The sequence below is a fragment of the Paraburkholderia translucens genome, from assembly GCF_020881035.1.
Classification (GTDB): Bacteria; Pseudomonadota; Gammaproteobacteria; order Burkholderiales; family Burkholderiaceae; genus Paraburkholderia; species Paraburkholderia translucens.
Genome location: NZ_JAJITC010000005.1, coordinates 226,800 through 457,485, shown reverse-complemented (window position 1 = coordinate 457,485; position 230,686 = coordinate 226,800). Strand labels below are relative to the sequence as shown.

The following is a 230,686-nucleotide window of genomic DNA, read 5'->3' as shown; positions in this document are numbered from 1 at the left end:
TGGTGCGTGAAGCCGGCGCCGGGCGCGTCACGATCCTTGATCGGCGAAAACATCGTGCCGAGGAACAGCATGAAGCCGTCCGGGTACTGGTGATGGCGGCCGTAAGTCTGCGCGACGAGGTCGGCCGGGTCGCGGCTGATCTCGGTCATGTGGCTCACGCCGTCGAGTACGAAGTCGTCATCCCCGCCTTCGACGCGCAGCGACACGCTCGCGGTGCGCACCGAGTCGAGCGAGAACGTGCCGTCGAACAGCCGCACGAACGGGCCGATCGCGCACGAGCCGTTGTTGTCCTTGCACTTGCCGAGCAGCAGCGCCGAGCGGCCTTCGATGTCGCGGAGGTTGACGTCGTTGCCGAGCGTCGCGCCGACGATGCGGCCGCGGCTATTCACCGCCAGCACGATCTCCGGCTCCGGGTTGTTCCACACCGACGCGGCGAGCAGACCGACGTCCGCGCCGAAGCCGACCGCCGACATGGGCTGCGACTTCGAAAACACTTCGGCATCCGGACCAATGCCGACTTCCATGTATTGCGACCACGCATCGCGCCGCTCGAGCTCGGCCTTCAGCTTCATCGCGGCTTCGGAGCCAGGCTTGATTTTCGACAGGTCGGTGCCGATCGTCGACGCGATCGTCTCACGCACTTCCTTCGCCTTCGCCGGATCGCCGCCGGCCTGCTCCTCGATCACGCGCTCGATCAGGCTCACCGCGAACGTGACGCCGCAGGCCTTGATCGCCTGCACGTCGCACGGTGCCAGCAGGCGCACGGCAGGTGCGCTCGCACCCGGCAGGTTCGCTGCGATCAGTTGCGCGACCGGCCCGAGCGATACGCCCGGCGCGCTGCGCGCGAATTGCGCGGCATCGTCGCGCTCGAACAGGTCGGCGGTCGTCGGCACGGCCGTGGTGATGTCGAACACCTCGCCGCCGCGCACGACGACCACGCACGGTCCTTCGTGCTGCTCGGTCTTGCGCCACACGCGGCCGATCAGCAACGCGTCGTTCACGTCGCCGGGAAGAAAGCTGGAAGGGGAAGTTGCGGACATGGGATGGGCTCTTTCGGATAAGTGGGAAAACGGGCAAGGCCGGGCGTCGCGTTGCATGCGAAGCCCGGCCTTGTCACCTGCATGTCAATGCGAATGCCGTGGATTGCCGCGCTCGGCGATCACCTTCAGATACAGCGTCGCCGGTTCGAGGCAGCCGCCGGTTGAAAGCTGGCCGACCGTCTTGCGATACAGCTCCTGCCACGGCGTTTGAGCGGGCGGGATCTCGAACCGCATGGTTTCGCGGCGCCGCGCGAGTTCGGCTTCGTCGACCAGCACGTTGACGCTGCGCGAATTCAGATCGACGCGGATGCGGTCGTTCGTGCGCAAAAGCGCGAGGCCGCCGCCCGCCGCCGCTTCCGGCGACATGTTCAGAATCGACGGGCTCGCGGACGTGCCGCTCTGACGGCCGTCGCCGAGCGTCGGCAGCGACGTGATGCCCTGGCGCACGAGCGCCGCCGGCGGCGCCATGTTGACGACCTCGGCGCTGCCCGGATAGCCGACCGTGCCCGTGCCGCGAATCACGAGGATGCAATGCTCGTCGATTTCGAGCGACGGGTCGTTGATGCGCGCGTGATAGTCCTCGGGACCGTCGAACACGATGGCGCGTGCTTCGAAAGTGTTTTCCGCGCCGGGCTCGCTCAGATAGGTCTTGCGGAACGCATCGCCGACCACCGACATCTTCATGATCGCGCTGTCGAAGAAGTTGCCCGACAGCACCATGAAGCCCGCACCGTGCTTGAGCGGCTCGTCGGTCGTCTTGATCACCTCGCGATCCGGCGTGGGCGCGGCGGCCGCGATTTCGCCCATCGTGCGTCCCGACACCGTCAGGCATTGCTCGTGCACGAGGCCGCCTTTCGCGAGCTCGCGCATCACCGCCGGCACGCCGCCCGCGCGATGGAAGCTCTCGCCGAGATATTCGCCGGCGGGCATGCAGTTGACGATCAGCGGCACCTGCTCGCCGACTCGCTGCCAATCTTCGAGACTCAGTTCGACGCCCATGTGACGCGCGATCGCGATCAGATGCGGCGGGCAGTTGGTCGAGGCACCGAGCGCCGAGGCGACCACGATCGCGTTTTCGAACGCTTCTTTCGTCATGATCTTCGATGGCCGCACGTCCTCGCGCACCAGATCGACGATCCGCTTGCCGGTCGCGTAGGCCATCTGGCCCCGCTCACGGTACGCGGCCGGAATGCTTGCGCAACCGGGCAGCGACATGCCGAGCGCTTCGGCGAGGCTGTTCATCGACAGCGCGGTGCCCATCGTGTTGCAGTGACCGATCGACGGGGACGACGCGGTGGTCAGCTCCATGAAGCCTTCGTAATCGATCTCGCCGGCCGCGAGCAGATTGCGCGCATGCCAGATCACAGTGCCCGAGCCGACGCGCTTGCCGTCATGCCAGCCGTCGAGCATCGGGCCGCCGGACAGCACGATCGCCGGCATGTCGACCGTGGCTGCCGCCATCAGGCAAGCAGGCGTGGTCTTGTCGCAGCCGGTAGTCAGCACGACGCCGTCGAGCGGAAAGCCGTGCAGAATTTCGACGAGGCCCAGATACGCGAGATTACGGTCGAGCGCGGCGGTCGGCCGGCGGCTCTGCTCGGCGAGCGGATGCACCGGAAACTCCATCGGAATGCCGCCCGCGTCGCGGATGCCGGCCTTCGTGCGGGCCGCGAGTTCGATGTGATGCCGGTTGCACGGCGCGAGATCGCTGCCTGTCTGCGCGATGCCGATGATCGGCCGACCCGACTGCAGCTCTTCGCGCGTCAGACCGTAGTTCATGAAACGCTCGACGTACAGCGCCGTCATATCCGCGTGCGAAGGATCGTCGAACCATTCCTGACTGCGCAGACGGCGCGGGGTGGATGCTGACATGATGCTTGTCTCTCTTTGGTGAGGGTTGCTTAGGCGTGCTCTGCCTGTTTTGCGCGCTTGTCTGCACGCGCCGTCTCGCGGCCGGAGCCGCCCGTTTCATTCGAGGCGGCCTGCGCCAGCATCGTGCGCGGCACGAGCAGGATCAGCACGCAGCTGATCAGCAGGCACGCACCGAGTGCGTAGGTGCCGTTGTTGATGTCGCCGGTCAGATCTTTCGCGACGGCGGTAATCATCGAACCGGTAAAGCCGGACAGGTTGCCGATCGCATTGATCATCGCGATGCCGGCAGCCGCCGCGGCGCCCGACAGCAGCTGTCCGGGGAACGTCCAGTAAATCGGCATCAACGCAAGGATGCCGGCGGTGGCAATCGTCAGAAACGTGATTGCCCACACCACATGATGCGCCAAAGCTGCGCTCATGATGAGCCCGACGCCGCCGATCAGCGCCGGAATGGCCGCATGCAGGCGGCGTTCACCGGTCTTCTTCGAGTGCGCGGCGTTCGCCAGCGTCGCGACGATCGCCACGCCATACGGAATCGCGGTCAAGAGGCCGATATGCAGCGGGTCATGAACGCCGGTCGCCTTGATGATCGAAGGCAGCCAGAATGCGAGTCCGTAGAAGCCGGTATTGAAGGTGAGCAAGATCGCGACCAGCAGCCATACGCGCGGATCGCGCACCGCCGAGCCGAAGCGCGCGGTCTTGTGCGCGCTTTCGCGCTGCAGATTGGCCGCGAGCAGCTTCTTCTCCTGCGCCGTGAGCCAGTTGGCGCGGTCGATGCCGTCGTCGAGCGAGAAGTAGACGACGAATGCGGTCAGCAGCGACGGCACGCCTTCGATCAGCAGCATCCACTGCCAACCCTGGTAGCCGAACAGACCCGCGGTGTGATCCATCAGCCACCCGGAAACGACGCCGCCGAGCATCAGGCTGACCGGCATCGCGATCAGGAAGCCGGACATCACGCGGCTTTGCCGCTGCGCCGGAAACCAGTAGTTCAGGTAGAGGATCACGCCGGGGAAAAAGCCGGCTTCGCAGATGCCGAGCAGAAAGCGCAGCGCATAGAACATCGTCGCTGTTTCGACGTGCGCGAAGTGCGCGAGCGGCCCGACGAACGCGAGCGCCATCGACACGAGCCCCCACGTGAACATGATCCGCGCGATCCAGAAGCGCGCGCCGTAGCGATGCAGGAACACGTTGCTCGGCACTTCGAAAATGAAGTAGCCCCAAAAGAAGGCGCTCGCGCCGATTGCGTACATCGTGTCGGACAGGCCGAGATCGTCGAGCATCTGAAGCTTCGCGAAGCCGACGTTTACGCGATCCAGATAGGCGACGACGTAGCACAGCAGCAGCACCGGCAGCAGGCGGCGCACCACCTTGCGATAGGTTTGTTCCTCGAATTCGTCGATCCGCGCGGCGGGCGCGGCCTTTGTGGACGGTACAGCGGCCATTCAAATCTCCATCAGCGGGTTTTTCGTTCGAAATGCCGTTGCGTGCGGGCCCGCGCAGCATGAGCGGCGAGCCGCGCGGCAAAGTTACCGGTAACATTTCAGGCTGTGGATGTTACGCGCGGCTCACCCGGTGGACAACCACGGGATATCCCTAAGCCGCCGGCCGACGTTTCGGCGGGCTTCAATAACCCCGCAATTTCGCGCGACGGGATGGGCGAACCGTCATTTATGCGCTGTCGCGTGCAATCACCGTGAAGTCGATCTTGACCGCTTTGCGGTGCCGCCCCTCGCCCGCGTCGCGCTCCGCGAGCGCGGCGAGCAGTGTTTCGCCGGCGCGCAGGCCGATGCCGTAGGCATCGACCGACACCGTCGTGATGCTCGGCTGACAGCACCACGACACCTCGAAGTTGCCGAAGCCAGCAACCGCGATGTCGCCCGGCACCGACAGCCCGCGCCGATGACACTCCATGATCGCGCCGAACGCCGACATGTCACTCACGCACATCACGGCCTCGGTATCGGGCCACGTGTCGAGCAATGCGCCGATGGCGGGGCCACCGTGACTCATCGTGATCGGCGAATCGCCGAGCCGGATCACGCGCGGCTCACCAAGGCCCAGCGCCTTCATTTCGGCGACGTAGCCGCGCATCCGGTCATGCCCGCGCCGATCGCGCTCGCTCGCGCCGGCGATGAAGCCGATCCGCCGATAACCGCGCTCGTGCAGATGCCGGACCATCGCCCGCGCCGCAGCCGAATTCGAAAAGCCGACCACCGTGTCGATCGGATCGCTCGGCAGGTCCCACATCTCGACGACCGGAATGCCGGCGCGCTGCAACAGCATGCGCGTCGCCTCGGTGTGCCGGCTGCCCGTCAGCGCGACGCAGCGCGGTTGATGACGCAGCATCGAGCGCACCAGCAGCTCTTCCTGTTCGAGGCGGTAGTCCGTATCGCCGAGCAGCAGTTGCAGACCATGCGGACTCAGCGCGGCATTCAGGCCGCGCACGGTGTCGGAGAAGTTCGAACTGGACAGCGACGGCACCAGCACGGCGACGAACTCCGAGCGCCCCGACGACAGCGCGCCCGCCGCCGCATCGGCGACGTAGCCGAGTTCGTCGATGACCTTCTGCACGCGTTCGCGGGTCGCCTGCGACACGTTGCGGCCCGCGAGCACGCGCGAGACGGTCATCTTCGAGACGCCCGCGCGTTCGGCGACATCGGACATGCGGGGCGGAACGGGTGGCCTGGACGTCATGATAGGAATCGGGGCGAATGCGCAAGGGTCACGGAACGCACATGATAGCGGGGCGCTCCTGACGAAGCGACCAGGGCAACGTCAGGGTTGCGTTTTGCGGCGCGTGTCGTCGCGGTGTACGGCCTGTTAGCGCTCGAAGCCCACCGTGCAGCGTGCCTGGATCTGCCCCGCCACCGGCGCGCGGAACGAAAACAGCCCGCCCGCCAGCGGCTGATGCTGCCGTTCGAGCGCGGTCAGTCCCTTCCATGCGGTCGACACATATACCGTTTGCAGATCGTCGCCGCCGAACGCGAGCTTCGTCACGTTCGCGCACGGCAACGGCACCTGACCGACCAGCGCGCCCGCGGGCGAGTACCGTTCGATGCGCCAGCCGCCGAACAACGCGACCCACACGAAGCCCTCGGCGTCGACGGCCATGCCGTCGGGATGGCCGTCGCCCGAGATCGCAGCGAAGATCCGCTTGCCCGACAGCGCGCCGTTCGCGGCGACGTCGAATGCGTAGACCACCCGGCGCATCGTGTCGTTGTGATACAGCGTGCGGCCGTCCGGGCTCATCGCCGGGCCGTTCGTGATCACGTAGTCGTCGTCCTGCGCAAGCGCCGCGCCGTCTTCGTTCACGCGATACAGCGTGCCGCTGGGCGCCGCTTCCGCATCATCCATCGAGCCGAACCACAGGCGTCCCTGCGCATCGACGAACCCATCGTTGAGCCGGTTGCCCGGCAGATGCGGTTCGACGTCGATGAGCTTGCTGAACTGCCCGCTCGCGGCATCGAAACGATGCAAGCCGCCAGGCAGTCCGCACACGAACGTGCCATCCGCGAGCGGCGCCAGAAAGCCCGGTTGGTCGGGCGCCTGCCACGTCCGCTGTTCGCCGGTCCCGACGGACAGCCGATGAATCCGGCGACCCTTGATATCGACGAAATACACGGCGTTTTCGGCGGCCTGCCAAAGCGGCCCTTCGGCGAGTTCCGCGCCGACCGCCCATACGCACACAGGGACCGGCATGCTCATTCTCCGTACCAGCCTGCGTCGACGAAGTAATCACGGCCGGAGCAGCGGGAGGCGTCGTCCGATGCGAGAAACAGCGCCATGCGCGCGACGTGCTCCGGCTCGATGCGCTGTTGCAGACACTGACTCGCGACGACCTTCGCCTCGCTCTCCGCCGATTGCCACAGCTGCATCTGCCGCGGCGTCTTCACCGCACCGGGGATGATGCAGTTCACGCGAATGCCCGCGCCACCGAGGTCGCGCGCCAGACCGCGCGTGAGCCCTTCGATGCCGGCCTTCGCGGTCATGTAGATCGCGAGGTTCGGCAGCGCCAGATGCCACGACACCGAGCCGAGATTCAGGATCACGCCGCGCCCCGCGCGACGCATGCCGTTCGCGGCGGCTTGCGCGCAGAAGAACTGGTGCCGCAGATTCACCGCGATACGGTCGTCCCAGTAGCTCGCGGTGAGCTCGCCGATTTCGTGCCGGTCGTCGTTGCCGGCGTTGTTGACGAGCACGTCGATCGGACCCGCCGCCTCGACGATCGCGGCAAACGTGCTTTCGATCGCGTCCACGCTGCGCAGGTCGCAGCGCCGGAACGTCGGCGGATGCTTCGCGTGGCGAAGCGTTTCCTGCAGCGCGAGCGAATCGTGCTCGGCGACGTCGAGAAAGAACACGCGCGCGCCCTGCTGCGCGAAGGCTTCGACCATTGCAGCGCCGATCCCGCTGCCACCGCCGGTCACGACGATCGTTTTGTCCGACAGGCTCGGATAGATTGCGTACGACATCAGATATTCCACTTGTTACGAGTAGGACCACACATAGGGCGGCACGCGTCGGCGTGCCCCACCGCTTACGCCACGATCTCGACTTCGCTCAGCATGCGCCAGTTGCGTTCGAGCGTTCGCGTCGCGGAGCCCGCGACCGTGGCCGTGCCCCTCAGATGAATGTCGCGGCTCGAACTGCCGACCAGCAGATCGAAGTCGCCCGGCTCGACGATGCGCTCGCCGCGCGCGTCGGTGAAGTTCAGCATGTCGACCGGCAGTTTCACGCGCACACGGCTCGATGCACCCGCCGCGAGCGGCACACGCGCGAACGCCTTCAACTCGCATATCGGCCGCGTAACCGACGCTTGCCGGTCGCGCACGTAGATCTGCACGATTTCGGTGCCATCGCGCGCGCCGATGTTCTCGACGGTGAAGCTCAGTTCGAGCGTGCCATTTTCGATTGGCACTTCACTGTGCGCAAGCGCGAGATCGCCGTAACGAAACCGCGTATAGCCGAGGCCGAAACCGAACGGATAGCGGCAACCGAAGTGGTACGCGATCGGCGTTCCCGCGCTCTTCAGACGATGGTTGTAGACATACGGCACGGCGCCGGCGCTCTTCGGCACCGACAGCGGCATACGGCCGCTGAAATTGGCGCGGCCCACCAGCAGATCGGCCAGCGCTTCGGCGCCACGCTCGCCCGGCGCGAACGCCATGATCTGCGCGGCGATGCGCTCTTCGAGGCCGCCGAGATTGTACGGACGGCCGCCCGTCATCACGACGACCGTCGGCGTGCCGCTATCGACCACCGCTTGCAACAACGCCTGCTGCACGCCGGGCAGATCGAGGCTGTCGGTATCGGACCCTTCGCCGACCGTGCCGGATTGGAACAGGCCCGCCAGATCGCCGACGAACACCAGCGCGACGCCCGCTTGCCGCGCCGCATCGACCGCGGCGGCGATGCCGTCGGTGTCCTTGCTGATCAGCTCGTCGCAATGCGCGTCGCCGGTCAGATCGAGCGACACGTCGCCCGGGAACACCGGTGCGCCCGCGCGGCGCTCCTTGATGATGTCGCAGCCCTGCGCGTGGATCACGCGCTCGTTGCCGAGCAGCGCGCGCAACGCACGCAGCGGCGTCGCGATCGACGCGGTGGACTGCTCGCCGCTGTTGATCAGGTGCACCGGGAAGCTATAACCGGCGAGCAGCGCGAGCGGATCGTCAGCGGTCGGGCCGATCACCGCGATCTTTTCCGCGCCGTTCGCGTTGAGCGGCAACACCTCGCCTTCATTGCGCAGCAGCACCGCCGATTCGAGCGCAACCTGATACGCGGTATCGCCCGCGGCCGCGCTTTTCACGTCGACACCTTCAGGATCGACGTACGGATTCTCGAACAGGCCGAGCTGGAACTTCACCCGCAGCACGCGCGAGACCGCCGTATCGATCGTTGCTTGGGTGATCTCGTTACGTTCGAGCGCTTCCTTCAGATGCACGGCGCACTCGTGTCCGGGCAGCTCGACGTCGAGACCGGAGTTGAACGCGAGCGCCGCGGCCGATGCGCTGTCGCGCGCCACCGCGTGGTGGCTGTACAGCAGATCCACGCCCGCGTAATCCGCAACGACGAGACCATCGAAGCCCCACTTCTCGCGCAGCGTGTCATGCAACAGCGCGCGGTCGCCATGACAGGGCACGCCGTCGACGTCGTGATAAGCCGGCATCACCGAACCGGCGTTCGCGAGCTTCACGGCCATTTCGAACGGCAACATGAACACGTCGTTCAGTTCGCGCGGTCCGACATGCACCGGCGCATGATTGCGGCCGCCTTCGCTCGCCGAATGGCCGACGAAATGCTTGAGTGTCGCCAGCAGATCGCGCTGTTCGCCTTGCAGGCCCTTCACGTAATGGCAGGCGAGCACGCCGACCAGATACGGGTCTTCGCCGAGCGTCTCCTCGGTGCGGCCCCAGCGCGGATCGCGCGACACGTCGAGCACCGGCGCGAGTCCCTGGTGGCAGCCGATCGAGCGCGCCTGCTCGCCGATGATCGTGCCGACTTCGCCGACCAGTTGCGGATTCCACGTCGCCGCATAGTTCAACGGCGACGGGAACAGCGTCGCGTCCTTGATCATCAGCCCGACGAGACACTCCTCGTGCGCCATCACCGGAATGCCGAGGCGCGTGTCCTCGATCATCTTGCGCTGCAGTTCGTTGAGCGCGCGCACGCCTTCCTTCGGATCAACCGTGTGCGTGCCGAGCGGCCGCGTAATCTGGCCGAGGCCATGCTGCAGGATCTCGTCAACCGTGATCTGGTTGGCGCTCTGCGCGAAATCGATGCTACGCGCCTTGTGATTGCCATCGGCCGACAGCTTCAGCCACGCGGCGTGAAGCTGCGCAATCTTTTCGTCGAGAGTCATGCGCGCGAGCAGATCGGCCACGCGCTCCTCCACGGCTGCTGCCGGATTGCGGTAGAGCGGGACCTCACTTTGGCGAACCAACATCGGAAACTCCTTTTTATCCTTGTGTACGAAGCGCATGAGCGCCGACAAATCCGTTCTTCTGACAGGGGCGCGACAGGGCATTGCTTCAGCCCGGCTGCCATTGCCTTTGCTTTCAGCCACCTTCCACCACTTCGCAGTCCTGCTGATCGATCGAACGCCGCGAGGATTCGAAAATCGCGGCGTTCGACCGACTACGGGCCGTGCGTTGCGTCTATCGACGCGATGCGGCGGAACCGCGCTCGCTCGCGTCGTGCAGGCGCCGCGATCGAAAGCGGATCAGTGCAGACGCGGCAGCGCGAAATCCTTGTCGTCGAAGACGTGGCACGCCTGCGGTGCAAACGCCAACTCGATGTGCTCGTCGCGCGTCACACCGCCATCGCCGGGCAGCTTGGCGATCATCGCGTTGCCGTCGCGGACTCCGCCGTTCAGATGCACGTAGCTGTGCTCGCCCATCCGTTCGACCAGACGCACGGCGCAGCGGATCGTCTGCGCGCCGGGCTGCGTCGACGGCAGGGCGAGATGTTCCGGACGGATGCCGAGCGTGACCTGCGAACCGACACGCTGCCTGCGGCCATCGACCTCGGCGCGCACGCGCTCGCCCGTCGTCAGTTCGACCTGAATGCCCTTGTCGTCGATCTCGCGGATCGTGGCCGGCAGGAAGTTCATCTTCGGCGAACCGATGAAGCCCGCGACGAAGCGGCTCTTCGGCCGGTGATACAAATCGAGCGGCGCACCGATCTGCGCGATGCTGCCGTGCTTCTCCATGTCCGCGCCGGCGTGCAGCAGCACGATCTTGTCGGCGAGCGCCATCGCTTCGATCTGGTCGTGCGTGACGTACACCGCGCTCGCGCGGCTGAACTCGCGATGCAAACGGGCGATTTCGGTGCGCGTCTGCACGCGCAACGCGGCGTCGAGGTTCGACAGCGGCTCGTCGAACAGAAACACGCCGGGCTCGCGCACGATCGCGCGGCCGATCGCCACGCGCTGGCGCTGGCCGCCGGACAGCGCGGCGGGCCGGCGTTCCAGGTAGGCGTCGAGTTGCAGCGCGGCAGCGGCGCTGCGCACCTTCTTGTCGATGATGGTCTTGTCGACTTTCGCCTGACGCAGACCGAAGGCCATGTTCTCGTACACGCTCATGTGCGGATAGAGCGCGTAGTTCTGGAACACCATCGCGACCTGGCGCTTGGCGGGTTCGACGCTGTTCATCAATTGGCCGTCGATGCGCAGTTCGCCGTCGGTGATCGATTCGAGACCGGCGATCATGCGCAGCAGCGTGGACTTGCCGCAGCCCGACGGCCCGAGGAACACGCAGAATTCGTTCTGGCCGACTTCGAGGTTGGCGTCGCGGATCACCGCGTGGCCGCTCGTATAGGACTTCTGTACGTTACTGAGGGAAATGCTTGCCATAGCGTTTTATGCGGAGTTCAGTGCACGGGCCACTGCGGCCCGTGCGATTCGAGGTGGTGTGCGGTGCCGGTCAGCCCTTGAGCGAGCCAGCCATCATTCCCTTGATCACGCGTTCCTGACCGAACGCGTAAGCAACGATCAGCGGCAGCGACGTAAGTACGAGAATCGCCAGCATCGAGGGAATGTTCGACGCGTACTGCCCCATGAAGTCCCAGATCGCGAGCGGCAGCGTACGGTGCTCGGCCGTCGACGTGAGCATGTACGCGAAGATGAATTCGTTCCACAGGCCGATGCCGTTGAAGATCGCCACAGTGGCGAGCCCCGGTGCCGAAAGCGGGAAGAAAATCCGCCAGAAGATGCGGAACGGACTGCAGCCGTCAAGCTGCGCCGCTTCTTCGAGTTCGCGCGGAATCTGACGCATGAACTCGGTCAGGATGAAGATCGAGACCGGCAGACTGAGGGCCACATAAGGGCCGAGCAGCGCGAATTGCGTATCGTAAAGACCGAGGTTGCGCGTGAGCAGATAGATCGGCACGAGCGTCGCATGCAACGGCACGATCATGCCGGCGACCACGAGACCGAACAGCGTCTTGTTCAGCGTGAAGCGCATGCGCGCGAACACGTAGGCCGCCATCGCGCTGATGATGACGATCAGCAGCACCGACACACCGACCGTGAACAGGCTGTTACGGAAATACGTGAAGAACGGCCCTTTGAGCACAGCCGCGTAATTACCCCAGTACAGCTGGCTCGGCGGCGCCCACACGGACGTCGCGAAGGTTTCTTCCTGGCTCTTGAGGCTCGACACGACCATGAAGAGGAACGGGATCGTCGTGACGGCGAGCCAGATCAGTGCCAGCAGAGGAATCCCCACGCGGGGGAAGCGAAGTTTCTTGTTCATGGTTCAGACCTCGGTTGCATAACGGCGGGTGAAGCGCATCGACACCGCCGCCACCGTGATGACGATAAGGAACATCGCCGAGCCGATGGTGCTGCCGTAGCCCAACTGGAACGAGCTGAACACCGTGCGATACATGTAAGTGGCCATCAATTCGGACGAGCCTTCGGGGCCGCCGCCGGTCATCACGAAGACCAGATCGAAGTAACGCAGCGAGCCGAGCACGGACAGGAGCACAGCCGTGCGCACCGTGCCTTGCAGGTGCGGCAGCTTGATGCGCCAGAAAATGGTCCACTCGGAAGCGCCGTCGAGGAGGGCGGCCTCGTTGACCTCGGCCGGCATCGACGAGAGACCGGCGAGGAACAGAATCATGTAGAAAGGCGCGTTCTGCCAGATGATGACGGCGATGGTCGCGCCCAGCGAAAAACGCGGGTCGCCCAGCCAGTCCTTCGCGAGGCCATCCAGCCCGAATGCCTGCAGCGCGACGTTGAGCGGACCGAAATTCGGATCGTAGATCTGCTTGAACAGCACGCCAATCGCCACGCTCGACATGAGCAGCGGCAGGAAATAGAGAACCTTCAGCACGCGTGAGCCACGGCCGGCCTTTTCAAGCAAGACGGCAAGCGCGAGCGCGATCGGAAGCTGGATGATGATCGACGCCACAGCAAGGATCACGTTGTTCTTGAGCGATTGCCAGAACACCGTGTCGTGGGCGAGTCGCTCCCAGTTGGCGAGCCCGATATAACGGGCGGTGTTGCCGAGGCCATTCCAGTCGAGCAGCGACAGCCGCAGGCTGGAGATGAGCGGATAAAGCAGGAACACGGCCAGCAGCAGCAGGGACGGCGCGAGAAACACGACCGTGACGAGCGTCTGCGACGAGAATCTCAGCCGGCGTTCGGGTGTAGCGGAAAGTGCGATATTCACGGGCTTGTATGCCGACCGGCACCTTGCGGTGCCGGCCGGACTTTTCTTTAAGACTGGAGATTAGCCGCCCTTCTTCGAAGCGGCTTGCATTTGCTGCGCAGCAGCCTCAGGCGTCAGCGACAGACCGAACAGCGCCTGCGTCGTATCCTTGTGCAATTCACCGAGGGCCGGCGGCAGTGCCTGGTCGTACCAGAGCTGCACGCTCGGAGCGGCGGCAAGCAGTTGCTGCAGACGCTGCGTGAACGGATCGTCGATCTTGACGCTATTGACCGGCGGGAGCTTGTGGTCATCCGACGCGCGAGCCTGCATCGCCTGATCGTCGGTCAGTGCCTGGATCAGCTTGAACGCTGCGTCCGGCGTCTTGCACTCGGTCGAGATGCTCAGGAAGCCGTCGCCGACCGTGCCGATCAGGTCGCGCGGATCACCCTTGCCGCCCGGCACGCTCGGGAACGGGAAGAAGTCGAGATCCTTCGAGAACGCCGGATCTTCGTTCGCGATCGTCGACGCTTCCCAGGCACCCATCAATTCCATCGCAGCCTTGCCCGAGTACAGCAGACGGCGCGAAGCGCCCGAGTCGTAATCGAGACCGTTGATGCCCGGCGCGAACGCGCCAGCCTTCACGAGTTCCTGAATGCGCTTGCCGGCTTCGACGAACGCCGGATCTTCGAAGCCCTTGCCCTTGCCTGCGAGCGCGTCCTTCACGACTTGCGGACCACCGATACGGTCGACGAGGTACATGTAGTACATCGAGCCGGTCCACTTGTTCTTGTTCGCGAGCGAGAACGCTGCAACGTTGTGCGATTTCAGCACCTCGACGACGTGCATCAGTTCGTCCCACGTCTTCGGCGGCGTGATGCCGTATTTCTTGAAGACTTCCTTGTTGTAGAAGATCACCGCGGCTGCTGCGTTTTCGGCAGCGACACCGTAGGTCTTGCCGTCGAACGTCGTGACGTCCCACGACGATTGCATGAAGCGGCTGCGGAACGCCGGATTCTTGTTCAGGTACGGCGTCAGATCGACGATCTGGCCGGATTTCACGTACTCATGCAGACCGCCACCGCCCCAGTTCTCGAACACGCACGGCGGCTGGTTCGCGCCGAAGGCGACCTTCAGCTTCGTCTTGTAGGCCTCGTTCAGCACGTGCGAATTCTCGACCTTGTAGCCTGGAACCGCCTTTTCGAAGCGGTCCGACGCGTCGCGAATGATCTTGCTCGACGATGCATTGGTCTGCTGATCCCACACCGTGATGGTGTTGGATTCCGCCGATACGGCGTTCGAAACGACTGCAGACATCGAAAAAAGCAGCGCCGTAGCGCCGATAATGGACCGTGCTTTAAACAACGCCGGGTACGCCATGTGTGTGTCCCCTCTTCTGGATTTTTAAGAAATCGTTGGAACGTTAACGTTAGCCTTAACGTTAGCGCATGTTAGGCCGAGGCGCGACGTAAGGCTATGGGGGATTTTACCTGGTGCCGGCCCGCCCTGACGCGCCTGGCAAATAACATTGATTCATTGTGGGAAATCTGAAATATCAAGGGTTCTGCTAGAATAGCGACGACATAACCGGTATCGCTAACGTTACTAGCGAGTCGACCCAGACAATGAGCTCACGCACACCTTCGACCCGCATGGCAAGGCAAACCCCCACGCTTGAGCACGTCGCCAAGCTTGCCGGGGTGTCCCAGATGACCGCGTCGCGCGCACTGAACGGCCGTCCCGGCGTCTCGCGCGAAACGCGCGACGAAGTACTGAGAATCGCGTCGGACATCGGTTATGTCGTCAACCGCACCGCGCAGAAGCTGTCGGGCGGCCGCAACGGCATCATCGGCATCATCACGCCGACCCTCGACACACAATTCTCCAGCGAGCTGATTCTGGGCGCAGGCCGCGCGGCGCGCGGCGCGGGCTGCGAGATGCTGGTCTACACGGTGTTCGACGAAGACCGCGAGACGCATCACGATCTGCTCGGTCTGATCCAGCAATTTTCCGACGGTATCCTCGCCATTCTTCCGCGCGAGTCGCTGTGCCTCGAAGCGCTGGCCACCGCGAAGGTGCCGGTCGTCGTCGTCGATCAGCGCGGCACGCTGACGGGCTTTCCGTCGGTATCGGTCGACAACTATGGCGGCGCCTGTCTCGCGGTCGAGCACCTCGTGGATCTGGGTCACAAGCGCATCGCGTTTCTGGCCGGCGACGAAACGATTGAAGGCGTGCGCGACCGGCAACGCGGCTATCACGACACGCTGGCTCGCCTTGGCCTGCCGCGTGAAGAGTCGCTGGTCGCCGCGGGCGACCTGTCGCAGATGATGGCGTTCGATGTCACCTTCGACCTGCTGAACCTCGCCGAGCCGCCCACCGCCATCTTCACGGCCAACGACCAGAGCGCGTTCGGCGTGATCGCCGCAATCCGCGAAGCGGGTCTTCGCGTGCCGGACGACATCTCCGTGATCGGCTTCGACGACATCCCGATGTCAGAGCAGTTTCACCCGGCGCTCACCACGATCCGTCAGCCGTTCCAGCAAATGGCGCGCTCGGCGGTCAACACGCTGCTCGCGCAGATCGCCGGCCTCGACGCCGCATCCCAGCGGATCACGCTGCCGGCGGAACTGGTGGTGCGCGATTCCACCGGCCCAGTCCGCACCAAACAGCGCCGCGCCCGTCACCAGATCGTTTCGACGTAAGTCGACGCGCGCACCTTCGCATCCGACGTGACGAGCGCGCCGCCGTGCTTGCGCGCGGTCGCGACGATCAACCGTTGATGCGAAGTGAGTGAGGGCGGCAGCGCGGCTGCGCGAAGCGCAATCTCGGCGTCGACCGGAATCATGCGCACACCGTCGAGCGACAGAAACGTCGACACCCAGCTGCGCGCATCCATCGACAACCCAAGGCAGCCGGTCTTCACGAATTCCGCGATTTCGAACGCGCTGATCGCGGAGATCAGGATCTCGCCGCCGGTGAGCTCCCGATCGATCGCATCGTGCGCGGCCTGGCTCAGCGCCTTTTGCCTGCCGAGCCAGCATACGAGCGCAAGCGTGTCGAGCGTGATCATCACTCGTCCTGTTCGGCAGTGACCGGCTGCAACGCGTGCTTAAGATTGAAATGCGTGATCGACGCGCGCAGCAGCTCGAGCGGATTCTCCTGCTTGCTGCGGTACGGCCGGATTTCGATGGTGGGCTGTCCGCGGTCGGTGACGACGACGGTTTCGCCCAATGCCTCGACCTGGCGAAACAACTCGCAAGCCCGGGACTTGAAAATGGCTTTAGATACTCGCTTTTCCATGACGCTCTCCACCCATCAAAATTGCAACGGTTATTTTATGTATCAGGCCGGTGCGCTCGCCTGCGAACGCTGGCGATGCGTGGCCTGACATTCGTTATCCGCCTTGCTTCGGGCGTTGTTTCCCAACTTATGGCCAGGAATTCCCTCAGGTTCTAGTTCTACTCTCGGTCACGATGTTTGCCGTGCCGTTGACCTTCAAAAAGATGCAAACACTATCAACGTTACCCTTAACGTTAGGCGATGTTAATGGCGCAGATTCCCCACCGCCATGCGGAGTTTACCTAGGGCTCCAGGCGACTCTCCGCGCCGCCCCGACAACCTCCGCAAACCAGGCCCCGTAAGGCGAAATCGGTGAGCAGGAGATTAACGGCCATTCAAAAAACCGAATGCGGGCTGGCTAACGTTGGCCTCCTCGCGTCACGCCTCGTCGTTCGGTCCAGGCGGGCCTGACGAACGCTCCGCATCGAAATGTACGATCCATGCATGCAGCGATTCGCGCGGCTTCTTCGGTCTGGCGCGCCGCTGCGGTTCGCTTTCGATAGCCGGCTGCGCGCCGTCCGCGGCGGCCCCCGTTTCGTCGCGCGGCCCGGCCTGCGGCTGCCCGGACCGTCCGCTCACGGCGGCCTCGCGATCGTCCTTCGCTGCTTTTTTCGTCATCGCGCTGTCCGCCATCAATGCCCCGTCGCTGGTCGCCATAGGTCCGTCAAACGATCGCGCCGACATCCTCGCCGACTTCAGGCCGCTCGAGGGCTACCGCCGCGCCGCTCGCATCGAACACCGTGACCGCCGCCGACGCCACCTTGATGCCCACACGCGTGCCGACCGCGTGCTGCGCGTCCTTCTTGTCGAGCTTCAACGCAATCGCGTGCCCCATGCCGTCGAGTCGCGCGTGCAAGATGGACACGTCGCCGAGATGCTCGACCAGCTCGACCCGCGCGGCGAGTCCTTCGTCGAGCGAGCCGATGCCCAGATGTTCGGCGCGCACACCGAGCGTCAGCTCGCCGCTGACCGGCTGCGCGAGCCGGCCGGGCAGCGCGATACGCTGGTTCGCGCCGTCCAGCGTCACGACGGTTTGCGCATCGCCTTGCGACACCAGCGTCGCGGCCAGCATGTTCATCTGCGGCGAGCCGATGAAGCCGCCGACGAAGCGGTTCGCCGGACGCTCATACAGATCGAGCGGCGCGCCGGCCTGCTCGATGCGGCCTTTGTTGAACACGACGATCTGCTGGCCGAGCGTCATTGCCTCGACCTGATCGTGCGTGACGTAGATCATCGTCGTGCCGAGTTCACGATGCAGCTTCGCGAGCTCGATGCGCATCTGCACACGCAGCGCCGCGTCGAGATTCGACAGCGGCTCGTCGAACAGAAACACGCGCGGCTTGCGCACGATCGCCCGTCCGATCGCGACCCGCTGGCGCTGGCCGCCCGACAGCGCCTTCGGTCTGCGCTCCAGCAGATGCGTGATCTGCAGGATCTCTGCGGCGCGGCCCACGGCCTCACGCACTTCCGCTTTCGACTTGCCCGACAGCTTCAGCGAAAAGCCCATGTTTTCCGCGACCGTCATGTGCGGGTAGAGCGCGTAGCTCTGAAACACCATCGAAATGCCGCGGTCCACGGGCTGCAGATCGTTGACCCGAACGCCGTCGATCATGATGTCGCCGCCCGTGACCGACTCGAGCCCGGCGATCATGCGCAGCATCGTCGACTTGCCGCAGCCGGACGGACCGACAAACACCGTGAACTGACCGTCCGGAATGTGCAGATCGATGCCCTGGATGACCTGCGGTCCTTCGCCGTACGTCTTCGAGACGTTGCGCAATACGAGTTCGCCCATTGATACCTCCTCCTGAATCCTTCTTGCAGACCTCGCGTGACGCTATCCCACTGCCCCACTACTGTCGCGCCACGCGAGGTTCGGTGCGCCCGACGCCGTGCGCGCGCCTCAGCGCGCGGCCGCGATGCCGGCGTGTTGTGCGATTACGTCGCGATACCACAGCGCGCTGTCCTTCAGCGTGCGCTCCTGGCTCGCGTAATCGACATAGACCATGCCGAAGCGCTTGTCGTAGCCCGACGCCCATTCGAAGTTGTCCATCAGGCTCCATGCGAAATAGCCGGCCACGTCGACGCCTCGCTGCACCGCGTCCGACAACGCGGCGAGGTGCAGGTCGTAAAAGCGCACGCGCTCGGCATCGTGCACACGGCCGTTAGCGAGCACGTCCTTCGCCGCGCAGCCGTTCTCGGTGATGTAGATCGGCGGCAGCTTGTAGTCGGCGTTGAGCTGGGTCAGCAATTCCGTGAGGCCTTGCGGATAGACTTCCCAATCCATGTCGGTGAAGCCGAGCACGCCCGGCGGACGCTTGTCGCCCGATGCGCTCGCAAAGATTCGCGTGTAGTAGTTGACGCCGAGAAAGTCCATCGGCGTGCCGATCACGTCGAAGTCGCCGCTCAGGATCACGTCCTGCGGACCGTTCTCGCCGTACCATTGCAGCGCCTCGGCCGGATATTCGCCCTTGAAGAGCGGGTCCATGTACCAACGCACGAACTTCGCGTACTCGAGCGACGCGGCGGCCTGGTCTTCGGCCGAATCCGTCGCGCCGTGCGCCGGCGACTGGTTCAGCACGATGCCGAGCGGCGCCTTCACGCCATCGGCGCGCAGTGCCTGCAACGCAAGACCGTGCGACAGCAGCAAATGGTGCGCAACGTGGGCCGCCTTCTTCAGATCGGCATTGCCGGGCGCGAAATAGCCGGTTGCGTTTCCGAGCCACGCGGTGCACCACGGCTCGTTGTGCGTCGCGATCGAGGCGACGCGATCGCCGAGCACGCTGCCGATCTTGCGGGCGTAGTCCGCGAAGCGATAAGCGGTGTCGCGGCTTTCCCAGCCGTTTTGCATGTGCTGCAGCGACAGCGGCAGATCCCAGTGATAGAGCGTCGCAAACGGCTGGATGCCGCGCTCGAGCAAACCGTCGACGAGACGCTCGTAGAACGCGAGGCCCTTGTCGTTGAATGCGCCGCGCCCGGTCGGCTGCACGCGCGGCCAGGCGATCGAGAAGCGATAAGCGTTGACGCCGAGTTCAGCCATCAGGTCGAGGTCTTCCTCGAGGAGGTGATAGTGATTGCATGCGACATCGCCGTTCTCGCCGTTCACGACCTTGCCCGGCACGTTGCAGAACGCGTCCCAGATCGACGGCCCGCGGCCGTCCTCATGCGCTGCGCCTTCAATCTGGTAGGAACTGGTGGCGACGCCCCAGACGAAGTCTTCCTTGAATCGATACGTCGACATAGATGATGTTGTCCCGAATGGTCATGCCCGTGAGGGCATGAAAATTAAAGAAAGGATCTCAGGCCTTGACCGCACCGGTCGTCAGACCGTCGATCAAACGCCGCGAGGTGAACGCAAACAGCACCAGCAGCGGCAGCACCGCGACCGCGGAACCCGCCATCACCGCGCCCCAATCCGAATTGGTCGGACTTTGCAGAATGCGCAGCGCGAGCGGCAGCGTGTACATCGACGGCGAACGCAGCACGACGAGCGCCGACAGAAAGTTGTTCCACGCCTGAATGAAGCTGATCAGCCCCAGCGTGCCGAGCGCCGGTCCGAGGAGCGGCATCACGATGCTCCAGTAGATGCGGAACTCGCCGCAGCCGTCGATGCGTGCCGCCTCGATCAGATCCGACGGAATCGCGGCGGCAACGTACTGGCGCATCAGGAACACGCCGAGCGCGGCGGCGGCGCCCGGCACGTACAGCGCGCGCGGCTGATCGATCCAGCCGAGCAGGTTCATCGTCATGAAGGTCGGAATCATGCTGAGGAACGGCGGCACCAGCATCGCGGTCAGCGCGATGGCGAACAGCGTCTTCTTGAAGCGGAACTCGTACATCGCGAACGCGTAGCCGGCCATCGACGTGACGAGCAGCGTCAGCACGGTCTGCATCGCGGCCGTATAGAAGCTCCAGCCGAGATTGCGCCAGAACGGAATGTGCCGCATCAGCGAGGCCATGTTGTCGAGAAACGCACTGCCGAACCACAGCGGCGGCGGCATGGAGAAGATCTCGGAGCTCGTGTGCGTCGCGAACACGAACATGAAGTAAAACGGCGAGAACATCAGCAGCGCGCCCGCCAGCACGATCGCGTAGCCGATATAACGGCCCTTGTTGTTCGACGATTTCATCGCTGTGTCTCCTCATTCATGCCGCTGCGGTGAAAGATGCGCGTGTTCAACCACATCAACGCGGCGATCGAAATGAACAGCAGCCATGCGATCGAACTCGCGGTGCCGAAGTCGCCGTCGTGGAACGCGGTGCGATACATATAGACGGCCGTCGTCAGACCGGACTGGCTCGTGCCCATGCCTTCGTTCGGCAGCAGGATGAACGGCTCTTCGAACAGCTGCAGCCCGCCGATGATCGAGAGCGTGACCGCGAAGAAAATCATCGGCTTGATGAGCGGAATCGTGATGCGCGTGAACTGTTGCCAGCCGTTCGCGCCGTCGATGCGCGCGGCCTCGTAGAGGTCTTTCGGAATCGTTTGCAGCGCCGACAGATAAAGTACCGTGTTCCAGCCGACATAGCGCCAGAAGATCACAAGCGATACCGCCGGTTTGACATTCTTCGGGTTATAGAGCCATTCGATCGGATGCGCGGGCACGATCCAGTGCAAACCGGGCAGCTTGCCGAGCTCGGCGATCGCGAGGTTGATCATGCCGAAGTCGGTCGAATACAGCGACGAGAAGATCAGTGCGATCGCGACGCTCGACGTGATGAACGGCAGGAAATACAGGCCCACCACGAAATTGCGCCAGCGGCGAAACGCGGTTTGCAGAAAGAACGCGAGCGGCAACGCAACCAGATGTTGCGGCACGCCGGACATGATCGCCATCGACGCGGTGTTGTACAGCGATTTCCAGTACCAAGGGTCAGTCAGCGTGAACGTGAAGTTCGACAGACCCACCCACTTCATGCTCGCGAGTCCCGCCGTCGCATCCCAGCTCTGGAACGACAGGAACAGCGAGAACAGCAGCGGAAACGCGAGGAACAGCGCGAACAGCAGAAAAAAAGGACCGAGGAACAGGTACGGCGCGAGCTTCACCGGATTGAGCCGCGAGGTTCTGCGCGGCGCGGTGAGCGGCGGGGTGGAGTTCAGCGCGTCGCTCGCTTGCGCATCGCGGGCGATATCTTCGGTCGTGGGCAGTGGAGTGTTCATCAATAGTTCCGTCCAGTCGGGCGTGGCCGGGTGGGAGTCCGGCCGCGCTGTTTGCAGCACCCTGCGACACACTTCGTGTCGCGGCACGCAGCGTGCCGCGACCTTTCATCAACAACGCTTAACGGCGAACGCGATGCGCGATCTGGTCCTGTGCTTCCTGCAACGCGGTGTGCACGTCCACGCCGTCATCGACGACCTTGTCGAGCGCCGAGTGGACCGCTTCTTCGGCCACCTGGTCGTACTTGCTGCGCTGGATCGCCGGGATGTGCGAGGCCGCATCACGCCAGATCAGACGCGCCTTCTCGTTGCCGAGGAACGCGACCGGCTCCGCGAAGAACGAATCGTTCTGCGCGGCGAGCAGCGCCGGGAACGCATCGATCGAACGGAACGAAGCAAGCTGCGTATCCTGGCGCGTCGTCAGGAACTTGATGAATTCCCACGACATCGCCTTTTGCGTCGCCTTCGCCGGAATCGAGTAGAACGTGCCGCCGAACGATGCGTATGCGTTGTTCGGCAGATTGGTCGCGCGCCACAGACCCTTCGTGTCCGGTGCGATCCACGACGACAGGTGGCCGCCGAGCCACGCGCCCATCATCTGCGTCGAGACGGTGCCGCGCTTGAAGCTCTCGGCCCATTCGTTCGTCCACGGCGAGATCTTCGCGTCGAGACCGAGATCGCGTGCCTTCTTCGCGAGTTCGAACGCCTTGACGAAGCGCGGCGACGTGACCACCGGATTGCCGGCCTTGTCGAAGTAGACGCCGTCGCCTTCCTTCAGGTCAGCGCGAATGTAGATATCCTCGATATCGCGCGACGATGCCATCAGGTACGCGCCCGTCGCCTTCTTGATCTTCTGGCCGGCCGCGAGATACGAGTCCCACGACTTCGTCAGATCCGCTTCGGTCACGCCCGCCTTGTCGAGAATGTCCTTGCGATAGAACAGCGTGCCCGGACCGATATCGGCCGGCATGCCGACGATCGTGCCATCCTGCGTGGTCGCCTGTGCGAACGTGTAGTTGATGAACTGGCTCTTGTACTGGCCCGCGCTGTACGGGGGCTTCGACAGATCTTCGAGACCGCCGCCCGCAGCGAAACGGCCGATAAAGCCGACCTCGACCGCCATCACGTCGGGCAGATTGGAGCTCGTCGCGAGCGCGGTGGTCATCGCGTTGTGGTGATCGCCAATCGCGAGCGACGACACCTTGATATCGACGTCCGGATGCAGCTTCTTCCAGGCCGGAAGCGCGTCCTTGATTTCCTGATCCAGCTTCGGAAAGACCGCGACCGTCAACGTGGTGTTGGCATGCGCGCCGACTGCGGCCAGGCTGAGCAGAACGGCGGCGGCAGAGCCTGAAAAACGGAATTTCATTACTCGTCTCCTTGTGAATCCTGTTTGAAATGCATTCAATGACTACCTGGTTGCTGCTGACCTACTTCCCCTGTTGTGCTTGTTGCTGCGTTGCTTGTTGCCTGCTGATGCCTGAAAGCGCTTTCACGCCAAGGCGAAAAAACTTCCGCTAGGTCCGCGTATCTCCCCGCTTCACGGGAGACGTGATTCGCCGCGTCGTTTCACGCGTCACTAGCGTGAGCGGAATCGGACTGAGCGCGATCGTTTGCTTGCGGATCATCTGCACGATGCCCTGCGCGGCGAGGCGGCCGATTTCATAGGTCGGCTGGCGGACCGTCGTCAAAGGCGGGGTCATGTAGGACGAAGTCGGCAGATCGTCGAAGCCGACCAGCGACACGTCCTCCGGCACCCGCACGCCGCGGCGGAACATCGCGAGCCGCGCGCCGTACGCGGTCTGATCGTTGGCGCAAAACACCGCGCTGAACGATGGATGGCGCACCATCAACCGCTCCATCGCGGCGACGCCGCCCGTTTCGAGGTAATCGCCCTGCTCGACAAGATCGGCATCGAAGCCGATGCCCGCTTCCTCGAGCGCGACGCGATAGCCGCATAGGCGCTCGATCGCATCCTCGTGACTGGCGGGTCCCGCGATGAACGCGATCTCGCGATGGCCCTGCTCGATCAGATGACGGGTCGCGTCGCGCGCGCCCTGCATGTTGTCTATCGGCAGGCCCGCGAGCGTCGCGCTGTTTTGCACCGAGCGGCCGAGCACGAGCATCGGCGCGTGGCGCGCGTAGTCGGTCAAGCTCGGTTCATCGAGCTGCGCGTGCAGCAGGATGATTCCGTCGACGCGCCGCGCGATGAACTGCTCGAGGCGCGCCTTTTCTTCGTTGATGTTCCAGCGGCTGCTGACGAAGATGGGCGTAAAGCCGGGCTCGGACAGCGCCTCTTCGATGCCGCGCAACCACTCCGCGTAAAACGGGCTCGACACCGCCTGTGTCAGTACGCCGATCGTGTGGGTCCGCCCGCTCGCGAGGCTGCGCGCGAGCACGTTCGGCCGATAGTTGAAGCGCGCGATCGCTTCTTCCACTGCCCGCTGCTTGGCGGGAAGCACGCGCGCCGAACCGTTCAGGATCCGCGATACGGTGCTCGGAGAAACACCGGCCGCGCGCGCGATAGCTTCGAGCGTCACGTTGGGTGCCGTGGGTACTTGAGGTACCGTGGGCGCGCCGGGGTCGTCGATTGAGCCGTCGTCGGTCATGACTTCTGCCTGAATCCTGTCCTGAAAGCGCTTTCAAACGTTGAAAAAAAAGCGCGATATATCCGGTGATGAATTCGAAAATCGAAAAAGCAGCCGATGCGACGAGGGTGGAGGAGGCGTCGCACCGGCCTCTCTATGAAAGAGAATTAAACAGTCCTTGAAACAAAGAGATCACTACGATTGCTGATCAGGCAATCTCAACTCAGAACGAGGTCATGATCCCGGCGAAGACGCCGGTCTGGCTATGACCGTAATTCGGGTTGCCGTTCGACGACGTACCCGTCACCGGATTGAAGTTATTGTTGCCGTACGAGCCGTTGCCCAGGTTGATGTTCGACGTGGAGCTGTTGTGCACGTAGCCGGCTTCCGTGTACAGGAACGTGCGCTTCGACAGCGCGTACGTCGCGGCGAGCGTGAACAGCGTCGCGTTGCCGTTGCCGTTGTTCGCGTTCGCGTGATAGACCGCGGCCGTCAACGCCGTCGGCGCCGTGACCTGCCATGCGGCACCGAACCATTCGTGGTTCACGCTGGTCGGTGCGCTCACGCCGAGCGGCTGCGTGCCGGCTACGCCCACGCTAGCGTCCGTCGCGTTAGGCGCGCTCAGGTGCTGGTAGCCCGCGTACAGCTTCACCGGTCCGATCACATACGTGCCGCCGACGAGGGCCATCCGCGAAGCGCTGTACACATTGTTGAACGTGCCGTCGGCGCCGCGCACTTCGTCATAGATCACGCGGAAATCGCCGCTGCCCCACGTGTAGATACCTTCGATTGCGTTGGTACGACCCTGGCCGGTGTGTACGCCCTGCGCATTGACCGGCGCCGAGTTCCAGCTTGTGTTGTTGGTCAGCGAATACTGGCCCTTCAACACGAGGCCGCCGAACAGCACCGGCGAGTTGTACTCGGCACCGTTGCTGGTGCTGGTCCAGTTACGGCCGCGCACCAGTGTCGAGATCGCGTAGCGCTGCATCAACTGCGGGTCGGTGCCCCAGCTGTCCTGCGACAGTTCGCCCGCACCGAGGTTACCAATCTTGAACAGACCGTAGTTGTCGTTGGTGAACCCGACCGTTGCGTGGCGGCCAAACAGATTACCCGCCGATGCGCCGGTCATCGTATTGAGCTGACCTTCGAGCTGGAAGATCGACTTCGTGCCGCCGCCCAGATCTTCGGCGCCCTGGAGGCCGAACCAGGAGCAACCCCAGTCCCCGCTTTGGGCCGACCATGCGTGGCCGCCCGGAAGGCCAGTTTCAAACTGAATGCCGTTGTCAATGCGGCCGTACAGCGTGACGCTGCTCTGCGCATGGGCCACCGTCGTTGCGGCTGCCATCACGGACAGGGCAATAAGCTTCTTTTTCATTTAGATATCCTATATGTGTTTTGGCGTCTCCAAGCCCATCAGGACGCATGCGTTCTCACGCGTTCCCCACTTGCTGAAATGTTCGCTTCACATTTCGAGGCGATTATAGGGATGACCTTGCGCCGTGCATCGAACTAACGGCTCAGGGAAAACGCTGTTATCGATAACAGTTGCGCTCCGCCCGATCCCGAAGTAGCACCCCGTTTCGTGACCATTACCTGATGGTCATAAGCGCCGGAAATACGTTTGAATTCATGCGCCATCGCAACCCGCGAATGTCGCCGATCGGGTCGCTCAGCGGCTGCCCGGCTCGGAAATCGCGCTCGAATGCAAGCTGAAATCGCCATCGCCGTTGCAAAGATGCAACGGCTCGTTTCGCTCATCCTGCCGGTTCGGGCTTGACCGCCGGTCTTTCTGCTCCCGGCAGGGGCAGAAATTTGCGACTATCATCAATGCATACGATGCCGGGCAACGAGCCGGGCTCAGCTGCGTAGCCGGCTGAGTGCGGGATTGTCAGCGCATCCGTCTGGCTTTCGCGCTCCACCACGAGCGCTCCAACCAGCTCCCATCCCTCGGCTCCCGCTGTTCCTCCGCCACGCCGCACGCGCGACGTCCCGCTCGAACACGCTGCCCTTGCAGACTTTCCCCGGGCGACGGCGCACGACCGCTCGTCGCCCCGAGCGACAAAATCGCGACGCCCCACCGCGACAGGCGCGGTGCATCCAATGGGAAGAGGATTTTGTCCGATGTACTTCCGCGGCCGCGCATGGCGTCCGGCCGGAAGAAGATTTGCCGGCGCAGTTTGCCGGAGCACCGTGGTACGTAAGGAGTTATCGTGAAAACAGTCCTTGTTTCTGCACTTGTGTTATTAGCTTCAGCCGCAATCGCGCCGGCGGTCCATGCCCAGAGCGATTCGCAGCCCACCGACCAACAACTCGCGCATGCCGTGCGTGTTGCGGAAGCGCGCAGCGGTGTCGGGATGTCACATGTATTTGTCCTTGCCCACTCGGGACATATCACGCTGGTCGGATGGGTGCCAGAGCGGGATCATGTCGCGCGTGCCGAGCAGAGTGCGATGTCGGTGCCCGGCGTCACTTCGGTAGACAACCGGCTCTCCCCGGACGGTGGCTCGCTGAACGCACATTAAACGGCTCCGGTTTTCCGTCTCGCCAGTCGGACTGATTGACTGGCGCGCCGTTTCGCGCAGTTTGCGGCGCGAACGTGCGATGCAGCCACCGCCTGAAAGCGCTTTCAAATTCCTGGTCCCATTGGGCGACTCGGCGTTCATTCATCCCGCATTGTTGTTTTTGATACGTCAGGTAAATCCCCCATAGCGGGTTCGGGGAGGCGCTGCCTAACATCGCGATTGTTACCGATAACGTTAGAAGTAGTTAGAGAACCATCGGAACGAACGCCACATCACAAGGAGACAGGAATGCGTCCTTTGAGGACTTCGATGCGCATGCTCTGCGCAGCCGTCGCCGTTTGCACGCTGGCATGGACCGCGGGCTGCGCGCACAACCCGGCGCTGGCCGCTCAAGACAGCCCGCCGCTCGCAGCCGCCCCCATGGAACCGCTGCCGTCACTGCGCAGTGTCATGGCCTCGCACTTCAAGGTCGGCGCGGCAATCGAGCCCGATTCGATCGACAGTCCCGCCGACGCGGCACTCATCGCGGCGCAGTTTTCGAGTCTCACAGCCGAGAACAAGATGAAGCCGGGCACGATCGGCGTCGCGCAAGGCCAATACAACTTCGCGCCGGCCGACAAGATCGTCGCGTTTGCTCAGGCGCATGGCATCGCGGTGCGCGGCCACACGCTCGTATGGCACTTCAAGGCCGGCGACTGGACTGAAGCGCCGGCCTGGTTCTTCGCCGGCGATCCGAAAGACCCGCACTATCACGACATCGTCGCAAAGCGGCTCGATCGATATGTAACCGACGTCGTCACACACTTTCGCGGCAAGGTCTATGCGTGGGACGTGGTCAACGAAGTGATCAGCGACGATCCGCATCAGGTATACCGCGAAGACAGTCCGTGGTATCGCGCGCTCGGCAAGGACTACATCGCGATCGCCTTCCGCGCGGCGCGCGCGGCCGATCCGAACGTGAAGCTCTACATCAATGACTACAACACCGAGGATCCCGGCAAGCGCGCGAAGCTGCTCGCGGTGATCCGCGACTTACGTGCGCAAGGCGTGCCGATCGACGGGGTTGGGCATCAAATGCATATCAGCGTGAACTGGCCGCCGCTGCCGAACATCAAGCAGGCGTTCGACGACGTCGCCGCGCTCGGCCTCGAAAATCAGGTGACCGAGCTCGACGTGAGTCTCTATGCCGATTCGGGCGAATGCTGGAACGATCCGCACGCATGTCTGCCGGACCTCGGCCATCCGGTGCCGAACGAAATCATGCGTGCGCAGGCCGAGCGTTATCGCGCGGTGTTCGCTCTGTTCGAGCAGGAGCCGAGCATCAAGGCGGTGACGTTCTGGGGCTACTCGGACAAGCACACGTGGCTGACGTCGACGCCGGTGCCGCGCAACAATCTGCCGTTGCCGTTCGATGAAAACCTGAAGCCGAAGGCGGCGCTATGGACGATCGTCGATTCGTCGTATCAGCCATAACGTCGATCTTCCGGCGGAAACACCGTCAGCGTCAGCTCGATTCAGGCAATCGGCGTCTCAAGGTTCGTCGGCGCCGGCCTGCTCGAGCACGTTGAGATCCGCCGGGATATCGTCGGGCTGACCGTCAGCGGTTTCATGCGTGCGTGGCGGCGATTTGACGACCGGCGGCGGCATCTTGCCGATGCCTTCATCGATACGTTGCAGCAGATATGGGAAGAACGGATTCGACGCGATGCGGAACATCGAATCGAGCGTCAGAATCAGCGTGCCGCGTTCGCCGCGCGGCGCGAGCGTGCCGAGGTTCTCGTTGAAGTTCTCCGAGTCGTCCGGCGCGATGCCGTACAGCGCGTCGGTGATCGGAAACGGAATCGCGACGTGCGACAACGAGAAAATATCCTGCGGGTAGTCGATGTCCAGCGGCCTCACGCGGGTTTGCACTTCGCCCGCATAAATGCTGCGCTCGACGGTATGCGCCGAGTCGGGCGATGCGTTGGCGATCACCGTGGTGCGATAGTTCTGCGGACCGATGCGCAACAGCCGCGATAGCGCCGTGTACGATGCGACGCGCAGGAAGATCCTGAAGCGTACGCTGCGGTTCAGGTCGAACAGCACGACTTCGCTGCCGTTCTCGGGCAGCTTGTCGTAGAGCGCCGACATCACCGCGGGCGTGCTGACCGTGAAATCCGTCACCGACTGGAAAGTCAGAACAGGCGGCAAGGTATCCAGCCGGTTCTCGCGCTCGAGCCTCGCGATCTGCTCCTGAATCACGCTCGTCAGCAAATGGGACTGCCGCGCCCCATTGACCGGAAACGAGTTGTATTTGAACGGATTGAACTCCGGCACGATGCCGAGCCACGCGGCCGGTGCGAAGGCTGGCAATAGCGCGGGCAATGCGGCGAGACCGGCAAAGCGCGCGTAGCGGGTGACGCCGATCATCGGCGAGATCAACACGACGCGCGTCGGACGCGTCAGCGCGGGATTCTCGATCGCGTCGAGCGCGTACTGCAAGGCGAGCGCGCCACCGTTCGAGAAGCCGACCAGTTCGATCGGCTTGCCAGGCCCCACGCGACGGCGCGCTTCGCGCACCGCGAGCCGTGTGGCCGCCGTCCAGTCCTGCCAGTGCACGTCGGTGAGCCCGGCCGGCACCGTGCCATGTCCGGGCAGGCGGATGCCGATGGCGACGAAACCGCGATCGCGATAACGACGCGCGATGTGCCGCATGCTGAACGGCGCGTCCGTCATGCCGTGCAGCAGCACGACCGCGCCGACGGGCGGCCCCGAGGGTTCGAGAATGTACGAGTGATTCCAGTTTTGGGCGAAATGCCACGGAAAGATCGGTGAGCCCTCGTAATAGCGATTCGCCGGAATGCGCTCGGACGGACGCAACTTTTCGACGACATTGACACGCACGTCCTCGAAAATCCGGTTCTCGGCCTCGATATACGCATTCCAGTCGGCGGTGTTGATTTCCTCGACGGTCATTTCGCGCGGCACGTAGGTGTGCCACACCGACAGCTCTGGCCCGCGCTTCGAGTACCACGCGCGCAACCCGAATGCGAGCACTGCCAGCAGCACCACCACCCATGCACTTATCTTTATTACCTTCAGTGACGTGCGCAGCATCGTGTTCTCTTGATGAGATGAAGGTTGCACCGCGCGCAGGCTGCTCTCTGCGTTGTGTGGGCATGCCGTCATCGCGACGGCTTCCGGTGTGAATATCCTAAGGGCTTTTAGTCACCGGTTCAAACTTTGTCGCGCGGGCGCGCGACACCGAATCATCAAGGCATCGCAGGGAATGCAGACGTGCGCGATGCAAGCACAGTGGTTCAGCGATGCATCCGGTTCATTGACGAAAAGCCGGGGCGCGACCCACGCCGCGCCCCGGCCTCGCCTGCTCGCAGGCCATGACTAACGGCCGCGGATATTGCCCGCCACGCCGCCCGCCGCGCCGCCGATGAGCGCGCCGGTCCACGCATCGCCGCCGGCAATCGCGGCGATGCCTGCACCGGCGCCCGCGCCGATTGCCGCACCGCCGACCGTTCCTTGCGTCCGCGGGCTCATGTCCGTGCAACCGATCATCGCGGACAGCGCACCGATACTGACGATCCACCCAAGTCGTTTCATGATCGTTCTCCTTATTGATTTTTCTTCAGGCCGGGCACGACCATCTGAAACCAGAGGGTCTCGATCACCGGGTGCTGGATCATCGTGGGATTGGCGGCGTAGTAGCTGTCGAGGCCTTGACGCACGCTGTCGAGCGTCTGGCCCTGCATGCCCTTGCCGAAGCGCTGGGCGATGTCATCGCTGTTGGCCGTGTTGCCGGCATAGGCACGCTCGACATCGATCACATTCGAGATACCGATCAGATACGCTTTCTTCTGGTCTTCCGTCGACGCCATCCATTGCTGGCCCGTGACAATTGGAATGCTCTCCGCTCGCGCGACGTTGCCTATCATTGCCAGCGACAGGAGAGTCAGGGATAACAGCGTTCGCCATTGCGGTTTGTTTGCCATCGCATACTCCAGGGAAGTGATGTTCTCCAGCGTCCCGCCGGTGACCACATCCGGCGGCCTCGATCGGGCTATTTGGAGGAATGGTCTGTGTGCCTCGTCGAATCTCCTTTCAGGTTCAGCGCTCGGCGCGGTACGTCGGTTCTGGCTCTTTTGGCGCCGGGTCGTGTCAGCGAATAGACGCCTTGATGACGAAAGTCTCGTGAAGGATTGGAGTGATTCGCGTATGTGCTGTACGCGCGCTTCGAGTGGACTCGTGCTGCCCTTGCCGCGTCAGACACGCTTTAGAGTCTATAGTCTTTTTGGCAATTTCCAAGCCCAATTCCGCGCGACGCGCACCGATGTGAAATTGTGTCAAATGCCATTCGACCATTGAAAGGAAGCGATGCAAGGCGCTTGAACGCTGACCGGTTATTCATTCGGCTTCCTGATGAGACTGCCAATTGATAGCGATTGGCATTGATTTATTTCCAGCCGAGTCGCTTTCTTCTTCTAGCAACAGTACCAACCCATAGTGGAACGGATGCGATTTTCTGTTGATGCGCTTGTGCGTCATCCTGATCGCTGATCGAATGGGTTTCTCACGCCCGGCTCGCCCGTCGAACAACTTCCGCTCGATCGCGCCTGGCCTGCACCGGAGTGGCTGCGCAGCAGCGAAGGGGTTGACGATGCGCGGTGGACGGTTAGTTGCGTTATTGACGAGGGTTGCCGGAGGTCATTTCGATTGCGCCCGTTCTCATCATTAACAGCCTTTGGCTTGTATTTACAAAATACAGAGTATAGACTGTATCGGTCACTTACAGGCTTTGACCTGTTACGCCGTCGCAGCGCAACCGGAGAACGACCGTGGACTACCCCATCAAGACACTGAGCCAACTGAGACCGATCCTGCTGGGCTTCCGGAAGGCCGCGGGCCTCACGCAGGCCGCAATGGCCGCGCACCTCGGAGTCACGCAACAGACCTACGCGCAGCTCGAGGCGAATCCGGCGGCCGTCAGCGTCGAACGGCTCTTCAGGGTGTTGCGAGTCCTGCAGGTCGATCTGAATCTCACGCAGAACCGACCGGCGCAACGCGTTGCCGTGGAAGACGCCGCGCCGCCGTCGAACCGCACCCTTTCCGGCCGCGCCACGCGCACGCCGTCCAAGCAGGGGGAGTCGGTGCGAAAGCAGGCGCGCACACAAGGGCCGGCGCAACGCGCGACCAGCACATCGTCCCGGGAGGCTGGAGACAGCACCACGGCCAAAGCAGCCAAGTCCGCCCGCGCCGCCCCAAAGACCAACGTGGCCGACCCCAGCAAGAAACGGGAGGACTGGTAAGCATGGCGCGCGGCACACCGAACCGCCTGAACCTGTGGATGAACGGCCTGCCGGTCGGCTCATGGGAAACGACGCGCAGCGGCGAGCGCCTGACCTATGGCGACGAATGGATCCACGATCCGCAAGGACGCCCGCTATCGCTGTCACTGCCGTTCACTCCGGGCAATCAGCCGTATCGCGGCCAGATCGTCGCCGACTATTTCGACAACCTGCTGCCCGACAGCGAACCGATCCGGCGCCGCATCGCGGCGCGCTACCGGACCGGCAGCACCGCACCGTTCGCGTTGCTCAGCGCGCTAGGACGCGACTGCGTCGGCGCGCTGCAACTGCTGCCGCCGGACGAAGAACCGAGCGATCTGACCAGCATCCACGGGCGCGAACTCAGCGACCGCGAAATCGCGGCGCTGCTGCGCGGCACGACGTCGACGGCGCCGCTCGGTCAGCACGATCCGCTCGAAGATCTGCGTCTGTCGATCGCCGGGGCGCAGGAAAAGACCGCGCTGCTGCGTCATCGCAACCGATGGCTGCTGCCCGAAGGCAGCACGCCCACCACGCACATTTTCAAGCTGCCACTCGGGCTCGTCGGCAACATGCGCGCCGATATGCGCACGTCGGTGGAAAACGAATGGCTGTGCTCGCAGATCGTCGCGGCATATGGGCTGCCCGTCGCGCGCTGCGAAATCGCGCGATTCGACGAGCAGAAGGTATTGATCGTCGAGCGCTTCGACCGCCGTGCGTCGAGCGACGCCACGTGGATCGTGCGGCTACCGCAGGAGGACATGTGCCAGGCCACCGGCACATCGGCGCTGCACAAGTACGAGTCGGACGGCGGTCCGGGCATCGAGGCGATCATGGAGATACTCGCGGGGTCCGCGCGCGCGGCAACGGACCGGCGCAACTTCTTCGCGACGCAGCTCGTCTTCTGGCTGCTCGCCGCGACCGACGGCCACGCGAAGAACTTCAGCATCGCGCATCTGCCCGGCAATCGCTACGAATCCACCCCGCTTTATGACGTGCTGTCCGCGCATCCGATCATCGGCAGCGGCGCGGGGCGCCTCGCGCCGCAGAAAGTCAAACTGGCGATGGCGGTTCGCGGCAAGAACGTCCACTATCTGCTCAATCAGATCCAGCGCCGGCATTGGGTCGCTGAAGGACAGCGCGTCGGCTTTTCCGCCACGGATGTCGATACGCTGATCGACGAGTTGACCGCGCAAACGGAGACCGTGATCGACACCCTATCGCCGCGATTGCCCGCTGACTTTCCTGCGGACGTGGCCGAGGCGGTATTCGAAGGCATGCGCCGGTTGAGCCGGAAGCTTGCCCGGTAAAGCCCAACCGCCCTGATTGCCAGCGCCCGCTCGTTCAGCAGCCGCATCTCAGCGATATGCAGGGGACTGCAAAGAATTGCCCAGCTTATCCGGCGCTGGCTTCAGCGCCGGATAAGCTGGGCACCACGATGAAGCATTACTGCGTTCCTGAGACGATGTCGGAAATGGTCCAGTTGTTCGTCGTGACGAGCACGTAGTCGCCATTCACACCTAGCCATTTATGCCCGCGGGGCGGCGCACTGAGGCCGTGTCCACGCCAGTCGTCCATCATGAAGTTGTAGTGACGGTATTCGGCCGGTACACGTTCGCCTTTATGCCAGTCACGATGCGGAATCGACGGCATCATCTGCTGACGGCCCGTGCCGGCCATCTGGCCACCGCCCTCGTCCTGCGGCGGCGCGCCAGCCGCAATCGCAAGTGCGGACAAACCGGTAAATGACAAGGCGACGAGTGGCGCAACAATGCGTTTATTCATGTTCGAACCTCCGTGCGGTGAATGGAAGAAAGCTCCGCGCGTTCACGCGTTCGACGTGAAAGTGATCATCCAGGTACTTGCAGATCCATCAACTCGAACTTTATTGGGGCGATCGCTGGTCTGGCGAATGCAATTCTTGTAAATCGCGAGATATCGAATTCGATATTTCAGGCGCGACCCGAAGTCGTTAAAAAGTATAGTCAAAGGAAGTTCGACTTCAAGCCGGACCTGGCCACGGCTACCGCATGTCTCGACGCGGCGATCAGCGGAGTTGACGCTCGCACCCGCTCGCCACTTCAGCGAGCGGGCGACACTTTGCCGATCACCTGAGAGATCGATTCGCCTGACTGATCAATAGTCGACCGGATCGCGAATGATCGGACAGGTCATGCAGTGGCCACCGCCACGTCCACGGCCCAACTCCGCACCGACGATGGTAATTACCTCGATGCCCTGCTTGCGCAGCAGCGTGTTCGTGTAGGTGTTGCGGTCGTACGCATAGACGACGCCCGGCGACGCGCACACGAGATTCGCGCCGCTATCCCATTGCGTGCGCTCGCGCTGATAATCGCTGCCGCCCGCCTCGACCACGCGCAGTTCCTTCAGCCCGAGCGCCTCGGCGACGACGTCGGTGAATGGTTTGTTTTCCGGGTGCAATTCGATGCCGCTCGGATGGCTGCTCGGCCGATACGAATAGGTCCGCGTTTTCGCCATGAAGTCCGGGGCGACCAGCACACAATCGCGATCCGCGAACGTAAACACCGTGTCGAGATGCATCGCCGCACGAATCTTCGGCATTGCCGCGACGATCACGCGCTCGGCCGCGCCCTTCTTGAACAGCGTCGCCGCCAGTTGACTGATGGCCTGACGCGAGGTGCGCTCGCTCATGCCGATCAGCACGATACCCTTGCCAATCGGCATCACGTCGCCGCCTTCCAAAGTGGCGAGACCGTGGTCCTCGGTCGGGTCGCCCCACCACACGTTGACCTTGCCTGCGAAGTCGGGGTGGAACTTGTAGATCGCCGTGGTGAGGATCGTCTCCTCGTGGCGCGCCGGCCAGTACAGCGCATTGAGCGTGACACCGCCGTAGATCCAGCAAGTGGTGTCGCGCGTGTACAGCGTGTTCGGCAGCGGCGGCAGCAGATATTCGGTGCCGCCCGCTGCTTCCTTCGCGACCTCCAGCGCCTTGCCGCCATGCTCTTCCGGAAAGTCGTGAGTGGATAGCCCGCCAATCAGCGTTTCGGCTAGCTTGCGATTGTCGAGCCCTTCCAGATAGCTTCTCAATTCATCGATAAAGCCGAGGCCGACCTGGTTCGGCACCACCTGGTTGTCGAGAATCCACTTCTTGCCTTCGGCCACCGCGACCGTCTCGGCGAGCAGATTGTGCATCTCCACTACTTCGACGCCGCGATCGCGCATCTTCGTGACGAAGTCGAAGTGGTCGCGCTTCGCGTTCTCGACCCATAGCACGTCGTCGAACAGCAGTTCATCGCAGTTGCTCGGGGTAAGACGCTGATGCGCGAGCCCCGGCGCGCAGACCATCACTTTACGCAATTGCCCGACTTCGGAGTGGACACCCAATTCACCCGCTTTCGCGTCTGTGTTTGCCATGATGATCTCCTGAATACTAGTGTTGACCGGCTCCGTTCAACCAGATGTCAGAGCGCGATCCTGCCAGTCGCGAGGCCATAGATGCCGATGATCGCGCCGATGACCGCAACGATAAAAATGATCCAGTCGGAAGCGATGAAGACGTTCTTGTTCTGTTCGCGTCGAGCCCAGATATAGAGCGCCGTTCCCGGCGCATACAGTACGGCGGAAAGCAGAATGAATTTCAGGCCGCCCGCCCAGATCATGAAGACCGTGTAGATGGCCGCGATTGCGGCCATGATTACGTCGCGCCGGCGTTCTTCGGGACGCACGTCGTAACCGTCGCCACGATTCGCGTTCATGACACCGAACACCGCGACGAACAGGTACGGAATCAACGACATCGCGCTCGTCAGATTCAGCATCAGCGCGAATGCATCCCGCGAGAAATACGTGCTCATGACGAGCAGTTGCACCACGATGTTGGTCAGCCACAATGCATTGGCTGGTACCTTGTTGATGTTTTCCCGCGCGAACACGGCGGGCATGTCTTTGGTCCTTGCCGCCGAGAACAACACTTCGGCGCAGATCAGCGACCAGGCGAGATAAGCGCCCAGCACCGAAACCAGCAGACCTATGCTGACGAAAACTGCGCCCCAATGACCGACCACCGCTTCGAGCACGGCCGCCATCGATGGCTGTCGCATGCCCGCGATGTCTACGCGCTGGAGCACCGCGTAAGGCAGCAACGTCACCAGCACCATCAGCGCGGTGACGATGACGAAGCCGAGAATCGTCGCCTGGCCGACATCGGAGCGCTTCCTTGAATAGCGGGAATAAACGCTCGCCCCTTCGATACCGATGAACACGAACACCGTGACCAACATCGTGGCTCGCACCTGCTCGACAATATTGCCTTCGAGTCCGCCGCCGTAGAGGTTCGCCTGAAACAGGTTCAGCCGGAAGCCGAAGGCCAGGATCACGATGAACACCAGGATCGGAATGACCTTGGCGACCGTGACGATACCGTTGATGAAGGCGGCCTGCTGCACGCCCTTCAGGATCATGAAATGAAATAGCCAGATGCCGATCGATGCAACAACGATCGCGACGACCGTGTTGCCGTCGCCGAACACCGGAAAAAATGCGCCGAGCGTCGATTTGATCAGCACCCAGTACGACACGTTGCCGATACAGCTACCGATCCAGTAGCCGAAAGCGGAAAGAAAGCCCGGATAGTCGCCAAATCCCGCCTTCGCATACGCAAACACCCCAGCGTCCAGTTCGGGCTTTCGTTCGGCCAGCGCCTGAAACACGCGCGCCAGCATATACATACCCGTGCCCGCAATGAGCCAGGCAATCACGGCGCCCAACGGACCGGTCGCATCAGCAAAAGTCCGTGGCAAGGAAAATATCCCGGCTCCGACCATGCCGCCCACCACCATCCCGGTGAGCTGCATCTTTGGCATTGTTTGTTGAGTGGACGCCATTCGGATTCCTTTTAGTTGCCTTCTTAACAAGGATCTGTAATCAGATTCGAACGAGCTGTCTCTCTCGCCCAGTCACTGTCTCTGATCAGCCGCGTTACTCCGCAACCACCACACGAAAAGAATGGTCTGTCCGTTGACGTTTGTCAATTGAACCCAAGACCGCACAATGGCCTGCGGCGCGCTATTCGATCGAATCGACAATCAATGCTGCATTGCCGAATTTCATTGAATGCGCGAATTAACAATTCGCGATACCACTTATGCAATATGACGCGCGACGCATACTTCTGTATCGATCACGTCAATAAGTCGTTTTCGTTACAGATGATTTAACGATGATGGGGATTCGCTGAAGCGGGCCGAACCAGGGGCGGTTCAGGAATGTGGTCAACAGTACTAACCTGAGAACGAATGCCGCAACGAACGACGGCAATTATGACTCGCGCAACTTCCTCAACGTCAACCGCGCTTCCAGTCCACCGCCGACACGGTTGTGCAGCGTGAGCGTCGCGTCCATCGCGAGCGCGAGTTGCCGCGCGATCGCGAGCCCCAGCCCCGTGCCACCCGTTTGACGATTGCGCGACCCTTCGAGCCGAACGAACGGCTCGAACACCGTCTCCAGCGACTCGGCCGGAATGCCGGGACCGCGATCGAGCACTGACACGGTAGCTTCACCATCGCGCACCGCGCCGATATCGATCTGCGCGGCGCCGCCGAACTTCAGCGCGTTATCGACCAGATTGCCGACGATGCGCCGCAAGGCCTGCGGACGCAACGTCAGCAACTGGCCGAAGTGGCCCTGCAAGGTCACGCTTTGCCCGGCGTCGACGTAATCGCACACGAGGCTGTCGAACAGCGCATCGGGATCGATGCGGCGCGGCTCCTCAGTCGTGCCATGCATCGTGCGTGCATAAGTCACCCCTTCCTTGACCAGCGCTTCCATTTCCTGCAGATCCTCGCGCAGCTTCGGGGCCTCGGTCTCGTTGTCCATCGTGTCGACGCGCAAACGCATGCGCGTAATCGGCGTCTGCAGGTCGTGCGAAATCGCCGCGAGAATCTGCATGCGTTCGGTCATATACGTGGCGATCCGGTCCTGCATCGCGTTGAACGCGCGCGCGGCGCGCGCCACTTCGGATGGACCCGCTTCAGGCAAACGCTCGGCCTTCAGGTCGGGGCCGAGCGTGTCGGCCGCGACGGCCAGCTGATTGAGCGGGCGCGTCGCGAGCCGCACCGCGAGCCAGCAGCAGGTAACGAGCACGAGCAGTTGCAGCGTCAGCACGAGCGGCAGCCAGCGCGACAACGGTGCGCCGGGCATCGGCCGCAGGTCGATGGTGAGCGGCGTGCCGTCGCTCAGTTTCAAATGCACCTGCAGACGCTCGCGATCGCCGGGCACTGCGTTGACGGTCAACGGATAGCGCCTGCCGATGCCATCGCCGATCGATTGCGCGACGCGCGCCGACAGGCTCGCGTCGACCGGCGCGCCGGGCACGCCGGGACCGAGCACGAATTCGTAGCTGCGCCGCGCGAGCCGCGGCAGCCATTGCGCGCGCTCGTCGGGCGGCAGATGATCGAGCAGCGCGACCGAGCTCGCCACCTCGCGCTCGATGTAGCCCATCATGATGTTGGTCATCGTCTGGTCGCGCTCGGTCATCGTCAGCCAGACCGACAGCGACTGCGCGGCGGCAAGCCCGACGAACAGGATCACCGCGAGCCGTGCGAACAGCGTGCGCGGCCAATGAGGCCAGCGCAGCAAGGACCGCGAGGACGCGGCATTCATTGCGCATCCCCGATCGCGGTCACCGTCGCCGAAAACACATAACCCTCACTGCGCAGCGTCTTGATGTAGCGCGGTTCGCGCGCGCCGTCCCGCAGACGTTGACGCAGGCGGCTCACCATCAGATCGATCGAGCGATCGAACGGGTCGGCTTGACGGCCTTGCGTGAGATTCAACAGCTGATCGCGCGTGAGCACGCGCTGCGGGTGATCAAGGAACACGCGCAACAGCCGATACTCTGCGCCGCTCAGCGCGACCATCGTGCCGTCCGCGTCGAGCAGATGGCGCGCGGTCGTGTCGAGCCGCCAGTCGCCGAAGCACAGCATCGGCGCCGATTCGGTCACCTGCATGCCGGGCGGCAGCATGCGCGCGCGACGCAGTACCGAGCGGATGCGCGCGAGCAGTTCGCGCGCGGCAAACGGTTTGGTCAGGTAGTCGTCGGCCCCCATCTCGAGGCCGACGATCCGGTCCGCTTCCTCGTTGCGTGCCGTCAGCATCAGGATCGGCACGGTGCGGAACTTTCCGGCACGCAGCTCGCGACACAGCGCGAGACCGTCTTCGCCCGGCAGCATCAGGTCGAGCACGATCAGGTCGGGCGCGCCGTTTTCGAGCGCAGCGCGCATCTGCCGCCCATTGGCCGCAAGGGAGACGCGAATGCCGTTTTTCTCGAGGTATCCGGCAAGCAGTTCGCGGATGCCGCGATCGTCGTCGACGATCAGTACGTGGTCGCTGGTTTCCATCGATGGTTTATCTGTCGCGGCGTTTGAGTTGCACGCCGCTCGCCTGGATCAATGAACACTGCAACGGATGCGCGAACTCGGTCGCAAAGCCGCCCGCGACGAACAAGGCGATGGCGAAGAGGCGTTTCATGCGTCCTCCAGCACGGAAAGACTCGCACCGTCGGCCACGCCGGCTTCGAGCGCGTACGGATCGACGCCTTCCAGGCAGCCGATATTGACACGCCATTGCTGCGGATCCTTGCGCGTCTGATGAAATGGATAAATTCCGCAATGCTTGCAGAAGTAGTGCTTCGCGACCTTCGTGTTGAACTGGTATAGCGTGAGCGAGTCTTCACCACTCAGAATCTTCAGCTGGCTGGCGGGAAACAGCGGCGTCATCAGCGCGCCCTTGCGGCGGCACAGGCTGCAGTTGCAACGGCCGGCCGGAACGATTTCTGTACGCACTTCGAACTTGACGGCCCCGCAGTGACACGATCCTTGCAGCAACTCGGCGCTCATGGTGCTCTCCGTGATTTGACGATGCCTGCTTTATAGCCTGGTTCATCAGGCGAATTATGTCGTAATGTATCCGGCATACGAGTCGATACATTATCTTGCAATAAGTCGCGTGAGCTAGCACATGATCCGCAAGATTGGCCGGCACCGCCAGTTACAACCGTGCGATCAGGAAGTGGGCGATCACAGCCACTGACCGATTACGGCTGGTCTATGAGTCAGCTTGAATACGCTTGACTTTTAATCACTAGCCACATCCAATACCCATGGTGCAGTGCGATGTTTCGCTTTTGAAGCGCGCTGCATGTCACCCGGTAGTTCAAAGCGTTGGCCAGCAGTTCATTCGTCCGCCGTGCATGCGGCGTCAGCTCGCGAAACGGAGCACTCCTCACTACGGGAGTCGTCTTGGCTGCCACAAAATCCCAACCTGCGCGCCGCGAACCCGCCCGCATCGACCTCGCGTTGCAAGGCGGCGGTTCGCACGGTGCTTTTACATGGGGCGTCCTCGACCGCTTACTCGAAGAGTCGTGGCTGCAGATCGAAGGCATATCGGGCACGTCGGCCGGCGCGATGAACGCCGCAGTGCTGGTGAGCGGCTATCAGCTCAATGGTGCGGCCGGCGCACGCGCGGCGCTCGATGCGTTCTGGCGACGCGTGTTCGAAGCGTCGGTGTTCAGCCCGTTTCGCCGCAGTCCGTTCGACGTAATCATGGGCCGCTGGACGCTCGACTACTCGCCGCTCTTCATCGCGATGGATCTGGCGGCGCGGCTGTTTTCGCCCTACGACCTGAATCCGCGCGGCGTGCATCCGCTCGCGAAGATCCTGCAGGACTCGATCGACTTCGCGCATCTGCGCGACGCGCCGATCAAGCTGTTCATCACCGCGACGCGGGTGTGCACCGGCCGGGCACGCGTGTTTCGCAATGGCGACCTGACGCCGGACGTGCTGCTCGCCTCCGGCTGTCTGCCCACGTTGTTCCAGGCGGTGCAAATCGACGGCGAAGACTACTGGGACGGCGGCTATGCCGGTAATCCGACGATCACGCCGCTGGTACGCGAATGCACGTCGAGCGACACGCTGCTGATCCAGGTCAATCCCGTCGAGCGCCATGAAACGCCGCGCACCGCGCGCGACATCATCAGCCGCCTGAACGAGGTCGCCTTCAACGCGCCGCTGCTCAAGGAGCTGCGCATGATCGCCCTGCTGCGCCGCACGGCGGACGCCGGCAGCGAGGAAGGCCGCCATTGGGCGGCAATGCGCATCCATCGGATCTCGAGCGAAGTGATGACCGAGCTCGGCTACTCGTCGAAGCTGAATGCCGAGTGGAGCTTTCTGACGATGCTGCGAGACGAGGGCCGGCGTGCCGCAGACGCGTTCCTGACCGAGCACGGCGATTCGATCGGCGTGCGCTCCTCGATGGATCTCGACGCGTTGCTCGACGGAGTCTGACCATGGATGCCATCACCCTGTCACCGCTCGCGATCGGTCTTGGCCTCTTTGGCATGCTCGCCAGTCTCGCGCTGCTGATCGGCTTCGCGTATCGCGGCTGGACCGTGCTGCTGCTCGCGCCGTTCGCCGCCATGCTCGCCGCCGCGATTTCGGGCGAACCGATTCTCGCGCATTGGACGCAAACCTTCATGCTCAGCGCTGCGCGTTTTCTCGCGCAGTTCTTTCCGTTGTTCCTGCTCGGCGCGCTGTTCGGCAAGCTGATGGAAGACAGCGGCTCCGTGAAGGCAATCGCCGGTTACATGACGGAGAAGCTCGGCGCGCATCGGGCGATTCTCGCGGTCGTGATCGGTGGCGCGCTCGTCACCTATGGCGGCGTCAGCCTCTTCGTTGCGTTCTTCGTGCTCGCGCCGATGGCCACCGCCCTCTTCCAGGCCGCCAATATTCCTCGCCGTCTGATGCCGGCCGCGATTGCGCTCGGCACCTCGACGTTCACAATGTCCGCGCTGCCCGGTACGCCCGCGATCCAGAACGCGATCCCGATGCCGTTCTTCGGCACGACGCCGTTTGCCGCGCCCGGGCTCGGCATCATCGCAAGTATCGTGATGCTAGCCTTTGGGCTTTGGTGGCTGTCCCTGCAACAGTCGCGCGCCACGGCACGCAATGAGGGGTTCGACGGCTTCAGCACGACGGCGAAATCCGCCACGCCGCCGGCCAGCGACAACCTCGTGCGTGAACGCGCGAGCGTATCGCAGAGTTTCGATCCCGAGGAAGCGAAGCGCGGGTGCGTCAGCGAGAATCTGCCGTCGTTCGGCGTCGCGGTCACGCCGCTCGTGCTCGTCGTGCTGACGAACTTCGTGATGAACGTCATCGTGCTGCCGCGCATCGACGCCGACTATCTCGGCGAAGCGCGTTGGGGCGAGACCTCGCTTGCCGCAGTCGGTGGCGTGTGGGGGGTGAGCGTGGCGCTCATCGTCGCGATCGTCGTGCTGGTGCTGCTCAACCGGCACCGCTTGCGGGCGCTGCGCGAGACCGTCAGCGCGGGTGCGAATGCGTCGGTGCTGCCGGTGATGAGCGTCGGCAGTCTGGTCGGCTACGGCGCGGTGATCGCCGCGCTGCCCGCGTTCGCACTCGTGCGCGAATGGGTGCTTGGCATCGGCGGTGGTCCGCTCGTATCGCTCGCGGTCGCGACCAATCTGCTCGCGGCGTTGACCGGCTCGGCTTCCGGCGGTCTCACCATCGCGCTCGACGCGCTCGGCGACACTTATCTGCAGCTGGCCGCGCAGTACGGCATCGACCCGGGACTGCTGCATCGGGTCGCCGTGATTTCCTCCGGCACACTCGACACGCTGCCCCATAACGGCGCGGTCGTGACGCTGCTCGCCGTCTGTGGCTCGACGCACCGGGAAAGCTACCGCGACATCGTAATCGTTGCGATTTTCGGCGCGCTGCTCGCGCTGGCCGTGGTAATCGTGCTGGGCTCGCTGGTCGGGTCGTTCTGAGCGTTCTGAAGTATCAAGGGGGTCTTGCGCTGACGTTGCTGTTCGTCAGTGCACGGCCCCTCTTTTTACTGATCGGCTCGGTATGGGCTGATTTCCGGCTGACGTCACGCCGACGCGCGCGCCGCATTCATGCGGCCAAACACGAACTGCCCCAGATACCAGACCAGCTCGGTATTTGCGAGGATCGCGTCTTCGCTGACTGTCGACGGTTCGAGCTTCATCCTACGCAGCATCAGCTTGCCTTCGCGGGAGGTCGTCCACGCGTGCATCAGTTCCTTGCGCGTCTTCGCATCGGCGGCGTTGAAATGGTCGCGGCCCTTGCGCGAATCGTCGTTCATACGCGCTCGCACTTCTTCTTCGCGCGTAGCGATGCTGTGCTCCACGGTCTTTCTCGTTTCGGTCTTGACCGCCTGTTCCTGCGCTTCGTCGGCGAGCAGCTTGGCCTGCACGTCGACCATCGTGCGCTCGGCGTCCGAGATCTTCCAGTTGTCGCGGAGCGCGCGCATCAGATAACCCGCGGGGCTCTTCTTGACCTGTCCGCGCTTGATTCTGAAGCGCGTGTATTCGACGGCCTGCTGGATACGCTCGTCGGTCCAGAGATCGCGGTTCTCCGATATCTCGCTGAACTGCTTGGTCGACAGACCGAACTCGTCGGTGAGAATCTTGTACAGATGGCTCGCATCCGCGAGGCTGGCGAGCACCGCGTCGGCGGTGTCCTTGCGTTTGAGCAGAAAACGGATGCGGTCGATTTTCTTCGACGTCGTGGATGCGGTGCGGGTCTCGTAGGACAGCTCGATGTCCGACACATCGTTGATCTCGCGTACGGCCGGCTCGAGCCAGTCGCGCTTGAAGTACTTGAAGATGGCCGCGTTCGCGCCCATTTTGCCGGGCCAGTTGCGCATTTCCTCGAGCTGGATCCAGTCGGTGCGTCCAGCTGGAACGTGAGGTAAAACCTTGTCGTAGACCGCGCGGGCGAGACTACGCGTGAACGCGGTGGAAATGCGCAAGCTCAGCCAGTGCGATTTCTGCGGATCGCGGATATGCGGCACAAGTCGCGGATGCACGTCGAAACGCATGCGTCCGCGATGAAAGCCGACCATGCCGATCAGTTGAACCTGCACCCACAGATCGTCTTCGCTGGGATCGCGGTCCGCCGGCGTGTTCGTCACGCGGACTTTCGCGTTCTGGGCTTCGTCGGCGATCGTGCGCAGGTGCTTCAAGTTGCGGCTGTCGTAACGCATCAACCACTTGAAATAGTTGAGTTCGACGTCGTACTGGTCGCGCTGCTCGGGCTCCTGCGCGACGATAAAGTAGGCGGCATCGAGAAAGCGCCGTGCCGGCAGCCCCATGTTGACGATTTCGGTGAAGAAGTCGTTGCGCTGATAACCGATCTCGCGATTGGCCTCGTTGATGCGCAACCCCTGATCGAACATGTCCTCGAACAGCGCGAGCGCCATCTGCCGTGACGTCGCTTTCGACTTGCCCTCTTCCGGATGGTCCGCGGCCATATTCTTCATCCACTTTTTTTCGCTCACGGGACTGTAAGCACGCGGTGGTGAGCTGTCAACACACAGAACCTCACCATTAGAACGGCCGCGGCGAAGCTGCCGGTTAGGCGCTCACTCCGCGGTTTCGCACACAGAACCTCACCATGCTCACAAAGAATCTCACCTTCAAGGGAGGCACGTCCTTCGGCGAAGCCTTATGCGGCGGCCCCTCCGCTCATGTTGCCGCGCTCGCGCACAACCGATCTCACCTTTGGGCGTTGGTGCTTTGGTCAAGCACAGCGAACCACACCTTGATGAGGAATTGATCTCACCTTGCTGCACAACCAACCGCACCTCTGGACACACCAGACCTCACCATTGTCACAACGTACCTCACCTTTGGGACCTTAACTTGTTGAATGGATTGAAAATCGGGGCTCCGTGTAGGTTTGTTGGTTTGCTGTCGTTTTAAAAAAAACGAACCAACCGGCATGGGAAACAAATGCCGCCAGAAAATGGCGCAGCGCAGCATGGTGAGGTTGATTGTGCAATCGTCAATGGAAGCGGAGCGGGCCTGACTCGACGGTGAGGTTGGTTGTGCGTCTAAGGGGATGGGGGTTCGCGAATGCCGGAAGTGTGCTTCGAGCGAACCTGTCTTCCCCTGCTTTCGGATGTTTTGGTAGGTGAGGTTCATTGTGCATTGGTGCGGTGAGTCGCCAACGTGCCGGCTTGGGCACGGCGAAATCTCTCGAAAGGTGAGGTTGGTTGTGCTGGATGCGGCTGTGGTGGAAGCGTGAAAATGAGAAAATGCACAAATGACCTCACCACGGGCCTGGATTTTAAGCAGGCACGGTGGTTTCGTTGGGAGAATCGAAGGGGAAGGTGAGGTCATTTGTGCTTTCAGACACCTCGGATTATCGAGACTGGCTGACCTTAGCGCGCGGTTCGGCGGCCCAAACGATGCGAAAATGCGAAAGGCTATAAAAAATCTGCGTAAAAACAGTAATTTAAAAAGCTATTTTCAAGCATTTCCTGTATTCTGAGGTTTCCGGAATTTTATGGAAAAACCTCAGAATGGTCAGAACGAGCCAACTTCCTGCCGTGGACAGAACTGTTCACTTTGAGCAGATCAGTCAGTTCGCAGAAAAAGTCACCATTTTCACTAACGAACTGCGCGACACGATCCTAGCCCCGCGTCCTCGTAAAACGGCTCCCGTTTTCAAGACTGGCGAGATTGCCGAGATGTGCAACATCTCACACTCGCAGGTTCAGTATCTCGCGACCAAAGGCGACGGAGAAATGCCTTCGGGAACGGCGGCCGGCACGGGCCGAACCCGGACCTTCACGCTGGAGGAAGCGCGGATCTGGGTGCAGAAGATCTCCGACATCTACCAGACTCCGCTGGTCACGCGCCTGAAGGAGCCAGACGGCAAGATCATTATCACGGCTCAGCTCAAAGGCGGATCTGCCAAGACGACGACGACGATGTGCCTCGCCCAGGGATTGTCGCTGCGGGGACGCAAAGTGTTGGTGGTCGATCTCGATCCTCAGGCGTCGCTTTCCGAACTGTGCGGCCTGTACGCGGAAAAAGACGTGACGCCCGAAGATACGGTGTTGCCGTACGTGTACGACCAGGACATCGAAGGTGGCCTGGAAGGACGGGTCCAGTCGACCTACTGGGATGGTATCGACGTGATCCCCGCGCACACTGAACTGATCGGCGCAGAGTTCCATTTGCCCGCCATGCAAAAGATCCGGCCGGGTTTCCGCTTTTGGACCGTGCTTCGTCAGGGGCTTGAGCCGCTGCGCAAGAAGTACGACTACATTTTGATGGATACGTCGCCGTCGCTGTCGTATCTCAATCTGAACGCGCTGATGGCCGCGGATTCGATGGTGATGCCGATGGTGCCGGAGAATTTGGATTTCATCAGCTCGCTATCTTTCTGGCGGCTTTTTTCGGACGTGTCCAAAAGCTTCATTAAATTCGAGAAGGACAAGAAATACGACTTCGTGTCGCTCGTGCTGTCGCGGGTCGATTACGGGAGGAACTCGTCTGCGCCGATCGTGCGCGCATGGGCGCAAAGCGCGTACGAAAACTGGCTGCATTCCATCGAGGTACCGGCGAGTTCGGTGATGAGCACTGGGGCATTGGCATTCTCGACCGTCTTCGACATCAGCAGCAACCACAGCGCGGCTAAGTCGCTGCAACGGGTGCGGCAGCCTCTCGTCGACTATTGTCGCTGGATCGACGAGATCTATTCGGAAAAATGGAGGAACGCGCAATGAGCAATATGCGGGAACAGTTGCTGGCCAAGACGTCCGGCATTCGCAAGACTTCGTCGATCAACGAGGACGAGGTAAAGCGCAGCAACCGCACACAAACGGCGCCTGGGTTGGCCGGCGCGCTGGCCGTTGCGCAACTTCGCGTGCAGGAACTGGAATCGACCGGCGTCGCGTCGCAGCTCCCGGTTGCTCGTATTTTGCCGAATCCCTGGCAGCCGCGCCGGGTATTCAACGAGGCGAAGCTGGCGGAGCTTGCCGAGTCTATTCGCGAGGTTGGGCTGATGCAGCCGATCGTCGTTCGTCGCGTAGCGGAGGACTATCAGATCGTTGCCGGCGAGCGGCGCTGGCGTGCACACAAGATGTTGGATCTAGACACGATCAAGGCGGTGGTCGCGGATTGCTCCGATTCGGACATGGCCGTTCTGGCGATGGTCGAAAACATCAGCCGCGATGATCTTACCGACTACGAGATCGGTGTTGCGATCCGTCGCTCGGAAACAGAATTCCCGAATCGAAAGCGGCTGGCGGAAGCGATGGGATTGTCGCGCGCTGGTCTATATCAATTCCTCTCGTTCGAGAATCTACCGGACTTCATCAAGCAGGATCTCGATATCCAGCCGCGCCTACTGGGCGGAACCGCGGCGCAAGCCATTGCGGCGGCTATCAAAAAGCATGGCGAGAATGGCGTTAAGGCGGCCCGGGAAATCTGGCCACTCCTGGTGAGAGGGGAAATGGATCAGGGCAAGGTTGCTGCGGCGATTACCGCGCTGGCAACGCAGCAGACGACGTCGACCGGTACCAGCGGGCGCAGTATCGAGAAGTTTTTTGCGGGCCGCGAGCACGCCGGGAGCATCACGAAGGACATTAGTAACTTCACGATCAAGATCAAGACCGGGGTGATTACCGAGGCGCAGGAAATTCAGATACGACAGTTGATCGGCCAGATGTTCCAGTCGCAGCCGAAGACAAACTGATTGGTGGTTGTTTGGCAGTATGGAGAAGCCCGCTTGATGCGGGCTTTTTTATTGGGCAGCGGGGACGGGGCTGCGGAGGAGTGTCTAGAGTCTAGACACTACCTGGGGCGCCATTCGAGTGTCTAGAGTCTAGACACTCTACCGCCTTACGTGCATCGGCGCGAGCGCGCAGCAGCGGTGTCAATGAGCGTCCGGGATATTCAGCTCGATGTACGGGTAGATACGAACAGCGGGGCGTAAGTGTCGGGAATGTGTGCTCGACGCCTCTAGCCGAACCCATCGGCGGCCGCGAAACGCCAACCGCTCAGAATTGCTGAGGCGGCCCTTCGCGGGATTTTGTCGCTGCGACTGCGCATCTGCCAGGACGAAAATCACCCACAATGTTTAGTCGCTAAATGACCAATGGGATGACAGCGCGCGAGCGACCTTCACGCCGTTGACCGAAAACTTCCCCCGAAGCAAGATTCCACAGTCATGCGTCGCCCGTACGGCGCACCTTCGCTAAAGCCCGTAATTCGAAGGATCGGCCGATAGGCCAGTCAAATTGCGACTCATGCATTGGCCGCGATTGTCCATAAAGCTCCGCGTCCACGACATCGTGGCCCGTCGCAGAGCCCCCGGCTACAAATCGAGTCAAGCGTCGCACGGGCGCGCCATCATTCAGCGGCACGCGGTCAACGGTTGTACATAGGGCAACCGTTGACCGCCTATCTAACGCAAAAGAACCAGCGGCTTCTCTATAGGGAAGTCCGTTCAGTTCGGTTCGCGACGAAATCCGCAACGACGACCGAGCACGGGCACATTTTTCTGGAGGCGTACTGTATCTGGCTTGCACCTGGGGACCACATGCGATGAACAAGTCCGCGGAGGACGGCCCAGTGCGCGCGGAGGCGATAGTTGCAATCGCGTTAGAGCACGGCGAACCGGGTATCGAAATCGCACATCAATCGGAGCGATCAAGCTCTTCGCGAATGGTATCCGCGCGAGATTTCGAGTAACCCGAAGAATTGAAGGTCGCCGCTGGTCTCCTTCAACACGACCACCACGCCAATGGCGGACACTTCTCGGACACGGAACGTTTGTCCATACTTTCGTCGCTCCGCATCACAGCAAAGTCGGCAACGCGATTGCGCTAAGCCGCGCGATGGCCCAGACCAGATCTCCCCGCCGCGTCATACCCTCACGCATTGCCGGGACAGTGCGGAACTGAGTCGCCGGCTCGAACGATGCGGGGATCATCGCATTCGAACTCTGCCTCGCGATCCTGCCAGCCATGGCCCTTTCTCGTTTGAATAACGAGCGCACAGTCCAATAGCAAAAAGTCGCAGGACTTGCAGCTTTGGTCCTCGTTCCATTCGTATGCCGCTTCAACCGGATGGGCCTGCGATGATGCACGCCGGGAAAGGGGAGGCCGCCTCACGATGACCGCAGATGTTAAACATCGCAACTCGAACTGCCGCCATCCGCTGTCGAAAACGAAGACACATCGGAACCACGCGACCCGCACTGCAAGCCGCTGCTAGGCACCACGCGACCTGCCGGCAGAGACTTCAGCGAACTTGGCAGTAGCAGATCAGCGCGACGCAATCATATGGGGCCATATCAAAACGTCGTCGTTCACGAACTAAGTATCGAAAAAGCAGCAGGTCTTAGCCGATACAAGCGCGAATCCTCGATTCTTCGGCCAATTTCACCGCCAGACGCGCCGTGAAACATCGCCGCACAGCTTCAGTAGCTCGCAACCAATTGTTTTCACAGGTGTTTTTTATTGGAATCCGCCTTTGTTTCACGAAAAATGATTAAATCCATACGCAATTCCGCAGCTCTCCCGGAAAACGGGACAGGGCGCGCAAATACCTACGCTAGCCTCTGTGATTTGTAGTATTTAATACGTAATTTGTAGCAAGTAGTTTTTGGCTGCCGCGATCGCCATTTTGAGCATTTCGGTACCGTTGTCGGCCGAACGACATCGAGCGCTCAAGTGCTGGAGTATTTCTACATCCGGCATTTGCCCTCCACCGCCGACCCGCGCAAAGTGTTGCGGCAGCGAGCGGGCCCACGCTCGACCCGGCACCACGGACACCCGGCGCCCTCAGCCGTCGCTTCTCCAATCCCGCCTCTGCCCACGCTCCCGGACTCCTCGATCTGCGCGATGTCCTCATGCAAGAGCCGTCGGATTTCGAGGATAGCCTGCGCCGTCTACTGCACGCTGTACCCAACCAAGATCACTTTCTCCGACAGCGGCCCTTAAGATGTGCGCCGCGATAGGGACGTTCCTACGCGCCAAACATTCGCGAGCGAAAGACGCACAAGCTTCGCCGCCCAGTGCGATCGATTGCTCCCGAATGGCGCGCCTCAATGTGGCGCCGCGATAAAGATCGCGCGCTCAACTCGAGGCATCGGTGCGCGCCGGCGCCGTGCCGCCGGGATCGAAGTGCGCGAGCGTCTGTTGTGTGGCGCGCCGGATGCGCGCGAGGTTGACCAGAATCGACGCGTTGGTCTGGAAGTGGAGCGGACGTGCCACATTGAAAAGCCTGGCGAAGCGCTTCATCGACCTGAATATCGTCGGCGACGCTGACCCTTGCTTGAGCACTGCTCGCGAGGCTGTGCAGCACCAGAATGATTCGTCGATTGGGATCGAGTTGTTGCATCACGTAGATGCGCCGCGAATCGATGCCGCGGCCGCGTCCAATCAGGCTGCTGGCCCAGAGCGCCACCGTCTGACCATGTCACTCGCCATTCTCTTCGCGAAACCGATCGTACACGGACAGCAAGACATCATGCGAGGCAAGCTCCTGCACCGCATAGTTGTAATAGTCGCGCACCTGCGTCTGCCGATTTTCGAGTGCACGTTCGCGGACGGTGCGCTGACCGAGGAAAAAATGCATAGGCGAATCGTGCGGTCTTGAGCCACAGATCGAATTGCGCGTCGCCCCATTCCCTTGTGCTGACCGCGGTGTGCTTGACGGCCATCTCCAACGACAACTCCGCGAGACATGACGATCGCCGGTCGGTGCAGCGTATCGCGCGTCGCGACAGTCAAACGGCCAGTGTACAGCTTATCTCCGCGGCGCATCGCGATGTACTGCACGGGGCCTTGCGAGCCGACGGTCACCATTGCGCAGCCGAACAGAAGACTGCGGGCGAGCAGGGCGAGTGTCACGGCACTCCGATGCGTTGATCGGCCATGGTCCGCTGTCTAGAATAGGACTAGCGATCATTTACGACGACCATCAAGGTTGACCTCGCATGCGCGATGAATGGTATCGATGCGTAGCAAGGGTACGGGCTTCTAAAGAAATGGAACAAGCGGATAGCAGACCGGAAGCTTCCGCGAACGATGGTGCAGTCTGGTGCCGGTAATGCCGTTGGCTTCAGTCGGGAGGACGAACAGGAGATGCGCAGCGTGCGGGTGCCTGCTCCGCGTGAGTCCCTTTCTGGAAGTAAGCAGCTTCTCCGAATGGTGGACGATGGCAACCCAGGCCGAGACCAAACTGTCGTTGCCCGCATTGACCGCGATGGTCGTCGGCTCAATGGTGGGCGCAGGAATTTTCTCGTTGCCGCGCAATTTCGCGCGCGCGACCGGACCGTCCGGCGCGGTCATTGCGTGGTGCGTGGCGGGTATCGGCATGTATGCGCTGGCTCGCGTCTTTCAGGCGCTCGCGCAGCGGCGGCCCGAGCTCGACGCCGGCGTGTTCGCGTACGCGCGAGCGGGATTCGGCGACTATGCGGGTTTTCTGTCCGCATTCGGCTACTGGATGGCCGGCTGCTTCGGCAATGTGTCGTACTGGGTGCTGATCAAGTCGACGCTCGGCGCTTTCGTGCCCGCATTCGGCGAAGGCAACACGGCGACCGCGATCATCGTGTCGTCGGTGGGCATCTGGCTGTTTCATCTGGTGATGCTGCGCGGCGTGCAGCAGGCGACGATGATCAATACGATCGTCACGGTCGCGAAGGTCATCCCTATCGTGCTGTTCATCGTGATGCTGATCGCGCTGTTTCGCGCCGATATGTTCCGCGCGAATCTGTGGGAAGGCAGCGCTCAGATCGGCGCGGGTCTTTTCTCGCAGGTTCGCGCGACGATGCTCGTCACCGTTTTCGTGTTCGTGGGCATCGAAGGGGCGAGCGTGTACTCGCGCTATGCGAAAAAGCGCTCGGACGTCGGCGCGGCGACGATCACCGGCTTCGCGGTCGTGCTGTGTCTGCTGGTGCTCGTGACGCTGCTGCCTTACGCGAGCTTGCCGCGTGCCGACATCGCGGTGTTGCGCCAGCCGTCGATGGCCGCGGTGCTCGGCGCGCTCGTCGGCCCGTTCGGCATCGTGTTCGTCAGTGTCGGTCTGATCATTTCGATCCTGGGCGCATACCTCGCATGGTCGCTGATCTGCGCCGAAGTGCTGTTCGCCGCCGCGCGCCTCGAGACGATGCCGCACATCTTCACGCGACAGAACGAGCGCAGTGTGCCCGCCGCCGCGGTGTGGCTCACGAGTAGCGTCGTGCAGATGTTCGTGATCAGCACGTACTGGTCGAACGATGCGTTTGCGCTGATGCTCAATCTGACGAGCTCGATGGCGCTGATTCCTTATTTTCTGGTGGCCGCATACGGCGTCAAAGCCGCGCGCCACGATAGCGAGCAGACCGGGGGCACCTTGAGCGGCGCGTTGCGCACCGAGTATTTCGTCGCCATGTTAGCGACTTTGTACACGGCATTTCTGCTGTTCGCGGGAGGTCCGAAGTTCCTGATGCTGTCAGCGCTGCTTTACACCCCCGGCACGATCCTGTACGTGGCGGCCAGACGCGAGCGCCGCCTGCGGGTGTTTTCGAAAGTCGAGTGGGTCATCTTTGCCGTCGCGACCTGCGGCGCGATTGGTGCGCTGATCGGCCTCACGACGGGCGCCATTGTCATCTGAGCGGTCGATTAGCGTAGCCGCGCAGGCGCGGGTGGACCAAAACGTGTTCGCGGGAGAGCGATCGCAACATGGACAAGCGCGTCAGACTTTCGGCACCGGGCCTGATGGCGATGGTGATCGGCTCGATGGTCGGGGTGGGGGTCTTTTCATTGCCGCAGGCGCTCGGCAAATATACAGGCGTCGTCGGATCGTTGATCAGCTGGATCATCACGGGCTCCGGCATGCTGACTCTCGCGCTGATCTTTCAACGACTCGCCTGGCGCAAGCCCGAGCTGGACGTCGGCGTCTATACATATGCGCGCGTCGGCTTTGGACGGTATACGGGTTTTCTGTCGGCTTTCGGCTACTGGTGTGGCAGTTGTCTTGGCAACGTGACCTATCTCGTTCTGATCAAGTCGGCGCTCGCGATCGCCGTGCCCGCTTTCGGCGCCGGCAATACGCTGAGCGCGATCGTCAGTTCCTCGCTGATGATCTGGGTATTCCACTTTCTGATTCTGCGCGGCGTCAAGGGCTCGTCCCTGGTGAATGCATCGATGACGGTCGCCAAACTGCTCGCGATTGGGTTATTCGCAGTGCTCGTGCTACCCAGTGTCGAATGGCAACTGTTCGTCGCGAATCTTTGGACCGGTCCGGAACAGTCGGCGGCCGGTCTGTTCGGCGAGGTGCGCAAGACGATGTTGGGCACGGTCTTCGTGTTTCTCGGCGTCGAAGGCGCGAGCGTTTATTCCCGTCATGCGCGCGAGCGGCGCGACGTCGGCGTTGCGACCGTGCTCGGCTTTCTCTGCGTGCTCGCGTTGATGGTCATCGTGACATTGTTGTCGTATGGCGTGTTACCGCTCGAGCAGTTGGGCGCGCTGAAAAATCCGTCGATGGCCGGCGTGCTGAGCGCCGCGCTCGGCGCCTGGGGCGCGGTCGTGGTCAAGCTCGGTCTGCTGATATCGGTGCTCGGTTCGTATCTCGCATGGACGCTGCTCGCCGCCGAGATTCTGCATGCGGCAGGCAAGAGCCGTACGATGCCAGCGTTTCTCGCGAGAGAAAACCGCAACCACGTTCCGGTCGCCGCGCTATGGATGACGAGTCTCGTGATTCAGGCGTTTCTGATCGTGACGCTGTTTTCGCAGGAAGCGTTCACGTTGGCCAAGGAGTTCACGACGTCGATGAACCTGATCCCGTACCTGTTGGTCGCCGGTTACGGGTTGAAGCTCGCATCGAGCGGCGAATCGTATGCGGGGCAGCCGTGGTCGCGGCGCATCGATTTCATGCTCGCGCTGGCGGGCTGCTTCTACGCGCTATTTCTCGTGTACGCGGGCGGTCTTCATTATTTGCTGATGTCCACCGTGCTCTATACGGGCGCGACCGCGTGGTTTTACATCGCCGAGCGTCGCAAGGGGACATCGCCGGTGTTTACGCCGCGTGAACGCTGGCTGTTTATCGTGGTCGCGCTCGCGGCGCTAGCCGCGTTTGGGGATCTCATGCGCAATCATTTTGCGACCTAAGGTACCGTTGAGGGCCGCTCCTACGCTTGGCAATCCCAGCCTTGATAAGCTTAAGTCTACTGATGGATTTTCGCATCTTGTTATTCGAATTTTTTGTTCGAATCGAATCCGTCGGGCATGCGACAGCCTCGGCTATCACTCGATGACCGCCGGTCAGGGCACCGCTGCATAGGGCAACGGTTCGACCGTAATCGGGCAAGCCGCGACCCCTGTGTTCCTACAAGACATATCGGAATTCGCTGAATTTTCTGTTCTTGGTGTCTCGTACAATCTGACTGTGTCCTAGGCGAGGATGTTTCAATTTCTCACTGACGAGTGCGGTGCGCTGCTCTATTTCTCTCTCCTTCGTTGTTGATCCATGCCACGTTGCATGGGAAGAATTGCTTGATCTCCAAAGACGCAGCGACCTTCTCATCGAGTTTTCATTGTTTTAAAAAATGGTCGTTCGAATCTTTAATTTCTGTCAAGCCGAAACGGCTGTCGGCATGGTCAAGGAACTCTTTGAAATGCGCTAAAAGCCTTCTTGCATTCGACGATGTCTGTTGCCCGGCCTTCGCTATTGAGACCTCCCGACTTGGTCCGAGCAAATGCGGCGGCCGGTAGCTTGTGAAAACAGACGGGCTTGAATGGGTCCGTTAGTAGCATGGGTGCAATATCCCGCTTTCTTCGCGTCACAAAGCCGCGTGCAGTGACGTTGCACTTTGGCAAGAAAACATGATGTGTTTTGGTACGAAAAAGTCTTCACCAGTATTGCAATGGAGTGTGAGTGAACAAAATAAGAGTCGGTATTGCCGACGATCATCCATTCATCCTCCTCGGCGTCGAGCATCTTCTTCAGCCGTGCCCAGACATCCAGGTCTGCCTCAAAAGCGAGAGCATTGGTCGCTTGCTCGAACTGCTAGTTGAAGTGCCGGTTGACGTTCTTGTGTGCGACTACGAATTCGAAGGGGATCCGTATGCCGACGGTCTCAGCCTTCTTGACCGGATTCGGCGTGTCGCGCCAACCGTGCGAGTTGTCTTTCTGAGTTCACATTCTTCGCCGCACATCATTTCGGCTGCACTCAATGCCGGGGCGGCCGGCTTCGTCGGTAAGGGACCCGAGGGCTTTGTCAGCCTTACCACTGCCGTTCGAGCCGCGAAAAACAAGAGCGTCTTCCTGCCCGATTCCATTGCAAACAAGGTTTTGTCCGCAACCGGGCGAGCAGCGGAAATCCAATCCTCTCTCAATTTACTATCTGAAAGAGAATCGACAGTCATACGAATGATATGCAACGGAATGTCGATCGGCGCGATCGCCGAGCGACTCAATCGAAGTCGCAAGACCGTTAGCAATCAGAAGAACGCGGGCATGAAGAAGCTCGGTGCCAAAAATGACGTGGAACTCGCCGCGATCGTGCGCGGGTGGTCCTGTTCTTGACAAATGCGGCCCTCTTTCGGGCCGAGCCTGTGATTTTCGTCGCACCTTCTCCCACACATTGCTGATCGTGTGATCGGTCCGGCCAGAGAAACCGACGGCTGTTTCGTTCGCTGATCCATGTGGTACTTCATTTTGGGTATCGGCCCATTAACAATGACCCGCTTCAATGACATCATTTCTCTGCCTTGACGATCGCCGGAAGCATCGGCCTTACAAGGGTTTGTCGTTTTCAAATAGCAACATAGAGGACTCTGATGAAAAAACAAGTCACGCAACTCATGATCGCGCTGATGGGCCTGTCCGTCGCGCCGATGGTTTTCGCTCAAACTGCACCGGGCACGGGTCAAGTCACGTTCAACGGCGAACTGTACGACGACACCTGCGTGATCAACGCCGGTGACGAAGACAAGACCGTCACGTTGCCGACCCTGTCTACGCAGTCGCTGGCTGCGGCTGGCCAAACCGCTGGCTCCAGGATGTTCGAAATTTCGGTGTCGCAGTGCCCGGCCTCGCTGAGCAGTGTCGCGGCGCATTTCGAGACGACGAACATGAACCCGAATACGCGAAATGCCATTAACCTGGCAACAGCTTCACCTGCCAAAAATGTCGAAGTGCAATTGCTTGACAGCGATGGCCAAACGCCGATTCTGCTGGGTAGCACCGGTTCGTTCGTGTCTATCGCGACCGACCGTACCGCAACGATGAGCTACGGTGGCCAGTACTACGCAACAAACCAGACCCAAGCCGGTTTCGTGACTGCTGTGGTTCGCTACACGTTGGCATACCAGTAAATCAACTCAAGCCGAATGGCATCGGGCTGCATTTCTATTACGGAGGCAGCCCGAAGCGACATTCCGCTTATCTGTCGCGTGGAGGAGCGAATGTCTTCAATGAAATTTCCTGTCCGGTTGGCCGCAGCGGTTGCCTGCAGTGTGGCCACGATTTCTGCGCAGGCTGCTATCACCATTACCGGTACGCGAGTCGTCTATCCGGCGCAAAACCGCGAAGTCAATGTCCGCTTGAACAACGTTGACAGCCGTCCGGTTCTGGTTCAAGCGTGGCTGGACGATGGCGATGCGGCGGCCGCGCCGAATGAAATCAAGGTGCCGTTCACGCTGTTGCCGTCGGTATTTCGAGTCGAGCCTCACAGAGGTCAGGCTTTGCGCATCATGTTCGCGGGTGGCGACATGCCGAAAGACCGTGAATCAGTCTATTGGCTGAACGTGCTGGAAGTACCGCCAAAGCCTAAGGACGCTGATAACCGGAACATGATCCAGCTCGCGTTCCGCACGCGTATCAAAATGTTTTACCGTCCCGAGTCGTTGCTGGATGACCCAACGGCCCGGCGGGCGCAATTGAAGTGGCATATCGAGTCGGACGAAAAGGGTCAAAGTGTCGTTCGCCTGGAAAATCCTTCGCCATACTACATTTCAGTCGGCTCGGCTGAAGTGGAAACGGCAAACAGGAAGGTCGTTCTTGTGCCCAATATGGCTCCACCGTTCGGGCACGTTGATTTCCTTCCACAAGAAGGAAAACTCGATATCAAAGTTCCTGCCACAGTTTCCTACACGGTTCTAAACGACTTCGGTACAGCGATCAAGGACTCGGCGGAACTCGGCAGCGCTCAAAGCGCGCAAGCGCAAAGAAATCAATAATTGGAATACGGGATGTTGGGCGTGCGGAATTGTAAGGCGGCGGTTGAAACAGTACTCGGTAATGTCCCGTTCAGGTTCCATCCACTGGCTTGGGCGGCGATCGTAGCGTCGGGTTGGGTCTTTTCCGCGAACTCCGCGGTCGCCGCATGTGCATCGGACTCGTCCACAAAGTCGTCAAACGACTGCGCAGTGCCCGAGTTACCACAACAGGCAGTCGCTGCCAACGGAGAGGCTGCGCGTACTGATGCGTCGGCTACCATACCGACTTCGAACGTGCCTTCCGCCGAAGCTCCGCAGGAAGTTGAGTTCAATCCAGCATTCTTTACAGGCAACGTCGCCGATTTGTCGCGTTATACGCGAGGTAATCCCGTTGCTCCCGGTGTTTATCCGCTCGAATTGCTCGTCAACGGCAAGAAGCGCGGACGCTTCGACGTTTTTTTTCAGGCGGTAGCGGGTTCGGATATCGCCGCGCCCTGCTTTACGATGTCGAGCCTGGACCGGGCTGGTGTAGATACCGAGCGCGTGCTCGAGCGCCTAAAGGAAGCCGGAAAGAGCAACTTCGAGGACGCGGACCCATCACTGCAATGTATCCCGCTGGCGGAAGCCGTGCCAGGATCGGTTGCGTCGTTCAACACCGCGGATCTGCAACTCGATCTGTCGATTCCGCAGATCGAATTACGCAAGGAGGCCGCAGGGTACGTCGATCCATCGCGCTGGGACAACGGGATCAACGCGGGTCTCGTGCAATACAGTCTCGCCAGCTATACCGCTCACCAGAACAGTGGCGCCGGAGATTTCAGCAGTGCCTATCTCGGTCTGCAAAGCGGGATCAACGTGAATGGCTGGCGTTTCCGCCAGTGGTCCACCGCAAGCTGGCAGAACCGGGGTTCCGGCACGCACTGGCAAAGTGTTGCACTGTTTGCACAGCACGACGTCACGGCGCTTAAGAGTCAATTTACGATCGGCGACAGCTCGACGAGCGGCGATGTCTTCGACTCATTCAATGTGCGCGGCGTCCAGCTCTCCAGCGACGACCGGATGTTGCCGGACTCCATGCGTTCCTATGCGCCGGTTGTGCGTGGTGTGGCTGATACCAATGCGCGCATCACCGTGCGCCAGAACAACATCATCGTGGCCGAGACTAGCGTGCCGCCCGGGCCGTTTGAACTAAACGACCTGCCGGCTACCGGCTACGGCGGCGATCTTCAGGTCACGATTACGGAATCCGACGGGCGTCGCCGAACTTTTCTCGTGCCGTTCGCGTCCGTGCCGCAGTTGCTCCGGCCAGGTGTCTCGCGATTCAATCTGACAACCGGTGTCTATCGCGATACCGTGCTGAATAACCATCCGTGGGTGGCGCAGGCGGTTTATCAGCGCGGCCTGACAAACCTGTTGACCGGCTACACCGGTGCCCAGTTTTCCGAAGGTTACTGGGCGGCCCTGATCGGCGTCGCGCTCAATACGCCGGCCGGGGCATTCGCGCTCGACGTAACCACGTCGGGAACGAATATCCCCGGCGTCTCGGGTGGCCGTCCTGGCTACAGTACCCGGATCAGCTACAGCAAGCTTCTTCCCGGACCGAACACGAATTTCTCCGTTGCGGCTTATCGCTACTCGACCGCACACTTCTACAGTCTGCGCGACGCGATGTACGCGCGCTATGACCCACGAAACACTACGGGCCAGTACGACTACCGCACGCGCAGCCGTCTGCAGTTGAATATCAATCAGCCAATCGGCGAGTCGAGTTCCCTGTACATTGCCGGCAGTTCGCAGAACTACTGGGGCTCATCGAAAGGCTACGACCTTCAGTATCAGATTGGCTTCAACAGCTCGTACAAGCGGGTGTCCTATTCGCTATATGCGCAACGCTCGCGCCTGCAAAACTCGCAGATCAGCACGCAAGTGGGTTTGAATCTCACGATTCCACTGGGCAAGGTGGACTCGAACGAGCATCATCCGTTCGACTATCTAACCACCAATCTTTCGCGCAGCTCCAACGGAGACAGCACGATACAGGCCACGGCGTCTGGCAACACGACCGGAGCCACGCCACTCAGCTACGGCGTCAATGCGTCGCGCATCGTCTCCGGCGAAAATCGGAGCGTTTCCGCGGGGGGGTACGCGATATATCGCGCGCCGTTCGGTACTTACAACGGCAACGCATCGATCAGCAATCAGACGCGTCAGGCCGCGTTCAACGCCGACGGTGCGGTCGTCATTCACAGTGGCGGCGTCACGCTGAGCCCGCCGCTTGGCCAGGCGTTCGCGCTAGTCGAGGCGAAAGGGGCGGATGGTGGCCGGGTCATCAATGGTCAGGGGGCGCGGATTGACGCAAATGGCTATGCAGTGGTGTCTTCGCTGACGCCATACCGCGTCAACACGGTCGCGCTGGATCCAAGCGACGTGCCGCTCGACGTTGAACTGGGCAACACGAGTGAGGAAGTCGTGCCGCGTGCGAATTCGCTCGTGAAGGTGAAGATTGCGACCACACAGGGCACGCCGATTTTCGCGGAAGTCTCGGATCGCGAAGGCAAAGCCATGCCGATGGGCACTGAGCTGTTCGACGAATCCGAAAAATCGGTGGGTATCGTCGGCCAGGGGGGGCTCGCGTACCTGCGCGGCCTCGAGCACGAGGGCAAGCTGCTGGTGCGCTGGGGCAACGGCGCAGCGCAGCAGTGCGTGATGCCCTACTCGGTGCCGGACGACGACAAGCGGGACAGCAGTCAGCACGCGGGAATCGTGGCGCGCATCAAGCTGAGCTGTGATCCAACGCTCATCTGGTCTCCGCCGGCAAAGCCCGTGGCGCAACGTTCAGCGGGCGCGGCGCTCGTCAGTTCTCTTCGCTGAAGTGCAAAGGCCGATGCTTGGGTAGCCCCAGCGCTGCGGCTTCGAAGATTCCGCCGACAGTGGAGGTCAGGAAATGAAACATATTTGCAGATATTTTCGGATTGCCGGACTTGTTTTCGGCGTGACTGCCGGCGCGCTGTCGGGGTCCATTCGAGTACATGCGCAAGGCTCGCCCTCGGTCAAGCTCAATTTTAGTGGCACCTATAACGCGACGACATGTTCTCTGATCAGCTCGCCTGACATGACGGTCACGTTGCCGACGCTCTCGACGCAGTCGCTGCCGACGGCCGGCCCGGTAGCCAACGGCACAAAGGTCTTCACCATTACGATGCAATGCGCGAGCGGCGTGACGGGTGCGCGCGTCTACTTCGAGAGCGGTCCCTCGACCGATCCCAATACAGGAAACCTGACCCTGCAGAACGCGGGGGGCGGGACGTCGGCAACCAATGTGCAGGTCATGTTGGCCAATGCGGACGGAACGCGGATCAAGGTCGGCGACCGGTCCACGATGAAAATCATTCCAATCACGTCCACGGATCCGACGTCGGTCGATTTCATCGCCGGCTACTACGCAACCGGGCGAGCCACAGCCGGTATGGTCAATACGTTCGTCACCTATGTCGTCGAGATGCCTTGACGTTGCCGCCGGGAATAATCTTCTCATGACATCTGACTCAATGGTCGCGCTGATGCGATCGACCGCGTTGCATGCAGCACTGCTGTCCGGCGGCGCGGAGATCCCGGCCATTGCTTTTTGGCGTGCGCGTTGTAGCACGTTGGTCGGGACGCTACAGCAGGACATGCAGGACCGAAACTTACCGGCAACGGACATTCGGGAATTCAGCCTCGCGCAATGCGTTCTGCTCGATGAACTGACTTTGCATGCATTGCCCTCCCGGCAACACGAGGAATGGTTGGCTGACCCGTTGCAGACGCGTTTTCACGGGGTGCGCGATGGGGCCGCACGGGTATGGGAACGGATCGACGCAGTGGTGAACGATAACCGTCAGGACGTAGCCCGATTCGAGTTCTACAGCGTCTTGCTGGAGCTGGGCTTCGACGGGGGACGAGCAAACGCCACAACCTGTCTCGAACGGTTGAAGTCGGCGTTAAATTCGCATAGGCGTGGCATAGCGGTGTTATCCCTACCCGCCCCGGGGGAAACCACCGTCACCCTGACCAACTCGCCTCGACGGCCGCTCATGCGCCGCATATCATGCATACGTGGCACAGCTTGCGGCGTCATTGCTGGCGCGATTGCTGTCGCGTCACTATGGACTGCGCTCGACCTTGGTCTGGACGCTGCGATACGTTGTTCGGCGCAAACACCGGCCACGCAGAGCATCCCGATCCAGAGGAAGCATTTGCAATGTTTTTGGTGGCAACGTGCGTGAGTTGTCGATTGTTCTCGTCATCGGGCCGCATGCCAGCGCGCTGTTTGCGCGCGATGGGCAGGCATCCACATTGCGACGCAACGGCGATGCCGTGTGGCTGCCTGTTCGGACCACGGAGGAGCTGTCCGGCGTGATCACTGCGGTGATGGAGTCGTATCAACGTCCTCCGGATGCCGTGCTGATCCCACTCGTTCCTGACGGTGATTGCGATGACGCCGTGATTCGCCGCGAGTTCTCGCGCTGGAGGCATGCACTCCACGCAAGCATCGGTCCAAAGGCGTTTGTCTTACCGTCTTATATCGCTATATACGCGTGCCTCGGCGCAAATGGCGACCACGCTGTGAAACCGGTTTGGTTCGGCGATGCCATCGATATATCGGCAATGCCATCAGTGGCTGGAAGCGCGTGGAAACATGCGCAAGCGCTCAGGGAACAACTGGACCAGGCATGGCTCACTGCCGGACAACCGGAGCGGGCGTCGCGTGCCGGACTTGGACATGCGGTGTTCGACTGGCTAGAAGATGTTGCGCTGCTGTCGATTCTTTCATCGCTGGCAAACACCGCGCCTTTCTCGCTGCGCGGCGTGCTGTTGACCGACACCGGACACCCGCCGATGCGCGCCGGCGCATGGACGCGATGGTTGATCGGTAAAACCGGGCTGCGGCCGCCGCTGATGACGTCGAAGGCACATCCGAAGCCGTTGTCTCTGCCTTCGCTCGTGGCTACTGCGCCAAAGGCGAGCGTGCGAGCCCGAAAGGCCAGGTGGTACAAGCCGTACGACCGCGCGTTGCATGCGGTGGCCGTGTCGTTCTGCGTCCTGGTTGTGTCGATCGGTGTATCGGCATGGTCGAACAACCGGTGGGTCACGCGAGTCGCCAACGATCTCGAGGCCTACACGCACAAACCTGCTACCTACGCAGACGTGAAGCCTGAGCGATTTGAATCATTAGGCGGACACTCCGAGGAACTGACTCATCATGCGAGCAGCGGTGTGCCGGCCGGGCCTGGCTGGGGCCTGTACCGGGGAAATTCGTTGCACGTCGCTCTCGAAAAGGCGATCGCGCCATGGCATTCGCCATCGGGCGCCGCGCAGTCGCCGCTACCCGCTGTAACCATCGATAACCTCTCATTGTTTGACGCCGGGAAGACGACGCTGAAGTCGGGTGCGGAGCCCCGCCTAAAAAGCGTGCTTGAACTGATTCGCGCAAATCCGGACAAGCGGATCCTGATTGCGGGCCACACTGACAACGTGGGTACGAGCACGGCGAATCAGACACTCTCGGAGGCACGCGCGCGGGCGATCCGGGATTGGTTTGTCAACAGCGAGTCGTTGCCCGTCACGCGTTTCGCAATTCAAGGGTATGGCGATACCCGTCCGATTGCCAGCAATGCAAGCAGCGACGGACGCGCGGCGAATCGCCGAGTCGAAATCACGCTTGTTCCCGACTCATAAACGCGCTAAAGACGTCGATCTCGGATCGATGTCAACGCGCTTCCATATTTGCCACAGTTCCTACGGGACGTTCGTGCAGGCGAACAAGATAGACATTTGGGAAACGGCCCATATCTTCTGACGGAGTTGAGACTTACCATCACCGGGTAAGGAATCTTATCCAAATGGTTAGCAGTACTGCCGCTTTCTATCTTTTTTAAGCGAATAAAGTCAGAGCACTATGCCGGTTTCCAACAGTTCTCAAAAATTCATCGCACGTAATCGTGCGCCCCGCGTCCAGATCGAGTACGACGTCGAAATCTACGGTTCAGAGAAAAGAGTCGAGCTTCCGTTCGTGATGGGCGTCCTCGCCGACTTGTCGGGCAAGCCACTCGAACCGTTGCCCGCTGTCGGTGACAGAAAGTTCTTCAATATCGACATCGATAACTTCGATGAGCGAATGAAAGCCATGAAGCCGCGTGTCGCGTTCGCGGTGCCCAACACGCTGACGAACGAAGGTCATCTGATGGTCGATATTACGTTCGAAAGCATGGAGGACTTTTCGCCCGCAAACGTGGCGAAAAAGGTGGACGCCCTCGCGCAGCTCCTCGAGGCACGCACGCAACTCGCCAATCTGCAAACGTATATGGATGGCAAAAGTGGCGCGGAAGGTCTGGTCAGCAAGGTCTTGAGAGACCCTGCATTACTTGAGGCACTCGCCAAGGCGCCGAAGCCGCGGGCGGCATCCGCTGACGAGCCGGTGACTAACGATTGATTATTGCTTTCCGCACGAAAGCGCAGCCAGAAAGTATGGGGAAATGATGGCCGAACTTCAAACGAAGACGAGCGCCAAAGCAACGGCGAGCGTTACCAACCAGTCTGATTTCAACGCGCTCCTGTCGCGCGAATTCAAGCCCAAGACGGAGCGCGCCCGCGAGGCGGTCGAGGGCGCTGTCCGAACGCTCGCTCAGCAAGCACTGCTCACATCGGTAACCGTGTCCGACGACGCGTACAAAAACATCGAGGCGATCATTGGCGAGATCGATCGTAAGTTGTCCGAGCAGATCAATCTGATCCTTCATCACGAAGAATTCCAGAGTCTGGAAAGCGCATGGCGTGGACTTCATCACCTCGTCACGAACACTGAAACAGACGAGAAGCTGAAAATCCGCTTCATGGATGTCTCGAAAGACGATCTGCGTCGCACAATGAAGCGCTATAAAGGTATTGCGTGGGATCAGAGTCCGTTCTTCAAGCAGATCTACGAGGAGGAGTACGGCCAGTTGGGTGGGGAGCCGTACGGCTGTCTCGTCGCCGACTACTACTTCGATCACACGCCGGCAGATGTCGATTTGCTCGGCTCGATTGCGAAGGTGGCAGCGGCGTCGCATGCGCCGTTTATTACAGGCGCGGCGCCGTCCGTGCTGCAGATGGACTCGTGGCAGGAGCTCGCGAATCCGCGCGATCTGACCAAGATTTTTACGCAGAACCTGGAGTATGCGCCCTGGAATGCACTGCGCAATTCGGAGGATTCCCGCTACATCGGGCTTGCAATGCCGCGTTTCCTCGCCCGTTTGCCATACGGCGTCAAGACAAACCCGGTCGACGAGTTCAATTTTGAAGAGGCGACCGACGGCGCGGATCATCAACGTTATGTATGGTCGAACGCAGCCTACGCGATGGCGGTGAATATCAACCGTTCGTTCAAGCACTACGGTTGGTGCACGCTAATTCGCGGCGTGGAAAGCGGTGGTGTAGTTGAAAACCTGCCGTGCCACACGTTTCCGACTGACGACGGCGGCATCGACATGAAGTGCCCAACGGAAATCGCGATCTCCGATCGTCGCGAAGCGGAATTGTCAAAGAGTGGTTTCATGCCGCTCATCCACCGCAAGAACACTGACTACGCAGCGTTCATCGGCGCGCAATCGTTGCAGAAACCGGTCGAGTACCCCGATGCGGACGCAACTGCGAACGCGAATTTATCGGCGCGTCTTCCGTATCTGTTTGCTTGTTCGCGTTTTGCTCACTACCTGAAGTGCATTGTGCGCGACAAAATCGGATCGTTCAAAGAGCGTGACGAAATGCAGCAGTGGCTCAACGAATGGGTCATGAACTACGTTGACGCCGATCCTGCGAACTCGTCGCAGGAAACCAAAGCGCGTCGCCCGCTGGCCGCGGCTGAGGTGGTCGTCGAAGACGTCGAGGGAAATCCCGGGTATTACCAGGCGAAATTCTTCCTGCGTCCGCATTTCCAACTCGAAGGCCTGACGGTCTCTCTGCGCCTCGTCGCGAAGCTGCCCCTCGTGAAGGAAGCGGCTTGACCGCACGTCCACGTTTATCCGGTAATTGAGCGAAGGACAGGCGCTCACTAAATATGCCTGATTTTAATTGAGCATTTCTAAAACCAATCTGTAGCAAGGAGTATTTCATGGCGCAAGACATCTTTCTCAAGATCAACGGAATTGATGGTGAGTCGGCAGACGCTAACCACAAGGACGAAATCGATGTTCTGAGCTGGGCGTGGGGCGTCACGCAGCAATCGAACATGCACGTCGGCTCCGGCGGCGGTGCGGGTCGGGCAACGGTCGACGACTTCACGTTCGAGCATTTCATCGATCGTGCAACTCCTAATCTGACGCAATATTGCCTGACCGGTAAGCATATCGACGAAGCCAAGCTCGTCGTGCGGAAGGCGGGCGGTAATCCGCTTGAATACATCAAGTTTACGATGAGCGACGTGTTGGTTACTTCGGTGCATCCTTCCGGCGTTAGCGATGACGAATCGCGTCCGCGCGAAAAGGTGTCGCTGTCGTTTGCTCGTCTGAAACAGGAATACGTGGTGCAGAACGCGCAAGGCGGTAGCGGCGGCGCAATTACGGCGACATTCGATATCAAGAAGAACTCAGCCTAAGTTGCATATTTTCCTGATCCGTGGCACCACCGGGTGTACTTTGTCCGGTGAGCCGTGTCACGGTAGCGAGCCAGGGGGTCGGGCCGGTTGCAGGCGTCCTGGTCAGTTCATTCAGGGCGACGTGCGAGATCACCTTGATACCGTCAGATGGTTTTGAACTCATTTTTTCGCTTCGGGGTATGGCTGCGTGTTGGGGGCTGGCTTGTCGTGAGCGGGGCGAGCATCGCGCTGCCTGGGTGCACGAGCACAACCGCTCCCGTCGTCAAGGAGCAAACGAACCTCAGGCTAAAAATCGCGGCAAACGAGAACGTCAATCCGAACGAGTGGGGAACGGCGGCGCCGATCCTCGTTCGGGTCTACGAACTGAAAGCCCCGACAGCGTTTGAAAACGCGGATTTTTTCACGCTGCAAAGCGACGACAGAAAAGTCCTTGGCGACGACGCGCTGGTCGTTGACGAATTCATTCTGCGTCCCGGTGACATACGCGACATCGTCCGCAAGTCGAATTCCGCCACCACCGCAATTGGTGTGCTGGCCGGCTACCGGGATCTCGGGAAATCAGTATGGCGCGCGGTGTACCGGTTGCCGGTCGCGCCCGACGCCGCATGGTACAGGATGGCTTTTCCAGGCAAGGAACAGAAGCTGATTATCCAGCTTGACCAGCGTACTGTTTCGATTTTAAAGTCAGACTAATTTCGATGAATTGGTATAGCAAGGTTGTTTGGAGCGAAGGACTTTTCCTGCGACCGCAATTGTTTCAACAGCAGGAGCGATATTTCGAGTCGTTCGCGCATCGCCGGAGCACACCGTTGAGCCCTTTTTTCTGGGGCTTCAGCCGTTACGAAATCGATCAGGAATCGCTAGCATTCGGGAAGTTGGTGTTCAAGAGTGGGCTTGGCGTATTTCCGGACGGCACACCGTTCGAAGTGCCGGGCCTCACGTTGCCCCCGCCGCCACTGACAATCGGACCGGAGCATCAGGATCAGGTTATTTATCTGGCGGTCCCGCTTCGCTTGCCTAACACGGAGGAAACCACCTTCGCCGAGCAGAGCGGATCGCTGGCCCGGTATCACGCGTACGACACGGAGCTGCGCGACAGTAATGCGATCGGCCAGGGTCCAAAGCTCGTCCAACTCTCGAATCTGCGCTTGCGGTTGTTGCCCGAGAAGGAGCTTACCCAGTCGTGGATCGGTATTGCGCTGACGCGCGTGAAGGCGCTGCACGCTGACGGCGCTGTGTCGCTGCACAGCACGGACCATATTCCTCCCGTGACCGGTTACGGCGCAAATCCTTTGCTGCGTGAATGGGCGATGCAACTGCACGGTCTCGCGCGATTGCGCGCCGACGCGCTGGCTGCCCGTTTGGCAGGTACCGATGGCCGTACGGGCGCAGCGGCCGAAGTGGCCGATTACCTGCTGCTTCAGGTGCTCAATCGCTATGAGCCGCTGCTCGAGCATATTTGCCAACTCAAGGAGACAGCGCCGCTGACCCTGTATCGAGAGCTCGCGCTTTTTGCCGGCGAACTTTCGACCTTCGTGCGTCCGCAGACGCGGCGTCCGAAGCCGGCTCCAGGCTATGACCACGCGCAGCTGTACCGAAGTATCAGGCCGCTCGTCGACGAAGTTCACTATCTGTTGAACCAGGTGTTGATTCGCGGTGCGCAGCTCGTTCCGCTCACGGAGCAGGCGCATGGCATCCGCACGGCGGCGATGCTGCCGAACGAATTGGCAGGCTATTCGAGCCTCGTGCTCGCGGTCGGCGCGCAGATGCCTTCCGAGTTGCTGCAGCAGCAGTTCCTCGCTCAAACGAAGATCAGTTATCCGCAACGTTTACCAGAATTGATCCGTTCGCATCTGCCCGGTCTGGCCATGGCGGCGCTGCCGGTTCCTCCGCGCCAGATCCCATTCAATTCGGGCTTCGTCTATTTCGAGCTGTCACGAACGGGACCGTTCTGGGAACAGATTGAGCGCCATGGAGGGCTTGCCATGCACGTCGCCGGGCACTTCCCCGAACTCAAGCTTGAACTGTGGGGCGTGCGGCAAAAATGAGTACAGGTGCCTCCGGGGACGGTGCGTTCGACTTCCTGTTGAACCCCGACAACTCCGCTTCTGGTCATAGCCAGCCGACTGAGATGCCCGCCGGGCGTACCGCAAGCGCGGGTGTCGCCAATCCGGAACCAGTCGTCGACGTGGCTGCCTTCGACCCGCCGGAAGAAATGCCAACGCGCCTCGAGCGCATGAAGACGGCGCGCAATCCGTTGCTTGAAGCGGCACAGCCTCTGTTGCGCATGCTGGCGGACATGCCGGCTTCGCTCGACTCTCTGGCCGCGGTCGAGAGCTTGCGCTCGCTGCTGGTGCGTGAGGTCGCGGCGTTCCAGAAGGTCTGCGACAAGGCGAATCTGCCGTGGAAGCACATGGCGGCGGTGCGCTACGCGCTGTGCACCGCGCTCGACGAAGCCGCCAATCGCACACGGTGGGGTAGCGGTGGGATCTGGGCCATGCGCGGCCTGCTGCTGACGTTCGAAGGAGAGGTGGACGGTGGCGAGAAGTTCTTCCTGCTGATCGGCCGCATGGCGACGGACCCTCAGGAGTACATCGACGTGCTCGAGGTGCTCTACCGCATTCTCAGCCTCGGATTCGAAGGACGTTACAGCGTTGCCGCGGAGGGTCCACGTCATCTGGAGCAGATACGGCAGCGAATGCTGACGCTGATCAGCGGCACGCGAGACACGATCCGGCTCGAACTGTCGCCGCATTGGCGTGGGGAGGAGCCCGGCCGAATGCGGCTCCTGAAAAGCGTGCCGGTCTGGGCGACGGCGGCCGTGGCTGCACTATGTGTGTTCTCGCTGTTCGCCTGGTACAAGTATCGGCTTCTCGCGCAAAGCCACGCGCTGGAGGCGAAGATTCTCGCAATCGGAGAGCCGATCAAGGTCCCGACGCCGACAGTCCCCGAGCGCGTGCGCCTGTCGACTCTGCTCAAGGACGAGATCGCTCGCGGCCAGGTCTCCGTCGACGAGAACGAGCGCAGCAGCCGGGTCGTGTTGCGTGGCGACTATGTGTTTCTTCCGGGACAAAGCCGCATTCGCCCGGAGCTCGATCCGGTGTTGACCAAGGTTGCGCAGGAGGTGGTGCGGGTCGGCGGCAATGTCACGGTGACCGGACACACCGACAACCAGCCGATTCATACGGCGGAGTTTCCAGATAACCAGGCGCTGTCGGAAAAGCGCGCCGCGTTGGTCGCCGGCGTTTTGAAGGCGCATGGCATGCCTGCCGAGCGGATCGTGGCGGTGGGCAAGGGCGATACACAACCTATCGAGGACAACAGTACGCCGGAAGGTCGTTCCCGCAATCGACGCGTGGAAGTCTTCGTCGCGCAATAACGGGAAAGCCTTGATGTCTTATTTGAACCGCCTGTCGAAACTTGTGTTTACGCGCCAGACGCTGGTGCTCGCAGCGATCCTTGTCGCGGCTGTGGCCGTCTGGTTCGTCGGACCGCTGATTGCTTTTGGCGACTACCGCCCGCTCGAGAGCATGCTGTCGCGTACGCTGTCGATTGTCGTGCTGTTGCTGCTACTGCTGTTCTGGCTGCTTGGCTGGTCGCCGGCTGTAATCGGTGTCGTGGTGCTGTGTCTCGCGCTTTGGTATTTCGGGCCGATACTCGCATTCGGCGAAGCGCATCCGCTCGGCACGACGTGGTCCCGCGTGCTGCTCATCTCGGTGCTGCTCGCCTGCTACGCGATCTACGGGCTGTATCGCCTGTGGCAGGCGGCGCGCAGCGACGACGTGCTGCTGCAGCGCATTCTGAATCCGTTCACGAAGAGATCGGCGTCGAGCCCTGTCGCGCGAGACGAAATCCGCGCGCTTCACTCGGTCGTCACGAAGGCGATAGAAAAGCTCAAGCGCATGCGCGGTGGTCCGGCGGGGCTGCGTCGCCTGCTCCAAAGCCAGCGCTATTTGTACGAACTTCCATGGTACATGGTGGTGGGCTCGCCAGGCGCCGGCAAGACGACCTTCATCCTGAATTCGGGTCTGGATTTTCCGGACGCGGACCAGATGGTCGCTGCGTCGCTGAAACGCCGCGTCGAAACGGCGAACTGCGACTGGTGGTTCGCGAACGAGGCGGTGCTGCTCGATACCGCCGGCCGCTATACGGTCCAGGACGCAGCGGCGCACGACGCCGCGAAGCCTGACGCAAAACCGGACGACCTGAAGAGCGCCAACGCCGCCGAATGGCACGCCTTCCTTGCGTTACTGCGCAAGCGGCGCCCGCGCGCGCCGATCAACGGCGCATTGCTGGCCGTCTCCGTCGAAGAACTGTTGACGCGCCCGGCACACGAACGAAAGGCGCTGGCCGCGTCGATGCGCGCGCGGCTTGGGGAATTGCGCCTGCAACTGGGGATTCGCTTCCCCGTCTACGTGCTCGTCACGAAGCTCGATCTGTTGCCGGGCTTCGCAGAGTACTTCCAGTGGTTGACGGCCGAAAGCCGCGCGCAGATTTTCGGCTTCACACTGCCTTATCAGGAAGAGGCGGAAGAGCACGGTCGCGACACGCTGCGCGTGAGCTGCGCGGCCGAGATGCGTGAGCTGGAACAGGGACTCGAAGACGGCATCAACACGCGGCTGCAGGAGGTGTACGAGGTCGATCTGCGCAAGAAGCTGTATGCGCTGCCGTCCGAATTCCGCTGCCTTTGCGCGGAACTCACGGAATTACTCGCGCTGGTGTTTCTCGATTCGAAATACGACGACATGCAGCTGGGCAGCACGCTGCGCGGCGTCTATTTCACGAGCGCTGCGCAAACTCACGAAGCCGTGTGCGCCGACAGCACCACGCTGCTGCAGCGGCTGCGTCGCGGGCTTGCCAGCTCGTTCGGGGTGGCGCCGAAGACACACCCATCGTCGTCCGGGGACGCTGCACCAACCGGGTATCGCGGATATTTCCTGCGCCATCTGTTCCAGCGGGTAATCCTGGCCGAGGGACATCTGGTGCGCCCGAACCTTCACTGGGAAATCCGTTCTCGCGCGCTGCGCCTCGTCGGGCATCTGCTCGCGATCGTCGTGGCGGTATGGCTGATCGGCGCGCTCGTCGTGAGCTTCGGCAATAACCGCGAGTATCTCGCCGCGATCGACGGCAAGGCCACCGCGCTCGCGTCGCGTGTTTCGACGCACCGTAAGGCTCCACAGACGGGGGCGATTGGGGCGCCACTGTCCGCGTCGCGTGAGCTGCCTCAGTTCCAGGGCATCGATCTCGACCGTCCCGCTCTCGCATGGCGCTACGGGCTCTACGCGGCGCCCGCGATCAGCGACGCGGCCGGCGAGACCTACGACCATCTACTGAGGCAGATGCTGCTGCCGCAAATCGTCGGCCGGCTCGAAACGGTGCTCGACACGCAAGTCGGCGCACAAGACGCGGACGGTGTCTACCGCACGCTGTCGGTCTACCTGATGCTATTCGATCGCTCGCATTACGACGCGAAAGCGATCAAGGCGTGGGTACTCGCTGACTGGGAACACGCCAACAGCGTCGCACCGCTCGGCGAGCGCAACGTGATGGCACGCCATCTCGACGCGCTGTTCGCCGACGACGTTCCCGCGGTGCCGGCAAAGCCGGCGAAGTCACAGCTGGTGCGTCGCGCACGCGAGTTCCTCGGCCGCAACCCGGCGTCCGGACGGCTCTACGAGCGGGCAATGAACGCCATGGCTCCCGAAGCGCCCGAGAACGTCACGCTGCTGAGCGCCGCGGGTCCGCAGGCGACCGCCGTATTCACGCTGGCCGACGGCTCGACGCTTGCGCGGGGCATCCCCGGTCTCTATTCCTACGACGGCTATCACGCGGTTTTCAACAAGCGCCTGCCCGAATTCATCGAGCAGGCACAAAAACAGGACGCGTGGGTGATGGGCGAGGCCGATGCATCGGCGCGGTGGGGGCAGCTGACAAATGGCAACTTGCGGCGCAAGGACAGGCTCGCCGACGATATCCGCCGCCAGTATCTGACCGATTACGGCAATTACTGGAGCCAGTTTCTCGACGACGTAAGACCGGTGTCCGGTAGCGGCGGCACGCTGGCTCCTGATCTGCAGACGTTGCGCACGCTGGCCGCCCCCGATTCGCCGCTGGCGAGGCTCGCGCGAACGGCCGCGCGCGAGACGTCGCTGTCGGTGGCCGACGGCACGGACGATCCGTCGCTCGCCGATAGTGCAATGAACGTGATCGCGCGTCGCTCGCAGGCGGTGCGCGCGGCGAGCGCCGTGGCCGCAACCGCCACGATCGGACAGCTCGCGCAGCAGAAGATGGAACGCGACCTGGTCGACAGACGCTTTGCCGCGCTGCGCGAAGTCGTGACCGGGCGGCCCGATAGCGCAAGCGCGCCACCGGGTAGCAGCGGCGTACTCCAGCTTGGCGGCATCATCGGGCTGATCAACGAACAGTACACGCGCCTGATGACGGCCGGCGAGGTACTCGCCACCAACAGCATGCCGGCCACCGATGACCTCGGCTCAACGATGCAGCTCGAGGCGCAAAAGCTACCGGCGCCGTTTCGAGCGGTGCTCGCGGGCATCGCGTCGCAGTCGATGCGCAAGGTGGACCGCGGCGTCGAATCCCTGCTTGCGATGCAGGTCGAATCGAGCGTCGGCGCCCAATGCCGCCGCGCGGTCGAAGGCAAATATCCGTTCGCCGCGAGCGCACAGGAAGTCGACATCGAAGACTTCAACCGCGTGTTTGCGGCGGGCGGCCTGCTAGACGACTTCTTCCAGAAGACGCTCGGCGCCCGTGTCGACACCAGCGTGCGTCCGTGGCGGTACCAGCCGGTCAGCGCCGGTATGCCGCCGATGCAAGGGCCGAGCCTGGAACCGTTCGAGCGCGCTGCGGCGATTCGCAGAACGTTTTTCCGCGATCCTGGCGCAAGCCGCATGTCGTGGAGCGCCGGCCTCAAAGTTGTGTCACTGGACCCGGAAATGACGGATCTGCTCATCGACATCGACGGGCAGAGCCTGCGCTATGCGCACGGTCCGGTCACGACGTTCCATGTCACCTGGCCGGGGCCGCGTGGCGGATCGATGGCCGGTCTCACCGCGAATCCGCGCGTGCGTCCAGACACGTCGACCATCATGGCCCAAGGTCCATGGGCGCTGTTCCGACTGATCGACGCGGGCCGCGTGACATCGACGTTGTCGTCGAGCCGTTCGGCTGTGGACTTCAATTTCGACGATCGGCACGCAGTCATCGAGCTCACGTCCGGTGGTCAGTCGGGCCCGCAGTTGACGGCGCTGCTGAGGGGATTTCGTTGCCCCGGCAGCGCGAACGTGATGGCGAGGCGGATGGACGCATCGGTAGGGTCCGCATCCGCTGATGCTCTGTAGCGTTTTCGAAATCCCTGCGCTCAATTGCGCGCGACATTGTTTTCGATGAAGGAATCTAGAGGAGCGCATGTCAAGTAATCCCTTGAACGCAATAAGCGTGCATAGCCGGGCAGTTACGGTATCGAGCGCGGCGATACCTCAGTGGCCGGACCAGAGCGCGGATGGACTGACGCGGTCGGCGCTGGAGTTCATGTCATTGAGCGGCAGCGAACGTCTGGGCAAGCTGTTCAGATACGAACTTCAATTGCGCACGCCCGACGATTACACGGTGCCGCTTGCCGTCAGTGCCAACATCGACCTGAAGGCACTGATCGGCAAGGAAATGACCGTCACGGTCGAGCTGGCGGCGCCTGCCGACCTGAGCGGCAATAACGAAGCACGTCAGCGCGAAATCACCGGACTTGTCGTCGCGGCGGAATACTTCCGCCGGGAGGGCCGCTACAACGTCTATCGCGTCGTGCTGGAGCCCTGGCTGTCGCTGGCCGCTCTGACGACCGACTACAAGATCTTCCAGAACAAGACGGTGATCGAGATCATCGACGAGGTTCTGAAGGACTACCCGTACCCCGTCGAAAAGCGCCTCGACGTGAGCCGCTATACGGTCGAGGGTGAGAGTCCGCGCAACGAGCCGCGTGCATTCCAGGTGCAGTACGGCGAGACCGACTTCCACTTCATTCAGCGCCTGATGGAAGAGTGGGGCATCTACTGGTTTTTCGAGCATATCGACGGTAAGCACCGGCTCGTGCTGTGCGATCACATTGGCGCGCACCGCCCGTCGCCGAACCCGGCGTATCAGACGCTGGCGTTCCAGCCGCAGGAAGGCAAGACCGACACGGAATACATCAGCGCGTTTTCGACGACCGAAGTCCTGTGCACCGGTCATTACGTGACGAGCGACTTCGACTTCACGCGTTCGCGGGCCGACATGCGGTCGATCAATCAGCAACCGCGCGACACGAGTTGGAACCTGCTCGAGCGCTACGATTGGCCGGGCGACTACACCGACGGCACTCATGGCGAACTGCTGGCGCGTACGCGCATGGAAGCGCTGCGCGCGCCGGGCACGCGGGCGAAGGGCGAAGGCAACGTGCGCGGGCTCGCGTGCGGCCAGACGTTCGTGTTGACCAACTACGACTATACGGCCGCGAATTGCGAATACCTGGTCGTTGGTACGGAATTCGAACTGACCGGCACGCCGGACGAATCGGGCAGTGGTTACCACTACACGTGCAGCAACAAGTTCGAGGTGCAGCCGACTAGCGAGGTGTTCAGGCTGCCGCAGGAGACCCTGAAACCGACCGTCAGCGGACCGCAGTCGGCGGTCGTCGTGGGCCCCCCGGGCAAGGAATTGTGGACCGACGAATTCGGCCGCGTGAAGGTCCGCTTCATCTGGGACCGTTATGGCCAAAACGTCGAGACCGATTCCTGCTGGATTCGTGTGAGTCAGGCATGGGCCGGTCAGGGGTTCGGTGGCATCTACATTCCGCGCATCGGACAGGAAGTCATCGTCGATTTCTGGAACGGTGACCCCGATCGTCCGCTGATCATCGGCAGCCTGTACAACACGGCTACACCTCCGCCTTATGACTTGCCGGGCAACGCGACGCAGAGCGGTTTCATGAGCCGGTCGATGGAAGGGGGCATGCAGAACTACAACAGCATTCGCTTCGAGGACAAGGCGGGTGCCGAGGAATTTACGGTACAGGCGGAACGGGACATGAACCGCCTGACGAAGCTCAATGAATCGCACGTCGTCGGTGCCGACTACACGATCGGCGTGGCCGCGGCGCACAGCATGACCGTCGGGGCGACCTCCAGCACGGTCGTTGGCGGCAAGTACTCGGTCAGGGTCAAGAATATCGCCTCCTATGACGTCGGTCTCGCGCAGTTGACGAAGATCGGGGGCGCCGAAGTCACCGCGGTTGGCGGAGCGTCCACGCTCACGGTAGGGGGCGTACGTACCGTCACTGTCGGTGGCGCGTCCACGCATGCGGTTGGCGGGGCTTATTCACTGTCCGCCGGTGGTGTGCTGTCTATCGTGTGCGGTGCGTCGTCGCTGACCATGACCAAGGATGGCGAGATCAAGCTGATCGGCAAGAAGATCCGTATCCAGGGCGAAAAGCGTGTGGTTGTAATGGGGATGCCGCTAGAACTCAATCCTTGTGACAAGGACAAGTGCAATGCGACGACCGTTCCTGTTCCTGTCGTGGGGTGCGACGCACTGGATGTTCCCTGCATAGATGAGCCCGACCCGTGCGAGCCTATTGTGTGTCCCCCGCCGGAGCCGTCGGACGAGCAGCCGGAGCCGTCGGACGAGCAGCCGGAGCCGTCGGACGAGCAGCCCGAGCCGTCGGACGAGCAGCCCGAGCCGTCGGACGAGGAGCCCGAGCCGTCGGACGAGGAGCCGGTGCCGTCGGATGAGGTACCACCGCCAACCGGCCAGGAGGCATAACAGCAAGCGTCGCCATCCCGTGCATCGGCGAATGCGTGCGCGCCCAGCCCTGCACGGGCCTTCTTGTTCTCACGAGAATATCGATCATGTATGCAGTGGTTCGCAAGGGCGATCCGATCGGCGACGGTGGTTCGGTCGTCGGCGGGTCACCATCGGTCTTTGTCAATGGAATACCGGCGGCGCTCGTCGGCATCAGTTCCGTGGTTTGCTCGCTGCACCCGTCCGCGCAATCCGTGGTCGCCGGTTCGGGCTCCGTATTCATCAACAACGTGCCCGCGGCAATCGCCGGCGGCTCGGTTTCGTGTGGCTCGGCGTTGTCCGTCGGTTCGCCGGACGTGCTGATCGGCGAGTGACGGCGAGAATGGTCAAATGACGACCGGCATCGCAGGAATAGGCGGGGAACTGGTCAGGCTGTCCGGCGCCGTGTTGCCGCTCGCGAGTGCCGGACCGCTGCTCGACCGTTGCGAGCGGCTTGGCGACGTGGTCGGCCGGTATCGGCTGCGTCGCGCCCTGTCGGGCATTCTGTGCGCCTCCGTTGACGTGATCAGCGGCAGCAAGATATGCCTGCCTGCCGACGAATCCGATTTCCGGCTGCGCGGCCGGTTGCCGATCGAATGGTCGCGCTGCTACTCGAGCGCGCAGCACGCGCAGGGGTTGCTCGGCGTCGGCTGGCGCATGAGTTGGGAAATCACGCTGCGCAAGCTGGACGATCAGCTTGTCTATACCGACGAATTCGGCAGCCAACTCAGCGTGCCGTTTCCGCCGCGCGGGTCGCAGGTGATCGCGTCGTCCGCGCAATTGCACATCGCGCATCTGAGCGACGGACGCCTGATCGTGGCGGATCTGAGGCCGCAGTACCGTGTGTTTGGCGAGTTCGACGCGAACGGAATTTCCCGGCTCAAGTACGTCGAGGATCTGCGCCAGCAGCGGATAGGACTGATCTGGGACGCCGACGGGCGCTTGCTGCGCGTGCGCGGCACATGCGGCCACGAATTGCGGATGCATTACGACTCGCGGATGGGCGCACGTCTGGTTGCCGTCGAGTGTGTCGACGGTGGGCCGACCGGTGCGCTGGTCCAGTATGGCTACAGCCAGCATGGCGAACTCACCGAAGTGCGCAACCGCGTCGGCGAAATCGTGCGCCGCTTTGCGTACCGTGAAAGACGGATCGTCGAGGAGGCCGATGCGCTCGGGATGGCGACACGCTACCTGTGGGAATCGGTCGGGGACGCCGCGCGGGTGGTTCAACGCGTCACGTCAGAAGGCGCGCGCGAGCACTTCGCTTACGACGTCGATAGCCGGACCAGCGCGGTCAACGACGTGTTCGGCAACGAGGCGCGCTGGCGACATGACGAGCAGGGCCGCGTGTTGTCGCACACGGATTTCGCCGGCCGGGATTATCGCTTCGACTACGGCGAGGCCGTCGCGCCGCTCGTCGTGCAACTACCCGGCAAGCGCGTGGTTCGCCTTGAATACGACATGCTTGGACGCGTCGTGTGCGAAACCGATCCGCAGGGCGAGACCCGTTCGACGCAGTATGCGTTTGCGTCGCGCGAACCCGTGTCGGTCGCTCTGAGCGATGGCCGTGCATGGATGTGGGCGCGTAACGATCGGTTGCAGCCGTTGCACTATCAGGCGCCGTCAGGAGAAAACACGCGCTTTGAATACGATGCCGAAGGCGAGGTCGCGCGCTCGACAGATGCGCAGGGAATCGCGACCACCTACACGCGTAATGCATGGGGACAGGTGACACGGCGCACGGCAGCAGGGGGGAGCACGACCGCATATGAGTACGACGCCAATGGCTACGTCGTCAGCGTGACCGACGCGCTCGGCGCCGTTACGCGAATCGCGCGCGACGGCCTCGGGCGCCCGTTGACGGTCACGCGTCCGGATGGACAGATCGAGCGTCACGTGTGGAATGCCGCGGGTCAGCGAACTTCCTTCGTTGGTCCGAGCGGCCGCAGCCGGCACTGGCACCGGGACCGGCGCGGCAATATCGTGCGCGCGGTCGACGAGGAAGGTCATGTGATCTCGCGTCAGTATGATGCGCATGGGCGCCTGGTTCGAATCGAAAGCGCGAACGGCGCGGTGCAGTCGCTGCAGTGGGACGCGAACGGTTGCCGGTCGATCATGGATGCAGACGGCGTCGAGCGCAGTTTCGACTATACGGACGGCGGCCAGATCCGTTGCATCACGTGGAAGGCCGGCGCGCAACAGCGTCGCGAAACGTTCGACTACGACAGCGCCGGCCGCCTGATCGGGCGCGAAACCGTGCATAACCGCTATACGTATCGCTACGGGCCGCGGGGCGCGCTCGCGCGGGTGAGCCGTACACCGAGCCGGGATGGTGAGCTACTCGGCATCGGTGCCGATGAAATCCGCTTCGAACACGACACCGATGGCCGGATCATCGCGGAGCATGGCGCGAACGGCACAATGCGTTATACGTACGACGCCGCGGGTCGCCTTGTCGCGACGCAACTGCCGCAAGAGCAGGAGGTGCGTACGCGTCGCTTCGAAACCGGCGACATTGCAGTCGCCGAACTGGACGAGCGGCGAATCGCGCGTTTCTGGTACGACGCGATGCGCCGCCAGGTGGCGCGCACACAGGGCAGCTTGCGCACACATACGGGCTATTCGCCGCTCGGCTTGCCTGTGTGGTGGCGCTCGGTGACGGGGTCTGACCTGGACACGCCGGGTGCCGCGACAGAACCGGTGATCGAGTTGTGGCGCGAAGCCGACTACAGTCTCGCAGACGTGATCGTCAGAACCGGCGGCGCGGCTGGCGGCCAGACATGGTACGACTATGACCGGCGAGGGTGCCTGTTGCGGTGCGTCTCGGAGAAGCTGGACATCGAGTACTTCACGTGGGACGCCGCGAGCAATCTGCTCGATGCGCCCGGCGGCCACTGGTTCCCGGCCGTCTATCCGGATCACCGGCTACGGGAATGTCGCGGCCAACGGTACGAGTACGACGCGTGGGGACAACTGGTGCGTAGAAGCGGCCGCGATCATACGCTGTCGCTCGAATGGGATGCCGAAGGGCACGTCATTGCCGCGCATTGCAGGGACAGCACGGTGCGCTTTCACTACGATGCACTGGGCCGACGTATCACGAAGCTCGTTGAAGCGGCTTCGACGCGACGAGCACAGCAACCACCGACGCCGGTACGGGATGAGGTCACACGCTATCTGTGGCAGGGCTTCAGACTGATTCAGGAGCAGAACACAGCGGCACTGCGCACGTACCTGTATCAACCAGAGCCCGACCGCTCGATCGGCCTCGCGCCGCTCGCTTGCGTGGACCAGACACTCTCGGACGATGGAACGCCAGAAAACATGAAGGTCTATCACTACCACACGGACGTGGCGGGTACGGCCGTCGCGCTAACCGACGAAAACGGACGGGTGGTGTGGCAACGGCGTTATCGAGCGTGGGGCAATCTCGTTGCGCAGGAGTGGGCGAGCAGTGATGGGTTTGCGCAGCCGCTTCGTTATGCCGGTCAGTATTCGGATGATGAAACCACGCTGCATTACAACGGTGCGCGTTTTTACGATCCTCACTCGGGCCGCTACGTCAGCCCCGATCGCACCGGTGACGGCGGCGTCAGTCCGTATCGCTACGCGCCGAATCCGCTGACGTGGTGCAATCCTCTTGGCCGCGCGACGCCGGAACCGTTTCCGTACGTTGCCGAAGGCGACACGTCATGGATCGATGGCGCGTCGAACCCGGCTCAATACGTTGCCGTCGTTGTCGAGCAATTCCACGACGCAATAGGCTGGGATCCGCTCAAGCTCTGATTCGAATGTCGCATGGAAGTCGAGCCAGTCGTTGTTCCGGTGTCGGCAAAGGCGGCCAGCATCGACGATTTCGCGGCGCAGTTCGGTGTCACCTTGGTCGTAGATTGTAGCGACGGCGGACGCGGCGACCGGCAATGGGTGTTCGATGCCGTGCATGAGCGCATGTTTGTCGAAACTATGCCGATGCACGCATACGCGCACGTCATTTGCGCGTAGCAGCGAGGCTTTCCATGCCGCTTCGCTGACAGGCTGCACGCCAGGCACGGGCGCGTCGTCGTTGAGTACCGACTTCTGGATACCGCGCAGCGCAAAACTGATGCCTGCGTACGCCTCGTAATCGGCTAGCGTGCGTTCGGCGCCGAGTCCGTACTTGCCGAAATCTTCCTGCGGCCACGGCTCTCCGTCGACGCCGAGCAGCGCCCGATTGCGCTGAAACGAGCGTTGATTGCGCTCGTTCCATGGCTCCTCGATATCACCCCGATCCTTGGCCTCCTGAGTATGGTCGTTCCAGATCTTGACGCGATACGAGCGCTTATATTCGTGCCAGGCGATCAGCCGGTGCGGACAGTACAGGTCATAGCCGTGAGTGAACGCGCGGACGGCGATCGAGATCTCCTCGCCGAGAAAGAAGTAGTGGGGATCGTGTTGGACCGCTTCGGCAAAATGGCCGTCGGCGAATGCGAAGTGAGCGCTAAAGAAGCGCGTTCGGACAGGCTGACTGCGCGTTCTCCAGTCGGCGAGTCTCTTCGAGCGAAATACCACTACCCCGTCACGGTTGAAGCTCGAATAAGCCAATATTCTCGGCTCATCGCTTTTTAGAGAGTCGTGATTCTCGGGGTCGTACATCGGAAGATAGGTGGTCAGCACCGGTTTGGGACTTTGGTCGCGCAATGATTCGAGCATGTCGATCACGAGTGTGTCCCACTCGCTGACGAAGCGGTGATGCGAGTCGAGCTGCAGCGTGTAGCGTTCACCGCCATAACGTTGCTGGAGCAGGTTACGAGCCCAGCATGCGCCTTGCGACATCATGTGCGGCACATCGATTAGCTCGATTTTCGCGTCACGATAGCTCAGATGCTGGACCGCCCAGTTGTCCGTCTGTTCGGTCCGCCATTTGCCGAAACCCTGTTGCCAGAACTGGCCTACCGTTTCGTCGGGTGCATGCTGCCAACACGCGACGATACGCAGCAAATCCGGCCTTCTTGCCTTATGAATGAAATCAAGCAGAGTGGGTATCAATTGCGGATCGCGATAACTTGCGATCTGCACGAAGATCGAATTCGGCGGTTTGACCGGAAAATGGGTCATGCTGAGCACTTCGGAAAAACGTCAGTAGTGGATAGTCGGCTCAAAGAATGGTCATGGTGATCGTTGCGGTCGCCTGAATCTTGCCCGCCGCTGGCGTTGCAGTTCCGACGCGCAGCACGGTCGCTTCCAGTTCGAACGGCGATTGCATCGCGCCTCGCGGTGTATGAACGAGGGTGCTGGTCGGATCGTTGGGCTTGAAAATCGTGTTGGTGGCAACTTCCCGCAAACGAATCGCGAGATGTGTCGCACCGGTGTTTTTCAACATGCTGCTATTTTCGGTATCGGGGGTTCCGGAAAGTACGGCAGTGATCGATGCCGGTGGCGTGGGACCGGTGCAGAGCACCGTAAAGTCGACTGGCTGGGTCGGGCCTGCCGTAGACGACACGTCGCTCGGGCCGAAGGTGCCGAAGTCGATGTTCAGTGTGCTGGTATTGACCGTGCAGCTCGGGAGTACCTTGACGTTGATGCCGCCGCCCGTGATGGTCACGACCCGACTGCCGTCACCATTGGCGATGCCGGTTCCTATCGTGTTGAACAGCACGTTGACGTTGCTCCCGATGTCCCCCGTTTTGACCAGCTCGATCTGAAATTGCGAGCCGATGCCAAAGCGGCCATAGATCACCTGATTGGGCTCGCCAGCCGAAAAGTTCGATGTGAACGGAAGTGACGAATTCGTGCCGGTCGCACGAAGATAGGTCACGCGAAAGCCGATTCCAGGGATATTGGTGTCGTACACGCCAGAAACGGTGGACGGTGTGGCGCTGAAATAACCGAATGCGACGGTGCCGCCGTTCGTGCAGTCCGTGAAGTTCGCATAGGTGGCGTACGCCGGCGACAGGCCCGTGGCGATCACCGAGCCGATTGGCAACGCCGGATCGATCGACACCGAGCTTTGCTGGAACGGTATGTTCACCACTAACGGATTTGCCGCGATGTAGCCTTGAGACAGCAGTTCGGTAATCTGCGCCGGCTTCAGCTGCTCGCATGCGGCGAACGCCAAATGGGGAATGGCGAGGCAAACCAGGACGAAAAACTGGATGAGTCGTTTCATTGGAAATTGTTGGTTGAGCAGCGGACGAATTGGGCTAACAGAAAAGGAATGGCGTGCTCGATTCCTCAACTGTCGATCTCATCCCATTTAGCGAGTAAATCGGCGGGAATGATATGGGCGAGTTCTGAAAACCGTTTGCCCACCATTCGTTCCGACTGGCGCAGCAAAACAGCGACGGGGCTGCTCGGTTCGTTTTGCTCGAACCACATGCGGGTTTCCTGGATGGCCGCGAGCGCGCTCCAGCGATCCATGGGAGAAACGGGGGCCGTTGGCAGATCGAGCGGCCCATCGGCCCGCGGAATCGCCGCTGCCATGGCGGCGGCCGGCGGGGAAACGGGCTCGGCGTCGTTTACCGCCTTGAGGGCGTGGGCGGCCACCGGCGCGGACGCGCCGCCCCCGTCCACCTGGTGCTGCGCGAATGGCTGCAGCGCTCGGGACAACGCGCCGAGATCGGGCGCATCGGCGCCGAGCGTCTGATCGCACCATGCGGCAATGCGTTGCGTCAGACGTTGCGCTTCGACCAACGCGGCAATCGTCGCGTCGCGTCGGCCCCACAATTCCTTGAGCAACCGGACGACGGATTCAGGGGCGAGCGCGTCTTTCTGGCGCGGCGTCGCGAATGATTTTTCGATATCGCGCAAATGCAGTTGCAGCCCCGCAGCTCTTGACATCGGGATGTCGCGCACATCGGCCAGCGCGCCATCCGGCTCGACGAGTCCCCCGATCGCGTTCACAAACATCGCCGGATCGCGTTCGCCATCGAACACGGGCAGCGGGTGGAGTGCTTCGCCGTAGCATTCGAACATCGCCATCAGGAAGGCGAGTCCGTCGCGCAGGCCGACCGCGCCCTCGAGTCGGGTTCGACAACGTAGCAGGATCACCGCGAGGCGGATGTCTTTCGTGCGCAGCAGCAGCGCGCGGCAATCCCGCTCGATTTCAGCCCAGTTGGCCGACGGCGGAACGTCGACGAAGTCACCGTATTGCGCTTCGACGCGCGGGGCCGCGGCCGCCTGCAGCATCACGAAAGCCGGATCGTATTCGAGATCGGGACCGCAAGGCGCGTCCGCCGAGACCGGCTCGAGCAGGTCCGCGTAGCGCAGCACGGCGGTGGGAGTGTTGGCGTTCATGCGAAGAAACTCCGGGTCAGTCGTTGTACCGTTCAGGTTCGAAAACCATGCCGACGACGGGAAGGTCGTCGAGGGCATTACCTAGCCACGTCGAGTAGCCGAGTCTTTGCGACGTGCCGATGCAGGCGGGCGGCGCCGCCCGCGGCTTGACGAGCAGTTTCACCTCCCACACGTATTCGTGGCCGACGAAGGCCCGCACCCATTCGACGAAGGTCGGCAGGTCTTCCCCATGCGGCGTGAGGCGCAGATACTGGTCGAGATCGAGCGGGCCGACGACGAGCCGGAATTTGTGCTGCTGGTCGGGAATCGCCTCGCCAAGCTGCGCGCATTCGCCGATGATTGCCGCGGGCCCCGGCACGCCGAGCTTGGTATGTTCCGATGCGCAAAGATGGATCCAGTGCTGCACGAATTCCTCGATGCGCATCGGGACCCCGAAGTAATGCGAGAGTGTTGCCGCGAGGCCGTGCGGATTGCGCGCCTCGCGCACGAGGTGCGCCGCCGCGCTGTAGCGCGAGTGCGTGGGCAGACACGACTGCTTCGCCTCGGCCGGGTCAACGCCGGTCAGACTGGCGACATAGAAGGAGAACGCTTCGTCACCGGCGCGGTCGAGCGACGCAGTGGCTTGCCCCGACGCCCATGCACGATAAAACTGCGACAGTGCGCGGTGATGGAACAGATCGACGAGCCCGACTAACGCATGATCCTGGTGGCTTTCCACCCGGTTGTGGGCCAGCTCCGTCATGTGCAGCGGCAGCGGCCCCTGCGGTCCCCACAGGCCGAGTCCGAACAGACGCACGTCGAGACGGCCGTCGCGCGTGCCGAGCGATGCAATCTCGCGCGGCGCAAAGGCCAAAGTGGGTTGCTGGCCGATCCGGAACGGCTCCTGTTGCGGCAGGCGTGCGGTGCCGGGCAGCGGCATCAGCGGGTCGCGGGCGGAGATCGCGCGCAGGAGGCTCAGGAAGCCGGATTGCCACGGCGAGTCGGGATCGAACCACGCGCCGAGCGATCGCGGATCGAGCGACGAACGCGTTGGCGCCGCGGCGCTCACAAGTGCCACATCCATGCTCATACCGCTCCGCGTCCGCCCATGCGTGGCCGCCACTGCGTGATCAGGCCGCGTTGCATCGAACGCAGTTCGGTTTCGGTGAACACGTTGATCGATACGTGACGAGCGAGGTAATGCTCCAGCACGAGGCCGAACAGATACGGGCTGATGCCGGAGAAGCCCGTTTCGTCGACCGTCAGTTCACAGCGCACGCCACGCCCATAGACGAGTAGCCCGTCGCCGGGCAGACGCCGGACCACGGGTTCGGTGCGCGCGCCGATGAGCGCCTCGATCTGACGCGCCTGTTCGCGCTCGCCCGGGGTGATGAAGAGGCCGAGCATGTTACGCAGTGCCTGGCCGCCGTCGCCGTGGTCGAGTTCGGCGAGCGGCATGTAATTGAAGCTCAGCTGCCGGATCAGACGCCACGCTGTTTCACCGCTCGCGTACGGCGCGCGCGGCGCGCTCGGCGGATGCACGAGACGCACGCCCCCGACCGGCACCGAGTCCGCCATCGTGAGGTCGGACTCACGGCTACGCGGGATCAGGCGTGGCAGGTCGCGATTGGTGACCCATGCTTCGACTGACAGGTAACGGATGTCGTCGCCGTACGGCGCCTCCGCCTGATCGACGAGCGATACGTAGACCTCGGTGCCGACATACGGCGTACGGGTGCCGTACTTGCGTGTATTGGCCGACAGCGCGCGCTGTTCGCGGCGCACCGAGAAATAGCGGCCGTAGTTGCCGACGTCGCTGTGCAGGGTCTGATAGAGCGGATTGAATTCGACTTCGAGCGATGTTTCCGCGCGCTGACCGAATACGCGCGACACCGAAAAGATCTCGTAGTCGAGCGGCCGGGTGCGGTCGGCGAGTAGATGGAAATCGGTTTGAGCACGGTTGATTTCGACGCGGTCGGTGCGCTTGCGGAACAGGTTGATGATCGGCGTGCAGAACAGCAGGAAACGCGATGCGTCGACATGCGTGGCCAGCTCTTCCGGCAGACGGTCGAGCAGCAGCACGATCTCGGCTTCCTTGCTGTCCACGCGCGCAAGCCCGGGCGCGAGCTGCGTCAGCGCGAAGAAATAGAAGCGCTGGCGGCACGCGAAGTATTCCTGCAACAGGTTGTGGCCGTGAAATGCATTCCACGTGAGCGGCAGCAGCCCCTGGTCCGCTTGCAGACCTTCGAATTCGACTGGCGTTTTCGCGACCACTTGCCCTTCGTCTCTCGGCGCGCCATGCGCGCGCACTACCGAAGCGACGCTGCCAGCGTGGATCAGCTCGAACAGATGTGAAGCGATGCGCTCGTCGCCGCCGATGTAAATAGGCAGCCGGTCGAAGTTCGTCATCTGGTTGAACTTCACTTCGCCGGTTGTGCGCAGGCGAAGGCGTAACGCGCCGCGCAATTGCAGGTGCGGCAACAGATGCCGATCGGTGTCGGGAATATCCGGCGGCACGGCGGTGAGCCGCGCTTCCGCGATCTCGATCGGCCATAGCGTGACGTCCTGGCTGCTGCGGAACTCGCACGCGGTCTGCTCGCCGGGCGGGATCGCCGAGCGCAGCATGCTATGCCGGGGTACCTTGAGCCCTTTGGTGAAATCGCCTTCGCGCAGGCTCGGACGCAGTTGGGCGACTGCGATGGACGGCGTGGGCGCGACGTAGTTCGGATAGATCACTTCGAGCAGGCGTTGCGTGAAACGCGGAAACTCGGCGTCGAGTTTGATCTGCGTGCGCGCCGACATGAAGCAGAACGCCTCGATGAGCCGCTCCACGTACGGGTCGGCAACGTCGATCCCCTCCATGCCGAGGCGGCGCGCGATCTTCGGGTGTCGGGCGGCGAACTCGCCGGCCATTTCCCGCATGTATGTCAGTTCGCGGCTGTAGTAGTCGAGAAATTGTGGATCCATGTCAATTTCCCCTGCCGGCGTCCGGCTCGAACGTGACGTGATTCGTTTCGATGTCGAACGCGCTCTGGATACGGAATTCCAGCGGATAGGGCGACCAGCGCATGAGGCCGTGAATCTCGAACATGAGCTGGTTGTAGCGTACCGGGTCCTTGCTATTGAGCGGCCGGATGCGCAGTGATTCGGGTATCAGACGCGGCTCGAAGCGGACGATCGCGTTGCGCACCATCTTCTCCACGGTTTCCCAATTGCGACTGGCGAGGTAGCTGCCGGACAACGCGGGAATGCCGTAATTGACGACCGACGCGGCCAGCATCGGGTAGCGCGTCATGTCCATTTCGTCGTCGAGGTTCGTCGTATTGAGCAGCAGGCTCAGGTCACGCTGGATGATGCGGCGCATGCCTTCGCTGTTGGGCGCGTACGCGTCTGGCCGCTCGCTGCGCTGCGCGGGTGCATCGTCGAGCAGCCGGTCGATCAGCGACGGCATATAGGCTTGCCGGTGTCGGGCGTCGGACGCGTTCATGGCCGCTCGTCGTAATTGAACCGGCATTCGCCGATCTCGAGCATGCCGAAGTCGCCCTTGTTGGTGGTCCATGTTTTCTGGCCGAGCGCGATCACGCCGGTCTCGCCGACATCTTTCCACGTCGTTTTGCGTGAGAGCCTGATGGCAAAAGGACCGCTTTCCGAGCCGGGATAGCGCACCGACAGGTAGCCGCGCAGGACAGTCGCGTCGCGTAGACCCACGACGGCCGAGCGCCAGACGAGGTCGGTCAGCGCGGTGACCGGACCGAGCGTCAGTGATTTCATCGAGCCGAACGGAACCCAGCGATAACCGCCCGCGACGGTCAGCTCGCAGACGGGACCCAGCCGGCTATCGCTGTCGGTCAGCCATTCGAACTCGCCGATCTGCGTGCTTTCGCCGCGCGTGGGCGGCGCCGCGTCCAACGCGGCGCGGCGCAGTTCGTCGGCGGCAGCGAGGTTGCCCTCGCCGAGCTTGACGTTGGCCTGCAGCAGTGAATGCACCCACGCAGGCAGCGGGTCGATCTCGCCCGGCATGCGCTGACCCGCGAACACCTCGGTGCGGAACATCTCGCTGCGAATCAGGCTACGATACATCTGGGCGCGCGATGTGCCTTCGGGTTCGAGCGTGGCCCACGTCTGAAGCTGCCGTAGCGCGCGTTCCCATTCGCCGTCGAGGCACAGCAGCTCGAACAGAAGCCAGCGTTCGCGCGCGTTCGACGGATGCTTGCGCACGTTCTCGATGGTTTGCGCCTTGAGTTCGCCGTAAGTATGCGCGTCGAGCAGGCTTTGAGGTGCCGGGGTGCCCGACGTGGGCAGGTCAGTGGGTATGTTCATCTGGAAATTCAGTCGCTTCGTACTCGATCGAATCAGGCATGGCGATGTGGCTGTCCATGCTGACCAAATGGTGTTCCTCGCGCACGAGCTGCGGAGTCCGGCTCGCACGGTGTGAGGTAACGCCGCGCGGCGCGAGCAGCGTGAGGATTTCTTGCGTTTGGTCTGCCTTGAAAATCTGCCCGGCATCGAACGAGTCAAGGCTCTCGAGCAGCGTGTCGATGTTTTCTCCTTTCGTGAGCAGGTCGGATACGGATAATTCGGTTTGCGAAGGATCGACAAGCTCCGCGAACGGATCTTGCGGCGCCAGAATGGCCGACTCGACTCGATCCGCGCTTGTCGCCCTGGGCTCGTGCGCGTCGCCGCTCTTCTGGCTCAGCAGCGCCTGACGATATTCGAGCGTCAGTGCGGCGAGCGGATCGGATGCGTCGGAGCCGGCTGTCAGGAATTTCGCCAAGCCGTCGGGTTCGACGCGCTCCGGCGCATGCGGATCGCGCCGCAACTGCAGCGGATCGTCATCGTCCTCGCCGGCGAGCGCGATCAATTCGCTGAATTCGTCCAGCTTCGGGAGCGCGGGCTCGATGCGGTCCGCGGCAGGCGCTACAGCGGACGGTTGCCCCGCGAGCAAGTCTTCGGCCGCGTTCAATGCTTCGCGCGGTGGATCAGGAGAAAAATCGGGCATAGGCTGAAGGTCTGCATGATTGCCCGGCCGAGCGCAACGCGCACGCTCCGGGCCAGCGCGACTGGTGCTGCCCGCGAAGGCCTTCGGACTTGCGTCACTCCTTTCGGGCAGATCGTTTCGCGAAACAGCAGGGGCGGGCCCGACAGACTGGATTGTCCGCGCGAGCGTTCTGAGCGCGTGTGCTTCAAGGGGAGAGTGCTCCCAGCGAGCCTGATATCCGGTCATGGCCTGACCGGTAAGCAAACGCGGATCAGATCTGCCTGGAAAGCGTGCATTCGTAAAAAGTCTCTCGGGGCGGAAATAAAAGAACCGCCAGCGCAAAGTGCGGGCTGGCGCCTGAAGATGTGAATGCTACTTCGCGCAACTCGAGCGGAATATGGGCGACGGCCCAAATACAAGCAGCGATCAACCAGCTATGCTTTGTCGCTCGATCAGTCTGGTCTGCGGGCTTGTTCCGATACCCGAGCGCAGCGCGCAGGATGTCGAGGCAAAGCCGCGCCTTTCCGCTACAAACGTCTCTGTTTGCAATCTCATCATGTCCATTTCACGCCACGCGCTGTTCGGCAAGCTCGGCGCGACGCTCTTCCGGAGCATCGAATCCGCTACGGCGTTTGCCAAGCTGCGCGGCAATCCATATATCGAGCTCGTGCACTGGCTGCATCAGTTGTTCGCGCAGTCCGATAGCGACCTTCACCGCATCGTCAGGCACTGCGGCATCAGCCACGAACTGCTCGAGCGGGACCTGCAGGCCGCGCTCGCCGCGCTTCCTTCGGGTGCGAGCGCGCTCACGGATTTTTCGCATCACGTCGAGGCTGCGATCGAGCGCGCGTGGGTGGTCGCGACGCTGGCATTCGGCGAGCGTCGGATTCGCGGCGCATGGCTGATGGCGGCGCTCGTCGAGACGCCGGAGTTGCGCCGCATGCTGCTGGCCATGTCGCCGGAGTTCGGCAAGATTGCGGTCGACGGCCTTCACGACGCGTTGCCGGCGTGGATTGCCGGTTCCCCCGAAGCGGAGGACGCCCCGTACGACCAGAGCGACTTTTCGTCCGCGGTGCCGGGCGAGGCGTCCGGTGCGCTCGCGGCATCGGCGAAGGGCGCGGCGCTCGCCCAGTTTTGCGCGGATCTGACCGCCCGCGCGCGTGCCGGTGAAATCGATCCGGTGGTCGGCCGCGAGGTCGAAATTCGCACGATGATCGACGTGCTGTTACGCCGGCGCCAGAACAATCCGCTACTCACCGGAGACGCCGGGGTCGGCAAGACGGCGGTCGTTGAAGGTCTAGCGCGCGCGATCGCTGCCGGCGAGGTGCCGCCGAAGCTCGCCGACGTGCGGCTGTTGAGCCTCGACGTCGGCGCGCTCCTTGCCGGCGCGAGCATGAAGGGCGAGTTCGAGGCGAGGCTAAAGTCCGTGCTCGAGGAGGCGGCGAAGTCGCCGGCGCCGGTCGTATTGTTCGTCGACGAGATTCACACGTTAATCGGCGCGGGAGGGCAGGCCGGCACCGGCGACGCAGCGAACCTGCTGAAGCCGGCGCTCGCCCGCGGCACCCTGCGCACGATCGGCGCGACCACGTGGGCCGAATACAAGCGGCACATCGAGAAAGACCCGGCGCTCACGCGGCGCTTCCAGGTGTTGCAGATCGCCGAGCCCGAGGAACCGTCGGCGCTCGACATGGTCCGCGGACTTGCGCGCACGCTCGCGAGCCATCATGGCGTCGTGGTTCTCAACGAGGCGATTCGCGCTGCCGTGACACTGTCGCATCGCTATATTCCGTCGCGTCAGTTGCCGGACAAGGCGATCAGCCTGCTCGACACCGCCTGCGCGCGCGTCGCGCTATCGCAGCATGCCCCCCCGCGCGAATTGCAGCGGATTCGCGAACGCCTGCAGGCCGCGCGCGTCGAAGCCGAGCTGCTCGGTAACGAGGCCCGCATCGGCCTGTGCAGCGAGGCCGCGTTGGCTGACGTCAACGCGACCATCGCGACGCTCGAGGTCGAGGAACATGTCGTCGAAGCCGCGTGGCAGGCGCAATCCCATGCGGCGAAAGCGCTGGCCCGCGCTCGCGAAGTGGCGGTCGAGTGCGCCGCCGAAGCGGTGCCTGAAGCCGAGGCCGCGGCGTCACTGGAAACTTTGCGCGAGCTGGAGCGGACGTTATCGAGCCTGCAGGCAGACAACCCGCTCGTGTTCCCGGAAGTCGGCGAAGCGATCGTTGCGGAAATCGTCTCCGACTGGACCGGCATTCCTGTCGGACGCATGGTGACCGACGAGGTCAGCGCCGTTCAGGTGCTGCCCGCCACGCTCGCGGCGCGCGTCATCGGCCAGCAAGACGCGTTGCAGCAGATCGGCGAGCGCGTGCAGACGGCGCGCGCCGGCCTCGCGGACCCGCGCAAGCCTCTCGGCGTGTTCCTGCTCGCGGGGCCGTCCGGCGTCGGCAAGACGGAAACCGCGCTGGCATTGGCCGAGGCGCTCTATGGCGGCGAGCAGAACCTGATCACGATCAACATGAGCGAGTATCAGGAGGCGCATACGGTGTCGGGACTCAAGGGCGCTCCGCCTGGCTATGTCGGCTACGGCGAGGGCGGCGTGCTGACCGAAGCGGTACGCCGGCGTCCATACTCGGTCGTGCTGCTCGATGAAATCGAAAAGGCGCACGGCGACGTGCACGAAATGTTCTACCAGGTGCTCGACAAGGGCTACATGGAAGACGGCGATGGACGCTATATCGATTTCCGCAATACGACGATTCTGATGACCAGCAACGCCGGCTCCGACCTGACCGCGAGCCTCTGCGCGGACGAAATGCTTGCGCCCGACATGGATGGTCTGCGTGCGGCCCTCGCGCCGGAATTGCTCAAAGCGTTTCCGGCTGCGTTCCTCGGGCGCGTGACGGTGGTGCCGTATCGTCCGCTGGGCTCCGAGTCGCTCGCCCAGATCGTGCGCTTGCATCTCGATCGGGTCATTCAGCGTATGGCGGACAACAACCGTGTCGCGCTGAGTTATGCGTCGGAGGTGGTCGATTACATCGTCGGGCGCTGCCTCGTGCAGGAAACGGGGGCGCGCCTTTTGATCGGCTTTATCGAACAGCACGTTCTGCCGCGCCTCGCCAGGCAGTGGCTCGATGCATTTGCGTCGAAAAGCGCGCTCACGCATGTGACGATCGAGGTGGCCGACCCGGCCAAGGCGCCTGCCGAGGCACTCGTGTTCCGGTCTTTGACCGGCGCGTAGCCGTTCACGACCCCGCTCGCCGGCCCCTGACCGACATCGCCGCGCATCTTGTCGCCAGCCGGTGATGTTGCAGCGCTTCGAGCGACAATTGCGCGAACAGTCCGAGTTTGCCGAGCACCGATCCTGAAAAAGGTTCGCGTCACTGCGCCGGAATAGTCTATAAAGACAAAAAGGTCCGCATCATGAAATTGGCACGCGCGAAGTGAGGAGGACAAATGAAACACGCCGGAAAGCGGGTTGGTCGTTCCAGACGGGCCACTGAACCTGATGCGCGCCTTCCATACCAGCCGTATGAACGCGCGTGAGCGGCTCAGATGCGGTCATGGTAAATTTTCAGCGCTGCTGTGCTGATCGTATGCGCCATCCATAGCTAGCAAGCATAGTTCGAAATCCGTTAAGCCTTTCAATTGCAACCGGAATAACTGGAGAACAACAATGCTTTTCTTTAATGATGGTTTCACATTCCCGAATTTTCTAGCCGACGTTTTTTCCATCTTCATCTTTATCCTGTGGTTCTGGCTGCTGATCACGGTGTCGAGCGACCTGTTTCGCCGTCATGACGTGTCCGGATGGGGCAAGGTTCTGTGGGTGATCTTCCTGATCGTCCTGCCGTATATCGGGATCTTCGCGTACCTGCTCACGCAGCATCGCGGCATGGCGGAACGCGAACAGGCGCGGGCCAAGCAGATGCGCGAAGATCTGCGCAATGTGGTGGGCTTCAGTGTCGCCGACGAACTCGAAAAGCTCGATAAGCTCAAAGCGTCCGGTTCCATTTCCGACGAAGAGCACGCGCGTCTGCGCGCCAAGCTCGTGCAGTAAGCGGCAAGCGCCTGATTGCAGCCATGAGCGGGCGCGCACGCAACCTGGCCAGCCGTGGCTTCGCAGTGGTAAGTGGTTCCCCCGTTCGGCGCGGTGTGAGCGCAATGCACGAGCCTGTCGGCTGCATCAGGTGACGCCGGGTTTTCAGACCGTCGCACGCGACTGGTCGCGCGATCGAACGTAATGGGAGGAATCCATGCTTATCCGCCTCGCCCGCGTTCCGGACGCTGCCGCGCGAAGCGCACGCGCGTCGCGGGTCGTGCGCCGCGCCGCGCTCACCTGTGTGACCGCGTTGATGCTCGCGGCCTGTGTGCAACCGTGGCAGCAATTCGAGGCCGGCCAGGATCAATCGGCGATCATTGCCCGGCTGGGGCCGCCGCGCGAAGTCTATGACCTGCCGGGAGGCGGCCGCCGGCTGATGTGGCCGACCCAGCCGATGGGCTCGACCACCGTCGCCGCGGACGTCGACGCCGCGGGCAAGATCGTGAACGTGCGTCAGGTCTTGCAGCTGAACGAATTCAGCCGCGCCGAAATCGGCAAATGGACGCGCGACGATGTGCTGATCAATTTCGGCCGCCCCATGCAAACGCAGTTTTTCCGGCTTTCGCAACGTGAAGTCTGGTCTTATCGTTACACCGAAAACAACATCAACCACATGCTGTTCAATTTCGCGTTCGACACCGATGGGGTGTTGCGCGAGACGCAGCGCATGCCCGATCCATTGTTCGAGCGCAGTTTGCGGCGGTTTTGAGCGTGCTTTCCGTCGCGGCGGCTACAGGCTACAGCAACGATTCGATCGGCATAATCGACAAAATCCATACGCCGAGCCGTCCGTACCACGTCGTATTCGGTTCGGTATCGTGGCGGATTTCGGTGCCGCCGTTGCGCTCGATCCAGTACAGCTTGCCGTTTTCGTCGAGATGCACCGCATAGGCGACCTTCGGCAGCAGGGCGAGAAACTTGCTGTCGACCCGCGTCGCGAGATCGGGACTGTCGATCACGAGGCCAAGCTCGGTATTCAGATGCGCGGAGCGCGGATCGAAGTTGAACGAGCCGACGAAGACCCGTTTGGAGTCCGCAACGAATGTTTTCGCGTGCAAGCTCGACCCGGAGCTGCCGAAGGGCCCCGGCGACTGTTCTTTCTTGTATGCAACGCCTGGCACGCGCCGCAATTCGTACAGATGCACGCCGTTTTTCAACAGCTCGACGCGCCGCTTCATATAGCCGGAGTGCACGGGGGTGACATCGGTCGCTTCGAGCGCGTTCGTCAACACGCGCACATCGACGCCTTGGGCCGCGAGCCCGCTCAAATATTGCGTGCCCGTGCTGGCCGGCACGAAATACGGCGAGATGAGGTCGAGCGACTGGGTGGGCTGGCCCATCATTTCGCGTAGCTGGTGGCCAATCAGCGCTTCGGGTGGTGCGTTGTTCAGAGCCTTTGCGGGATCGTCGCTGATCATCTCCGTTTTGGCCCAGTCCAACGTCAGCTTATGGTCGAGCAGATTCTGCACGACACGGGAACCGCGCAGCGCCTCCTGATAGGCCACGGCCGCGGGATCCTGCTCGATCGCCTGAGCTTTGCGCTCCAGCCCGGCCAGCTCGTCGACGCTCTCGTGCGGCAGAATCCGCTCGACCGGATACGCCGAGGCGCTGGCCCAGTAGCGGTCGAAATCGTGCGAGACGTCGGCAGCGGCCGGCCCGACCGCGAGCACGTCGAGATCGGCGAAGACGACGCCGTCCGTGGCATCGAAGTACTCGTCGCCGATGTTGCGGCCACCGAGGATCGTCGCGGTGGCGTCGGCGGTCAGGGACTTGTTGTGCATGCGCCGGTTGGCGCGCGAAAAGTCGGTCACGAAGCCGAGGAATTTCGGGCTGCGCACGACGAAGGGGTTGAACAGCCGCACCTCGATGTTCGGGTGCGAGTCGAGCGCCGCGAGCGTCGGGTCGAGCGCGGAGGCGATGCCGAGATCGTCGAGCAGCAGGCGCACGCGCACGCCACGGTCCGCCGCTTCATGGATCTGTTCGAGCAGCAGCGTGCCGGTCAGGTCGTCGCGCCAGATGTAGTACTGGATGTCGAGCGTGCGTTGTGCGGAACGGATCAGGTCCATGCGCGCGGCAAACGCGACATGCGGGTCCGACAGCGGATAAATGCCCGCCAGCCCCGGATGCGCGGCAAGCTCAGGCGCTACCGCGCGACCGAGATCCGTGGTGGCGGCCACCTGCGGCGGCAACGCATGTGACTCCTTGCGATCCTCGAGCGACGGCAACCCTTTGCAGCCGGCAAGCAGGCTTGCGCACAGCAGCGCGCAAAGCGCGCCCCGCCAGCGACGAAGCAGGAACGACAGGTGGTGTGTCTGCGCGTGCATGGAGTCCAGGTCTTCCTTCGGGGCGCGCACACACTTGCACGCAGTTTGGATCGGATGAGAAGAATACTATGAGCGCATGCCCCTCGGTGCACGGCCAGGCGCACTTGTTGCGCGAAGCGCTTTGTCCGATCATAAGGGCAGACTGCGCGAATTCGAAGGGGGGCCAACCCGGCTGCAAATCGACCGGATCGGTCCTGCGCGACCGCGGTCATTCGGTCCGCGCCGGCTTAAAGGGCGGTTCATTGCACCTTCGGGCGGATCGCCCACTCTGGAGTCGAGCAACGTGAAGATCTCCCGCTTGCTGCTTGCCAGCGTGCTGCTTTTCGTGGCGGGCACCGCGCTGCAGATGATATGGCCGCTCGCGCAGCCGGCCTCGTATCACCACTTCGCCGATCAACGCTCGCTCGGGTCTCTGCATAACGCATCGGACGTGCTGTCGAATGTCGTCATTCTGATCGCCGGCCTGCTCAGTCTTGGCTGGGTCTGGCGGCATGCGTCGAACCAGCCGGCGCAATTTCCCGGCATGGTCGTCGCCGCGTTCGGGCTGCTCTTCACCGCGTTCGGCTCGGCTTACTACCACATGGCGCCGACCGATGCGACGCTGGTTTGGGATCGTCTGCCGATGACCATCGTGTTCGCTGGCATCCTCGCCATGCTATGGACGTCGTGGAGCGGACAGCGCGTAGGCTGGCCGCAGATGCTGATCATGGTCGTGGTGTCGCCCGCCACCGTCGGCTACTGGCTGCTGTTCAACAGCCTGTGGCCTTACGCGATTCTTCAGTTCGGCGGGCTGATGCTGATTGTCGGCATGACGCTCACGCGCAAGGTGGACGGCGCGTTCGCGTGGACGCTCGTGATCGTCTTCTACGGGATCGCGAAGGTTTTCGAAAGTCTCGATTGGCAGATATGGGAACTGACGCATCACCTGATCGCCGGCCATGCGTTGAAGCACGTGTCGAGCGGTCTCGCCGGCGCGGCGATGATTCTGGTCGCCAACGCGCCACCGCGCTCGGTCGCGGGCATCGTGCCGCCGCAGCCGGGCGGCATCGAACATTCGCGTACGCCGCGCTGACGCCGCGCCATGGCGACGCCTCGCGCCGTTCGGCCAGCCGGGTTGCGCTGAAATGAAATGCGCGGCTGCGGCCACGTCACGTCGATGACGTTCCTTGTTCCTTCTCTCCCAACGTCACTGAGGCACATACCACGAATACGTCGGCAACGCGCTCAGCGGCGGCGTGCCGATCTGCAGCGTGACGGCGCGCAGCGACGTCAGCTCGATGCTGCGCAAATCGCCCATGTAGCGACGCACATCGCCGTTGTCGTTGATATATGCGACCACGTCGCCCGTGATGCCCGCGACGTTCGTGTTCGTCAGCGGCTCGCCCCAGATGTCGAAGAAGTCGCCGAGCGTGAAGTTCGTGACCGCCGGCGCTTCGATATGGATGATGCCGGTGTTGTCGTGCGTATGCATCTCATAGTCGCATTGCCCCAGGATGCCCACGTTCGCCGGTAACGCGAGCCACTGGCCGTCCTTGATGATCGCGAGGTGAGCGTGGACGTGATACAGCACGTTCATGTTCGGCGCACAGGTCAGGCCGTCGACCGGCGCGCCTGTGCCGCCCGCCGACGTGGTTCCGTTCGGCCAGAACGAGGAGCCGACCACGCCAAGATAGTCGAGCGTGACTTTGTTCGGGTCGAACGGCGGCGGATCGGTCCAGGTGTAAGTGGGCACCTGAGTGAGCGGCGTGCCGATCATGATCGTGATTTCGGCGTGCGGCGTCAGCACGAGACTCGCGGGGTCGCCCGTGTATTGCGTCAGCTTGCCGCCGGCATTGACGTAGATCGCGATCGGCGAGCCGGTCAGGCCCGCCACGTTCGACGTACTGAGCGTCTCGCCCCAGATCGAGAAGAATTGACCGAGCGTGTACGTGGCGCCGGTCGTTGCGTCCATATGGATCTTGCCGCTCGAATCGACGGTATGCACCGGATACGCGCAGCCGGTCGGCGCGGCCACGGTCGGGTCGACCATGCCGATGTTGGGCGGCAACGTCAGCAAGCTGCCGTTCTGATAAATCGACAGATGCGCGTACGTGTACGCGGTGCTTCGCAACGCGCAGTTCAGCCCGCTGACGGGCTGTCCGGTCCCGCCTGAAGGCGTGACGCCCGTGGGCCAATGGGTGCCGCCGAGCGTCGTGCCGTCGATGATCGGCGTCGCGGCCGCGAGCGTCGGCGTCGTGGCGGCCGCGCTCGAGGCCGGTGTCGGACTCGATGCAGGCGTGGGACTCGAGGCGGGCGTGGGACTCGATGCAGGCGTGGGACTCGAGGCAGGCGTAGCACTCGAGGCGGGCGTGGTCGCACCGGCCGCGCCGGCGCTGCCGGTATCCGCACCGCTGCCGCCCCCGCCGCCGCCGCAAGCGGTGAATGTCAACACCAGACTCATTGCGACCCATCGCGACATTAGCCGTGCCAGCATCTCGTACTCCATGCCGTGAGGTAAGAGGGATGCGTGCAGGCGGGCAAACACGCACAGACATCGGGCGACACGACAGACATCAGGCGGATTGCGCACGGCCACGCGCCGCGCGGGCTTCGCTGCGAGGATTCGTCTGCTCGTTGCCACAGCATGTGATGCAAGCGCGAGCGTCGGAGCCCGTCAGAGCGTTGAAACCATTTGATTCAGCGTAGCAGATGAGTCCCCCAAACCGATCCGGCGCATCACAACGTTTCGCGACATTCTGTTGGCGCGTTTCGACGTGTCGACCCCGGGATTTGCTGGCGAAGCGATCTGTCGCGCTTTTTGTGGGGTGTCATCGTTCTGTGCGAAGATCAGTCCTGTCCTTCGCGCGAGCCCGTTTTGAAAGCGGATCGTACGGCCGGCGCCTGCGTCGCCGTCGCCCTCATCCTCGGGGCGGCGCCCAGGCGAACCCGTTTGCCGACTCATGGAGCACTGACCGATGACCGACAGATTGCAGGCGTCCGTATACGTAGTGGTGTTGCTGCTGATCGTGGGCTGGCTGCTATATATCGGCCGCGTGGTTTTCGTGCCGATCGTGTTCGGTGGGATGGCGGTCTACGTGGTGATCGACCTCACGCGGCTCCTGCAACGCATTCCGGTGATCGGTCCGCGCTTGCCAAAGCAGTTGCGCTATGGACTCTCGATGTTCCTGATCGGGGCCGCGATCTTCCTGGCGGTCGATATGGTCGTCGCGAACTACGACGCGCTCGTCGCGCTCGCGCCGCGCTATCAGGACTCGGTCCTGCTGATGTTCCACAAGATCTCGACGCTGCTGCATCTCGAAAGCGAGCCGACCTGGGAGTCGCTGCGGCGGAACATGCTCACCCAGCTGAACATTCAGGCGATGGTGACCGGCATGCTCGCGTCGCTGTCATCGGTGATCATCGACCTTTTCGTCATCGTGCTGTACGCGAGTTTTCTGCTGGTCGAGCGCAGGACATTCGGCGACAAGTTGACCAACATGACCGCCAATTCGGCCAACGCGGCACGGATCAAGGCGGTCGTCACCGATATCAACCGGCGCATTGGCGCTTATCTCGCGCTGAAGACGTTTCTCGGCGTGCTGCTCGGCGCGATCTGCTGGCTCGCGATGCGCAGCATCGGCCTTGAGTTCGCCGGGCTATGGGCGTTGTTGACGGCGCTGCTCAACTATGTGCCCTACATCGGCTCGGTGCTCGCAGTCATGTTTCCGGTGCTGATGTCGGTGCTGCAGTTCGGCGATCTCGATTCGATCCTCGTCGTACTAGTGTCGCTGAGCGCGATTCACTTCGTGATCGGCAATATCCTCGACCCGTATCTGACGGCCAACTCGCTGAACCTGAGCCCGTTCGCGATTCTCGCGAGCATGGCGGTGTGGTCGGCGCTGTGGGGCGTGCCGGGCGCCTTTCTGGCGGTGCCGATCACCGTCAGCATGACGATCATCTTTTCCGAGTTCGAGATGACACGGCCGATCGCCGTGCTGCTGTCGAAGAACGGGCGGCTCATTTACGGCAAGACCGAGCAGACTGTGTGAAGCGGCCGCCGCGGCCAGTGGTGGCTGCGGCTGTCCGTCAAACTGGACGCTTTCTGGCGTCGGCTCCAAGGCGAAATCATGCCCCGCTCACATGACCTTCACATTCCGCCGGCCGACACCGACGCACTCGAAGACCCCGCGCTGCTGCGGCGGCTCCTGCGCGCGAAAGACCGCATCGATGCCGCCTCGCACGAAGCCTGGCCGGTGCGGCGCCTGGCCGATGTCAGCGGTGTGTCGGAGGCACACTTCGCGCGTTCGTTCAAGCGGGCTTTCGGTCTGCCGCCGCACCGGTATCTTTTGACGCGGCGCATCGAGCAGGCCACCGCGCTGCTGCGCGACACCGACCTCGGCATCACCGACATCGCGTTCGCGACAGGCTGGGAAAGCCTCGGCACCTTCGGCCGGATCTTTCGCGACATCACCGGCCTGAGTCCGGGCGAGATGCGCGGTCAGGCCCGCGCCAACCAGTCCGGACTCGATCGCGTGCCTGCCTGCGTGCTGAAGGCCGCGCAGCGCCCGGACCTGACGATCGCAGTTTTGGAGAAGCGCCGCCGCGCGGCCGGCGATACAGTCGAGCCCTCAACCAGGGAGGAGTCATGAATCAGGGTATCAATGTGATCGGTATATATGTCGACGACCAGGACGCGGCGCTTGCGTTTTACGTCGACAAACTCGGATTCCGTGTCCACACGGACGTGCGAAACGGTACCTACCGCTGGCTGACCGTCCACCATCCGGAGCAGCCCTATTTCCAGTTGGGACTGTTCACACCCGGGCCGCCGGTTCACGATGAAGCGACCGCGCAAACGCTGCGCGCGATGGTCGCCAAGGGAGCGATGCCGCCATTGGTGCTGTGCGTTGCCGACTGTCGCGCGAGCTACGAGCAGTTGAAGTCGCGTGGCGTGGAATTCACGCAGGAGCCGGTGGATCGTTTCGGCAGCGTCGATGCGGGCTTTCGTGATCCCGCCGGCAATGGATGGAAGATGATCCAGGCGCCTGCGGGGAAGTGAGCGTCAACGAAGCGTCATCAGGGCCGCACGGTGGCGTATACGGCCGAGGGCGCGTCGTGCGATCGCGACGCGCCCTCGGCCGATGGACCATCACTGCTGATGCTGCTGCAGATACTGCCTGACGTCGTTCAACGTCACACGGCCCGAATGCGCGGTATCGATCTCGTCAAAATGCTTCGCGATATAGCCGAGCCCATTGCTTTGCGCCTGGGACCTGGTGATCGAGGAGCCGTTGCTGAACACCGAATTCGCGCCCAGCCGGTTCTCGACACGCTGCTGAGCCTGCTGCTGCAGCGCCGAGCCGGTTGTCGGCGCGACCGCGGTGACGCGGCCATGAGGAAAGAACGGACCGTCCACGCCGTGTCCGCCGTTGGGTAGCGTGACTGGCGCCACCGGTTGAGGCGGCAGCGCGTGTGCGCTGCCGGCTACCACACCGAGGACGATCAACGCCAGCGTACGTCGCAAGATATCGATTGAAGACATGATCATTCGCCATAGAGAGTAGTCGGAGGGTCTCGCGCGAAGCGAAACCACCATCAATCAGGGCGCGGCCGCGGCGACCGCCTCGCTCGTCGGCGTACCGGCTGGCGCTTCGTCGGTCCACGGCTGCGGCAATGTCGCGAGCGTGAGTGCCCCTGCTATCGGCGCGTCACCATAGAAGGCCGCGAGATCCGCCTTCATCTGCGGGCGCGCCACGTCATCCAGATAAATCATATGTCCGCCCTGGAAGAAGTTGACCTGCAGATTCGGGTTGAGACCCTGGACAGTCTTGAGCCGCGCGAGCTGCTTCTCGGTGTTGAAGAACGGTGTGGCGAGATCGTGGAAGCCGTTTTCCGCCAATACCTTCAGCTGCGGATTCAACTTCAGCGCGCCAAGCAGATCGGGGATCGTGTCGGGCAAGGGCTGGCCCGCGTGCGAGAAGTCCCAGACCTGGATGATCGCGTCGTTTAGCGGCATATACGCCGCCTTCGGCGCCGTGTAGCCGAGGTAATCCGGCATCTGCGTCGCCAACGCCTTCGTGAACGGCTCCGAGATCAGGATGTCCGATGGATCGCCATCGGTCTGCAGACGCGAGTCCGAGTTGGGCAACGACACGCGCCCATCGTAGCGGCCAATCGTCGAGCCCGGCACCAGCGTGATGTTGAACGGATTGATGTTGAAGTAGCCTTGCATCGCCTGCAACGTGAGCCCGGATTCGGCGTCCCAGACCTTTTCGAGCCAGGTCGGCGGGAAGTTCGGCGGTCCCGCGTAAGTGGGCGCGCCGAGCTGGCTCAATGTCCAGTACAACGAGTAGTTCTTGAACAGGTTGTAATTGGCGGTCACGAACCCCTCGCTGCGAAGCGCGTAGAGCGCCTGATTCACGGGCGTTGGCGAGACCTGGTTGTAGTACGCCGCCACCTCGGCATAGCCCGGCATGTAGCCGGCGAGCGTATCCGTTTCGAGCGCGAGCTGAGCGGGCGAACCTGTGATGGCCACCGCCTCGATCGCATCGGCGAAGTAGTTCAGGATCGAAGACTGCAGCGTGATCCCCGTCAGATGCACACCGGCCGATTCGAGCGCGAGCGCGAGAATGTCGGTGCGAGGCGTGCCGTACGATTCGCCGTACAGATAGATCGGCGAGCTGCTGCGCGAATTGACCGTCAGGTAACGGACGATGAAGTCGCGCATGATGTTGGCGTCCGCATCGGTGCTCCAGTAGGTCTGGTTCGTGTTCGGCAGGATCGCTTCTGAGAGGCCGGTGCCTGGAGGATCGATGAACACGAGGTCGGTCGTGTCGATCAGGCTCTCGGTGTTGTTCACGAGCGGAAAGTTCGGCCAGCTCGTGCCGTTGAGCAGCGGATCGGTGGTCGCGACGCGGGTCGGCGCGAACGACCCGAGACGCAGCCAGATCGACGAAGAGCCCGGGCCGCCGTTATAGACGAACGTGACCGGGCGCGGCTTGCCATTCGTGCTCGGCGCCGTGTAGGCGACGTAGGACATCGTCGCTTCGGGTGCACCGCTCGTCAGATCCATTGCGGTCAGGTGACCCGTGGTCGTCGTGTAGTTGACGGTGGTGCTGCCGGACGTCCATTGGTAATGCATGATCGCCGCCTTCTCCGTGACCAGCGATGCGGCGATGCCGGACGTCGCACTCGTCGAATAGGAGGTGAGATCGGTGTAGGGCTGATTGGCGGACGGCGCCTGAGGCGCGGATGCAGCTTGCGCCTGATTGGCGACCTGCGTCATGCTGCTCGGTACCGCGGACGCCGACGGCCCCCCCTCGCTGCCGCCGCAGCCCGAGAGGATGACGATTCCGAGTGTCGTCGCGCATAGCGCGGCCAACCGGCTGTGACGACGGGCGCGGCCATCGTCGGTATTTCTTCTGTCTGTTTTCATCGCGTTCCCTGGTGAGTGATACAGCTACGCAAAGGCCGCTTATTTCAACGCATTAATTCAAAATACCTGCATGAATATTTCCATCTGCTTTCCGTGATGTACTATCGAATGGATAAAGGTATTCCCTGTCGATTTATATCGACATTTCAAGGTGAATTTAAATATTGAATCTTTCCGATGCTTACAGCAAAAATGAAAATAGGATGCGAAGCGAGGTCTTGTCAAGGATCAGACAGTGATTATGCGATTCGATGTAAAAAGGGCGCACGGCCGAAGGTGGGACGTGGCGGTCCGGTATTGGCGCACTCGCAGTGGCGCGAGTCGGAAAATTACGCTCGAAAATATAATTAAATGGTAAATTCGACTTGTATCAATGCGTTTTAAATAGAATTAAAGAATGTCGCGGCCGGCTTTCGATTTGACAAACCGCCAGCCTAAAGCCGGCGGTTCCGCTATCACGATCCGGCAATTCACTGCCCATTCCCGTACAGATCGAGCAGCATCAACGTCACGCCATTGGTCCAGCCGAAACCGTCCTGCAACGGGTACTCGCCGCCCCCGCCGCCGCCTTCGCCCGCACCTTCCACGACGTACTTCTCGACGAGCTTCTGCTGCGTCTTGTAGACGTTCTCGACGTCCGCGAGAAAGCGTGTGCCGATCGGCTTCGCGAGGTCCGCGCGTCCATAGCGTTTGAGGCCCTGAATCGCGATCCAGTGCAACGGCGCCCAACCGTTCGGTGCATCCCATTGCTGCGTGGTGTTATAGGTCGACGTCGCGAGGCCGCCCTGCTTGAGCAGCACGTTCTGCACGGTCTGCGCGGTCTTCCACGCGCGATCGGGCCACGCCACACCGGCCATCAACGGATACAGCATCGCCGGCGTCTGATTGTCGCGTTCCTTTCGGAGTTGCCAGTCGTAGTCGCCGTAGTAGCCCTTGCTATTCCATAGATAGCGGTTGATGCCTTCCGCGCGCCGCGCTGCGTGGCCGATGAACTGCGCGACGCAGCCGAAGTCGCGTGTCACCGAGCAGCCGCGCGCGATCGTCGTCTCGAGATGGAACAACAGGCTGTTCAGATCGACAGGGACGATCGATGTGGTTCGCACCGTGGCGAGCGTCTGGTTGTCGCCGAACCAGCGCGAGCTGAAATCCCAGCCGCTTTCCGCGGTCGCGCGCAGATCGCGATAGACCTGGTTGGCCGGCCGGCCGCTTGCCTGCTTCGCTGTCTGTATATCCTCGAGATACGACTCGTCGCGCGGCGTGTCCAGTTCGTCCCAGTAGCGGTTAAGCACGGTGCCGTCGTCGAGCACGACCACATTGCGCGTCGCGCCGCCGCGCGGCGTGTTGGCCTCACCCTGCATCCAGTACGCGTACTCCTTGCGTAACTCGGGCAGGTACTTTTGATAGACCGTATTGCCTTCCTTCTGGGCCGCGAGTTCGACCATATACGAATAGAACGGCGGCTGCGAACGGCTCAGATAGTACGTGCGATTGCCGTTCGGAATATGCCCGTATGTGTCGATCATGTACGCGAAGTTGTCGAGCATGTCGTCGACGAGATCTTCCCGTCCGGATTCCTGCAGGCCGAGCATCGTGAAATAGGTATCCCAGTAGTAGCCTTCGCGAAAGCGGCCACCGGGCACGACGTACGGTTTGGGCATCGGGATCAGCGAGCTGTAGTCGGGCACGCTCGTCGTCGTGCGCGTGAGGCCGGACCACAGCCAGTCGATGTGCTCGCGCAGACTCTGGTTGGGCGGCGGCGTGATGCTCTGATCAGGCGGCGGCGTGAAGTACTGGTTGACGAACGTCTGCAGCGAAAAGCCCGGCTGGTTCTTTTGCGTTTCGTACAGCTGCACGATCGCGGCGGGGCTGCCATTCGGCGTCGCGTCGACGAAAGTCTTCTGATCGCTGAAGATCTGCGCGGTTTGCACGGCGACGAACAGATCGCCGTACAGGATATCGGGCGCGGGCGGCAGCGGGGAGCCAACCTGGGTATCGGCGAGACAGCTCGCGGATGCGAAGACGAGCGTGGCGACGCATGCGATGCCGATCGCGATCGGGGATCGCCGCGGCATGACGTACTGAGCTGAGCTGGGGAAACGATGCAGGTTGGATACGGCACAGGTGCGAGACAGTGACAGAATGCTCATGATGCCTCCAAGGTTGTTGGCATTTCACTGGTCTCTTCGCATGCCACTCGATGCCCCCTCCCGGCGACATGCGAGTCCGACACGAGACGGCCGGTTGAATGGCTTCCAAAGCATCGCACGCTTTCACAGCATCAGGCAACTGCGGCGCAGCACATCCTGCATGCACTCAGCATGAAGAATGGAACGTGATGAACGAAGGGGGATGGTGCGCGCAATGGCGAATTTGCGCGTGCTTCGCGATCGAAGCAATGGAAGGGTTGAGAGCGAGCGCTTGCGCGGAAGAAACCGCTTGCTGAGCAAGCGACGTACCTGCGCCGGCTCTCCGCAAAGCCGGCGCAGGTACGCAAAACGACGAGAGAATTACTGCGCGATAGGCTGCGTCACGTCGGTGCCGAACCAATGAACGGAGATTTTTTTCAGCGTGCCGTCCTGCTTCAGTTGGGTCAACGCATCGTCGAGTGCTTTCGCGAACTTCGGATTGTCCTTGCGGAACGGGATGCCCATCTCCTGATCGGCGCCTTTGAGCAAAGCGCCCGTGCGCAGAGGCAACTGGGAGTTCTTGATGATATACGGCAGCATCAGCCGGTCGTCGATCGTCGCGTCGATACGCTTCGCGGCCAGATCGCGCAGCTTCTCGGGCGCGCCGGGATAAGTCAGCACGTTGATGCCCGGCACGGCGCGCGCCATCTGGTCGTAGTTGGTGCCGAGCGTCACGCCGATCTTCTTGTCGCCCTTGAATTCGTCCAGCGACGTGAACTCGCGCTTGTCGTCTGCGCGTTGGATCAATTGCGCGGCCGAGTACGTGTACGGCTGACTGAAATCGAGAATCTGCTTGCGTTGCGGCGTAATGGTGACCTGGTTGATGATCACGTCGAATTTGCCGCTTTGCAATGCCGCGATAATGCCGCTCCACTCGGTAGGAATGAACACCGGCTTCACGCCGAGCTTGGCAGCCACGGCTTTCGCGACATCGACATCGAAGCCTTCGAGTTCGCCGTCCTTGTTGCGCGAGTCGAACGGCGGATAGGTGCCTTCGAGACCGATCTTCAGGACTCCGGCCTGCTTGACCGAGTCGAGCAGATCTTCGGCATGAGCCGCGACCGCGGTGAAGCTGAAGGCGCAGAGCGCCAGCGCGTTGATGAGCAGCTTCGAAAGTTTCATTGAGTGTCTCCTCTTTACTTGAGTATCAGGCTACACATTGCAACGATTTCACTATCGTGCCTGCAACCCGGCCGTGTCGTTTCGCGGAACACGTCGGGTTGCGGGCGTCATCCTAGCACTCCAAAAGTCGCTCGTTTTGTCTTTGTTTGGAAGCGGGCGGGCGAATTCGCATTTGCAGGCGCGCGCGAACGGCCAATGGATGATTGACGGGCGGGGGTGTCGGCTTTGACACGCCTTACGCCCTCACCACAGTCACCCCCGCCGCTTCGGTGGGCTTCGTCAATTCCGCGCTGGTTTTCTTCTCGACCACGATGGTCTGAGCGAGCGTGATGGCGCCGATCACGAACCGCGACGCCGTGTTCATCTTCGACGACGATGCGAGCGCGACCGTCTCCGCCCCGCGCGCGGCGAACCTTGCGCTCGGGCCGTCAATCCTCGTATTCAAATGGTTACGATATGGTTGACGCTTTGGGCTACGCATGGGCATGCGATTGTCGCGAGCGCACTCCCACGCGGTTCGGAGAGCAGTTCACGGTATGTGACCGGAACGGGCGGCCGGTCGCCAACATACGATATCAGGTGCGCGATGGTTCGAAGGTTATCGCCCGTGGCGTTACAGACGCGCAGGGCCGCACGCAAGGTATCAGCACGAAATTCGCGAAGCACGTCACATTCGAGATTTCCGACGTTCGAGCACGCGTCTGAAGTTATTGCAGACGTAAGCCAGCGGCTAATACTTCAAATGAAACATTGAACAGAAGGCAAGTGCGAGCATGAATGATTTTGACAGGAACAACAAGTACGGCTTCAAGGTAATCGAAAACGAAGAATGGTTCGTGGTGCATTCGGGGGCTGTGACGAACACGAACTCCGGTTCAATGGTCTATGTGACGGTGGATACCACGCCTATATGCCCAAACATGACGGATGCCGAATTTCGCGCCAAGGTCATGGCATTGCGCGACGATGCTGTTGCATTGGTCGACAAGCGAATTGCCGCGTTGAAGACGTGGGATGCTTCGGAGCGGGTCCGTGTCACAAAATGGTTCGGCATGAAAGATGACGCGACGCGTAATCTACTGATTCAAGGCTTTACTGCAGTCAATAGGATTATGCGCAATCTTCAACCAAGGAGTTTCGTTCGTCAGTCTCCAGAACTTGACCATGTTCTTGGGTGTTTGCCGCAACCGGTTAGTAGCGGCTCCGCGGCGCACGTTTGCGCCCCGGATACAGCCTCTCATACCATCAGCATTCACCAGGCTTTTTGCGAAATGCGTGATTTCTCGTCGGGAGCCGATTCTAAGTTATCAACGATCATTCATGAGTGCACGCACTTTACGGACACGTTCGGCAGCAAGGATTGGAAGTATACGATCACACGATTCTTGCCGATCTGGGGGCAGCAGAATCCGCGGCAGGCAATCAACACTGCAGACAGTCTCGCGGGGTACATCGTGTACGAATACTAATCTCATCGCCTTGTCTTTTGGGCTGCTGTCTCTCAGCGCACAAGCATGCGACACATCTGAAAATCTTTCTGGTCAAAATATTGACCTGTATTTTGAAAGAAATTCGGCTCAGGTGTCGACGGAGCAGGTTTTAAAATTGGCAAATTGGGCTGTCGACATGCATCTTAAGTACCCTATTCAAGAGGTCATATCCATCGGAGGGGTAGCTGAGGAAAGCGAAAAGGAGCCCAAAAAATTGGCAGCGGAGCGGGCGGATACAGCAAAGGCAATGCTGATGCAATTTGGTCTTACTGAGGTTCCATACGACGTGCGGTCTGGCATTTACAAGCCTTTTGAGCATTTAGTCGAGCAGCCTCAGAAGATCCGGCGCGTTGAGATCGAACTATCCCCCGGTTGCCCTAACACTTGCTGTGACGGAAAGTGATGTGAAGACTCCGGGTGGCTTACTCACGTAGGCTCCGCGTCGGCGGGGCCTCGAACGAACAAATATCACATCCCGTGATTTTTATGCCGCCTCGGGCAGCGCGGGCGCGTCCTCGGGGCCGAGGTCACTGCATGCAGCCTAGTTGTGTGGCGAGTTGGTTCAGATCGCCGACGACGAAGTCCCACGCCTCTTCGGCCTTCAGATCGCTCGTCTGCGCGGGACCATGTTCCGTCGGCCGCAGCACGAATGCGGTGCTTAGGCCGACACGTCGCGCGGCAGCGAGATCGTTGTTATGCGCGGCGACAAGGCATAGCTCGCGCGGCTCGATGGCCAGAATCTCTGCCGTTTCGCTATAGACCCGTGGCGAGGGCTTGTAAGCGCGGACGACCTCCGCACCAAGAATGGCATCCCACGGCAGACGGGCACGCTTTGCCACGTCCACCATCAAGCGAATGTTCCCATTCGAAAGCGGCGCAATGATGAAACGCTGCTTCAGTCGATTCAACGCGTCGACGGCATCTGGCCATGGGTCGAGGCGGTGCCAGGCGAGGTTCAGCTCGTCGATCTCCGGCTCGGGAGCGTTGGCGATGCCGAAATGCGCGAGCACTTTGACGAGGTTTTCGCGGTGCAGTACGTCGAGCCGCACATAGGGTCTGCGTCCGCTACGCACTTCTTCCATCGCTGGCGAATACTCGCGACGCCATGCATCCGCGAATTCGGACGCATCGATTTCCGGCGCGTGCCGCTTCAGAAACAGTTGCGCTTCGCGCGCGACACCGCTGCGCCAGTCGACGACGGTGCCGAAGACATCGAATACGAATGCTTTGATGCCGGTTTGAGGGGCCGAGTCGATATCCATGACCTTCCTCTGTGATTGGAGGTGTTGACAGCAAGACGATCATGCCGCGCAGGACGTCGCTCGGCGCAAACTGTGATCACCGCGCGTGGCATGACACGAGCCATGCTCACGCGAGGTTCGACTCCTATCGAACGGTACCGATCGGTACCCGCTGTCGGACCGATCGGTACATACCGTGAGGCGTCGGAAAACAGTGTGCAGGCCGACGCGGGCAATCGCTTGCGTCGCGTTGCTCGACGATTCCGCCAGGTCCATGATTCCGTTGACCGCGGCCTGGGCACCTGAGTTCGCGCGCTGGTAAACGCCTTGAGCATAGACCATCGTTCTCTTCGACAGCGAATAATTCAACGTTGTGCCAAACTGGTTCGCATGATTGTTGTCGAGAACGTCGTTCATCTTCATGTACACATAGCTCGCACCCACCGACCACGCGGGCGTAATCTGCCAGCTTGCGCCGACCTGACGCCGTCTCCACCTGTTACGTCACAACGCGGGTACGTCGAGATTGCCGCTGGCTGCGGCGATGATCTTGTCCTGGCGCACTACGACGACATCCACGTCTTCCTTTTGCATCCAGGCGATGAGCTCCCCGTTGATGTCCACCACGTCGTTGTCGGCTTGTGCGCGCTGGTCGGCCGAACGCACCGCGATGAAGGTCGCGCCCAGTTTTTCCCAGGCGGCCTTCTGTTTAGCATCGAGCTTGCTTGCCGGGTCCGTGTTCGCGCCGAGCACGATGAGGCCATTGCCGGTGAGGTCGTCGAGGCGCCCGACCTGTCCCTTGCAGTTGGCCGCGAGTGGCTGCGGCAGGAACTTGCCGACCACCTTCTTGCTGCCTTCGCCTGTTTGCAGCCAGCCTCGCTGGTAGTGAGGCGGGCGCAACACCATCGGCAAATCGCCTGAGGCGCGTTCTTCTTCCATCATCGCGGCGACCTGCGCGTCGCTCAATTCGCGCTTGATGATCATGCCGAGGCCGACCGAGATCTTCGTGTAGCGTTCAACGTCCGGCGCGCGTTCCTGCTCGTAGGTGTCGAGCAGCGTTTCCGGCAAGCGGCCTTCCAACACTTCCACCAGCTTCAGGCTGGCGTTCTGCGCATCGCGTATGCCGGACTGCATGCCGTTGCCGGCCCACGGTGGCATAAGATGCGCGGCATCGCCGCACAGCAGGACGCGGCCGACGCGCCAACGATCGGCAAAGCGCACGTGATGGTTGTAGAAAGCGTGCTGGTGAATCTCGACTTCGTTCTCTGTCACGCCCAGCGAATTGAGCAGCTTCCACAACTGCTCATGGCTTTGGAAATCCTTGTCGCTTTCATCCTGGTTGAGCGGGAATTCCCAGCGATGGTTGCCGAGGCCGAGGGGAATGTCCACCACCGGACGGCGCGCGTCCGACCAGAAGGTGTGCATATGTCGATTCGGCCACCAACGCTTGACGCGGCAGTCGATCACCACCCAGCGCACCGACAACGTATCCCCGATGAGCTTGACGCCAAGTTGTTCGCGCGTGCTGCTGGAACCGCCATCGCAAGCCAGTGCGTACTTCGCGCGAATCGTTTCGCACTCACCGGTGACAAGATTCTTCGTCTCGATGGTGACGCCATCCTGGTCCTGCCTGATCGACGACATTTCGCGCTCGTAGCGCACCTCCACATTCTCGTAACGCTCAGCGCCTTCACGCAGCACGCGCTCCATGGCCGGCTGGTACAGACAATAGGACGAGGCAAAACCGAAGCTGCTGGACGGAAACGGCATCGACGTGAGCTGACGCCCTTCGTAGTCGACCCAGCGCATCGAGTGCACGTCGTCCATCACGGCCAGTTGCTGCTGCGCGAGGCCCATATCCTGAACGATGCGCATCGTCCAGTCATTAATCGTCACCGCGCGGGCGCGGGCATAGATGTCCTTGAACCGCTCGATCGCAATGGTCTTGATGCCGCGCTGGCCCAGCACATTGGCGGCGGCCACGCCGCTCGGTCCGTAGCCGATGATGGCGACATCGGCGTCGTATTTCTGATTCGTCTCAGTCATTCTTGAGAAACCCCAACACGGTCTTGTTGAACTCATCTGCGTGTTCCCACTGCGCCCAGTGACCGCACTGCGGCATCACGAGCAAGCGTGCGCGAGGAATCTGCTTCATCAGCACGAAGCCGGTATCCAGCGGCATGACGCGGTCTTCGCGGCCCCAGATGATCAGGGTTTCATGCGGCAGTTTGGCCATGCGCGGATCGCGCCATAGTTCTTCGAACGCGACGCCGGGGCCCAAACGCATCGGCGGTTGCGCGATGACGCGCGGATCCATGGCCGCCTTGAGGCGTTCGGCGAGCAGTTCTTCGGTGATCTGCGACGGGTCATAGACGAACTGATTGATGAATGCCTTCAACCGCTCCAGTGACGGGCCGGGGCCGTCGTAAAAGCTCACCAGCGTCTTGATGCCTTCGGTCGGGAACACCGAAGTGACCGGTGTGCCGCCGCCGGGTCCCATCAGGATCATGCGATCGACGCGCGACGGGCTTTCCATGGCGATCTTGAGGGTGATGGCGCCGCCAAGCGAATTGCCGACGAAGTGAGCCTTAGCGATGTCGAGATGGTCGAGCAGTTCGACGATTTTGTCGGCCCACCAGCCCGGAATCGGCGTGCCCGCCGGCTTCATGTCGGATTGGCCGAATCCCGGCAGATCCGGAACGATCACGCGGAAGTCCTTCGACAGGGCTTCGATGTTCCGGATGAAGTTCGCGCGGCCACTGGCGCCGGGGCCGGAGCCGTGGATCAGGATCAATGCCGGCCCTTCGCCCACGTCGTCGTAATGCAATTTGATGCCGCCGAGATCGGCGATTTTCATTTCAGCCATTTGCATGAGCGCGATCCTCGGGCTTGATGGTCAGTTCGTGGCCCCAGATGCTGATGGAATCGTGACGTTCCACCGTCCAGGTCGCGTCGTCGATCTCGCGCGCCCCCCAGCCGTACTCCAATTCCCATTTCGAGGGTGAGAGCATGTAAAACGAAGTCATGTGGTCATTGACGTGACGGCCAATGTCCCAGGCGATCGGCACGCCGGCTTTTTTGGCGCGATCGCGTGCCAGACCGACATCGTCCAGATGATTGGTTTGCAGCATCAGGTGGATGATTTTCTTGCCGCCCGGAACGCTGGCAAAAGCGAGGGTGTGGTGGCGCGGGTTGCAATGCATGAACGTCACCTTGGCATTGATGCCTGGCACGGGCTGGAACTCGATGTAGTCGCTCAAACGGAAACCGAGCCTGGTCCAGAAGGCTTGATAAGCCTCGGCGTCGGGCACGGCGATGACGATGTGACCCATGCCTTGTTCACCGGTCAGGAATCCCTTCACGCCGATAGGCGACACGAACGGCTTCTGGAAGGTTCGCGTTGCTCCGTAAAAGACTTCGACATTGACGCCCGCCGGGTCAAGGAAGCTCGCCAGTTCGACTACGCCGCGCCGCTTCGCGAGCGCCGTGTCCAACGTGCACTTCACGCCTTGTGCTTCGAGCGTGGCCAGAACGTTGGCGAACTCCACAGGCGAGGACGTCTCGAAGCCGATGGCCTTCAGGTCATCCGACGGACCCTGTTCGACGCGAAGGCGCCAGGCGCGGTCGTCGATGCGCAGCTCGAGCGCGCCGTCATCTTCGTTGCACTCGGCACCCAGAATGTTTCGCGCGTAGTCGGACCACGCTTTCAGGTCGCTCGCTTCGACGACCACGTAACCCAATGCGGAAATTGTCATGCGTGTTTCCTCGCTATGTTTTGGAAATGCCGCGCTGCCAGGTGGCGCGCGGCAAGTCGATTTTTTGGCACTCGCGCTTGAGCATCGCGGCGCGGGCCTGTTAGAGCAACGGCCATGCCAATCGAGGGTTGTTGCAGCGCGTACTGCCCGTTTGCCGCGAATATCCCAATGGAATCATGGGAACGACGAAATCCGGCGCGCATCAGGCGGTCGCACCGCAGCAAAACGCACGGGGGGATATCCCGCTTGAGATTTTTCGGTCGATGTCAAAAAATAGATGCCAACTGAAAAATTTTGCGGACGCACACGAGCACCGGCGCAATCGACGCAACGAAACGCGCCGCACATCACGAGAACGAACATGGAGACGAGCGTGCGAAGCGCGGGCACCGATCAGGCATTTCCGGACATGGCACCGATGAGGGAGCGGCTGCGCTTCAGGACCGAGCGCGCCGAAATCGCGCTGGGCGACCAGCGCATGATCCTGATGCACACCGCGGCGCTCAACGACCTGCGCACTGAATTGATTGCGTCGCTCGGCAGTCAGACCGCACGAACGCTGCTGACGCGCATCGGCTTTTCGATGGGCACGCGCGATGCGCAACTCGCGTTGCAACTCCATTCGCCCGAGGAGGGCATCTTCGAACTGCTCGTGCGCGGCGGGCAGTTGCATGCCCTGCAAGGTGTCGCGCTGGTTGAGCCGATCAGTTCGGACCTCGACATCGAGAACGGCCGTTGTTCGGTGGAGTTTTTCTGGAAGCACTCGTTCGAGGACGAGCGTCAGGCGTTGGAGCACGACACGCAGGCCACGCCGGTGTGTTGGCTGGAAACCGGCTATGCGAGCGGCTACCTGAGCGCCTGCGTGGGCAAGCTGATCCTCGTGCGCGAGGTGGAATGCCGTGCGATGGGCTTCGATGCGTGCCGGGTGATCGCGCGGCCGGCGAGCGAGTGGGATGACGCAGAAGCTGATCTGCAAATTCTCGAGGCGCCGGTATTTCCGGAAGCGCTCGCGCCGAAGGCGCGCGGGCAGGCTGGCAAGCATCTGAACGCGCTGGCCGCGCTCGAACGGTCGAAGAGCCGCTCGGACATCGTGGGTCTTTCGCCCGCGTATCAGGCCGCCGTCGGCAAGGTCAATCGTGTTGCCGCCACCGGAGCGACCGTGCTGCTGCTCGGCGAAAGCGGAGTCGGCAAGAGCACGTTTGCGCGACTGCTGCACGAACAGAGCCGGCGCGCCGGCGGCCCGTTCGTCGCGATCAATTGCGCGACGATACCGGAAACGCTGATGGAGTCGGAATTGTTCGGCGTCGAGCGCGGGGCTTTTACCGGTGCGGATGCGGCGCGCGCAGGGCGCTTTGAGCTGGCCGAAGGCGGTACGCTATTTCTCGACGAGGTGGCGACGCTGCCGCTCGTCGCTCAAGGCAAGTTGCTGCGCGTGCTCGAGACCGGGCAGTTCGAACGCCTCGGCAGCGGCACTGCGCGGCAAGCCGACGTTCGCATCGTCGCCGCGACGAACGAAGACCTCTGGCAGGCGGTTCGCGCAGGGCGCTTCCGCGAGGATCTCTTCTTCCGGCTGCATGTGTTTCCGATCGAAATTCCCCCGCTGCGCCAGCGCAAGGAGGATCTGCCGGTCCTGATCGAGCATTTCATGCAGCGCTTCACCCATGCCTATGGTCGAAACGCTTATGGCCTCACACCTGAAGCGATGTCGATGCTGCTCGGCTATTCGTGGCCGGGCAACATCCGTGAGCTATCGAACGTGGTCGAGCGGGCGGTCATCCTCTGCGAGGACGGGCGTGCCATCGACGCGGTTCACGTGGTGCTCATGAAGGACCTGAGGCGCGGCGGGGCGGTTGATGCGGAGCGGGCGGTGCCCGAGCCGCGCGAGGCCCACGCTGCGACAGTTGCGCAGGAGCCGCCGTCGCGTTCGCTGCTGGAGATCGTCGGCCGCTTGATGAAGGATCGCGGACTGACGCTGGAAGACATGGAGAACACGATGGTCGATGCCGCCATCCGGCGCTCGGACGGCAACATGACGCGCGCGGCAGCGTTGCTTGGTATCTCACGAGGCCAGCTGCTCTACAGGCGCAAGCGCGCGGTGAACGACAACGCGATGACCGACGAATCCGCGCGCCGCGATATTCTCGGGTCTATCGTGCAGTGACCAACCCTTCCAGCGAAAGGCGGACTCATCATGGCTACCGGAACCGTCAAGTTCCACCGCGTTTTACGAACGGCGCCCGAGCGCATCTATCGCGCGTTCCTCGAACCCGCCGCGATGGCGAAATGGCTGCCGCCGTATGGTTTCACCTGCGAAGTGCATCAGATGGATGCGCGCGTCGGCGGCACTTACCGCATGTCGTTTCATAACTTCGGCTCGGGCAAGGGTCACTCGTTCGGCGGCGAGTACCTCGAACTGGTGCCGTTCGAGAAGATCCGCTACTCGGACCATTTCGATGATCCGAACCTGCCCGGTCGGATGCACACGACGGTTTCATTGCGGCAGGTCTCGTGCGGAACCGAGCTGAACATCGTGCAGGAAGGCATCCCCGAGATGATTCCGGTCGAGATGTGTTATCTCGGCTGGCAGGAGTCGCTGGCGCAACTGGCGAAGCTGGTCGAGCCGGAAATTCCGGACTGACTCAGCGCGATCACAAGGCACGCTTCCCGGCAGCGGATCGGCAGTCGCGCCGCAGCGGCGCGCGTGTCACAACCAGCGCGGATCGCGCGTGAACGCGACCGTCAGCCAGCGGTCCGGGCCCGACTCGCCAATCGCGCGTGAGATTCTGTCGCGGATCTGATCGAGCTGACGTACGCCGGCGTGCTCCATCGTTTCGGGCAGCACGATATGCACCTCGACGAACAGCCCGCGGCCGACGCGCGTCGCGTAGTGCGAGTGCTTGACGAAGCCATAATCGGCGGTCAACTGCCGCATCAGGGCGCGTAGCTCGTGGTCCAGATCGGGCGGGGTGATCAGCAACACTTCCTTGACCGCGCCGATCACGGTACCGATCGGCATCGGGATCAAAACGAGCGTCAGGATCGCGAGCACGCTGGGATCGATGTACGGCGTCAGGTGGCCGTGCCCGGTCCGTTCGAGCAGCCACGCAATCGAAAACGCCAGCAGCAGCGCCGCGCTGATGCAGGCCGACATCAGCCAGCTCTTGATGTCGAGCGCGATCAGCTCGGAATCGACTACGCGATTCACGCGCCGTTCGCGCAGGAACATGAAGAAACAGAATGTCGCGACGATCACCGCGTAGAACACGCCCCAGCCAAACTCGAGTTCGCGGCCGCCCTCGAGCAGGCCTTTGACCGCGTTGATGAACGCATAAAAGCACAGGACCGACAGCAGACTGCCGTTGAACACGAGCACGAGCGGCTCGATGTGCCAGAAGCCATGCTGGAAGCGTCGACTGGTCTCCTGCTGAAGCAGGCGGGTGACAAGCAGCGACAGGCAGCACATCGCGGCGTCGAGCGCGGAGAACATGCCGTCGAAGATGATCGCCAGCGAGCCGCTCAGAATCCCGACCGCGATGCCGAGCCCGGCAATCATCATGGTGCAAAGCAGCGATTGTTTGAGGATGCACTGTTCGAGTTCCGTTGCTTTCATGGTCCGAGTGGCCGCCCGTGGCCGAAAGACGTTCAGCGAAGAAGGGAGTATATCGAGCCGCGGTCGCCAGGAATATCGCGGCTCTGTTGACCACTACTAAGCGCAACTAACGGTCAAGCCCATCAGTGCTCTGCACGGTTAGCCAGCGGCTCGTCGGCAAGGAGGCGGCTAGAGCGGGGCCGCTGCTGTTCGAACTGAACCGCGCGCTCGGCGTTCCGATGGGGCTCGCACAGATTGGCATGTTCGAGCACATTCTCGATGAAGCGGCCGATCTCGCGTGCAAGAATCCGTATGCGAACCCGCGTCCAGTGGAGCGCTACGCGATACCTGCGCTGCTGCAACGTGCGTGGCAGGGCGCGGAGCGGCCCGAGCGCCGGGCAACACAGCGTGGCCGGAACGATTCACGGAGGAAGACATGTCGACGAATAACCACGAGGCCGAACAGGCCCTGACCGAGCAGGTGGTAGCAAGCTTCGCGGGCACGCCCGACGAACGGCTGCGCACGCTGATGCAGAGCCTCGTGCGGCACATGCATGCGTTCGTGCGGGAAGTGGAGCCGAGCGAAGCCGAGTGGATGTCGGCCATTCGCTTTCTGACCGACACCGGCAAGATGTGCGACGACCTCGTGCGCCAGGAATTCATCCTGCTGTCGGATACGCTCGGCGTGTCGATGCTCGTCGACGCGATCAATCACCGGCTCGCGACAGGCGCGACCGATACCACCGTGTTTGGCCCGTTCTACATTCGCGGCATGCCCGAGCGCGCGTACGGCGAGAACATCGCGTTCACGCCGGGCACGCCTGCGCTCGTGCACGGCCGCGTCATGTCGACGAACGGCGAGCCGCTCGCGAACGCGGTGCTCGACGTCTGGCAGACCGCCGAGAACGGCATGTACTCGGGGCAGGACACCGGGCAGCCGCACGGCAATCTGCGCGGACGTTTCCGCACCGACGCGGAAGGCCGCTACGCGATCACGACGATCGTGCCGGTCAGCTATCCGATTCCGACCGACGGCCCGGTCGGCCGCATGCTCGAAGCGACCGGACGGCATCCGTGGCGGCCCGCGCATCTGCACTTCATGATCGACGCGCCGGGGCACCGTACGCTCGTCACGCATGTGTTCGATCGCGAAGACCCCTATCTGGGTTCTGACGCGGTATTCGGCGTGAAGCCGTCGCTGATGGTCGACTATCGCGAGCGCTCCGCCGATCACGAACTCGGGCGCCGCTTCGGTTTCGATGGACCGTTCCGCGAAGCGCGCTACGACTTCGTGCTCGACCGGAGCTGACCACGATCGCGCGTTTTTTCGCGGTATTCGCCATCGGCAAAGCCAGATCGGGGCTCGATCTCGCCATTCGCACCGCCTCGTCCGAGTCTCGACAGCAGCCCTCCGGTGACGTACCGTTATGGCCTTCCGCATCGGGCTCACTCCGCAGGCCCGGGCAGATTCCTTCATCAATAGACAGGCGCATGGATATTCGGGAATTAGCCAGAGAGCTCAAGCTCTCCATTTCGACTGTTTCGCGCGCCCTGAACGACGCCGACGAGGTGAGTGCCAAAACGCGCGAACGTGTCCGCGCGGCGGCGCTCGAACTCGGTTACGCGCCCAGCAAGTCCGCTGCAAGTCTGCGCCGGGGCCGGCTCGACATCGTCGGCCTGATGCTTCCCGTGCGGCGTGAAGAAGAGACGTACACGCTCGGTATGTTCATGAGACTGGCCGACGGATTGCAGTCGGTGCTGTCGCGGCATGGCATGGACCTCGTGATGTACTCGAGCGAGTCCTGGGACGACGAGTTCGCGCGATTGCGGCGCATCGTCGATCGCCGCCAGGTGGACGGCGTGATCCTCGCAGGCACGCGGCGGCACGACGAGCGGCTCGACTATGTCGCGAGCCGCAATTTTCCGTTCGTCGCGTTGGGCCGCAGCGAGTCGGGCGGCGAGCACACGTGGGTAGATCTCGACTTCGAAGCGGCTGCCGCCGCGGGTGTCGCCCGGCTCGTGGCAGGCGGACATCGGCGCATCGCGCTGGCGATCCCCGACGGCGACGCCATGCAGGCGCACATCTATTTGCGTGCGTGGAAGAAGGCGATGAAGAAGCACGGGCTGGAAGTGCCCGCGGCATACGTGCAGAGCAACGGGCTGTCCGAGCGCGGCGGGTATCTGGCAACCGAGGCGCTCTTCGCTCTCGACGATGCGCCCGACGCGCTGATGTTCCAGAGCGACTGCATGGCGATCGGCGCCTATCGTAAGCTTCACGAGCTGGGCCAGACGCCGGGCCGCGATGTGGCGATCTCGGGCGGTGTGCTGGCCGGCGAGGTCTCGGAATATCTTGCCCCGCCTCTGAGCGGATTTACGCTGGATGCCCATGGACTGGGGCAGCGCCTCGCCCGGGCGCTGCTCGGCCAGCTTCCCGATTTCGCCGAAACCTATCGAGCCGAGCGTGAGCCGGTGCTGTGGCCGCTGACCTTGCGCGACAACGACGGCGCTCCGCTCCCGGCCGCCCGATAGCAGAAGGCCGCACGCATCGAGCCTTGGTTTCGCGCGGTCCCCGCCGCGGTAGCGGGTTTTGTGGTTTGCGCCAGATACCATTGCGATTTTCGTGGGCGGCTTGACGACGCCTCCCGCCAGGACGATCATTCAAGCGTTTCCGGAAACGTTTCCGGAAACGCGGTCGCGACGGCAGGTACCTCGTGCTGCGTCGTCGACCTAACGGGCGGGCTCCCGCACGGCTCGAAGAGAAAACCCGAATAAAGCGCGGGCGCGGCGCGCAAAAAAAACGGAGACAGCATGAAGAAGCTACTTGCCGCATCCGCGGCCATCGGTCTGGCATTCTCGCTTTCTTGCGCGCCGCTGCACGCGGCGTCACTGTCGGTCTGGGCCGTGGACGAGCCCGACGACTACACCGCGAAGATGGCGCAGGAATTCGCGAAGCTGCATCCCGATGTCCATCTGCAGATCCGCAAGGTGGGCTTTGCTGCGCTCAACGACGAAACCATGCGCGCCGTGATGTCCGGCAACATGCCGGACGTCGTGCCGATCGACAACCCGAATACGGCGATGTTCGCCTCGAAGAATGCGCTGCTCGATCTCGGCCCGTACCTTGCGAAGTCGAAGGTCATCGACGCGAAGACGATCTTTCCCGGGCCGCTGAAGAATGCCACCTGGAACAGCAAGGTGTATGCGATTCCGCGCGGCACGAATACGCTGGCCATGTACTACAACAAGGACCTGTTCAAGGCCGCGGGGCTCGATCCTGAGCACCCGCCGCAGACGTGGGACGAGTTGTACACCGACGCGCAGAAGCTGACCGACGCGAAGAAGGGCGTGTACGGCCTCGCGTTCTCCGCGATCAACACCGAAGAGGGCGTGTTCCAGTTCCTGCCGTTCGTACAGGCGGCGGGCGCCGACTGGAACCGCTTGAACGATCCGGGCGCTGCTCGGGCGGCGGCCTTCTGGCAAAAGCTGCTGGACAGCAAGGTCGCGTCGCAGGACACGCTCACCCACAGCCAGTCGGAGGCGGCCGCCACGTTCATCAACGGCAATGCCGCGATCGACATCGACGGTCCGTGGGAACTGAACGCCGTCGACAAGGGCGCGAAGTTCAAGTGGGGCGTCGCGCTCCTGCCGGTCGAGAAGTCCGGTGGCCCGCGCGCATCGGCGCTGGGCGAGCAGAATCACGCGATCCTGCGCGGCGCCAAGAACCCCGATACGGCCTTCCAGTTCCTCGAATACATGTATTCGCAGCGCGACAGGAATTGGAACGACTTCGGCATGCAGCCGCCGTCCAAAGACACCAATACGCAGAATCCGAAGTGGCCGCAGGCGTATGAGGTCTTCAACGAGCAGATGCAGTACGCCCGTCCGCGCGGACCGAACCCGCAGTGGCCGAAAATTTCGAAGGCGATCTCCGATGCGATCCAGGCTGTGATCACGCATCAGGCCACACCGCAAGAGGCGATGGCGGCAGCGGCAAAGACCGTGCAGCAAGTCCAGAACTAGGCGCCGCGAAGGGCCTGATGGAGGTGGCAGAGCGCCGGGCTCCCGGCGCCGGCCGCCCTCGCACACCGTCCCGTCTGTGAGCGACGAACGCCATGAACACACTGTCACGCCCTACACCGTCCGGTCAGGCCTCCGGGATATCGAGCCGCATTCCGCGCGTTCACGCCTTCGAGGTCTCGCTGGCGGTGTTCGCCCTGCTGTATCTGCTGGTCTTCGCCGGGCTGCCGCTCGTCTACAACATCGTGCTCTCGTTTCAGCAGGTCGATCTGATGGCGCCTGCCACGCTGCTGCGCCCGTTCGTCGGACTCGCGAATTACCGGGATGTGTTCAGCCGCCCGGAGATGCATCAGGTAGCGGTGAACACGGTGCTGTTCGTCGGATTGTCGCTGACCTTCCAGGTTCTGATCGGCTTCCTGTTGGCGCTGCTGTTTGCCCAGGACTTCCCGTTCGCCAGCCTGATGCGCGGCCTGTTTCTCGCGGGCTGGATCATGCCTGGGCTCGTGGTGGGCGTGATCTGGAAGCTGATCTTCGCCGGCGACTACGGGGTGCTCAATCATGTGCTGATGCAAATGCACGTGCTCGACCACAAGATCTTCTGGCTGTCCGATCCCCGCTGGTCACTCTATGCCGTGATCGCCGCCAACGTGTGGCTCGGCGTGCCGTTCAACATGCTGCTCCTTTCGGTGGGGCTCGCGGCGATTCCGGCGGACCTGTACGAAGCGGCGGAACTCGACGGCGCGAACGCGCTGCAACGTTTCACCGGCATCACGCTGCCGATGATGAAAGCCACGCTGGGCGCCGTGATCGCGCTAGGCGCAATCATGACGATGCAGCAGTTCGACCTGATTGCGGCGCTCACGCAGGGCGGTCCGGCCAACTCGTCGCAGGTCGCGCAATTCTGGTCGTGGCAGCTCTCACTGCAGACATTCGAGGTCTCGGCGGGCTCCGCGGCCGCCACGATGATGCTGGTGCTGGTGCTGATCGTCGCGGTGATCTACGTGCGTTCGACGCGCAACGAAAGGATGGTCTGACATGAAGCGCTACGTCCTGTTCGTCATCGCACTGTGCATTACCGCGGTCTATCTGTTCCCGCTGTACTGGATGTACATCACCGCGTTCAAGAGCGCGGGCGAGATGTTCCACTTCCCGCCCACCTTCTGGCCGCAGCATCCGCAGTCGCATCTGTGGCGCGTGTTCAGCGACAGCGGCATGGGCAACTTCCTGTGGAACTCGTTCGTGACCGCGTGCGGGACGGTGGCAGTGACGGTGCTGATCGGCACGGGCGCTGCCTACGCGTTGGCGTTCGTGCAGAACCGGTGGACCCGCCTCGCGATCTTCACGGTGCTGGTGTTGCAGGCCCTGCCATCGAGCCTGATGGTGACGCCGATTTTCACCGCCTTCAAAAGCCTCGGTCTGCTCGATACCCCGCGCTTCGCGGTCGTGCTCGCGCAGATCACGAAGACGCTGCCGTTCTATATCGTGCTGTGTCGCCCGAGCTTCGTCCAGGTGCCGCGCGAGATGCGCGATGCGGCGCTCGTCGACGGTGCGTCACCGATGCGGGCATTCTTTAGCGTCATTCTGCCGCTCGCGGTCAACGGCATTCTCGTTTCGGCGATCCTCGTGTTCCTGCAATCGTTCGGCGAGTACGTCTACGCCCGTTCGCTGATTCTCGATGACCGCTACCAAACCGCCACGGTGGGCCTGTCCGCGTTCGTCGGAGCGACCAAGGTCGACTGGATCGGCATCATGACGTACTCGGCCATCTTCGTCACGCCTATCCTCGCGGCCTTCATGCTGCTGCAACGCAGGATCGTTGCCGGCCTGACCGCCGGCGCGCTCAAGTAACGCATATCTTTTTTTGCCGGCGCGAGCCGGTTGGAGAGTTGCTGTGGATCGCATACAGATAGAGCGCCTGAGCAAGAGCTACGGGTCCGTTCAGATTTTGAAGGACATCGACATCCGCGTGCCGCAAGGGTGCTTCGTCGCGCTGGTCGGCCCGTCGGGCTGCGGCAAGTCCACCTTGTTGCGCACCATCGCCGGGCTCGAGCAGATCACGGGCGGCACGCTGCGCATCGACGGCAAGGTCGTCAACGATGTGCCGCCGCGCAAGCGCGATGTCGCGATGGTGTTCCAAAGCTATGCGCTGTACCCGCACATGAACATCGAAAAGAACATGTCCTACTCGATGCGGCTGCGGCGCGCGGCGCCCCGTGCGATCCGGGAAAGCATCGACAACGTCTCCCGCACGCTGGGGCTGGAGCATTTGCTCGCGCGCATGCCGCGGCAGCTATCGGGCGGACAGCGTCAACGCGTGGCGATGGGGCGTGCCATCGTCCGGAATCCGAAGGTGTTTCTGTTCGACGAACCGCTGTCGAATCTCGATGCAGCGTTGCGCGTGCACATGCGCACGGAGATCCGCAAACTGCATCAGCGCCTTGGCGCGACCTCGGTCTACGTCACGCACGACCAGATCGAGGCGATGACGATGGCCGATCACGTCGTCGTTTTGCGCGCGGGACAGGTCGAGCAGCAAGGCGCTCCGCTCGCTCTGTATCACCGGCCCGCCAACCGGTTCGTCGCGGGCTTCATCGGTTCCCCGGCAATGAACTTCATCGAGGCCGTGATCGGTCCCGACGGACACACTGCGCGCTTCGGCGGCGCGAACGGGCAGACGCTCGCCCTGGGCCGCTCGCTGCCGGCGGGCGCCGAGGTCTGGATCGGCCTGCGTCCCGAGCATCTGCGCCTGCAGCGCGGTGCCGGCGGCCTGCGGGGCGTGGTCGATGTGGTGGAGTCCACCGGTTCGATGAGCTTCGTGACGGTGAAGCTCGATGGCGTTGCGGCGCCCGTGCTGGTTGCGCAAGCCGGGGTATGCGCGATCGAAAGCGGTGAGGCGTTCGGTCTCGACATCGCGAGCGAGCACGTCCATGTCTTCGACCGCAAGAGCGAGCGTGCGCTATAGGCGAACAGCAGGCGTTCCGCGTTTCGCGGAACCAGCAACGAATCCATATCGAGAACAGGTAAATGAAAATCAGCGATGGCAACTGGTTGATCCGTGACGGCCTGAACGTGTCGTATTCGGCGGCACCGCACAGCGTGGAGATCGTCGGCGACGAACTGCTCGTGCACGTGGCGCCGCGTGACGTATCGAACCGCGAACGACAACTCGATACCGGGCTCTTTACGTGGCGCTTCTTTTCGCCGCAGAGCGGTGTGATCGGTGTGCGCGTCGAACATTTTTCCGGCGCGCTCGACCGTGGCCCGCATTTCGCGCTCAACCGCGAGCCAGGAGCTGTCGTGACGAGCAACGCCGCGAACGAGGCGAGCCTCACCAGCGGCTCGCTCACCGTGCGCGTCGTCAAGTCGGGCGACTGGTCGGTCGATTTCCTGCGCGACGGCGAGCGCATCACCGGCAGCGGTTTTCGCGCGAGCGGCCAGGTCCACGACGAAAACCAGGGCGGCGCCGCATTCATGTTCGAGCGGCTCGATCTGGGCGTTGGCGAAAACGTCTATGGCCTCGGCGAACGCTTCACCGCATTCGTGAAGAACGGCCAGGCGGTCGAGAGCTGGAACCGCGACGGCGGCACCGGCACCGATCAGGCGTACAAGAACGTGCCGTTCTATCTGACCAACCGCGGTTACGGCGTGCTGGTGAATCACCCCGAGAACGTGTCGTTCGAAGTGGCGAGCGAGAAGGTCGCGAAAGTGCAGTTCAGCGTGGCCGGAGAGCGGCTCGAATACTACGTGATCGACGGCCCCACACCGAAAACCGTGCTCGAACGCTTCACGCAACTGACCGGGCGGCCCGTGCTGCCGCCCGCATGGTCGTTCGGCCTGTGGCTCACCACGTCCTTCACGACGAATTACGACGAAGCCACGGTGAACCACTTCATCGACGGCATGGCCGAGCGCGGCATCCCGCTGCACGTGTTCCACTTCGACTGCTTCTGGATGAAGGCCTTCCACTGGTGCGATTTCGAGTGGAACCGCGAGACCTTTCCGGACCCGCGGGGCATGCTGGCGCGGCTGAAGGCGCGCGGGCTGAAGATCTGTGTGTGGATCAATCCGTATATCGCGCAACCCTCGCCGCTTTTCGCCGAGGGCAAGGCGAAGGGCTACCTGCTGCGCAAGCCGAACGGCGATGTTTGGCAATGGAACCGCTGGCAGCCCGGCCAGGGCATCGTCGACTTCACGAACCCCGCCGCGGCGCAATGGTACGCGCAACATTTGCGGCGACTGCTGGAAATGGGTGTCGACTGCTTCAAGACGGATTTCGGCGAGCGCATTCCCACCGACGTGGTCTACCACGACGGCTCCGACCCGCAGAAGATGCACAATTACTACAGCTACCTTTACAACAAGGTGGTATTCGACGTGTTGCGCGAGGTGCGCGGCGAGGGCGAGGCAGTGGTATTCGCGCGCTCCGCAACCGTGGGCAGCCAGCAGTTGCCCGTGCATTGGGGCGGCGACTGCAGCGCGACCTACGAGTCGATGGCCGAGACCTTGCGCGGCGGCCTCTCGCTAGGCTTGAGCGGCTTTGGCTTCTGGAGCCACGATATCGGCGGATTCGAGCACACCGCGCCGGCCGACGTCTATAAGCGCTGGTGCGCATTCGGGCTGCTGTCGAGCCACAGCCGCCTGCACGGTAGCAAGTCGTACCGCGTTCCATGGTTGTTCGACGAAGAAGCGGTGGACGTGGTGCGCCATTTCACCGAATGGAAGTCGCGCCTGATGCCTTATCTGTTCGACGCCGCGCGGCAGGCGGTCGATCACGGTACGCCGGTGTTGCGCGCCATGCTGCTGGAGTTTCCGGACGACCCGGCCTGCGACTATCTGGACCGGCAGTATCTGCTCGGCGACGCGCTACTGGTGGCGCCGGTGTTCAATGCCGCGGGCGATGTGGACTTCTGGCTGCCGGCTGGGCGTTGGACCCATCTCTTCACCGGCACGCAAGTCGAGGGCGGCAGGTGGGTGCGCGAACGGCACGGATTTCTGAGCCTGCCGTTGTACGTGCGGCCGAACACGCTGCTCGCGATCGGAACCGAGAACCAGCGCCCCGACTACGATTATGCGTTGCACAGCGCGCTGCACCTGTTCGAGCTGGATGCGGGCAAATCGGCGAGCGTGACGTTGCGCGGCCCGGACGGTGCGGGGGTGACGAAAGTGAGCGTGACGCGTAGCGACAATGCCCTGCGGATTCGAAGTCATGGCGTCAAAGCGGGATTGCCGCTGGTTTTACGGCAGTGGCCGGCGGTGCGCGATACGGGCGGCCTCGAAGCGCGCTCACACGAGTCGGGCATGATGCTCGTGCTGCCGGAGGGAGACGGCGAACACACGGTGTATCTGTGAACAGCGCGCCCGGCCGGCCGGCCGGCCTTGAACCGGGCAATCCGCGCTACTGATGCGCAGGCGGCAGATATCTCATGTGCTCTTCGTCGTACAGCGCATAGATGAGCTCGAGCATTCGCTCGATGTCGGCCGATTCATCGAGCATGCGCATGCTCACGATGATCGGCGACACGAGGTTCTGATCGTCGAGATCCTTGTACGCGACGTCGCCGCGTTGCAAGCCGTACACGCTCGCCGGCACGATCGAGATACCTTCGCCCGCGGCGACGAGGCCGAGCGCGATCTGCAGCTCGCGCGTTTCGTAGAGCCGCTGCGGTTTCAGGCCGCGATCGTGAAACGCGGCGAGCACCTGGTCCGCGTAACTCGGCCGCGGCGCCTTCGGGAAGATGATCAGCGTTTCGCTCGTCAGGTCGTGCAGCGACAGCACCGGCTTCGCCTCGATCAGCGAATGGCCGAGCGGCAACGCGACGATCATCCGTTCCTCGCGCAGCACGATGCGCCGGATGCTGGGATCTTCGTAACGAATGCGGCCGAAGCCGACGTCGATGCGGCCCTCCTTGAGCGCCTTGATCTGATCCATCGTCGACATCTCGTGCAGGCTCAGCTCGACCCTGCTGTTCTCGGTGCGAAAGCGGCGAATGATTTTCGGCAGCATGCCGTACAGCGTCGAGCCGACGAAGCCGATCGACAGACTGCGCTCGATCTTGCCGACGCGCCGCGTCATCGCCTCGATTTCCGACGTCTGTGCGAGCAATTGGACTGCGTGCGAATAGAAGAAGCGTCCGGCCTCGGTCAGCTTCAGCGGCCGCGAGTTGCGCTCGAACAGCTGCACGCCGAGCGCGTCTTCGAGCTGCTGGATCTGCCGGCTCAGCGGCGGTTGCGCGATATGCAGACGTTTGGCGGCCTTGGTGACATTGCACTCCTCGGCGACGGCCACGAAGTAGCGCAGGTGGCGCAATTCCATAGAAATACCTTCTGAGTATCGTCGCGATACTAAATCAGTGTTGGACGACGCAAATGGCGGGCAACTATCCTTCACTTACCGCAGACGCCCCGAAAATTATACCTCCCGAGCATTGAAAGCTCGGCCCGGTCTGAAGCGTCGGTCGGTCCCCACGGAGACTGCGCAGGCCAGCCCTCGCGCATGGGATCCAAGACCTAGAAAGAGTCCAGGAGCAGCAATGCGACATGCTGAAATCGAAACCCTGATGAAAGGGTTGTCCACCCACAGCCCACCTCCCGTGCCGAAGGTCGAGCGCCCGCGCGCCACGGACTGACGCCGTACCGCAGGCGCACCGCCTCCTTTCCCCGACGTGAAAGACCAACCGGCCCCGGCCTCCCTGCAGGCCGGCCGCTTCCTATACGCGTGCGTTGCACGCATACCGACTGTCCGAATCAGGAGACACGCATGATTCCGATCTACCCGGATCACACTCCGCAACTGAAGAACATCGACGATTTTCTCGTGGAAGACCGCGAGCGCGGCGACTACCGCCTGCATCGCAGCGCGTTTACCGACGAGCGTCTGTTCGAACTCGAAATGCAGCACATTTTCGAGGGCAACTGGATCTACCTCGCGCACGAAAGCCAGATTCCGAACAACAACGATTACTTCACGACCTACATGGGCCGTCAGCCGGTCGTGATCGCGCGCAACCGTCAGGGCGAGCTGAACGCGTTCATCAATGCGTGCACGCACCGCGGCGCGATGCTGTGCCGCCACAAGCGCGGCAACAAGGCGACCTATACGTGCCCGTTCCACGGCTGGACCTTCAACAACAGCGGCAAGCTGCTGAAGGTCAAAGACCCCGCGGACGCGGGCTATCCCGACTGCTTCAACAAGGAAGGCTCGCATGACCTGAAGAAGCTCGCGCGCTTCGGCAACTATCGCGGCTTCCTGTTCGGCAGTCTCAGCGATGACGTGCCGCCGCTCGAAAGCTTCCTCGGCGAGGCCGCGCGCATCATCGACATGATCGTCGATCAGTCGGAAGAAGGCCTCGAAGTGCTGCGCGGCTCGTCGACCTATACGTACGAAGGCAACTGGAAGCTCACCGCCGAAAACGGCGCGGACGGCTATCACGTGTCGGCCGTGCACTGGAATTACGCGGCGACCACCAATCACCGCAAGGAAGAGAACGCGCGCGAAGACAAGATCCGCGCGATGGATGCGGGCAGCTGGGGCCGTCAGGGCGGCGGCTTCTACGCGTTCGAGCACGGGCACATGCTGCTGTGGACGCGCTGGGCCAATCCCGAAGACCGGCCGAACTTCAGCCGGCGCGAGGAATTCGCCGCGCGCTGCGGCGCCGAGCGCGCGGACTGGATGATCCAGAACTCGCGCAACCTGTGCCTCTATCCGAACGTGTATCTGATGGACCAGTTCGGCTCGCAGATTCGCGTGTTGCGGCCGCTGGCGGTCGACAAGACCGAGGTGACGATCTACTGCATCGCGCCGAAGGGCGAATCCGACGAAGCACGCGCCCGCCGCATCCGTCAATACGAGGACTTCTTCAACGTGAGCGGCATGGCCACGCCCGACGACCTCGAGGAATTCCGCGCCTGCCAGTTGGGCTACGCGGGCCGCGCGGTCGAATGGAACGACATGTCGCGCGGCTCGAAGCACTGGATCGACGGCGCGGACGAAGCCGCGCAAAAGATCGGCTTGAACCCCGTGATGAGCGGCATGAAGACCGAAGACGAAGGCCTGTACACGGTGCAGCACCGCTACTGGATCGACACGATGAAAAAGGCGCTGAACGCGCCGGGGAGCCGCGCATGAGCAACATCGCCATCACCGATATTCAGGCCTTCCTGTTCCGCGAAAGCCGTCTGCTCGACGACGAGCAATGGGACGAGTGGCTTGCCTGCTATCACCCGGACGCATCGTTCTGGATGCCGTCGTGGGACGACGAGGACAAGCTCGTCACCGATCCGCAGCGCGAGATCTCGCTGATCTACTACCCGAACCGCCAGGGTCTCGAAGACCGCGTGTTCCGTATCAAGACCGAGCGTTCGAGCGCGACGATGCCCGATACGCGCACGAGCCACAACGTCGCCAACGTCGAAGTGGAGAGCGAGGAGAACGGCGTCTGCACGGTGCGCTTCAACTGGCACACGCTGAGCCATCGCTACCGGACGAACTACAGCTACTTCGGCATGTCGCGCTATGTCATCGATTTCAACGGCGCGCAGCCGCAAATCCTGAGCAAGTACGTCGTGCTGAAGAACGACTACATCAACCAGGTCATCGATATCTACCACATCTAGCCGGTGCGGTCGCAGGAGACAGGTCATGGAACACACTATTGCACTTCAGTTCGAAGACGGCGTCACGCGCTTCATCAGCTGCCGCGAGAATGAAACGCTGTCGGATGCCGCGTACCGGCAGAAGATCAACATCCCGCTCGATTGCCGCGAAGGCGCGTGCGGCACGTGCCGCGGGCTGTGCGAATCGGGCGCGTACGAGATGCCCGAGTCGAGTTATGTCGAAGATGCATTGACCCCCGAGGAAGCGAGCCAGGGTTATATCCTCGCGTGCCAGACGCGGCCGCGCTCGGACCTCGTGGTTCGCGTGCAAGCGTCGTCGGCGGCATGCAAGACCGGTGTGTCGCGTTTCGAGGGCACGCTTGCGGCGGTCGAACGGCTGTCGGATTCGACGATTCATTTCTCGATCGATGTCGACGGCGCGAGCGCGCCGAGCTTTCTCGCGGGTCAATACGTGAACGTCGAGATTCCGGGCGCGAGCGGCGAAAGCCGGTCGTATTCGTTCAGCTCGGCCCCTGGCGCGGCGCGCGCGGCGTTCGTCGTGCGCAACGTGCCGGACGGCAGGATGAGCGGCTATCTGAGCAAGGACGCGCAGCCGGGCCAACGCATCGGCTTCACGGGTCCCTATGGCAGCTTCTATCTGCGCGATCCGCAGCGTCCGGTGCTGTTCCTCGCGGGCGGCACCGGCATCGCGCCGTTCCTGTCGATGCTCGACGTGCTGAAGGCGAGCGGCAATACGCAGCCGGTGCGGCTCGTGTATGGCGTCACCCACGATATCGATCTGGTCGCGCTCGAACAGATCGAAGATGCGCAGCGTGCGCTGCCGAACTTCAGCTATCGCACCTGTGTGGTCGATTCCGCGAGCAGCCATGAGCGCAAAGGCTATGTGACCGCGCACGTGGACAGCGAATGGCTGAACGACGGCGACGTCGACGTCTACCTGTGCGGTCCCGTCGCGATGGTCGAAGCGGTGCAGGGCTGGCTGCGCGAGAGCGGCGTCGAGCCCGCGAACTTCTACTACGAAAAATTCTCGGCGAGCAACGTAGCATGACTTCGACCTTTACCGATCGCTTCAAGGGCAAGGTGCTCGTCGTGACCGGCGCGGGCCAGGGCATCGGCCGTGGCGTCGCGTTGCGCGCCGCGCGCGAGGGCGCGGCAGTGGTGCTGGTGGACCGCGCGCCGATCGTGCACGAGGTGGCCGAACAGATTGCGCGCGAAGGCGGCGACGCGCGCGCGTTTATCGCCGACCTCGAAACTTACGAAGGCGCGACCGCGATGACGGCCTTCGCGATCGATGCGTTCGGCCGCATCGACGTGCTCGTCAACAACGTCGGCGGCACGATCTGGGCAAAGCCGTACGAGGAATATGAAGCGCAGCAGATCGAAGCCGAGGTGCGGCGTTCGCTGTTCCCGACGCTGTGGTGCTGCCATGCGGTGTTGCCCGGCATGTTGAAGCGTGCGAGCGGGGCGATCGTCAACGTATCGTCGATTGCGACGCGCAGCATTTATCGCGTGCCGTATGCGGCCTCGAAGGGCGGCGTCAACGCGCTGACCGCGAGCCTCGCGTTCGAGCATGCCGGGCACGGCATCCGCATCAATGCGGTCGCGACCGGCGGCACCGAAGCGCCGCCGCGCCGCGTGCCGCGCAATACCGCGCCGCAAAGCGAGCAGGAAGCGGCGTGGTATCAGGGCATTGTCGATCAGACGATCGCGTCGAGCCTGATGCATCGCTACGGCACGATCGACGAGCAGGTCGGCGCGATCCTGTTCCTCGCCTCCGATGAAGCGTCGTATATCACCGGTACCGTGCTGCCGGTCGGCGGCGGCGACCAGGGCTAGCGAGCCGCGCCGGTGACTCAGGGCCGCGCCCCGAGCGCTTGATATAGCGCGGCGGTATCGGCATACCGCTGCGCGGCGGCTTTCGTGCGATCGAGTCCGGTTTGCAATGCCTGCCGCTGCGTATCGAGCAGCGTCAATTGACTGATGCCGCCCGCCGCATAACGCTCGCTGGCGATACCGGCACTGCGCTGCGCGCTGCGCTGCGCGGAGTCGAGCGCCTGCAAGGCGATTGCGTCCTGATCGAGCGCGCGCAGCGCGTCGGCCACCTGTTGCAGTCCCTGCAGAACGGTTTGCTTGTAGACGGCGAGGGCTGCCTGATAGGCCGCTTCGGACGAACGCTTGCGCGCCAGCAGTTCACCGCCGTGGAACAGCGGCTGCGTGAGTCCCGCGCCGAAATTCCACACGTTGAAACCCGTCAGCAGGTCGGACACGTTGACGCGTTCGGTCGCCGCGCTGCCCGACAGCGTGATGCGCGGATACAGGTTGGCGGTCGCGACGCCGATGTTCGCGCTCGCCTGGTGCAACAGCGCCTCGGACGCGCGGATGTCGGGCCGCTGCTGCGCAAGCGTCGACGGCAGCGTGAGCGGCAGGTCGGCCGGCAGCACGAGCGTATCGAGGTCGAGCGCGGCGAGCTCGGGCGTGGCGGGCAAATCCGCCGGCGCACGGCCCAGATAGATCGCGAGTTGATGATCGGTCTGCGCGAGCTGCGTGCGCAACGGCGGTAACGTCGCGCGGGTTTGCTGCACGAGCGTGCGCTGGCTCAGCAGATCGACCTCGGAGATGCCGCCCGCCCGATAACGGCGTTCGGCGATGTCGAGTTGCTGCATCTGGTTCGCGAGCAGCGCTTCGGTGACTGCGATCTGCCGCGCCAGTGACGCGCGCCGGATCGCCGCCGTCACGACATTACCGGCGAGCGTCAAACGCGCGGCCTCGAGTTCATATTGCTGATAGTCGACCTGCGCGGCCACCGCTTCGAGCGCGCGGCGATTCGCGCCGAACAGATCGAGCGTGTATGACACCGTGACCTGTGCGCTGTACAGCGTGAACGGCGCGAACGAGCGGCCCTGCGCGAGCTGACCGAAGCCGAGGGCCTCGGGATCGATTCTCTCGCGCGTGGTCGACAGGTTGGCATCGGCCTGCGGCCAGAGCGTGCCGCCCGCCTGTGCGCGATAGTCCTGCTGCGCTTCGTCGAGTTTCGCGCGGGCTTGCGCGAGGGTGGGGCTGTCGTCGAGCGCCTGTTGCACGAGCGCGTTCAGCACCGGCGAGCCGAACGCGCGCCACCAGCCGTCGCCGGGCACATCGGCCGGCACGAAGCGTTGCGCGGCGCCGCCGGGTCCCTCGGCTGCGACGGTGCTTGCCGGAAGCGGTGCGGCGGTATAGCTCGACGCGCTGGTCACCTCGGGTCGATGGAAATCCGGACCGACCGCACACGCGCACAAAGCCGCGCTGGCGCCGAAGGCGGCGAGCCAGAACGCTGCGGATCGGCAAGCCGCACGATGAAAAACACCGGCACGAAAGGCACAAACGGCAGGAACGGCAGGAGCGGAACACATTGCAGGCCTTCCTCAATCGAGCGTGCGCCGGTAGAACTTCACGGCGACACCCATCACGACGAACAGAAACACCAGCAGCGGCCATACATGCGGCCACATGTCGGCCCAACCGACGCCTTTGAGCAGAATGCCGCGCACGAGCCGGTTGAAATAGGTCAGCGGCAGCAGATTGCCGATGTACTGCGCCCATTTCGGCATGCCCGCGAACGGAAACATGAAACCTGAGAGCAGGATGTTGGGCAGAAAATAGAACATCGTCAGCTGCATGGCCTGCAACTGGTTCTGCGCGAGCGACGAGAGCGTAATGCCGATCGTCAGGTTGGCCGCGACGAACAGTAGCGAGGACAGATACAGCGCGATCAGACTGCCTTCGAACGGCACATTGAACACGAAGCGTGCGGCCGCGAGAATGATGCTCACCTGAACCAGGCCGATCGCCACGTAAGGCACGATCTTGCCGGTCATGACTTCGAGCGGCAGCACCGGCGTGGCGAGCAGATTTTCCATCGTGCCGCGCTCGCGTTCGCGCGTGATCGCGAGGCCGGTCATCATGACCATCGTCATCGTCAGGATCACGCCCATCAGGCCGGGCACCACGTTGTACTGGGTGATGCTCTCGGGGTTGTAGAGCCGGTGCAATTGAACGTCGAATGCGGCGGGGCCGACCGCGAGCGACGACAGCGGACCCGTCAGATCCTTCTGCAACACCGCCTGCGTAATCGACGGCAGCGCGCCCAGCGCGGTGCTCACCGCGGTAGGGTCCGTCGCGTCGGCTTCGACGAGCAGCGACGGACGTGCGCCTTTGACGAGATTGCGCGTGAAGCCGACCGGAATATTCAGCACGAACAGCACCTTGCCCTGCGCCAGCGCGCGGCGGCCGGACTCTTCGTCGGGCAGCGTCGAGACGATGTCGAAGTAGTCGGAATTGCGCATCCCCATCATGAAACTGCGCGTGAATTCACTGTGATCGGCGGCGATGACGGCGGTCGGCAGATGCTTCGGGTCGGTATTGATCGCAAAGCCGAACAGCGCCATCTGCATGATCGGCAGCACGATCATCATCGCAAAGGTGATGCGGTCGCGCTTCAGTTGCAGAAACTCCTTGCGCACGATGCTCCACCAACGCATCAGCGAAAAGCGCGGGAGGCGGCGCGGGGAATTCATGATGCCTTGGCCGCGCCGGGGGTGGCGTAGTTGTCGGTCGAGCGGTTCATCATGAAGATGAACACGTCTTCGAGGCCGGTTTCCTGTCTTTCGATCCGCAGCGCCGGGTCCGTGCGTGCCAGTTGATCGATCGTCGCGTGGAGTTCGGGCGTGTCCGGTCCGCTCACGTGCAGCGACGAACCGAACGCCACCGTCTGCTCGACGCCCGGCGAGCGGCGCAGCCGGTCGCCGAGTTCGACGAGATTCTGGCCGTACACGGCCCACGTCACGAGCCCTTGCGAATCGATCACTTCTTTCGAGGTGCCTTGTGCGAGCAGCTTGCCGTAGGCGATATAGGCGAGCTTGTGGCAGCGTTCCGCTTCGTCCATATAGTGCGTGCTGACGAGCACCGAGATGCCGCGTGCCGCGAGGCGGTGCAACTCTTCCCAGAAGTCGCGGCGCGCGCTCGGGTCGACACCCGCCGTCGGCTCGTCGAGCAGCAGCAGTTCCGGCTCGTGCAGCATGCATGCGGCCAGCGCGAGACGCTGCTTCCATCCGCCCGACAACGCGCCGGCCAGTTGCTTCGCGCGGCTTTGCAGGCCAAGCTGTTCGAGCGCGCGGTCCACCGCTTCGCGGCGGTTCTTCATCTCGTAGATGCGTGCAACGAAGTCGAGGTTTTCGCGGATCGTCAGATCTTCCCAATAGGAGAAACGCTGCGTCATATAGCCGGTGCGCCGCTTGATCTGCGCGCTGTCACGCACGATGTCGTAGCCGAGACACGTGCCGCTGCCGGAATCGGGCGTCAGCAAACCGCACATCATGCGGATGCAGGTGGTCTTGCCGCTGCCGTTCGGGCCGAGGAAGCCGAAAATCTCGCCGCGCTGCACGCGCAGCGATACATCGTTGACCACGTGTTTCGTGCCGAAATGCTTGTTCAGCCCGTGCACGTCGATCGCATTTACGGGATGATTTTCGCTACCGGTGGTTGCGGGTGAACTCATTGCAGCGTGACCGTGACGGGTTGGCCGGGCCTCAGCTTCGGCGCATCGGCGACCTGGGGTCTGGCTTCGACCATGAACACGAGCTTCGCGCGGCTTTCGTTGCTGAAAATCACCGGCGGCGTGTACTCCGCCTGGTCCGAAATGAAACTGAGCACGGCCGGCACATCGGCGGCGCAACCGTCGCAATGAATCGATGCGCGACGGCCCGGCGCGAGCGAACCGACCACCCCCTGGGGCACGAAAAAACGCACCTTCACGTTCTCCGGCGGCAGCATGCGTATCACGGGGCTGCCGGCCGGCACCCATTCGCCGCTGCGATACATCGTGTCGAACACGAGGCCCGCGTGTGGCGCGTGCACGCTTTTCTGATCGAGCTTCCATTGGGCCTGGCCGAGCTGGGCCTGCGCTGCATCGACCTGTGCCTGTTGCGCGCGGATCTGTTCGATCCGTCCCGGCAGACGCGTGACGGTCAGCTGGCTTTGCAGCTCGCGCACGTGCGCCGCGGTCGATAACGCGTTCGCGCGCGAGTCGTCGAGCTGGCTTTGAGCGATGCCGCCCGCGCCGAATTGCTGTTCGTCGCGACGGAACTGGGTCGCCGCGCGCGACGCATCGGCTTCGGCCTGCACGAGTTGCGCGCGCGTCACGTCGACCTCCGGGGGACGCTTGCCGGTTTTCAGATCAGCAAGCTGGGAGCGAGCCGCGCGCAGTTGCTGCCTCGCCTGCGCCACGGCCTCGGTCTCGTTCTGCGCTTCGAGCGCGAATAGCGGCGTGTTCTGCGCGACGGTCTGCCCGCGCGAGACCGCAAGTTCGGTCAACTGCCCCGCCTGCGAAGACGCCAGGTACAGGAACTCGCCTTCCACATAACCTTGCCACGTGTTCGCCGGTTGCCGCGAACAGCTCGCGCACGCGACACAGAGCGCGAGCAACGCGACACGCATGGATGAACTGGCAGCCGCAATCATGATGGTTTTCCTTTCGCGCGCCGTGCGGTGGACGTCGCCTTCGCGTGGTTCGCGGCGGTCGCGCTCATGCCCTGCGTGAGTAGCGCCACGACGTGGCGTTCGAGCCTCGCGCGATCGAACGATGTGTGCGGATTCAGGCGCTGCCAGATCCTGGCGGTTGCCTGCGGCAGCATCACGAGCGCCAGCACCGAGTTGAACAGCAGCAAGGGTTCGAGTTGCGCGTTCAACTGACCCGACGCACAGCCGCGCGCAATGTTCTGACCGAACGCGGCGAGTTTTTGCACCGGGATACGCGCAAACGCGCGCTCGCGCAGCAGACCGCCCTCGTTGACGACTTCGCGCAGCCATAACGAAGGCAGCCACGGCATGGCTTCGGTGACGTCGAACATGCGCTTGACGATGCCCTGCGTCAGCGTGAGCGGATCGTCGTGTTCGGGATCGACCGGATCCCAGATCGCGCCGAACGCGGCGACGATCTTTTCCTCGAACAGTGCGTCGAGCAGCTTTTCGCGGGTCTGAAACCAGTAGTGCACCATCGCGGAGGTCACGCCGCTCGCCGCCGCGATCTGCGCAACCGTGGTGTTGGCGATACCGCGCTCGGCGAACAACGCCACCGCGACATCGAGCAGATGTTCGCGTGCGTCGAAGTCCTGCGCATGAGGACGGCGACCCATTCTGGAACGCGCGATCTGAGGCACGGGCATGAGACTAATTGATGAGTTAGTTAGTTTTAACTCATTGATACTAGGATATTTTCCGGTGTGACGAAGCAGGGGAAACCCTGGCGGTGGGCGCGTTTTGGTCTTTCGTTGATCGGTGTCAAGTGCGCGCGCGATGAGGCAGCCGCCCGTGGTCGGTCGATCGGCAGCCGTCCGACCGGGTAGTGGACGAATAGGACCAAGGTCCAATTGCAACGCCTCGGTCGCAAGTCATCATGCTATGGGTAAGTCCGTCGACACGTATTCACTTTGAGAATCAACCGGGAGAAACCGATGTCTGACACCAATGCCACGCCCGCCGATCTGGAAAATCAGGTCTCGGAGACCGAAAGCGCGCCCTCCATCGAAAAGACTTCCAAACTACTCGAAAGGGCGCGGGCGAAACTGGAAGGCGCGAGGAAAAAGGCCGTCGATGTGCAGGTCGTGGCGGTCGAAAGCGGCAAGAAGGCTGCCCGCACTACCGACGACTTCGTCCACGAGCATCCGTGGACATCCGTCAGCATAGCGGCCGGTATCGGGCTGCTGATAGGGCTACTGATCAATCGCGAATGACGGGCGTCGAATTCTAGTCAGCCCCATCATGGCCTTGCGCATCACGCGCGACGCGCTGTCCCGCATCTTCTACCAGCGCTGTTTCTGGCTGTTCGGCGTGCTGGTTGTTCTCATCGGCGCGGTGTCGTTCGTGCCGGCGAGCGACAGCGGCCGGCTGGTTCTGAACGTCGTCAACATGTTCCTCCTCATAGCGACCGTGGCAGCGGTCGGCCGCACGACGGTGCCGTTCGTGATGGCGCTCGTTCTTGCCCTTCCGGCCATGTGGTTCCAGTACCTTGGCCTGTGGTACGACGACGATCGCAGCCTTGCTATATCCTGGATGTTCAGCGCCGTGCTGTATTTCATTACAGTCGTATATCTTCTGCGCTACGTGTTCCAGCCGAAAATCATGACGCCGGACAAGCTGTTCGGCGCCGCCTCGGCGTATCTGTTGATCGGTGTTCTGTGGGCGTACATCTACGCGAGCGTGGGGTTTTTCTATCCGCTGTCTTATATGATCGTCGGGCAGCCGGGCCGGCTCGTTTATGCCGACGCGCTTTACTTCAGCATAACCGTCCTTACGAGCACGGGCTTCGGCGACATCACGCCCCTCACGCGCCCGGCACGAGGCATGTGCATGGTGGAACAGATCACCGGCAGCTTGTTCGTCGCGATCCTGATTGCCCGCCTGGCCGGCGTGTACCCTCCGCGAGAGAGTTATACCCACGACGATTCCTAGATGCCTGGGCCGTTTGCGCAGGGAGCTATTTGGCAAACGTTTGCGCGAGATTAACGACGACAATCTATTGCCATCTCATGCAATATTCTGTCTAATGCATTCAAACTAAAGAGTCTGATTTATTCTGGCTCGCCGAAACAGTCGACCGGGGGTTCAATCCATGCACTCTCTGCTGCCACTCAAGACGCAGGTGCGCCGTCATGCGCGAACGCTCGCCGGGTATTTTCCCGCCCCGTTCATTCGCGACGCATCAAACGGTGTCGACATCCTCGGCGTCATGACCCCCAGGTTGCTGAACGGCAATACGCTGCTGAACCTCAACTACGACGAAGTAGACCGCTTCACCGCCGAGACCCGCGCGACGGGCACACTCTTCGTCGGAATAGGCGAAGACTTCGTGCGCGTCGCCACTTCGGTCAAAAAGCAAACGGGCGAGCGAGCCGTGGGTACAGTGCTCGACCGCTCGCACCCCGGCTATGGAATGCTGCGCCGCGGGCAGCCCTACACCGGTTACGCCACGCTATTCGGCAAGCAATACATGACACGGTACGAGCCAATCCGGGATAGCTCCGGGGAGGTTATCGGCGCGTTGTACGTCGGGCTCGATGTCAGTGAAGTGTGGAACCTGTCGATTGGAGCCAGACTCGCGCTGCTGACCTTGGGCGCAAACACCGCACTGCTGCTGGGCTATGGCCGGCTGCTGCAGGCAGTGATTCCCGCCGACCGGCCCGACCCGGCCGCGGCGTTGCCTTCTCTCGTGCAAAGCGAAGTGATTGGCTTCGGGCTGATCGGCGCGCTGCTGGTCAGCGCGCTGGTCTACGTGACGACCCGGCGCGGTCTCGGCATGCAGCTGCTCGAGGCCAAGGCCGCCGCGGAAAAACTGGCGGCCGGCGACTTGACCGCCCAGGTGCATGTCAGCCGGCGCGACGAGCTGGGCCAGTTGATGCAGGCGATGAATGGCATCAGTGTCGGTCTGGCCTCGGTGGTCGGCAACGTGCGACGTGCGTCCGATATGATCGCGACCGGCGCGCGCGAAATTGCAGCCGGCAACGCAGAGCTTTCTTCCCGCACCGAGGCTCAGGCTGGCTCGCTCGAGAAAACCGCATCGACGATGGAGCAACTGACGGCGATGGTCCGCGCCAATGCTGATCGCGCTTCGAACGCCAATCAGCACATCGCCTCGGCCTCCGATCTCGCGGTCAAAGGCGGCGACGTGGTGGGCCATGTGGTCACCACCATGTCGTTGATCCGCGGCAGTTCACACAAGATCGTCGACATCATCGGCATGATCGACTCGATTGCTTTTCAGACCAACATCCTCGCCTTGAACGCGGCGGTCGAAGCCGCACGCGCGGGCGACCAGGGGCGCGGTTTTGCGGTAGTAGCCGCCGAGGTGCGCAGCCTGGCTCAGCGCAGCGCCATGGCCGCCAAGGAAATCAAGGCGCTGATTACTGACTCGGTCGGCAACGTCAAGACAGGCAGCGAACTGGTCGATCAGGCCGGCCGGGACATGACCGAAATCGTCCGAGCCGTCGATAGTGTGGTCGCCCTGATGGGCGAGATCACTCACGCGAGCAACGAGCAAAGTGCCGGCATCGGGGAAATCAACCGCGCGATCGGTCAGATGGATGAAAGAATCCAGCAAAACGTTGCCCTGGTTGAGCAGGTGGCAGCCGCAGCCGCCAGCATGCAAGAACAGGCATGCACACTGGAAGATGCCGTGCAGGTATTTCGCCTCGTAACCGACGCGCCAAACCGGCATTCGCGGTCGGTGCCGCAATCGTCAGGTACCGTGGACCCACGGGGAGTACCGCAGCTTCGGCATCGAGGTGGATGACGCACTTTAGATGGCGGAGAATTGAGCGGCCCGCCGCCGGCGTGTGCGCGAGATATCCCAGAGTCGTCAATGAAATCGCCGTTGAGATGGATCGGTGCAATCCTGGCGGCCTTAGCGGTCCTGGTCCTGCTTGTCCTGCCATTGCCTGGGTTCGTCAACCTGACCACCAGGATTGTCACCGTGGTCGCGATCGAACGACCGGACACGGTCGTTTTCGACTACGTGACGACACCCGCGCACTGGCCCGATTGGCACCCCTCGTCACTATCCGTAAGAGGCGCGACCGATCACTCGTTGAGAGTCGGCGAACAGGTCACGGAAGAATTCCGTGTCGCGGGTCGCCGCGGGAGCGTCGTGTGGACGGTTGCGGAGCGGGATCGTCCGCGCAAATGGGTGATTGTCGGCACCATAGGCGGCAAGTCCGCCGGCACGGTCAGCTATTCGCTCACTCCCGTCGCGTCCGGGACGCGATTCGAGCGCGAGTTCATCTACCGCGCACCGTCACTCTGGTTCGAGGCAGTGAATGTCCTGTTCGTGCGCGCGCGAATCCAGCAGGAATCAGACACGGCGGTCGCGCGGCTGAAAAAAACGTTGGAAACAATGCCGTAGATCTCATTGCACGACATCCACGGCCCGAGCTTCCCGGCGCTATCTGGCGCGCGCGGTGTACCACTCGACAGCGTCTTCGCCGGCGGGGATGTTGAACGGGCTCGATGGATCGGTGGCGGCGAGCCAAACGGCTTCGGCGACATCCGATGCATGCGTGACGGTCGTTTCTTTCTCCCAGTTCGCGAAAATCTGCTGCACGAGTGCACTGTACGGCTCGGGAAAGCCGTTCTTCATGCGCGCCTGCGCGTTCTCGCCGAAGCGCGTGGAAGGCGCGCGTCCCGGCAGCACGACACGCACGCGCACATTGAACTGTTCCAGTTCGAGCGCGAGCGATTCACTGAATGCGTTGACCGCCGACTTGCTCGCGGTATAGACCGACAGCAAATGCAGCGGTCTGCACGTGACGGTCGAGGTCACGTTGACGATCACGCCGTCCCGGCGCTCGCGGAATTGCGGCAACACGGCCTGTGTCATCGCGATGGTGCCCAGCGTATTGGTCTCGAAGATATCGCGCGCGGTGTCCATCGGCGTGCCTTCGAGAGCGTTCAGAAAGCCGATGCCCGCGTTGTTCACGAGCACGTCGATCGGACCGGCTGCATCGATGGCGGCGCGAATGCTTTGCGGTTCCTTCACGTCGAGCTTCAGGATCGAAAGACGATCGGAGCGCGGCAAGACATCTTCGCGCGGCGTGCGCATCGTGGCGATCACGCGCCATTCGCGATCCAGAAAATAACGCGCGATTTCGAGGCCAAATCCGGACGAGCAGCCGGTAATCAATACGGTCTTCATGTCGACTCCTGTGGTCGGTGACGGTTACTCCACGATACGTCGTGACCGGCCGGATTCGCTACAATCGAAAGTCCACGTCTCATTCGAGATCGTCCGATCATGATCGACCCGCTAGCCGAAGTCGTCACATTGCTCCAGCCGACGCCCACGTTCTCGAAAGTGGTCAGCGGAGCGGGGCGCTGGCGCGCGAGCCGCACGGAAGCCGGACAACCGTTCTATTGCGTGGTGCTCGAAGGATCGCTTCGGCTATCCGTCAACGGTTGCGAGCCGCTTATTCTTGAGGCCGATGACTTCGTGCTCGTGCCTCAGGTTTTCAGCTTCGCGATGACGAGCATCGATCCGCCCGGCGATGACGAGGTCTGCGATGTCGCGCCCGCGCAGCTGGCCGACGGCAGTTTTCGTTTCGGTGATGCATCGGCCGCGCCGCAAGCGCAATGGCTCGCGGGCCTCTGCGCGTTTGGCTCGCCCGATGCGGCCTTGCTCGTCTCGCTTCTGCCCGAACTCGTGCTCGTGCGCGGCGATAGCAGGCTAGCGACGCTCGTCAAGCTCGTGCGGGACGAATCGCGCGCGCAGCGGCCCGCGCGCGAGGTCGTGCTGGCGCGCCTGCTCGAAGTGCTCTTCATCGAAGCGTTGCGATCGACGCAAACGGGGGCATCGCCCGGTCTCGTGCGCGGCCTCGCCGATGCCCGTCTCGCGCTCGCCATCCGCCAGATGCACGAAAGCCCGGAAAAGCCCTGGACGATTGCGCAACTCGCGAAAGCCGCCGCGCTTTCACGTTCCTCTTTCTTCGATCGATTCAGCCGCGCAGTCGGCGTCGCGCCGATGGAGTATCTGTTGTCGTGGCGCATGGCCATTGCCAAAAACCTGTTGCGCCGGAACGAAGTCGGCGTCGCGACGATCGCGGCGCGCGTGGGCTATAGCTCGGCAAGCGCATTCAGCGTCGCGTTCACGCGTCATGTCGGCCTGCCGCCGACGCAATATGCTCCGAAAAGAAGCGGCATAGCCGAAGAATAACTTTCCATATTCGTTTTTCTTGGTTCTGCTGCGCCACAGCGCCGTATAGATTGTGCGTTCAAAAATTTCTAATAACCTACGCACGCTCGATATGTTCAAACGACGATTGGTAGCATTGGCCGCACTCCCATTCATTCTGGATGCCTGCGGAGGGGGCAGTATTGCGGATAGCCCAAACCCTTTGGCGACCCAGGATCAGTTGGCCGCCGAGAAACTCGCCATCGCTGTCGCTCAAGCGCCTGCGGTGATTGCGGCGAAAGCGACGCTCAAAGCGACCTGGCTGGCGGCCGCTCAGGCAACGGGCGGTGTATCGAATGAAGCGTTGACGAATCTCGACGAGGCCGTCGATGAGACCGTGTTCGCCTACGCGCTATCGCTTGCTTCGGGGGACGCCAGTGCCCCGAAGGTGGTTTCATTTCTCGCAGCTCCGCACAATTGGTACGGAATGAATGTGCCGGGATCGCGGACAACATTTGACAACCCGGACACCATCTACCGCAAGATACCGATCGACCCGGCTTCGAGCTACGTCCTCACCGGAACAGTCCACGCGCATAAGCCGGTCGATTTCAATTTCAGCCTCTATAGCAACACAAGCGCGACGCTCTCCAATCTCGCCGGCGACCAGCTCTCCACGAACGCGGACGGGAGTTTCGTCATCAACGCTGACTCGTCGTCGACCGGACCCGGCAATCATATCCAGCTCGTGTCTGGAGCAGCGTCCATCTTCGTGCGCGATACGATCAACGAATGGGGAGTACAACAGTTCAACAGTCTGGCGATAAAGCGGGTTCCGAGCGTTTCGACGCAAGCACAGAGCGCAGATACGCTGGCGGCGACTCTCGCGGCCACGCTGCAAACTCCGGCTGCCGCTGCCCAGTTCGTTGGCTATAACACCCTTGGGTACGCTCAACCCGTCAATACGCTGCCCGCACCGTCGCTTGGCGGCACCGGGGGACGCCTCGCGAACCAGGCGGCCACCTACAGCGCATTTCAACTTGCCGACGATGAAGCACTCGTCGTCAATGTCAACCTCGGCGGGGCAAAGTACTTCATCGCGCCGGCCTATGGCCGGTGGACGATTACGACCGACTACATTAACCACACCCAGACGTTGAACAACGCGCAAGCGGTGCCCAATCCGGATGGCACGTACACGTTCGTGGTCTCCCCCAAAGACCCGGGCGTCTACAACTGGGTCGATACGGTTGGTTTGCACCAGGGCTTCCTCAACCTGCGCTGGCAAGGGTTGCCGGCGACACCCGCAGCGGTGGGACCATCGGCGACGGCCCAGCTTGTGAAGCTGAGCGACCTCGGCAGCGTTCTGCCCTCGACGACGAAGTACGTTACCGCGGCGGACCGACAGGCACAATTGGCTGCGCGTGCCGCGAGTTACGCATCGCGATACGCACCCTGAGCTTTTCGCGTCGGTGTGAATGGGGCACCGCTCGGCGACGCTGGAAGTCGCCGAGCGGTGCCGTGATTCATCTGAGGACGGCTTCGGGTGTGCGCCGTGAGGGTGTTATTCCCTGCTACTTTGCTGCAAGCAATTAACGAGGCAAGACCTTTGGCCGTGATTCGAGTGCGCGATCGCAGCATTGTTCGTGCGGCAGCGTTCGTGCGCATGAACTCCGGCACGGGTACGATATCTGAATGATCATGGAGGGCGGTCATGAGCACGGCTGCCAGTTTTCATATCGGCTACGTTCAGTACCTGGGCCCCGATGGTGAGCCGGCGCAACCATTGCCTGCGTTTGCACGGGACCCGATCGCGCTGGTTCCGCTCTATCGCGCGATGGTGCTGACACGGGCCTTCGATACCAAGGCAGTTGCGCTGCAGCGTACCGGCAAGCTTGGCACCTTTGCGTCGTCGGTCGGCCAGGAGGCGATCGGCGTCGGCGTCGCCAGCGCGATGGAGCGCGACGACGTGCTGTTTCCTTCCTATCGGGATCATGCCGCGCAATTGCTGCGCGGCGTCACGATGACGGAAAGTTTGCTGTACTGGGGTGGCGACGAACGCGGCAGCGACTTCAGCGTGCCGCGCCAGGACTTCCCAAACTGTGTGCCGATCGGCACGCAGGTGTGCCACGCAGCCGGCGCGGCCTACGCGTTCCTGGTGCGTCGCGAACCGCGCGTCGCGGTGGCGATATTCGGCGACGGCGGCACCTCCAAAGGCGACTTCTATGAAGCGATGAACATGGCTGGCGTCTGGCAGGCGCCGCTCGTTCTCGTGGTCAATAACAACCAGTGGGCCATCTCGGTGCCGCGCCATCGCCAGAGCGCTGCACAGACGCTCGCGCAAAAAGCGATTGCGGCGGGAATCGATGGGTTGCAGGTCGACGGCAACGACGTCATCGCAATGCATCAGGTGGTCCACGCGGCGCTCGCGAAGGCTCGCCGCGGCGATGGCCCGACGCTGATCGAAGCACTGAGCTATCGCCTGGGCGATCACACGACAGCCGATGACGCGACCCGCTATCGCGACGCCGAGGTCCTCAGCAAGCAATGGACATACGAGCCGTTGCTGCGCTTGCGCACGTACCTCATGCATATGAACGTTTGGGACAAGGCGCAGGACGAGCAACTCGGCCGCGCGTGTCTTGCGCAGGTCGAGGAGGCCGTCGATGCGTATCTCGCGGTACCGCCGCCGGATACCTCCGCCATGTTCGATCACCTGTACGAGACCTTGCCAGAAGCGATGCGTGAGCAACTCGCCATGGCACGGCATTTCGCGCCTGCCGCGGGGAACCGCCATGGCTGACCTCAACATGGTCGAGGCGCTCAATCAGGCGCTCGCCTACGAATTGGCGCACGACCCGGCCGTCGTGCTGCTCGGCGAGGATATCGGCGTGAATGGCGGTGTGTTTCGCGCGACGGCCGGATTACAGGCGCGATTCGGCGCGCAGCGGGTGATCGATACGCCCCTGGCGGAAACCGCGATTGCGGGTACTGCGATCGGCATGGCGGCGATGGGTTTGAGGCCGGTCGTGGAGATCCAGTTCAGCGGGTTCATCTATCCGGCCATCGATCACGTTCTGAATCACGCGTCGCGATTGCGGCATCGAACACGCGGACGGCTAACGTGCCCGCTCGTGATCCGCGCGCCGTGCGGCGCAGGGATTCACGCGCCGGAGCATCATTCCGAAAGTCCTGAAGCATTGTTCACCCACATCCCCGGATTGCGTGTCGTGACACCGTCCTCTCCGGCGCGCGCTTACGGTTTGCTGCTCGCGTCGATTCGCGACCCGGACCCCGTGATCTTCTTCGAGCCGACGCGACTCTACCGGCTCTACAGGCAGCCGGTCGACGATAACGGCGAAGCACTTCCGCTCGACAGCTGCACGACGTTGCGCGTCGGATCGGACCTCACCTTGGTCAGTTGGGGCGGAGCGTTGAAGGACGTGCAGGACGCAGCCGATCTGCTTGCGCAGGAAGGCGTGATGGCCGAGGTGATCGACGTGATGACGCTCAAACCGCTCGACATGAACACCATTCTCGCGTCGGTAGCAAAAACCGGGCGCTGTGTGATCGTGCACGAAGGCTCGCGCACCGGAGGAGTTGGCGCGGAGATTGCCGCCAATATCGCCGAGCGCGGACTGTACTCGCTGCTCGCACCCGTGCAGCGCGTCACCGGCTATGACGTCGTGGTTCCGCTGTACAGACTCGAGAATCAATACATGCCAGCCGCGCAGCGCATCGTTGCCGCGGCCAGGCAGACTCTGGAGGCGTCGTGAAGCCATGAAAGTCTTCAAACTGCCCGATCTCGGAGAAGGCTTGCAGGAAGCGGAGATCGTCGAGTGGCACGTTCGGACGGGCGAAGAGGTTCGCACGGATCAGCCGCTGTTGTCAGTCGAAACGGCGAAAGCGATCGTGGAGATTCCGTCGCCGCAAGCCGGTCGGATCGCGAAGCTGTTCGGCCAGCCGGGCGATGTCGTGCATCTGGGCGCGCCGCTCGCCGCATTCGAAGGAGAAGGCGACGAAGCCGATGCCGGCACCGTGGTCGGTCACGTGGAAGTCGGCCAGCAGGTCGTGCAGGAAGCGCCGCCGGCGCCTGGCGGCACGGGTGCGGGTGCGGGCGTGATCAAGGCGATTCCGGCGGCGCGGGCGCTCGCGCGCAAGCTGGATGTCGATCTGGCGATGGTAACGCCGTCAGGGCCGGAGGGAGTCGTCACGGCGGCCGACGTGCAGCGCGTCGCGAAGGTTCTCGCCGAACTCGGGCCGCCCGAAGTGCTGCGCGGCGTGCGGCGCGCGATGGCGCAGAACATGGCGCGCGCCCAGAGCGAAGTGGCGGCGGCGACCGTCATCGACGACGCCGACATCGATGCGTGGCCGCCGCATACCGATGTCACGATCCGGCTGATCCGCGCGCTGGTGGCAGGATGCCGTGCCGAGCCGGGGCTCAATGCGTGGTTCGAGGGACACACAGGGCGACGCCACGTGCTGGGGAAGATCGATCTTGGCATTGCGGTCGATCTGCCGGATGGCCTTTTCGTGCCTGTATTGCGCGACGTCGCGCATCGCGACGCAGCGGATCTGCGCGGCGGGCTCGAGCGGATGCGCGCCGACATCCGGGCCCGCAAGATCCCGCCGGAAGAACTTCGCGGCAATACGATCACGCTGTCGAACTTCGGCATGATCGCCGGCAAATATGCGGCTCCTATTGTCGTGCCGCCCACGGTTGCGATTCTCGGAGCCGGACGCATTCACGCGCAGGTCGTGGCGGCAGCCGGCGTTCCCGCCGTGCATCGGATCTTGCCGCTGAGTCTGACATTCGATCATCGGGTCGTCACCGGCGGTGAGGCCGCGCGTTTTCTCGCCGCGACGATTGCCGATTTGCAGATGGCGCAGTAGCCGGGCGCGCCGGGTCAGGGCTTATTGCCCTGCCGCGACACGCGCATGCGCACCGCGCCCACTTGATGCCCACGCGACCGACATACCCGCGCCGAGCAGTGTGAGACAGACGACAGGCACCAGCATCGGCGCGCTCGCGTTGCCGGCCAGTTTTCCGACGTAGGGCATCAGGTTCTGCGCAAAGAAGCCGCCCAGGTTACCAATGGAATTGATTGCCGCGATGCTCGCCGCTGCGCGCGCGCCCGTGAAGAAACGCGGCGGCAGTGACCAGAAGCACGGATACAGCAACGGAATGCACGCGCCGCCCAGCACGAGCGCGGCGAATCGCAGCGGCAAACCCGGCAGCACGAGACTCAGCGCGAAGCCGATGACGCCGATGCTCGCCACCGCCGTCATCGCCTTGAGCACGACGCCTTCGCGCTTGAGCTTCGCGGGCAGCCAGAGCAGAAGCAGCGCGGAAAGCATCCAGGGGATCATGTTGAGCAATCCATTCATTGAATGCGAGACACCGCTACTCTTTAGAAGCGTCGGCATCCAGTAGGTCACGCCATAGAGCGACGTCGACATCATCATGTAGCCGCCCGCGAACATCAGCACGCGCTTGTCGACGAGCGCGCGCCACGGGTGTTCGGAAACGGCTTCGGCTGGCGTTTCACGCTTGAGCGCAGCCACCATCAGGTTCTTTTCGGCGCCGGAAAGAAACGGCGCATGCTCGAGCGATTCCGGCAGATAGCGCAGCGCAATCAACGCGATGACGATAGCCGGCACGCCCGTCGCCACGAACACCCACTGCCAGCCTGCCAGACCAAGGTTGCCGTCGAGCGACAGCAGCAAACCGCCCGCGAGCGAGCCAAGCATGTTGGCAAGCGCACTGCCGAGCGTGAAGAAGCCGAGCATGCGCGTGCGATGGCTCTGCGGAAACCACAGCGTCAGATAGAAGATCACGCCAGGATAGAAGCCGGCTTCGGCAACGCCCAGTGCGAACCGGAGCACGTAGAAGAGCCCCATCGAATGCGTAAAGGCCATCGCCACCGTGACGGCGCCCCACGTCACCATGATTCGCGCGAGCCACAGGCGTGCGCCGTAGCGATGCAGCGCGAGCGTGCTCGGCACTTCGAACATCAGATAGCCGATGAAGAAGAGCGAAGCGCCCAAGCCATACGACGCTTCGGACATCCCGAGCGCATGCACCATCTGCAGCTTGGCGAAGCCGACGTTCTGTCTATCGATGAAGGCGATCAGGAACATCACGATCAGAAGCGGCATAAGCCGCCACGCGATTTTCGTCACGACGGCCTGCTCGGTGGGCGGGGTTGGGCTCACAAACAATCTCCGGTTAAATTCATATATATGTTTGCTTGGCTTGCCTAGATCGGCAATGGGTATTAACCCGTTATGCCACGTAGATTAGGCATTCTAGGGTTACTACCAAGCCGACGGGACACTAACTCATGCAATCATATATATGAATCTGAGGGGAGGCGAAGATGCAAGCTAGTGACCGGCTACCGCGCTACCAGCGCCTGCGCGATGAAATGGTGGCTTTGATCGCGGCCCGCCACTGGCGGCCGGGTGAAGCCATTCCCACCGAGCAGGCGCTCGCCAGGAGCTATGACGTGGCTGTGGGCACGGTCCGCAAGGCGGTGGATCTGCTCGTCGCCGAGGGCTTGCTGGAGCGCTTTCAGGGCAGGGGGACATTCGTTCGCCGCGCCACCTTTGACAGCTCGCTGTTCCGTTTCTTCCGTTTCCAGACGCGACAAGGCGAGCGGCGCATTCCCGAAAGCCGCATCCTGCGCCGCGATGTCGTCGATGCACCGTCCGCCGTCGCCGCGACATTGCAGCTATCGAGTAGCGCCCGGGTCATCCAGATGTCGCGTCTTCGTCTGATCGACGGCGTGCCGATGCTCGCCGAAGAGATATGGCTGCCCTACGTCCGCTTTGCCGCGTTCGCGCAACTCGAGCTGACGGAGATCGGCGACCTGCTGTACCCGGTGTACGAGGCGACCTGCAACCAGGTCGTGGCCACTGCGACGGAAACATTGACCGTGGAAGCGATCGGCCCGCAGCACGCGCGGCTCCTGCAGATCGAGCCGGGTACGCCCGCCGTGGTGATCGAGCGGCTCGCGTACGGATACGACCGGCAGCCCCTCGAATGGCGGCGCTCGCGCGGTCCCGCCAGCGAATTCATCTATCAGGCCGAGATCCGCTGACGCTCGCCCTATAACAAAACGACGATCCCCACGAACGGATCGCGAACGCAGGAGACAGCCATGTTCAAGTGGTTTGGCGAAATATCGGGCAGTGAGCGACGTACGTTCTGGGCGTGCTTCGGCGGATGGGCACTCGATTCACTCGATGTGCAGATGTTCAGCCTCGTGATTCCGGCCATCGTCGCGCAGTGGTCGATCAGTCACACGCAAGCGGGGCTGGTGAGCGGAGCCACGCTGGTTGCGTCCGCGCTCGGCGGGTGGGTGGCGGGCATGGTGTCCGACCGGCTCGGGCGCGTCAAGACGCTGCAATGGACGGTCGCGTTCTTCTCCGTGTTCACGTTTCTTTGTGCATTCGCGCAGAATTATCCGCAGTTTCTCTTCCTGAAAACCTTGCAGGGCTTCGGATTTGGCGGAGAGTGGGCCGCTGGCGCCGTTCTGATGGCGGAAACGATTCGCAACGAGCATCGCGGCAAGGCGATGGGCAGCGTGCAAAGCGCATGGGCCGTCGGTTGGGGCGCGGCGGTGCTGCTTTATGCGCTGATGTTCTCGGTGCTGCCGGGCGAGACGGCGTGGCGCGCGATGTTTGCAATCGGCATCGTGCCGGCGCTCCTGATCCTCTATGTTCGACGTGGCGTGCAGGAACCAGTGCCGCTCGCGCGCGAAGCGCATCAACAGGATGCGCCGACTTCTGGACCAGGTGTCGGCATCTTTGCTCCGCAAGTACTGCGCATGACGCTCATTGGCGCATTGCTCGGTGTCGGCGCGCATGGCGGATACTACGCGCTGATGACCTGGCTTCCGACGTTTCTGAAGACCGAACGCCACCTGTCCGTGCTCGGCACGGGGGGCTATCTCGCCGTCGTGATCGTCGCGTTCTTTTGCGGATGCCTCGCGAGCGCCCAATTGCTCGACCGAATCGGGCGACGCAGGACCATCCTCCTGTTTGCGGTCTGCTGCGTGCTGACCGTGGTCGCTTACCTGTTCCTGCCACTCGGCAATGCTGCGATGCTGTTCTTCGGCTTTCCGCTCGGTTTCTTCGCGGCAGGCATTCCGGCGAGCATGGGCGCGCTGTTCACCGAGCTCTATCCGCGTGGCATTCGCGGCACAGGCGTCGGGTTTTGCTACAACTTCGGCCGCGTCGTATCGGCAGGATTTCCGGTGCTCGTTGGCCACATGTCGGAGAACATGCCGCTCGGAACGGCCATCGGCATCGATGCGGGGCTGGCTTACGCGATCGTGGTGCTGTCAGTGCTCATGCTGCCGGAGACGCGCGGCAGCGCCCTCGGTGACGTGACGCCTGAGGGTGGGCATGCAGGTACGCTGTTTCGGGCACATCGAAATTGAAAAGGACCATTGTCGCGAAGTCACGAAGGATCATCGAGGAACCTCAATGATGGAGAAGCAGGGGCCGGACGCATATCAAACACTGGCAGTGCACCGTCCGTCCCACATCACGTTGATTGATGCGCATGCGCATGTTTTCGAGCGCGGCTTGTCGCTGGCACGACAGCGCCGCTACGCACCCGACTACGATGCGCCGCTGGACGCGTACCTCGCGCAACTGGATGAGCACGGCGTGTCGCACGGTGTACTGGTGCAGCCCAGCTTTCTCGGCACCGATTGCAGTTATCTGCTCGACGCGTTACGTCGTGCGCCTGAACGGCTGCGCGGGGTCGCCGTCATAGAGCCGGACTGCGAACGTGACACGTTGACGGCGATGGCGCGCGCGGGAATCGTCGGAATCCGCCTGAATCTCATCGGACATGCCGATTTGCCGCTGCATCGCTGGGTGAGTGCGCAAACGCTCATGCATGTCCGGGAACTGGGATGGCATGTCGAAGTGCACGCCGAAGCGGCACGTCTAGAGCACATTGTCCGGCCGCTTCTGGATGAAGGCATGAATGTGGTGGTCGATCATTTTGGCCGGCCAGACCCCACTCGAGGCACAGATGCTCCGGGCTTTCGCCGTCTTCTCGGACTTGCGGACACGCAGCGCGTGTGGGTGAAGGTGTCGGCTGCCTATCGAAACTGGCAGAACATGGAGCACGACCACCATGATGTGCGTGAGGCGGTTCAGCTTCTGACAAAGGCATTCAGCGTGAACCGTCTGATGTGGGGCAGCGACTGGCCCCATACGCAGTTCGAGACACAGGTGAATTTCGCACGCACGCTCGGCCTGCTGCACGCGATTTTTCCCGATCAAAAGGAGCGACGTGCGATAGTCGCGGACACGGCCGCGAAGCTTTACAGGTTCGAGGCGATGTAGGTCTGTCGCGGCAACGCCGGGCGGCGCGGCGTTCATGACGCGTGAGGAGAAGGCGTGTCGACGGGCGCTATCGGTGGCTGTTTGTTGGGGGGTATGATGCAGTGGGCCGACGCATCGTTCTACATCACCTCTGGGCGGCAATCGTATCTCCTGGGACGAGATGCGGTAGGGCGCCAGGCCAAATTCGAAACAATAAGAAACTGAGAGACAACAAATGGAGCAGTCATCCGAGGGGCTCACTCCGGGGTATGGCGCATCTGTCGGCCAGCTACCATCGTTTCGCTGGACCCGGGACGCCGGGGCGTTGATGCTGGCACTGGCGGTGACGACAGTCACGTGCCTTGCCAGCGGGACGCTCAAGACCATGGCCGGCGAAATCGCGCCTATCTGGCTGACCAATGCGGTCCTCCTCGCACAGATGATGGTGGCGCCGCCGAGGCAGCGATATTGGGTGTTTGCCGGCGGTGTGCTCGGCAATCTCGCTGCCAATCTCATCTTTGGAGAAAGCATCGGGGTGTGTTTGTCCTATTCGTCCGCCGATATCCTCGAGGTATTGGTGGCGTTTGTGTTTGCCCCGCGCATCTCGACCGTCGCCGAACTGATTCGTCCGAGGACGCTCGTCCGATTTCTGGCCGGCGGTGTCTTGCTCGCGCCCATTGCGTCCGGGTTGATTGCGACGACCCTGCTGCGCGGTCAACTCAGCGGGTATCAGCTGCCGAATCTGGCCAACTGGTTCGTCTCGGATGCCTTGAGTCTCGCGATTTTCACGCCGGCGGCCGTAGTCTTGTGGACCGGGGAAGTGACGCATCTTCTGCGTGCCGACCGCCGCAAAAAAACGGCCTTTCTGTTGCTTCTGGTTTGTGTCGTTACAGCGGGCGTATTCGGGCAAAGCCGCTTCGAGCTGCTTTACTGGGCGCTCTCGCCTATCGTGCTGCTGGCCTTTTTCGCCGACCTCGCCGGCGTACTGGTTGGTTTGCTGCTGTGCCTGGCCATCGCGGTGTCGTTCACGATGCACGGGTCAGGACCGCTCTGGATGCTTCCGTATCAAAGCATGCAGGGCCGCATCTTCGCTCTGCAACTCTTCCTCGTCGCCGCGCTTGGCATTGCGTTACCTGTCAGCGCCACCCAAATTCAACGGAACCGTCTCATCGCGCTGCTTCGCGAGGGCGAGCGGCGATATCGAATTCTCGCTGAGAACGCGACCGACATCGTAATGAGCATGGCGCTCGACGGCACGCTCACGTACGTTTCGCCGCGGGCGACTGCAGTGATGGGAATTGCCCCCGAGAGCCTCATCGGAATGCGTTATCCGGATCTTGTTCTGTCCGACGACCGCGATGCACTGGCCAGGGCCATTGACAACCTGGGGACGGGCGCGACCGAGGCTTACCAGGTCAGTCGCTTCCGGCGTCCGGACGGTCGTGTCCTGTGGATGGAAACGAACCTTCGCCCCGTCATCGACGCATTTTCCGGCAAACCGGAGGCGCTCACGGCCACCGCTCATGACATCACGGAGCGCAAAGTGGCGGAGCAGCGCCTTGCGGACGAGCGAGTCGAACTGCACGGACTCGCCTTTCGCGACGGCCTGACAGGTCTGTTCAATCGTCGGCACTTCGACCGCGAACTGGCATTCCAATGGCGACAGGAGGCCCGGACCGACAAGCGCGGATTCGTGGCGGTTGTGATGGCCGATGTGGATGCCTACAAAAGCTACAACGACCACTATGGGCACCGGGCTGGCGATGAGTGTCTGCGCGCGATTGCACAAGCCATTGCCGCTTCGGCAAGACGACCGTCAGACGTGGTGGCCCGCTACGGGGGCGAAGAATTCGGATTGATCCTGAAGGAAACCGACCAGCAGGGCGCGCTGGTAGTCGCCGAGCGCATCCGGTTGGGTGTGGAAAATCTGCGGATTCCCCACGCGGGAAGCGATACGGGCATCGTCACGATCAGCCTTGGCGTAGCGGTGCAACGGGCAGCCGATGGCGGCGATGGCAGCGTTCTGGTTGAGGCGGCTGACCGAGCGCTTTATACCGCCAAACGGCGCGGGCGGAATCAGACCGGCGTGGCGCACGTCGATGGCGTCGACGGTGCATTTGGCTAGTGTCAACGCCGCGTGGATTGTTGGCCGGCGCGCCGGCTCCCGTGGCGCAAGGCCAAAAGACCCGTGCGGCGCGAGCGTAAGAGTAGGGAAGCCGTGCTGGGCTCGCGCACGCGGCGGCTATTCAACGTCTATTTCGAGCGTCTCGAACTCGATCGCCAGTTCCGCGCCAGCCGTTGCGAGAACTATCGCTACTTGAGATCCCGGCGTGCGAGAAAAGCGCTCGCTTTTTGAGAGCATGGCGAGCGCGAGATCGTAATTTGTGTCTTCCGGCTTGAGAGTTTTTATCTCGAAGACGATATTGTTGGACACGCTGAAATGTTCGACGGTGCAACGACTGGTTCCGCTAAAAATGACGGTTGCGCGCTTCCCCTCATATTCCAACATGATGATGAGTTTATGCCTGTCGCGAACGGCAAGAGCGTCGATATTCCAGTCGTGGAAATATTCAAGTTCTTTCAGCTTGTCCATCAAAAATCCCTTTACCAAGGTACCAGAGAAAACGCATTTCCCTTACCTCTAACGCCGTTGTCCCAATTATGGGAGTGCGGAATCCCGAAGCCGTGATCGTGGCCGAAATCAATATCGACGGCCGCGTTACCGTTTCCGTCATATAGGCGCCATTGTTTCTTTCCCGATGTATTTTCCAGCCATTGGTTAGGTGGCCCTCCTTCTGAGGGTAACCACGCCGTTTGGATTTCGTCGCCCGAAGGCATGTCCTCGCTGTACTCGAACGGTTGAGCGTCCCGTAATGAGCTAGCACCGGGAGAATACGACGGCGTACCGACATTCTGCGGCACGCCAGTGCTGTTGCCGTACAGCAAATTTGTCGTGTCCCATTCGGCTGCTTGTTGCGTACGGAGGGCTAGCGCCGAACTCTTCTCCCTCTGCTCGCGGATCGCCTGGACGCACTTGCGCATTTCATACCGCTCTGGCACAAAGAGCAGGTTACCGTCCTTCACTTCGTTGTACAGGGCTCTGGCGACCTCGTGATCGTCCATCCTGTTCATGAGGAATCGGTTGTCACTTCGACCAAGCATATCGCGCAGTTCGTGCGACCGATGGGACAGCAGCGCGGATGGACTGTGTTGCAGCCACGCTGCGCGCGTCGAATGCCACGCCAACACATCTACCTCGAGTGATCATCCGAAGTGGCCGCCTTCGTCCCGGTGAACACTTGCATATGTTTTATCCCGACCATGGAGACGGCGCGGCGACGCAGGTTCCGATCGAACGCAGCAGCACATTTCCGGTCACGCTTTGTCCCGCCCACGTCTGTCCCCCGCGATACGCTGTAGGCGATAACGAGACCAGGTCGATGCGCGTCGATCTGTATCGAAGCGACTGGAGGAATTCTTTCTGTTATATGGCTCTGGGGATTGTCTGCTAGAGGCAAGTGCTGCATCGTATCCGACGATGCCGATGGCGTGCTCAATCGTGCATGTCAATTCCGAGTTCTTTTGAAACTTTCGATAAAAGAAACCGGCTTTATGAACAAGACTGCAAATCCGGTTTCATAGCGGGAGTAACATCTAAGCCGTCCGCTGCCCCCCCGCAATCACCCGCTCCAACGAGAGCTTCAAATGACGCTGCATTGCCGCTTGCGCCTGAATCGCGTCATGCGCTTCAAGCGCCTCCAGAATCACGAGATGTTCGTCGGGCACTGCGCTCCACGTCGTTTCGTTCTCGAAGTGGCCGCGCAGCTTTTCCGACAGCGGACTATGCCGCGCATCGAATAGCGAACTGACGGTGCGCACGAGCACTTCGTTGCCGGACATCTGCGCGATGGCGAGATGGAACGCGCGATCGGACGCGACCGGAATTCTGCCGGCCTTCACTTCGCGCTGCATCTCGTCGTAGATGGCGCGCAGCATCTTCAGGTCTTTCGGTTTGCAGAACGGTGCGACGCTCGCGACGATCGAGCCTTCGATCAAACAGCGCGCGCCAAGGATGTCCAGCAGGCTGTCGCCGAGTTCTGCCTGCGACAGCGACGCGCCATTCTGCGCGGACGGCGCCGCGCACACATAGACGCCCGAGCCCATGCGAATCTCGACGAGCCCTTCGAGTTCGAGCGCGACCAGTGCCTCGCGCACCGACGGCCGCGACACGCCGAGTGTCTCGGCCAGCGCACGCTCGGGCGGCAGGCGGCCGTTCGGCGCGAAATCCGGCTGAGCGATCAGATCGCGCAATTTTTCCGCGATCTGAAGATAGAGACGGCGAGTGTCGGCAGGTTTGGCGGTCACGAGACGTTTTCCGGCAAGAGAGCTTGTACAAGCCCGATAGGGCGAGCGCCGATTGTAGATGGAAGCGCCCGGCGCACAAACGGGGGCGCAGCGGCAGCCTTCGGGGTTTCCCCAAATTCACGTAAATTGGCTTGACCAGTATCGCATACACCGTTATTTTTGCAAATTGGTAAGGCCGGTAGGCGACCCGCGAGTCGTCTGCCGGCTCGTTTCGCATCCCGATTCCCGATCAATTCCTCCACGACGATGAAGACAATCATTTGCGAACAACCCGGCCAGCTCGCGCTCGCCGAACGTGCGATACCCAAGCCCGGCCCCGACGATGTGCTGATCCGCATCCGGCGAGTCGGCATCTGCGGTACCGACTTCCATATCTTCACCGGCAATCAGCCGTACCTGTCGTACCCGCGTGTGATGGGGCACGAGCTTGCCGGTATCGTCGAGGTGGCGCCGCCCGGCGCGCGCGTCGCGACCGGAGATCAGGTCTACGTGATGCCTTATCTGTCGTGCGGGCGCTGCGTGGCCTGCCGCGCGGGCAAGGGCAATTGCTGCGTGAACATCCGCGTGCTCGGCGTCCATACCGACGGCGGCATGACCGAATACCTCGCGGTGCCGCAGGCATTCGTCTTCAAGGCCGACGGCGTGACGCTCGACGAAGCCGCGATGCTCGAGTTTCTCGCGATCGGCGCACACGCCGTCGCGCGCGCCGACGTGCAGGCTGCGCAGCGCGTGCTGGTCGTCGGGGCCGGTCCGATCGGCATGGCCGCGACGATCTTCGCGAAGCTGCGCGGCGCCGAGCTCACCGTGCTCGATGGCCGCGCGGATCGCTTGTCGGTGTGCGCCGGTGCGTTGCAGGCGGATCACACGGTGCTGCTCGACACGAGCGACGCCGCAACCGATGCCGCCGAACTCGCCGCGCTGACCGATAACGAATTTTTCGACGTGGTGTTCGACGCCACCGGCAACGTGAAGGCGATGGAGCGCGGGTTGCAGTTCGTCGCGCATGGCGGCAAGTACGTGCTGGTGTCGATCGTCAGCGAGCGCATTTCGTTTGCCGATCCCGAGTTTCACAAGCGCGAAACGACCTTGCTCGCGAGCCGCAATGCGACGGTCGCCGATTTCGAAACGGTGCTCGCCGCAATGCGCGCGGGCAAGATTCCGACGGCGGCGCTCAATACGCATGTGGTCGAACTCGGCAATCTGCCGAGCGAGTTTCCCAAGCTGCTGAAACCGGATGCCGGCGTCATCAAGGCGCTGGTCGCCTGTTGAGCGAGCGGGGACAACCGACGATGCGGACCATTGGTAACCCGATTCTTCAATTTGGCACGAGCCGCTTTCTGCAGGCGCACGCGGACCTGTTCGTCTCGGAGGCACTCGATGCGGGCCGCGCGCAAGGCCATGTCACCGTCGTGCAGACGACGGCCAATCCCGAGAGCCTCGCACGCATCGATGCATTGCGCGCGCACGGGCAGTACGACGTGCGCATTCGCGGCGTGCGCCGTGAAGCGGTGATCGATACGGTCACGCGATGTCACGCGATCACCGAGGCATTGAACGCGAACACCGATTGGCCGACGGTGGTCGAGCGCTTCGCGCGCGACGCACGAGTCGTGATCTCGAACACCGGCGACCGAGGCTACGAGTGTTTCGCCGACGACACCGCCGCGCTATTGCGCAACGAGGCAAGCGTGCCGCGTGGCTTCGCGGCGAAGCTCGCGGTGCTGCTGCATGCGCGCTTCAAGGCTGGCGCCGCGCCGCTGACGCTGCTGCCATGCGAACTCGTATCGGGCAATGGCGACACGCTGCGTGGCCTCGTCGCCGATATCGCGCGCGGCTGGGGCGCCGGGGCCGAGTTCGTCCGCTACATCGAGCACACGTGCGTCTGGGTCAATTCGCTGGTGGACCGCATCGTGTCCGAGCCGATCCGGCCGGTCGGCGCGATTGCCGAACCCTACGCGTTGTGGGCGATCGAGCGGCGTGCCGGCATGGTGCTGCCGTGCGAGCACGAAGCGATGATCGTCACCGACGACCTGTTGCACTACGAGCGCCTGAAGCTGTTGCTGCTCAACCTCGGTCATACGTGGCTTGCCGAGCGCTGGCAAGCCGACGCACGCGATCCGGGCGAGAACGTGCTGCACGCGATGCGCGATCCGCTGTTGCGTGCCGATCTGGAATCGCTATGGCGCGACGAGGTGCTGCCGGTGTTCGACGCGCTCGGTCAGGGCGGCGCCGCGCGCGCCTATCTCGACGACGTGCGCGAACGTTTCGAAAACCCGTTCCTCGATCATCGTCTCGCCGATATCGCACGCAATCACGAGCAAAAGAAGCAGCGCCGCTTCAAACCGCTGATCGAGCTCGCGCACGAGCTGGGCATGCGGCTCGAGCAGCCGCGTCTGAACGCCGCGCTTGCCGCGTGATTCATCGAATATATGCAAGCCCAGGAGGAGACACTTTCATGAAGAAGATGCGTTGGGTAGTGATTTTTCTATGTTTTCTCGCGATCACGGTGAATTACATCGATCGGGCAAATCTCGCGGTCGCCGCGCCGCAAATCGAGAAGGCGCTCGGCATCGGACCCGCCGAGATGGGCTTCATCCTGAGCGGCTTTTTCTGGACCTATGCGTTGATGCAGATGCCGTTCGGCTGGTTCGTCGATCGTGTCGGCGCGCGCATCGCGCTGCCGCTCGCGGTCGGCTGGTGGTCGGTGTTTACCGCGGCCACCGCGGTCACCACCAGCGTGGCCGGGATGTTCGGCTGCCGGTTGTTGCTCGGCGTCGGCGAGGCGGGCGCGTACCCGTCCTGCACGAAGCTCGTCAGTCAATGGTTCCAGCCCCGCGAGCGCGCGCTCGCCACGAGCATCTTCGATAGCGGCTCGCGGGTCGGCTCCGCGTTGTCGATTCCCGTCGTTGCGCTGATTATCGGCATGCTCGGCTGGAAGGCGGCTTTCATCCTCACGGGGTTGCTCGGCGCGGTGTGGATCGTCGGCTGGTTCGTGATTTATCGCAATCCCACGCAAGACGCGATGGACACCGCTCGCCACTCTGGGTCAGCGGCTCAGGCAAGAGGCGGCGGCGACGTGACGTGGTCGTCGCTGTTTCGTCACCGTACGCTGTGGGGCATGATGCTCGGCTTCTTCTGTCTGAACTTCGTGATCTACTTCTTCATCACGTGGTTTCCGAGCTACCTCGTGCAGACGCGCGGCTTTTCGCTCAAATCGCTCGGCACGCTCGGCATGATTCCGGCGCTGATCGCGATTCCGGGCGGCTGGCTCGGCGGCTATGTGTCCGACGCGCTGTTCCGGCGCGGCTGGAGCCTGACGGCCGCGCGCAAGACCTGCATGGTCGGCGGTATGTTGTTGTCGTCGGTGATCACGCTGTCGGCGTTCACGGAGAACACGTATCTGATGCTCGCGTTCTTCGGCATCGCCTACGGCAGCCTCGCGTTCGCCGCGGCGAGCATCTGGTCGCTGCCCTGCGACGTCGCGCCTACCCCGCGCCATGTCGCGTCGATCGGCGGTATCCAGAACTTCGCGTCGAATCTGGCGGGGATCGTGATTACCACGTTCACCGGCGTGATGGTCGCCATGACCAAGGGTTCGTTCACGATTCCGCTCGTCGTGGCGGGCGGTTTCTGCTTTCTTGGCGCGTTCAGCTATCTTGTCATCGTGGGACGCATCGAGCCGCTGTCGCTGGAGCCAGACAGCCGCGAGCTGCCGAAGGGCGCGCAATCCACGATCTGACGTATTCTGTTTCCACGCTTTCGAATAACTCTGCTTTCGAGGCTTTTCATGTCGACTCAAGCTAGCGTCGCGTCCGCGATCATCCGCCTGCATCCCGGCGACGACGTCATCATCGCGACCCGGCAGCTGTTGCCGGGCACGCGCATCGACGCGGAACAACTGGTGGTTGCCGGGCTGATTCCACCGGGGCACAAAATCGCGACGCGCGACATCGCGCAAGGCGAGCCGGTCAAGCGCTACAACCAGATCATCGGCGTCGCGCGCGAGCCGATCGCGCGCGGCCAGCATGTTCACACCCACAATCTCGGCATGTCCGAGTTCGCCCGGGAGCACGCGTTCGGCGTCGATGCACAGCCGACCGTCTACGTCGAGGAGCCCGCGCATTTCATGGGCATTCGGCGCGACGATGGACGCATCGCGACGCGCAATTACATCGGCATCCTGACGAGCGTGAACTGCTCGGCGACGGTCGCGCGCGCGATCGCCGATCATTTCCGCCGTGACGTGCATCCCGACGCGCTCGCCGACTATCCGAACGTCGACGGCGTAATCGCGTTGACGCACGGACTCGGCTGTGGCATCGACATGCAGGGCGAGGGAATCGCGATCCTGCGCCGCACGCTCGCCGGTTACGCGGTGCATCCGAACTTCGCGTCGGTGCTGTTCGTCGGCCTGGGCTGCGAGACGAATCAGATCGACGGCGTGCTCGCGGCGGGCGGCCGCGACGCCAGCACCACGAAGCTCCGCAGCTTCACGATCCAGGACAGCGGCGGCACCCGCAAGACGATCGAGCGCGGTATCGCGATGGTGCGGGAGATGCTGGCCGACGCGAACCGCGTGCAGCGCGCGCCGGTGCCGGCCTCGCATCTATGCGTCGGTCTGCAGTGCGGCGGCTCGGACGGCTACTCGGGCATCTCCGCGAATCCCGCGCTCGGCGCCGCGGTCGATCGGCTCGTGCGGCACGGCGGCACGGCGATCCTGTCGGAAACCCCCGAGATTTACGGCGCGGAGCATCTGCTGACGCGCCGCGCTGTCAACGCCACGGTCGGCGAGAAACTGCTCGCGCGCATCGCGTGGTGGCAGGACTATTGCGCGCGCAATGGCGGCGCGATGGACAACAACCCGTCGGCGGGCAACAAGGTGGGGGGCCTGACGACGATCCTCGAAAAATCGCTCGGCGCGGTCGCGAAGGGCGGCACGACGAATCTGGTCGACGTCTACGAATACGCCCAGCCGATCACGGCGAAGGGCTTCGTCTTCATGGATTCGCCCGGCTACGACCCGGTGTCGGCGACGGGGCAGGTCGCCTCGGGCGCGAACCTGATCTGCTTCACCACCGGGCGCGGCTCCGCCTATGGCTGCGCGCCGTCGCCGTCGCTGAAGCTGGCGACCAACACTGCGTTGTGGCAGCGTCAGGAGGACGACATCGACATCAATTGCGGCGGCGTGATCGATGGCAGCGCGAGCATCGACGGTCTCGGCGAAGCGATCTTTCGCATGATGCTCGACTGCGCGTCCGGCACGCGCACGAAAAGCGAGCTGCACGGCTATGGGCAGAGCGAGTTCGTACCGTGGCAAGTCGGCGTGGTGACCTGAGCCGGTGCATCGCAGCGACACGACTGAATGACCGCATAGTTCACGCACTGTAACTGGAGGTTGCAATTGGAACGCCGCCTATATTCAGGCCGCGACTTGAAGCGCGCGCACAGCATCGACGACCTGCGCGCGATGGCGCGCAAGCGTCTGCCGAATTTCTGTTTCGAGTATGTCGAGGGCGGCGCCGAAGATGAAGCCACGCTGCGCCGCAATCGCGATGTATTCGGCGAAATCGCTTTTCTGCCGCGCACGCTCGTGAACGTCGAGCGGCGCAACCAGAGCGTGACGCTGTTCGGCGAGCGCAGCGCGGCGCCGTTCATGATCGGGCCGACCGGCTATAGCGGACTGATGTTTCGCGAAGGCGACGTCAAGCTGGCCAGTGCCGCGGCGGCGGCCGGCATTCCGTTCGTGCTGAGCAACGTGTCGACGGTTGCGCTCGAGGAGGTCGTGCGGCGCGGCGGCGGCCGCGTATGGATGCAGGTCTACATGTACCGCACACGCGAATCGCTCGCGAAACTGGCGCAGCGCGCGAAGGCCGCGGGCATCGAGGCGCTCGTCGTCACGACGGATAGCGCGGTGTTCGGCAAGCGCGAGTGGGACCTGCGCAATTACATCGAGCCGTTGAAGCTCGACTGGCGCAACAAGTTCGACGTGCTGCGCCATCCGCGCTGGATGGCCAACGTGCTCTGGCCGAGCGGCATGCCGCGCTTCGCGAATCTCGGCGATCTGCTGCCGCCGGGGCAGGACAGCGTGAAGGGCGCGACGATCACGCTCGGGCAACAACTGGACCCGTCGCTATCGTGGGACGATATCCGCTGGCTGCGCGATCTGTGGCCGAACCGGCTGATCGTCAAGGGCGTGCTCGGCGCGCCGGATGCACTGAAGGCGCTGGAGGCCGGTGTCGATGGCATCGTGCTGTCGAATCACGGCGGGCGGCAACTCGACAGCGCGGTATCGGCGATGGACGTGCTGCCCGAGGTCGTCGAGCAGGTCGGCGGTCGACTCTGCGTGATGCTCGACGGCGGATTTCGCCGTGGCTCCGAAATTCTGAAGGCGGTCGCTCTGGGCGCCGACGCGGTGCTGCTCGGACGCGCGACCACCTACGGACTGAGCGCGGGCGGCCAGCCGGGCGCCGAGCGCGCCATCGAGATTCTGAAGTCCGAGATCGACCGGGCGCTCGGACTGTTGGGCTGCAGCGACATTGCCGGGCTCGATCGCAGTTTTCTGCGCTGGCTGCGGCATGATGTGCCGCCGTCGCGGGCGCGAACGGAACCGCAAACACACATGCAAACGGGGCGGGCGCTGGCCGCGGCTCTGCCCGCCTGAAGAATTGGAGATATTTGATGCAGCACGAACAGACCGCGGCGACCCGCGGTAACGAAGCCGTCGCCGCGCTGCGCACGGCACTCGGCGCGGACATCGTGAGCTTGCCGGACGAGTTCGGCGGGCGGCAGTTCACGGACTGGAGCGGCACGCCATCGACCAATCCGCTCGCGCTGATCCGTCCGCGCACGACGGAACAGGTTGCCGCCGCGCTGAGGATCTGCCATCAGTTCCGTCAGCCGGTCGTCACGCAAGGCGGCATGACCGGGCACGCGGGCGGCGCCTGCGTGCTCGGCGGCGAAGTCGCGCTGAGCGTCGAGCGGATGAGCGGCGTCGTCGAGATCGATCCGGTCAGCGCGACGATGACCGTGCTCGCCGGCACACCGCTGCAGGTCGTGCAGGAAGCGGCCGATCGCGCCGGTTTCATGTTCGCGCTCGACCTCGGCGCGCGCGGCAGTTGCACGATCGGCGGCAACATCGCGACCAATGCGGGCGGTAATCGCGTGATCCGCTACGGCATGATGCGCGACCAGGTGCTCGACGTCGAAGCGGTGCTTGCCGACGGCAGCGTGATCGGCGGCCAGCGCAAGATGATCAAGAACAATACCGGCTACGACCTGCGCAATCTGCTGACGGGCAGCGAAGGGACGCTCGCCGTGATCACGCGCGCGGTGCTGCGTCTGCGTGCCAAACCGCGCGCGATATCGACTGCATGGTGCGGGATGCCGGACTACGCGGCGGTGACCACGCTGCTCGGCCGCGCGCAGGAGCGCCTGCCGGCCGGCGTGTCGGCGTTCGAGGTGATGTGGCCGAGCTATTGCGACTTCGTGCGGCAACGCCTGCCCGAATTGCGTGTACCGCTCGCGAGCGATCACGCGTACTACGTACTGCTCGAGAGTTGCGGCGCGGACCCGGAGCGGCAGGCGGCAGCCTTCGAGGAGTTCCTCGCCGACATGCTCGACGCCGGCGTCATCGCCGATGCCGCGATCGCCCAATCGGACGCGGACGCCGCCGCGTTCTGGGCGATTCGCGATGCGCCAGCCGAATATCCGCGCCTGATACCGGGACGCATCTCGTTCGACATCAGCTTTGCGGTCGCACAGGCGGGCGACGCCGCGCAGCGTTGCGACGAGCGCCTGCGCGCGCGCTGGCCGCAAGCGACGATCCTCGTGTACGGCCATCTCGGTGACGGCAATCTGCACGTGGTGGTGCAGGAGCCGGACTGGACCGACGACGCGGTCGCCGACGTCAAGCGAGTCGTCTATGAACTCACTGGGGAAATGGGCGGCTCGGTATCGGCCGAGCATGGGATCGGCGAGGAGAAGCTGAGCGTGCTCGGCTTGTCACGCTCGCCGGCCGAGCTTGCGGCGATGAAGGCGATCAAGCTCGCGCTCGATCCGCACAATATCCTCAATCCCGGCAAGGTGATCGCCGCGTAGCGGGCGGGGGCCTGGCGTCGCGCATCGAACTGAGGCGCGTTCGCCGGCCATGATCGGCATGGCCGCGGCCTAACCGGCTGGGTCGGCGTCGTCGCCGGTTGCGAATACGCCGTTTTCCGGCTCTGTCTGTTCCACGTCGATGCATTGCACGCGCCAGTGACCGCTCTTCAGGTTGCCGTCGCCTTCGGCGCACCACTGCGCCCGCCCCAATTCACCTTCGAAGGGCCCGTCGGCCTGGTTCAGATCGAGCCCCTCGAGCACGCAGACCGGCACGGTGCTGTGCGCAGCGCACACGAGCGTATTGCCGCAATCCACATGCAACGCGCCCCATTCGGGCAGATCGAGCCCGAAGTGACCTTCGCGCGACCATTGCCGTGTCTCCTTGTCGAGCCAGAGAATGGCGAAGGCCATTGGGTTGACACTGTCGAACGTGTCGAGATGAACGGTCAAACGCATGACGACTCTCCGCAACGTACACGACTGATCCGGTCTTGTGCGGCACGTGCCCCGCATCAGGAATAAGATCAGTGTAGGAGCGGGGAAGCGCTCCTTGTTGACTTCGATCAAACGGACTGCTGCGCGTCTCGAGGAGTGGACACGATGCGAGCGATGATCTTCGACGGCACCTCGGCGACGCTGACCGAGCGGGACGTGCCGGACCCGCGGCCCGGTGCGGGCGAGATTCTGATCGACGTGCATGCTTGCGGCGTGTGCCGCACGGACCTGCATCTGGTCGACCGCGAGCTCGAGCATCCGAAGCGGCCGGTGATTCCGGGCCATGAAATCGTCGGCGTGGTGGCCGAACTGGGCGCGGGCGTGAGCGGCTTCGCGGTGGGCGAGCGTGTCGGCGTACCGTGGGTCGGGCGCACCTGCGGCCGGTGCCGCTACTGCCTGTCCGCCCGCGAAAATCTTTGCGACGACGCCGGCTTCACCGGCTACACGATCGATGGCGGCTACGCCGAGCGCACGGTCGCCGATAGCCGCTACTGCTTCCATCTGCCGTCGCACTACAGCGATATCGAGGCCGCGCCGCTGCTGTGCGCGGGTTTGATCGGCTATCGGACGCTGAGCATGGCGGGCGACGCCGAGCGGATCGGCATCTACGGTTTCGGCGCGGCCGCGCATCTCGTCGCGCAGGTCGCGCGTCACCGGAAGCGCTCCGTCTATGCGTTCACGCGTCCGGGCGATCGCGCGGCGCAGCAACTCGCGCTGCGCCTCGGCGCGGCGTGGGCCGGCGGCAGCGACGAGAAGCCGCCCGCCGAACTCGACGCGGCGCTGCTGTTCGCGCCGGTCGGCGCACTCGTGCCGCGGGCGTTGCAGGCGGTCGCAAAAGGCGGCGTAGTGGTGTGCGGCGGCATCCATATGAGCGACATTCCCGCGTTCCCGTACGCGTTTCTGTGGGGCGAGCGGCGCGTCGTATCGGTGGCGAATCTGACCCGCGAGGACGGGCTTGCATTCATGCGCAGCGCCGCCGAGATCCGGCTCGCGATCGAGACGACCACCTATGCGTTGCGCGACGCGAACCGCGCGCTCGACGATCTGCGCAGCGGCAATCTGACCGGCGCGGCCGTGCTCGCCGTTCATTGACGCTTGATGCAGATCAAGCCGGTTTTCGCGTCGGCGTCCATCATGTAAGCGCGAACCGCTGGGTTCCCGCCGAGGCTGGCCGCCGCGCGGTGCGACGATCCGAGGAAAGCTGATGAACACTCCGACAGGGTGCAATACCTTCCGCCGCGTGATAATCGCATCCGCGGGCGGCGCCGGATTGCCGTCGGGGACGCGCGTGGCCCAGCGGTTCGCCGCCGCGGATGCGCGCTTTCGTCTCGTCAATATCGTCTGCAATCCCGCCGCGCTATATCCGACGCTGATGCTCAGCTTTCCCGACTGGTGCGAAGCGCATCGCGCGTTGCTGCACGGCGCGCAGGTCGCACTGCGCGACGCGGTGGCCGCGTTGCACGGTGTCGTCGCGGCGACCGACGCCGAGATCGTCGATCTGACCGCCTTGCATCAGGGCGCGGCCGAAGCGCTAGCTCATACGGCGGCGCAATGGAACGCGGATCTGGTCGCGATCGCCGCGCATGCCCGCGAACATCACTGGGACAGCCGCATCGATCCAGAGGAACTGGTCGCGTTGAGCGGGCGTCCCGTTCTGTACCTGCCGCCGCCGTCCGACGGCGCGAGCGACGCCTGCGCCGCGAGCCGCGTACTGGTCGCGATCGACGGCAGCGACACCGCGCTCGACGCGCTGCGCACCGCACTCGAGGTCGCGCCGCCGGGCGCGTCCATCAAGGTCGTCTACGCGGCCGACGACCGCTTGGCGTGGTGCGAATGGCTGCCGGCCGAAGTCGTGTCGCAGCATCGAATCGATGTGCTGCGGCGCGGCGCGGCGATGCTCGAACAAGGCGGGCGCGCGGCCGAAACCGCGCTGCTCGAGTTCGACGATGAGTCCGGCGATGCATCGACTGCGATCCTCGGCGAAGCGGAACGCTGGCACGCGGATCTGATCGTGATGGGTTCGCACGGCATGCGCGGCGCGCCGCATCCTTTGCCGGGGCACGTGACGTCACGCACGCTGCGCGATGCGGCTTGTCCCGTGCTCGTGTGCATGCGTAGCGCGTCGTCGCGGCGAGCGGTCGCGACGCCACGGGCCGCGTCGCCGGAGCCGTACCCTGGCAGGGCGGGCGGGTTCTATCATCTGTAGTACCGGCGCGCCCGGCGCGCCGAATCATCCAACCTCATTGGAGAATCGGCATGTACCAGCATATCCTCGTCGCGCTAGACGGCAGCAACTTCTCGAAACGCGCGCTCAAAGAAGCAGTGGATCTTGCCGCGTTGACGAAGGGCGTCGTGTATCCGGTTTACGTGGTCGACAAGACGCCGCTTTTTTCCTATGCGGGCTACTACGACCCGATCACGCTGATTGACGCGATGCGCAAGGACGGCCACTCGGTGCTCGAAGAGGCTGAACAGGTCTGCGTGGACGCCGAGGTGCCGTGCCGCGCCGAAATGATCGAATCGGAGAGCCTGTCGGACGACGTCGCCAGTGCCGTGCTGCGCCATGCCGAGCAGGTTCATGCCGACCTGCTCGTGCTCGGCACGCATGGGCGGCGCGGCGTGCAGCGCCTCGTGATAGGCAGTGTCGCGGAGCGGGTGCTGCGCTTCTCGCGCTGTCCGGTCTTGCTGTTGCGCGACCAGCAAGCGGAGGAAGCGTAGTCCAGGGTCGCGGCGGCGGGCGCCGCGCGTGGCGCTCAAACCCGGGCCAGTCCTTCCGCGTCTTCGATGCGGACCGTCTTGCCGTTCGCGTGCACGAGGCGCTCGCGCTGGAACTTCGAGAACATCCGGCTCACCGTTTCGAGCTTCATGCCGAGAAAGCAGCCGATTTCCTCGCGGGTCATGCGCAGATGAAACTCGGCGGCGGAGAAACCGCGCGCCTTGAAGCGTTTCGACAGGTTCAGCAGAAACGACGCAACGCGCTGTTCGGCGGTCATCGTGCCGAGCAGCAGCATCTGGCTCGATTCGCGCACGATCTCGCTGCTCATCATCTGGTAGATGTGATGCTGCATCGGCTTCATGTCGCGACAGACCGCTTCGAGCTGCGCGAACGGAATGATGCATACGACGCTGTCCTCGAGCGCGATCGCATCGCAATTCTGTTTGCCCGCGCTGATGCCGTCGAGGCCGAGCGTGTCGCCGGCAATCTGAAAACCGGTCACGTGCTCGCGGCCGTCGCGATGTATGACCACGGTTTTGAACGACCCGGCGCGTATCGTGTAAATGCTCTGAAACGCGTCGGCCGCGCGATACAGTGCGTCGCCACGTTTGATGGAGCGCGTCGAGCAGATGACCGCGTCGAGCCGGGCGAACTGGTCGGTCGTCAGCCCGGGCGGCATGCAGATCGCGCGCATCGCGCAGGTGGAGCAGCGCGGCAGGTCGTGCCGTGTCGCGGCGGTGCGCGGTACGATGTGAATCGGTACGACGCGCGGGGGGCGGGGCGCGTCGTGGCGAGCTTGTGAGGCTGCGGCAACTTGCATGATCGGCTCCTGACGGTCAGGCCGATTGCGCACGAGGGATGCACGCAATCGCTTCGATGGCATGGATGGCGAGGATGAACTTCGTGGTCTCGTCGAAGACGAATCCGGTGCCTGCCGCTTCGCTCGCGAGCCGGTGCCGGACGTCAATCGCGTCGTCGACGAGGAAAACTGTGGAGACGGTGGCTGACATGGCGGTGTCCATGTCGACCAGTATTGGCCAACTGGTCTCAACAATGTATCGGCGGGGCTTTAAGTCGCACCAGGAGTTCAGGTAGTCGTTGTAGGAATATTCTTAGTGAGGGGGCCGATGCGGAGAGATCAGACGAGTGGCGGCCCGTTGACCTGTGTCAAGCCGCGCGCGGGCGCGCGCCACACACTGTCGTTCAAGACGCGCGAGGACACCACTTCGGGTCATGCCAGCGCTTTCAGAGGGAGTCCAACATGTATCAACGAATCCTGGTTGCGCTCGACGACAGTCCCAGCGCGCAGCGCGCCTTTGCCGAAGCGCTGCAGCTCGCGAAGCTGACGGGCGCCACCCTCGAAGCCTGTTGCGTGGTTGGGCACGGCAAGTGGTCGGACACCGCCGATGCGGTTTTCGTGCCGGAACCGGCGACCGCGGCGCAAGACTTCGCCAGCCGCGCGCTCGATTCGCCGCGCGAGCAGATGCGCGAAGCGCAGGTGCCCGGCAGCGTGCGCGTGATCGATGCCTACGCCGAAAGCGTGTCGGCCGTGCTCGTGCGGGTCGCCGACGAGATCGACGCGGATCTGATCGTGATGGGCACGCACGGCCGACACGGCGTGCAGCGCTTTCTGCTCGGCAGCGTCGCGGAATCGCTCGTGCGCGCGACCGACAAGCCCGTGCTGATCGTGCGGCACGATTCCGCCGCGCAGCCGCAGCCCTGAAACGCCGCGGATTCCTTAAGCGCGAACTTCAGTGCGACATCAGCACCGGCACGGTCATCGACTCGAGTATCGTGCGCGTCGCGCCGCCCAGCACGACTTCATGCAGACGCGAGTGCGCGTACGCACCCATGACGATCAAGTCGCAGCCGCGGTCGTCCGCCTGCGACAGCAACGCATCGCCGACTGGGGTGTCGGCTTCGACGGTGAAATCGTGCACGTCGATCTTCACGCCGTGACGCGCGATGGTCAGCGCGATGTCGGCGCCGGGAATCCGGTCGCGCGGCGGTTGATCGCTCGGCGAATGGACCGTCAGCAGCGACACTTTCGCGGCATGCGCGAGGAACGGCAGCGCGTCGTGAACCGCGCGCGTGGCTTCGCGGCTGCCGTCCCACGCGATCAGCACGTGCCGTCCCGGCGCCCCGAAGGTGCCTGCCGACGGCACCAGCAACACCGGCCGTCCGGCCGACAGCACGACGTGCTCGACGAACTGTTCGGCGACGAAGGCCTCGGGATCGACCGGGTCCGTCTGCCCGAGCACGATCAGATCGGCGAGACGCGCGTACGGCGGCACGGCGTCGTTCGCGTAGCCTTGCGCGACGATCCACTGACCTTCGACGTTCGCGCGCGCGAGCTCCGCGCGAAACAGCCGCTCGAGCGCGCCGGCACGCTCGAGCCGCAGGCGTTCGTGCTCCGCGTAGTAGTCGGCGGTGCCGGCCATCACGAAGAACCCGCGCCGTGGCGGCACATAGGTCGAAAACAGGCCGGTCAGCGTCGCATGAAAACGGTGCGCGAGTTGCAAGGCGATCTCGAGCCGCGGATGGGCGCGAACGCTCGTATCGAGGTGAACGAGAATGCTTTTATAGCTCATCGCGGGGCTCCGTGACAGAACTTGGGAACGGGCGCGAGCCCGTCGTCAGTTGGAGTCTATGGGCCCGGCAGGCGTGGCTGTTGACGCAGATCAAGCGGGGGCCGTCGCGCGCTCAATATGTGGCAGGTGCGGTCGACGCTTTGAAACCGCATCTGGCGGTTCTATGCTGTGCTCTGGAGGGCAGCGATCATGGTTCCTGAATCCGAGGCGCCGCGCGGGCGCTCCGCGTCAGCGTGGGCCGCGATGACATCCGGGATGCCTCGAGGCTGGCTCGATTGCGCGGTGGCATATCAAACCGTGCAGAGCGCGGCTCGCGAGTACGCGGAGCGCAGCTTCGCCGACTGGAGCAAGTCGATCGCCTTCGCCGCACAACGCGAGGCGGATTGGTTCGACGAAGCCAACCGGAGCTTCGCCGCCTGGTACGCGTGGTGGCAGGCGGCGTACGCCAACGCGCCAGGCGGCGCGCCGCTGGCGGGCGGCCTGAACGCGTGGTGGTGGAGCTCGCAGAACGCGCTGCCGTTCGCGGGCGTCGTTTAGCGGCGCGAATCGGCAAAGCCGGGGCGCGCACCGTCAATCAAGGACACGGCAAGGAGGAGTTCACATGGGAACGAATCGCGTGGCATTGGTCACAGGCGGGATGGGTGGCTTGGGCACGGCGATCAGCCGGGCGCTGCATGACGGGGGGATGACGGTCGCGGTGTTGCACTCGACGCACAACGATCACGTATCGGCATGGCTGCAGGCCGAGCGCGACGCGGGTCGCGAGTTTCACGCATATGAAGCCGACATCAGCGACCTGGATTCATGCGCGCGCTGCGCGCAAGGCGTTTTCGGCGAGCTGGGCGCGGTCGACGTGCTGATCAACAACGCGGGCATCACGCATGACACGAGCTTCGCGAAGATGACCAAGGAACACTGGGACGCCGTGTTGCGCACCGATCTCGACGGTCTGTTCAACATGACCAAGCCGCTGTTGCCCGGCATGCTCGAGCGGCGTCACGGCCGCATCGTCAACGTGGGATCGGTCAACGGTTCGCGCGGCGCCTACGGGCAAACCAATTATTCGGCGGCCAAGGCGGGCGTGCATGGCTTCACGAAGGCACTCGCGCTCGAAACCGCGAAGCACGGCGTCACGGTGAATACGGTATCGCCCGGATATCTGGCGACCGCGATGGTCGAAGCGGTGCCACGCGAGATTCTCGACAAGAAGATCCTCCCGCAGATTCCGGTCGGGCGGCTGGGGCGACCGGATGAGGTGGCGGCGTTGATCGCTTTTCTATGCTCGGAGGAGGCGGCTTTTATCACCGGTGCCGACATTGCGATCAACGGGGGCATGCATATGCATTGAGGGGGGAACAGGCGTTCGAGCAATCGGCTTTCCGATTGCTCGAACCTTCGGCCGTCAGGGCCAATCGGAGAATGCCCGCCGGCGGCTAGAAGGCGCTCTTTACAACGCCTCCATCGGCTCGCAACGCAGCTCCCGTCGTGGCCGACGAAAGCGGACTGGCGACATAGGCCACGAGGGATGCAATTTCCTGTGGCGAAGCAAATCGCTTGTTGAGCGACGTGGGACGCACTTTCTCGAAGAATTCCTTTTCGAACGCCTCGAACGATTTGCCGTCGGCCTTGGCGAGGGTCTCTACGAAGTCGCCAACTCCTCGCGATTTCGTCGGCCCCGGCAGGACGCTATTAACTGTGATACCCGTGCCGGCAACGGCTTCGGCTAGCCCGCGCGAGACCGCGAGCTGCGCGGTTTTCGTCGTCCCATAGTGGATCATTTCGGCTGGAATCTGCACCGCGCTTTCGCTCGAAATGAAAATAATGCGCCCCCAGTTGGCCTGCCGCATCGCAGGGAGATACAGGCGAGCAAGGCGCACTCCGCTCAGTACGTTGACGTCGAAGAAACGCAGCCAGTCCGCGTCGGGGATCTCCTCGAACGGCTTGGGCTCGAAGATGCCGAGGTTGTTGACCAGAATTTCGACGCCCGGATAGCGTCGCACGAGCGCTTCGGCTGTGGCGGCCGTGCTCAGATCGCCCGCAAAGCCATAGACATCGCCGCCGGTATCCGCTTTCAGCTGCATGACTACGTCATCCACAGATGACTGGGAGCGGCCGTTGACGATCACGCGAGCGCCCTCCTGCGCCAACGTGCTGGCGATAGCGAGGCCGATGCCGGCCGTGCTTCCGCTGACCAGCGCGAGTTTGCCTTTCAGTTTCAGGTCCATGCGTGGTTTCCTTTTCCTTGGACGAAGTAGACATGACGAGATCCGGTCTCGAACAACTGGATGCCGCCAACGGCTTAATGTACGCGTAATCGGGCAGTCACTGGCACTGCGGCGATGGTCGGCCTATGAAACTGCGAATGGCGGCGACGGTTTGCTCCGGCTGTTCTTCCATGAGCCAGTGCCCGGAATCGGCTATCACCACTTGATGCACGTCGTCGGCGGCGAAGCGCATGATGTAAGCCATGGTCGCGCCGAGGGAGTGGCCGCCGCCTATGGCCAGCACCGGCATTTGCAGACGTCCGCGCGAGACCGATAGCCGGTTGTCCGTCACATCCTGGTCAAATGCGGCGAATTGCAGAAAGCCCGCGTGCATGCGACCTGGCTGGGCGTAGAGAGACGCATAGTGGCGCCGCGACGCTTCTGGAAAATGCGCCGGATCGGCGGCGAAGTCATTCCAGAACCGGTCGAGGTAAATACGCTCGCGTCCCGCAACCAGCCGCTCCATATCGGGGCCGCCGAAGCGGAAGTGCCAAAGCAGCGGGCTCTTGAGGATGTCGTCCCACGGGCCCACGCCGGGAACCGGTGCATCCATCATGATGAGGCGGCTGGTACGGTCCGGGTGCGCTTCAGCGAATGCAAAAGCAACCATATTGCCGATGTCGTGACCGACAACCACCGCCTGTTGCAGCTTGAGTGCATCCATCACGCCCGCCACGTCTTCGGCTTCGTTCTTCTTGGTGAAGCCCTCCGCAGCGACCGCGGACAATCCCATGCCCCGCAAGTCTGGAGCGATGACGGTGTGGTCCCGCATCAATTCCGCCGCCAGTGGCGCCCACATGTCACCCGTGTCGGCGTAGCCGTGCAACAACACGACCGCCGGACCACTGCCGCCCACACGAACGTGAATGGTCGTGCCGTTCGACGCGATCTCCTCAGTGCGAAATCCGCCCGGAAAGGTCGTCTGGTCCGCAAATGTCGCCGTGCTGAGTCCCATCAATACGACAAGAAGCACTAGTGTCTGTTTCATCGTGATCGTCCGTTTTGTCGAGTGATTGCATGAGAGCATCGGCAACGCATCGGAGTCTTGATCGATATGCGCGTTTTTTGGCAAATATGTGCGTTTTAGCCTTTTCCCGCCGCGTTCCGTGTGCCAGAATCGGGCACGCGAAAATATCATGGCCGAAATCGTCGATTTAGTGCCAGGTGATGGCGACTTGTTCGCCTGGCTGCAGGATTCGTCAGGCCAGATTGGGGACTTCTCGATGAGGAGCAAGGCATGCAGTCAGACCTCAGCTACGGCCGGAACTTCGTCGAGCTATTCAAGGCGGACTCGGTGTCGCAACTGACCACCAAGGGCCCGAAAACGTCACGCCTGCTGGTGTCGCGCTTGCGCCGGGATACGCCCGGGCATGGACTTGTGACGCCGCCCCAATGTGATGCCGTGTTTTCGGTGATGCTTCAATTGCGCGAGCAGAAGCAAAGAGAGCTTTTCCTTGATGGCAGGTGCATCCACCGGGGCGCCTATCTGGCGCGAACCACCAGCGTGGTTAATCACCTTGAACTGCCGTGCGCGAACTTGATCAGCCCGTTCGACAAGCTGATGTTCACGGTCCCGCAAACCGCGCTGAACGAGATAGCCGATGAATCTGGCGTGGCGCGTGTCGATCATCTCTATTGCCAGCCAGGCGGGGTGCTGGACGAGACGATATGGCACCTTGCAAATTCACTTCTCCCTGCGCTGGAGCGGCCACACGAAGTGAGTTCGATGTACGCCGAACACGTCATGCTGGGTGCGTACACCTATTTCGCGCAGCGGTTTGGCGGTATGCACATGCGAAAAGGGCGGCCGGGGATGCTTGCTCCATGGCAACTGCGGCGTGCCAGGGAAGCCATGTCATCGCAGATCGACGCCGACGTATCGTTGAAAGCGCTTGCCACCGAGAGCGGACTGTCCGTCAGCTATTTTGTTCGCGCATTCAAGGCAAGCACCGGGGACCCGCCGCATCGCTGGATGTTGCGCCATCGCATTGAACGCTCGAAAGCCCTTCTCCGCCGCACCGAGGCGTCCCTCGCCGAAGTCGCAGCCAGTTGCGGGTTTGCGGACCAAAGCCATTTCGCCCGCGTGTTCAAATCTTTCGTGGGAGTCAGTCCCGCCGCATGGAAGCGCAGCATCCGAAGCTGAATATGCACACCTAGCCGGGTTGAAGGTGAGGGCACTCCGTTTGGAACCAATAGTCGACGAGGCGCTGTGCCGCTTGTAGATCATCCGGGTAATACGGATCGTCAAACCACGGTGACGGGTCGTAGCCCGCTTTCCTCAAAGCAGCGAGTTCGCTTTGGTGCTCCGCCATCGTGGTCGGCCCGTTTGTCTTGAGCGCAGCCAGGTCGCGGCACTCCGTCGGGGTGAGGTGAGGCCCGGCGTACGGCATGCCGGCCGCGACACAGCCGCCCAACAATATAACCAGAGCGGGAAGTAGTGACCGCGTTCCAGGCCGATTTCTCATAGCAAGCCGATCTCTTTGAGCCCCAAACGCTGTCTGACTAACTCATGCAACTCAGGGAGAGCTTTCCGGCGCACGAAGGATTCCGGATCCTCTATGTCGAGTTCGTGAAGCGTCTGATTGGGTCCCGCTACGGGGACTGAAACCGCCGCCCCAGGTAGTGGGCTCTGCGGCGGTATCCATGTTCCTACCAATCTGCCGTCCTGGCTGATGATCGTGATTTTCGACATTTTCAGAACCAGTCCTGGACATTCAGATTATGGGGAACCGGATTTGGACCGGGATTGGTGATGGTAATCGTATAGTTCAGACCGTTATTCGTCGCAATCACACCCTGATTGACGGTCACAAGCACGTCGCTGCCGATCACGTCGTCGATGATGTTGGGAGCTTGAACAACGACGCCTCCGTCGAGCCCGCTGCCGATTGTCGTGGTCCAGGTGACCGTTTGCTCTGGCTCCAAAGTGAAAAGGCCGCCTACTGAACGATGTTGAGCCATGGTGTCAGGACCTCCAATGCTCGGCTTGCGGATATGCAAAGATGGCTGAGATCGAGCCGTTGTGGACTCTCAGCGTTTCAGACAATCCCGCCGCCGGTGGCGAGTTTCCCGGTCTACTCCCCACCGGGATAAGGTTCAGGGCAGTCCTAGGGCTTTCCTGCCGCGCGAAGCGCCGCTTTCATGCTCGTTTCTATGTCGAGAAGTTTCGCGCCGAGCTCCTCAAAGCTGCTGCGCCCCTCTCCGAATATCTCGCCATTCATGTAGATCGTCGGCACAACGCTAATGTCACGCGCCGACACCTCGCTCTGAAAAATTCCCCCGTCGATCGTAATGTTGTGGATCCGTGGATTAATCACGGTCATCATGTTCAGCGCTTGCACAACGTCCACACAGCTTCGGCAAGAGAGCGAAATGTAGGTCTCGAAATAGTAATCACGTTCTAGCGTTCGAATCTGTTCAATGGTCGCAGAGTCGGCTATCACGGGATGTCCTCCGACCTGGAGTATTGCGAGGACAAGGGATGAAAACTCTGGCCCTGTTGGAGTGGCGGCAAACTGAATACCGGCCTTCGCTCCGGCCTGCCTGATCGAAAATGATGGCTTGCGTTCGTCTCCTTGCTGCTCCTCGATGACCGTCACGAGATCTGTCAACGACGCGATTTCGTTCAACATCGTCAACAACTCGTGCGACCGTTGATTACCGCGCTGCGACACGATCAATTCGACTGGTCTGCGGATGTTTCGCAGATACGCTTGCAGTTGCGATCTGAGGCTGACGCTGAACATGTCTCGCTCCCGTACCAGGCTGCACGAGCTTTATGTGCACTGCCGCAATTTTGCTGGGGCTACCTGACAACACCGACGTGGCTCAATAGCAGCATAGATGCTCGCGGCTGAACTGCCAATCTGCCTGACTCGGGATACGTGGGCCTTCCCGCTTGCACTCGCTGGTTTCATTGGCCCGGTGCGGAAACCGCGCCGGGAGTTAGCGCAGCGGGCCACGAGGCCGTCACCGTCCACGTTGACGGGACGTTGCCGTGCGCTGCATCGAGCACAGAGTTGTTGTCGTAATCAGGAGGGGCTCTCAGACCTTGCTGCCAACGCCGTGGTGGACCGTGAAGAGGCCCTCCGGATCGTAGCGCCGTTTGATGTCCAGAAGCCGCGAATAATTCGCTCCCCAGAATGCCTGTTGCCAGTCCGCCTGAAAGTAGTCGGATTCGTTGAGATAGGTGCCAGCGCCGGGCGCGATTGCGCGTAGGGCTGTCATGGCATTCACGATGCCGGAGCGACTTGCGGCGGCCTTTGTGTGATCCGATGCCGGCAAGCCGGAGAAAGCTGACGGGCCGTTTGCCGCGCTGACGGCCCAGGCGAATGCGTCCGCAACCTCGGGGTTCATTGCGGTTCCGCGCGCCGCGTCGATCACGGCGGCGGGAGCACCGGCGAGGCCCTTACTGAACTGCAGCGCGAGTTCCCAATGACGGCTTGCGGCAAACCATGCATCGACAAACCGGCCCTGGTTCTCTTGTCGTAGCAACGAGGCAGGTAACCAGGCGGAGTTAAAGGCATACCAGAATGAACCCACTTGATGAGCATCACCAATCCACCAGAAGTGATCGGTGGAAGCGCCTGGCCGGTTATCGAAATCGACGATATCGGGCGCATAGCGGCGGAAGAAATTCGCGTCCCAGAAGTACCGCGCCGGCAGGGCATGCACCGCAAAGCTTTCCGCACCGGCGTAATCGTCCCGGTTGGCCGACAGAAATTCGATCAAGGGTTGCCACTGGGCGCGAGCCTGATCCTCGTTGAGATCCTGGAAGACCATGCGAATCCGCAACAGGTTATCGGGCCTGACTATCACCTGCTCACCCCAATGCGCGTTGAATAGCCTCGTCGCATATAGATCGATGAAACGGGCGAGGAGCCGTCGATACGCGTCGTCCGAATGGGCCGTGACGTCGAGGTTGACCGCACCGAAACTGGCGGGCAACTCGTGTGTGGCCAGGACGAGGCGCGTGACGACGCCGAACGTGCCGCCTCCGCCGCCTTTCAGCGCCCAGAACAGGTCAGGCTCACGCACTGAGTTGACGACGCGGGTCTTACCGTCGGCGGTCACGATCTCGGCTTCGAGGAGGCTCGCGGCGGCGAGGCCATAGCGCTTCGAGAAGCTTCCGAAGCCGCCGCCTTGCACCAATCCCGCTACGCCTACGGATGTGCAGCCTCCGCCTTGTACGTAGCGCCCGCTGCCGCTGGTAACGGCCTGATAGACGTTCAGCCAGATGCAACCGGCGGCAACCGACACCGCGGGAACGGGCGCGGCGCTCGAACCCTGCGGCGTGAACGCCTCGTGTACGGTGATGGCGTTCATCGGGCGCGTCCAGATCAGCAATGAGCCGGGGGCGCTGGAGGTACCCAGGTAGCTGTGCCCGCCGCCTTTGACGACGAGCCTGACGTTGTGGCGGCGCGCGAAATTGATCGCTGCAGCGACATCGGCAGCGCTCTCGGCCGCGACGACATAGGCAGCCGGAGACGATTGCCACGCGTCGAGCCAGCCGGAATTCTGTGTCAGGCCAGCTTGTTCGCCGATGTAAAACGGGTTGGTGAGTAGCTTCTGGATCGCAGGATCGCCGAAGTCGGGCCGCGTGACCGGCGAGAGCCGACCGCCGAGCGCCTCGTTCAGCTCCGCCCATCGAGATGCCTCGGGCCAGCCCGGCGCGTCCGGCTCTACGTAGCGTGAGGTGGTGGCCGCCTGAGCGTTCGGCAGCACGGATGTGGCCGCCAGCGCGAGACCGGCACCGAGGACGCGACGCCGCCGTCCGTCCTTGATCGTTGCAGCACGATTTTTACTCATGGTTTCGAATCATTTTGAATCTCATGGTAAATCGACTGGTCCGCAAAATCTGTAGTCGCGCGGAATTCCAGCATCGGGTAGTCGATATAGCCTTCGGCACCACCCGAAAAGAACGTGTCGCGTTGCGGAACATTCAGTGGTGCGCCGACGGCGAAACGGTCCAGCAGATCGGGATTCGCAAGGTACAGGCTGCCGAATACGGCGGCGTCTGCACGGGCGCTTGCAATCAGCGACGCGGCGCTGTCCCGGTCGAGACCACCACCCATCAGTAACGGACCGTTGAACAGCGGCCGCACCAGCGCCCGGTAGTCAAACTTGCTGGCCCGCGCCAGATGCAGGTATGCAAGCTTCAACGGACTGAGGCGTTGTACGAGATATTGGTAGGTCTCCTGCGGCGCGGCATCGGTCACGCTGTTGAAGCCCATCTCTGGCGAAATCTTGATGCCGACGCGATCGCTGCCGGCTTCATCGATCATCGCGTTCAATACTTCAACGATAAAACGCGTGCGATTCTCGAGCGATCCGCCGTAACGGTCGGTGCGTTGGTTGGTCCCGGACGACAGAAACTGTTCAGGCAGGTAGCCGGAAGCCGCGTGCAGTTCGACACCGTCAAACCCCGCCTGCAGCGCATTACGCGTGGCGGTCATGTACTCGTCGACGATCCCGGGAATTTCGTCGGTCTCGAGTGCACGCGGTACGACGAAGTCCTGTCGTCCAGTTGCGGTGTACACCTGGCCCTCGGCTGCAATCGCCGAAGGCGCCACGGGCGTTGCGGCATTCGGCAGCATGCTCGGATGCGAGATGCGTCCAGCGTGCATCAATTGCAGGAAGATCAGACCGCCGCGCGCGTGGACCGCGTCGGTGATGCGTTTCCATGCGTCGATCTGCGCGGCGGAATAGATGCCCGGTGTACTCACATAACCTTTTCCCATCGGCGACGGAAAAGTGCCTTCGGAGATGATCAGGCCGGCATCCGCGCGTTGAGCGTAGTGCTGCGAAGCAAGCTCGGACGGTACCCCGGTTGCGTCGTCGGCGCGCGAGCGTGTCATAGGCGCCATGACAAGGCGGTTGCGCAGGGTATGGCGGCCAATGCGAACGGGTTCGTTGAGCGGATTCACGTCGATACCTCGAAAGAGTTGAAGGGTAGCGACACGATAGATAGATCCATTGACGGGATAAATATCTATAATTGAAAACATTAATCCATCGGTGGAGCAATTGGCGTGGAGATACTGAGCTACATGCGTCTGTTCGTGGAAGTCGCGCGCACGAAGAGTTTTCGTCGGGCGGCGGAAATACTGGAGATCCCGAACTCGACGCTGTCGCGCCATATCGCCGAGTTGGAGAAGACAATCGGTCTGCGCTTGCTGAATCGCTCGACGCGCAAGGTCGAGCTGACGGAAGCTGGCGAGGTGTATTTCAAGCGCTGCCAGAGCATCGTCGAGGAGGCGCAGATCGCCCACGAATTGTTGCTTGAAGTCGCTGAACGTCCCACCGGCACGCTACGGGTGTCGATGCCCGCGGATCTCGCCACAGGTTATTTCGCCCCGATCATCGCCGACTTTGCGAAGACCTACCCGCTGATCGCGTTTGAATTCGACCTGTCTCCGCATCCGGTCAATCTGTTGGCGGAACCGTTTGATCTGGCGATCCGCGTCGGTCCGCCGCCCTCGGCGCCATCGACGCTCGTCGCGCGGCCCATTGCGATGCTTCCTCGCTATCTGTACGCGTCACCGGAGTATCTAAAGCACGCGGCGCCGCTCACGCACCCCAACGATCTCGACAGGCACGTGGTGTGTATCGTGGAAGGTCCGGCAAGACTGGGACGCGTTGCAAGAACGTTTCATCGCGGCGACGAGTCGGTCGACGTGATGATCGGGACACGCTTTGCGATGAACAGCGTCGCGCTGAGTCGGGCACTGGCGTTGCGAGCGGTCGGGCTCGCCGTACTGGACAATGTGCTTGCGTCGGACGATCTCGCGTTGGGACGCCTGGTCCGCGTGTTGCCTGACTGGAGCCTCTCGCCTGTTCTAGTGCACGCAGTGACCGAAACTCGTTTGCTGCCGGCAAGAGCGCGGCTATTCATTGATTTCCTGAAAGTACGACTGGGTGTACCGGCGCTACACTTCGAGCGCTCTTTCGATCAGAGGACTCCATGAAACGCCCTTCAGCCTGTTCAATCGTGGCATCGACCGTCGTCCTCGTCGGGGCCGCAATTCTTTCATCGCCCTCCCACGCCGAGATCACGGCACGCCAGAGGGACGTTGCACAACACGGCGCGGACGTGATGCCGTTCTCCCTTGCGGCTACCACTCACATCTTTTCGAAGACAGCAGACGGCGGGATTCAGCAAGTCGTCACGAAACATCAAGATCCGAAGCAGGTCGCTCTGATACGCGGGCATCTGGCCGTGATCGCCCGGCAGTTCTCGGCGGGCGATTTCGAGGCGCCGGAGCAGATTCATGGCAATGACATGCCGGGCTTGGCCACATTGCGTACCGCGAAGCCGGGCGAACTGCAGATCTCCTATCGCGACTTGCCCAATGGCGGCGAACTCGTCTATCGGACGCATGAGCCTCGCCTCGTCGCTGCGTTGCACGCATGGTTCGATGCCCAGTTGGCCGATCATGGCCACGATGCGATGGCGGGGCACGACTCCGGCATGATGCACCATCATCCGATGGACACCTCGGCAGCGGAATAGGTCGTGCACAGGACCAACGCTCCAGTGGCCGAGCTATTCGATTTTCCCTCCGTCCTACCGACATAGCCGGACGCGTTGCGCGAATCGGCTCGACTGCGCCCGCGCGATGCGAACATGGTCGTCCGCCAGCTCGATTTCAGGTGAACATTTGCGCTCGATACTCACGCCTGAAGCGGCCGCTGGGGTCGATAGTGGCTAGCGGTCATTTAACGCTAGCGCTACCATCCTGGAGTCGACCGGATATTACGGGGCTGGAATGAGCATTTTGCTCACCGGCAGGGCGATATCCTGCCATTCGCAGCCGGCAGAGGTGCGCCCCAAACGACTAGGTAAACCCCGCATGGCGGTCCACCTACCAGAAAATTAACATTTGTAACGTTACGGCTAACGTTGATCCGTTGTTCTTGAGTTCAAGGTCGCAACAGAACAAATACCGACCAGGTCCGAGCACTGCGGTTTCCGAATGTCGATAACGAATGCCCGGCTGCGAACCGTAAAACGTGTGCGCACCGTCAAAATAAATAGCCCATATGGACCGTCTGGGTAAAGACCGCAATGCAAAAGAGAGTATCGAAGGCCATTTTCAAGTCCAAAGCATGTGAACTGTTCCGGCAAGTGGAGATGCTTGGGGAGACCATCGTCGTCACGGACCGGGGGCAACCCACCATCGAAGTCAGGCCTTATCGCAGCAAGGGGGAGGATCCGCTCAAGCTGCTGCGTGCTTCGATCGTGCATTTCGACGTGAAGCACTCGTCTGTTGCAGTGGCGTTGGAGCAGGACGACCGATGATCACACCTGCGCCAGTGTCCCGGCTGAGCAGGCAGAAGGCGTGTAGTCATGCTGCGCGCGATGCGATAGACAGGGAACCCGATCGCAGTGAGGTCGTGGTCTCGGCGATCAGTGGGTGCGAAATCCCGGAGCCACGCGAGGATTGGGTACTCGGACCGTCCGCACCTTTAACTGCACCGATTCGCTTCAGTCCATGATCGGGTCGGCGCCGTATCCATGCACTGCCGCTATCCCACGAACGCGTCACCGAAGCGAGAAGTGAACGACAAGCCTCGAAGCCCGCAAGAACCATGTGCCGCCAAAGGCTGATCCCGACATTCCGGAGACCCAATGCTTAACAACCTCACCATTCGCGGCGGCCTGACGCTGGTCATCAGCGTTTTCATTGCCTTTCTGCTGACCGTGATCGGCGTCGGGTACGGTGCGCTCAAGCTCACCAGCAGCGGGCTGGAGGACGTCCGGCACCGCGCCTCCACGCTGGAGCAACTGAGGGGTAGCTCTGAACAGCTTCTTCAGGTGCGGCTGGCGCTCAGCAGTTACGAGACGCTCTTCAGCGCCGGCAAGCAGAGCGACGGGCTTCTTTCGGCGGCGCACAAGGCGCTGGAAGAATCCACGGCTGCGTTCCGCAGTTACGCAAATGGACCTTTTGCCAGCGACGAGGAAAAGCGGCTTGCGCAGGCCGTCGAGCAGGCACGCGCCGCGCTCGTCGACCGCGCGATCGAGCCGGAATTCAAGGCGCTCACGGACTACGACTTCAACACCTTCCACACTATTCAGGGCGAAACGGCGAACACCTACTACGCGGCCTATGCGAAGACGTTCGACGCGCTCAACCAGTTGCAGGCCGCCGAAAGTCAACGCCAGGCCGAAACATCGGAGCAGCGCCTGCGCATCGCGACGCTGCTGTTCGGGGCGATCGGCGCAATTGGGGTTGTGGTCGGGATGATGGCGCGAGTGGGCCTGTCAGCGGCGTTGGTCAAGCCAGTGAACCGGACGATCTCCCACTTTCGCAGCATCGCTGCGGGTGACCTGACGATCTCTGTCGGGTCGCGCTCGCGCAATGAAATGGGCCAGCTGCTGTCGGCGCTCACGCAGATGCGCGATGGTCTGGTCGATACAGTGTCGAAGGTGCGCGGCAGCACGGACGCTATCACCACTGGCGCGAACGAGATTGCCTCGGGCAATGCCGACCTCTCCAGCCGTACCGAGCAACAAGCCGCGGCGCTTCAGCAGACGGCGGCCAGCATGGAACAGCTATCCGCGACGGTGAAGCAGAACACCGACAACGCGAAACAGGCGAGCCGCCTCGCGCAGGGCGCGCTGGAGACGGTGACGCGCGGCGGCAACGTCGTGACTCGCGTGACAGAGACGATGGACGGCATCACGGAGTCGTCGCGTAGGGTCACGGAGATCATCGGCATGATTGAAGGCATCGCTTTCCAGACCAATATCCTCGCCTTGAACGCCGCGGTCGAGGCGGCCCGTGCGGGTGAGCAGGGGCGCGGCTTCGCGGTGGTCGCATCGGAAGTGCGCAGCCTCGCGCAGCGCTCGGGCGCGGCTGCGAAGGAAATCAAGGAACTGATCGGCGACTCGGCCGCGAAGGTGGAACAGGGCGCATCGCTCGTCGGGGAAGCGCGCAGGACGATGCAGGAGGCGATGGAGTCGGTCGGCCGGGTAAGCGGGATCATGAGCGAGATCGAAGCCGCCGCGCTCGAACAAAGCGCCGGCATCGATGAGGTCAACAAGGCGATCAGCCAGATCGACGAAGTGACGCAGCATAATGCCGCGCTCGTCGAGGAAGCCGCGATGGCCGCGAAATCGCTGGAAGCGCAGGCGGATGTTCTGCGGAATGCGGTGGCGGTGTTCCGCATCGATCACGAGCGTCCATCGACGGACCCAGCGCAAAACGGAAGTCCGGCTGTCGGCGCGCCTCGATACGACCATGCGACAGCGGGCGGCCCGGTCGCTCTGGCAATCCGTTAGCTGGCAGCGGGGGGTGTTTCGCTAATGAAGGATTCTCTGCGTTCGACGTTCGCTGGTTGTGCATATGAACCGCGTGTCGAAAGACAGCAGAATTGTGCATGGAGGCGGTCGCATCGCCAGCGGACATTGTTGGGGAGGCAGTCGTGAGTCAGGAAAACGCATTGGCAACCAGCTTGAGTCCCAACAGCGGAGATAGCGAGGTCGGCGCTGCATCCACGCGGCGCGAGGGTTCACGGATTCCCGCAATCGAGCCGGCGCAAACTGCGGTTCTCGTCATGCACTATCAGACCGACATTCTCGGGCTCTTTCCCTCGGTCGCGCCGGCCTTGCTTGCCAATACGCGCAAGCTCTGCGACGCGGCGCGGACCAAAGGCGTCAGCGTCTATTTCGCCAACCTGCGCTTCAGTCCGGGCTATCCGGAAGTCAGCCCATTGAACAAGAATGGGCAGGGAATCAAGCAACTCGGTCTCTTCGTCGATGATCAGACCTCGCCGGAGTTGGGCCAGCGTGCCTGCGAACCGGTCATCGTTGCGCATCGGGCCAGTGTGTTCTTCGGCACCGACTTGCAAGCACGACTTCTCGCACAAGGTATCGATTCGCTGATTATGGTCGGCATTGCATCGACCGGCGTTGTGCTGTCGTCGGTCGCGTATGCGAGCGACGCGGACTTTCGCCTCTACACGGTGAAGGATTGCTGCTATGACCCGGATCAGGTGGTACATGAACATCTGTTCTCCACCGCATTCGATTCGCGCACCACGGTACTCTCGCTCGAGGAGGCCTTGCTGCTGCTCGCCTAGAGGTTCGACGTCCGCTGTCGGGCAAGCCCGGGCAAGTCGGGTGACCGATGGTTCACCGGCGCGGTGGACCGCTTCTGGCCGCACTCGATCAGCGGCGAGGAGACGAGGGATGCGGTCGTCGATCCGTCCAACGCGATGGCGTTTCTCGTCCGGGCTCGCCGTTGCTGCGGTCAACCTCGTCAAAGGTCGAATGGCTCGACAGTCCTGCCATAAAGGGATCGGTCCGCCGGCGTTGTTTGCTGGGTATGCGCACGCAAGTTCAGAAGCTCATGGTGATATGGTCACTTGAGGCTATTAAGGTCTAATGCGTCGGCGATCGCCTGCAGACCAGCGTCGTTCGGATGCAGGTTGTCGCCACTGTTGAAAGCGGGCAAAAAGGAGGTGGGGTCAGTCGGATCGCTCACGGCGCGAGCCTGGTCCAGCACGGCATCGCAACCGCTCGACGGGCTCAGCACAAACGCGTTGACCTCTTCGCGTGTAGTTTCGATCGCGGGTGTCCAGAACGGCGTGCCGTGAAACGGTGTCAGCGTGGAGCAGACAATCTTGACGTCGGCCCCGTGCGCGCGGGCGATCAACTGCTGGAACGCGGCGATCAGATCCTGCGCGCTGGATGGTGTGTTGGAGTTGAGGTTGTTCACGGCATCGTCGGAGACGATGACCCACTTCACTCCCGGCTGGTGCAACGCGTCCCGATCGAAGCGGTTGAGGCCCGCTTCGCCGCCGCCATCGGTGAAAAAGTTATTGCCACTGATTCCCTCGTTCAGTACACCGATTGCCATGCCGGCATCGAACAGGCGCTTGGCAAGATCATTCGGCCAGCGGCGATTAGCGTTGCTGCTGGATGCGCCCCCGTCCGTGATCGATGCGCCAAATGCCACCACCGCGCCGGTTGCCTGCGCATTTTGGACGTCGACGTTCGTCAAAAAATAATACGCCTGACCTGCAGGGTTAGCAGTGAAGCCGGTGAAGCTCGGCTCGGCACCGATGTTGCCCGGCGCGACATAGACGTCCTGTAGCGAGCCGCCGTGGCCCGTCGACTGCGGCGAGGTTTCGCCGGGCAGATACAGGCTGACGGCAATATCCGCGAGCGGCGGCACGTCGAACGGAACAGGGTCGCTCGCGATTGACGCGCCTGCGGGCAGCGTCACACCAGGTTGGCCCGCGAACGTCACCGTTCTTGTGCTGCTGGCGACCGTAGTGGGACCGCTGTCACGCAGGGCAACATTAACGTTGCCGATCACGACTGGCTGGCTCCCGTAAAGGTTCGACAATTGCACACGGACGGCCGACCCCCCGATGCTGGTGTGCACGATCTGGCGCACGGTCACGTTGTTGAAGCCCGGTGAATCGGTGACCCATGGTGCGACCGCCCAGGTACCGACCCATGGAATCGATACCGTGCTGCCAGACGCTCCTCCTGAACCACTCCCGGATGTTGCGCCCGAACCACTTGCTGGTGTTGCGCCGGACCCGCCAGTTCCGGCCGCGCCGCCACCACCACAAGAGAGACAAACCGTCGAGAAAAGTGCGATCAGCGCGCGTCGAGACCACGCGCTGCTACTGTCAGCCGCTGCTTGCAATCGGTCCATAGTGCCTCTCAAAGCGGTCCGCGGAGCACATGAACCTCAACCTGTACACGAACGAACACCCTGATGCAAGACGCATTTTTTATACTCGCGAATCTTCCTAAGCCTTCGTTATGCTGCGCAGTGCCACATAAACAGTGGAATACGGATCCCACTTTGCGTAAACGTAATCCGGTCTGCCGACGGTTTCGCCGCCACCTCACGCCGATTTGCGGCTGGCCGAAGCCCTGACCGCGCGGCGCGGCCGCCGAACTTCCAGCGCAGCGTGCTCGACATCGCGCCAGAATTCGCAGAGCCCCGGATAGACCGCCTCGCGCCAACGCGGACCGATAAACAGGTCGTAGTGATTGCATCGCTCAACGGTAAACTGACGCCGGGGGAGCATCGGCGATGCTTCGTGCAACGCATGCGCGCAATGGGTTTGCCCCGCGCCCGTGATCTCGTCGCTGTCGCCTTCGATCGTGCACAGCGGCGTATCGCGCAGCGCGGCGATCCGCACCTGACGCCCGGCGACCGACCACAGATTGCGCGGTAACAGATGCTCGTGAAACACCACACGAAGCATGTCGAGGAAGTAGCACTCCGCCATATCGAGGACCGCGGCATATTCGTTCGCCGTACGTAACGCTTGCTGCGCACCTGACATATCGCCGGCGAGCCACCTGGACCAGTATTCCGCTTCGAGGCGCAGATGCCGCTCCGGATGCGCGGCAAAGAGCGCGGCCTGCTGAATGAAACCGGGATACACGAGGCGTCCCGCGCCGCGATAGGGGGGAGGCACGAGATCGATCGCATTGTCGTGAAACCACTGGAGCGTATGGGAGCTCGCGAATCGGTCCGTGACGGTCGGGTTCAAACGGGTATCGACCGGACCCCCGAGCAGCGAGACGCTCGCGATCGGCGCGGCCCCGTCCGTGGCGAGCAGCGCCGCGGCGCCCAGCGCGGGCACGCTCGCCTGGCAGATCGCGACCACATGAACGGGCGGCCCGAACGCGCGGGCGGTGCGCATGAAGCCTTCGAGCGCCTGCACGTAATCGTCGAGCGCGAGCGGGCCCGCTTCGCGCGGTACGTCGCGCGCGTCGGCCCAGTCGGTCACGAACACGTCACGTTCTTCGAGTAGCGTTTCGACGGTCTCGCGCAGCATGACCGAATGGTGTCCAGCGAGTGGAGCACACAACAATACCGGCCGCTTTTCGTCAGCAGATGACGTAGGTGCTTCGCGGTTGAATCTGAGCAGCGCGCCGAGCGCCGGCGACGCGGCGACGCTTTCGGAGACGGCCACGCGGCTACCGTTGGCGACAACGGAGTGGATCGCGAACGGTGGCGTCCGCTCGAAAGCGCAGGTCGATCTGAGCAGCCAGTAGCCGAAGGCGTCGGCCGCCTGTTCCACGCCGAGCCAGCCCGCTGGCGCGCACGGCCTTGGGCCGGATTCGGAGAGCACTCCCCCGGCCAGCGCCCGAGCTAGACGTTGCTGGGCATCGACGAACGTGTACCACATGAGGAACTCCGGCGTTCGTCGATCATGAGGGCAGCATTGCCGCACCGGCGCGAACGCGTGAGACGGATACCGCGGAAAGCTTACCGCGAAACGTCGGCGCGATGGACGCGAAATCTGTATGCGCAACGGCGTGCGTCGGCAGCGGAGCTGAAAGCCTTGCGCAAGCCGGTGACGTCGAGCGCGTCTCACGTCTCAGGTCTCACGTCTCGCGTTGACGCTTGACGTGGATCAACACGCACGCGAGGCGTGGAATTACGCTGACGGTGGTAGCCGCTCGCGATAACCCGAGGAGCATCCGATGGCCATTTCAGCAAACGCGCAGCAAGGAACCTGGTCCGTGAGCGTCCAGACCGAAGAGGCGCAGGAGGGCGGATTTCAGGCGACGATCCACGTCAAACATGGGTCGCCCGAGGGCGACTTCGAACGCACTTTTCACCAATCACGGGTGTTCGCCGTGGAAAGGGAAGCGGCACTCGAAGGACTGCGCGAAGGCATGACATGGATCGCTCTGAAAACGACGCGGACCATCGGCGTGTAGAAACGGGTGGAGGTTCGCGGTCACGGCAAGGATCAGGGATCGACCTTGCCGTCTTCGATCAGAAGGTGTTTTGCGGCAGAGCGTGGATCGAAGGACTGCCAATCTTCGTCATCGCTCCACCCGGCTCCTTCTGAAGTTGATATCGTGATGGGGCGCGTTGTACCCGATCGGGGGAAATTATGCGCTCTCAAATCGTCGGTCTTGGCAATGGCATGGCGGGCGCGCTCACACTCGTGCTGTCTGGCTGTGTCTATTACGGCCCCTATTCATACTATCCGGGAGTGGGTGGCTATTACAGCTGCACTAGTGCCACTGCAGAATCAACCGCTGGCAATGGGCCCACGCCGGCAAGCGGTACCGCCAGCGCAAACGCCACGCCAAACGACCTGCCGTCGTCGGGCGAGAATTGCACGTATGTCGCGGTGCCGCCGCCTGCTTATTATGGCTATCCCGGCTACTACGGGTACTACGGTTATCCGGGCTATTACGCCTATCCATACGGCTACCCGTGGCCGGGCTACTACGGATGGTGGGGACCTTCGGTGGTGATCGGGGGTTACTGGGGTGGCGGCTATCGGCATGGAGGCTATTACGGCCACTGGCACGGACATGGTGGGCATTGGCATTGAGGAGCCGTCAAATACGTTAAAGGCTTCGCGAAGCGAGCATGTCTACCCAGCGACCAAGATGCAACATTGAATCGGTATAAACATATCGAAACAGAATGATTTTCACCGCGGTGGTTCGTCGCTACGCTTTGCTGCATATCGACAGTGGGGAGTTCGGTCCCGGCGGTGTTTTCCGACGTGCTGGCTTGACAGAAAAGCAGGTGCAAATGATTGCGCGGCGCGTGAGCTTTTCACGCGCCGCGTTTTTTTGTCGGTAGATTGGACATCAGGCAGCAGACTGGGCCCTACTACAGACCCCTAGACTTCCAAAAGGCACTTTGATATTGTCGCCGCCATGAAAATAACCAATCATCGCGCGCGGGGCGCAGTCGTCTTTCTGGTCGCGTTCGTCATTATCTGGACTCGTGCAACTACCCGGCTTGAACACGGATTCCTGTGGGCGGAGGACGCGCCCATCTTTATTCTGCAGGCGCATCAGTTGGGCTTGCGCGCCATCCTGACAAACTATGCCGGCTATTTGCATCTGGTACCTCGGCTGATTGCCGAAGCGCAGCGCGCTATCGTGCCATTCAGCGCGACTCCCTATTTTTTCGTGTGGTGCTGCGCGGCTATCACGTCAGGCATATGCGCATACATCGCGTTCGCACTTCGCCAGATTACACCGGTCGCGGCCGCATTCATGGGCCTTGCGCCGGTTCTCGCTCCTCAGAACGGCGAGGTGCTGCTCTCGATCACATACCTGCAATGGTTTCTGCTGCCTGCGCTGCTCGTGCTGTTGTGGGAGGCAGTTTTTGAAAGTCAGGGTCGCCGGTCGCTGCCGCGAGCCATCGCGGTCGCATTGTTGGCGCTGACCGGGCCGTTCGGTGTTCTCCTCGTGCCGATCGTCTCGATCGCTATCGCGCTGCGCCGCCTCAGATCACGAGCTGCGTCCATCAACTGGCCGATTCTGGCGACATATTTCGTCGCCGTTGCAGTGCAGACCATCGTTATGCTGCGCAATCCGCAGCCACCGAAAGGAGTACACGATATCCCCTGGGTCACCTGGATGATTCAGGCGATGTTTACGGATTTCCTCCCCTCGGTGATCGCCACCACCACGGCCGGCTATCTATTCGCCGCGCTTGTGATCGGTGTTTGCGCTCTGTCGCGTACGCGGCTGGTGTTCGCATGTCTGCTTTACCTTGGCGTGCTTATCTGGGGTCTGGGTGTCACGAGAGTGGCGCCGGCCGTGCAAATCGCCTGGTTCGCAACTGGCGCGCGCTACGTCTACCCGTGGGGCATTTTCATGCTATGGACGTTGACGCTGTCGATTGTCACCACGAGGATTACATTGCTCAAACCGGTAGCGGCGGTTCTGATTTTCCTGATTCTGCTTGCTTCCGGCGAACGATTCGAAGCGCAACTTCTGCAGCAGTGGGAAATTCAATCGAACGCTACGTCTTATCACGTGACAGTTCCGCCGGGCTGGTCCATCGATTTCGAGCGGTAGAAGGCAGTGTTCCGAGAGATGTGCAGAAAGTCTGAAGGCAGGAAGAGTGCCCAAGCATAGGGTGGCCGCGGTGTAAGTTGATGAATGTCCAGTTCGTCAACCTGCCCTCGGGAGGGCTTACGCCATGGCCACGACAAAAATCGTAGTACCAACCGGCCGCCAGCGGAAGCGCTGGTTGCCGGCGACCGCGCCTCATGGCGCACATACCCATAGGTCACCAACCCGATGCGTGACGGGGAGCCGTTACCGGGACGCCGTTTCCGAGTGCCTCCGTATCCTTGCGTGCCCGCGTTCCAACAAGGAATCGACCGGCACCGCAATTGGCACCAGCTTGCTTTGCACCAGGGATTGAGCCGCCGCTCGAGAAATTCCCAGACCTCGAAGGATGGCTGCAACGGCCTGCTCCGGCTGCACGGACTTCTCAGCACCTTCCTCGGCAAAACGCCGAATCGTCGTCAATGCCGTCCCGGCAATCACGTCTAACGCCAATTCGACCGTCACGTCCCGGAAACGGCCTTCTGCCAGTCCTTGCTGAATGTGGATGGGCAAGTAGACATAGATCAGGCTGCTCGGGCCCGCCGCATGTAGACCTGCGGCACAGATGAAGCGCGCCAGGAGCGGGTAACTGCGCGCTGCATGAAGAAATATTCGCACGCCGCAAGCAATCCGCTTGGCGGGATCGGCATACGTTCCGACTTCCGCTTCGATGAGCCGCAGCAGCTCGTCGTTCAATTCCTGGGTGACCGCGTCCAGCAAATCTTCGTTCGTACGAAAGTAGTTGTAAAAGGTGCCTTGCGACACATCTGCCGCAGCGATGACTTCCTGAATCACGCTGGCGCCGACCCCTTTTTCCGCAAAAACCAACATCGCACTCTCGATCAGTCGAGCGCGCATGCGCTCGCGCCGTTCCGCCGCCACGCGGGTTCGATGGTCAATGGTCATGGGTTCGCTCATGTCGAAATTATACGCAAAGGATAGGGGCACCAATCCGTTCGGTAGGTGAAAACGACAATATTGTCAGAATGACATATGTCTCACTACAATGTCTTATCCTTCGCGCAACCCGGAGCAAGCGACGCCATGAATGCCCCTTCTTTCAATCTCGCGACGAGCGAGCGCACCGTCCATGTCGGTGCCAGGCGAATCTTTTTGACGGAAGCGGGCGATGGTCCCGTAGTGCTGATGCTTCACGGCGGTGGCCCCGGCGCGTCAGGCGTTTCCAACTACGCGAGAAACATCGGGACGCTGGCTCGTCATTTCCGCGTTCTGGTGCCTGACATGCCGGGCTATGGAAAGTCCACCAAAGGCGTCGACCGTGGCGATCCGTTCGGGGATCTGGCCGCCTGCATGCTCGGGATGCTGGACACACTGGGCATCCGGCGCGCTCACGTGATTGGAAATTCGCTCGGAGGCGCTTGCGCGCTTCGCATGGCGCTGGAGCGCCCCAGCGCAATCGGCCGTTTGGTGTTGATGGGACCCGGTGGCGTCAATACGACACGTCAGTTGCCCACACCAGGTCTCAAGCGTCTGCTTAATTACTACAGCGGCAAAGGCCCGACTCTCGAAAAGCTCACGCGATTCATCCGCGGCGATCTGATCTATGACGGCAGCCTGGTGCCCGAATCCCTGATCCGGGAACGGTTCAAGTCCAGCATCGACCCTGAGGTGGTGGCCAGCCCGCCGCTACGCGGGCCCAAGGGCATTCCGAAGTTCCGGAAGATCGACTTCACGCGCGATCCACGTCTGTTGTCGGTGCAAAACCCTACGCTCGTGCTGTGGGGGACCGAGGACAAGGTCAACCGCCCGAGCGGCGCTGAATCACTACAGCGCCGTATGCCGAATTGCGACGTCTATCTGTTCAGCAAGACCGGCCACTGGGTGCAGTGGGAACGAGCGGACGAATTCAATGCTGCCGTGCTCGCGTTCCTTGCGCGGGACGGCGGCGAGGCACAAGTCTCGCGCATCAATAACTGCCCCGGAGCTTGCTGAGATGGCAACCATCGCAACCGCCGCGAGTTCAGCGGCCGCACCCAACACTTTATTTGGCCGTGTTCGCATGGGCTATCTACTGGCTGAATCGGCCCGGCTGGAGGAGTGGGCGAAATTTACTGCCGAAGGGCTCGGTTTGCACGTCGATATTCCCCGGCAGGACGTGGTCGCATGCCGTATCGATTCGCATCAGCGTCGACTGATCGTTCGTGAAGGCGCTGCTGAAGACGCGATCGCAATCGGCTGGCAATTGGACGACGAAGCGGCGCTCGAGCTGGCGCTGGCACGCCTCGCTGGGCGCGGTATCTGTGTCCGGGCAGGGAGCGCGGAAGCGGCCGCTTTGCGCGGCGTGGAGCGCTTCTGGTTTTTCGCCGGCCCCAAGAAGCTGCGCACTGAGCTCTTCACGAACGCGGTGATCAGCGATCAGCCGTTGCGGATGAAGGCAAGCGGCTTCGTGACTGGCGCTGCGGGCATGGGGCACGTTGCCGTGACGACACGTCAGCCAGAGGTCATGCAGGCGTTTTTTAAAAACGTATTCGACGCACGGCTCTCCGACGAAATCGAAGACAAGATCGACGGGCTGAATCTCGATTTCGCGTTTCTGCGATTCAACGAACGTCACCATTCGTTTGCGACCGCCTCGACGCGAGGCGTTCGCCTCAACCCATTGCGCACGCAGATTCACCACATGAATCTTCAGTGCGCCTCGCTGGACGACGTGACTGAAGCCTTTCTGCGGTGTCGTGCGATGGGCTATCCGATCGCCAACACCATCGGCCAACACCCTAACGACCGCGAACTGTCGTTCTACGTCCAAACGCCATCCGGCTTCGAAATCGAACTGGGCTGGAACCCGCTCGTGGTGGACGAGCGCACGTGGCGGACGACCACGTATCAGGGAGTCAGTCTATGGGGGCACCGTCCCGAAAACCTCAGTCTGCGCGTCAGATTGGGCCGCTTTCGCCATGGCATTGCGTCGCTGATGCAGCCGGAATTCACTGTACGAGGAGAATGAAATGAACGTGGCGCATCGGGACGATGCCTGCGATGTCGCGATCGTGGGACTGGGCCCCACCGGCCTCGTGCTGGCGCATATGCTAGGGCAGGCTGGCCATCACGTCGTCGTGCTGGAGCGCGAGCCGGTCTTTTACGGCAATGCCCGCGCGGTCTACACCGACGACGAATGCATGCGCATCTTCCAGCATTTGAACGTGGCTGACGAACTGCGGTCGCGGATGATGATGGAGACGCCCATTCAACTCGTGCGTCCGGACGGCTCGCCGATCACCCAGTACATGCCGCACAAGCGGCCGTTCGGCTGGCCGGTCGTCAATTTCTTCTATCAACCGTATCTGGAAACCACGCTGTCCGAAACCCTGTCGCGGTATCCGAACGTCGAGGTGCGCCGCGGGAGGGAGGTTGTCGATTTCTCGCAGGACAAGGATGGCGTGAGCATCGTCCATCGAGCCACGCGCGAAGCGCGATTCAGCGACAGCACCGATGCCCGCGAACGCCTGCAGGGCGATGCCGACGTTCGATCGATGCGGGCGCGCTACATGGTCGGCGCGGACGGCGGACGCAGCATCGTCAGAACGAAATTGGGCATTGAAATGACCGGCAAGAGCTTTCCTGAGCCCTGGCTCGTGGTGGACCTCGAGCGCAAGCCGGGAACCGATGCTTTGCGTCATCTGCCGTACTTCAACTTCGTGGTGAATCCGAAGCTTCCCGTGGTTAGCTGCGTTCAGCCGGACAGGTTCCATCGTTTCGAATTCATGCTGATGCCGGGAGAAACGAAAGAGAACATGGAGCGGCCCGAGACGGTGCGTAAGTATCTGTCGATGTTTGTCGATCCCGATCAGTTCGACGTCAAGCGCAAGCTCGTGTACACGTTCAACGCGCTGATCGCGGCGAAATGGCGGGCCGATCGCATTCTGCTAGCGGGCGATGCTGCGCATATGACGCCGCAATTCATGGGGCAAGGCGCCAGTTCCGGCGTTCGCGACGCCTACAACCTCGGCTGGAAGCTCGACCTGGTGCTGCGCGACATTGCCGCCGATACATTGCTGGACACGTATCAATCAGAGCGTCGCGCGCACGCCAAAGCGATGATCGATGTGTCGGTCTTGCTCAAGAACGTCGTCTCGGCGCGTAATCCGTTCGCGACGCTTTTACGCGACGTCTCGCTCGGTGCGATTCGCTCGGTTCCCCCGCTCAGGCGCTGGTTTCAGGAGGGCGGCTTCAAACCGAAGCCCGTCTACAGGAAGAACGCGTATTTCGGCTTGTCGCGTCGGCGCCGCATCGGCCCGGAAGGCGCGCTGGCTCCTCAGCCAGAAGTCCGTCTCTTCAATGGTGCGCGGCAGCGGATGGACGACCTGCTTGGGCACGGGTTTTCGTTAGTGGGTCTGAACGTCGATCCGGTTTGTCATCTCGACCAGGCGTCGTCGGAAACATTGGAGGTGCTGTCCACGCAGATCGTCACGCTATACCCGTACGGCGGGCGACCGCAGGGGTTGAGCGGGGTCGAGCGCGATAACGTTCGTAGCGCAACCGAGGTGGAAGACATCAGCGGCGATATGGTCGCCTGGTTCAAAAAGGCGGGTTTCAGCAAAGAGGCCGTCGCCATTCTGAGACCCGATCGCTTCACGTTCGCCGTCGTTCCGGTCACAGAAATCAATCCTGCCGTAACGCGACTGCGCGATGAGCTTGGAATGCGTCCCGGACTGCATTTGGGGGCGGCGCGCCCATCGACGAGTGCGCCATCCATTGCCAAAGCGGCTTGATCCACGAGTATCGCTTTCACTGCCATGTCCCAATCCATCGATCAGACATCTGTTCAGGCGGCAGCCATTGCCTTGCGTCATGCGCGCGCGACGCGCACGCCCATCGGCCCGATCTCCACCCGGTTCGGCATTGCGGACCTGGAAGCGGCCTACGCCGTTGCCGGAACGAATACGGCAGCCCGAATGGCCACTGGCCGGCGCATCGTCGGCAAGAAGATCGGCCTGACATCGGTCGCGGTGCAGCGACAACTGGGTGTCGATCAACCGGACTTCGGCGTGCTCTTCGACGACATGGAATATCTCGACGGCGATGAGATTCCGATGTCCCAGCTGTTGCAGCCAAAAATCGAAGCGGAAGTGGCCTTCGTCGTCGGGCGCGATATCGACGAAGATGCGCCGAGCTTCTGCCAGGTACTGTCGTCTCTGGCTTACGCGCTGCCTGCGCTCGAAATCGTGGACAGCGCGATCGCGGATTGGCAGATCACGCTCGAGGATACCGTCGCCGACAACGCATCGTGCGGCCTCTACGTGCTCGGTGCTCAGCCGATTTCGGTGGGCCAGCTTTCGCTTGGCGATCTGGGCATGTCGATGACGCAGCAAGGCAAGGTCGTATCAACGGGCGGTGGCGCCGCGTGCCTGGGACATCCGCTGCGAGCGGTGTACTGGCTCGCGCGGACGATGGCGCAACGAGGGCAAGGGCTGCGGGCGGGCGACGTCATTCTGTCAGGCGCGCTTGGCCCGATGGTCCCCGTCGTTCAGGGCGACCTGATTCATGCGCAGATCGGCGCCCTTGGCAGCGTGAGCTGCCGGATCGGATGAGGACGGGACCGATGAGCAGGAAAACTGAAAGTCGCCATTATTGGCAGCGCCAACTTCGGCACTGACCTGATGATCAAGATCCTCGCAACGACGCGTTCCTGCGTGCGATCAAGCCTGATATTCGCTTCGTTGACCTGACGCCGGCCGCTATCGGGTCGTACTGCATCCCGGTGGTGAACGCAGAAGGCCATCTCGACGCGCTCGACATCAATACGGTGACCTGCGGCGGTCAGGCCAGCATTCCAATGGTGGCCGCTGACGTCATTGAAACAGGCCGCAGCCGGCGCCAGCGTTCGACTGATCGACAAACTGAGGAACCGCTAAGACATGTCTGCGTCTCTTTTCTTGCCCCTGAGTCTTCCAAACGGAAGCGTGATTCCGAATCGCCTGGCAAAGGCGGCGATGGAAGAAAACCTCGCGGACGCCAATCATGCGCCGGGCGATGAGCTTTGTCGTCTCTATCAACGTTGGGCGAACGGCGGCGCTGGGCTGATCATAACCGGCAACGTGATGGTGGATGGAAGGGCGATGACCGGGCCCGGCGACGTAGTGCTCGAAAATGACAGGCATTTGTCGTCATTCGAACGTTGGGCGAGATGTGTCCGCAGTCGAGGCGTACAGGTCTGGATGCAGCTCAATCATCCTGGCCGGCAGGTCTATGCCGCGCTTGGCCAGGCTGCCGTGGCGCCCTCGCCGGTGCCTATCGATATACCGGGCTTCTCCAGAATGTTCGCGCCCGTTCGCGAATTGCGCGACGACGAGATCCGCGCGATCGTCGATCGCTTCATCAGCGCTGCCCAATTGGCAGAGCGGGCCGGATTCACTGGTGTCGAAGTGCATGCGGCGCACGGTTACTTGCTGAGCCAATTTCTATCGCCGCTGGTCAATCACCGTACCGATCGTTGGGGCGGCTCGCTCGAAAAACGGGCGCGCCTGCTGCTCGACATCGTGCGTGGTATTCGCGACAAGGTTTCAACATCCTTTTGCGTCGCAGTCAAACTGAATTCCGCTGATTTTCAGCGAGGCGGATTCGATCTCGCCGATGCTTGCGAGGTGGTCAAGATGCTCAACGGCTGCGAGGTCGATCTGATCGAGCTATCGGGTGGAAGCTACGAAGCGCCCGCGATGCAAGGACAAGCCCGCGATGGCCGCACGCTGGCGCGCGAGGCGTGGTTTCTCGAGTTCGCCCGGGAAGTTCGGAAGATCGCGCGGATGCCGCTCATGGTCACGGGTGGAATCCGTCGGCGCGAGATTGCCGAAGGCGTGCTGGCAGAGGGCATCGAAATGATCGGCATGGCCACTGCTCTCGCAGTGCGGCCAGAGCTGCCGCTTGAATGGCGGGCTGGACGACGTAGCGATGCGGCGTTGCCGGCCGTCACCTGGAAAAACAAGGTCTTTGCTTCGCTCGCCACGCAGGCGATGGTGAAGCGCCAGCTGCGCAGACTCAGTGTCGCAGGTCCCGTCAAGCCAGCAGGGCGTCCTCTGCTCTCGCTCGTCTGCGATCAATGGAAAAACCATCGTCGCGGCAGGCAGTACAAGCGGTGGATTCAAACGCGGATTTAAAGATTCCCTTCGCGCCGCGAACCATTGCACATTAGATATCGGAGACAACGTGAAACGTATCGGCGTAGCCACTGCATTGTCGCTTTTCGCGATTTCATCGGCTCATGCTCAATCGGCTGGTAATTGGATGATCAACGCGGGCTGGATGCACCTGGCTCCTCAGGATTCGAGTGATCCGTTGACTGTCAATGCGCTCGGCACTTCGGCCACGATCCCCGGAAGCGGCGCATCGGTTTCGAATGCCGATACGGTCGCGCTTTCGGCGCGATACTTTGCAACAGACCATATCGCGGTCGAAGCGCTGCTGGGCGTGCCGCCGAAGCTGCGACTGAGCGGCACCGGCTCGCTTTCCGGGCTTGGGGAGCTAGGCAGCGCCCGAGTATGGGGGCCGTCGCTGCTGGCTCAATATCACTTTGGCGAACCGACAGCGCGCTTTCGCCCCTATGTGGGCGCGGGCATTTCCTACGCGTGGTTCAAGAGCGTCGAGTTGAGCAGCCCGATCGCGACAGGACAGTTTCTCGCGTCGCCGGCAACGGGCGCCGCCCTGGAAGGGCCTACGTCAGCGTCGCTCAAAAGTTCCTTTGCACCGGTCGTCAATGCTGGCCTCACGTACAACATCGACAGGCATTGGTCGATCGGCATGTCTGTTTCATATGCCTGGCTGTCGACCACGGCCACGCTGACCACCCGGTCGGCGCTGGGTAGCGTATCGACCTCAGCCAAAGTAAAGATCAACCCGCTCGTTACGTTTCTCTCGGTTGGCTATCGGTTCTGATTTTCCGAATACGGCGGGTGCTACTTGCAGCCCCAGGATGGTTCGAGCCACCTCAGTTCGCGGCTGTATGTCGGGGTGCAACGACAGCGGCGCTGACATGTGCGATGCGTGATGTTCAATTGAAATTGTGGAGAACACGATGTACGACAGCGTGATAAAGACAATGCCGTCCTCTTATACGTATCCCTTGCTGATCAAGCACCTTTTGCACACACCGCTGGCTCATGCACCGAGCCAGGAGATCGTTTATCAAGGGCGAGTGCGCATGACATACGCACAGCTCAAGATACGGATCGCGCAACTGGCGAATGGACTGCAAAAGCTGGGCGTAGAAAAAGGTATGACCGTCGCCGTCATGGATTGGGATAGTCACCGGTATCTCGAGTGCTATTTCACCGTACCGATGATGGGCGCCATCCTGCAGACTGTGAACGTGCGGCTCTCGCCAGCCGAAATCGCTTACACGATCAACCATGCGCAAGCCGATGTTCTGCTCGTCCATTCCGATTTTCTGCCGATCGTCGAGTCACTTCGTGACAAGCTGGAGACCGTGCGCACCATGGTGCTGATCGACGAGCAGGGCGCCGTGTCCGCATCACAAAAAATCGCGTTCGCGGAAGAGTACGAAGCACTCCTTGCATCGAGCTCGGAATGCTACGACTTTCCCGATTTCGACGAAAACACGCGTGCGACGACCTTTTACACGACCGGCACCACGGGCCTGCCAAAAGGGGTTTATTTTTCGCACCGGCAGCTCGTTCTGCACACCCTCAGCGTGATGGCGGCGCTCGCCAGTCCTGAATCTGGGCAACGCTTCCACCGCGGCGACGTCTACATGCCGCTCACTCCGATGTTTCATGTCCACGCATGGGGAATGCCGTATATCGCCACGGTGATGGGAGTAAAACAGGTTTATCCCGGGCGGTACGTGCCCGAACGTATCGCAAACCTGATACGCGAGGAGGACGTAACCTTTTCGCACTGTGTCGGCACGATTCTGCACATGCTATTGAGGTGCCCCGAAGCGTCGTCGACCGATTTCAGTAAGTGGAAGGTCGTCATTGGTGGCTCGCCGCTTTCGCACGGCCTTGCGAGTGAGGCGCTGGCGCACGGCATCGATGTATTTACGGGCTATGGCATGTCGGAGACCTGTCCCGTGCTGACGCTCGCGCAGCTTAAGCCCGATGGCGAGCCTGCTGATAGCGATGAAGCGATCCGTCTGCGTTGCAAGACAGGCTTGCCAGTCCCGCTTGTCGATTTGCGCATCGTCGACGAGGACATGCGCGACATACCGCACGACGGCGCCGCGAGCGGCGAGATCGTTGCGCGCGCGCCGTGGCTGACTGAGGGCTACCTGGACGATCCGGAGGCGTCGGCTCGCTTGTGGGCCGGTGGTTATTTGCACACCCACGACGTGGCGCGCATCGGCGCGGACGGTTTCGTGCAAATCACAGATCGCATGAAGGACATCATCAAATCCGGCGGTGAATGGATATCGTCACTGGAAATCGAGAGCCTGATTTCCACACATCCGGGCGTGGCCGAAGTGGCGGTCGTCGGTATTGCGGACGAGAAGTGGGGTGAACGTCCTGCCGTATTGGTGGTGCCGCGCGAGGATAGCGCGGCGCCGATCACGGAAGATGATATCCGGCGGCATGTGCTGGCTTTCAGCGAGAAAGGACAAATTTCCAAATATGCCGTGCCGCAAGTCGTGAAGATCGTCGATGCGCTGGAAAAAACCAGCGTGGGCAAGCTGAACAAGAAAGCATTGCGGGAGCGCTTCGGCATCTAACGGCCGAGGCAGTGTGGAAACCGTTCCAGTGCTGCGTTGAGAGCGTGAGCTTGCCCCAGAAAAACGAATCCCTTGCTGAGCGTTTAAACTCAAGCAAGGAGAGTCAGGAAGATGAGCAAGACGAGGCGGGCGCGCTACACGGTCGATTTCAAGCTGGAAGCGGTTCGGCTGGTCAGGGCCGGACAGAGCGTGATGGCGGTGGCTGCGACGCTGGACGTGCCAACGCGATCGATATCCAACTGGGTCAAGGCAGAGCAGGAAGGCAAGCTCGGCGGAGCCGGTGCAATGCCGGTCAGTGCGGAGCAGATGGAATTGTCTAGACTTCGTGCCGAAGTGGCGCGCCTGACGATGGAGCGTGACATCCTAATAAAGGCGTGGGTAGGTTCAATGGATCGTTGCACCGCCCCGAGAACTAGAGCGCGGCGGTCGACATCGCGTTGACTAACTTTGACATCATCCCAAAAATCAGGTATGCGAACGATAATTTATAATGGATTCCCGATTTATTTGAGCGAGGGAGATTCGTATAATGGTTTGGAGATACCAGCAATCGACGGGGCGGCTTTATCACAACGAGAATTTCGTCAGTCGGGGATACTCGGGCAAGGGCGTTGGAAAAAACAATCCAAGTAAAGAGGGTGTTGCCAATGTCGGGCCTATTCCGCGAGGTACATACCGGATCGGCGAACCGTTTCTACACAAGCACGCGGGCGGCGATACTCTGCGCCTAACGCCGATCCATGGCACTCACACCTACGGGCGCGACGGTTTCCTGATTCACGGCGACAGCATCAAGCACCCGGGCCAGGCCTCCAATGGGTGCATCATTGAATCACCGACGGTACGGACGCAGATATGGAACAGCGGCGATCACATTCTGGAAGTGGTTTACTGATGCGGCGCCTGTTTGCGCTTCTGCTGGTCACGCCCGTGATCTGTTTGGCTCGTCCGCCCGGGCTACCCTGTACGAGCTGGCCCGTCAGCATGGCCGAGGCGACGCTACAGAATGCGGGCCTCGTTAAGGCCGGGGAATTCGACGAGTCCAGAATCAAGACGACACCGATCTCGATCGAGAAAGTCGGTAAGGATCTCTATAAACAGGTATTTGACATCGTCCTTCATTCCCGGTCCGGTCGAGATTTTCACGTTATTACCGTCAATACCGCGTCGTCCACTGAATGCTCAATGAGTGGTGTCGACGTTTATCTGATCGATCGGAAATTTAGCGGCGACGCACCCTGACCGACGCCTGCGCCGCCGACTGAGCGGCGCGGGCCTATGTCCTGCAATAGATCCGGCATCCGCGAGCGTTTTCTCTGGGTGATTTTCAGGTCTGCAGCTTGCTCCGTGTCGCCGGACCAAATCGCTGACTGGCTCGGCTTCTACAATGTTCGCCGACTGCATTCGACATTGAACTACGTCAGTCCTATGACGTTCGAAAAGAATAGGGCCATCGCTCAGCAGGGGCAAGCGGCCTGACGGCCTCGGCTATGGGAGTCGTGAAACAGGGCAAGTCAGTGACCTGCTGCCGCAATGTTCCCTACATGCTGCTTGCCGACGGCGACGTTTTCGAACGGAATGTCGGAGACCGCGGTTGCACTTCTCAAGTGTTCAGAACGCGGAGCGAACTGTGCCACCATCGACGCGGATCGTGGCGCCGCTCACGTAATCGGCATAGGGGCTCGCCAGATAGGTCACCGCCGCCGCGATCTCTTCCGGGCGGCCCAGGCGGCCGACGTCGTTGGGCACCATGTCGCGCACAAAGCCTCTCTCGATGTCCTCCCAACTGTCCCCCCATCCATGCTGCGGGGCGATCTTCTCCAACAGCTCCTTGACGGCAGGCACGAGAATCGCGCCGGGCGCGACGATATTCGAGGTCACGCCGGAATTCTTGAGATCGCGCGCCAGCGAAACGGCCAGGTTGTGCCGCGCGGCGAGCGAGGCGTTGTAGTCAGGTTGCATGGGGATCGGCTGGCCAGCGAGTCCGCCTCCGATCTGAATCACGCGTCCCCAACCGCGCTTGCGCATGGCAGGCACCAGTCGCTGGATCATGCGCACGGCGGACAGGACGTTGACCTCATAGGTCTCGATCCACTTCGCGGGCAAGGCCGTGCTCCAGTTGAGATGGTGGTAGTAGCCTGCGTTATTGACCAGAATGTCGACAGCACCGCCTTCGCTCGAACTTGCGGCCACCGCGTCGGCTCCTGCATCGGTTGCCAGATCGCCTGGCGCGATTTCGGCCTGGCCACCCGCCGCAATGATCGCTGATGCAACGGCCTCTGCACGTTTGTAGTTGCGGCCATGCACGATCACCGTTGTTCCCTCGGCCGCCAGCAACTTCGCGATTGCCTCGCCCAGCCCCGTAGTCGATCCCGTGACCAGAGCACGCTTCCCTTTCAGTTTCAAATCCATAACGTCTTCCTCGATCGGAAAATTTCTTCGTGTGTATGACTGAGTTCATTGTCCGCAGCAGAAGTGGCCGGAGCAGACAGATGATCTCCGCGCTCGCGTCCGAAGCCCGTTCAAACCCGAGGATCGACCGGCGCAACCGGCACGCCGCGCGCTTCAATCGCTTCTCCGGCGAGCAGGCACAGGTCCTCACGATAGTGCGCGGCGACGATCTGAACACCGACCGGCACGTCGTCGATCAATTGAGTGGTCACTGTCAGACCGGGCAGCCCCATCGCGGGCAGCGCACGCATCGTCAGCTGCGCTTCCCACACGCGATCGAAGCCCGCCGCGCCCTGCTGGTCGAGATCCTGGGCAAACGGCAATTCCCCGGACACCGGCATCAGCCCGACCGCGTACTGATCGAGGAACAGGCGCCATTGACGCAGCAACGTCGTGCGCCGCACGAGCGACTGGCTGATTGTCGACAGCGGGACTGTTGACCACGGCGATCAGGTTTTCCTGAAGACGTGTGCCGTTGGTGGTCGCAAAATCGGCCTGATCGATGTTGATTTTCGTGGTGACGGGCACTCCCACCAACGGTCCCAGATCTTCACCGCGTGCAATCGCGCGGTCGATCTCATCGGCCTGCTGGAGCACCCATTCCGGCCGATGCGCGACAACTGCGTTAATCACCGGATTCACGGCGTCAAGACGCTGGAGGGCCGACTCCGCTGCCTCGCGTGCGGATACGTCGCGGCCTTTTACACGCTTCGCCAGATCAACTGCGGACAATCGCCACAGTTCATTCATGTCGGCTCCATTCGGGATGGGTGTCGGTCATTCAGGAATGCCGGCAGGGTAGCGAATGACGCCAACAGCGCGAAAAGGCTTCCACTTACCAAAACTTGTCGAAGGTTCATCGTCTTGTCCTTGATATTTTCGGGTTGATGAAACGTGGGAACACATAAAGCCCGCGACTCTCCACGCGAGTGCGTTGCGAGCGGTACATGGACATTAGAATCGCGCAATGTATCCAGCCTGTTTCCCCGACGTATCGAAATGTATCCAGACGACAGCGACGCCACGAAGCGTGGGTCGAGCCGGCTGCATGTATCAGCAATTTCGTGTCGCGCCCCATACCGGAACCCGGATTCTTTTCTGCTGACCGTGTCAAAGTGGTGTCCATCAGATCGGAAATGATGGACACCGCTTTGATGTCTCCCTCAGTCGCCGTCTATAACGGCCGGCAAGAGCCGCTTACCCATCAGGCGGAGAGTGTGGCCAAGCTTCTGGATTTCCCGCGCGCACTGGTGTGCGCCTCGGCAGGCCTCGATGCCAACCAGGCAAACCGGCAGGCGTGCGAAAAAAGCGCGTTGTTTGTGTCGCCATGTGTACGGACCGCAAACAGATACAAATGATTTCAATAATCGGCCGCGCGGACAAATCCCAGATACCTGCAGTTGTTCTAATCGGCTTTACCCGCTGCGCGCCACTTCACGCCGATCGCCTGGGTCGCGACGAGTGAGGCGCTTCGCGATTGCATCGAGTGTCGTTCGCCCGCCAGGGGTTCCTGTCGAGCCACCGGTGTTGCCGCTCAACCGTATCGTCGACTTATGAATTCCACCGAGACGATGACTGCCGCCGAATTGTCCGCGCTGTTGCCGGCCATGCTTCCACGCTTATGGAGATTCGCGCTGCGCATTTCGGGCAATCGGCACGATGCCGAAGATCTCGTGCAATGCGCGTGCGTGCGCGCGCTCGAACGCGCGCATCAACTGGCACCCGGCACCGCGCCGCTAAGCTGGCTGTTCTCGATCGTGCAGTCGACGTGGCTCAATGAGTTGCGCGCCCGCAATGTGCGCAACGGTGCAGGGCCCGAGTGGGACGACCGCCTGATGGAAACCATCGCCGATCCAGCCGCGAAGTCGCCGGAGCAACACGCGATGAACGGACAGATCATCCGCGCCGTTCATCGCTTGCCCGACGCGCAGCGCGTCGTGTTGCTGCTGGTCGCAGTGGAGGGCCTGAGCTACAGCGAAGCCGCCGACGTGCTGCAGGTGCCGATCGGCACGGTGATGAGCCGGCTTTCGCGGGCGCGTCAGGCGATCGGCTCACAGTTCACCGAGCCGGAAGACGAACCGCGCGCGACCGGCGGCGCGGACCGCGAGAAAATTGGAACATAACGATCGATGACATTTCTGCTCATCGCATATGTCGACGGCGAACTGACGCCGCGCGAGCGCGCAGAGGTGAACAATGCGCTCGACACGTCACCCGGGATCGCGGCGCGCGTCGCACTGTTCGCGGCGTCTTCGCTACCGTATCAAGATGAGTTGCGCCGGAACCGGCCACGCCCTCGAGGACGAACGCGCGTTTTCTCTCGCGACCGCCGCACAGCGTTGCGTCGAACGTTTCGCCGTAATGGCGGGCAGTTGGATTAGACCGCGGGACAGGCGGCGCAAGAGGAATGGAATAAATCCGCATAACGAACTGTTCTGATTGCGAGCCCGGCCACGTCCGCGCCACAAGTGGTCGCCCGGGTTCACGTTCCCGTTTGGTCAGGCGCCCCCACCGGCGCCTTTAACCTTATCGCGCTATGTGTTCTTTCTCTCGCCTGCTGCTCGTCTACGACGGAACGAGCGAAGCCAAAGCCGCTCTTGAACGCTGTTCGCGGCTCTCGCTTGCCTTGCGCGCACCCGTCGACGTGGTTGCCGTGGTCGATGCGGAAAGCGCCAACGCCATCTGCGGCGGCCTGCTTGCCGATGTCGCCTACGTGCACCTCGAAGAAGTCGCGCGCAAGTCGTTGAGCGATGCGGTCCGCCAACTCGCGCAGATCGGCGTGCGCGCGAACGGATCCGTCGAATACGGCCGGATTGCGGACGTCGTCGCGCGCCACGCGCAAACGTTCAACCCCGACCTGATCGTGCTGGGCCACCGTGCCCGAGCGCGGCGCGCCAGATGGTGGAACGCCCGTCCGGTTCACGTCGATCTGGCTGAGCGCCTCGCCGGCGCCACGATCGTTACCGTGACGCTCGAATCCGCGCAGACATGACTGCTCCCACGCCGATCGTCGCGCCCCGCCCGCTTGACGCGAATCGGCCAGCGCATAGCCCTCGATCAGCTGCTGGACACGCGCGAGCGGTACGCCCTGAGATTCGTCGCTGACGGTTTCTTTCGCGGGCCAGCGGGTATTGGCGAGACGCTGGCGTAAATCGGTCAGCGACGCATCCGGAATATTGGCTTTGAACGGGCGGATTTTTTCGCTCTGAGTATCGGCGTAAATCGTTTGCGGAAATAACGCAAAAGCGCCAACTGCTGCCGACGCGGCCAGAATCCTATTCTCTATTGGACACAGTACCTTTATACGAAGGTATGAGGCGCGTTATCCTTAATTATCTGGCGCCTCAATCGAGGATCGAATGGCTGATTCGGCCGCTTCCGATTAATCTGCCTACAGTGTATCGACAGCCCTTCTGTCCCACTTCTGACGATCATGGAAAAATCCGATCACATCCTGGTCGTCGACGACGACCGCGGCATACTCGAACTGGTTGCCAGTTACCTCGGGCGCAACGGCATGCAAGTTTCGACCGCGTGCAACGGAAGGGAAATGCTTCAGTATCTGGGCAGGCATGCGCCCGACCTGATCCTGCTCGACCTGGCGCTGGCCGGCGAAGACGGCTTTGCGCTGTATCGCGCATTGCGTGAAACCCATCGCGCGGTGCCGGTGGTGATGCTCACCGCGCGCAGCGAAGTCGCGGACCGCATCATTGGCCTCGAAATGGGTGCGGACGATTGCATGGCCAAGCCGTTCCAGGCTCGCGAACTGCTGGCGCGAATTCGCGCGGTGCTGCGCCGAACCCGCATGCTGCCGCCGGATTTGCAGCCGATCGAGGATCCGCCCGTGCTCAGCTTCGGCGAGTGGCGCCTCGACACCACCGCGCACCATCTGCTCGAAGCCGACGATACGGTCGTCGCGCTGAGCGGCGCCGAGTATCGCTTGCTGCGCATGTTTCTGAACCATGCGCACCGCGTGCTGACGCGCGACCAGTTGCTCAATCTCACGCAGCGGCGCCACGCGGGTCCGTTCGACCGCTCGATCGATCTGCTGGTCAGCCGGCTCCGGCAGAAGCTCAACGACACGGCGCGCGCGGCCCGCTACATCAAGACGCTGCGCAACGAGGGCTATATTTTTGCTGCCTCGGTGACAACTCTGCCGCGACTCGCGCCGGAGCGCACCGAACCGCCGTATGCGAGACGGCAGCGCGCCGCTTTGTCGATGGCGGGGTGTGAATAGGCCGCCGGTTCGTACTCGCAATTGAATTCGCGCGCTGGCTGCTCGTCCCCAAGCGCGCGACGGAATAAACCCATGCGCTCGCGTGTTCCGGATGGAGGAGCCCACGCGGCGCAAACGGAGTCATCTATGCGGTTTGCAGTTCTCGGTGCCGGCGCGGTCGGCTGTTATTACGGCGGCATGCTCGCGCGCCACGGCCACGACGTCGTTCTGGTCGGCCGGCCAGTGCATGTCGAGGCCATCAACTCAGAGGGTTTGCGGATCCAGTCGCGAGACTTCGATGTACGCGTGCCGGTGCGCGCGGCGACCGGAATTGAAGCCGCCGCGTGCGCGGACGTGGTGCTGGTTTGCGTGAAATCCACCGATACCGCGCCCGCCGCGCGGCTGCTCGGCCAGGTGCTGGCGCCGCGGGCGCTCGTCGTCAGCCTGCAAAACGGTGTCGATAACGCGGCGCTGCTGCGCGACGCGCTCGCCCAACCGGTGCTGAGCGCAGCCGTCTATGTCGCGTGCGAAATGGCGGGCGCCGGTCACCTGCTGCACCATGGCCGCGGCGAACTGGCGCTCGAGGCTTCGCCCCACAGCGAAGCGCTGGCAAGCGTGCTGCGCGACGCGCGAATTCCGACCGGAATTGCCGCCGACGTACGCGTCGCGCTGTGGCAAAAGCTGATCCTGAACTGCGCGTATAACGCGGTGTCTGCGATCGTCCAGTTGCCGCTCGGCGCGATCTCGCCTCGCGAGGCGCTGCGCGAGACGATGCGCGACGTGGTGGCCGAATGCGTCGCGGTCGCCGCAGCCGAAGGCGTGTATTTCGACGAAGACGCCGCGCGCATGGTGGAGCGGATCGAAGCGACGATTCCGCCCGGACAGTATTCATCGACCGCGCAGGATCTCGCGCGCGGCAAACCCAGCGAAATCGATTTTCTCAACGGCGCGATTGTCCGTCGCGGCATGATCGCGGGCATCGCGACACCGGCCAACCGCACTCTTCACACACTCGTCAAGGTGCTGGAACAGAAGCTCGCGGTGCCAGCCTAACCGTCCCTCACATCCATGCAATTTTCCGACTTCTCCTCGCCCGCCTTCTTCGCCAATCCTTATCCGTTGTACGAAAAGATTCGAGCCGCGGGGCCGCTCGTGCCGGTCGGACCGAGCGCGTTCGTGACCGGGCGCTTCGAGATCATCGACACGTTGCTGCGCGACGCGCGCATGGGCAAGACGTATATGCAAAGCGTGGCCGCGCGCTATGGCGCGAACGCGACGGCGCAACCGGTGTTCCAGTCGCTGAACCGCACGCTGCTGATGATGAATCCGCCCGCCCATACGCGGCTGCGCGCGCTGCTGATGAGAACCTTCAACGCGCACGGCATCGGGAAGCTGACCGCGATCGTCGAGGCGACCACGGATGGACTGCTCGACCAACTCGGCGCGCGCGCCGAGTTCGATCTGGTCGCCGATTACGCATTGCCGTTGCCGGTGCGGATCATCTGCCGGCTGCTCGACGTGCCAGTTGCCGACGCCACCGCGTTGGGCGACGCGGCGAGCCGGCTGGTCGCGGCCTTCGATCTCGCGCCGCTCGACGCAGCCGGACTGCACGCGGCGGACGAAGCCGCGCTCACGCTCGAGCGCTACTTTTCCGGCGTGGTCGCCGAGCGGCGCGCGCAACCGGGCGACGATCTGGTCTCCGCGATGCTGAGCGTCGAAGACGAAGGCTTGCGGCTGAGCGACGAGGAAGTCGTGTCGAATGCGCTGCTCCTGTTCATCGCCGGTCACGAGACCACGTCGAACATGATCGGCAACATGATGATCGCGCTGTTTCGCCATCCGCAGCAGCGGGCCGCGTTGCAGCAGGACCTGCAACTGTTGCCGCGCGCGATCGCCGAGTGCATGCGCTACGACGGCGCGGTGCAGATGCTGGTGCGTACCGCGTTCGAAGACATCGCGCTTGGCGACGTGTCGCTCGCGCGCGGCTCGTTGGTATTCATGTTGATCGGCTCGGCCAATCGCGACCCGGCAGTGTTCACTGAACCCGACACGCTCGACTTCGCGCGCAGCGCCGGCACGCCTGCGCTCGCGTTCGGCGCGGGCATTCATTACTGCCTCGGCGCGCGGCTCGCCGCTCTCGAACTCAATGTCGCGATGCGCTCGCTGCTGGCCCGGTTCCCGGCACTTGGTCCGGTGGATCTGGAGGCGCTGGTCTGGCATCGCCGCAACAACCTGCGCGGCGTGACGTCGTTACGGGTGCGGACCAGCGCGGGCTGAGCGCAACGGTTCGCACGCAAGCGCCACCGACCGAAGCGACCGCTCGCTTGCGCGACCCCTGTCTTCACTTCTTCAAGGAAGCGCGATGACCGTTCAAACGGCTCGGTGCAATCGATTCGACCGCGTGATGCTTTTGCTTCTTGCATTGTTCTGCATGAGCGAAACGCCGCTGGAAATGCTTGTCTCTGAATCGCCGGCGGAAATCGTGGCAGTACTCGTTGCCAAAGCGGCCTGGACGACGTTAGTCGCCGCGACGCTGCTACGCCGCCGTCTTGCCGCCCGCTTGCTCGCTTTCGCGTGCGCTGTCAGCGCGGTCGCCGTTTCGCTGACACTGCCGGACCTTGCCAGAACCTTCCCGTTCGCCTTTTCCGTTTTGAGCGTCGAAGTACTGCTCAAGCTCCTCGTATTCGTTCGCACGTCGTTTGTCCCATCCGGGCAGACCGCTGCAGTCCAACAGCAGGCGCTACTGAATTGAACCGGCCATTCCCGTTTTCAATTCCATCGGGGAGTATCGCCAGATGCCAACCCAGACGCTCGCCCGCGCTCGCGCGTGCATGTATCCGTGAGCGAGCTTGAACTGAACCGACTGTTTTATATCTTTTCAGAAATAGAAAGTGTATTCAGGAAGGTCATCCCGTAAGCTCAACAGTCGCGCCCTGGCGCGTAATCAGGTGATCACGCAATCCCGATTCCACTGAGTCGCTTCGATCTCGATACGCCGTTGGAACAGCGTGGTCTGATTTCGTTATCCATGCACGGAGACACGCATGAGCTACCTCGCCTCTTCCGACGGAACGATTCTCTATTACAAGGACTGGGGCGCAGGACGCCCCGTTGTTTTCATCCACGGTTGGCCGGTCAATTCGGACATGTGGGATTCCCAGATGCTCCATTTCGCGAACAACGGCTTTCGTGCAGTCGCTTACGATCGGCGCGGCTTCGGCCGTTCGGACCAGCCTTGGAATGGCTACAATTACAAAACGTTGGCCGACGATCTGAACGCCGTCATGACCAGGCTGAGCCTGGAAGACGCGTTGCTGGTTGGCTTTTCGATGGGTTGCGGAGAAGTGGTTCGGTATCTCGCCTGGTGTGGTAGCAGTCGCGTCTCTGGCGCTGTCCTGATTGGTCCGGTGACGCCGGGACTCATGCGAACAGAATCCCGCCCAGAAGGTGTGGACCCGGGCACATTCGAGGGTATGCGCGAAGCGATCCGACGAGACCGGGCAAGTTTCCTCGCAGGGTTCAACCCGCTCATGACCGGCTCAAACAGGGCGGACTCGGCCGTGACGGCTGAAGTGCTGAACTGGCTCCAGGCGATGGAATTGCAGGGAAGCATCAAGGCGACGGTTGAGTGCGTGACCGCTTTTTCGGCAACGGACTTTGAAGAAGATCTGGCCAAAATCACAGTTCCGACGCTGATTATCCATGGAGGCGACGATCGGACCGCGCCGCTCGAACTGACGTCGCGCATTACGGCGAAGCTTATCAAGGGTTCCAAGCTTGCGGTGTACGAAGGTGCGCCGCATGCTCTCATGCTTACGCACGGTGAGCGACTGAATCGCGATCTTCTCGAGTTCGCGCAGGCGAGCCACGGCAACAAGGCCCGGTAGCTGCCGCTGCGCGACAACTGCATTACGTTTGAATCATTGGCGACGCACCGATCGCGCCCGCAGCGATGGCATGCGCCATCGCGTTGCGGAACTCGCTGCGAATCTGGCATGTGGGTAGCTTTCAAAACCTTTTAATCGAACCACCGCCGACAAGCAGCCTCGTTAAGCGGCAGACACGTAGCGCAATCAAGACGAGGCTGGCGCTCCGGCCGGCTAGCTGACGCGCAGCGTCGTGTCGATACGAGTGCCGCGTTTGATGAAGAGCGTTACGGGCGTCTTTTCGCAGATCTCGGCGAGCCGCGCCCGTTGTGCGTCCACCAGCGGCCCGTCAACCGAGACGCTGCGCCGGATGTACTGCGTGCCGTCGTGGTCAGCATGCAGACTGACCTCCACACCGACCGTGGCGGCCGGCCACGCTTTGCGCTGCATGTACATACGCAATGTAGCGGCCGTGCAGGCCGCAAGCCCGGACAGCACGAATTCAAACGGAGCCGGGCCGCGGTCTTCACCGCCTTCGTGTGGGCCTTCGTCGCCGACCAGCGCATGGTGGCCGGCATCGATGGCGACGACGTAGTTCGGCGCATCGGCCGCAAGACGAGCGGAGGCAGAGGCGAGGGGCATGACTAATTCTTCCGTGTAAGGTGATGGGTGCCGGACTCAGATGGCAACGGAATGCGCCGGGTTATGTCGGGGACCGCTACTGTGCCGGTTGAAACGATTTTGCCATTGTTCGACATCCGCTCGACTTCGCGATGCGTTGTGATAGTCGCTACGCGGACCTTCGCAATAATACCGAGCCCCGAGCTTCGTGGAATTCCAATACGGAAGCGAGAATCGAGTGATTCGCGTTGGAGGCGTGACGACCGCGCCCGGCGGGACGGTAAATCGCGTCGCCACGATTTACGCGCTTGCCTGTTAAGGTGCAGATCGTCTTGTGGCGTGAATGCACTCGCTGCCATAGCTGATCGGCATAATGTCCGGACGTTGCGTCATACCAGCAGAGCGAGACAGTGGTTTGAGAAAGGCGTTCGAGAATTCGGATCGATCCGGAGAACGCAGCATCCGAACTCGATCCCCTCGATGCTGTACCCGCGGGCTGGCTCCGGACCATTGTGCGGTTTGGGTTTGCGGCATTCGTTTGCAATGTCCGCTGCGATGCGAGCTGAAGTGAGACGATGGTTCGGTGCCACGGCTCGTCGTTAGCTGAAGGATACATTGAGCAGCTCCATATCGGATACACGCGATCAATGGCACACTCCGTCGGTGCCAATTCCGCTTCAGACGTTGCGCGCAGAACATCGCGTTGAAGTCAGATTGATGCGCGTATTTTGGATCGGATCGGCCAGAAATGATCTTTATCAGCGGATTAAAACTCCTGAAACTTTACGCGCTGACGGTGGGACGCGGCGCCGTCCGATGTGTCGCTCGGCGCCTCACAGCAGGCTGCCACGGCCCAAGGATCGTGCAAGCGTGGGACAAGTAGCAATGTCACTTCTTGTCGAGGTTGCTCGGACCACTGTTTGAGACGCTGACCGGTGTTGCCGGGTGTCGCGTGAGCGTCTATTCGTGTCGAGCAGGGCGCAATGGCCCATCCGATGGCAAAGCGCTTCCCGCACGATCCTCGCCGGGGTTGCTGGTCTCTTCAGAACTATTCAGCTTCGCAACAACGACTTCTGGGTGTGCTGTCGCTAACATCCTGACTCCAACTCAACGCGGTCGGCAGGCGAGGCGAATATGATCGACGCAGGTAATACACACGCAGGCTCACTCGAATCCGAGCTTCCGTTTTCGTCCCTCGAATATCGGCAGCATCAGATGTTTCCGCGCCTTTCCAGTGCGGAGATTCGCAGTGCGAGCCGCTATGGCCGCCCGAAATCGTTCAAGGCCGGCGATTCGATTTTCAGAACTGGGCGCATTGCGGAAGGACTATTCGTCTTGCTGCGCGGCAATGTCCGGATCTATTCGTGCGATCCGCAAGGGCGTACCACCGTCGTGACAGACCATCATGACGGCCATTTCATGGCCGAAATGGCGCAACTCACCGGCAAACCGTCGCTGGTGGACGCGATCGCCATGACTGACTGCGAGACGCTCGTCCTGACGTCGGACCAGTTGCGGGCGCTGATCATCGCGGACGCCCAGTTGGGCGAGCACATCATGCGCGCGTTGATCCTGAGGCGTCTCGGGCTCATCGAGCAGGGGCTCGGTCCGATCATCGTCGGCAAGGGTGACGACCCGGGGGTGGTCCGCCTGCAAGGCTTCTTGCGGCGCAATGCCTATCCGGCTGCGGTGATCGATGCACACAAGGATTCGGACGCCGTGCAACTGCTTGCCGGCCTCACTTCGAAGGCCGAGGACTTTCCGCTTGTTTTCTGCCCGGACGGGTCGGTCCTGAGGGCGCCCGACGAAGCGGAGCTCGCCACCCGGCTCGGCCTCGTGCCGACGTTCAGTGCGAAGCAGCGCTACGACATCGCGATCATCGGCGCAGGTCCGGCGGGCCTTGCGGCGGCCGTTTACGCAGCCTCGGAAGGCCTTTCGGTCGTCGTTTTCGATCGGCGCGCGCCAGGTGGTCAGGCCGGTGCGAGCGCTCGTATCGAGAACTATCTTGGCTTTCCGACTGGCATATCGGGGCAAGCCCTTGCAGCACGCGCGTTTCAGCAGGCATTGAAATTTGGGGTTCACGTCGCCATTCCCACTGCGGTCGATCGGGTCGAAGGCGCGGCGGGCAACTTCTTGCTCGCGCTCTCCGATCGACAATGCGTTCGTGCGCGGACAGTCGTGGTCGCGAGCGGAGCGGTGTATCGGAAGCCTTCCGTGAAGGGCTTTGAGCGTTTCGAGGGCAGAGGGATCTACTATTGGGCGTCGCCCATCGAGGCGCGTCTCGTCAGTGGGAAAGACGTCGTGCTGATTGGCGGCGGTAACTCGGCTGGGCAGGCGGTCGTCTTTCTCGCGAACTTTGCGAAGAGCATACGGGTTCTGATACGTGGACATGGTCTCGAAGCGACCATGTCCCGTTACCTGATAGACCGGCTCAGCGCTCTGCCAAACGTGTCGATTTGCGCAAGATGCACGCTGGAATCACTGGAAGCGAGCGACGGTGGTCTTGAGCGAATCCGCGTCTTTCATCACGAAAATGGCAGCGAGCTCATTGAGACGAAGCATCTTTTCCTGTTCATCGGCGCGGATCCAAAAACGGACTGGCTGACATCGATGGGCGTTCGGCTGGATGAGCGCGGCTTTGTCGAAACGGGGCCGTCCGATGCGAGAGCGGGCGCTCAACGCTTCCCGCTCGAGACGAATGTGCCGGGGCTCTTCGCGATCGGCGACGTCCGTTCAGGCGCGCCGAAGCGGGTGGCCGCAGCGGTAGGAGACGGCGCGGCGGTTGTCAGCCAGATTCATGCGTGGCTCAGTCGGGACGAGGCGCGCGTCAAGGTTTCTCGAGGCGCGCAATGAGCGGCGTTGCGCGCGGCGTGAGCACAGCCTTAACCGTAGTGGGCACGATCAATAGTTTTCGTTAAAGGCCGACGTGGATGCAAGCCGTTACGGCTCGAGCAGCCGCATCAGCCGCAGTTCCTCGAAATCAAGCTCGGATTCGATGCGATGCAGGACCGCGTCGTCTACCTTGCCGTCGCGGTGCAGGCCGAGCAATGCCCCGCGCGACACCCCGACGAGTTCGAGTTCGACACGCAGGAACTGCGCACGGTGTTCGATTCGGTCCGCACCCAGCCGGTAGGCACTTTCGTTCGCGGTGACGCGAATCCGGTATTCGGCTAGCAGCCGTTCGAACGTCGCGCGTTCGATGCCGGACGAGCGCTCGTCGATTTCCTCGAGCGCAGCGAGAGAGGCGCCGAACGTATGGGCGCGCGCCTCATGCTCGGACATGGTGTGACGGGCCGTCGGGCGCAGTTTCAGCAGCCGGATCAGCGGTGCGAGGCTGCCGCCCTGCACGACAAGTGTCGCGATGATCAGCAGAAACGTGCTGAAGACGATCAGGTCGCGGCCAGGGAAATTGGCTGGCAGCGCGATTGCGGCCGCCAGACTGACGACGCCGCGCATACCCGCCCAGCCGAGCACGACCGCTTCCTTGAAGGTCCACGGCTGGCGGCCCGGGCGTTTCGCGCGTATCTGGTCGGGCAGCCAGATCGCAGCGAACACCCATGCGAGCCGCGCAATGATGGCTGCCGCAGTCGCCGGCAACGCGACACGCAGTCCGGCCGTCAACACGGCCGATTCGTGATTCACCCGCGACAGAAGCGCATGCAGTGTAAGGCCGATCAGGATGAAGACCAGCGCCTCGAGCACGAACACGACCGCTTCCCAGGTCGCCTTGGCTTTGATGCGCAGATCGGCGTCGAAGACCCGATGCTGGCGAATGCCGAGCACGAGACCGCAGGTCACGACGGACAGCACACCCGATCCACCGACGGCCTCCGCGATCCCGTAGCTGGCCCACGCCATAACGAAGGTCACGACGATGCCGAGCATAGGATCGCCCAGACGCGGCAACACCCAACACATGGCCTGGCCGCACACGATGCCGACCGCGATGCCGAGCAGGGTAAGCGTAAAGAACAGCACTGTTCCGCTCGTGACGGTAATGGTCGCGGCTAGCGCTGCCGAGACCGCCATCTGATAGAGCAGCAGGCCCGACGCGTCGTTCACGAGGCTTTCGCCTTCCAGCACGGCCACAAGCCTGGCGGGGAGCGGGTGGCGTTGAAGGATCGCTTTGGCGGCGACCGCGTCGGGCGGCGAGACGATCGCACCGAGCGTGAAGCATGCCGCCCATGGCAAGTTCGGGTTGAAAGCATGCACGGAGAAAGCCACCGCGACGGTGGTGAACGTCACGGCCCCGAGCACGAGCGAAACGATCGTGCCGATGCCGCGTTGGAATTCCTTCCACGCCGTATAGAACGAACTCGACATCAGCAGCGGCGGCAGCACGGCTGTGAGCAGCAGGTTCGGGTCCACGTCGGGCACGCGCCTGCCGGCGACTGCGATCACACACCCGCCGAGCAGCAGAACGACGGCAGGCGGGATCGCGATGCGCTCCGCGAGCCACGTCAGGGCGCCCGCGCCGCAGATCAACAGCAGGAGGTAATGGAAAAACTCGACGTTGCTCATCCGCTAGCGGCCCGGGGATTGAACGTCGATCACCGCGTAGACGACCACGGCGAGAACATGGGCAAGCTGCGAAAGGATGTGCGGTTTCATGGTGCGAGTCCTGGTTGGTGAATGTGGCGTGATAGGAACTGCGCGAAGAGGCTCGCGGAAAAAGTATAAGTTTGTCTGGATCGGGAAGCGTCCGATTAAGAATATTTAACCTCCGGCGCATTCGGCCTATCCGTTCGATCGGGGCTTTGGGTCCTGCGTGAGCGCGACGACGGCGCCGAATCGTGGCCATAGCTTGTGCGCCTCGCTGGGCGCAAGGCATTACAGCTTTATTTCAGGACTTTTCAGTTCGCGCCAAGGATTTCTGCCGCTTGCGTCGTTAGAGTGTCTGCCGGCATGCGGCGCTTCTCAGCGAGTTCTCGCTTCTCGCCACAACGCTATCAATCTCAACACGCAGGGTCGTCGCCACGCCCGCGCGCGGCGATGCAACGACGGAGATCCAGTATGAACACTCAGCAAATCGATTCGACCAGGCCTTCGGCGTCGCGCCGCAGGCTGCTTTCGGCAAGTGCGGGCATGGCCGGCGCCGTGGCCGCGGTCGCCGCCGCGTCCAGCGTGTCCAGCGGGTCCGCTAATGCGGCGACGGCGGGCGTCCCGGCGTCCACGAGCAGCACCTCGCATCATCACGGCGGCAGTTACGTGAGCGCGAAGGACGGCACGCAGATCTTCTTCAAGGACTGGGGCACGGGCGTGCCGGTCGTCTTCTCGCACGGCTGGCCGCTCTCGGCTGACGCTTGGGACGCGCAGATGCTCTTCCTCGTGAATCGGGGCTACCGGGTGATCGCGCACGACCGCCGTGGCCATGGCCGTTCGGGCCAGCCGTCAGCGGGCAACGACATGGACACCTACGCCGACGATCTCGCGGCTGTGCTCGACGCGCTCGACGTGAAAGGCGCGATGCTCGTGGGCCATTCCACGGGCGGAGGCGAGGTGGCGCATTACATTGGCCGCCACGGCGAGAAGCGTGTGGCGAAGGCTGTGCTGATCGGCGCGGTGCCGCCTCAGATGGTGAAGTCCGCGAACAATCCGGACGGTCTGCCGATGTCGGTCTTCGACGGTATCCGCGCGGGCGTGGCGGCGAACCGCTCGCAGTTCTATCTGGACCTGACCACACCGTTCTACGGCTTCAACCGCCCCGATGCAAAAGTCTCGCAGGGTCTCGTGCAGGACTTCTGGCGCCAGGGCATGGCCGGTTCGATCAAAGGCCAGTACGAGTGCATCAGGCAGTTCTCTGAAGTCGACTACACCGACGACCTCAAGAAGATCAGTGTGCCCACGCTGATCCTGCACGGCGACGACGACCAGATCGTGCCGATCGACGATTCGGCGAAGCTCTCGGCGAAGATCGTCAGGAACGCGACGCTCAAGGTCTACAAGGGCGCGCCGCATGGCATGTGCAGCACGCACGTCGATCAGGTCAATGCCGACCTGCTCGAATTCCTCAAGTCTTGAGGCATGACGGCGAGATCTGCGTAACTCGCTTGCCTGCTTTGCGTTTTGAACCAACGCGGAGCAGGCCTTTTGCGCATGGCGCCCGGTCTTGAGTGGCTTCGAAAAGGAAATGAAATGAGTTTGAAACAGCAAGGCTCGCACCCGCATAGCCTTGAGATTACGCGTCTGGCTGCCGCCGCTCGTGCGAACGCTGACGATGCGCGCGTCTGGCGCTGGTACGCCGACCTCATGGAAGACGGACGCGTGAGTTGCACGCGTACGCGCAAGGGGTGGCTGATTACCGTTGACGGTCGCTGCACGGTGGAAGACGAGTCGTTCGATTGCGCCGTGCGTCGAGCGGAGCAGACCTGGAGTGACATCGCGCGGTCTCAGGTCAAGCTGCTGCGCCGTGGCAAGACCGCTGTGAAGACAGGGATGTGTTCGAGGGCGGCGACCGCAACACCGGCACACTCAAGTGGACCGGCACACGCGTCGACCTGATCTTCGGTGCGCACTCGGTGGTGCGCGCGCTGAGCGAGGTCTATGCGAGCGCGGACGGTGAGCAGAAGCTGGTGCGCCACTTGGTGGCCGCGCGGGGCAAGGTGATGAACCCGGGCCGTTTCGAGCTCGCATGAGAAAGGCTTGAGTCACGCGACGAACGACGTTTGTCGTCAGCGCGTGACTCGAGGGATTGAGCGAGGTAACTGGACGGTGCTCCCGGGCATTCGAGGCTGAGGCCCGAGAGATGCCGATCAGAATGAGGATGACTGCTGGTCCCTTGCGGTCGCGTTGGAGCCGTGAGCACCCGGCAGCGATCCGAACATGTGCTGGCCGCATTTCGCCTCGCGCCATGCGGCACCCAACTTGTATCCGGAGAGCACCCTGCGCGCGAGCGGAAGTATCTGCTCGCCGGCCAGCATGCCTAGCAGGCCCATCAGCGCAATGGTGGGCGGCGCCGGCGATTGCACGCCGATCACACCGTAGACGACACCGGCAAGAATGCCGGCCAACAGGGAAAAAATATACGGTTTCATAGTGCGTGTTCCATTAACGACCTGTCCCGTTACAGGATCTACCCGGCGAATTCGTGAAAAGACTACCGGTTACTCGGCATTAAGAAAATCCCAATTAAGGGTTTTTAAGATTAATTATTCGGGCAATAAAATCTAATCCTTTTTTAGTTGTTGGCGGTGTGTCTGTGCGTGTCAAATAACCGCAGCTGGATGTCGAATCGCCCAGCGCCAATCCACATCGGACGCCCGCCGGCCACGCCGGCATGGCGACTCCCTCCTCTCTCCGGTTCAAAGGACATACCCGTCATGAACAATTCGAAGCTCGAAGTTCTCACTCCGCAGAACAGCCAACTGATCATCATCGATCACCAACCGCAAATGGCGTTCGGCGTTCAGTCGATCGACCGCCAGGTGCTGAAGAACAACGTCGTCGGTCTGGCCAAGGCGGCCAAGGTTTTCGACATTCCGACCACCATCACCACGGTCGAATCGCAAAGCTTCTCGGGTTACACGTATCCGGAACTGCTCGACGTGTTCCCCGAGCACAAGGTGCTCGAACGCACGTCGATGAATTCGTGGGACGACCAGAAGGTGCGCGACGCGCTCGCGGCGAACCGCCGCAAGAAAGTGGTCGTGGCGGGTCTGTGGACCGAGGTCTGCAACACGACGTTCGCGCTGTGCGCCATGCTCGAAGGCGACTACGAGATCTACATGGTGGCCGACGCATCGGGCGGCACGTCGAAAGACGCGCACGACTTCGCGATGCAGCGCATGGTCCAGGCGGGCGCCGTGCCCGTCACGTGGCAGCAAGTCCTGCTCGAATGGCAGCGCGACTGGGCTCACCGCGCGACCTACGACGCCGTGATGGCGATCGCGAAGGAACACTCGGGCGCGTACGGCATGGGCGTCGACTACGCATACACGATGGTCCACAAGGCAGCGCAGCGCACCGCGACGCCGCACGAGGTCCTGCCGGCCGTACCGGCACGTTAATCGCCTCGTCGCGATCGCGGGAACCGGAGGGATGCGCTCCGCGCGAAGGCGGCGGCAGCGCATCCCCCCGCGAGGCACTCGGGTTGAACCGCGAGGTCTCGCATCAGCATTCCAACCTCACAGAGAGACTGATCGTATGGAATCTTATCTGCTGTCCCTCGCCGCAGGGATGCTGATAGGCGTGATCTACAGCGTGATCAAGGTCCGCTCGCCGGCGCCTCCGCTCGTTGCCCTCATCGGCCTGCTTGGCATGTTGTTCGGCGCGCAGGCCGTTCCCTCCCTGAGGCAGTTGTTGGGCTTTTAATCGAACTGATAGAAACGAGGAAACGCAAATGGGCGCAACCGCTACCCATCCGGATCTGATTTTGCATAACGGACGGTTCACGACGCTGGATCGTTCGAACCCGGTCGCCAGTGCCGTGGCGATTACCGACGGCCGCTTCGTCGCGGTCGGCAGCGATGCGGACGTCATGCCGCTCGCGGGCCGCGCGACCAAAGTGATCGATCTCGGTGGCCGGCCCGCGCTGCCCGGTCTCATCGACAATCACCTGCATCTGATCCGCGGCGGTCTGAACTACAACATGGAGCTGCGCTGGGACGGCGTACGTTCGCTCGCCGTTGCCATGGAAATGCTCAGGCAGCAGGTCGCGATCACGCCGGCGCCGCAATGGGTGCGCGTGGTCGGCGGCTTCACCGAGCACCAGTTCGAAGAGAAGCGGCTGCCGACGCTCGACGAGCTGAACGCCGTCGCGCCGGATACGCCCGTGTTCATCCTGCATCTGTACGACCGGGCGCTGCTCAACGCTGCCGCATTGCGCGTGGTGGGCTATACGAAGGACACGCCCGAGCCGCCGGGCGGCACGATCATGCGCGACAGCGCGGGCAATCCCACCGGGCTGCTGCTCGCTAGCCCCAATGCATCGATCCTCTACGCGACACTCGCGAAAGGCCCGAAGCTGCCGCTGGAGTATCAATACAATTCGACGCGCCATTTCATGCGCGAACTCAACCGCCTTGGCGTGACCGGCGCGATCGATGCCGGCGGCGGCTCGCAGAACTACCCGGACGATTACGAAGTCATCCGCAAGCTCCATGATGCCGGCGAAATGACGGTGCGCATCGCGTACAACCTTTTCACGCAAAAGCCGAAGGCCGAAAAGGAAGACTTCGTGAACTGGACCGGCTCGGTCAGGTATCACGATGGTTCGGACTACTTCCGTCACAACGGTGCCGGTGAAATGCTGGTGTTTTCGGCGGCCGACTTCGAGGACTTCCGCGTGGCGCGTCCCGAACTGCCGCCTGGAATGGAAGGCGAACTCGAAGGCGTGGTGCGGGTGCTCGCACAGAACCGCTGGCCGTGGCGCCTGCATGCGACCTACGACGAAACCATCAGCCGCGCGCTCGATGTGTTCGAAAAGGTCAACGAGGATATTCCGCTCGACGGTATCAACTGGTTCTTCGATCACGCGGAAACCGTTTCCGAGCGCTCGATGGATCGCATCGCAGCGCTCGGTGGCGGCATCGCGGTTCAGCATCGCATGGCCTACCAGGGCGAGTATTTCGTCGAGCGCTATGGCGCGCAAGCGGCCCAAGCCACGCCGCCTGTCGCGAGAATGCTCGAGAAGGGCATCAAGGTCTCGGCCGGCACCGATGCGACGCGGGTCGCGTCGTACAACCCATGGGTGTCGCTCGCATGGCTCGTAAGTGGCAAGACGGTCGGCGGTCTGCGGATGTATCCGCAACGTAATCTGCTCGATCGCGATACGGCGCTGCGCATGTGGACGGAGTACGTCACCTGGTTCTCGAACGAAGAGGGCAAGAAAGGCCGCATCGCGCCCGGGCAGCTCGCCGACCTGATGGTTCCGGACCGGGACTTCTTCTCGTGCGCGGAGGACGACATAGCCGGAACCACCGCGTTGCTCACGGTCGTCGGCGGAAAGATCGTCTGGGGCGCGGGGCCGTTCTCGCAACACGATCAGCCAATTCCCCCTGCCATGCCGGACTGGTCGCCGGTGCGCCAATACGGCGGCTATGGCGGCTGGGGCGCGACGCAGCGCGACGGCGCGCCGCTCGGGCGTGCCGCTGCCGCTGCGATGTGCGCCTGCGCGAGCGCCTGCGGCGTGCACGGCCATGCGCACGCGAGCGCGTGGGCCAGTGCGTTGCCGACTTCGGATGCAAAGAGCTTCTGGGGCGCATTCGGCTGTTCCTGCTGGGCGATCTGACATGACGTTATGGAACGGCAGCAGCAACCCTGCATGGGTCCGTGCGCTGCTATCGCAGCCGTGGGTTGCGCCGCTCGCGCGCCTCGCACTCGTGTCCGCCTACCTCATCGGCGGTGTCACCAAAGCGTTGAACTTCGAGGGCGCGATTGCGGAGCAGGCGCATTTCGGCCTGCATCCGGCCGCCCTCTGGGCAGCGCTCGCGGTGGCGGTCGAGATCGCCGGCTCGCTGTGCGTGGTATTGCGCCGCTTCACATGGATCGGCGCAGGCGGCCTCGGCATGCTGACCGTCGTCGCGATGCTGGTTGCCAACGACTTCTGGAACCATGCCGGTGCCGAGCGCTTCATGGCGCTCAACAGTTTTTTCGAGCATCTGGGACTGATCGCGGGGCTCGTGCTCGCGACTCTGCTCGACGATACACGGCGTCCGGCCGGCGAGAGCCGCGCCTGACAGATTGATCAGTACGATGAAATATCAAGGAAATTCCGCTATGAAAGCCATTCGCACTGCCTTTGTTGCCTTGATGATTGCGGGCGGTCTCGCCGCCGCGCCCGTTGCGTTCGCGAAGCCGCCCGTCATGCCAGCCGAATCGCCGTCGGTCGCCGTCGGTCCGCAGTACGACACGACGCACGTCTACGTGGCACCCGAAGATTTCGACCGCTTCACCGACAGCTTCGTGGCGACGTTCGGCGGCAGCAAGTCGAAGCAGGGTGTGTTTCAGGTCACGCCGACACCGAGCCAGACGATGTCGCAGCTCGTATTTACGCCGGCAGGCACGATCTCCGTGTTCGGCTTCAAGACGCCCATGCCGTATCCGTTCGGCGCGGAGCGCACGGGCTACCTCGTGACGGACATGGACGCGGCGGTGAAGTCGGCGCGTGCACTCGGTGCGGATGTGGTCGTCGATACGTTCCCCGACCCGATCGGCCGCGATGCGATCATCACATGGGCGGGCGGCACCAACATGCAGCTCTACTGGCACACCGAGGCCCCGCGTTACGACAAGCTGCAAACGATTCCCGAGAATCGGGTCTACGTGTCGCCGCAAAGCGTGCACAAGCTGGTTCACGATTTCGTCAAGTTCTCGCACGGCAAGGTGGTGTCCGATGACCTGAAGGCGCCGGGTGTCGAGATCGGCAGGCCTGACGACACCTATCGCCGCATTCGAATCGAATCGCCGTTCGGCAAGATGACCGTGCTCGTGACGGACGGTCATCTGCCTTACCCGTTCGGGCGCGAAGTGACCGGCTACGAAGTATCGAATCTGGCCGATACGCTGCAAAAGGCGAAGGCCGCTGGCGCCAATGTGCTCGTGCCGCCGTTCAACTCGGCCGGGCGTGATGCCGCGATCGTGCAGTTCCCGGGCGGCTATATCGCCGAAATTCATGCGGGCGCGGCGCAATGAAGTCCGAGGATCCGATCCTTGCCGCGATCGCCGGCTTTGTCGACACGCTGAGCTTCGTTGCGCTGTTCGGTTTGTTCACCGCACACGTGACGGGCAACTTCGTGTTGATCGGCGCCGGCATCGCCGGTTCCGGTCAGGGCGTTCTGCTCAAGCTGATCGTGTTTCCCGCGTTTATCGGCGGGGTCGTTCTCAGCAGCCTGCTCGTGCGTTGGCTGCCGCAGCAGCATGCGCGTCAGGGCGCACGCCTGCTCTTTGCGGTGCAGGCCGTGCTGATACTCGGCTTTTGCCTGGCCGGCGTATGGGCATCGCCGGTCAGCCGGCCCGACAGCTTGCCTGTCATCGTGGCCGGCGCCGTGGGTGCGTTCGCGATGGGCGTGCAGAATGCGCATCCGCGTTTGATTCAGCGTCCTGGCGTGCCGAATACGGTGATGACGGGCAATGTCACGCAAGCCGTTCTGGACGTGATCGACATGTTGTCGCCGGACACGCTCGACAACGTGCGCACTGCGGCGCGCTCGCGCTTCGGCTCGATGATGCCGGCCATTGTCGCGTTTGCGGTTGGCGCGATAGCCGGGGCACTAGGGCTGGTCTACATGGGCTTCTGGGCGCTGCTTGCGCCGGCGTGTGCGCTCGTCGGGCTCGCGGTGAGTACGGGAGAACACGAGCGCGCGATTGCACCGGGGCACTCGTGAATCCGGGAGGCGCAGGGAATCATCCCGCTCAGGCCCGGGTCGTGAGCGGGACGGGCAAACACAAACACAAGCCGATCAAAACAAGGAAATCCATGGTATCGAGTAGGACGCGCGCGCGACGATGCGCGAAGGCCGCGCGCTTGACGGTCATCGCCTTGCTATTGCTGGCGGGCGCCGACGCAGCGTTCGCGGTAGCGGCCGTGCAACCGCTTGCAGACGCGAGCCTCGCGGCTGATCCGGCCGGTGCGAGCACAGGCACGGCGGCAAACAATGCCACATCGAACGACGCGTGTAACGTCAAACGTCCTGCCGTGATGTTCAACCGCTGGCAGGAGGACTGGTCGGTGCTTGCGAACCCCTGCGTTCCGCGCAAGCCGCTCGACCGCCTCAAGTACATTCCGCTCGGCGGCGATCCGGCCTCCTATCTGTCGCTTGGCGCGAACCTGCGTGAGCGTATCGAAACCAATGACGCACCGCTGTTCGGTATCGGCACCGCGCAATCGGACACCTATCTGCTTCAGCGCATCGAAGTGCACGCCGACGCACGTCTCGCCGAGCACTGGCAGTTTTTCGTGCAACTTGTGGATGCACGGGCGTTTGGCAAAAACGTGGTGACGCCGGTGGACAAGAATCCGCTCGATCTCGAGCAGGCATTCGCGGCCTACACCGGAGCGCTCGGCGGCGGCACGTTCAAGTTTCGCGTTGGCCGCCAGGAAATGGCATTCGACTTGCAGCGTTTCATTTCTGTACGCGATGGTCCGAACGTCCGACAGGCGTTCGATGCCATCTGGGCCGACTACGAATACCAGAAGTGGCGCTTTATCGCCTACGCAACACAGCCCGTGCAGAATCGCAACGCGACCGTGTTCGACGATGTGTCGAACCGCAATCTCACTTTCAGCGGCGTGCGTTTCGAGCGCCAGTCCGTCGGGCCGGGTGACATGTCCGGCTACTGGTCCCGCTATAACAACACCAACGCGCGATACCTCGACGCTCATGGTTCCGAGCACCGTGACGTGTGGGACCTGCATTATTTCGGTACGCGCGGCGGTGTGGATTGGGATGCCGAGGCGATGCTGCAGACGGGAACGGTCGGTAACAGTACGGTTCTCGCGTGGGCGGTCGGCTCGATCGCGGGTTACAAGTTCGACCTGCCGTGGACGCCCCGTGTCGCACTGCAACTCGACGCGGCGTCTGGCGACCGGCACCCGCACGACGGTCGGCTCGAAACCTTCAATCCGCTATTTCCGAACGGCTATTACTTCACGCTAGCCGGCTATACGGGCTACGCCAACCTTATCCATGTCAAGCCGTCGATCACGCTCAAGCCTTCGGCCAGTCTCACGCTGCTGGGCGCGCTGGGCTTCCAATGGCGCGAGACGACCGGCGACGCCGTGTACCAGCAGCCGAGTCAGCCCGTGCCGGGCACGGCGGGCAAGGGCAGCCGGTGGACAGGGATGTATGTGCAATTGCGCGCGGACTGGACGATTGCCGCCAACCTGGTAGGTTCGGTCGAAGCCGTGCACTTCCAGGTGGGAAACTCGGTTCGTGAGGCGGGCGGCCGCAATGCCGATTACGCGGGCGTCGAATTCAAATACGGGTGGTAGGACCTGTCGGCTGTCGTGCCGATCCCGGCGGCGTCAGGCGCGCGGCCGGGATCGGGCCATTTTGTCTACGTCGCTCAGTTTGACTCCGGCCGGCCCGATGGACGAACGGGCTCGTTGTTCAGGCGCTCAAGGCAAACAACTCGCCGGCAAAGCTACATCGCCTGCGAGAGGTTTTTGAACTGCCCTCCCGGCGGCGTGCTCATCCGACGCGCATTGGAACTTCTCCGCGACGAACGTCCGGATGCATTCGAACAGGCTATACATCGGCTCCGGCCCGTCGATACAGACGTTGACGAGCGACTTCGAGACGAGCTCATCGATGTTTTCAATCAAGCCGCGCGTCGTGACTGCCATGTCGTTGACGACGCCACGCAGCGAATCGAAGTTGAACGGTCCGGCGAACCGGTAAAGCTGAACGAGCAGGGACTGGGCCGAGTCGCTCAACAGGTCGAAGCTGACATCGAGGGCGGCCTGTAGACAGCGATGCCGCGACGTCGCAGTGCGGTATCCCCCGGAGAGGAAGGACAGTCCATCGCTCAGCAGGCGTTGCACGCCTTCTACGCCCAACAACTCCGCCCTCCCGGCGGCCAACTCGATTGCGAGTGGAATACCGTCCAGGCGCTGACAAATCTTTCCGATGCTCGCTATCTCGGCGATGCGAGGGACAAACCTCGGATGCATTTGCTGCGCATGGTGGACGAACAGCTGGACAGCCGGACTGTTCAGCATCTCGTCGCAACGGTCCGTGAGTTTGGGAACAGCAAGCGGATCCACCCTGAAAACCGTCTCGTTGCGAATCTTCAGCGGCTCCCGGCTCGTCACCAGGAACTGGATGCCAGGGCTTACCGTCAACAAGGCTTCGACAATTTGTGCAACCGCTGAGATGACATGCTCGGCGCCGTCGAGTATCAACAACCACGGGGCATTCGACAGCGCTGCTCCCAGATACTCGGAAGAGACGATGTCCTCCGGCATTTCGATACCGCAACCGTACGCGATGGCACTCAGCACCTCGTCAATCGTGGGTGCGGACGCAAGATCGACAAAGGCCACCGTCGCCGGGCATGACGGCGCTATCCGATAGGCGAGTTCAAGTGCAAGACTCGATTTTCCGACACCGGCTATGCCCGTCAGCGTGAGCACCTGGGAGTCCGCCAATACCTCGGCTGCCTTGGCCACGACTACCTCTCTCCCGATGAGATTCCCGACGCGGCGCGGGAGCGGCCGCGTGCTGGCGGCAGTACCGAGTTTCGGCTGGACGTCCTGAGACGGGGCCAGCCGGTAGCCACGGCGCGCGACCGTAACGATGAGGTCCCGGTCATCACCCAGCGCCTTGCGCAGCGCAGAGATATTGACGTCGATGTTGCAGTCTTCGACGACGGTGCCGGGCCAGACCGTGCTCATCAGATCGGACCTCGACACCACTCGACCATTTGCCGAGGCGAGCGTCGCCAGCAGGTCGAAGGCCCGCGAGCCCAGCCGTATATCCTGGCCATCGCGCCGCAAGCGTCGCGCGTTCATATCGAGTTCGATTCGGCCGATTTTCATAAGGTCGCCTCCAGCAAGGAAAATAGACACGCGTGTCTTCGCCAGCGGTGAGTGGTGAAGTGATGTCGGCTACCGACGGAGTGCGTGCTTGATAACGCTGCTGGCGTGTCTGAACGCAGCGTCTGTCGGGCCGGTTTCAGCCAGGCCATCGAAAACCATGAAGTCATGAATCGTGCCGATATAACGAGCGGCATTCACTCTGACGCCGGCGCGCATGAGCTTGCGGGCATATTCCTCGGCGTCGTCGCGCGTAATGTCGTTCTCTGCCGTAATGACGAGTGCGGCGGGCAGGTCTTCGAGGTCGTCGGGTTTCGACCGTATCGGCATCGCCGCCGCGAGTGAGCGCGATCTCTCAGGAAACTGCGACTCGATGAAACGCTGCAACGCCCTGGCCGTCATGCCGGGCCCCGTCGCGAACTGGCGATATGACTGCGTGGTGGAGTCTGCCGACAGGATGGGGCAAAACAGCACTTGCAGTCGCAGAGGCGGGCCATGCCGGTCTCTCGCCCATCGCGCCACGACTGCAGCGATGTTGCCGCCTGCGCCGTCGCCGGCCACCGCGATCGCGCGACCATCGACCTGCAGCACGTCGGCATGTGCGGCGACGTATTGCAGCGCGGCGTATGCCTCTTCGTTTTGTGTCGGAAACAGGGCCTGAGGCGCGGGCGAACAGCGGACGAAGACAACCGCCACCTCTGCTTCAGCCGAAAGGCGTGACACGAGCCTGCGGTGGGTTGCGAAGCTCGCCATGCGCCAGCCGCCGCCCGGGTAGTAGAGCACGACGGGCAGTAAGCCCGGCGCGCCGGCCGGTCGCACGATGTGCACCTCAACGGCGCCGCTCGGTCCGGTCTCGAAGGTCAGCGCTTCGGTCGTGACGGCATACTCGTCTGCGCCACTGTCGTCACTGTCGGCGCGGCCGGGGAACCATGGCTGTTCGGCGAGCAGCGAATCCGGATGCAAGCCGGCTTCGGAGACCAGATCGAGAAACTGCTGCGTCTCGGGGTCCAGCACCGGGTGGGATGACCATGGCGTCGCGAGCCGCGGTGACGCGGAATCGGCGGTACTTGCAGGCGGGACGTGGTCCATGAGAGCCGACGCAGGAGAGTTGAGCGGTTGGGGGGACTCTAGCTTGCGCCGCACACAGTGCCGACTGCACCGAGTCCCCGTAACCGCTATTCTCCAGGCGATAGGGCCGGACCGTTCAGTTAAAGTTTGCTAAGAAGCGTTAGACGCAGGTGCAAAGCCGGCAGCGCGCCCGCATCAGGCGCCGCCGCGAGTCCCATCCGTGCAAGGTGCGGGTCATTGCACGCTCGAGCCCGCATGCTGATGAAGCGCTTCGCTCACCCAGGACGGCTCTGCAACGCGATCCGCCAGAATCAGCGCATTCATGGAGACTTCGCACCCGGCGCTTGCAAACGCTTCCAGTTGGGGAACGGTTGCTTTGGAAAGAGCGACAGGCTTGCCGGCAAGGATGTTTTCGAATCCTTCCCCGTAGACGTCCCAATGCGCCAATCCGCGCCGGCTCGTGCACTCGCGAAGCACGCGGGTGAGCTCCCGGGCGAAGTCGTGCTCGCCTGCCCAGATCATCACGGGTATCGAGCCGATTGCGAGGCCGTAGACGATCGACAGGTCGTGCTCGATCGAAGCGACGAGTTCGGCGCAGTCCCTGGCCAGCCTCACGGCGTGCTCAGTCTCGCCTTGCAGCCAAAGAATTCGCATGTACACGGCCATGCTCGCGATGCGGCCATCCATTTGTGCATCGTTTACCTTTGCAACGTTCTCCCGCGTGGGGCCAGCTTCGCGGGCGATGACCTTCTCGATCAGCGTTCGCGCTTTCGCCTGGTCGCCGAGGTAGTGGTGTGCAAAAGCGAGATTGCGCCCGGACATCTGATTGAGCGTCGAGTCTCCGAAGCGATCCGCGAATGCCTGCATCGCCTCGGCCAGCGCAAGTCCTTCCACGTATCGACCTGTGACAAGCCGATGCGCATATACGCCCCACAGAATGCGAAATTCCAACGCCTCGTCAGCCAATCGACGGCTCAGGAGGTAGGCACGTTCAAAAGCACGTGCCATTTCGATGGTTGGTCCGCGCGTGTGCCAGAGCGAGTGTCCGTAGGCCACCAGCAGTTCGACGTGCCGCTTGCTACCGGCCTGCTCCGAGCTCTCAACCGCTGCGATGGCGTGTTCGGCCATGCTGAGGAACTCGTGTGGCAGCGACAGATGGAGCCAAAGTGGGGCGGTGGCGATAACGAGGTCGATTTCGAGCTCGGGATCCCCGTCCTGATGGGAGGCCCACTCGAACGCCGCGCGGATATCGTCGATTCGCCTGCTGAGCTGGGCCAGCCAATGCGTTTGCGCCTTGCCCTCCCATGCGGCGCCCAGGTCCGCGAAGGTCTCGCAGCAATGTATCGTATGGAGGCGCCTGGTTTCGTTCGCTTCGCCGGCTTCCAGCAATCGAAGGTGTGCGTATTGGCGGGTCGTGTCGAGAAGCCGATACGGGTTGTCGGCATCACCGATGTCACGTGCGACAAGCGACTTGGCGACGAGGCCGCTGATTGCGTCGAATATCGCCGCTTCGTCGATCTGCCCGCAGCTTGCCACCGCAACGGCTTCACGCATGCCAAACGAAGAGCGCATCACCGAAAGCCGGCGCAGGACGTGCTGCTCATGCGGGTCCAACAGCTCGTAGCTCCAGTCAAGCGCCGCTTTCAACGTTTGATGCCGCGGCAGTGCGGTTCGGCGCCCTTGTGTGAGCAGCGCAAAGCGGTCGTCGAGACGCGCGGCGATCGCACGCACGTCCATGTGCGCGACGCGCGCCGCGGCAAATTCGATCGCCAAAGGAATTCCGTCCAGGCGCCGGCAAATGTCGGCCACGGCGCCGATGTTCGAAACCGTGAACTGAAAGGCGTCGTCGGCAGCCTTTGCCCGGTCATGAAACAACGAGATGGCCGGATAACTTCCGGCCTCCTCGATGCCGATCCGTGCACCCGCTTCGGGAAACGGCAGGGCGGAAAGCCGATGCACCGACTCGCCATTCGCGCGCAACGGCTCCCGACTCGTTACCAGAAGGTGCACGCCAGATGCGCCTTGCAGCAATTGTTCCGCGACCTGTGCAACCGCCTCGACGACATGCTCACAATTGTCGAGAACCAGGAGTATTGGGGTGTCGCCCAGTGAGGCAATCAGGTCGGGAACTGGATTGCCGCTGAATACGGCGACGCCGAGCGTCGACGCCACGGTACTGGCGACGCTCGCCTGGTCGGAAACGGGGGCGAAGTTGACGAATAGTGCACGGATACTGGTACGCCCGGAAAGGCGATGCGCGATAGCCACGGCGACCGTGGTTTTGCCGATGCCGCCGGGACCGGCGATGGTCAGTAGCCTGCGTTCGGGAAGCTGGTCGGTCAGACCGTCAATGACATCTTCCCGGCCGATGACCCGGGTGAGGGTCACGGGCAACGCTCGCGTACCTTCATCGGGGGTAGTGGTCGGCGCACTCGGCGCGGCGGCGGTGGCTTGCGTGGCCCTCGTGGAATGGACCGGCACCGCGAGCCGATAGCCGCGTCCATTGTCGTTCACGATGTACCGGCTGTCCGATTGACCATCGCTCAGCGCCTTTCGAAGCGTGGAAACGTGCACACGAAGCGCGCCATCGTCGACCACGCTCTCTTTCCAGATCTGATCGCGCAGTTGACGCGTTGATACCAGTTCACCACCGTGCTCGGCTAGCACGATAAGAATGTCGAGCGCACGACTCCCGATGCGGACTTCGTCGCCATTTCTGGTGAGGACACGCTGCGGAAAATCGATGCGGAAAGGGCCGAAAGTCAGGCTATACCGGGTAACCATCAAACCACCATGCAGGTCAGTAGAAAGGCCATCCGTTACGGCCACAACTAAGTATCCGCTGAATTCTATCACCGCAAAGTCCGATCTCCTGGCTGTGCGGACGGATAAGTGTTCGCCACGTCGATGACAAAAACATGCAGTCTCCTTCGCCGCAAGGACGGAGGCTCAAATCCATCGTTGAGAGCCCACTTGCCAGGAATCGCGCAGAGTCTCGCGCCGCACTGCAGTGTGGGGCGCTTGCCGCGAGATCTGGGCGAAATCCTCGTCGGTGCTTTGGCCGCCGGCGTACAAGGCGTGCCGTTCCATGATTGCGTCCAGTTCACCGGCTTCGGCGAGCTTTTCTCTTCCGTACGCACGGGCCAGCGCCAACACGTGATATGTGATCGCCGCGCCCTCGAAGCGAATCTCGACCATCGATTTGTCGACGAGCTCGCAAACGCAATCCATCACCGCCGAATCGTTGAGCGTGTCATCGCGGGCGATCAGGCACGCGGCTTCAGCGTCGAACGGGTAGCTGAACACGCATAGACGGCGGAATACGGCCCGCTCCCGGCCGCTGAGCATTTCGAAACTCCAGTCCAGCGAGGCTCGCAGGCTTTTATGTCTCTCCTGCGCGGTTCTGAAGCCGCCGCTCAGGTAGAGCAACGGTTCCTTGAGTACGAGCCGTAGAGCTTCCAGCCCAAGAATCGAAGCGCGCCCGGCCGCCAATTCAATGGCCAGTGGGACGCCATCCAGGTGTCGACATATGTCATCGATCAGCCGTCGGCGGTCACCGCTCGTATTCATGTTCTGCCCGTTGGAGAACAGACGTTGCTGGAACAGGCGAGAGGATGGGGAGCGAAGCGTTGCCACAGGCGCATCCTCGACTTCAGGCAGTGCAAGCGGGCCGACGCGATAAACAACTTCACAGGGCACGCGAAGCCGCAATCTGCTGGTAACGAGGAAGCGCAGTTCGGACGTGTAATGGCAAGCGAACTCCAGGAACTGGGCCACGTATTCGACAACATGCTCGGCATTGTCGACGATGAGCAAGCCCTTCGTGCCCGCGAGCATCAGTGCAACGCGCTCGAGGTCCGATTCCTCGCTGCCGAGCGGGATACCATAGCTGGCGGCCAACGCCTGAGCCACGCCGCGACAGGTATTGTGGGTGGCAAGCTCGACGAAGTGAACCGCGGGCTCGTATTGCGCCGACATGCTGCGGGCAAGTTCCCGGGCAATCGATGTTTTGCCGATTCCGCCGGCGCCTGTCAGCGTTAGAACCCGCGTGGTTGGCAGCAGCGACCTGATTTCCGCCATGGCGCTTTCCCGCCCGATCAGGCGGTCTTCCCTCGGCGCCACGCGCGGGTTGACGCGGAAGGGGCGGTCCTGCGCAATCTGGTCAGAGCCGGGTGCGTCGATACGGGGGGCTATCAATTGGTAGCCACGCCGCGGCACCGTTACAATGAACTTGCCATCGCGGCCAAGTGCCTTGCGGATAGAGGAGAGGTGCACATGGAGGTTGTTTTCCTCGACGACCGTATCGGGCCAGACCGCATCCATCAGTTCATTTTTCGTGACGACGCGGCCGGCTGCCAGAGCAAGCACAGCGAGAATGTCGAAGGCGCGAGACCCCAGTTCCAGTTTTTCACCGCGACGGCGCAACACTCGCACGCTGAGATCGACCTCGCATTCACCAATTCGGATAACCCGCTTACCGGAAGGGCATGTCGAGTGGCGGAATATTGTTTGAGTCATGGCGCTTTCGTCCGTGGGCAATCCGGAGGTTCCGGCGTGCAGGTGACTGAATCACTGGTTGTCATGCCGCTTACGGTCGGTGTCGCGAGGATATTAACTGGACTGGTATTTCCGCCTTGTTAACGCCGCATTAATTATTGTTAATGTTTTTGAAAGTGGGGTTTGCAGTATTCGGCCGAGCGGGTGCGAGAGGTCACCACTGACCAAATATGGACGAAACGTTAACGAAATTTAATGAGCGTATGGAAGCTCGTGTTTTCGGGCAGAGCGGATAATCCGAGGTTGGCCGTCGAACCGAACAGAGCGGCATCACAGCCGGAATGCGTCAGCGGCCCGGCTCGGCATCCCCAATATTGCGGTCAAGCTGATGAAAATCTTGTTAGTAGAAGACAACGTGCAGGTGGCCGGCTTCCTGAAAAAGGGTTTGACGGAAGCGGGGCATGTCGTCGATTCCGCGGATAACGGCCGCGACGGAATGTTTCTGGCCATGGGGGGCGGCGCCTACGATGCAATCATCCTCGACCGCATGCTGCCGGGCGGGGTTGACGGACTCGGCATCGTCGCTGCAATGAGGGCAACCGGCAGCAAGGTCCCGGTGCTCATCCTGAGCGCTCTCGATGCTGTCGACGAACGGATCCGGGGTCTCAAGGCAGGCGGTGACGACTATGTGGTCAAGCCGTTCGCGTTCGGGGAAGTGCTTGCCCGACTGGAGGTGCTGATGCGCCGTTCGCCGAGTGAAGCCGTCGAATCGACGCTCAGGTACGCAGACCTGTACCTCGACCTTTTTTCACGCAAGGTGTCGCGCGCCGGGAAAGTCATCGTCCTCAAGCCGCGCGAATTCA

The 230,686-nt window shown here is 62.3% G+C and carries 199 protein-coding genes and 9 pseudogenes (2 of these 208 only partly in view); 118 read left to right on the top strand and 90 right to left on the bottom strand.

What is annotated here, in order from left to right; translation table 11 throughout:
• The 11 genes from LJ655_RS12180 to LJ655_RS12130 form a co-directional block, all read right to left on the bottom strand.
• A protein-coding gene (locus tag LJ655_RS12180) for a fumarylacetoacetate hydrolase family protein (protein ID WP_230561486.1) crosses the window boundary here: on the bottom strand, positions 1-1,040 show its 5' portion. 148 nt of this gene lie to the left of the window's left edge; 1,040 of the gene's 1,188 nt are visible here — the first part of the coding sequence; its start codon is at positions 1,038-1,040; its stop codon lies off the left edge, out of view.
• Positions 1,041-1,124: 84 nt separating this feature from the next.
• On the bottom strand, positions 1,125-2,909 hold the full coding sequence (locus LJ655_RS12175) for an IlvD/Edd family dehydratase (protein WP_230561485.1): 1,785 nt from the start codon (positions 2,907-2,909) through the stop codon (positions 1,125-1,127).
• A gap of 29 nt (positions 2,910-2,938) precedes the next feature.
• On the bottom strand, positions 2,939-4,354 hold the full coding sequence (locus LJ655_RS12170; protein WP_230561484.1) for an MFS transporter: 1,416 nt from the start codon (positions 4,352-4,354) through the stop codon (positions 2,939-2,941).
• 226 nt (positions 4,355-4,580) lie between these two features.
• Entirely contained in the window at positions 4,581-5,576 is a 996-nt protein-coding gene (locus LJ655_RS12165; protein ID WP_230561483.1) for a LacI family DNA-binding transcriptional regulator, read from the bottom strand.
• Positions 5,577-5,732: 156 nt separating this feature from the next.
• Positions 5,733-6,617 carry an SMP-30/gluconolactonase/LRE family protein gene (locus tag LJ655_RS12160; protein WP_230561482.1) on the bottom strand — a complete coding sequence of 295 codons (885 nt, stop codon included), beginning with the start codon at positions 6,615-6,617 and terminating at the stop codon, positions 5,733-5,735.
• Complete coding sequence (gene xylB / locus LJ655_RS12155) at positions 6,614-7,381, bottom strand: D-xylose 1-dehydrogenase (RefSeq protein WP_230561481.1); 768 nt, start codon at positions 7,379-7,381, stop codon at positions 6,614-6,616. The genes LJ655_RS12160 and xylB overlap by 4 nt, the downstream gene beginning before the upstream one ends.
• Before the next feature lie 65 nt (positions 7,382-7,446).
• Complete coding sequence (locus tag LJ655_RS12150) at positions 7,447-9,852, bottom strand: glycoside hydrolase family 3 N-terminal domain-containing protein (RefSeq protein WP_230561480.1); 2,406 nt, start codon at positions 9,850-9,852, stop codon at positions 7,447-7,449.
• Between the two features lie 276 nt (positions 9,853-10,128).
• Positions 10,129-11,259 carry an ABC transporter ATP-binding protein gene (locus LJ655_RS12145; RefSeq protein WP_230561479.1) on the bottom strand — a complete coding sequence of 377 codons (1,131 nt, stop codon included), beginning with the start codon at positions 11,257-11,259 and terminating at the stop codon, positions 10,129-10,131.
• 70 nt (positions 11,260-11,329) lie between these two features.
• Complete coding sequence (locus LJ655_RS12140) at positions 11,330-12,160, bottom strand: carbohydrate ABC transporter permease (protein ID WP_230561478.1); 831 nt, start codon at positions 12,158-12,160, stop codon at positions 11,330-11,332.
• 3 nt (positions 12,161-12,163) lie between these two features.
• Complete coding sequence (locus LJ655_RS12135; protein ID WP_230561477.1) at positions 12,164-13,081, bottom strand: carbohydrate ABC transporter permease; 918 nt, start codon at positions 13,079-13,081, stop codon at positions 12,164-12,166.
• Between the two features lie 60 nt (positions 13,082-13,141).
• A complete protein-coding gene (locus tag LJ655_RS12130) occupies positions 13,142-14,374 on the bottom strand; it encodes an extracellular solute-binding protein (protein WP_230561476.1) in 1,233 nt (410 codons plus the stop codon).
• 335 nt (positions 14,375-14,709) lie between these two features.
• Here LJ655_RS12130 and LJ655_RS12125 point away from each other — a divergent pair, with 335 nt between their 5' ends.
• Entirely contained in the window at positions 14,710-15,759 is a 1,050-nt protein-coding gene (locus tag LJ655_RS12125; protein WP_230561475.1) for a LacI family DNA-binding transcriptional regulator, read from the top strand.
• Here LJ655_RS12125 and LJ655_RS12120 read toward each other — a convergent pair.
• From LJ655_RS12120 to LJ655_RS12075, 10 genes are all read right to left on the bottom strand, one after another.
• Positions 15,738-16,127, bottom strand: coding sequence for a type II toxin-antitoxin system VapC family toxin (locus tag LJ655_RS12120; protein WP_230561474.1), 390 nt, complete (start codon positions 16,125-16,127; stop codon positions 15,738-15,740). The genes LJ655_RS12125 and LJ655_RS12120 overlap by 22 nt on opposite strands.
• A complete protein-coding gene (locus LJ655_RS12115) occupies positions 16,127-16,357 on the bottom strand; it encodes a type II toxin-antitoxin system Phd/YefM family antitoxin (RefSeq protein ID WP_008921569.1) in 231 nt (76 codons plus the stop codon). Before LJ655_RS12115 ends, LJ655_RS12120 begins: the two co-directional genes overlap by 1 nt.
• A 417-nt stretch (positions 16,358-16,774) precedes the next feature.
• Positions 16,775-17,014: a hypothetical protein gene (locus LJ655_RS12110; protein WP_230561473.1), complete on the bottom strand. Its 240-nt coding sequence runs from the start codon at positions 17,012-17,014 to the stop codon at positions 16,775-16,777.
• A gap of 46 nt (positions 17,015-17,060) precedes the next feature.
• Positions 17,061-18,191, bottom strand: coding sequence for an ABC transporter ATP-binding protein (locus tag LJ655_RS12105; RefSeq protein ID WP_230561472.1), 1,131 nt, complete (start codon positions 18,189-18,191; stop codon positions 17,061-17,063).
• A 108-nt stretch (positions 18,192-18,299) separates the two neighbouring features.
• Positions 18,300-19,637 (bottom strand): GH1 family beta-glucosidase, encoded by a 1,338-nt coding sequence (locus tag LJ655_RS12100; RefSeq protein ID WP_230561471.1) that lies wholly within the window; start codon positions 19,635-19,637, stop codon positions 18,300-18,302.
• A 58-nt stretch (positions 19,638-19,695) separates the two neighbouring features.
• Positions 19,696-20,526 carry a carbohydrate ABC transporter permease gene (locus LJ655_RS12095; RefSeq protein ID WP_230561470.1) on the bottom strand — a complete coding sequence of 277 codons (831 nt, stop codon included), beginning with the start codon at positions 20,524-20,526 and terminating at the stop codon, positions 19,696-19,698.
• Positions 20,523-21,557, bottom strand: a complete 1,035-nt coding sequence (locus tag LJ655_RS12090; protein ID WP_230561469.1) for a carbohydrate ABC transporter permease — start codon at positions 21,555-21,557, stop codon at positions 20,523-20,525. The genes LJ655_RS12095 and LJ655_RS12090 overlap by 4 nt, the downstream gene beginning before the upstream one ends.
• Positions 21,558-21,675: 118 nt before the next feature.
• Entirely contained in the window at positions 21,676-22,923 is a 1,248-nt protein-coding gene (locus LJ655_RS12085; RefSeq protein WP_230561468.1) for an ABC transporter substrate-binding protein, read from the bottom strand.
• 148 nt (positions 22,924-23,071) lie between these two features.
• Positions 23,072-24,163, bottom strand: a complete 1,092-nt coding sequence (locus LJ655_RS12080; RefSeq protein WP_230561467.1) for a LacI family DNA-binding transcriptional regulator — start codon at positions 24,161-24,163, stop codon at positions 23,072-23,074.
• 202 nt (positions 24,164-24,365) lie between these two features.
• Positions 24,366-25,517 carry a porin gene (locus tag LJ655_RS12075; protein WP_230561466.1) on the bottom strand — a complete coding sequence of 384 codons (1,152 nt, stop codon included), beginning with the start codon at positions 25,515-25,517 and terminating at the stop codon, positions 24,366-24,368.
• Between the two features lie 835 nt (positions 25,518-26,352).
• On the opposite strand from LJ655_RS12075, the gene LJ655_RS12070 reads away from it, so the two are divergent.
• Both LJ655_RS12070 and LJ655_RS12065 read left to right on the top strand, forming a co-directional pair.
• Entirely contained in the window at positions 26,353-26,664 is a 312-nt protein-coding gene (locus tag LJ655_RS12070) for a BON domain-containing protein (protein WP_230561465.1), read from the top strand.
• 288 nt (positions 26,665-26,952) lie between these two features.
• Positions 26,953-28,137 (top strand): endo-1,4-beta-xylanase, encoded by a 1,185-nt coding sequence (locus LJ655_RS12065; protein ID WP_230561464.1) that lies wholly within the window; start codon positions 26,953-26,955, stop codon positions 28,135-28,137.
• Positions 28,138-28,194: 57 nt separating this feature from the next.
• Here the strand turns inward: LJ655_RS12065 and LJ655_RS12060 are convergent, their stop codons facing one another.
• The 3 genes from LJ655_RS12060 to LJ655_RS12050 form a co-directional block, all read right to left on the bottom strand.
• On the bottom strand, positions 28,195-29,760 hold the full coding sequence (locus tag LJ655_RS12060) for an alpha/beta hydrolase (RefSeq protein ID WP_230561463.1): 1,566 nt from the start codon (positions 29,758-29,760) through the stop codon (positions 28,195-28,197).
• 285 nt (positions 29,761-30,045) lie between these two features.
• Positions 30,046-30,261, bottom strand: a complete 216-nt coding sequence (locus tag LJ655_RS12055; protein WP_230561462.1) for a YMGG-like glycine zipper-containing protein — start codon at positions 30,259-30,261, stop codon at positions 30,046-30,048.
• A gap of 11 nt (positions 30,262-30,272) precedes the next feature.
• Positions 30,273-30,698, bottom strand: coding sequence for a hypothetical protein (locus tag LJ655_RS12050; protein ID WP_230561461.1), 426 nt, complete (start codon positions 30,696-30,698; stop codon positions 30,273-30,275).
• 795 nt (positions 30,699-31,493) lie between these two features.
• Between LJ655_RS12050 and LJ655_RS12045 the strand changes: the two genes are divergently transcribed.
• Positions 31,494-31,964 carry a helix-turn-helix transcriptional regulator gene (locus LJ655_RS12045; RefSeq protein WP_230561460.1) on the top strand — a complete coding sequence of 157 codons (471 nt, stop codon included), beginning with the start codon at positions 31,494-31,496 and terminating at the stop codon, positions 31,962-31,964.
• A gap of 2 nt (positions 31,965-31,966) precedes the next feature.
• The gene (locus tag LJ655_RS12040) at positions 31,967-33,292 is read left to right on the top strand and encodes a type II toxin-antitoxin system HipA family toxin (protein WP_230561459.1); all 1,326 of its coding nucleotides are present in this window, start codon (positions 31,967-31,969) and stop codon (positions 33,290-33,292) included.
• A gap of 136 nt (positions 33,293-33,428) precedes the next feature.
• Here the strand turns inward: LJ655_RS12040 and LJ655_RS12035 are convergent, their stop codons facing one another.
• From LJ655_RS12035 to LJ655_RS12010, 7 genes are all read right to left on the bottom strand, one after another.
• Positions 33,429-33,767: an RcnB family protein gene (locus tag LJ655_RS12035; RefSeq protein ID WP_230561458.1), complete on the bottom strand. Its 339-nt coding sequence runs from the start codon at positions 33,765-33,767 to the stop codon at positions 33,429-33,431.
• Positions 33,768-34,118: 351 nt separating this feature from the next.
• Positions 34,119-35,309 (bottom strand): arginine deiminase, encoded by a 1,191-nt coding sequence (locus LJ655_RS12030; protein WP_425605802.1) that lies wholly within the window; start codon positions 35,307-35,309, stop codon positions 34,119-34,121.
• Positions 35,310-35,425: 116 nt separating this feature from the next.
• Positions 35,426-36,847, bottom strand: coding sequence for a basic amino acid/polyamine antiporter (locus tag LJ655_RS12025; protein ID WP_230561456.1), 1,422 nt, complete (start codon positions 36,845-36,847; stop codon positions 35,426-35,428).
• A gap of 433 nt (positions 36,848-37,280) precedes the next feature.
• Positions 37,281-38,624 carry an ATP-binding protein gene (locus tag LJ655_RS12020; protein WP_230561455.1) on the bottom strand — a complete coding sequence of 448 codons (1,344 nt, stop codon included), beginning with the start codon at positions 38,622-38,624 and terminating at the stop codon, positions 37,281-37,283.
• Complete coding sequence (locus tag LJ655_RS12015) at positions 38,621-39,361, bottom strand: response regulator (protein ID WP_230561454.1); 741 nt, start codon at positions 39,359-39,361, stop codon at positions 38,621-38,623. Before LJ655_RS12015 ends, LJ655_RS12020 begins: the two co-directional genes overlap by 4 nt.
• Positions 39,362-39,368: 7 nt before the next feature.
• Positions 39,369-39,491, bottom strand: a complete 123-nt coding sequence (locus LJ655_RS30075; protein WP_268991413.1) for a hypothetical protein — start codon at positions 39,489-39,491, stop codon at positions 39,369-39,371.
• Positions 39,488-39,859 (bottom strand): GFA family protein, encoded by a 372-nt coding sequence (locus tag LJ655_RS12010; protein WP_230561453.1) that lies wholly within the window; start codon positions 39,857-39,859, stop codon positions 39,488-39,490. Before LJ655_RS12010 ends, LJ655_RS30075 begins: the two co-directional genes overlap by 4 nt.
• A 402-nt stretch (positions 39,860-40,261) precedes the next feature.
• Here LJ655_RS12010 and LJ655_RS12005 point away from each other — a divergent pair, with 402 nt between their 5' ends.
• Together LJ655_RS12005 and LJ655_RS12000 are read left to right on the top strand one after the other, a co-directional pair.
• Positions 40,262-41,305 carry a patatin-like phospholipase family protein gene (locus tag LJ655_RS12005; protein ID WP_230561452.1) on the top strand — a complete coding sequence of 348 codons (1,044 nt, stop codon included), beginning with the start codon at positions 40,262-40,264 and terminating at the stop codon, positions 41,303-41,305.
• A 2-nt stretch (positions 41,306-41,307) separates the two neighbouring features.
• Positions 41,308-42,804 (top strand): GntP family permease, encoded by a 1,497-nt coding sequence (locus LJ655_RS12000; RefSeq protein WP_230561451.1) that lies wholly within the window; start codon positions 41,308-41,310, stop codon positions 42,802-42,804.
• 104 nt (positions 42,805-42,908) lie between these two features.
• Here LJ655_RS12000 and LJ655_RS11995 read toward each other — a convergent pair whose 3' ends face one another.
• A complete protein-coding gene (locus tag LJ655_RS11995; RefSeq protein ID WP_230561533.1) occupies positions 42,909-44,312 on the bottom strand; it encodes a replication initiation protein in 1,404 nt (467 codons plus the stop codon).
• A 1,053-nt stretch (positions 44,313-45,365) separates the two neighbouring features.
• Here LJ655_RS11995 and LJ655_RS11990 point away from each other — a divergent pair.
• Together LJ655_RS11990 and LJ655_RS11985 are read left to right on the top strand one after the other, a co-directional pair.
• Entirely contained in the window at positions 45,366-46,577 is a 1,212-nt protein-coding gene (locus LJ655_RS11990) for a ParA family protein (protein ID WP_230561450.1), read from the top strand.
• Complete coding sequence (locus tag LJ655_RS11985) at positions 46,574-47,548, top strand: ParB/RepB/Spo0J family partition protein (protein ID WP_230561449.1); 975 nt, start codon at positions 46,574-46,576, stop codon at positions 47,546-47,548. The genes LJ655_RS11990 and LJ655_RS11985 overlap by 4 nt, the downstream gene beginning before the upstream one ends.
• Positions 47,549-49,934: 2,386 nt before the next feature.
• Here LJ655_RS11985 and LJ655_RS11980 read toward each other — a convergent pair.
• Complete coding sequence (locus tag LJ655_RS11980; protein ID WP_230561448.1) at positions 49,935-50,072, bottom strand: hypothetical protein; 138 nt, start codon at positions 50,070-50,072, stop codon at positions 49,935-49,937.
• Position 50,073: 1 nt separating this feature from the next.
• Here LJ655_RS11980 and LJ655_RS11975 point away from each other — a divergent pair, with 1 nt between their 5' ends.
• The 20 genes from LJ655_RS11975 to LJ655_RS11880 all read left to right on the top strand — a co-directional run bounded on the left by LJ655_RS11975 (position 50,074) and on the right by LJ655_RS11880 (position 79,227).
• The gene (locus LJ655_RS11975; RefSeq protein ID WP_230561447.1) at positions 50,074-50,457 is read left to right on the top strand and encodes a hypothetical protein; all 384 of its coding nucleotides are present in this window, start codon (positions 50,074-50,076) and stop codon (positions 50,455-50,457) included.
• Positions 50,458-51,018: 561 nt separating this feature from the next.
• Complete coding sequence (locus LJ655_RS11970; protein WP_230561532.1) at positions 51,019-52,455, top strand: basic amino acid/polyamine antiporter; 1,437 nt, start codon at positions 51,019-51,021, stop codon at positions 52,453-52,455.
• A 68-nt stretch (positions 52,456-52,523) separates the two neighbouring features.
• Positions 52,524-53,951 carry a basic amino acid/polyamine antiporter gene (locus LJ655_RS11965; RefSeq protein WP_230561446.1) on the top strand — a complete coding sequence of 476 codons (1,428 nt, stop codon included), beginning with the start codon at positions 52,524-52,526 and terminating at the stop codon, positions 53,949-53,951.
• Between the two features lie 766 nt (positions 53,952-54,717).
• On the top strand, positions 54,718-55,368 hold the full coding sequence (locus tag LJ655_RS11960) for a response regulator (RefSeq protein ID WP_230561445.1): 651 nt from the start codon (positions 54,718-54,720) through the stop codon (positions 55,366-55,368).
• A gap of 254 nt (positions 55,369-55,622) precedes the next feature.
• Positions 55,623-56,159 (top strand): fimbrial protein, encoded by a 537-nt coding sequence (locus tag LJ655_RS11955; protein WP_230561444.1) that lies wholly within the window; start codon positions 55,623-55,625, stop codon positions 56,157-56,159.
• 99 nt (positions 56,160-56,258) lie between these two features.
• Positions 56,259-57,023, top strand: a complete 765-nt coding sequence (locus LJ655_RS11950) for a fimbria/pilus periplasmic chaperone (protein ID WP_425605801.1) — start codon at positions 56,259-56,261, stop codon at positions 57,021-57,023.
• A 12-nt stretch (positions 57,024-57,035) separates the two neighbouring features.
• A complete protein-coding gene (locus tag LJ655_RS11945; protein ID WP_268991408.1) occupies positions 57,036-59,873 on the top strand; it encodes a fimbria/pilus outer membrane usher protein in 2,838 nt (945 codons plus the stop codon).
• A gap of 73 nt (positions 59,874-59,946) precedes the next feature.
• Positions 59,947-60,510, top strand: coding sequence for a fimbrial protein (locus LJ655_RS11940; protein ID WP_230561441.1), 564 nt, complete (start codon positions 59,947-59,949; stop codon positions 60,508-60,510).
• Positions 60,511-60,550: 40 nt separating this feature from the next.
• Entirely contained in the window at positions 60,551-61,267 is a 717-nt protein-coding gene (locus tag LJ655_RS11935) for a DotU family type IV/VI secretion system protein (protein ID WP_230561440.1), read from the top strand.
• Entirely contained in the window at positions 61,260-62,720 is a 1,461-nt protein-coding gene (locus LJ655_RS11930) for an OmpA family protein (protein ID WP_230561439.1), read from the top strand. The genes LJ655_RS11935 and LJ655_RS11930 overlap by 8 nt, the downstream gene beginning before the upstream one ends.
• Before the next feature lie 220 nt (positions 62,721-62,940).
• On the top strand, positions 62,941-63,474 hold the full coding sequence (gene tssB, locus LJ655_RS11925) for a type VI secretion system contractile sheath small subunit (RefSeq protein WP_230561438.1): 534 nt from the start codon (positions 62,941-62,943) through the stop codon (positions 63,472-63,474).
• 43 nt (positions 63,475-63,517) lie between these two features.
• The gene (gene tssC / locus LJ655_RS11920; RefSeq protein WP_425605797.1) at positions 63,518-65,023 is read left to right on the top strand and encodes a type VI secretion system contractile sheath large subunit; all 1,506 of its coding nucleotides are present in this window, start codon (positions 63,518-63,520) and stop codon (positions 65,021-65,023) included.
• Between the two features lie 107 nt (positions 65,024-65,130).
• Complete coding sequence (locus tag LJ655_RS11915) at positions 65,131-65,613, top strand: Hcp family type VI secretion system effector (protein WP_230561437.1); 483 nt, start codon at positions 65,131-65,133, stop codon at positions 65,611-65,613.
• Positions 65,614-65,760: 147 nt separating this feature from the next.
• Positions 65,761-66,306 (top strand): type VI secretion system lipoprotein TssJ, encoded by a 546-nt coding sequence (gene tssJ / locus LJ655_RS11910; protein ID WP_230561436.1) that lies wholly within the window; start codon positions 65,761-65,763, stop codon positions 66,304-66,306.
• Positions 66,307-66,311: 5 nt separating this feature from the next.
• Positions 66,312-67,661, top strand: a complete 1,350-nt coding sequence (tssK, locus tag LJ655_RS11905; protein ID WP_230561435.1) for a type VI secretion system baseplate subunit TssK — start codon at positions 66,312-66,314, stop codon at positions 67,659-67,661.
• The gene (tssL, locus tag LJ655_RS11900; protein WP_230561434.1) at positions 67,658-68,992 is read left to right on the top strand and encodes a type VI secretion system protein TssL, long form; all 1,335 of its coding nucleotides are present in this window, start codon (positions 67,658-67,660) and stop codon (positions 68,990-68,992) included. The genes tssK and tssL overlap by 4 nt, the downstream gene beginning before the upstream one ends.
• Positions 68,993-69,005: 13 nt before the next feature.
• Complete coding sequence (gene tssM, locus LJ655_RS11895) at positions 69,006-72,971, top strand: type VI secretion system membrane subunit TssM (protein WP_230561433.1); 3,966 nt, start codon at positions 69,006-69,008, stop codon at positions 72,969-72,971.
• 67 nt (positions 72,972-73,038) lie between these two features.
• Complete coding sequence (locus tag LJ655_RS11890) at positions 73,039-75,423, top strand: type VI secretion system Vgr family protein (RefSeq protein ID WP_230561432.1); 2,385 nt, start codon at positions 73,039-73,041, stop codon at positions 75,421-75,423.
• Between the two features lie 86 nt (positions 75,424-75,509).
• Entirely contained in the window at positions 75,510-75,776 is a 267-nt protein-coding gene (locus LJ655_RS11885; RefSeq protein ID WP_230561431.1) for a PAAR domain-containing protein, read from the top strand.
• A 16-nt stretch (positions 75,777-75,792) separates the two neighbouring features.
• On the top strand, positions 75,793-79,227 hold the full coding sequence (locus LJ655_RS11880; RefSeq protein ID WP_230561430.1) for an RHS repeat-associated core domain-containing protein: 3,435 nt from the start codon (positions 75,793-75,795) through the stop codon (positions 79,225-79,227).
• On the opposite strand, the gene LJ655_RS11875 is transcribed toward LJ655_RS11880, so the two are convergent.
• The 8 genes from LJ655_RS11875 to LJ655_RS11840 all read right to left on the bottom strand — a co-directional run bounded on the left by LJ655_RS11875 (position 79,132) and on the right by LJ655_RS11840 (position 88,012).
• Positions 79,132-80,535: a GlcNAc-transferase family protein gene (locus tag LJ655_RS11875; protein ID WP_230561429.1), complete on the bottom strand. Its 1,404-nt coding sequence runs from the start codon at positions 80,533-80,535 to the stop codon at positions 79,132-79,134. The two genes, LJ655_RS11880 and LJ655_RS11875, sit on opposite strands and share 96 nt — an antisense overlap.
• A 40-nt stretch (positions 80,536-80,575) precedes the next feature.
• Positions 80,576-81,586 carry a fimbrial protein gene (locus tag LJ655_RS11870; protein ID WP_230561428.1) on the bottom strand — a complete coding sequence of 337 codons (1,011 nt, stop codon included), beginning with the start codon at positions 81,584-81,586 and terminating at the stop codon, positions 80,576-80,578.
• A 65-nt stretch (positions 81,587-81,651) separates the two neighbouring features.
• A complete protein-coding gene (gene tssA, locus LJ655_RS11865) occupies positions 81,652-82,713 on the bottom strand; it encodes a type VI secretion system protein TssA (RefSeq protein WP_230561427.1) in 1,062 nt (353 codons plus the stop codon).
• Between the two features lie 16 nt (positions 82,714-82,729).
• Complete coding sequence (gene tssG, locus LJ655_RS11860) at positions 82,730-83,782, bottom strand: type VI secretion system baseplate subunit TssG (protein WP_425605796.1); 1,053 nt, start codon at positions 83,780-83,782, stop codon at positions 82,730-82,732.
• A complete protein-coding gene (gene tssF, locus LJ655_RS11855) occupies positions 83,779-85,659 on the bottom strand; it encodes a type VI secretion system baseplate subunit TssF (RefSeq protein ID WP_230561425.1) in 1,881 nt (626 codons plus the stop codon). The genes tssG and tssF overlap by 4 nt, the downstream gene beginning before the upstream one ends.
• Position 85,660: 1 nt before the next feature.
• Positions 85,661-86,179 carry a type VI secretion system baseplate subunit TssE gene (gene tssE / locus LJ655_RS11850; RefSeq protein ID WP_230561424.1) on the bottom strand — a complete coding sequence of 173 codons (519 nt, stop codon included), beginning with the start codon at positions 86,177-86,179 and terminating at the stop codon, positions 85,661-85,663.
• Positions 86,176-87,012 carry a type VI secretion system accessory protein TagJ gene (locus LJ655_RS11845; protein WP_230561423.1) on the bottom strand — a complete coding sequence of 279 codons (837 nt, stop codon included), beginning with the start codon at positions 87,010-87,012 and terminating at the stop codon, positions 86,176-86,178. Before LJ655_RS11845 ends, tssE begins: the two co-directional genes overlap by 4 nt.
• A complete protein-coding gene (locus LJ655_RS11840) occupies positions 86,996-88,012 on the bottom strand; it encodes a TagK domain-containing protein (RefSeq protein WP_230561422.1) in 1,017 nt (338 codons plus the stop codon). The genes LJ655_RS11845 and LJ655_RS11840 overlap by 17 nt, the downstream gene beginning before the upstream one ends.
• A 214-nt stretch (positions 88,013-88,226) precedes the next feature.
• Here LJ655_RS11840 and tssH point away from each other — a divergent pair, with 214 nt between their 5' ends.
• The 3 genes from tssH (at position 88,227) to LJ655_RS11825 (ending at position 92,478) form a co-directional block, all read left to right on the top strand.
• Positions 88,227-90,908, top strand: a complete 2,682-nt coding sequence (gene tssH / locus LJ655_RS11835) for a type VI secretion system ATPase TssH (RefSeq protein WP_230561421.1) — start codon at positions 88,227-88,229, stop codon at positions 90,906-90,908.
• Between the two features lie 435 nt (positions 90,909-91,343).
• Positions 91,344-91,727 (top strand): SHOCT domain-containing protein, encoded by a 384-nt coding sequence (locus LJ655_RS11830; RefSeq protein WP_230561420.1) that lies wholly within the window; start codon positions 91,344-91,346, stop codon positions 91,725-91,727.
• Positions 91,728-91,923: 196 nt separating this feature from the next.
• On the top strand, positions 91,924-92,478 hold the full coding sequence (locus LJ655_RS11825; protein ID WP_230561419.1) for a hypothetical protein: 555 nt from the start codon (positions 91,924-91,926) through the stop codon (positions 92,476-92,478).
• Between the two features lie 28 nt (positions 92,479-92,506).
• Here the strand turns inward: LJ655_RS11825 and LJ655_RS11820 are convergent, their stop codons facing one another.
• Positions 92,507-94,093, bottom strand: coding sequence for a phospholipase D family protein (locus LJ655_RS11820; protein WP_230561418.1), 1,587 nt, complete (start codon positions 94,091-94,093; stop codon positions 92,507-92,509).
• A gap of 283 nt (positions 94,094-94,376) precedes the next feature.
• Between LJ655_RS11820 and LJ655_RS11815 the strand changes: the two genes are divergently transcribed.
• Positions 94,377-95,165 carry a hypothetical protein gene (locus LJ655_RS11815; protein WP_230561417.1) on the top strand — a complete coding sequence of 263 codons (789 nt, stop codon included), beginning with the start codon at positions 94,377-94,379 and terminating at the stop codon, positions 95,163-95,165.
• Positions 95,166-95,279: 114 nt separating this feature from the next.
• Here the strand turns inward: LJ655_RS11815 and LJ655_RS11810 are convergent, their stop codons facing one another.
• The gene (locus LJ655_RS11810; protein WP_230561416.1) at positions 95,280-96,566 is read right to left on the bottom strand and encodes a hypothetical protein; all 1,287 of its coding nucleotides are present in this window, start codon (positions 96,564-96,566) and stop codon (positions 95,280-95,282) included.
• Between the two features lie 481 nt (positions 96,567-97,047).
• Here LJ655_RS11810 and LJ655_RS11805 point away from each other — a divergent pair, with 481 nt between their 5' ends.
• From LJ655_RS11805 to LJ655_RS11795, 3 genes are all read left to right on the top strand, one after another.
• Positions 97,048-98,121: an AI-2E family transporter gene (locus LJ655_RS11805; protein WP_230561415.1), complete on the top strand. Its 1,074-nt coding sequence runs from the start codon at positions 97,048-97,050 to the stop codon at positions 98,119-98,121.
• A gap of 78 nt (positions 98,122-98,199) precedes the next feature.
• Positions 98,200-98,721 carry a helix-turn-helix domain-containing protein gene (locus LJ655_RS11800; RefSeq protein WP_230561414.1) on the top strand — a complete coding sequence of 174 codons (522 nt, stop codon included), beginning with the start codon at positions 98,200-98,202 and terminating at the stop codon, positions 98,719-98,721.
• Positions 98,718-99,131 (top strand): VOC family protein, encoded by a 414-nt coding sequence (locus LJ655_RS11795; RefSeq protein WP_230561413.1) that lies wholly within the window; start codon positions 98,718-98,720, stop codon positions 99,129-99,131. Before LJ655_RS11800 ends, LJ655_RS11795 begins: the two co-directional genes overlap by 4 nt.
• A 90-nt stretch (positions 99,132-99,221) precedes the next feature.
• Here LJ655_RS11795 and LJ655_RS11790 read toward each other — a convergent pair whose 3' ends face one another.
• The 5 genes and pseudogenes from LJ655_RS11790 to LJ655_RS11770 form a co-directional block, all read right to left on the bottom strand.
• Positions 99,222-99,620, bottom strand: coding sequence for a 2-oxoglutarate dehydrogenase (locus LJ655_RS11790; RefSeq protein ID WP_230561412.1), 399 nt, complete (start codon positions 99,618-99,620; stop codon positions 99,222-99,224).
• A gap of 51 nt (positions 99,621-99,671) precedes the next feature.
• On the bottom strand, positions 99,672-101,507 hold the full coding sequence (locus LJ655_RS11785; RefSeq protein ID WP_425605795.1) for a S10 family serine carboxypeptidase-like protein: 1,836 nt from the start codon (positions 101,505-101,507) through the stop codon (positions 99,672-99,674).
• A 470-nt stretch (positions 101,508-101,977) separates the two neighbouring features.
• The gene (treA, locus tag LJ655_RS11780) at positions 101,978-103,654 is read right to left on the bottom strand and encodes an alpha,alpha-trehalase TreA (RefSeq protein ID WP_230561410.1); all 1,677 of its coding nucleotides are present in this window, start codon (positions 103,652-103,654) and stop codon (positions 101,978-101,980) included.
• 360 nt (positions 103,655-104,014) lie between these two features.
• Positions 104,015-104,815, bottom strand: coding sequence for a transporter substrate-binding domain-containing protein (locus tag LJ655_RS11775; protein WP_230561409.1), 801 nt, complete (start codon positions 104,813-104,815; stop codon positions 104,015-104,017).
• A gap of 235 nt (positions 104,816-105,050) precedes the next feature.
• Positions 105,051-105,224, bottom strand: a pseudogene (locus LJ655_RS11770) (DeoR family transcriptional regulator); the annotation flags it as partial.
• A gap of 364 nt (positions 105,225-105,588) precedes the next feature.
• Between LJ655_RS11770 and LJ655_RS11765 the strand changes: the two are divergent.
• Together LJ655_RS11765 and LJ655_RS11760 are read left to right on the top strand one after the other, a co-directional pair.
• Positions 105,589-106,284 (top strand): M35 family metalloendopeptidase, encoded by a 696-nt coding sequence (locus tag LJ655_RS11765; RefSeq protein WP_230561408.1) that lies wholly within the window; start codon positions 105,589-105,591, stop codon positions 106,282-106,284.
• Between the two features lie 10 nt (positions 106,285-106,294).
• Positions 106,295-106,708, top strand: a complete 414-nt coding sequence (locus tag LJ655_RS11760; RefSeq protein WP_230561407.1) for an OmpA family protein — start codon at positions 106,295-106,297, stop codon at positions 106,706-106,708.
• Between the two features lie 124 nt (positions 106,709-106,832).
• Here the strand turns inward: LJ655_RS11760 and LJ655_RS11755 are convergent, their stop codons facing one another.
• From LJ655_RS11755 to LJ655_RS30210, 5 genes and pseudogenes are all read right to left on the bottom strand, one after another.
• Positions 106,833-107,567, bottom strand: a complete 735-nt coding sequence (locus tag LJ655_RS11755) for a haloacid dehalogenase type II (RefSeq protein WP_230561406.1) — start codon at positions 107,565-107,567, stop codon at positions 106,833-106,835.
• A gap of 186 nt (positions 107,568-107,753) precedes the next feature.
• Positions 107,754-108,029 (bottom strand): annotated as a pseudogene (locus LJ655_RS30460) (porin); the annotation flags it as partial.
• Positions 108,030-108,050: 21 nt separating this feature from the next.
• On the bottom strand, positions 108,051-109,592 hold the full coding sequence (locus LJ655_RS11745; protein WP_230561405.1) for a bifunctional 3-(3-hydroxy-phenyl)propionate/3-hydroxycinnamic acid hydroxylase: 1,542 nt from the start codon (positions 109,590-109,592) through the stop codon (positions 108,051-108,053).
• Positions 109,585-110,418, bottom strand: coding sequence for an alpha/beta fold hydrolase (locus LJ655_RS11740; RefSeq protein WP_230561404.1), 834 nt, complete (start codon positions 110,416-110,418; stop codon positions 109,585-109,587). Before LJ655_RS11740 ends, LJ655_RS11745 begins: the two co-directional genes overlap by 8 nt.
• Complete coding sequence (locus LJ655_RS30210) at positions 110,405-111,277, bottom strand: VOC family protein (protein WP_230561403.1); 873 nt, start codon at positions 111,275-111,277, stop codon at positions 110,405-110,407. Before LJ655_RS30210 ends, LJ655_RS11740 begins: the two co-directional genes overlap by 14 nt.
• Before the next feature lie 385 nt (positions 111,278-111,662).
• Between LJ655_RS30210 and LJ655_RS11730 the strand changes: the two genes are divergently transcribed.
• Both LJ655_RS11730 and LJ655_RS11725 read left to right on the top strand, forming a co-directional pair.
• Positions 111,663-113,462: a sigma-54-dependent Fis family transcriptional regulator gene (locus LJ655_RS11730; protein ID WP_230561402.1), complete on the top strand. Its 1,800-nt coding sequence runs from the start codon at positions 111,663-111,665 to the stop codon at positions 113,460-113,462.
• A 30-nt stretch (positions 113,463-113,492) separates the two neighbouring features.
• Positions 113,493-113,939: an SRPBCC family protein gene (locus tag LJ655_RS11725; RefSeq protein ID WP_230561401.1), complete on the top strand. Its 447-nt coding sequence runs from the start codon at positions 113,493-113,495 to the stop codon at positions 113,937-113,939.
• 66 nt (positions 113,940-114,005) lie between these two features.
• Here the strand turns inward: LJ655_RS11725 and LJ655_RS11720 are convergent, their stop codons facing one another.
• Complete coding sequence (locus tag LJ655_RS11720; protein WP_230561400.1) at positions 114,006-114,911, bottom strand: cation diffusion facilitator family transporter; 906 nt, start codon at positions 114,909-114,911, stop codon at positions 114,006-114,008.
• Between the two features lie 146 nt (positions 114,912-115,057).
• Here LJ655_RS11720 and LJ655_RS11715 point away from each other — a divergent pair.
• The 8 genes and pseudogenes from LJ655_RS11715 to yicI all read left to right on the top strand — a co-directional run.
• Positions 115,058-115,267: pseudogene (locus LJ655_RS11715) on the top strand (maleylacetate reductase); the annotation flags it as partial.
• A gap of 59 nt (positions 115,268-115,326) precedes the next feature.
• Positions 115,327-116,199, top strand: a complete 873-nt coding sequence (locus tag LJ655_RS11710; RefSeq protein WP_230561399.1) for an intradiol ring-cleavage dioxygenase — start codon at positions 115,327-115,329, stop codon at positions 116,197-116,199.
• 182 nt (positions 116,200-116,381) lie between these two features.
• Positions 116,382-117,419: a substrate-binding domain-containing protein gene (locus LJ655_RS11705; RefSeq protein WP_230561398.1), complete on the top strand. Its 1,038-nt coding sequence runs from the start codon at positions 116,382-116,384 to the stop codon at positions 117,417-117,419.
• Between the two features lie 279 nt (positions 117,420-117,698).
• A complete protein-coding gene (locus tag LJ655_RS11700) occupies positions 117,699-118,910 on the top strand; it encodes an ABC transporter substrate-binding protein (protein WP_230561397.1) in 1,212 nt (403 codons plus the stop codon).
• 92 nt (positions 118,911-119,002) lie between these two features.
• Positions 119,003-119,941, top strand: a complete 939-nt coding sequence (locus LJ655_RS11695) for a carbohydrate ABC transporter permease (protein ID WP_230561396.1) — start codon at positions 119,003-119,005, stop codon at positions 119,939-119,941.
• Between the two features lies 1 nt (position 119,942).
• Positions 119,943-120,755, top strand: coding sequence for a carbohydrate ABC transporter permease (locus LJ655_RS11690; RefSeq protein ID WP_230561395.1), 813 nt, complete (start codon positions 119,943-119,945; stop codon positions 120,753-120,755).
• A 43-nt stretch (positions 120,756-120,798) separates the two neighbouring features.
• Positions 120,799-121,869: an ABC transporter ATP-binding protein gene (locus LJ655_RS11685; protein WP_230561394.1), complete on the top strand. Its 1,071-nt coding sequence runs from the start codon at positions 120,799-120,801 to the stop codon at positions 121,867-121,869.
• 62 nt (positions 121,870-121,931) lie between these two features.
• On the top strand, positions 121,932-124,256 hold the full coding sequence (yicI, locus tag LJ655_RS11680; RefSeq protein WP_230561393.1) for an alpha-xylosidase: 2,325 nt from the start codon (positions 121,932-121,934) through the stop codon (positions 124,254-124,256).
• A 46-nt stretch (positions 124,257-124,302) separates the two neighbouring features.
• On the opposite strand, the gene LJ655_RS11675 is transcribed toward yicI, so the two are convergent.
• On the bottom strand, positions 124,303-125,220 hold the full coding sequence (locus tag LJ655_RS11675; RefSeq protein WP_230561392.1) for a LysR family transcriptional regulator: 918 nt from the start codon (positions 125,218-125,220) through the stop codon (positions 124,303-124,305).
• A gap of 444 nt (positions 125,221-125,664) precedes the next feature.
• Between LJ655_RS11675 and benA the strand changes: the two genes are divergently transcribed.
• Genes benA through LJ655_RS11655 form a run of 4 tightly spaced genes read left to right on the top strand, consistent with a single transcriptional unit; the run spans position 125,665 to position 129,356 of the window.
• Positions 125,665-127,032 carry a benzoate 1,2-dioxygenase large subunit gene (gene benA, locus LJ655_RS11670; protein ID WP_230561391.1) on the top strand — a complete coding sequence of 456 codons (1,368 nt, stop codon included), beginning with the start codon at positions 125,665-125,667 and terminating at the stop codon, positions 127,030-127,032.
• A complete protein-coding gene (gene benB, locus LJ655_RS11665) occupies positions 127,029-127,520 on the top strand; it encodes a benzoate 1,2-dioxygenase small subunit (RefSeq protein ID WP_230561390.1) in 492 nt (163 codons plus the stop codon). Before benA ends, benB begins: the two co-directional genes overlap by 4 nt.
• A 25-nt stretch (positions 127,521-127,545) precedes the next feature.
• On the top strand, positions 127,546-128,568 hold the full coding sequence (gene benC, locus LJ655_RS11660) for a benzoate 1,2-dioxygenase electron transfer component BenC (protein WP_230561389.1): 1,023 nt from the start codon (positions 127,546-127,548) through the stop codon (positions 128,566-128,568).
• On the top strand, positions 128,565-129,356 hold the full coding sequence (locus LJ655_RS11655; protein WP_230561388.1) for a 1,6-dihydroxycyclohexa-2,4-diene-1-carboxylate dehydrogenase: 792 nt from the start codon (positions 128,565-128,567) through the stop codon (positions 129,354-129,356). Before benC ends, LJ655_RS11655 begins: the two co-directional genes overlap by 4 nt.
• Positions 129,357-129,373: 17 nt before the next feature.
• On the opposite strand, the gene LJ655_RS11650 is transcribed toward LJ655_RS11655, so the two are convergent.
• Genes LJ655_RS11650 through LJ655_RS11630 form a run of 5 tightly spaced genes read right to left on the bottom strand, consistent with a single transcriptional unit; the run spans position 129,374 to position 134,689 of the window.
• Positions 129,374-130,909, bottom strand: a complete 1,536-nt coding sequence (locus LJ655_RS11650; protein ID WP_230561387.1) for an efflux transporter outer membrane subunit — start codon at positions 130,907-130,909, stop codon at positions 129,374-129,376.
• Between the two features lie 12 nt (positions 130,910-130,921).
• A complete protein-coding gene (locus LJ655_RS11645; RefSeq protein ID WP_329959695.1) occupies positions 130,922-132,073 on the bottom strand; it encodes an ABC transporter permease in 1,152 nt (383 codons plus the stop codon).
• A complete protein-coding gene (locus LJ655_RS11640; protein WP_230561386.1) occupies positions 132,070-133,053 on the bottom strand; it encodes an ABC transporter ATP-binding protein in 984 nt (327 codons plus the stop codon). The genes LJ655_RS11645 and LJ655_RS11640 overlap by 4 nt, the downstream gene beginning before the upstream one ends.
• Complete coding sequence (locus LJ655_RS11635; protein ID WP_230561385.1) at positions 133,050-134,015, bottom strand: HlyD family secretion protein; 966 nt, start codon at positions 134,013-134,015, stop codon at positions 133,050-133,052. Before LJ655_RS11635 ends, LJ655_RS11640 begins: the two co-directional genes overlap by 4 nt.
• Positions 134,012-134,689, bottom strand: a complete 678-nt coding sequence (locus tag LJ655_RS11630) for a TetR/AcrR family transcriptional regulator (RefSeq protein ID WP_230561384.1) — start codon at positions 134,687-134,689, stop codon at positions 134,012-134,014. The genes LJ655_RS11635 and LJ655_RS11630 overlap by 4 nt, the downstream gene beginning before the upstream one ends.
• A gap of 318 nt (positions 134,690-135,007) precedes the next feature.
• On the opposite strand from LJ655_RS11630, the gene LJ655_RS11625 reads away from it, so the two are divergent.
• The 4 genes from LJ655_RS11625 to LJ655_RS11610 all read left to right on the top strand — a co-directional run bounded on the left by LJ655_RS11625 (position 135,008) and on the right by LJ655_RS11610 (position 138,450).
• Complete coding sequence (locus LJ655_RS11625; protein WP_230561383.1) at positions 135,008-135,286, top strand: ElaB/YgaM/YqjD family protein; 279 nt, start codon at positions 135,008-135,010, stop codon at positions 135,284-135,286.
• A 28-nt stretch (positions 135,287-135,314) separates the two neighbouring features.
• Positions 135,315-136,004 carry a potassium channel family protein gene (locus tag LJ655_RS11620; protein ID WP_230561382.1) on the top strand — a complete coding sequence of 230 codons (690 nt, stop codon included), beginning with the start codon at positions 135,315-135,317 and terminating at the stop codon, positions 136,002-136,004.
• 160 nt (positions 136,005-136,164) lie between these two features.
• On the top strand, positions 136,165-137,841 hold the full coding sequence (locus LJ655_RS11615; protein ID WP_230561381.1) for a methyl-accepting chemotaxis protein: 1,677 nt from the start codon (positions 136,165-136,167) through the stop codon (positions 137,839-137,841).
• Positions 137,842-137,910: 69 nt separating this feature from the next.
• Positions 137,911-138,450, top strand: coding sequence for an SRPBCC family protein (locus LJ655_RS11610; protein WP_230561380.1), 540 nt, complete (start codon positions 137,911-137,913; stop codon positions 138,448-138,450).
• Between the two features lie 39 nt (positions 138,451-138,489).
• Here the strand turns inward: LJ655_RS11610 and LJ655_RS11605 are convergent, their stop codons facing one another.
• Entirely contained in the window at positions 138,490-139,239 is a 750-nt protein-coding gene (locus LJ655_RS11605; protein ID WP_230561379.1) for an SDR family oxidoreductase, read from the bottom strand.
• 99 nt (positions 139,240-139,338) lie between these two features.
• Between LJ655_RS11605 and LJ655_RS11600 the strand changes: the two genes are divergently transcribed.
• From LJ655_RS11600 to LJ655_RS11580, 5 genes are all read left to right on the top strand, one after another.
• A complete protein-coding gene (locus tag LJ655_RS11600; protein WP_230561378.1) occupies positions 139,339-140,253 on the top strand; it encodes an AraC family transcriptional regulator in 915 nt (304 codons plus the stop codon).
• A gap of 181 nt (positions 140,254-140,434) precedes the next feature.
• Entirely contained in the window at positions 140,435-141,670 is a 1,236-nt protein-coding gene (locus LJ655_RS11595; protein WP_230561377.1) for a DUF1214 domain-containing protein, read from the top strand.
• 255 nt (positions 141,671-141,925) lie between these two features.
• Positions 141,926-143,014: a pyruvate dehydrogenase (acetyl-transferring) E1 component subunit alpha gene (gene pdhA / locus LJ655_RS11590; RefSeq protein WP_230561376.1), complete on the top strand. Its 1,089-nt coding sequence runs from the start codon at positions 141,926-141,928 to the stop codon at positions 143,012-143,014.
• Positions 143,007-143,987, top strand: coding sequence for an alpha-ketoacid dehydrogenase subunit beta (locus LJ655_RS11585; protein ID WP_230561375.1), 981 nt, complete (start codon positions 143,007-143,009; stop codon positions 143,985-143,987). Before pdhA ends, LJ655_RS11585 begins: the two co-directional genes overlap by 8 nt.
• 4 nt (positions 143,988-143,991) lie before the next feature.
• Positions 143,992-145,104, top strand: a complete 1,113-nt coding sequence (locus LJ655_RS11580; RefSeq protein WP_230561374.1) for a dihydrolipoamide acetyltransferase family protein — start codon at positions 143,992-143,994, stop codon at positions 145,102-145,104.
• A 21-nt stretch (positions 145,105-145,125) separates the two neighbouring features.
• Here the strand turns inward: LJ655_RS11580 and LJ655_RS11575 are convergent, their stop codons facing one another.
• On the bottom strand, positions 145,126-146,370 hold the full coding sequence (locus tag LJ655_RS11575; RefSeq protein WP_230561529.1) for an MFS transporter: 1,245 nt from the start codon (positions 146,368-146,370) through the stop codon (positions 145,126-145,128).
• A 221-nt stretch (positions 146,371-146,591) separates the two neighbouring features.
• On the opposite strand from LJ655_RS11575, the gene LJ655_RS11570 reads away from it, so the two are divergent.
• The 4 genes from LJ655_RS11570 (at position 146,592) to LJ655_RS11555 (ending at position 151,684) form a co-directional block, all read left to right on the top strand.
• The gene (locus tag LJ655_RS11570; protein ID WP_230561373.1) at positions 146,592-147,314 is read left to right on the top strand and encodes a GntR family transcriptional regulator; all 723 of its coding nucleotides are present in this window, start codon (positions 146,592-146,594) and stop codon (positions 147,312-147,314) included.
• 60 nt (positions 147,315-147,374) lie between these two features.
• Positions 147,375-148,658 carry an MFS transporter gene (locus tag LJ655_RS11565; protein WP_230561372.1) on the top strand — a complete coding sequence of 428 codons (1,284 nt, stop codon included), beginning with the start codon at positions 147,375-147,377 and terminating at the stop codon, positions 148,656-148,658.
• A gap of 46 nt (positions 148,659-148,704) precedes the next feature.
• The gene (locus LJ655_RS11560) at positions 148,705-149,580 is read left to right on the top strand and encodes an amidohydrolase family protein (RefSeq protein ID WP_230561371.1); all 876 of its coding nucleotides are present in this window, start codon (positions 148,705-148,707) and stop codon (positions 149,578-149,580) included.
• Between the two features lie 214 nt (positions 149,581-149,794).
• A complete protein-coding gene (locus LJ655_RS11555; RefSeq protein WP_230561370.1) occupies positions 149,795-151,684 on the top strand; it encodes a bifunctional diguanylate cyclase/phosphodiesterase in 1,890 nt (629 codons plus the stop codon).
• Between the two features lie 117 nt (positions 151,685-151,801).
• Here the strand turns inward: LJ655_RS11555 and LJ655_RS11550 are convergent, their stop codons facing one another.
• The 3 genes from LJ655_RS11550 to LJ655_RS11540 all read right to left on the bottom strand — a co-directional run bounded on the left by LJ655_RS11550 (position 151,802) and on the right by LJ655_RS11540 (position 153,924).
• Positions 151,802-152,152, bottom strand: a complete 351-nt coding sequence (locus LJ655_RS11550) for a hypothetical protein (RefSeq protein WP_230561369.1) — start codon at positions 152,150-152,152, stop codon at positions 151,802-151,804.
• An 11-nt stretch (positions 152,153-152,163) separates the two neighbouring features.
• Positions 152,164-152,691 (bottom strand): hypothetical protein, encoded by a 528-nt coding sequence (locus tag LJ655_RS11545; protein ID WP_230561368.1) that lies wholly within the window; start codon positions 152,689-152,691, stop codon positions 152,164-152,166.
• A gap of 522 nt (positions 152,692-153,213) precedes the next feature.
• Positions 153,214-153,924: a FadR/GntR family transcriptional regulator gene (locus tag LJ655_RS11540; protein ID WP_230561367.1), complete on the bottom strand. Its 711-nt coding sequence runs from the start codon at positions 153,922-153,924 to the stop codon at positions 153,214-153,216.
• A 246-nt stretch (positions 153,925-154,170) separates the two neighbouring features.
• Here LJ655_RS11540 and LJ655_RS11535 point away from each other — a divergent pair, with 246 nt between their 5' ends.
• The 6 genes from LJ655_RS11535 (at position 154,171) to LJ655_RS11510 (ending at position 162,021) form a co-directional block, all read left to right on the top strand.
• Positions 154,171-155,193: a zinc-binding alcohol dehydrogenase family protein gene (locus LJ655_RS11535; protein ID WP_230561366.1), complete on the top strand. Its 1,023-nt coding sequence runs from the start codon at positions 154,171-154,173 to the stop codon at positions 155,191-155,193.
• Between the two features lie 29 nt (positions 155,194-155,222).
• The gene (locus tag LJ655_RS11530; protein ID WP_230561528.1) at positions 155,223-156,341 is read left to right on the top strand and encodes a mannitol dehydrogenase family protein; all 1,119 of its coding nucleotides are present in this window, start codon (positions 155,223-155,225) and stop codon (positions 156,339-156,341) included.
• A gap of 38 nt (positions 156,342-156,379) precedes the next feature.
• Complete coding sequence (locus LJ655_RS11525; protein WP_230561365.1) at positions 156,380-157,663, top strand: MFS transporter; 1,284 nt, start codon at positions 156,380-156,382, stop codon at positions 157,661-157,663.
• Positions 157,664-157,711: 48 nt separating this feature from the next.
• Positions 157,712-159,259, top strand: coding sequence for a UxaA family hydrolase (locus LJ655_RS11520; protein ID WP_230561364.1), 1,548 nt, complete (start codon positions 157,712-157,714; stop codon positions 159,257-159,259).
• A 66-nt stretch (positions 159,260-159,325) separates the two neighbouring features.
• Positions 159,326-160,585 (top strand): alpha-hydroxy acid oxidase, encoded by a 1,260-nt coding sequence (locus LJ655_RS11515; protein WP_230561363.1) that lies wholly within the window; start codon positions 159,326-159,328, stop codon positions 160,583-160,585.
• Positions 160,586-160,602: 17 nt separating this feature from the next.
• Positions 160,603-162,021 carry an FAD-binding oxidoreductase gene (locus LJ655_RS11510; protein ID WP_230561362.1) on the top strand — a complete coding sequence of 473 codons (1,419 nt, stop codon included), beginning with the start codon at positions 160,603-160,605 and terminating at the stop codon, positions 162,019-162,021.
• Between the two features lie 69 nt (positions 162,022-162,090).
• Here the strand turns inward: LJ655_RS11510 and LJ655_RS11505 are convergent, their stop codons facing one another.
• The gene (locus tag LJ655_RS11505; protein WP_230561361.1) at positions 162,091-162,477 is read right to left on the bottom strand and encodes a DUF3564 domain-containing protein; all 387 of its coding nucleotides are present in this window, start codon (positions 162,475-162,477) and stop codon (positions 162,091-162,093) included.
• Positions 162,478-162,621: 144 nt separating this feature from the next.
• Between LJ655_RS11505 and LJ655_RS11500 the strand changes: the two genes are divergently transcribed.
• The 3 genes from LJ655_RS11500 (at position 162,622) to LJ655_RS11490 (ending at position 165,234) form a co-directional block, all read left to right on the top strand.
• Positions 162,622-163,608 carry a zinc-dependent alcohol dehydrogenase family protein gene (locus LJ655_RS11500; RefSeq protein WP_230561360.1) on the top strand — a complete coding sequence of 329 codons (987 nt, stop codon included), beginning with the start codon at positions 162,622-162,624 and terminating at the stop codon, positions 163,606-163,608.
• Between the two features lie 112 nt (positions 163,609-163,720).
• Positions 163,721-164,722: a universal stress protein gene (locus LJ655_RS11495; protein WP_230561359.1), complete on the top strand. Its 1,002-nt coding sequence runs from the start codon at positions 163,721-163,723 to the stop codon at positions 164,720-164,722.
• A gap of 50 nt (positions 164,723-164,772) precedes the next feature.
• Positions 164,773-165,234 carry a universal stress protein gene (locus tag LJ655_RS11490; RefSeq protein WP_230561358.1) on the top strand — a complete coding sequence of 154 codons (462 nt, stop codon included), beginning with the start codon at positions 164,773-164,775 and terminating at the stop codon, positions 165,232-165,234.
• 35 nt (positions 165,235-165,269) lie between these two features.
• Here the strand turns inward: LJ655_RS11490 and LJ655_RS11485 are convergent, their stop codons facing one another.
• Positions 165,270-166,052 carry a helix-turn-helix domain-containing protein gene (locus LJ655_RS11485; protein WP_230561357.1) on the bottom strand — a complete coding sequence of 261 codons (783 nt, stop codon included), beginning with the start codon at positions 166,050-166,052 and terminating at the stop codon, positions 165,270-165,272.
• A 16-nt stretch (positions 166,053-166,068) separates the two neighbouring features.
• Positions 166,069-166,242, bottom strand: a complete 174-nt coding sequence (locus tag LJ655_RS11480; RefSeq protein ID WP_230561356.1) for a hypothetical protein — start codon at positions 166,240-166,242, stop codon at positions 166,069-166,071.
• Between the two features lie 251 nt (positions 166,243-166,493).
• Between LJ655_RS11480 and LJ655_RS11475 the strand changes: the two genes are divergently transcribed.
• Entirely contained in the window at positions 166,494-166,955 is a 462-nt protein-coding gene (locus tag LJ655_RS11475; protein WP_230561355.1) for a universal stress protein, read from the top strand.
• Positions 166,956-166,983: 28 nt separating this feature from the next.
• Here LJ655_RS11475 and LJ655_RS11470 read toward each other — a convergent pair whose 3' ends face one another.
• Positions 166,984-167,823 carry a universal stress protein gene (locus tag LJ655_RS11470; RefSeq protein WP_230561354.1) on the bottom strand — a complete coding sequence of 280 codons (840 nt, stop codon included), beginning with the start codon at positions 167,821-167,823 and terminating at the stop codon, positions 166,984-166,986.
• Between the two features lie 282 nt (positions 167,824-168,105).
• Between LJ655_RS11470 and LJ655_RS11465 the strand changes: the two genes are divergently transcribed.
• The gene (locus tag LJ655_RS11465; RefSeq protein ID WP_230561353.1) at positions 168,106-168,360 is read left to right on the top strand and encodes a polyketide synthase; all 255 of its coding nucleotides are present in this window, start codon (positions 168,106-168,108) and stop codon (positions 168,358-168,360) included.
• 64 nt (positions 168,361-168,424) lie between these two features.
• On the top strand, positions 168,425-169,171 hold the full coding sequence (gene phbB / locus LJ655_RS11460) for an acetoacetyl-CoA reductase (RefSeq protein WP_230561352.1): 747 nt from the start codon (positions 168,425-168,427) through the stop codon (positions 169,169-169,171).
• 85 nt (positions 169,172-169,256) lie between these two features.
• Here the strand turns inward: phbB and LJ655_RS11455 are convergent, their stop codons facing one another.
• Positions 169,257-170,048, bottom strand: coding sequence for an SDR family NAD(P)-dependent oxidoreductase (locus LJ655_RS11455; RefSeq protein ID WP_230561351.1), 792 nt, complete (start codon positions 170,046-170,048; stop codon positions 169,257-169,259).
• Between the two features lie 97 nt (positions 170,049-170,145).
• Positions 170,146-171,075 carry an alpha/beta fold hydrolase gene (locus LJ655_RS11450; RefSeq protein ID WP_230561350.1) on the bottom strand — a complete coding sequence of 310 codons (930 nt, stop codon included), beginning with the start codon at positions 171,073-171,075 and terminating at the stop codon, positions 170,146-170,148.
• 249 nt (positions 171,076-171,324) lie between these two features.
• Here LJ655_RS11450 and LJ655_RS11445 point away from each other — a divergent pair, with 249 nt between their 5' ends.
• Positions 171,325-172,230 carry an AraC family transcriptional regulator gene (locus LJ655_RS11445; protein WP_230561349.1) on the top strand — a complete coding sequence of 302 codons (906 nt, stop codon included), beginning with the start codon at positions 171,325-171,327 and terminating at the stop codon, positions 172,228-172,230.
• A gap of 10 nt (positions 172,231-172,240) precedes the next feature.
• Here LJ655_RS11445 and LJ655_RS11440 read toward each other — a convergent pair whose 3' ends face one another.
• The 5 genes from LJ655_RS11440 to LJ655_RS11420 form a co-directional block, all read right to left on the bottom strand.
• Positions 172,241-172,552, bottom strand: coding sequence for a DUF4148 domain-containing protein (locus LJ655_RS11440; RefSeq protein WP_230561348.1), 312 nt, complete (start codon positions 172,550-172,552; stop codon positions 172,241-172,243).
• Positions 172,553-172,781: 229 nt separating this feature from the next.
• The gene (locus LJ655_RS11435) at positions 172,782-173,048 is read right to left on the bottom strand and encodes a hypothetical protein (protein WP_230561347.1); all 267 of its coding nucleotides are present in this window, start codon (positions 173,046-173,048) and stop codon (positions 172,782-172,784) included.
• A gap of 146 nt (positions 173,049-173,194) precedes the next feature.
• Positions 173,195-173,833, bottom strand: coding sequence for an alkyl hydroperoxide reductase subunit F family protein (locus LJ655_RS11430; RefSeq protein ID WP_230561346.1), 639 nt, complete (start codon positions 173,831-173,833; stop codon positions 173,195-173,197).
• Between the two features lie 298 nt (positions 173,834-174,131).
• Entirely contained in the window at positions 174,132-175,895 is a 1,764-nt protein-coding gene (locus tag LJ655_RS11425) for an FAD-binding oxidoreductase (RefSeq protein ID WP_230561345.1), read from the bottom strand.
• Entirely contained in the window at positions 175,892-177,013 is a 1,122-nt protein-coding gene (locus LJ655_RS11420; protein WP_230561344.1) for an alkene reductase, read from the bottom strand. The genes LJ655_RS11425 and LJ655_RS11420 overlap by 4 nt, the downstream gene beginning before the upstream one ends.
• A 105-nt stretch (positions 177,014-177,118) precedes the next feature.
• On the opposite strand from LJ655_RS11420, the gene LJ655_RS11415 reads away from it, so the two are divergent.
• From LJ655_RS11415 to LJ655_RS11395, 5 genes are all read left to right on the top strand, one after another.
• On the top strand, positions 177,119-178,054 hold the full coding sequence (locus LJ655_RS11415) for a LysR family transcriptional regulator (RefSeq protein WP_230561343.1): 936 nt from the start codon (positions 177,119-177,121) through the stop codon (positions 178,052-178,054).
• Positions 178,051-178,599 (top strand): aspartate carbamoyltransferase, encoded by a 549-nt coding sequence (locus tag LJ655_RS11410; RefSeq protein WP_230561342.1) that lies wholly within the window; start codon positions 178,051-178,053, stop codon positions 178,597-178,599. The genes LJ655_RS11415 and LJ655_RS11410 overlap by 4 nt, the downstream gene beginning before the upstream one ends.
• 555 nt (positions 178,600-179,154) lie before the next feature.
• Complete coding sequence (locus LJ655_RS11405) at positions 179,155-179,388, top strand: type II toxin-antitoxin system Phd/YefM family antitoxin (protein ID WP_230561341.1); 234 nt, start codon at positions 179,155-179,157, stop codon at positions 179,386-179,388.
• Between the two features lie 330 nt (positions 179,389-179,718).
• On the top strand, positions 179,719-181,371 hold the full coding sequence (locus LJ655_RS11400) for a methyl-accepting chemotaxis protein (RefSeq protein ID WP_230561340.1): 1,653 nt from the start codon (positions 179,719-179,721) through the stop codon (positions 181,369-181,371).
• Positions 181,372-181,532: 161 nt separating this feature from the next.
• Positions 181,533-182,171: a cysteine hydrolase family protein gene (locus tag LJ655_RS11395; RefSeq protein WP_230561527.1), complete on the top strand. Its 639-nt coding sequence runs from the start codon at positions 181,533-181,535 to the stop codon at positions 182,169-182,171.
• Between the two features lie 281 nt (positions 182,172-182,452).
• Here LJ655_RS11395 and LJ655_RS11390 read toward each other — a convergent pair whose 3' ends face one another.
• Positions 182,453-183,412, bottom strand: a complete 960-nt coding sequence (locus tag LJ655_RS11390) for a GDSL-type esterase/lipase family protein (RefSeq protein WP_230561339.1) — start codon at positions 183,410-183,412, stop codon at positions 182,453-182,455.
• Between the two features lie 544 nt (positions 183,413-183,956).
• The gene (gene phaZ, locus LJ655_RS11385) at positions 183,957-185,255 is read right to left on the bottom strand and encodes a polyhydroxyalkanoate depolymerase (protein WP_230561338.1); all 1,299 of its coding nucleotides are present in this window, start codon (positions 185,253-185,255) and stop codon (positions 183,957-183,959) included.
• Positions 185,256-185,553: 298 nt separating this feature from the next.
• On the opposite strand from phaZ, the gene LJ655_RS11380 reads away from it, so the two are divergent.
• From LJ655_RS11380 to LJ655_RS11370, 3 genes are all read left to right on the top strand, one after another.
• Positions 185,554-185,793 (top strand): hypothetical protein, encoded by a 240-nt coding sequence (locus LJ655_RS11380; RefSeq protein WP_230561337.1) that lies wholly within the window; start codon positions 185,554-185,556, stop codon positions 185,791-185,793.
• A 179-nt stretch (positions 185,794-185,972) separates the two neighbouring features.
• A complete protein-coding gene (locus LJ655_RS11375; protein WP_230561336.1) occupies positions 185,973-186,422 on the top strand; it encodes a hypothetical protein in 450 nt (149 codons plus the stop codon).
• 334 nt (positions 186,423-186,756) lie between these two features.
• The gene (locus LJ655_RS11370; protein WP_230561335.1) at positions 186,757-187,911 is read left to right on the top strand and encodes a hypothetical protein; all 1,155 of its coding nucleotides are present in this window, start codon (positions 186,757-186,759) and stop codon (positions 187,909-187,911) included.
• Positions 187,912-188,154: 243 nt separating this feature from the next.
• Here the strand turns inward: LJ655_RS11370 and LJ655_RS11365 are convergent, their stop codons facing one another.
• The gene (locus tag LJ655_RS11365) at positions 188,155-188,853 is read right to left on the bottom strand and encodes a TetR/AcrR family transcriptional regulator (protein WP_230561334.1); all 699 of its coding nucleotides are present in this window, start codon (positions 188,851-188,853) and stop codon (positions 188,155-188,157) included.
• A 138-nt stretch (positions 188,854-188,991) separates the two neighbouring features.
• Here LJ655_RS11365 and LJ655_RS11360 point away from each other — a divergent pair, with 138 nt between their 5' ends.
• The 12 genes and pseudogenes from LJ655_RS11360 to LJ655_RS11305 form a co-directional block, all read left to right on the top strand.
• On the top strand, positions 188,992-189,900 hold the full coding sequence (locus tag LJ655_RS11360; RefSeq protein WP_230561333.1) for an alpha/beta fold hydrolase: 909 nt from the start codon (positions 188,992-188,994) through the stop codon (positions 189,898-189,900).
• A gap of 1 nt (position 189,901) precedes the next feature.
• On the top strand, positions 189,902-190,915 hold the full coding sequence (locus tag LJ655_RS11355) for a VOC family protein (protein WP_230561332.1): 1,014 nt from the start codon (positions 189,902-189,904) through the stop codon (positions 190,913-190,915).
• Position 190,916: 1 nt separating this feature from the next.
• Positions 190,917-192,680 (top strand): bifunctional 3-(3-hydroxy-phenyl)propionate/3-hydroxycinnamic acid hydroxylase, encoded by a 1,764-nt coding sequence (locus LJ655_RS11350; RefSeq protein WP_230561331.1) that lies wholly within the window; start codon positions 190,917-190,919, stop codon positions 192,678-192,680.
• A gap of 24 nt (positions 192,681-192,704) precedes the next feature.
• A complete protein-coding gene (locus tag LJ655_RS11345; RefSeq protein ID WP_230561330.1) occupies positions 192,705-193,499 on the top strand; it encodes a 2-keto-4-pentenoate hydratase in 795 nt (264 codons plus the stop codon).
• A gap of 69 nt (positions 193,500-193,568) precedes the next feature.
• Positions 193,569-193,756: pseudogene (locus tag LJ655_RS11340) on the top strand (acetaldehyde dehydrogenase); the annotation flags it as partial.
• A gap of 70 nt (positions 193,757-193,826) precedes the next feature.
• Entirely contained in the window at positions 193,827-195,062 is a 1,236-nt protein-coding gene (locus LJ655_RS11335; protein WP_230561329.1) for an NADH:flavin oxidoreductase/NADH oxidase family protein, read from the top strand.
• A gap of 49 nt (positions 195,063-195,111) precedes the next feature.
• Positions 195,112-195,837 carry an OmpW/AlkL family protein gene (locus LJ655_RS11330; protein ID WP_230561328.1) on the top strand — a complete coding sequence of 242 codons (726 nt, stop codon included), beginning with the start codon at positions 195,112-195,114 and terminating at the stop codon, positions 195,835-195,837.
• 139 nt (positions 195,838-195,976) lie between these two features.
• Entirely contained in the window at positions 195,977-197,629 is a 1,653-nt protein-coding gene (locus tag LJ655_RS11325; RefSeq protein WP_230561327.1) for a fatty acid--CoA ligase, read from the top strand.
• 111 nt (positions 197,630-197,740) lie between these two features.
• Positions 197,741-198,004: pseudogene (locus LJ655_RS11320) on the top strand (transposase); the annotation flags it as partial.
• Positions 198,005-198,158: 154 nt separating this feature from the next.
• Positions 198,159-198,524 (top strand): tlde1 domain-containing protein, encoded by a 366-nt coding sequence (locus LJ655_RS11315; protein ID WP_230561326.1) that lies wholly within the window; start codon positions 198,159-198,161, stop codon positions 198,522-198,524.
• Positions 198,485-198,871: a hypothetical protein gene (locus LJ655_RS11310; protein ID WP_230561325.1), complete on the top strand. Its 387-nt coding sequence runs from the start codon at positions 198,485-198,487 to the stop codon at positions 198,869-198,871. The genes LJ655_RS11315 and LJ655_RS11310 overlap by 40 nt, the downstream gene beginning before the upstream one ends.
• 114 nt (positions 198,872-198,985) lie before the next feature.
• Positions 198,986-199,108, top strand: a pseudogene (locus tag LJ655_RS11305) (IS3 family transposase); the annotation flags it as partial.
• Between the two features lie 132 nt (positions 199,109-199,240).
• Here the strand turns inward: LJ655_RS11305 and LJ655_RS11300 are convergent.
• The gene (locus LJ655_RS11300) at positions 199,241-200,041 is read right to left on the bottom strand and encodes an SDR family NAD(P)-dependent oxidoreductase (RefSeq protein WP_230561324.1); all 801 of its coding nucleotides are present in this window, start codon (positions 200,039-200,041) and stop codon (positions 199,241-199,243) included.
• 110 nt (positions 200,042-200,151) lie between these two features.
• A pseudogene (locus LJ655_RS11295) lies at positions 200,152-200,830 on the bottom strand (amidase family protein).
• Positions 200,831-201,027: 197 nt separating this feature from the next.
• Between LJ655_RS11295 and LJ655_RS30360 the strand changes: the two are divergent.
• From LJ655_RS30360 to LJ655_RS11275, 4 genes are all read left to right on the top strand, one after another.
• Positions 201,028-201,438, top strand: coding sequence for a hypothetical protein (locus LJ655_RS30360; RefSeq protein WP_425605794.1), 411 nt, complete (start codon positions 201,028-201,030; stop codon positions 201,436-201,438).
• Between the two features lie 213 nt (positions 201,439-201,651).
• Positions 201,652-202,203 carry an RNA polymerase sigma factor gene (locus tag LJ655_RS11285; RefSeq protein WP_230561526.1) on the top strand — a complete coding sequence of 184 codons (552 nt, stop codon included), beginning with the start codon at positions 201,652-201,654 and terminating at the stop codon, positions 202,201-202,203.
• A gap of 6 nt (positions 202,204-202,209) precedes the next feature.
• Positions 202,210-202,461 carry a zf-HC2 domain-containing protein gene (locus tag LJ655_RS11280; protein WP_230561323.1) on the top strand — a complete coding sequence of 84 codons (252 nt, stop codon included), beginning with the start codon at positions 202,210-202,212 and terminating at the stop codon, positions 202,459-202,461.
• Positions 202,462-202,616: 155 nt separating this feature from the next.
• On the top strand, positions 202,617-203,072 hold the full coding sequence (locus LJ655_RS11275) for a universal stress protein (protein WP_230561322.1): 456 nt from the start codon (positions 202,617-202,619) through the stop codon (positions 203,070-203,072).
• A gap of 66 nt (positions 203,073-203,138) precedes the next feature.
• Here the strand turns inward: LJ655_RS11275 and LJ655_RS30205 are convergent.
• Positions 203,139-203,276 (bottom strand): annotated as a pseudogene (locus LJ655_RS30205) (epoxide hydrolase N-terminal domain-containing protein); the annotation flags it as partial.
• A 237-nt stretch (positions 203,277-203,513) separates the two neighbouring features.
• On the opposite strand from LJ655_RS30205, the gene LJ655_RS11265 reads away from it, so the two are divergent.
• The 5 genes from LJ655_RS11265 to LJ655_RS11245 all read left to right on the top strand — a co-directional run bounded on the left by LJ655_RS11265 (position 203,514) and on the right by LJ655_RS11245 (position 208,183).
• Entirely contained in the window at positions 203,514-204,317 is an 804-nt protein-coding gene (locus LJ655_RS11265; RefSeq protein WP_230561321.1) for a response regulator, read from the top strand.
• Positions 204,318-204,443: 126 nt separating this feature from the next.
• Positions 204,444-205,349 carry a ketopantoate reductase family protein gene (locus LJ655_RS11260; RefSeq protein WP_230561320.1) on the top strand — a complete coding sequence of 302 codons (906 nt, stop codon included), beginning with the start codon at positions 204,444-204,446 and terminating at the stop codon, positions 205,347-205,349.
• A 15-nt stretch (positions 205,350-205,364) separates the two neighbouring features.
• Entirely contained in the window at positions 205,365-206,573 is a 1,209-nt protein-coding gene (locus tag LJ655_RS11255; protein ID WP_230561319.1) for a cytochrome P450, read from the top strand.
• An 85-nt stretch (positions 206,574-206,658) separates the two neighbouring features.
• Positions 206,659-207,048, top strand: a complete 390-nt coding sequence (locus LJ655_RS11250) for a hypothetical protein (protein WP_230561318.1) — start codon at positions 206,659-206,661, stop codon at positions 207,046-207,048.
• 292 nt (positions 207,049-207,340) lie between these two features.
• A complete protein-coding gene (locus tag LJ655_RS11245; RefSeq protein ID WP_230561317.1) occupies positions 207,341-208,183 on the top strand; it encodes an alpha/beta fold hydrolase in 843 nt (280 codons plus the stop codon).
• 213 nt (positions 208,184-208,396) lie between these two features.
• Here the strand turns inward: LJ655_RS11245 and LJ655_RS11240 are convergent, their stop codons facing one another.
• Together LJ655_RS11240 and LJ655_RS30355 are read right to left on the bottom strand one after the other, a co-directional pair.
• Positions 208,397-208,804: an OsmC family protein gene (locus LJ655_RS11240; protein WP_230561316.1), complete on the bottom strand. Its 408-nt coding sequence runs from the start codon at positions 208,802-208,804 to the stop codon at positions 208,397-208,399.
• Positions 208,805-208,952: 148 nt separating this feature from the next.
• Complete coding sequence (locus LJ655_RS30355) at positions 208,953-209,294, bottom strand: DUF3331 domain-containing protein (protein WP_425605800.1); 342 nt, start codon at positions 209,292-209,294, stop codon at positions 208,953-208,955.
• Between the two features lie 623 nt (positions 209,295-209,917).
• On the opposite strand from LJ655_RS30355, the gene LJ655_RS11235 reads away from it, so the two are divergent.
• Entirely contained in the window at positions 209,918-211,636 is a 1,719-nt protein-coding gene (locus LJ655_RS11235) for an FAD-dependent oxidoreductase (RefSeq protein WP_230561315.1), read from the top strand.
• Positions 211,637-211,723: 87 nt separating this feature from the next.
• Here the strand turns inward: LJ655_RS11235 and LJ655_RS11230 are convergent, their stop codons facing one another.
• Positions 211,724-213,304: a Na+/H+ antiporter gene (locus LJ655_RS11230; protein WP_230561314.1), complete on the bottom strand. Its 1,581-nt coding sequence runs from the start codon at positions 213,302-213,304 to the stop codon at positions 211,724-211,726.
• Positions 213,305-213,796: 492 nt separating this feature from the next.
• On the opposite strand from LJ655_RS11230, the gene LJ655_RS11225 reads away from it, so the two are divergent.
• Together LJ655_RS11225 and LJ655_RS11220 are read left to right on the top strand one after the other, a co-directional pair.
• Positions 213,797-214,804, top strand: coding sequence for an alpha/beta fold hydrolase (locus tag LJ655_RS11225; protein WP_230561313.1), 1,008 nt, complete (start codon positions 213,797-213,799; stop codon positions 214,802-214,804).
• A 410-nt stretch (positions 214,805-215,214) separates the two neighbouring features.
• Positions 215,215-215,418 (top strand): annotated as a pseudogene (locus tag LJ655_RS11220) (catalase-peroxidase); the annotation flags it as partial.
• Positions 215,419-215,535: 117 nt separating this feature from the next.
• On the opposite strand, the gene LJ655_RS11215 reads toward LJ655_RS11220, so the two are convergent.
• The gene (locus LJ655_RS11215) at positions 215,536-215,817 is read right to left on the bottom strand and encodes a XapX domain-containing protein (protein WP_230561312.1); all 282 of its coding nucleotides are present in this window, start codon (positions 215,815-215,817) and stop codon (positions 215,536-215,538) included.
• A 285-nt stretch (positions 215,818-216,102) separates the two neighbouring features.
• On the opposite strand from LJ655_RS11215, the gene LJ655_RS11210 reads away from it, so the two are divergent.
• The 7 genes from LJ655_RS11210 to LJ655_RS11180 all read left to right on the top strand — a co-directional run bounded on the left by LJ655_RS11210 (position 216,103) and on the right by LJ655_RS11180 (position 222,713).
• Positions 216,103-216,789, top strand: a complete 687-nt coding sequence (locus LJ655_RS11210) for a hydrolase (protein WP_176126486.1) — start codon at positions 216,103-216,105, stop codon at positions 216,787-216,789.
• 136 nt (positions 216,790-216,925) lie between these two features.
• Entirely contained in the window at positions 216,926-217,093 is a 168-nt protein-coding gene (locus LJ655_RS11205) for a DUF1427 family protein (protein WP_230561311.1), read from the top strand.
• A 28-nt stretch (positions 217,094-217,121) separates the two neighbouring features.
• Complete coding sequence (locus LJ655_RS11200) at positions 217,122-219,011, top strand: amidohydrolase (protein WP_230561310.1); 1,890 nt, start codon at positions 217,122-217,124, stop codon at positions 219,009-219,011.
• A 1-nt stretch (position 219,012) separates the two neighbouring features.
• Positions 219,013-219,459 (top strand): DoxX family protein, encoded by a 447-nt coding sequence (locus LJ655_RS11195; protein WP_230561309.1) that lies wholly within the window; start codon positions 219,013-219,015, stop codon positions 219,457-219,459.
• Between the two features lie 40 nt (positions 219,460-219,499).
• On the top strand, positions 219,500-220,414 hold the full coding sequence (locus LJ655_RS11190) for a glyoxalase (RefSeq protein ID WP_230561308.1): 915 nt from the start codon (positions 219,500-219,502) through the stop codon (positions 220,412-220,414).
• On the top strand, positions 220,411-221,106 hold the full coding sequence (locus tag LJ655_RS11185) for a YoaK family protein (RefSeq protein ID WP_230561307.1): 696 nt from the start codon (positions 220,411-220,413) through the stop codon (positions 221,104-221,106). Before LJ655_RS11190 ends, LJ655_RS11185 begins: the two co-directional genes overlap by 4 nt.
• 92 nt (positions 221,107-221,198) lie before the next feature.
• Positions 221,199-222,713 (top strand): alginate export family protein, encoded by a 1,515-nt coding sequence (locus LJ655_RS11180; protein ID WP_230561306.1) that lies wholly within the window; start codon positions 221,199-221,201, stop codon positions 222,711-222,713.
• A 126-nt stretch (positions 222,714-222,839) separates the two neighbouring features.
• Here LJ655_RS11180 and LJ655_RS11175 read toward each other — a convergent pair whose 3' ends face one another.
• From LJ655_RS11175 to LJ655_RS11160, 4 genes are all read right to left on the bottom strand, one after another.
• Positions 222,840-224,261: an ATP-binding protein gene (locus LJ655_RS11175; RefSeq protein WP_230561305.1), complete on the bottom strand. Its 1,422-nt coding sequence runs from the start codon at positions 224,259-224,261 to the stop codon at positions 222,840-222,842.
• A gap of 69 nt (positions 224,262-224,330) precedes the next feature.
• Positions 224,331-225,347 carry an alpha/beta hydrolase gene (locus tag LJ655_RS11170; RefSeq protein WP_230561304.1) on the bottom strand — a complete coding sequence of 339 codons (1,017 nt, stop codon included), beginning with the start codon at positions 225,345-225,347 and terminating at the stop codon, positions 224,331-224,333.
• 213 nt (positions 225,348-225,560) lie between these two features.
• A complete protein-coding gene (locus LJ655_RS11165) occupies positions 225,561-228,110 on the bottom strand; it encodes an ATP-binding protein (protein ID WP_230561303.1) in 2,550 nt (849 codons plus the stop codon).
• Positions 228,111-228,275: 165 nt separating this feature from the next.
• On the bottom strand, positions 228,276-229,844 hold the full coding sequence (locus tag LJ655_RS11160; protein WP_230561302.1) for an ATP-binding protein: 1,569 nt from the start codon (positions 229,842-229,844) through the stop codon (positions 228,276-228,278).
• Positions 229,845-230,211: 367 nt separating this feature from the next.
• Here LJ655_RS11160 and LJ655_RS11155 point away from each other — a divergent pair, with 367 nt between their 5' ends.
• Positions 230,212-230,686, top strand: the 5' portion of a protein-coding gene (locus tag LJ655_RS11155; protein WP_230561301.1) for a response regulator transcription factor. The gene runs 209 nt beyond the window's last position; the window shows 475 of its 684 coding nt (coding positions 1-475); it begins with the start codon at positions 230,212-230,214; the stop codon falls past the right edge of the window.

Bases quoted from the DNA above. Each gene is read 5' to 3' on its own strand.
- LJ655_RS11615 (WP_230561381.1), top strand. From the start codon at position 136,165: ATGCACTCTCTGCTGCCACTCAAGACGCAGGTGCGCCGTCATGCGCGA.
- pdhA (WP_230561376.1), top strand. From the start codon at position 141,926: ATGAGCACGGCTGCCAGTTTTCATATCGGCTACGTTCAGTACCTGGGC.
- LJ655_RS11430 (WP_230561346.1), bottom strand. From the start codon at position 173,833: ATGTTCAGCGTCAGCCTCAGATCGCAACTGCAAGCGTATCTGCGAAAC.
- LJ655_RS11505 (WP_230561361.1), bottom strand. From the start codon at position 162,477: ATGCGTTTGACCGTTCATCTCGACACGTTCGACAGTGTCAACCCAATG.
- LJ655_RS11405 (WP_230561341.1), top strand. From the start codon at position 179,155: ATGCAAAAGAGAGTATCGAAGGCCATTTTCAAGTCCAAAGCATGTGAA.
- LJ655_RS11940 (WP_230561441.1), top strand. From the start codon at position 59,947: ATGAAACATATTTGCAGATATTTTCGGATTGCCGGACTTGTTTTCGGC.
- treA (WP_230561410.1), bottom strand. From the start codon at position 103,654: ATGAGCATTCTGTCACTGTCTCGCACCTGTGCCGTATCCAACCTGCAT.
- LJ655_RS11190 (WP_230561308.1), top strand. From the start codon at position 219,500: ATGAAAGCCATTCGCACTGCCTTTGTTGCCTTGATGATTGCGGGCGGT.
- LJ655_RS11470 (WP_230561354.1), bottom strand. From the start codon at position 167,823: ATGAGCTATAAAAGCATTCTCGTTCACCTCGATACGAGCGTTCGCGCC.
- LJ655_RS12110 (WP_230561473.1), bottom strand. From the start codon at position 17,014: ATGACGAAAAAAGCAGCGAAGGACGATCGCGAGGCCGCCGTGAGCGGA.
- LJ655_RS11675 (WP_230561392.1), bottom strand. From the start codon at position 125,220: ATGGAATTGCGCCACCTGCGCTACTTCGTGGCCGTCGCCGAGGAGTGC.
- LJ655_RS12055 (WP_230561462.1), bottom strand. From the start codon at position 30,261: ATGAAACGACTTGGGTGGATCGTCAGTATCGGTGCGCTGTCCGCGATG.
- tssC (WP_425605797.1), top strand. From the start codon at position 63,518: ATGATGGCCGAACTTCAAACGAAGACGAGCGCCAAAGCAACGGCGAGC.
- LJ655_RS11260 (WP_230561320.1), top strand. From the start codon at position 204,444: ATGCGGTTTGCAGTTCTCGGTGCCGGCGCGGTCGGCTGTTATTACGGC.
- LJ655_RS11710 (WP_230561399.1), top strand. From the start codon at position 115,327: ATGTCGACGAATAACCACGAGGCCGAACAGGCCCTGACCGAGCAGGTG.
- benA (WP_230561391.1), top strand. From the start codon at position 125,665: ATGATTCCGATCTACCCGGATCACACTCCGCAACTGAAGAACATCGAC.
- LJ655_RS30075 (WP_268991413.1), bottom strand. From the start codon at position 39,491: ATGAAACGCCTCTTCGCCATCGCCTTGTTCGTCGCGGGCGGCTTTGCG.
- LJ655_RS30360 (WP_425605794.1), top strand. From the start codon at position 201,028: ATGGACATTAGAATCGCGCAATGTATCCAGCCTGTTTCCCCGACGTAT.
- LJ655_RS11425 (WP_230561345.1), bottom strand. From the start codon at position 175,895: ATGAGTAAAAATCGTGCTGCAACGATCAAGGACGGACGGCGGCGTCGC.
- LJ655_RS11335 (WP_230561329.1), top strand. From the start codon at position 193,827: ATGTCTGCGTCTCTTTTCTTGCCCCTGAGTCTTCCAAACGGAAGCGTG.
- LJ655_RS11235 (WP_230561315.1), top strand. From the start codon at position 209,918: ATGATCGACGCAGGTAATACACACGCAGGCTCACTCGAATCCGAGCTT.
- LJ655_RS11745 (WP_230561405.1), bottom strand. From the start codon at position 109,592: ATGACTGAGACGAATCAGAAATACGACGCCGATGTCGCCATCATCGGC.
- benB (WP_230561390.1), top strand. From the start codon at position 127,029: ATGAGCAACATCGCCATCACCGATATTCAGGCCTTCCTGTTCCGCGAA.
- LJ655_RS11650 (WP_230561387.1), bottom strand. From the start codon at position 130,909: ATGTGTTCCGCTCCTGCCGTTCCTGCCGTTTGTGCCTTTCGTGCCGGT.
- tssG (WP_425605796.1), bottom strand. From the start codon at position 83,782: ATGAGCATGGATGTGGCACTTGTGAGCGCCGCGGCGCCAACGCGTTCG.
- LJ655_RS11265 (WP_230561321.1), top strand. From the start codon at position 203,514: ATGGAAAAATCCGATCACATCCTGGTCGTCGACGACGACCGCGGCATA.
- LJ655_RS11245 (WP_230561317.1), top strand. From the start codon at position 207,341: ATGAGCTACCTCGCCTCTTCCGACGGAACGATTCTCTATTACAAGGAC.
- LJ655_RS12030 (WP_425605802.1), bottom strand. From the start codon at position 35,309: ATGGTCTGCGCGCCGGGGCTCGCGCATCAGCGTCTTACCCCGAGCAAC.
- LJ655_RS11440 (WP_230561348.1), bottom strand. From the start codon at position 172,552: ATGAGAAATCGGCCTGGAACGCGGTCACTACTTCCCGCTCTGGTTATA.
- LJ655_RS11885 (WP_230561431.1), top strand. From the start codon at position 75,510: ATGTATGCAGTGGTTCGCAAGGGCGATCCGATCGGCGACGGTGGTTCG.
- LJ655_RS11555 (WP_230561370.1), top strand. From the start codon at position 149,795: ATGGAGCAGTCATCCGAGGGGCTCACTCCGGGGTATGGCGCATCTGTC.
- LJ655_RS12100 (WP_230561471.1), bottom strand. From the start codon at position 19,637: ATGTCGACGTATCGATTCAAGGAAGACTTCGTCTGGGGCGTCGCCACC.
- LJ655_RS11810 (WP_230561416.1), bottom strand. From the start codon at position 96,566: ATGCTGGCACGGCTAATGTCGCGATGGGTCGCAATGAGTCTGGTGTTG.
- LJ655_RS11315 (WP_230561326.1), top strand. From the start codon at position 198,159: ATGGTTTGGAGATACCAGCAATCGACGGGGCGGCTTTATCACAACGAG.
- LJ655_RS11370 (WP_230561335.1), top strand. From the start codon at position 186,757: ATGAAAATAACCAATCATCGCGCGCGGGGCGCAGTCGTCTTTCTGGTC.
- LJ655_RS11205 (WP_230561311.1), top strand. From the start codon at position 216,926: ATGGAATCTTATCTGCTGTCCCTCGCCGCAGGGATGCTGATAGGCGTG.
- LJ655_RS12075 (WP_230561466.1), bottom strand. From the start codon at position 25,517: ATGAAAAAGAAGCTTATTGCCCTGTCCGTGATGGCAGCCGCAACGACG.
- LJ655_RS11240 (WP_230561316.1), bottom strand. From the start codon at position 208,804: ATGCCCCTCGCCTCTGCCTCCGCTCGTCTTGCGGCCGATGCGCCGAAC.
- LJ655_RS12175 (WP_230561485.1), bottom strand. From the start codon at position 2,909: ATGTCAGCATCCACCCCGCGCCGTCTGCGCAGTCAGGAATGGTTCGAC.
- LJ655_RS11730 (WP_230561402.1), top strand. From the start codon at position 111,663: ATGGAGACGAGCGTGCGAAGCGCGGGCACCGATCAGGCATTTCCGGAC.
- LJ655_RS11365 (WP_230561334.1), bottom strand. From the start codon at position 188,853: ATGACCATTGACCATCGAACCCGCGTGGCGGCGGAACGGCGCGAGCGC.
- LJ655_RS11380 (WP_230561337.1), top strand. From the start codon at position 185,554: ATGGCCATTTCAGCAAACGCGCAGCAAGGAACCTGGTCCGTGAGCGTC.
- LJ655_RS11765 (WP_230561408.1), top strand. From the start codon at position 105,589: ATGAATGATTTTGACAGGAACAACAAGTACGGCTTCAAGGTAATCGAA.
- LJ655_RS11785 (WP_425605795.1), bottom strand. From the start codon at position 101,507: ATGAAAACAGACAGAAGAAATACCGACGATGGCCGCGCCCGTCGTCAC.
- LJ655_RS11820 (WP_230561418.1), bottom strand. From the start codon at position 94,093: ATGCACGCGCAGACACACCACCTGTCGTTCCTGCTTCGTCGCTGGCGG.
- LJ655_RS11600 (WP_230561378.1), top strand. From the start codon at position 139,339: ATGATCGACCCGCTAGCCGAAGTCGTCACATTGCTCCAGCCGACGCCC.
- tssE (WP_230561424.1), bottom strand. From the start codon at position 86,179: ATGAACGCGTCCGACGCCCGACACCGGCAAGCCTATATGCCGTCGCTG.
- LJ655_RS11575 (WP_230561529.1), bottom strand. From the start codon at position 146,370: ATGCCGCTTCTGATCGTGATGTTCCTGATCGCCTTCATCGATAGACAG.
- LJ655_RS11480 (WP_230561356.1), bottom strand. From the start codon at position 166,242: ATGTCAGCCACCGTCTCCACAGTTTTCCTCGTCGACGACGCGATTGAC.
- LJ655_RS11255 (WP_230561319.1), top strand. From the start codon at position 205,365: ATGCAATTTTCCGACTTCTCCTCGCCCGCCTTCTTCGCCAATCCTTAT.
- LJ655_RS11625 (WP_230561383.1), top strand. From the start codon at position 135,008: ATGTCTGACACCAATGCCACGCCCGCCGATCTGGAAAATCAGGTCTCG.
- tssJ (WP_230561436.1), top strand. From the start codon at position 65,761: ATGGTTTTGAACTCATTTTTTCGCTTCGGGGTATGGCTGCGTGTTGGG.
- tssL (WP_230561434.1), top strand. From the start codon at position 67,658: ATGAGTACAGGTGCCTCCGGGGACGGTGCGTTCGACTTCCTGTTGAAC.
- LJ655_RS11775 (WP_230561409.1), bottom strand. From the start codon at position 104,815: ATGAAACTTTCGAAGCTGCTCATCAACGCGCTGGCGCTCTGCGCCTTC.
- phaZ (WP_230561338.1), bottom strand. From the start codon at position 185,255: ATGTGGTACACGTTCGTCGATGCCCAGCAACGTCTAGCTCGGGCGCTG.
- LJ655_RS11325 (WP_230561327.1), top strand. From the start codon at position 195,977: ATGTACGACAGCGTGATAAAGACAATGCCGTCCTCTTATACGTATCCC.
- LJ655_RS11825 (WP_230561419.1), top strand. From the start codon at position 91,924: ATGCTTATCCGCCTCGCCCGCGTTCCGGACGCTGCCGCGCGAAGCGCA.
- tssA (WP_230561427.1), bottom strand. From the start codon at position 82,713: ATGAACGCCAACACTCCCACCGCCGTGCTGCGCTACGCGGACCTGCTC.
- LJ655_RS12125 (WP_230561475.1), top strand. From the start codon at position 14,710: ATGGCAAGGCAAACCCCCACGCTTGAGCACGTCGCCAAGCTTGCCGGG.
- LJ655_RS11570 (WP_230561373.1), top strand. From the start codon at position 146,592: ATGCAAGCTAGTGACCGGCTACCGCGCTACCAGCGCCTGCGCGATGAA.
- LJ655_RS11185 (WP_230561307.1), top strand. From the start codon at position 220,411: ATGAAGTCCGAGGATCCGATCCTTGCCGCGATCGCCGGCTTTGTCGAC.
- LJ655_RS11655 (WP_230561388.1), top strand. From the start codon at position 128,565: ATGACTTCGACCTTTACCGATCGCTTCAAGGGCAAGGTGCTCGTCGTG.
- LJ655_RS11830 (WP_230561420.1), top strand. From the start codon at position 91,344: ATGCTTTTCTTTAATGATGGTTTCACATTCCCGAATTTTCTAGCCGAC.
- LJ655_RS11300 (WP_230561324.1), bottom strand. From the start codon at position 200,041: ATGGATTTGAAACTGAAAGGGAAGCGTGCTCTGGTCACGGGATCGACT.
- LJ655_RS11880 (WP_230561430.1), top strand. From the start codon at position 75,793: ATGACGACCGGCATCGCAGGAATAGGCGGGGAACTGGTCAGGCTGTCC.
- LJ655_RS11355 (WP_230561332.1), top strand. From the start codon at position 189,902: ATGGCAACCATCGCAACCGCCGCGAGTTCAGCGGCCGCACCCAACACT.
- LJ655_RS11970 (WP_230561532.1), top strand. From the start codon at position 51,019: ATGGCAACCCAGGCCGAGACCAAACTGTCGTTGCCCGCATTGACCGCG.
- LJ655_RS12015 (WP_230561454.1), bottom strand. From the start codon at position 39,361: ATGGAAACCAGCGACCACGTACTGATCGTCGACGACGATCGCGGCATC.
- LJ655_RS11250 (WP_230561318.1), top strand. From the start codon at position 206,659: ATGACCGTTCAAACGGCTCGGTGCAATCGATTCGACCGCGTGATGCTT.
- LJ655_RS11435 (WP_230561347.1), bottom strand. From the start codon at position 173,048: ATGGCTCAACATCGTTCAGTAGGCGGCCTTTTCACTTTGGAGCCAGAG.
- LJ655_RS11360 (WP_230561333.1), top strand. From the start codon at position 188,992: ATGAATGCCCCTTCTTTCAATCTCGCGACGAGCGAGCGCACCGTCCAT.
- LJ655_RS11175 (WP_230561305.1), bottom strand. From the start codon at position 224,261: ATGAAAATCGGCCGAATCGAACTCGATATGAACGCGCGACGCTTGCGG.
- tssF (WP_230561425.1), bottom strand. From the start codon at position 85,659: ATGGATCCACAATTTCTCGACTACTACAGCCGCGAACTGACATACATG.
- LJ655_RS11165 (WP_230561303.1), bottom strand. From the start codon at position 228,110: ATGGTTACCCGGTATAGCCTGACTTTCGGCCCTTTCCGCATCGATTTT.
- LJ655_RS11230 (WP_230561314.1), bottom strand. From the start codon at position 213,304: ATGAGCAACGTCGAGTTTTTCCATTACCTCCTGCTGTTGATCTGCGGC.
- LJ655_RS11755 (WP_230561406.1), bottom strand. From the start codon at position 107,567: ATGGATATCGACTCGGCCCCTCAAACCGGCATCAAAGCATTCGTATTC.
- LJ655_RS12120 (WP_230561474.1), bottom strand. From the start codon at position 16,127: ATGATCACGCTCGACACGCTTGCGCTCGTATGCTGGCTCGGCAGGCAA.
- LJ655_RS11170 (WP_230561304.1), bottom strand. From the start codon at position 225,347: ATGGACCACGTCCCGCCTGCAAGTACCGCCGATTCCGCGTCACCGCGG.
- LJ655_RS11740 (WP_230561404.1), bottom strand. From the start codon at position 110,418: ATGCAAATGGCTGAAATGAAAATCGCCGATCTCGGCGGCATCAAATTG.
- LJ655_RS11455 (WP_230561351.1), bottom strand. From the start codon at position 170,048: ATGGACCTGAAACTGAAAGGCAAACTCGCGCTGGTCAGCGGAAGCACG.
- LJ655_RS12025 (WP_230561456.1), bottom strand. From the start codon at position 36,847: ATGGCGTCCACTCAACAAACAATGCCAAAGATGCAGCTCACCGGGATG.
- LJ655_RS11955 (WP_230561444.1), top strand. From the start codon at position 55,623: ATGAAAAAACAAGTCACGCAACTCATGATCGCGCTGATGGGCCTGTCC.
- LJ655_RS11275 (WP_230561322.1), top strand. From the start codon at position 202,617: ATGTGTTCTTTCTCTCGCCTGCTGCTCGTCTACGACGGAACGAGCGAA.
- LJ655_RS11725 (WP_230561401.1), top strand. From the start codon at position 113,493: ATGGCTACCGGAACCGTCAAGTTCCACCGCGTTTTACGAACGGCGCCC.
- LJ655_RS12165 (WP_230561483.1), bottom strand. From the start codon at position 5,576: ATGTCCGATGTCGCCGAACGCGCGGGCGTCTCGAAGATGACCGTCTCG.
- LJ655_RS11845 (WP_230561423.1), bottom strand. From the start codon at position 87,012: ATGAACATACCCACTGACCTGCCCACGTCGGGCACCCCGGCACCTCAA.
- tssH (WP_230561421.1), top strand. From the start codon at position 88,227: ATGTCCATTTCACGCCACGCGCTGTTCGGCAAGCTCGGCGCGACGCTC.
- phbB (WP_230561352.1), top strand. From the start codon at position 168,425: ATGGGAACGAATCGCGTGGCATTGGTCACAGGCGGGATGGGTGGCTTG.
- LJ655_RS11630 (WP_230561384.1), bottom strand. From the start codon at position 134,689: ATGGGTCGCCGTCCTCATGCGCAGGACTTCGACGCACGCGAACATCTG.
- LJ655_RS11560 (WP_230561371.1), top strand. From the start codon at position 148,705: ATGATGGAGAAGCAGGGGCCGGACGCATATCAAACACTGGCAGTGCAC.
- LJ655_RS11375 (WP_230561336.1), top strand. From the start codon at position 185,973: ATGCGCTCTCAAATCGTCGGTCTTGGCAATGGCATGGCGGGCGCGCTC.
- LJ655_RS11475 (WP_230561355.1), top strand. From the start codon at position 166,494: ATGTATCAACGAATCCTGGTTGCGCTCGACGACAGTCCCAGCGCGCAG.
- tssM (WP_230561433.1), top strand. From the start codon at position 69,006: ATGTCTTATTTGAACCGCCTGTCGAAACTTGTGTTTACGCGCCAGACG.
- LJ655_RS12010 (WP_230561453.1), bottom strand. From the start codon at position 39,859: ATGAGCGCCGAGTTGCTGCAAGGATCGTGTCACTGCGGGGCCGTCAAG.
- LJ655_RS11445 (WP_230561349.1), top strand. From the start codon at position 171,325: ATGCAGTCAGACCTCAGCTACGGCCGGAACTTCGTCGAGCTATTCAAG.
- LJ655_RS11200 (WP_230561310.1), top strand. From the start codon at position 217,122: ATGGGCGCAACCGCTACCCATCCGGATCTGATTTTGCATAACGGACGG.
- LJ655_RS11635 (WP_230561385.1), bottom strand. From the start codon at position 134,015: ATGATTGCGGCTGCCAGTTCATCCATGCGTGTCGCGTTGCTCGCGCTC.
- LJ655_RS12145 (WP_230561479.1), bottom strand. From the start codon at position 11,259: ATGGCAAGCATTTCCCTCAGTAACGTACAGAAGTCCTATACGAGCGGC.
- LJ655_RS11580 (WP_230561374.1), top strand. From the start codon at position 143,992: ATGAAAGTCTTCAAACTGCCCGATCTCGGAGAAGGCTTGCAGGAAGCG.
- LJ655_RS11790 (WP_230561412.1), bottom strand. From the start codon at position 99,620: ATGATCATGTCTTCAATCGATATCTTGCGACGTACGCTGGCGTTGATC.
- LJ655_RS11495 (WP_230561359.1), top strand. From the start codon at position 163,721: ATGAACACTCCGACAGGGTGCAATACCTTCCGCCGCGTGATAATCGCA.
- LJ655_RS11875 (WP_230561429.1), bottom strand. From the start codon at position 80,535: ATGACCCATTTTCCGGTCAAACCGCCGAATTCGATCTTCGTGCAGATC.
- LJ655_RS11180 (WP_230561306.1), top strand. From the start codon at position 221,199: ATGGTATCGAGTAGGACGCGCGCGCGACGATGCGCGAAGGCCGCGCGC.
- LJ655_RS11500 (WP_230561360.1), top strand. From the start codon at position 162,622: ATGCGAGCGATGATCTTCGACGGCACCTCGGCGACGCTGACCGAGCGG.
- LJ655_RS11490 (WP_230561358.1), top strand. From the start codon at position 164,773: ATGTACCAGCATATCCTCGTCGCGCTAGACGGCAGCAACTTCTCGAAA.
- LJ655_RS11545 (WP_230561368.1), bottom strand. From the start codon at position 152,691: ATGAACAGGATGGACGATCACGAGGTCGCCAGAGCCCTGTACAACGAA.
- LJ655_RS11705 (WP_230561398.1), top strand. From the start codon at position 116,382: ATGGATATTCGGGAATTAGCCAGAGAGCTCAAGCTCTCCATTTCGACT.
- LJ655_RS11585 (WP_230561375.1), top strand. From the start codon at position 143,007: ATGGCTGACCTCAACATGGTCGAGGCGCTCAATCAGGCGCTCGCCTAC.
- LJ655_RS11225 (WP_230561313.1), top strand. From the start codon at position 213,797: ATGAACACTCAGCAAATCGATTCGACCAGGCCTTCGGCGTCGCGCCGC.
- LJ655_RS12150 (WP_230561480.1), bottom strand. From the start codon at position 9,852: ATGTTGGTTCGCCAAAGTGAGGTCCCGCTCTACCGCAATCCGGCAGCA.
- LJ655_RS11210 (WP_176126486.1), top strand. From the start codon at position 216,103: ATGAACAATTCGAAGCTCGAAGTTCTCACTCCGCAGAACAGCCAACTG.
- LJ655_RS12115 (WP_008921569.1), bottom strand. From the start codon at position 16,357: ATGGAAAAGCGAGTATCTAAAGCCATTTTCAAGTCCCGGGCTTGCGAG.
- LJ655_RS12160 (WP_230561482.1), bottom strand. From the start codon at position 6,617: ATGAGCATGCCGGTCCCTGTGTGCGTATGGGCGGTCGGCGCGGAACTC.
- LJ655_RS11400 (WP_230561340.1), top strand. From the start codon at position 179,719: ATGCTTAACAACCTCACCATTCGCGGCGGCCTGACGCTGGTCATCAGC.
- LJ655_RS11285 (WP_230561526.1), top strand. From the start codon at position 201,652: ATGACTGCCGCCGAATTGTCCGCGCTGTTGCCGGCCATGCTTCCACGC.
- LJ655_RS11965 (WP_230561446.1), top strand. From the start codon at position 52,524: ATGGACAAGCGCGTCAGACTTTCGGCACCGGGCCTGATGGCGATGGTG.
- LJ655_RS11915 (WP_230561437.1), top strand. From the start codon at position 65,131: ATGGCGCAAGACATCTTTCTCAAGATCAACGGAATTGATGGTGAGTCG.
- LJ655_RS11945 (WP_268991408.1), top strand. From the start codon at position 57,036: ATGTTGGGCGTGCGGAATTGTAAGGCGGCGGTTGAAACAGTACTCGGT.
- LJ655_RS12095 (WP_230561470.1), bottom strand. From the start codon at position 20,526: ATGAAATCGTCGAACAACAAGGGCCGTTATATCGGCTACGCGATCGTG.
- LJ655_RS11215 (WP_230561312.1), bottom strand. From the start codon at position 215,817: ATGAAACCGTATATTTTTTCCCTGTTGGCCGGCATTCTTGCCGGTGTC.
- LJ655_RS12035 (WP_230561458.1), bottom strand. From the start codon at position 33,767: ATGAATAAACGCATTGTTGCGCCACTCGTCGCCTTGTCATTTACCGGT.
- LJ655_RS11990 (WP_230561450.1), top strand. From the start codon at position 45,366: ATGGTCAGAACGAGCCAACTTCCTGCCGTGGACAGAACTGTTCACTTT.
- LJ655_RS11620 (WP_230561382.1), top strand. From the start codon at position 135,315: ATGGCCTTGCGCATCACGCGCGACGCGCTGTCCCGCATCTTCTACCAG.
- LJ655_RS12000 (WP_230561451.1), top strand. From the start codon at position 41,308: ATGGATGCCATCACCCTGTCACCGCTCGCGATCGGTCTTGGCCTCTTT.
- LJ655_RS11450 (WP_230561350.1), bottom strand. From the start codon at position 171,075: ATGAAACAGACACTAGTGCTTCTTGTCGTATTGATGGGACTCAGCACG.
- LJ655_RS12085 (WP_230561468.1), bottom strand. From the start codon at position 22,923: ATGAAATTCCGTTTTTCAGGCTCTGCCGCCGCCGTTCTGCTCAGCCTG.
- LJ655_RS12130 (WP_230561476.1), bottom strand. From the start codon at position 14,374: ATGTCTGCAGTCGTTTCGAACGCCGTATCGGCGGAATCCAACACCATC.
- LJ655_RS11535 (WP_230561366.1), top strand. From the start codon at position 154,171: ATGAAGACAATCATTTGCGAACAACCCGGCCAGCTCGCGCTCGCCGAA.
- LJ655_RS11995 (WP_230561533.1), bottom strand. From the start codon at position 44,312: ATGGCCGCGGACCATCCGGAAGAGGGCAAGTCGAAAGCGACGTCACGG.
- yicI (WP_230561393.1), top strand. From the start codon at position 121,932: ATGAAAATCAGCGATGGCAACTGGTTGATCCGTGACGGCCTGAACGTG.
- tssB (WP_230561438.1), top strand. From the start codon at position 62,941: ATGCCGGTTTCCAACAGTTCTCAAAAATTCATCGCACGTAATCGTGCG.
- LJ655_RS12090 (WP_230561469.1), bottom strand. From the start codon at position 21,557: ATGAACACTCCACTGCCCACGACCGAAGATATCGCCCGCGATGCGCAA.
- LJ655_RS12065 (WP_230561464.1), top strand. From the start codon at position 26,953: ATGCGTCCTTTGAGGACTTCGATGCGCATGCTCTGCGCAGCCGTCGCC.
- LJ655_RS30355 (WP_425605800.1), bottom strand. From the start codon at position 209,294: ATGGTCCGGAGCCAGCCCGCGGGTACAGCATCGAGGGGATCGAGTTCG.
- LJ655_RS11350 (WP_230561331.1), top strand. From the start codon at position 190,917: ATGAACGTGGCGCATCGGGACGATGCCTGCGATGTCGCGATCGTGGGA.
- LJ655_RS11520 (WP_230561364.1), top strand. From the start codon at position 157,712: ATGTCGACTCAAGCTAGCGTCGCGTCCGCGATCATCCGCCTGCATCCC.
- LJ655_RS11640 (WP_230561386.1), bottom strand. From the start codon at position 133,053: ATGAGTTCACCCGCAACCACCGGTAGCGAAAATCATCCCGTAAATGCG.
- LJ655_RS12140 (WP_230561478.1), bottom strand. From the start codon at position 12,160: ATGAACAAGAAACTTCGCTTCCCCCGCGTGGGGATTCCTCTGCTGGCA.
- LJ655_RS11525 (WP_230561365.1), top strand. From the start codon at position 156,380: ATGAAGAAGATGCGTTGGGTAGTGATTTTTCTATGTTTTCTCGCGATC.
- LJ655_RS11690 (WP_230561395.1), top strand. From the start codon at position 119,943: ATGAAGCGCTACGTCCTGTTCGTCATCGCACTGTGCATTACCGCGGTC.
- LJ655_RS11485 (WP_230561357.1), bottom strand. From the start codon at position 166,052: ATGCAAGTTGCCGCAGCCTCACAAGCTCGCCACGACGCGCCCCGCCCC.
- xylB (WP_230561481.1), bottom strand. From the start codon at position 7,381: ATGTCGTACGCAATCTATCCGAGCCTGTCGGACAAAACGATCGTCGTG.
- LJ655_RS11870 (WP_230561428.1), bottom strand. From the start codon at position 81,586: ATGAAACGACTCATCCAGTTTTTCGTCCTGGTTTGCCTCGCCATTCCC.
- LJ655_RS11700 (WP_230561397.1), top strand. From the start codon at position 117,699: ATGAAGAAGCTACTTGCCGCATCCGCGGCCATCGGTCTGGCATTCTCG.
- LJ655_RS11645 (WP_329959695.1), bottom strand. From the start codon at position 132,073: ATGAATTCCCCGCGCCGCCTCCCGCGCTTTTCGCTGATGCGTTGGTGG.
- LJ655_RS11950 (WP_425605801.1), top strand. From the start codon at position 56,259: ATGAAATTTCCTGTCCGGTTGGCCGCAGCGGTTGCCTGCAGTGTGGCC.
- LJ655_RS12105 (WP_230561472.1), bottom strand. From the start codon at position 18,191: ATGGGCGAACTCGTATTGCGCAACGTCTCGAAGACGTACGGCGAAGGA.
- LJ655_RS11935 (WP_230561440.1), top strand. From the start codon at position 60,551: ATGGTCGCGCTGATGCGATCGACCGCGTTGCATGCAGCACTGCTGTCC.
- LJ655_RS12060 (WP_230561463.1), bottom strand. From the start codon at position 29,760: ATGCTGCGCACGTCACTGAAGGTAATAAAGATAAGTGCATGGGTGGTG.
- LJ655_RS11695 (WP_230561396.1), top strand. From the start codon at position 119,003: ATGAACACACTGTCACGCCCTACACCGTCCGGTCAGGCCTCCGGGATA.
- LJ655_RS11345 (WP_230561330.1), top strand. From the start codon at position 192,705: ATGTCCCAATCCATCGATCAGACATCTGTTCAGGCGGCAGCCATTGCC.
- LJ655_RS11280 (WP_230561323.1), top strand. From the start codon at position 202,210: ATGACATTTCTGCTCATCGCATATGTCGACGGCGAACTGACGCCGCGC.
- LJ655_RS11160 (WP_230561302.1), bottom strand. From the start codon at position 229,844: ATGACTCAAACAATATTCCGCCACTCGACATGCCCTTCCGGTAAGCGG.
- LJ655_RS11510 (WP_230561362.1), top strand. From the start codon at position 160,603: ATGCAGCACGAACAGACCGCGGCGACCCGCGGTAACGAAGCCGTCGCC.
- LJ655_RS11720 (WP_230561400.1), bottom strand. From the start codon at position 114,911: ATGAAAGCAACGGAACTCGAACAGTGCATCCTCAAACAATCGCTGCTT.
- LJ655_RS11890 (WP_230561432.1), top strand. From the start codon at position 73,039: ATGTCAAGTAATCCCTTGAACGCAATAAGCGTGCATAGCCGGGCAGTT.
- LJ655_RS11310 (WP_230561325.1), top strand. From the start codon at position 198,485: ATGGAACAGCGGCGATCACATTCTGGAAGTGGTTTACTGATGCGGCGC.
- LJ655_RS12170 (WP_230561484.1), bottom strand. From the start codon at position 4,354: ATGGCCGCTGTACCGTCCACAAAGGCCGCGCCCGCCGCGCGGATCGAC.
- benC (WP_230561389.1), top strand. From the start codon at position 127,546: ATGGAACACACTATTGCACTTCAGTTCGAAGACGGCGTCACGCGCTTC.
- LJ655_RS11985 (WP_230561449.1), top strand. From the start codon at position 46,574: ATGAGCAATATGCGGGAACAGTTGCTGGCCAAGACGTCCGGCATTCGC.
- LJ655_RS12020 (WP_230561455.1), bottom strand. From the start codon at position 38,624: ATGAATGCCGCGTCCTCGCGGTCCTTGCTGCGCTGGCCTCATTGGCCG.
- LJ655_RS11800 (WP_230561414.1), top strand. From the start codon at position 98,200: ATGCCCCGCTCACATGACCTTCACATTCCGCCGGCCGACACCGACGCA.
- tssK (WP_230561435.1), top strand. From the start codon at position 66,312: ATGAATTGGTATAGCAAGGTTGTTTGGAGCGAAGGACTTTTCCTGCGA.
- LJ655_RS12040 (WP_230561459.1), top strand. From the start codon at position 31,967: ATGGCGCGCGGCACACCGAACCGCCTGAACCTGTGGATGAACGGCCTG.
- LJ655_RS11610 (WP_230561380.1), top strand. From the start codon at position 137,911: ATGAAATCGCCGTTGAGATGGATCGGTGCAATCCTGGCGGCCTTAGCG.
- LJ655_RS11805 (WP_230561415.1), top strand. From the start codon at position 97,048: ATGACCGACAGATTGCAGGCGTCCGTATACGTAGTGGTGTTGCTGCTG.
- LJ655_RS11795 (WP_230561413.1), top strand. From the start codon at position 98,718: ATGAATCAGGGTATCAATGTGATCGGTATATATGTCGACGACCAGGAC.
- LJ655_RS11605 (WP_230561379.1), bottom strand. From the start codon at position 139,239: ATGAAGACCGTATTGATTACCGGCTGCTCGTCCGGATTTGGCCTCGAA.
- LJ655_RS11195 (WP_230561309.1), top strand. From the start codon at position 219,013: ATGACGTTATGGAACGGCAGCAGCAACCCTGCATGGGTCCGTGCGCTG.
- LJ655_RS11550 (WP_230561369.1), bottom strand. From the start codon at position 152,152: ATGGACAAGCTGAAAGAACTTGAATATTTCCACGACTGGAATATCGAC.
- LJ655_RS11565 (WP_230561372.1), top strand. From the start codon at position 147,375: ATGTTCAAGTGGTTTGGCGAAATATCGGGCAGTGAGCGACGTACGTTC.
- LJ655_RS12080 (WP_230561467.1), bottom strand. From the start codon at position 24,163: ATGACCGACGACGGCTCAATCGACGACCCCGGCGCGCCCACGGTACCT.
- LJ655_RS11410 (WP_230561342.1), top strand. From the start codon at position 178,051: ATGAAACGCCCTTCAGCCTGTTCAATCGTGGCATCGACCGTCGTCCTC.